General features: G+C 47.4%; 206 protein-coding genes, 3 tRNA genes and 1 pseudogene (2 of these 210 running past the window's edge). 110 read left to right on the top strand and 100 right to left on the bottom strand.

Annotated elements, in window-relative coordinates:
- From RIF36_RS11810 to RIF36_RS11790, 5 genes are all read right to left on the bottom strand, one after another.
- A protein-coding gene (locus RIF36_RS11810; RefSeq protein WP_350074839.1) for a hypothetical protein crosses the window boundary here: on the bottom strand, positions 1-1,471 show its 5' portion. The gene continues 1,070 nt to the left of window position 1, outside the view; 1,471 of the gene's 2,541 nt are visible here — the first part of the coding sequence; it begins with the start codon at positions 1,469-1,471; its stop codon lies off the left edge, out of view.
- Between the two features lie 166 nt (positions 1,472-1,637).
- A complete protein-coding gene (locus RIF36_RS11805; RefSeq protein ID WP_350127510.1) occupies positions 1,638-3,071 on the bottom strand; it encodes a RagB/SusD family nutrient uptake outer membrane protein in 1,434 nt (477 codons plus the stop codon).
- 32 nt (positions 3,072-3,103) lie between these two features.
- A complete protein-coding gene (locus RIF36_RS11800) occupies positions 3,104-6,328 on the bottom strand; it encodes a SusC/RagA family TonB-linked outer membrane protein (protein ID WP_350127513.1) in 3,225 nt (1,074 codons plus the stop codon).
- Between the two features lie 30 nt (positions 6,329-6,358).
- Complete coding sequence (locus tag RIF36_RS11795) at positions 6,359-7,789, bottom strand: L-fucose/L-arabinose isomerase family protein (RefSeq protein WP_350074844.1); 1,431 nt, start codon at positions 7,787-7,789, stop codon at positions 6,359-6,361.
- Between the two features lie 70 nt (positions 7,790-7,859).
- Complete coding sequence (locus tag RIF36_RS11790) at positions 7,860-9,086, bottom strand: MFS transporter (RefSeq protein WP_350127516.1); 1,227 nt, start codon at positions 9,084-9,086, stop codon at positions 7,860-7,862.
- A gap of 100 nt (positions 9,087-9,186) precedes the next feature.
- Between RIF36_RS11790 and RIF36_RS11785 the strand changes: the two genes are divergently transcribed.
- Entirely contained in the window at positions 9,187-9,939 is a 753-nt protein-coding gene (locus tag RIF36_RS11785; RefSeq protein WP_152000291.1) for a GntR family transcriptional regulator, read from the top strand.
- 78 nt (positions 9,940-10,017) lie between these two features.
- On the opposite strand, the gene RIF36_RS11780 is transcribed toward RIF36_RS11785, so the two are convergent.
- Together RIF36_RS11780 and RIF36_RS11775 are read right to left on the bottom strand one after the other, a co-directional pair.
- Positions 10,018-11,430 (bottom strand): MBL fold metallo-hydrolase, encoded by a 1,413-nt coding sequence (locus tag RIF36_RS11780; protein WP_350127519.1) that lies wholly within the window; start codon positions 11,428-11,430, stop codon positions 10,018-10,020.
- A gap of 81 nt (positions 11,431-11,511) precedes the next feature.
- Positions 11,512-12,165 (bottom strand): Crp/Fnr family transcriptional regulator, encoded by a 654-nt coding sequence (locus tag RIF36_RS11775; protein ID WP_350127522.1) that lies wholly within the window; start codon positions 12,163-12,165, stop codon positions 11,512-11,514.
- A gap of 222 nt (positions 12,166-12,387) precedes the next feature.
- Between RIF36_RS11775 and RIF36_RS11770 the strand changes: the two genes are divergently transcribed.
- From RIF36_RS11770 to RIF36_RS11760, 3 genes are all read left to right on the top strand, one after another.
- A complete protein-coding gene (locus RIF36_RS11770) occupies positions 12,388-13,206 on the top strand; it encodes a LytTR family transcriptional regulator DNA-binding domain-containing protein (protein ID WP_350127525.1) in 819 nt (272 codons plus the stop codon).
- Positions 13,207-13,350: 144 nt separating this feature from the next.
- Entirely contained in the window at positions 13,351-13,923 is a 573-nt protein-coding gene (locus tag RIF36_RS11765; protein WP_350127528.1) for a hypothetical protein, read from the top strand.
- The gene (locus tag RIF36_RS11760) at positions 13,920-14,906 is read left to right on the top strand and encodes an alpha/beta fold hydrolase (RefSeq protein ID WP_350127531.1); all 987 of its coding nucleotides are present in this window, start codon (positions 13,920-13,922) and stop codon (positions 14,904-14,906) included. The genes RIF36_RS11765 and RIF36_RS11760 overlap by 4 nt, the downstream gene beginning before the upstream one ends.
- On the opposite strand, the gene RIF36_RS11755 is transcribed toward RIF36_RS11760, so the two are convergent.
- The 3 genes from RIF36_RS11755 to RIF36_RS11745 all read right to left on the bottom strand — a co-directional run bounded on the left by RIF36_RS11755 (position 14,903) and on the right by RIF36_RS11745 (position 17,790).
- Complete coding sequence (locus tag RIF36_RS11755) at positions 14,903-15,856, bottom strand: fatty acid desaturase (protein WP_350127535.1); 954 nt, start codon at positions 15,854-15,856, stop codon at positions 14,903-14,905. The two genes, RIF36_RS11760 and RIF36_RS11755, sit on opposite strands and share 4 nt — an antisense overlap.
- Positions 15,857-15,925: 69 nt before the next feature.
- Positions 15,926-16,648: a glycosyltransferase family protein gene (locus RIF36_RS11750; protein WP_350127538.1), complete on the bottom strand. Its 723-nt coding sequence runs from the start codon at positions 16,646-16,648 to the stop codon at positions 15,926-15,928.
- Entirely contained in the window at positions 16,645-17,790 is a 1,146-nt protein-coding gene (locus tag RIF36_RS11745) for a glycosyltransferase family 4 protein (RefSeq protein WP_350127541.1), read from the bottom strand. The genes RIF36_RS11750 and RIF36_RS11745 overlap by 4 nt, the downstream gene beginning before the upstream one ends.
- A 17-nt stretch (positions 17,791-17,807) precedes the next feature.
- Between RIF36_RS11745 and RIF36_RS11740 the strand changes: the two genes are divergently transcribed.
- On the top strand, positions 17,808-19,004 hold the full coding sequence (locus RIF36_RS11740) for a glycosyltransferase family 4 protein (RefSeq protein WP_350127544.1): 1,197 nt from the start codon (positions 17,808-17,810) through the stop codon (positions 19,002-19,004).
- The gene (locus RIF36_RS11735; protein ID WP_350149352.1) at positions 19,001-19,852 is read left to right on the top strand and encodes a sulfotransferase; all 852 of its coding nucleotides are present in this window, start codon (positions 19,001-19,003) and stop codon (positions 19,850-19,852) included. Before RIF36_RS11740 ends, RIF36_RS11735 begins: the two co-directional genes overlap by 4 nt.
- On the opposite strand, the gene RIF36_RS11730 is transcribed toward RIF36_RS11735, so the two are convergent.
- On the bottom strand, positions 19,849-20,727 hold the full coding sequence (locus tag RIF36_RS11730; protein WP_350127550.1) for a hypothetical protein: 879 nt from the start codon (positions 20,725-20,727) through the stop codon (positions 19,849-19,851). The genes RIF36_RS11735 and RIF36_RS11730 overlap by 4 nt on opposite strands.
- 197 nt (positions 20,728-20,924) lie before the next feature.
- Between RIF36_RS11730 and RIF36_RS11725 the strand changes: the two genes are divergently transcribed.
- A complete protein-coding gene (locus RIF36_RS11725; RefSeq protein WP_350074869.1) occupies positions 20,925-22,682 on the top strand; it encodes a glycosyltransferase domain-containing protein in 1,758 nt (585 codons plus the stop codon).
- A gap of 8 nt (positions 22,683-22,690) precedes the next feature.
- Here the strand turns inward: RIF36_RS11725 and RIF36_RS11720 are convergent, their stop codons facing one another.
- Entirely contained in the window at positions 22,691-24,313 is a 1,623-nt protein-coding gene (locus RIF36_RS11720) for a cyclic peptide export ABC transporter (RefSeq protein WP_350127553.1), read from the bottom strand.
- A 490-nt stretch (positions 24,314-24,803) separates the two neighbouring features.
- Here RIF36_RS11720 and RIF36_RS11715 point away from each other — a divergent pair, with 490 nt between their 5' ends.
- The 10 genes from RIF36_RS11715 to RIF36_RS11670 all read left to right on the top strand — a co-directional run bounded on the left by RIF36_RS11715 (position 24,804) and on the right by RIF36_RS11670 (position 33,676).
- Positions 24,804-26,414 (top strand): capsule assembly Wzi family protein, encoded by a 1,611-nt coding sequence (locus tag RIF36_RS11715; protein ID WP_350127556.1) that lies wholly within the window; start codon positions 24,804-24,806, stop codon positions 26,412-26,414.
- Between the two features lie 85 nt (positions 26,415-26,499).
- Positions 26,500-26,901: a hypothetical protein gene (locus RIF36_RS11710; RefSeq protein WP_350127559.1), complete on the top strand. Its 402-nt coding sequence runs from the start codon at positions 26,500-26,502 to the stop codon at positions 26,899-26,901.
- A 161-nt stretch (positions 26,902-27,062) separates the two neighbouring features.
- Positions 27,063-28,280 carry an aminotransferase class I/II-fold pyridoxal phosphate-dependent enzyme gene (locus RIF36_RS11705; protein ID WP_350127562.1) on the top strand — a complete coding sequence of 406 codons (1,218 nt, stop codon included), beginning with the start codon at positions 27,063-27,065 and terminating at the stop codon, positions 28,278-28,280.
- Positions 28,277-29,239 (top strand): NAD-dependent epimerase/dehydratase family protein, encoded by a 963-nt coding sequence (locus tag RIF36_RS11700; protein ID WP_350127565.1) that lies wholly within the window; start codon positions 28,277-28,279, stop codon positions 29,237-29,239. Before RIF36_RS11705 ends, RIF36_RS11700 begins: the two co-directional genes overlap by 4 nt.
- Positions 29,240-29,242: 3 nt before the next feature.
- The gene (locus RIF36_RS11695) at positions 29,243-30,373 is read left to right on the top strand and encodes a hypothetical protein (RefSeq protein WP_350127568.1); all 1,131 of its coding nucleotides are present in this window, start codon (positions 29,243-29,245) and stop codon (positions 30,371-30,373) included.
- Positions 30,370-31,143: an SDR family NAD(P)-dependent oxidoreductase gene (locus RIF36_RS11690; protein ID WP_350127571.1), complete on the top strand. Its 774-nt coding sequence runs from the start codon at positions 30,370-30,372 to the stop codon at positions 31,141-31,143. Before RIF36_RS11695 ends, RIF36_RS11690 begins: the two co-directional genes overlap by 4 nt.
- Positions 31,140-31,604, top strand: coding sequence for a 3-hydroxyacyl-ACP dehydratase FabZ family protein (locus RIF36_RS11685; protein WP_350127574.1), 465 nt, complete (start codon positions 31,140-31,142; stop codon positions 31,602-31,604). The genes RIF36_RS11690 and RIF36_RS11685 overlap by 4 nt, the downstream gene beginning before the upstream one ends.
- Complete coding sequence (locus RIF36_RS11680) at positions 31,591-32,871, top strand: beta-ketoacyl-[acyl-carrier-protein] synthase family protein (protein WP_350127577.1); 1,281 nt, start codon at positions 31,591-31,593, stop codon at positions 32,869-32,871. Before RIF36_RS11685 ends, RIF36_RS11680 begins: the two co-directional genes overlap by 14 nt.
- Positions 32,872-32,891: 20 nt before the next feature.
- On the top strand, positions 32,892-33,146 hold the full coding sequence (locus RIF36_RS11675) for an acyl carrier protein (RefSeq protein ID WP_350074889.1): 255 nt from the start codon (positions 32,892-32,894) through the stop codon (positions 33,144-33,146).
- Positions 33,143-33,676 carry a 4'-phosphopantetheinyl transferase superfamily protein gene (locus tag RIF36_RS11670; protein WP_350127580.1) on the top strand — a complete coding sequence of 178 codons (534 nt, stop codon included), beginning with the start codon at positions 33,143-33,145 and terminating at the stop codon, positions 33,674-33,676. The genes RIF36_RS11675 and RIF36_RS11670 overlap by 4 nt, the downstream gene beginning before the upstream one ends.
- A 20-nt stretch (positions 33,677-33,696) precedes the next feature.
- Here RIF36_RS11670 and RIF36_RS11665 read toward each other — a convergent pair whose 3' ends face one another.
- The 8 genes and pseudogenes from RIF36_RS11665 to RIF36_RS28435 form a co-directional block, all read right to left on the bottom strand.
- A complete protein-coding gene (locus tag RIF36_RS11665; protein WP_350127583.1) occupies positions 33,697-35,907 on the bottom strand; it encodes a DUF6851 domain-containing protein in 2,211 nt (736 codons plus the stop codon).
- A gap of 90 nt (positions 35,908-35,997) precedes the next feature.
- A complete protein-coding gene (locus RIF36_RS11660) occupies positions 35,998-36,999 on the bottom strand; it encodes an isoaspartyl peptidase/L-asparaginase family protein (RefSeq protein WP_350127585.1) in 1,002 nt (333 codons plus the stop codon).
- A 196-nt stretch (positions 37,000-37,195) separates the two neighbouring features.
- On the bottom strand, positions 37,196-37,717 hold the full coding sequence (locus RIF36_RS11655; protein WP_350127587.1) for a hypothetical protein: 522 nt from the start codon (positions 37,715-37,717) through the stop codon (positions 37,196-37,198).
- 241 nt (positions 37,718-37,958) lie between these two features.
- Positions 37,959-38,816, bottom strand: coding sequence for a hypothetical protein (locus tag RIF36_RS11650; RefSeq protein ID WP_350127590.1), 858 nt, complete (start codon positions 38,814-38,816; stop codon positions 37,959-37,961).
- Between the two features lie 34 nt (positions 38,817-38,850).
- Positions 38,851-39,534 (bottom strand): HEAT repeat domain-containing protein, encoded by a 684-nt coding sequence (locus tag RIF36_RS11645; protein WP_350127593.1) that lies wholly within the window; start codon positions 39,532-39,534, stop codon positions 38,851-38,853.
- Positions 39,535-39,758: 224 nt separating this feature from the next.
- Entirely contained in the window at positions 39,759-40,265 is a 507-nt protein-coding gene (locus tag RIF36_RS11640; RefSeq protein WP_350127596.1) for a hypothetical protein, read from the bottom strand.
- Between the two features lie 35 nt (positions 40,266-40,300).
- Positions 40,301-40,813, bottom strand: coding sequence for a hypothetical protein (locus tag RIF36_RS11635; RefSeq protein ID WP_350127599.1), 513 nt, complete (start codon positions 40,811-40,813; stop codon positions 40,301-40,303).
- A 242-nt stretch (positions 40,814-41,055) separates the two neighbouring features.
- Positions 41,056-41,241, bottom strand: a pseudogene (locus RIF36_RS28435) (immunity protein Imm33 domain-containing protein); the annotation flags it as partial.
- A gap of 695 nt (positions 41,242-41,936) precedes the next feature.
- On the opposite strand from RIF36_RS28435, the gene RIF36_RS11630 reads away from it, so the two are divergent.
- Genes RIF36_RS11630 through RIF36_RS11610 form a run of 5 tightly spaced genes read left to right on the top strand, consistent with a single transcriptional unit; the run spans position 41,937 to position 44,785 of the window.
- Positions 41,937-42,311 (top strand): VOC family protein, encoded by a 375-nt coding sequence (locus tag RIF36_RS11630; RefSeq protein WP_350120555.1) that lies wholly within the window; start codon positions 41,937-41,939, stop codon positions 42,309-42,311.
- Between the two features lie 4 nt (positions 42,312-42,315).
- Positions 42,316-42,828 (top strand): SRPBCC family protein, encoded by a 513-nt coding sequence (locus RIF36_RS11625; protein WP_350127602.1) that lies wholly within the window; start codon positions 42,316-42,318, stop codon positions 42,826-42,828.
- Between the two features lie 2 nt (positions 42,829-42,830).
- A complete protein-coding gene (locus RIF36_RS11620) occupies positions 42,831-43,175 on the top strand; it encodes a TfoX/Sxy family protein (protein WP_350127605.1) in 345 nt (114 codons plus the stop codon).
- 10 nt (positions 43,176-43,185) lie between these two features.
- Positions 43,186-43,533: a YciI family protein gene (locus RIF36_RS11615; protein WP_350127607.1), complete on the top strand. Its 348-nt coding sequence runs from the start codon at positions 43,186-43,188 to the stop codon at positions 43,531-43,533.
- 13 nt (positions 43,534-43,546) lie between these two features.
- On the top strand, positions 43,547-44,785 hold the full coding sequence (locus RIF36_RS11610; protein ID WP_350127609.1) for an RNA polymerase sigma factor: 1,239 nt from the start codon (positions 43,547-43,549) through the stop codon (positions 44,783-44,785).
- Positions 44,786-44,793: 8 nt separating this feature from the next.
- Here RIF36_RS11610 and RIF36_RS11605 read toward each other — a convergent pair whose 3' ends face one another.
- Both RIF36_RS11605 and RIF36_RS11600 read right to left on the bottom strand, forming a co-directional pair.
- On the bottom strand, positions 44,794-45,537 hold the full coding sequence (locus tag RIF36_RS11605; RefSeq protein WP_350127612.1) for a molybdopterin-dependent oxidoreductase: 744 nt from the start codon (positions 45,535-45,537) through the stop codon (positions 44,794-44,796).
- 10 nt (positions 45,538-45,547) lie between these two features.
- Positions 45,548-46,312, bottom strand: coding sequence for a cytochrome b/b6 domain-containing protein (locus RIF36_RS11600; protein WP_350127615.1), 765 nt, complete (start codon positions 46,310-46,312; stop codon positions 45,548-45,550).
- 188 nt (positions 46,313-46,500) lie between these two features.
- On the opposite strand from RIF36_RS11600, the gene RIF36_RS11595 reads away from it, so the two are divergent.
- Complete coding sequence (locus tag RIF36_RS11595) at positions 46,501-47,073, top strand: hypothetical protein (RefSeq protein ID WP_350127618.1); 573 nt, start codon at positions 46,501-46,503, stop codon at positions 47,071-47,073.
- Between the two features lie 32 nt (positions 47,074-47,105).
- Complete coding sequence (locus RIF36_RS11590; protein ID WP_350127621.1) at positions 47,106-47,441, top strand: hypothetical protein; 336 nt, start codon at positions 47,106-47,108, stop codon at positions 47,439-47,441.
- A 7-nt stretch (positions 47,442-47,448) separates the two neighbouring features.
- Here RIF36_RS11590 and RIF36_RS11585 read toward each other — a convergent pair whose 3' ends face one another.
- Positions 47,449-47,700 (bottom strand): hypothetical protein, encoded by a 252-nt coding sequence (locus RIF36_RS11585; RefSeq protein WP_350127624.1) that lies wholly within the window; start codon positions 47,698-47,700, stop codon positions 47,449-47,451.
- 290 nt (positions 47,701-47,990) lie between these two features.
- On the opposite strand from RIF36_RS11585, the gene RIF36_RS11580 reads away from it, so the two are divergent.
- The 7 genes from RIF36_RS11580 (at position 47,991) to RIF36_RS11550 (ending at position 53,674) form a co-directional block, all read left to right on the top strand.
- Positions 47,991-48,143: a hypothetical protein gene (locus RIF36_RS11580; protein ID WP_350127627.1), complete on the top strand. Its 153-nt coding sequence runs from the start codon at positions 47,991-47,993 to the stop codon at positions 48,141-48,143.
- Between the two features lie 4 nt (positions 48,144-48,147).
- Positions 48,148-48,444, top strand: coding sequence for an addiction module antidote protein (locus tag RIF36_RS11575; RefSeq protein WP_339794777.1), 297 nt, complete (start codon positions 48,148-48,150; stop codon positions 48,442-48,444).
- Between the two features lie 91 nt (positions 48,445-48,535).
- Positions 48,536-49,090, top strand: a complete 555-nt coding sequence (locus tag RIF36_RS11570) for a hypothetical protein (RefSeq protein ID WP_350127630.1) — start codon at positions 48,536-48,538, stop codon at positions 49,088-49,090.
- 848 nt (positions 49,091-49,938) lie between these two features.
- The gene (locus RIF36_RS11565; RefSeq protein WP_350127633.1) at positions 49,939-51,069 is read left to right on the top strand and encodes an AraC family transcriptional regulator; all 1,131 of its coding nucleotides are present in this window, start codon (positions 49,939-49,941) and stop codon (positions 51,067-51,069) included.
- A 117-nt stretch (positions 51,070-51,186) separates the two neighbouring features.
- Positions 51,187-52,173 (top strand): alpha/beta fold hydrolase, encoded by a 987-nt coding sequence (locus RIF36_RS11560; RefSeq protein WP_350127636.1) that lies wholly within the window; start codon positions 51,187-51,189, stop codon positions 52,171-52,173.
- A 52-nt stretch (positions 52,174-52,225) separates the two neighbouring features.
- Positions 52,226-52,906 carry a hypothetical protein gene (locus RIF36_RS11555; protein WP_350127639.1) on the top strand — a complete coding sequence of 227 codons (681 nt, stop codon included), beginning with the start codon at positions 52,226-52,228 and terminating at the stop codon, positions 52,904-52,906.
- Positions 52,907-53,092: 186 nt separating this feature from the next.
- Complete coding sequence (locus RIF36_RS11550) at positions 53,093-53,674, top strand: Crp/Fnr family transcriptional regulator (protein ID WP_350127642.1); 582 nt, start codon at positions 53,093-53,095, stop codon at positions 53,672-53,674.
- A 10-nt stretch (positions 53,675-53,684) separates the two neighbouring features.
- Here RIF36_RS11550 and RIF36_RS11545 read toward each other — a convergent pair whose 3' ends face one another.
- Entirely contained in the window at positions 53,685-54,302 is a 618-nt protein-coding gene (locus RIF36_RS11545; RefSeq protein ID WP_350127645.1) for a hypothetical protein, read from the bottom strand.
- A 253-nt stretch (positions 54,303-54,555) separates the two neighbouring features.
- On the opposite strand from RIF36_RS11545, the gene RIF36_RS11540 reads away from it, so the two are divergent.
- Positions 54,556-55,728, top strand: coding sequence for a TlpA family protein disulfide reductase (locus RIF36_RS11540; protein ID WP_350127648.1), 1,173 nt, complete (start codon positions 54,556-54,558; stop codon positions 55,726-55,728).
- A gap of 101 nt (positions 55,729-55,829) precedes the next feature.
- Positions 55,830-56,231, top strand: a complete 402-nt coding sequence (locus tag RIF36_RS11535; protein ID WP_350127651.1) for a hypothetical protein — start codon at positions 55,830-55,832, stop codon at positions 56,229-56,231.
- Positions 56,232-56,326: 95 nt separating this feature from the next.
- Here the strand turns inward: RIF36_RS11535 and RIF36_RS11530 are convergent, their stop codons facing one another.
- On the bottom strand, positions 56,327-57,289 hold the full coding sequence (locus RIF36_RS11530; protein ID WP_350127654.1) for an ornithine cyclodeaminase family protein: 963 nt from the start codon (positions 57,287-57,289) through the stop codon (positions 56,327-56,329).
- 11 nt (positions 57,290-57,300) lie between these two features.
- Positions 57,301-58,164 (bottom strand): TSUP family transporter, encoded by an 864-nt coding sequence (locus tag RIF36_RS11525; RefSeq protein ID WP_350127657.1) that lies wholly within the window; start codon positions 58,162-58,164, stop codon positions 57,301-57,303.
- Between the two features lie 79 nt (positions 58,165-58,243).
- On the opposite strand from RIF36_RS11525, the gene RIF36_RS11520 reads away from it, so the two are divergent.
- Positions 58,244-59,833, top strand: coding sequence for an L-serine ammonia-lyase, iron-sulfur-dependent, subunit alpha (locus RIF36_RS11520; protein WP_350127660.1), 1,590 nt, complete (start codon positions 58,244-58,246; stop codon positions 59,831-59,833).
- Between the two features lie 188 nt (positions 59,834-60,021).
- Here the strand turns inward: RIF36_RS11520 and RIF36_RS11515 are convergent, their stop codons facing one another.
- Positions 60,022-61,212, bottom strand: coding sequence for a sialidase family protein (locus tag RIF36_RS11515; protein ID WP_350127663.1), 1,191 nt, complete (start codon positions 61,210-61,212; stop codon positions 60,022-60,024).
- A 172-nt stretch (positions 61,213-61,384) separates the two neighbouring features.
- On the opposite strand from RIF36_RS11515, the gene RIF36_RS11510 reads away from it, so the two are divergent.
- The 3 genes from RIF36_RS11510 (at position 61,385) to RIF36_RS11500 (ending at position 63,742) form a co-directional block, all read left to right on the top strand.
- Positions 61,385-61,852, top strand: a complete 468-nt coding sequence (locus RIF36_RS11510; protein ID WP_350074937.1) for a PIN domain-containing protein — start codon at positions 61,385-61,387, stop codon at positions 61,850-61,852.
- Positions 61,836-61,985, top strand: coding sequence for a hypothetical protein (locus RIF36_RS11505; protein WP_350074939.1), 150 nt, complete (start codon positions 61,836-61,838; stop codon positions 61,983-61,985). Before RIF36_RS11510 ends, RIF36_RS11505 begins: the two co-directional genes overlap by 17 nt.
- A gap of 143 nt (positions 61,986-62,128) precedes the next feature.
- Positions 62,129-63,742, top strand: coding sequence for a tetratricopeptide repeat protein (locus RIF36_RS11500; protein ID WP_350127666.1), 1,614 nt, complete (start codon positions 62,129-62,131; stop codon positions 63,740-63,742).
- Between the two features lie 383 nt (positions 63,743-64,125).
- Here the strand turns inward: RIF36_RS11500 and RIF36_RS11495 are convergent, their stop codons facing one another.
- The 4 genes from RIF36_RS11495 to RIF36_RS11480 form a co-directional block, all read right to left on the bottom strand.
- Positions 64,126-65,019: a sugar phosphate isomerase/epimerase family protein gene (locus tag RIF36_RS11495; protein ID WP_350127670.1), complete on the bottom strand. Its 894-nt coding sequence runs from the start codon at positions 65,017-65,019 to the stop codon at positions 64,126-64,128.
- 13 nt (positions 65,020-65,032) lie between these two features.
- Positions 65,033-66,376, bottom strand: a complete 1,344-nt coding sequence (locus tag RIF36_RS11490) for a Gfo/Idh/MocA family protein (protein WP_350074945.1) — start codon at positions 66,374-66,376, stop codon at positions 65,033-65,035.
- A 572-nt stretch (positions 66,377-66,948) separates the two neighbouring features.
- Positions 66,949-67,101 (bottom strand): hypothetical protein, encoded by a 153-nt coding sequence (locus RIF36_RS11485; RefSeq protein ID WP_350149351.1) that lies wholly within the window; start codon positions 67,099-67,101, stop codon positions 66,949-66,951.
- A 150-nt stretch (positions 67,102-67,251) separates the two neighbouring features.
- The gene (locus tag RIF36_RS11480; RefSeq protein WP_350127673.1) at positions 67,252-70,530 is read right to left on the bottom strand and encodes a WD40/YVTN/BNR-like repeat-containing protein; all 3,279 of its coding nucleotides are present in this window, start codon (positions 70,528-70,530) and stop codon (positions 67,252-67,254) included.
- Positions 70,531-70,931: 401 nt separating this feature from the next.
- On the opposite strand from RIF36_RS11480, the gene RIF36_RS11475 reads away from it, so the two are divergent.
- The 4 genes from RIF36_RS11475 to RIF36_RS11460 all read left to right on the top strand — a co-directional run bounded on the left by RIF36_RS11475 (position 70,932) and on the right by RIF36_RS11460 (position 73,148).
- On the top strand, positions 70,932-71,735 hold the full coding sequence (locus RIF36_RS11475) for a hypothetical protein (RefSeq protein ID WP_350127676.1): 804 nt from the start codon (positions 70,932-70,934) through the stop codon (positions 71,733-71,735).
- A 198-nt stretch (positions 71,736-71,933) separates the two neighbouring features.
- Positions 71,934-72,200 (top strand): hypothetical protein, encoded by a 267-nt coding sequence (locus RIF36_RS11470; RefSeq protein WP_350127679.1) that lies wholly within the window; start codon positions 71,934-71,936, stop codon positions 72,198-72,200.
- 324 nt (positions 72,201-72,524) lie between these two features.
- On the top strand, positions 72,525-72,803 hold the full coding sequence (locus tag RIF36_RS11465) for a hypothetical protein (RefSeq protein WP_350127681.1): 279 nt from the start codon (positions 72,525-72,527) through the stop codon (positions 72,801-72,803).
- Positions 72,804-72,917: 114 nt separating this feature from the next.
- Positions 72,918-73,148 (top strand): hypothetical protein, encoded by a 231-nt coding sequence (locus RIF36_RS11460; protein WP_350127684.1) that lies wholly within the window; start codon positions 72,918-72,920, stop codon positions 73,146-73,148.
- 110 nt (positions 73,149-73,258) lie between these two features.
- On the opposite strand, the gene RIF36_RS11455 is transcribed toward RIF36_RS11460, so the two are convergent.
- Positions 73,259-73,552 (bottom strand): GIY-YIG nuclease family protein, encoded by a 294-nt coding sequence (locus RIF36_RS11455; RefSeq protein WP_350120605.1) that lies wholly within the window; start codon positions 73,550-73,552, stop codon positions 73,259-73,261.
- Between the two features lie 138 nt (positions 73,553-73,690).
- Here RIF36_RS11455 and RIF36_RS11450 point away from each other — a divergent pair, with 138 nt between their 5' ends.
- On the top strand, positions 73,691-73,927 hold the full coding sequence (locus RIF36_RS11450) for a hypothetical protein (RefSeq protein WP_350127687.1): 237 nt from the start codon (positions 73,691-73,693) through the stop codon (positions 73,925-73,927).
- A gap of 194 nt (positions 73,928-74,121) precedes the next feature.
- On the opposite strand, the gene RIF36_RS11445 is transcribed toward RIF36_RS11450, so the two are convergent.
- Positions 74,122-75,387: a type II toxin-antitoxin system HipA family toxin gene (locus RIF36_RS11445; RefSeq protein WP_350127690.1), complete on the bottom strand. Its 1,266-nt coding sequence runs from the start codon at positions 75,385-75,387 to the stop codon at positions 74,122-74,124.
- A gap of 2 nt (positions 75,388-75,389) precedes the next feature.
- Positions 75,390-75,704, bottom strand: a complete 315-nt coding sequence (locus RIF36_RS11440; RefSeq protein ID WP_151999294.1) for a helix-turn-helix domain-containing protein — start codon at positions 75,702-75,704, stop codon at positions 75,390-75,392.
- A 66-nt stretch (positions 75,705-75,770) separates the two neighbouring features.
- Between RIF36_RS11440 and RIF36_RS11435 the strand changes: the two genes are divergently transcribed.
- From RIF36_RS11435 to RIF36_RS11425, 3 genes are all read left to right on the top strand, one after another.
- Positions 75,771-75,899 carry a hypothetical protein gene (locus RIF36_RS11435; protein WP_350127693.1) on the top strand — a complete coding sequence of 43 codons (129 nt, stop codon included), beginning with the start codon at positions 75,771-75,773 and terminating at the stop codon, positions 75,897-75,899.
- 611 nt (positions 75,900-76,510) lie between these two features.
- Positions 76,511-79,678: a WD40/YVTN/BNR-like repeat-containing protein gene (locus tag RIF36_RS11430; protein WP_350127696.1), complete on the top strand. Its 3,168-nt coding sequence runs from the start codon at positions 76,511-76,513 to the stop codon at positions 79,676-79,678.
- A gap of 59 nt (positions 79,679-79,737) precedes the next feature.
- Positions 79,738-80,154, top strand: a complete 417-nt coding sequence (locus RIF36_RS11425; protein WP_350127699.1) for a hypothetical protein — start codon at positions 79,738-79,740, stop codon at positions 80,152-80,154.
- Positions 80,155-80,625: 471 nt separating this feature from the next.
- Here RIF36_RS11425 and RIF36_RS11420 read toward each other — a convergent pair whose 3' ends face one another.
- A complete protein-coding gene (locus tag RIF36_RS11420) occupies positions 80,626-81,597 on the bottom strand; it encodes a hypothetical protein (protein WP_350127702.1) in 972 nt (323 codons plus the stop codon).
- Between the two features lie 497 nt (positions 81,598-82,094).
- Positions 82,095-83,072, bottom strand: coding sequence for a LamG-like jellyroll fold domain-containing protein (locus RIF36_RS11415; protein WP_350127705.1), 978 nt, complete (start codon positions 83,070-83,072; stop codon positions 82,095-82,097).
- A 244-nt stretch (positions 83,073-83,316) separates the two neighbouring features.
- Between RIF36_RS11415 and RIF36_RS11410 the strand changes: the two genes are divergently transcribed.
- From RIF36_RS11410 to RIF36_RS11385, 6 genes are all read left to right on the top strand, one after another.
- Positions 83,317-84,753, top strand: a complete 1,437-nt coding sequence (locus RIF36_RS11410; protein ID WP_350127708.1) for a GntP family permease — start codon at positions 83,317-83,319, stop codon at positions 84,751-84,753.
- 2 nt (positions 84,754-84,755) lie between these two features.
- Positions 84,756-86,285, top strand: coding sequence for a galactarate dehydratase (gene garD, locus RIF36_RS11405; RefSeq protein WP_350127711.1), 1,530 nt, complete (start codon positions 84,756-84,758; stop codon positions 86,283-86,285).
- Between the two features lie 283 nt (positions 86,286-86,568).
- The gene (locus RIF36_RS11400) at positions 86,569-87,495 is read left to right on the top strand and encodes a 5-dehydro-4-deoxyglucarate dehydratase (protein ID WP_350127714.1); all 927 of its coding nucleotides are present in this window, start codon (positions 86,569-86,571) and stop codon (positions 87,493-87,495) included.
- Positions 87,496-87,584: 89 nt separating this feature from the next.
- The gene (locus RIF36_RS11395) at positions 87,585-88,817 is read left to right on the top strand and encodes an endo-1,4-beta-xylanase (RefSeq protein ID WP_350149350.1); all 1,233 of its coding nucleotides are present in this window, start codon (positions 87,585-87,587) and stop codon (positions 88,815-88,817) included.
- An 85-nt stretch (positions 88,818-88,902) separates the two neighbouring features.
- Positions 88,903-89,700, top strand: coding sequence for a tRNA pseudouridine(38-40) synthase TruA (truA, locus tag RIF36_RS11390; protein WP_350074983.1), 798 nt, complete (start codon positions 88,903-88,905; stop codon positions 89,698-89,700).
- Positions 89,701-89,883: 183 nt separating this feature from the next.
- Positions 89,884-90,255, top strand: a complete 372-nt coding sequence (locus tag RIF36_RS11385; protein WP_350128478.1) for a DUF7009 family protein — start codon at positions 89,884-89,886, stop codon at positions 90,253-90,255.
- On the opposite strand, the gene RIF36_RS11380 is transcribed toward RIF36_RS11385, so the two are convergent.
- Complete coding sequence (locus tag RIF36_RS11380) at positions 90,252-90,845, bottom strand: DUF4202 domain-containing protein (RefSeq protein ID WP_350128480.1); 594 nt, start codon at positions 90,843-90,845, stop codon at positions 90,252-90,254. The genes RIF36_RS11385 and RIF36_RS11380 overlap by 4 nt on opposite strands.
- Positions 90,842-91,621: a uroporphyrinogen-III C-methyltransferase gene (gene cobA, locus RIF36_RS11375; protein ID WP_350129021.1), complete on the bottom strand. Its 780-nt coding sequence runs from the start codon at positions 91,619-91,621 to the stop codon at positions 90,842-90,844. Before cobA ends, RIF36_RS11380 begins: the two co-directional genes overlap by 4 nt.
- Positions 91,622-91,710: 89 nt before the next feature.
- Here cobA and nirB point away from each other — a divergent pair, with 89 nt between their 5' ends.
- From nirB to RIF36_RS11330, 9 genes are all read left to right on the top strand, one after another.
- Positions 91,711-94,200, top strand: a complete 2,490-nt coding sequence (gene nirB, locus RIF36_RS11370; RefSeq protein ID WP_350128483.1) for a nitrite reductase large subunit NirB — start codon at positions 91,711-91,713, stop codon at positions 94,198-94,200.
- A gap of 38 nt (positions 94,201-94,238) precedes the next feature.
- Complete coding sequence (nirD, locus tag RIF36_RS11365) at positions 94,239-94,607, top strand: nitrite reductase small subunit NirD (protein ID WP_350128485.1); 369 nt, start codon at positions 94,239-94,241, stop codon at positions 94,605-94,607.
- Positions 94,608-94,646: 39 nt separating this feature from the next.
- On the top strand, positions 94,647-96,449 hold the full coding sequence (locus RIF36_RS11360) for a sensor histidine kinase (protein ID WP_350128487.1): 1,803 nt from the start codon (positions 94,647-94,649) through the stop codon (positions 96,447-96,449).
- 3 nt (positions 96,450-96,452) lie between these two features.
- Positions 96,453-97,139 (top strand): response regulator, encoded by a 687-nt coding sequence (locus RIF36_RS11355; protein ID WP_350128490.1) that lies wholly within the window; start codon positions 96,453-96,455, stop codon positions 97,137-97,139.
- Positions 97,140-97,265: 126 nt separating this feature from the next.
- Positions 97,266-97,526, top strand: coding sequence for a UPF0175 family protein (locus tag RIF36_RS11350; RefSeq protein ID WP_350128492.1), 261 nt, complete (start codon positions 97,266-97,268; stop codon positions 97,524-97,526).
- Between the two features lie 275 nt (positions 97,527-97,801).
- Entirely contained in the window at positions 97,802-99,070 is a 1,269-nt protein-coding gene (locus RIF36_RS11345) for an alginate export family protein (protein ID WP_350128494.1), read from the top strand.
- Positions 99,071-99,113: 43 nt separating this feature from the next.
- Positions 99,114-100,481 (top strand): NarK family nitrate/nitrite MFS transporter, encoded by a 1,368-nt coding sequence (locus RIF36_RS11340; protein ID WP_350090958.1) that lies wholly within the window; start codon positions 99,114-99,116, stop codon positions 100,479-100,481.
- 110 nt (positions 100,482-100,591) lie between these two features.
- Positions 100,592-104,110, top strand: coding sequence for a molybdopterin-dependent oxidoreductase (locus tag RIF36_RS11335; RefSeq protein ID WP_350128496.1), 3,519 nt, complete (start codon positions 100,592-100,594; stop codon positions 104,108-104,110).
- Positions 104,111-104,128: 18 nt separating this feature from the next.
- A complete protein-coding gene (locus RIF36_RS11330; RefSeq protein WP_350128498.1) occupies positions 104,129-105,550 on the top strand; it encodes a rubredoxin in 1,422 nt (473 codons plus the stop codon).
- A gap of 187 nt (positions 105,551-105,737) precedes the next feature.
- On the opposite strand, the gene RIF36_RS11325 is transcribed toward RIF36_RS11330, so the two are convergent.
- The 18 genes from RIF36_RS11325 to RIF36_RS11240 form a co-directional block, all read right to left on the bottom strand.
- Positions 105,738-105,956, bottom strand: coding sequence for a GDCCVxC domain-containing (seleno)protein (locus RIF36_RS11325; RefSeq protein WP_350075006.1), 219 nt, complete (start codon positions 105,954-105,956; stop codon positions 105,738-105,740).
- Positions 105,957-105,960: 4 nt separating this feature from the next.
- A complete protein-coding gene (locus RIF36_RS11320; RefSeq protein ID WP_350128501.1) occupies positions 105,961-106,296 on the bottom strand; it encodes a cation transporter in 336 nt (111 codons plus the stop codon).
- Positions 106,297-106,304: 8 nt separating this feature from the next.
- Positions 106,305-106,928, bottom strand: a complete 624-nt coding sequence (gene merTP, locus RIF36_RS11315; protein ID WP_350128503.1) for a mercuric transport protein MerTP — start codon at positions 106,926-106,928, stop codon at positions 106,305-106,307.
- Positions 106,925-107,296, bottom strand: coding sequence for an ArsR/SmtB family transcription factor (locus RIF36_RS11310; RefSeq protein ID WP_350128505.1), 372 nt, complete (start codon positions 107,294-107,296; stop codon positions 106,925-106,927). The genes merTP and RIF36_RS11310 overlap by 4 nt, the downstream gene beginning before the upstream one ends.
- Positions 107,297-107,546: 250 nt before the next feature.
- Positions 107,547-109,562 (bottom strand): copper-translocating P-type ATPase, encoded by a 2,016-nt coding sequence (locus RIF36_RS11305; RefSeq protein WP_350075013.1) that lies wholly within the window; start codon positions 109,560-109,562, stop codon positions 107,547-107,549.
- A gap of 22 nt (positions 109,563-109,584) precedes the next feature.
- Entirely contained in the window at positions 109,585-110,166 is a 582-nt protein-coding gene (locus RIF36_RS11300) for a DUF2911 domain-containing protein (RefSeq protein WP_350075014.1), read from the bottom strand.
- Between the two features lie 125 nt (positions 110,167-110,291).
- On the bottom strand, positions 110,292-111,725 hold the full coding sequence (locus RIF36_RS11295) for a multicopper oxidase family protein (protein ID WP_350075015.1): 1,434 nt from the start codon (positions 111,723-111,725) through the stop codon (positions 110,292-110,294).
- Between the two features lie 246 nt (positions 111,726-111,971).
- On the bottom strand, positions 111,972-112,475 hold the full coding sequence (locus RIF36_RS11290; RefSeq protein WP_350128507.1) for a DUF3347 domain-containing protein: 504 nt from the start codon (positions 112,473-112,475) through the stop codon (positions 111,972-111,974).
- A gap of 143 nt (positions 112,476-112,618) precedes the next feature.
- On the bottom strand, positions 112,619-113,038 hold the full coding sequence (locus tag RIF36_RS11285; RefSeq protein WP_502880852.1) for an HYC_CC_PP family protein: 420 nt from the start codon (positions 113,036-113,038) through the stop codon (positions 112,619-112,621).
- A 136-nt stretch (positions 113,039-113,174) separates the two neighbouring features.
- Positions 113,175-114,170 (bottom strand): zinc-binding dehydrogenase, encoded by a 996-nt coding sequence (locus RIF36_RS11280; protein ID WP_350128513.1) that lies wholly within the window; start codon positions 114,168-114,170, stop codon positions 113,175-113,177.
- A gap of 71 nt (positions 114,171-114,241) precedes the next feature.
- Positions 114,242-115,663: a DUF5689 domain-containing protein gene (locus RIF36_RS11275; RefSeq protein WP_350128516.1), complete on the bottom strand. Its 1,422-nt coding sequence runs from the start codon at positions 115,661-115,663 to the stop codon at positions 114,242-114,244.
- Between the two features lie 215 nt (positions 115,664-115,878).
- Positions 115,879-118,005, bottom strand: a complete 2,127-nt coding sequence (locus tag RIF36_RS11270; RefSeq protein ID WP_350128519.1) for a multicopper oxidase domain-containing protein — start codon at positions 118,003-118,005, stop codon at positions 115,879-115,881.
- Positions 118,006-118,012: 7 nt separating this feature from the next.
- Positions 118,013-118,495, bottom strand: coding sequence for a DUF3347 domain-containing protein (locus tag RIF36_RS11265; RefSeq protein ID WP_350128522.1), 483 nt, complete (start codon positions 118,493-118,495; stop codon positions 118,013-118,015).
- 5 nt (positions 118,496-118,500) lie between these two features.
- A complete protein-coding gene (locus RIF36_RS11260; protein ID WP_350075028.1) occupies positions 118,501-118,713 on the bottom strand; it encodes a heavy-metal-associated domain-containing protein in 213 nt (70 codons plus the stop codon).
- Positions 118,714-118,798: 85 nt separating this feature from the next.
- On the bottom strand, positions 118,799-119,854 hold the full coding sequence (locus RIF36_RS11255; protein WP_350128525.1) for a 2Fe-2S iron-sulfur cluster-binding protein: 1,056 nt from the start codon (positions 119,852-119,854) through the stop codon (positions 118,799-118,801).
- 93 nt (positions 119,855-119,947) lie between these two features.
- Complete coding sequence (locus tag RIF36_RS11250) at positions 119,948-122,206, bottom strand: heavy metal translocating P-type ATPase (protein WP_350090991.1); 2,259 nt, start codon at positions 122,204-122,206, stop codon at positions 119,948-119,950.
- 73 nt (positions 122,207-122,279) lie between these two features.
- Positions 122,280-122,864, bottom strand: coding sequence for a helix-turn-helix domain-containing protein (locus tag RIF36_RS11245; protein ID WP_350128528.1), 585 nt, complete (start codon positions 122,862-122,864; stop codon positions 122,280-122,282).
- Positions 122,865-122,939: 75 nt separating this feature from the next.
- Entirely contained in the window at positions 122,940-123,524 is a 585-nt protein-coding gene (locus RIF36_RS11240; protein ID WP_350128531.1) for an AraC family transcriptional regulator, read from the bottom strand.
- A gap of 199 nt (positions 123,525-123,723) precedes the next feature.
- Here RIF36_RS11240 and RIF36_RS11235 point away from each other — a divergent pair, with 199 nt between their 5' ends.
- The gene (locus RIF36_RS11235; RefSeq protein WP_350128534.1) at positions 123,724-124,518 is read left to right on the top strand and encodes a hypothetical protein; all 795 of its coding nucleotides are present in this window, start codon (positions 123,724-123,726) and stop codon (positions 124,516-124,518) included.
- 100 nt (positions 124,519-124,618) lie between these two features.
- On the opposite strand, the gene RIF36_RS11230 is transcribed toward RIF36_RS11235, so the two are convergent.
- Positions 124,619-127,762, bottom strand: a complete 3,144-nt coding sequence (locus RIF36_RS11230; protein ID WP_350128537.1) for a VPS10 domain-containing protein — start codon at positions 127,760-127,762, stop codon at positions 124,619-124,621.
- A 379-nt stretch (positions 127,763-128,141) separates the two neighbouring features.
- Between RIF36_RS11230 and RIF36_RS11225 the strand changes: the two genes are divergently transcribed.
- The 6 genes from RIF36_RS11225 to RIF36_RS11200 all read left to right on the top strand — a co-directional run bounded on the left by RIF36_RS11225 (position 128,142) and on the right by RIF36_RS11200 (position 134,196).
- Complete coding sequence (locus tag RIF36_RS11225; protein WP_350128540.1) at positions 128,142-128,936, top strand: sulfite exporter TauE/SafE family protein; 795 nt, start codon at positions 128,142-128,144, stop codon at positions 128,934-128,936.
- Between the two features lie 132 nt (positions 128,937-129,068).
- A complete protein-coding gene (locus tag RIF36_RS11220; RefSeq protein ID WP_350128543.1) occupies positions 129,069-129,644 on the top strand; it encodes a YeeE/YedE family protein in 576 nt (191 codons plus the stop codon).
- Between the two features lie 21 nt (positions 129,645-129,665).
- The gene (locus RIF36_RS11215) at positions 129,666-130,178 is read left to right on the top strand and encodes a DUF6691 family protein (RefSeq protein ID WP_350128546.1); all 513 of its coding nucleotides are present in this window, start codon (positions 129,666-129,668) and stop codon (positions 130,176-130,178) included.
- A gap of 16 nt (positions 130,179-130,194) precedes the next feature.
- On the top strand, positions 130,195-131,253 hold the full coding sequence (locus RIF36_RS11210; protein WP_350128549.1) for a c-type cytochrome: 1,059 nt from the start codon (positions 130,195-130,197) through the stop codon (positions 131,251-131,253).
- Positions 131,254-131,258: 5 nt separating this feature from the next.
- Positions 131,259-132,692: an OprD family outer membrane porin gene (locus tag RIF36_RS11205; RefSeq protein WP_350128552.1), complete on the top strand. Its 1,434-nt coding sequence runs from the start codon at positions 131,259-131,261 to the stop codon at positions 132,690-132,692.
- A gap of 97 nt (positions 132,693-132,789) precedes the next feature.
- The gene (locus RIF36_RS11200) at positions 132,790-134,196 is read left to right on the top strand and encodes an MBL fold metallo-hydrolase (RefSeq protein ID WP_350128555.1); all 1,407 of its coding nucleotides are present in this window, start codon (positions 132,790-132,792) and stop codon (positions 134,194-134,196) included.
- Between the two features lie 264 nt (positions 134,197-134,460).
- Here the strand turns inward: RIF36_RS11200 and RIF36_RS11195 are convergent, their stop codons facing one another.
- The 7 genes from RIF36_RS11195 to RIF36_RS11165 form a co-directional block, all read right to left on the bottom strand.
- Complete coding sequence (locus RIF36_RS11195; protein WP_350149349.1) at positions 134,461-134,697, bottom strand: GIY-YIG nuclease family protein; 237 nt, start codon at positions 134,695-134,697, stop codon at positions 134,461-134,463.
- A gap of 129 nt (positions 134,698-134,826) precedes the next feature.
- Positions 134,827-134,900, bottom strand: a tRNA-Pro gene (locus RIF36_RS11190).
- Between the two features lie 107 nt (positions 134,901-135,007).
- Complete coding sequence (locus tag RIF36_RS11185) at positions 135,008-136,744, bottom strand: arylsulfatase (protein WP_350128558.1); 1,737 nt, start codon at positions 136,742-136,744, stop codon at positions 135,008-135,010.
- Between the two features lie 62 nt (positions 136,745-136,806).
- Positions 136,807-137,664 (bottom strand): inositol oxygenase family protein, encoded by an 858-nt coding sequence (locus RIF36_RS11180; RefSeq protein WP_350128561.1) that lies wholly within the window; start codon positions 137,662-137,664, stop codon positions 136,807-136,809.
- A 54-nt stretch (positions 137,665-137,718) separates the two neighbouring features.
- The gene (locus RIF36_RS11175) at positions 137,719-139,296 is read right to left on the bottom strand and encodes a solute:sodium symporter family transporter (RefSeq protein WP_350128564.1); all 1,578 of its coding nucleotides are present in this window, start codon (positions 139,294-139,296) and stop codon (positions 137,719-137,721) included.
- 74 nt (positions 139,297-139,370) lie between these two features.
- A complete protein-coding gene (locus RIF36_RS11170; protein WP_350149348.1) occupies positions 139,371-139,826 on the bottom strand; it encodes a hypothetical protein in 456 nt (151 codons plus the stop codon).
- Complete coding sequence (locus RIF36_RS11165) at positions 139,823-140,809, bottom strand: AAA family ATPase (RefSeq protein WP_350128567.1); 987 nt, start codon at positions 140,807-140,809, stop codon at positions 139,823-139,825. The genes RIF36_RS11170 and RIF36_RS11165 overlap by 4 nt, the downstream gene beginning before the upstream one ends.
- 264 nt (positions 140,810-141,073) lie before the next feature.
- Between RIF36_RS11165 and RIF36_RS11160 the strand changes: the two genes are divergently transcribed.
- On the top strand, positions 141,074-141,538 hold the full coding sequence (locus tag RIF36_RS11160; protein ID WP_350093805.1) for a RidA family protein: 465 nt from the start codon (positions 141,074-141,076) through the stop codon (positions 141,536-141,538).
- 74 nt (positions 141,539-141,612) lie between these two features.
- Positions 141,613-142,854 carry an amidohydrolase/deacetylase family metallohydrolase gene (locus tag RIF36_RS11155; RefSeq protein WP_350128570.1) on the top strand — a complete coding sequence of 414 codons (1,242 nt, stop codon included), beginning with the start codon at positions 141,613-141,615 and terminating at the stop codon, positions 142,852-142,854.
- A 118-nt stretch (positions 142,855-142,972) separates the two neighbouring features.
- Here the strand turns inward: RIF36_RS11155 and RIF36_RS11150 are convergent, their stop codons facing one another.
- The 6 genes from RIF36_RS11150 to RIF36_RS11125 form a co-directional block, all read right to left on the bottom strand.
- Complete coding sequence (locus RIF36_RS11150; RefSeq protein WP_350128573.1) at positions 142,973-144,199, bottom strand: selenocysteine synthase; 1,227 nt, start codon at positions 144,197-144,199, stop codon at positions 142,973-142,975.
- A 54-nt stretch (positions 144,200-144,253) separates the two neighbouring features.
- Positions 144,254-145,486, bottom strand: coding sequence for an aminotransferase class V-fold PLP-dependent enzyme (locus RIF36_RS11145; RefSeq protein WP_350128576.1), 1,233 nt, complete (start codon positions 145,484-145,486; stop codon positions 144,254-144,256).
- A 10-nt stretch (positions 145,487-145,496) separates the two neighbouring features.
- Positions 145,497-147,170: a PQQ-dependent sugar dehydrogenase gene (locus RIF36_RS11140; RefSeq protein ID WP_350129024.1), complete on the bottom strand. Its 1,674-nt coding sequence runs from the start codon at positions 147,168-147,170 to the stop codon at positions 145,497-145,499.
- Between the two features lie 314 nt (positions 147,171-147,484).
- A complete protein-coding gene (locus tag RIF36_RS11135) occupies positions 147,485-147,616 on the bottom strand; it encodes a hypothetical protein (RefSeq protein WP_350128579.1) in 132 nt (43 codons plus the stop codon).
- Between the two features lie 147 nt (positions 147,617-147,763).
- Positions 147,764-147,837, bottom strand: a tRNA-Arg gene (locus RIF36_RS11130).
- A gap of 10 nt (positions 147,838-147,847) precedes the next feature.
- Positions 147,848-147,936: transfer RNA gene (locus RIF36_RS11125), tRNA-Ser, on the bottom strand.
- A 192-nt stretch (positions 147,937-148,128) separates the two neighbouring features.
- Between RIF36_RS11125 and RIF36_RS11120 the strand changes: the two genes are divergently transcribed.
- The 9 genes from RIF36_RS11120 (at position 148,129) to RIF36_RS11080 (ending at position 157,124) form a co-directional block, all read left to right on the top strand.
- Positions 148,129-149,097 carry a vWA domain-containing protein gene (locus tag RIF36_RS11120; protein ID WP_350128582.1) on the top strand — a complete coding sequence of 323 codons (969 nt, stop codon included), beginning with the start codon at positions 148,129-148,131 and terminating at the stop codon, positions 149,095-149,097.
- A complete protein-coding gene (locus RIF36_RS11115; protein ID WP_350128585.1) occupies positions 149,094-149,990 on the top strand; it encodes a hypothetical protein in 897 nt (298 codons plus the stop codon). Before RIF36_RS11120 ends, RIF36_RS11115 begins: the two co-directional genes overlap by 4 nt.
- A gap of 92 nt (positions 149,991-150,082) precedes the next feature.
- Positions 150,083-151,261, top strand: coding sequence for an acetyl-CoA C-acyltransferase (locus tag RIF36_RS11110; protein ID WP_350128587.1), 1,179 nt, complete (start codon positions 150,083-150,085; stop codon positions 151,259-151,261).
- 66 nt (positions 151,262-151,327) lie between these two features.
- Positions 151,328-152,638, top strand: a complete 1,311-nt coding sequence (locus RIF36_RS11105) for a toxin-antitoxin system YwqK family antitoxin (RefSeq protein ID WP_350128590.1) — start codon at positions 151,328-151,330, stop codon at positions 152,636-152,638.
- A 77-nt stretch (positions 152,639-152,715) separates the two neighbouring features.
- The gene (locus RIF36_RS11100; RefSeq protein ID WP_350128593.1) at positions 152,716-153,663 is read left to right on the top strand and encodes a phosphoribosylaminoimidazolesuccinocarboxamide synthase; all 948 of its coding nucleotides are present in this window, start codon (positions 152,716-152,718) and stop codon (positions 153,661-153,663) included.
- 18 nt (positions 153,664-153,681) lie between these two features.
- Positions 153,682-154,059, top strand: coding sequence for an STAS domain-containing protein (locus RIF36_RS11095; RefSeq protein ID WP_151999824.1), 378 nt, complete (start codon positions 153,682-153,684; stop codon positions 154,057-154,059).
- Positions 154,060-154,065: 6 nt separating this feature from the next.
- Positions 154,066-154,980 carry a ribonuclease Z gene (locus tag RIF36_RS11090; RefSeq protein ID WP_350128595.1) on the top strand — a complete coding sequence of 305 codons (915 nt, stop codon included), beginning with the start codon at positions 154,066-154,068 and terminating at the stop codon, positions 154,978-154,980.
- A gap of 7 nt (positions 154,981-154,987) precedes the next feature.
- Positions 154,988-155,794, top strand: coding sequence for a queuosine precursor transporter (locus RIF36_RS11085; RefSeq protein ID WP_350128598.1), 807 nt, complete (start codon positions 154,988-154,990; stop codon positions 155,792-155,794).
- 319 nt (positions 155,795-156,113) lie between these two features.
- Positions 156,114-157,124: a phosphotriesterase family protein gene (locus RIF36_RS11080; RefSeq protein WP_350128601.1), complete on the top strand. Its 1,011-nt coding sequence runs from the start codon at positions 156,114-156,116 to the stop codon at positions 157,122-157,124.
- Here RIF36_RS11080 and RIF36_RS11075 read toward each other — a convergent pair.
- The gene (locus tag RIF36_RS11075) at positions 157,121-157,867 is read right to left on the bottom strand and encodes a TrmH family RNA methyltransferase (RefSeq protein ID WP_350128604.1); all 747 of its coding nucleotides are present in this window, start codon (positions 157,865-157,867) and stop codon (positions 157,121-157,123) included. The genes RIF36_RS11080 and RIF36_RS11075 overlap by 4 nt on opposite strands.
- Here RIF36_RS11075 and tamL point away from each other — a divergent pair.
- The 3 genes from tamL to RIF36_RS11060 are packed head-to-tail and all read left to right on the top strand — an operon-like array spanning position 157,839 to position 161,820.
- Positions 157,839-160,316 (top strand): translocation and assembly module lipoprotein TamL, encoded by a 2,478-nt coding sequence (gene tamL, locus RIF36_RS11070; protein WP_350128607.1) that lies wholly within the window; start codon positions 157,839-157,841, stop codon positions 160,314-160,316. The two genes, RIF36_RS11075 and tamL, sit on opposite strands and share 29 nt — an antisense overlap.
- A 47-nt stretch (positions 160,317-160,363) precedes the next feature.
- Entirely contained in the window at positions 160,364-161,263 is a 900-nt protein-coding gene (gene hemF, locus RIF36_RS11065) for an oxygen-dependent coproporphyrinogen oxidase (protein ID WP_350128610.1), read from the top strand.
- Positions 161,260-161,820: a phosphatase PAP2 family protein gene (locus RIF36_RS11060; protein WP_350128613.1), complete on the top strand. Its 561-nt coding sequence runs from the start codon at positions 161,260-161,262 to the stop codon at positions 161,818-161,820. Before hemF ends, RIF36_RS11060 begins: the two co-directional genes overlap by 4 nt.
- Here RIF36_RS11060 and RIF36_RS11055 read toward each other — a convergent pair.
- Both RIF36_RS11055 and RIF36_RS11050 read right to left on the bottom strand, forming a co-directional pair.
- Positions 161,806-162,504: a LytR/AlgR family response regulator transcription factor gene (locus RIF36_RS11055; protein WP_151999832.1), complete on the bottom strand. Its 699-nt coding sequence runs from the start codon at positions 162,502-162,504 to the stop codon at positions 161,806-161,808. The genes RIF36_RS11060 and RIF36_RS11055 overlap by 15 nt on opposite strands.
- Before the next feature lie 32 nt (positions 162,505-162,536).
- On the bottom strand, positions 162,537-163,124 hold the full coding sequence (locus RIF36_RS11050) for a riboflavin synthase (protein ID WP_350128616.1): 588 nt from the start codon (positions 163,122-163,124) through the stop codon (positions 162,537-162,539).
- Between the two features lie 138 nt (positions 163,125-163,262).
- Between RIF36_RS11050 and RIF36_RS11045 the strand changes: the two genes are divergently transcribed.
- The 16 genes from RIF36_RS11045 (at position 163,263) to RIF36_RS10970 (ending at position 180,580) form a co-directional block, all read left to right on the top strand.
- The gene (locus RIF36_RS11045; RefSeq protein ID WP_350128618.1) at positions 163,263-163,916 is read left to right on the top strand and encodes a protein-L-isoaspartate(D-aspartate) O-methyltransferase; all 654 of its coding nucleotides are present in this window, start codon (positions 163,263-163,265) and stop codon (positions 163,914-163,916) included.
- 4 nt (positions 163,917-163,920) lie between these two features.
- Positions 163,921-164,457: an acyl-CoA thioesterase gene (locus RIF36_RS11040; RefSeq protein WP_350075098.1), complete on the top strand. Its 537-nt coding sequence runs from the start codon at positions 163,921-163,923 to the stop codon at positions 164,455-164,457.
- A 6-nt stretch (positions 164,458-164,463) separates the two neighbouring features.
- Positions 164,464-164,967 carry a hypothetical protein gene (locus RIF36_RS11035; RefSeq protein ID WP_350128620.1) on the top strand — a complete coding sequence of 168 codons (504 nt, stop codon included), beginning with the start codon at positions 164,464-164,466 and terminating at the stop codon, positions 164,965-164,967.
- A 107-nt stretch (positions 164,968-165,074) separates the two neighbouring features.
- Complete coding sequence (locus RIF36_RS11030) at positions 165,075-166,052, top strand: c-type cytochrome (RefSeq protein ID WP_350128623.1); 978 nt, start codon at positions 165,075-165,077, stop codon at positions 166,050-166,052.
- Between the two features lie 114 nt (positions 166,053-166,166).
- Positions 166,167-166,574, top strand: coding sequence for a sll1863 family stress response protein (locus RIF36_RS11025; RefSeq protein WP_350126678.1), 408 nt, complete (start codon positions 166,167-166,169; stop codon positions 166,572-166,574).
- A 195-nt stretch (positions 166,575-166,769) separates the two neighbouring features.
- Complete coding sequence (locus tag RIF36_RS11020; protein WP_350128626.1) at positions 166,770-167,990, top strand: redoxin family protein; 1,221 nt, start codon at positions 166,770-166,772, stop codon at positions 167,988-167,990.
- 221 nt (positions 167,991-168,211) lie between these two features.
- Positions 168,212-169,240: a sensor histidine kinase gene (locus RIF36_RS11015; RefSeq protein WP_350128629.1), complete on the top strand. Its 1,029-nt coding sequence runs from the start codon at positions 168,212-168,214 to the stop codon at positions 169,238-169,240.
- Entirely contained in the window at positions 169,237-169,953 is a 717-nt protein-coding gene (locus RIF36_RS11010) for a LytR/AlgR family response regulator transcription factor (RefSeq protein ID WP_350128632.1), read from the top strand. Before RIF36_RS11015 ends, RIF36_RS11010 begins: the two co-directional genes overlap by 4 nt.
- Before the next feature lie 41 nt (positions 169,954-169,994).
- Complete coding sequence (locus RIF36_RS11005; RefSeq protein WP_350128635.1) at positions 169,995-172,580, top strand: TonB-dependent receptor; 2,586 nt, start codon at positions 169,995-169,997, stop codon at positions 172,578-172,580.
- A 186-nt stretch (positions 172,581-172,766) separates the two neighbouring features.
- Complete coding sequence (locus tag RIF36_RS11000; RefSeq protein ID WP_350128638.1) at positions 172,767-174,614, top strand: sulfatase-like hydrolase/transferase; 1,848 nt, start codon at positions 172,767-172,769, stop codon at positions 174,612-174,614.
- Between the two features lie 66 nt (positions 174,615-174,680).
- Positions 174,681-175,730, top strand: coding sequence for an acyltransferase family protein (locus RIF36_RS10995; RefSeq protein ID WP_350128641.1), 1,050 nt, complete (start codon positions 174,681-174,683; stop codon positions 175,728-175,730).
- 2 nt (positions 175,731-175,732) lie between these two features.
- On the top strand, positions 175,733-176,332 hold the full coding sequence (locus tag RIF36_RS10990) for a hypothetical protein (protein ID WP_350128644.1): 600 nt from the start codon (positions 175,733-175,735) through the stop codon (positions 176,330-176,332).
- Positions 176,317-176,907 carry a PepSY-associated TM helix domain-containing protein gene (locus RIF36_RS10985; RefSeq protein ID WP_350128647.1) on the top strand — a complete coding sequence of 197 codons (591 nt, stop codon included), beginning with the start codon at positions 176,317-176,319 and terminating at the stop codon, positions 176,905-176,907. Before RIF36_RS10990 ends, RIF36_RS10985 begins: the two co-directional genes overlap by 16 nt.
- A gap of 63 nt (positions 176,908-176,970) precedes the next feature.
- Positions 176,971-178,287: an amino acid permease gene (locus tag RIF36_RS10980; protein ID WP_350128650.1), complete on the top strand. Its 1,317-nt coding sequence runs from the start codon at positions 176,971-176,973 to the stop codon at positions 178,285-178,287.
- A complete protein-coding gene (locus tag RIF36_RS10975) occupies positions 178,284-179,696 on the top strand; it encodes a glycoside hydrolase family 140 protein (protein ID WP_350128653.1) in 1,413 nt (470 codons plus the stop codon). Before RIF36_RS10980 ends, RIF36_RS10975 begins: the two co-directional genes overlap by 4 nt.
- Before the next feature lie 5 nt (positions 179,697-179,701).
- Complete coding sequence (locus RIF36_RS10970) at positions 179,702-180,580, top strand: dimethylarginine dimethylaminohydrolase family protein (RefSeq protein ID WP_350128656.1); 879 nt, start codon at positions 179,702-179,704, stop codon at positions 180,578-180,580.
- A 20-nt stretch (positions 180,581-180,600) separates the two neighbouring features.
- Here the strand turns inward: RIF36_RS10970 and RIF36_RS10965 are convergent, their stop codons facing one another.
- Positions 180,601-181,059, bottom strand: coding sequence for an RES family NAD+ phosphorylase (locus tag RIF36_RS10965; protein ID WP_350128659.1), 459 nt, complete (start codon positions 181,057-181,059; stop codon positions 180,601-180,603).
- Entirely contained in the window at positions 181,056-181,544 is a 489-nt protein-coding gene (locus tag RIF36_RS10960; RefSeq protein WP_350075130.1) for an Xre family toxin-antitoxin system antitoxin, read from the bottom strand. Before RIF36_RS10960 ends, RIF36_RS10965 begins: the two co-directional genes overlap by 4 nt.
- Before the next feature lie 216 nt (positions 181,545-181,760).
- Here RIF36_RS10960 and RIF36_RS10955 point away from each other — a divergent pair, with 216 nt between their 5' ends.
- From RIF36_RS10955 to msrA, 4 genes are all read left to right on the top strand, one after another.
- Positions 181,761-183,239: a Gfo/Idh/MocA family protein gene (locus RIF36_RS10955; RefSeq protein WP_350128662.1), complete on the top strand. Its 1,479-nt coding sequence runs from the start codon at positions 181,761-181,763 to the stop codon at positions 183,237-183,239.
- Between the two features lie 242 nt (positions 183,240-183,481).
- Positions 183,482-184,189, top strand: a complete 708-nt coding sequence (locus RIF36_RS10950) for an RraA family protein (RefSeq protein WP_350128665.1) — start codon at positions 183,482-183,484, stop codon at positions 184,187-184,189.
- Between the two features lie 102 nt (positions 184,190-184,291).
- Complete coding sequence (locus RIF36_RS10945; RefSeq protein ID WP_350128668.1) at positions 184,292-185,587, top strand: M20/M25/M40 family metallo-hydrolase; 1,296 nt, start codon at positions 184,292-184,294, stop codon at positions 185,585-185,587.
- Positions 185,588-185,686: 99 nt separating this feature from the next.
- Entirely contained in the window at positions 185,687-186,337 is a 651-nt protein-coding gene (msrA, locus tag RIF36_RS10940) for a peptide-methionine (S)-S-oxide reductase MsrA (RefSeq protein ID WP_350128671.1), read from the top strand.
- A 77-nt stretch (positions 186,338-186,414) separates the two neighbouring features.
- On the opposite strand, the gene RIF36_RS10935 is transcribed toward msrA, so the two are convergent.
- From RIF36_RS10935 to RIF36_RS10885, 11 genes are all read right to left on the bottom strand, one after another.
- A complete protein-coding gene (locus tag RIF36_RS10935; protein ID WP_350075138.1) occupies positions 186,415-186,927 on the bottom strand; it encodes a DsrE/DsrF/DrsH-like family protein in 513 nt (170 codons plus the stop codon).
- 19 nt (positions 186,928-186,946) lie between these two features.
- Entirely contained in the window at positions 186,947-187,255 is a 309-nt protein-coding gene (locus RIF36_RS10930; protein ID WP_350087401.1) for a TusE/DsrC/DsvC family sulfur relay protein, read from the bottom strand.
- 23 nt (positions 187,256-187,278) lie between these two features.
- Positions 187,279-188,535, bottom strand: a complete 1,257-nt coding sequence (gene sqr, locus RIF36_RS10925; protein WP_350128674.1) for a type III sulfide quinone reductase, selenoprotein subtype — start codon at positions 188,533-188,535, stop codon at positions 187,279-187,281.
- A 283-nt stretch (positions 188,536-188,818) separates the two neighbouring features.
- Positions 188,819-189,997 carry a caspase family protein gene (locus RIF36_RS10920; RefSeq protein ID WP_350128677.1) on the bottom strand — a complete coding sequence of 393 codons (1,179 nt, stop codon included), beginning with the start codon at positions 189,995-189,997 and terminating at the stop codon, positions 188,819-188,821.
- On the bottom strand, positions 189,994-193,218 hold the full coding sequence (locus RIF36_RS10915; protein ID WP_350128680.1) for a putative Ig domain-containing protein: 3,225 nt from the start codon (positions 193,216-193,218) through the stop codon (positions 189,994-189,996). Before RIF36_RS10915 ends, RIF36_RS10920 begins: the two co-directional genes overlap by 4 nt.
- Positions 193,219-193,275: 57 nt before the next feature.
- Entirely contained in the window at positions 193,276-194,613 is a 1,338-nt protein-coding gene (locus RIF36_RS10910; protein ID WP_350128683.1) for an Lcl C-terminal domain-containing protein, read from the bottom strand.
- 20 nt (positions 194,614-194,633) lie between these two features.
- Positions 194,634-196,046, bottom strand: coding sequence for a fibrobacter succinogenes major paralogous domain-containing protein (locus tag RIF36_RS10905; protein WP_350128686.1), 1,413 nt, complete (start codon positions 196,044-196,046; stop codon positions 194,634-194,636).
- 5 nt (positions 196,047-196,051) lie between these two features.
- Positions 196,052-197,752: an FISUMP domain-containing protein gene (locus RIF36_RS10900; protein WP_350128689.1), complete on the bottom strand. Its 1,701-nt coding sequence runs from the start codon at positions 197,750-197,752 to the stop codon at positions 196,052-196,054.
- A 16-nt stretch (positions 197,753-197,768) separates the two neighbouring features.
- Positions 197,769-198,533 (bottom strand): hypothetical protein, encoded by a 765-nt coding sequence (locus RIF36_RS10895; RefSeq protein ID WP_350128692.1) that lies wholly within the window; start codon positions 198,531-198,533, stop codon positions 197,769-197,771.
- A gap of 308 nt (positions 198,534-198,841) precedes the next feature.
- Positions 198,842-199,741, bottom strand: coding sequence for a LytR/AlgR family response regulator transcription factor (locus tag RIF36_RS10890; protein WP_350128695.1), 900 nt, complete (start codon positions 199,739-199,741; stop codon positions 198,842-198,844).
- A gap of 268 nt (positions 199,742-200,009) precedes the next feature.
- Entirely contained in the window at positions 200,010-200,693 is a 684-nt protein-coding gene (locus RIF36_RS10885) for a hypothetical protein (RefSeq protein WP_350128698.1), read from the bottom strand.
- 145 nt (positions 200,694-200,838) lie between these two features.
- On the opposite strand from RIF36_RS10885, the gene RIF36_RS10880 reads away from it, so the two are divergent.
- From RIF36_RS10880 to RIF36_RS10860, 5 genes are all read left to right on the top strand, one after another.
- Positions 200,839-201,906: a DUF3500 domain-containing protein gene (locus RIF36_RS10880; protein WP_350149347.1), complete on the top strand. Its 1,068-nt coding sequence runs from the start codon at positions 200,839-200,841 to the stop codon at positions 201,904-201,906.
- A 19-nt stretch (positions 201,907-201,925) separates the two neighbouring features.
- The gene (locus tag RIF36_RS10875; protein ID WP_350128704.1) at positions 201,926-202,444 is read left to right on the top strand and encodes a hypothetical protein; all 519 of its coding nucleotides are present in this window, start codon (positions 201,926-201,928) and stop codon (positions 202,442-202,444) included.
- A 185-nt stretch (positions 202,445-202,629) separates the two neighbouring features.
- Positions 202,630-203,046 carry a DoxX family protein gene (locus RIF36_RS10870; protein ID WP_350128707.1) on the top strand — a complete coding sequence of 139 codons (417 nt, stop codon included), beginning with the start codon at positions 202,630-202,632 and terminating at the stop codon, positions 203,044-203,046.
- Between the two features lie 50 nt (positions 203,047-203,096).
- Positions 203,097-203,984 (top strand): dienelactone hydrolase family protein, encoded by an 888-nt coding sequence (locus tag RIF36_RS10865; RefSeq protein ID WP_350128710.1) that lies wholly within the window; start codon positions 203,097-203,099, stop codon positions 203,982-203,984.
- Positions 203,985-204,022: 38 nt separating this feature from the next.
- Entirely contained in the window at positions 204,023-205,159 is a 1,137-nt protein-coding gene (locus tag RIF36_RS10860; protein WP_350128713.1) for a lactonase family protein, read from the top strand.
- A 76-nt stretch (positions 205,160-205,235) separates the two neighbouring features.
- Here the strand turns inward: RIF36_RS10860 and RIF36_RS10855 are convergent, their stop codons facing one another.
- The 12 genes from RIF36_RS10855 to RIF36_RS10800 all read right to left on the bottom strand — a co-directional run bounded on the left by RIF36_RS10855 (position 205,236) and on the right by RIF36_RS10800 (position 223,904).
- Positions 205,236-206,276: a PfkB family carbohydrate kinase gene (locus tag RIF36_RS10855; protein ID WP_350087472.1), complete on the bottom strand. Its 1,041-nt coding sequence runs from the start codon at positions 206,274-206,276 to the stop codon at positions 205,236-205,238.
- Positions 206,277-206,304: 28 nt separating this feature from the next.
- On the bottom strand, positions 206,305-207,420 hold the full coding sequence (locus tag RIF36_RS10850) for a bile acid:sodium symporter family protein (protein ID WP_350075171.1): 1,116 nt from the start codon (positions 207,418-207,420) through the stop codon (positions 206,305-206,307).
- A gap of 50 nt (positions 207,421-207,470) precedes the next feature.
- Positions 207,471-207,950, bottom strand: coding sequence for a nuclear transport factor 2 family protein (locus RIF36_RS10845; protein ID WP_350128716.1), 480 nt, complete (start codon positions 207,948-207,950; stop codon positions 207,471-207,473).
- 75 nt (positions 207,951-208,025) lie between these two features.
- Positions 208,026-210,251, bottom strand: a complete 2,226-nt coding sequence (locus RIF36_RS10840) for a DUF5916 domain-containing protein (protein ID WP_350128719.1) — start codon at positions 210,249-210,251, stop codon at positions 208,026-208,028.
- Positions 210,252-210,365: 114 nt separating this feature from the next.
- Positions 210,366-211,694, bottom strand: a complete 1,329-nt coding sequence (locus tag RIF36_RS10835; RefSeq protein ID WP_350128722.1) for a hypothetical protein — start codon at positions 211,692-211,694, stop codon at positions 210,366-210,368.
- A gap of 261 nt (positions 211,695-211,955) precedes the next feature.
- On the bottom strand, positions 211,956-213,299 hold the full coding sequence (locus RIF36_RS10830) for an enolase C-terminal domain-like protein (RefSeq protein WP_350075179.1): 1,344 nt from the start codon (positions 213,297-213,299) through the stop codon (positions 211,956-211,958).
- 55 nt (positions 213,300-213,354) lie between these two features.
- Positions 213,355-215,535 carry an outer membrane protein assembly factor BamB family protein gene (locus tag RIF36_RS10825; protein WP_350128725.1) on the bottom strand — a complete coding sequence of 727 codons (2,181 nt, stop codon included), beginning with the start codon at positions 215,533-215,535 and terminating at the stop codon, positions 213,355-213,357.
- Between the two features lie 14 nt (positions 215,536-215,549).
- On the bottom strand, positions 215,550-216,506 hold the full coding sequence (locus RIF36_RS10820; RefSeq protein WP_350128728.1) for a hypothetical protein: 957 nt from the start codon (positions 216,504-216,506) through the stop codon (positions 215,550-215,552).
- A gap of 198 nt (positions 216,507-216,704) precedes the next feature.
- Positions 216,705-218,456 (bottom strand): RagB/SusD family nutrient uptake outer membrane protein, encoded by a 1,752-nt coding sequence (locus RIF36_RS10815; protein ID WP_350075185.1) that lies wholly within the window; start codon positions 218,454-218,456, stop codon positions 216,705-216,707.
- A gap of 31 nt (positions 218,457-218,487) precedes the next feature.
- Positions 218,488-221,892, bottom strand: a complete 3,405-nt coding sequence (locus tag RIF36_RS10810) for a TonB-dependent receptor (protein ID WP_350128731.1) — start codon at positions 221,890-221,892, stop codon at positions 218,488-218,490.
- Positions 221,893-221,992: 100 nt separating this feature from the next.
- Positions 221,993-223,135, bottom strand: a complete 1,143-nt coding sequence (locus RIF36_RS10805; protein WP_350075189.1) for a FecR family protein — start codon at positions 223,133-223,135, stop codon at positions 221,993-221,995.
- A gap of 199 nt (positions 223,136-223,334) precedes the next feature.
- Positions 223,335-223,904 (bottom strand): RNA polymerase sigma factor, encoded by a 570-nt coding sequence (locus tag RIF36_RS10800; protein WP_350128734.1) that lies wholly within the window; start codon positions 223,902-223,904, stop codon positions 223,335-223,337.
- A gap of 131 nt (positions 223,905-224,035) precedes the next feature.
- Here RIF36_RS10800 and RIF36_RS10795 point away from each other — a divergent pair, with 131 nt between their 5' ends.
- Complete coding sequence (locus RIF36_RS10795) at positions 224,036-224,593, top strand: DUF1697 domain-containing protein (RefSeq protein ID WP_350128737.1); 558 nt, start codon at positions 224,036-224,038, stop codon at positions 224,591-224,593.
- Positions 224,594-224,606: 13 nt separating this feature from the next.
- Here the strand turns inward: RIF36_RS10795 and RIF36_RS10790 are convergent, their stop codons facing one another.
- Positions 224,607-225,953, bottom strand: coding sequence for a polysaccharide deacetylase family protein (locus RIF36_RS10790; protein WP_350128740.1), 1,347 nt, complete (start codon positions 225,951-225,953; stop codon positions 224,607-224,609).
- A gap of 80 nt (positions 225,954-226,033) precedes the next feature.
- Positions 226,034-227,311, bottom strand: coding sequence for a serine hydrolase domain-containing protein (locus RIF36_RS10785; protein ID WP_350075197.1), 1,278 nt, complete (start codon positions 227,309-227,311; stop codon positions 226,034-226,036).
- A 133-nt stretch (positions 227,312-227,444) separates the two neighbouring features.
- On the opposite strand from RIF36_RS10785, the gene RIF36_RS10780 reads away from it, so the two are divergent.
- The 3 genes from RIF36_RS10780 to RIF36_RS10770 form a co-directional block, all read left to right on the top strand.
- A complete protein-coding gene (locus RIF36_RS10780; protein WP_350128743.1) occupies positions 227,445-228,809 on the top strand; it encodes a hypothetical protein in 1,365 nt (454 codons plus the stop codon).
- A gap of 132 nt (positions 228,810-228,941) precedes the next feature.
- Positions 228,942-229,421, top strand: a complete 480-nt coding sequence (locus RIF36_RS10775) for a hypothetical protein (protein WP_350149346.1) — start codon at positions 228,942-228,944, stop codon at positions 229,419-229,421.
- Between the two features lie 146 nt (positions 229,422-229,567).
- On the top strand, positions 229,568-230,686 hold the beginning of the coding sequence (locus RIF36_RS10770) for an alpha-2-macroglobulin family protein (RefSeq protein ID WP_350128749.1). It continues 4,446 nt past the right edge of the window; 1,119 of the gene's 5,565 nt are visible here — the first part of the coding sequence; it begins with the start codon at positions 229,568-229,570; its stop codon lies beyond the right edge, outside the window.

Here is a 230,686-nt window from a genome sequence, read left to right as displayed (position 1 = left end):
GAAAGCCTTCATTGATAGCCTGGCGAATAAACCAATCACCATAGTAGATCTCTGGCAACCTTTCGGGCTGCACAGAGGCCCATTCATGGTATTCGTCAAAAGGATATACCCAAACAACAGGCCCCGCCTGATCGGGAGCGTTTCTTCTGGCCTGTAAAATGTGCGGGGTCACCTCATCCGGTACCTGCACAGGCATATTGCCATACGAGTCGTCAATGGTCAGGAAATTAAGATGGGTTGGCAGCATGGCCTCACCCTTGCCGTTGATGGTGGAAACCGACATCGGCAGGTAAATATCGTGTGCCTCTCTGCCATAACGATCCAGCCAGGGGCTGTTCACCCACCATGGGTCGTGAGTGTAGTACCTGAACAGGTAGCGGTCGTCGGGAAGCTCAGCTATTCTTGACATGTAGCCGGCGAGCTCCAATCCAAAGTCGCCGTTTAAAGCAGCCCAGGGTGAATTTGGTGGAGGCAGCAGGTTAAAGCCGCCGTTGTAAATACTTTTGAGGTCGACACCATCGGCTGCCAGGTCAATGCCTGTGGACAGGTTGGTGCCCCTTGTTTCAATGCGGAAATCCGGGCATTGCTCTCTGAATAGTGTCCAGAAATTGACTATCTTTTCCTGTACATCGCTGAATTTTTCAGGATAGAATTTCTCTCCATCAAATAAGGCTCCCGTGGCGCTCCAGGTTTCCATACCAAAGCCGAAGCCGTTTGAAAGCCACAGGTAGTCGAAGCCCAGATCGGTTAAAAAGTGTTGCGATTGGCTGCCGAAGAAGGTGCCAAAAGGTGTGTCCTGCTTGATGCCATTGGGGAATCCGGCATAACTATCGCTGTCTTCATTTAGCGTGGAATAGCAGACCACAAATGTCTTTGAGCCCATGGTAGAGCCCATGCATATCTCAGGGTGCTTCTCATATTTGAAGGGTGACTTGGCAAATTCAGGCCCGGGATCAAAAGTGGCCCCTACACGAACCGGTTTACCGGTCATTGTTTCACCCACACGCTTCAGCGTACTTACTATGTATTTCAGGTCACCATAGTTAAAGTCAGGTGTGTCATCCAAATAGGTGAAAGCCCGCTGGTGAACTGAAAGATTCTCATTTTCGGGCTCAGAGTTGACTTCGTGCTCAGCGTTTGGGTTGCCGATGTATCTTGCCCATTCTAGCCGCTGATCCAGGCTTCCGCTATAGTCAAGGATCTCCGAACCGTCGGCGGTCCAAAGCATGAGCGACACTGTGTCGGCATGCCTTACCAATGAGCCCCAGCCAGCAAATATTTCTTTACACGCCTCTTCAATATATTGCTTGTCATTCTTTTTGAAGGGTTTAAGGGATAGCTCCAGGGTAATATTATTGAAACTCTTTACTCCAAGGTTTTTGCTATCCGCCAGCATTTGAGATTGCTCGTGACTTCCGCCACAAGAAACCATTATATAACCCACCAGGGCCAACACAACTAAACGACTCATCTTCTGAAATTTATTTTACGATTGCTTGACTGAAGCTAGCTCTCTTGAATTGCTTATCAGGGCTTGTAGGGTCGGACCAAAGCTATGATGAGACTTTTGCCTCGCAAAAAGGAAGCTAAGCTCATCATAGGTCTTTGGAACGACTTCACCCTACCTACCTACTTTGCTAATACCCATCATTTTGGGCAAGGTTCACATCAATGTCCAATTCTCTTTGCGGAATTGGCATCAACAACTCATAATTTTGAACTGTAAAGCTTTCTCCCTTTGCTGCAAAATGAGCGTTCATTACTGTCTGTAGCCTGCCTGTGCGCAACAGGTCAAACCACCGGTGTCCTTCATTAAAGAACTCAACTCTTCTCTCTCTCTCGAGAGCCAGAGAAAAGTCGGCTTTCGAAAGACCTGCTAAAGCATCCAGGTCAGCTCTTTCTCTCACCATATTGAGATACTCGTGAGCATCGTCAGTCTTGGAGAGCTCATTAAGCGCCTCAGCATACATCAACAACACATCAGCATAGCGCAGCGACGTATAGTTTACACCTCCATCGCCAAGTATCCCGGTAGTAAAATCGACGAACTTCAACCCAGCAAGGTAATCTCCATAAGTACCGTCAAGTAGTCTCACAGAGTCGGCGATAGAAACTGGTCTTCTGGCATCTCCCGTCTCGTAAGAATTGGCTGCGTCTGCCGTCGGGTTAATGCGGCCGTTGCCCTGCATGTTGCCGGGAAACATGCCCAGGTTGAAAAGAGATGGGAAAAACACAGATGAAAACCTGTTACCCTCGCCTACATTGCCTGACATATACTTCACCTCGAAAATAGACTCTCCAAGCTCGTCATTTCCTGGCGAGAATAAATCGGCGTAGTCACCCTCAAGCGTATACCCCATGCCCATCACGTCTTCGAGCACGGAAGCGGCCAACTGATATTCTCCCATAGTAAGGTACACCTTGCCAAGCAGCGTTGAAGCAGCGCCCTCAGAAGCCCTTGACTTGCTTAGCCCCGAAACGTCTTTCAGAAAACCTGCCGAAGCAGTTAAGTCAGATACAATTAGGTCATAAATCTCAGTGGCAGGCTTTCTGCCCATGTCAAAATCCGCTATCTCCTTTGGGCTTTTGAATGAAACAGTGATCAAGGGAAGGTCTCCAAACAGCCTTACCAAATTGAAGTAATTGTAAGCCCTGAGAAAAAGTGCCTCGCCTCTGTACTGAGACTTCAGTTCCTCACTGATATCAACGCCGTCCAGTTTTGACAGGATGGTATTTGCCCTTGAAATGGCCGTAAAACTATCGCTCCAAACTTCTCCCACAAACGAGTTGGCAAGTGTCATGTTCATCTCGTCGCATTCCGATTCGGCCGTCGTAGGGGAACTCCATTGTATTTCCGCATTGTCGGTGGTCAGCTCTGTGATGTACAACAACGACAAGTTATGCAGGCCTTGAAGGCCGGAGTATGCACCGGTTAAGGCTGTGTCGAAATCTTTCGCTGTCTTATAAAATCCAGTTTCGCTTACAACGTATTCGGGCTCTAGTTCCAGAAAATCGTTGCAAGAACTCAGAGAGAGAATAAGTACAGTAAATATTGCTATTGTCTTTTTCATGATTCTTTTTTTAAAGGGTTGTTCTCCGGTATTTAGAATGTCACGTTTACACCGAGGGTATAAGTGCGAGCAAGCGGATACGTCAGATAATCCACCCCTGAATTGACAACATTGTTACCAGCAGTACTTGATTCAGGATCGTAGCCTGGGTAGTCTGTGAAGGTGTACAGGTTGCTAATGTTCAGGTAAAACGATGCATTCGACAAGGCCAGCTTTGAAATAGCCGCCTTTGGCAACCTATAGGAAAGATTCACATTTTTGATCCTTACGTATGAGGCATCAAACAAGAAGTGAGACGATGTACCGAACCCATTGGCATAGTTGTTCCTGATTGCTCTGCCCTGATAGCCATCTCCCGGGTCAGTTTCAGACTTCCACCTTTTATCACCGAGGGCAAGTTGGTTTTGCACACCAGCGTTATTCAAAATAATAGTTCCCGCCTGAAAAAAGGTTTCAGCTCCCTGAGAACCGTTGAGAGTAATACCAAGTCCCCAGTTTCCATAGGTAAAGTTGTTGTTAAATCCCCAAACAAAATCAGGCCATGGATCTCCAACAATCTTTCTGTCATTCGAGTTAATGGTGCCATTGCCATCCACGTCCTCAAAAATCAAATCACCAGCCTGGACATTGGGGTGAATAACAGGCGTGCCCGTCACTTCTTCATTCGTTTTGTACACGCCTATGGCATTTTGCATAAAGAAGCTGGCGATTGGATAACCTTCCTGTGTAATCTGGTACGATGAGTTGGTAATCCGGCCACCTTCTGTAGCCAATCTCAATACGTTGTTTTTGTTTTTACTGAACGTAACACCAGTTCTCCACTCAAACTTGCTTTGCTTAATGTTGACAGTCTGAATCGCCAACTCTACACCCTTGTTCTCGATATCACCGATATTCTGTGTCGAGGAGGTAAAACCTGACGCCGCTGGCAACTGCACTCCAAGCAACAAATCAGTCTTAAGGTTTTTGTAAAACTCGGCAGTTACAGAAACACGGTCGTCAAACATGCTCAGGTCGACACCGAAGTTTGTCTGCTTCGATTTCTCCCAGGTAAGATCTGTATTTGACAGACTGCTGGGCACCAAACCTGCGACCAGGCTATTGTTTTGAACATACCTTGAAGTCGAAAGCAGTCCGATGTGCGAGTAGTTACCAATCTGGTTATTTCCAGAAAGTCCATAACTCATTCTCACCTTCAAGCTGCTGATGAACTTAACCGATTGCATAAAGTCCTCTTCGGAAATCACATAGCCAACCGAAAGTGATGGAAACGTACCCCATTTGTTGTTAGCACCAAAGCGGGAGCTCCCATCCCTACGAACAGTTCCTGTAAACAGGTACTTGCCGTCGTAAGAGTAATTCACCCTCGACAGAAGAGAAACCATTGACCACTCAGAAATGACATGAGTCCCTGAGTTGACAATACCTCCTGAAACAAAGGTTACATTATCTGTGGGGAAGTCAGACGCACCAACAGACAGCCTGTCCCAGCTTTCCTTTTGCTCGGTAAAACCTACCAACACGTCGAGGTTGTGCTTCTGATTGAAAATATGCTTGTAATTCAATGTGTTTTCGTTCAACCAATTCATCGTTTCCATCTTGGTTGCACCTGCATTGGAAGGATAGTTGAGTGAGGTGAAGTTTGGAATAAGAGAAGATCTCCAGATTTTGGCATCGTTGGTACTGTACTGGATGCCCGCCGTGGTCTTGAAAGTAAGGCCATCGGCTATTGTCACCTCAATAAAATTGTTACTGTATATATCCGTCACCTTTCTGTTGTCTGAAAAGCCTGCAAGAAGGTTCAACGGATTCTGTAACCATCCCAAGCCATCAGTTACATCAGCCTGGCTGTTGTAAGGATTGCCATCAGCGTCATAAATTGGTATCGTTGGGCCGGCAGCCAGTGCTTGTGAAATTACGCCACCAGTGCCATAGTGCCCTTCCGTATTGGGGAAATTACCAAAGCCGTGCGAGCCTGAAAGTGATGTTCCAACTTTGACTCTTTCTGTCAGGTTGACATCAACATTTGAGCGGAGGTTAAATCTCTTGTAATCTGAGGTTTCAACCACTCCCTTTTGGTCGTAGTAGCCGCCAGAGATGAAATAGTTAACATTATTTGACCCGCCGGTTGCTGACAACTGATAATTGGCCACCGGGGCCGTTCTGTAAATCACATCCTGCCAATCTGTATCAGTAGTGATGGATGATGGATTTCTAAACTCGGGGCGTACAAAATGAGCACCAGCCCTGACTTCATTTGGATCCGTCGCCTGGCCGCCAACGTAAACCCTTGCATTGTCTCTGCCATCGGCAACAAATTCAGCATACTGTGCCGAATTCATCATATCCAGCTTGTTGGCCACCTGCTGCAGGCCGTAAGACATATCGAAGCTGATAGTGGGCTTGCCTACAGTCCCTCTTTTAGTGGTAATAATCACAACACCATTAGCACCTCTTGAACCATAAATAGCCGTTGCAGAAGCATCCTTCAGCACTTCTATGGATTCAATATCTGCCGGATTAATTGACGCAAGCGGGTTAATTCTGCTCTCCGTATTGTTAGCTATGCCAGCCGATGAATAAGTACCTCCACCATAAGAAGAAAAATCAGAGCTTCCACCAGTAGATATCGGGTAACCATCAACAACATAAAGCGGCTGGTTTCCTCCGGTAATAGAGCTTACGCCCCGTATCAATACGTTGACGTTTCCTCCGGGAGCACCTGACGTTTGCGAAATTTGCACACCGGACACTCTTCCCTGTATCATCTGATCAAAGCTGGAGGTGGATGGCAACATCATATCCTTTCCATCTACCCGTGCGATAGAGCCCGTGATATCCTGCTTCTTTTGAGTACCATATCCGGTTACAACAACCTCACCAAGTACTTTGAAGTCGTCTGCCATGGTCACGTCAATCACTCTACGTGAGCCTACCGACACCTCCTGAGACTGATATCCTATAAACGAGAAAAGTAATACAGCATTTGAATCATCAACATTCACCGTGTATTTACCTTCTGCGTCAGAAATAGTACCTGAGCTGGTACCTTTCACAAGAATGCTTACTCCCGGAATGGCCATGCCATCGGAGCCCACAACAACCCCCGACACTCTGCCAGCGCCGGAAGCACCATTTTGATTTTGAGCAAGACTTGGGAATCCTGCGAGAAGGGCCAATGCGAAAACAAACATGCAAAGGTACTTTTCACAAACTCCTTTCTTAATCAAAACCAGATTCTCTAAGTAGTTTTTCATAGTCATAAGTATGTGTTTAATTAACAGTTATTATTTATCGCTGGCGATAACTTGTGATTCAATGTTTAAGTAATTCGCTATCTTTTGTAGCGTTGATGCGTGGTGTCCAACGCCTAGTGCAAAGTGGTGCGTTGGCCCCTCTTTGATCCATCTTGTTAAAAACGTTTTTACATCGGGCTCGAAGAATCCCCGGGTGTTCGTATTGCCTGTGGGGGGTATCGGGCCCGAAACTGACTGCCCTTCTGCGATAATGAATTTAAATTTCCCATCATAGGTGGAGTTGATCGACAGCATGGTAATTGGGCCTTCTTTGATTTTGAACTCTACTCCAGCTCCATGCCCCGGCTTGCCGTGGTACTTCTTCAGGCTCCGCAAAACCGGCTTCCCGTCGGCAATGGAAATGTTGTGCGGCCCGTCGTGCCCGACCAGCACAAACCCCTCTTTAAAATCGACAGGATGGAACTCTGCAAAGCTCCCGCCTATCGAAAGGCGGTCGAAAATGAGAAGCGCAATAAGTGTTTTTAAATCCGACTCTCCGCACATAGGAATGTGCTTAGCGGTAAGCAGCGAATTGCCGACAATAAGGTTCGACATAACCTCACGAAGCTCGCTGTTTTCAGGACCATCGTAATAGTAAGCCAGCCCGTCAAGCTTGTGTGTTTCTACAAACTTTTCAAGTGCTACACTCACCCTGGCTGCCATGCGAAGGTCGTCGTCCTTTAGCTTCATGGAAATAGGGTCAGAGACAGGATCAGGAGTGTCGAAAAAATCCAGGATCTTCTTCTCGCAGTCTTTTATCTCTTTCTCTGTTACCTCCTCATAGCTTTTCATCAACTGGTTGGCTTCACACTGCACAATGTGACTGCCAAAAAAAGACGTTAGCATGGTTGCATCGGAATGCATGTCCAGCATGGCATTGATAGGGTGCCCAATATGCCCTAAGTGTGCCTTCTTTAAATCGTGCATCACCTTAGCAATACGGCAATATTCCTCAATCTCCGCATCAACTTCAGGGTCATCATACAGCGTGCCGATGATCATATCCGGCACCTTCTTTCCCATCCTCACGGCTACACCGGCAAACTCCGGCAAAGCACAAATGTCATCGTTTGCCAATTGCATGTAGGTAGACGCTTTTGAGTAGTCCAAAGCTTTCAATGGCTGTAGTGCCACCAGCACAATAGGGATATTAATGGTCTTGATAATTATTCCGAACGTTCCTGACGTTGCATAAGTCAGCATGTCACAAAAAATCATGTCCAGGTTAGCCTGTCCAATTTTGTCGACCATGCAGTACGCCTTTTCAGGATTGTCCACCAGGCCCAGGTCTATCACCTCAACGCCATTGGATTTCACTCTTTTAACGAGCACATCCTGTTTCTCTGTCAGCTCCTCCAACAAGCCCTCAAACTGAGACCAGTATTTATCGTAGCCTACTCCGAAAACCCCTATTCTTGTCATAATAATGTCTTAAAATTCTTAACGCTTAATAAGTTTAACTTAACGCACTATTTAAAAATTGAAAAAAAAATTAGGCGACAGAAAAAGCCGCTGATTTTTTCTTTGCCATGAAAATCATATAACCTATAAATACAACGGGATACATAAGCCCGCAATAAATCCATACTGAGTCGTAAGAATACGTGGAAATAATAAACCCAATCACCGGATTAAGTACCAGTGAGGACAGGGCACCGGCACTTCCTGAGAGCCCCACAACTGTGGAGGAAGCCGTTTTACCAAACACATCCCCAATCGAAGTAATGTAATTGGTGATCCATAAGCCATGGGCAAAGAAAGCCAGACCCACCAGCACCAAAATAACGACATAGGAGTCCAAAAGCCCTATCGCTGCTACTGGAAGTGTCATAAGGGCGGCAAAGCCCATGACGACCTGGCGTGAAAATGCTTCTTTTGAAGTCCTTTGAAAGATGAAATCCGATACCCATCCGCCCGTAACATTCGCAACGCCCAACGCCAGGAAAGGAACCCACAGCAACTGGCCGATTTTGTCTACAGCGAGGCCGTGACTTTCGTTCAGGTACTTGGGAATCCAAAACATGTAGAAGTAAAGAATGGGATCAAGCACAAAGCGCATGGCCATGAAAATCAATGCCTCTCTGGATTTGAGTACTTTAATGAAGCTAAAGCTTCTTTTTTCAACTACCTCACTTTTTGACGGGGCCTCTGCCAGCTCATTCTTTTTTGTAAGGATAAGCCAGGCTACCAACCAAACAAATCCGAAAGCGCCAGTCATTATAAATATGTAGCGCCAGTCCCAAAACCCTAAAAAGTATGCACACAGTGGTGGAGCAATAACAGCACCAAGCGCAGATCCACCGATGGCAATGCCGTTCGCCAGGGAATGTTTTGTTTTAGGCACCCATTCGATGACAGCCCTAACTGCACCAGGGAAACATCCTCCCTCTCCTATGCCCAGCAAAAAACGGAAGGTAGCAAATTGGAATACACTGCCAGCAAAACTGTGCAGTATGGTGGCAAAAGACCAAAACCCTACAGAAACGGCCAACCCCAGTCGGCTGCCGTATTTATCTATAAGTACACCGCCAAGGGTAAACATAATAGCATAGCTTGCAAGAAAACCCGAGTTGATGAATCCGTATTCGACATCCGATATAAATAAGTCTTCCTTTATTTTAATGATGACAATGGACAGCACTTGCCTGTCAAGGAAGCTTAAAGACGTAGCTATTAGTAGCAGGAATACGACCCACCAATACTTTGTTGTAGTTTTCATAGGGTTCCTTAACGCACTAAGTTCAAGAACCTAATGTAGTAAGTAAATTTTAATATGACAAAAAAAAATTTCAAATTAGCTGTCCGCCAAACTTAGAGTAATGAAAAGGCCAGTCCCCAAGTACATTTTAATCAGCAAAGAAATCATTCAAAAAATTGAGTCGGGTGAGCTTTTACCTGGCGATAAGGTGCCTTCTGAGAACGAATTGATCAAAGAGCACAACGTGAGCAATACTACAGCCCGCAAGAGTTTGCACGAAGTAGAATTACAGGGATGGGCAACCAGAATAAAAGGAAGAGGCACTTACGTGTTAAATAAAACGGAAGACCGGCACGTTACCAGGGTTCTTGGTTCTTTCGACGCCATGAAAAACAGCTTCGACGGCAACCTGATCAAGGAAGGGTTCAAACCAAAAGATATTATTCTTGAAAAGACAATCCTTGAGAGTGGCCTGTCATCCAAAATCGATAACAGACATATGAAGATCGACGGCCCGGTGTTGAAGGTTCACCGCCTGAGATATGCCGACGACACGCTAATGAAAGATGAGACCAGATACATTTCCCTGGTTGCCTGCCCGAAGATTCACCTTATTGAGCTGAAGGACCCGCTGATTGCCATTTACGAGGATCAGTACAAACTAAAGTTGGGCAATGCTCACAGAACAATGGGAGCGGTCATTCTTTCGCCCGGTGATCCTCAGAACTATTTCGAGAACACCGTGCCTCTGGCAGCTTTTATGCTTGATGGAGCCATCTTCTCCGAAGATGGAAAAATTGTTGAGATCGAAAGATCATTGTACCGGGGCGATCGCTATAAATTCTCTATCAATACAAAGCACGAGCTAGACTAGGTGCACAGAGGAATTCAAAAAAAAATCGTGCCGCCAGCGATTGCTGAGGGCACGACATAATTCTCTAAAACTTATTGACTACTTCTGTAACGTGGTAGGGCAGACGTAGTCCGTTCTGGGTACACCGGTTGTCTCAATCGCCTTCCAGCCTCCTTCAATGTTGATGATATTGTCCCAGCCCCGGGCCTTTAGAATTGAGCTGGCAATCATGGAACGATACCCGCCAGCACAATACAGGTACAGGGGCTTTTCCTTGTCGAAGTCGGCCATGTGATCGTTGATGAAGTCCAGCGCCAGGTTTTTGGCATCTTCCACATGTTCGGCAGCAAATTCGCTTGGCTTGCGAACGTCGATCACCTCCAATTTCTCACTAGCATATTTGGCGGAGAATTCGGCCGCTGACACATTGGCAATTTCATCCACCTCTTTCCTGGCTTTTGTCCAGGCAGCAAATCCACCGTCCAGAAAACCAATCGTATTGTCGTATCCCACTCTGGCCAGCCGTGTCACCACCTCTTCCTCTCTGCCTGGCTCCGCCACGATCAGAATTGGCTGCTTAATATCCAGGATCAGTGCGCCTACCCAGGGCGCAAAGCTACCGTCGATACCAATGTTGATTGAGTTAGGAATGAATCCTTTTGAGAAAACATTCGGGTCACGGGTGTCAAGCACCAGCGCCTCCGTTTCGTTGGCTGCTGCTTCAAACCCTTCATCAGAGAGCTTTTGCAAGCCACGACTAAGCACTTTATCCACGCTTTCATATCCCATCTTGTTCATCATCACGTTTTCCGGAAAGTACACCGGCGGGGGCGCCAATCCGTCTGTTACTTCTTTGATGAACTCATCCCTTGTCATGTTTGCTCTCAGGGCATAGTTGGTTTCTTTTTGATGGCCAAGCGTATCAGTGGTTTCCTTGCTCATGTTTTTTCCACAAGCTGAGCCTGCTCCATGTCCGGGGTACACGATCACGTCATCGGGCAATGTCATGATTTTGTTTCGCAGTGAATCAAACAGGTGGCCCGCAAGGTCTTCCACACTCAGGTGCGACTTGGCAGCAAGGTCAGGTCTTCCCACATCACCGATAAAGAGTGTATCGCCGGAGAAGATAGCATTTTCTTTACCCTCTTCATCTAACAACAAATAAGTGGTGCTCTCCATGGTGTGCCCGGGAGTGTGAAGTACTTTAATAGTCACATTCCCGATTTTTAACTCCTCTCCGTCGCTGGCAATGTGAGCCTCAAAGTTAGGCTTGGCATTGGGGCCAAAAACAATGGGTGCTCCCGTTATTCTGGAAAGGTCCAGATGCCCTGAAACGAAGTCGGCGTGGAAATGGGTTTCCAGCACATACTTAATTTTGGCTCCTCTTCTTTTGGCCTTCTCTACATAAGGTGCTACTTCTCTCAATGGGTCTATAACAACCGCCTCGCCTTCACTCTCTATGTAGTAAGCACCCTGTGCCAAACATCCTGTGTATATCTGTTCTACTATCATTGTTGTTTATTTTTCAATTTCCTTCAGCAAAGGTATACCAGCGGAAGACCGACTTCAGTGACAATAATCACTCTGGCAAAACTAGTCAAAAATTTTGTCGAGGTTAATGATTTCAATATGGTTTCGGCTCAATACAATAGCTCCCGACTGCTCCAGTTTTTTCAACAGCCTCGACACCACCTCCCTGGCTGTGCTCAAGTCATTAGCGATTTCCTGATGCGATATAGCGAGCAATTTTCCCGACACTTTCATCTGACGTTTGAGGTAAAACACCAGTCGCTCGTCCATCGATTTGAATGCTACACTATCGAGGGTAATGAGCAGCTCCTCAAATCGCTTTCTGTAAGTTGCTACGACAAACTCGTGCCACGTTCTGTACCTGGTTTGCCATGTTTCGGTCAAAACGAACGGAACGGTGATGATGGTAACATCAGAAACAGCTTTGGCTGATATGGCGCTCTTTTCGCTTCGGGCGGCACACAGAAGTGAAAGTGCACAAGCCGATCCTGGCTCCAGGTAGTACATCAGAAATTCCTTACCGTCTTCGTCTTCCCTGGAAATTTTCACCAGACCATCTATCACCAGCATGGCTGACTTTATATACTGGCCGGAGCTAACGAGTAATTCCCCCTCCTTCACACTTTTGACATGGCCTTCTGCTAGTATGGCTTCTTTTAAAGCTGATTCCATTCCGGGAAACAGCGTGGCTAGTTTTTCTGTAGTTATGTCCTTCAACAGTGTTATTTTTCTAAAGTAGTGCTTTCTGGTCTTTTTTCTCTATACTAAAAGCGACCGTCCATTCTGCACAACAGAACCAATGAGACAAGGTGAATCGTTCCCTCTGAGGGCAAACAATACTTTCACAGTGATAAGTGGTTGATTGCAGGTAATAAGTCGTCATAATGACGGGACTAACATTTTTCCAAAGTTGCGATTTTTGTTCGATTTTTGTTTGCTATGACTACACGCTACACCCTTCCGCTTCGCCACGACGTCTGGAATATTTTAGGTGTGAGTCTTATTCTCTCTCAGCTGTTCATTTCCATTGGAGCAGAAAAGGATTGGTTCGAGCTCTTTCAGGACAGTACATTTGTGCCAGACACACTTTTTGTGTTTACCCTCACATCCACTTTGTGGCTCTATGTCAGAATGGTTACCGTACTTCTCCAGCAAAAAATGGATTGGTTCGAAAGGCCCATTGCACGCATTCTTACTCAGATCTTTTTTGGCGTTGCGCTTCCTTCTGTGGCGTGCATTTTTATTGTGGCGCTCTATTTCTACCTGCACTACCAGCTACCTCTTTCTTCTACCTCATTTCCCGACTACGAGTTTCCCTTCACGATAATTGTGATCGCCCAGTTTAACCTTTACTATCTCATTTACTACTTCTACCGAAAATCTAAAACACTGGCGTCCGGCAACACTGCTATCGAAGCAAAAAAATCCATTGTAGGAGTGGTTGGAAGAAAGAATGTGCCGATTGACCTGCAGGATATTGCCAATGCGTTTATCAAAAACTCCGTTGTCTACATCACCACGTTCAGCAATACCCGACTATCGGTCAACTACACGCTGGACGACATCTCCGTGCTCCTAAATGAGAAAGATTATTTCAGAGCCAACAGGCAGGTCATCCTCCATCGCAAGTGCTGCAAGTCGTTCATGAATGAAGCCAATGGAAAACTACTCGTAGAACTTGACCCAGATGCTGATGCGCCTTTGATAATTAGCCAGCTCAAGGCGGCGGAGTTCAGAAAATGGATTGGTGCCAATTGAGCCAGGCGTCTACAACTTCACTATCTCACCCCATTATTTTCATATATCAGGCTCAAATTCCTCTACTTCACTGAAAATTTCATTATCCCAACGCACCCTTACAATCGATTCGCCGTATTGATCTGAGTCAAAAACTCAACTACAATGCATAAAATCATTTTTTTGCCTGTAGCCCTCTTATTTTTTTCTTCTATTCGGGCTCAGGAAGTAAAGCTCTCCTACTTCGGAGAAACATTTACTCACTATGGCGTAAAGGGAGCCTATTCCCTTCCGCTGTATTCCTGGGAGAAAACGAACGGAAGAGAGAAAACCAGAAATAGTGCTTTGGTTTTCTCACCTGGGCTGGCCGTCTATCGCCATACCGGCAACCATATAGGAGTGATCGTGATGCCGGAGGTTTCTTACAAAACAGTCAACCAGAAAGGCAGCTTGTTTGAAACAGGCATTAGTCCGGGGCTTTTCAGGTCGTTTTACGAAGGCCAAACTTTTGAAGTGTCGGAAGAAGGCACATTGGAAAGAAAACACCTGGCTGGGAGAACGGCCTTTATGCCGTCACTGTTTGTTGGCTTCGGGAAAGACCTATCAGTGCAAAAGCAAATCAAGCTCACGTGGTTCTGTCGCTTCCATGTACTCAAACAAATCCCCTACAACAAATCATCCCTCACCCGCATTGCTTTTGAAGCGGGCATCAGCAAACCCCTCACTGTTAGAAAATGAAAAAGATACTCATACTTATGATTTGCTCGGCGCTTTTTGCCTGCAGCGACGACACCACTGACGTTAAAGACACCTTCTATCTCCGCAACGACGGCGCCGACATGCCCATTTGGATACGAGGCAACCTTGATGCCGATAAGATTGTCATTTTTTTTCACGGTGGCCCTGGTGATTGCGCCATGTGCTACCGCTATTACCTGAAGGGAATGGAAACCGAAGTAGCTGTCGCCTACTGGGACCAGCGCATTGCGGGTTCTTCGGCTGGCAATGCCGATCCTGCGTCGCTCACCTATGAGCAGTTTGGCGAAGACGCATTCTACGCAGTAGGCTTGCTGCGTCAACAATATCCTGGTAAGAAAATCTATATCATGGCGCACAGCTTCGGCGTGGAGCTGGCCTGGCAGTTTCTGACTACGGGAGAAAATCAGCAAATGGTAGACGGACTGATGGTGGTGAACGGCACTTTTAGCAACCTGCGCTGGATGGAGATCATGAGAGACTGGGTGATGAAGAAAGCTACCGCCCGCCAGGACAATAAAATATTAGAATTCGCTGAAACCCACCCCGTCAACGCCACAACGGTGAACGATGTTTGGGTGGACTACTACCGCAAAATGCTTGACCTCGGTGGCAATCCTTTATCTCTTTACGAAAACAAAAAGTTTGTGCTGAATTATGTGCTGTTTTCACCCAATACTGCCATGTCACAGTTTGCACATGGAAAGGCTTACAAAGACTACAGCGAAAAGGTACTTTTCACCTTCGATAAGACAGACGACCTTTCAAAGATCACCTTACCAGTTAAGTTTTTGTGGGGCAAAAAAGACGGCGTAGTGCCTATAGAAGTGGGCAATGAAACAGAGCTACTGCTTACCAATACCGCCGTCGATTGGACTGTATTCGAAAACTCGTGGCACGAGCCATTCGTTTCTGAAAATGATAAATTTATTGAAGCGGCACTGAGTTTCGTGAGAGACAACTAGTTATTGCGCTTCACCCTTGCGTAAAGCGTCATCGATTCTTCCGACACAAAACGCCAAAGCACCTTTGACCAAGAGGTGTGCGAATAGAGGTGGTCGTAATGGTTGGGGGCAAGCTTCTTCAACTTTGGCAGCCTACTGCCCGGAATGTTAGGGAAGTCGTGGTGCTCGTTATGAAAGCCTACATTGAAAGTAATCTTGTTAAGGAAACCGTAGTACGAATAGGTTTCCTGACCTTCTTTGAAGACATAGTGCTCTGCTATAAAATGGCCGGCTATGGGGTGAAGCCCGCCGGCCACAAAGAGAGAGGCAATAAGGTAAACAAAACCGGCAATACCTGCCACCTGGTAAAACACCAGTACGAATGCCAGCTGAGCTATCAGATTGATAATTTGCCACTTGTCGGGTTTAATAGGGTGCACCATGAGTGGTCTGATAGCATAAAAAAGGATTTGATTCACCAGCCAGATCAGCTTACCGAAAAAGCCCTTAAACAGAAGAGCCTCCTCGTCCGTCGGCAGATCGGTATCAACCCCCTCCTTACCCTGGTGCCAGTGGTGCTTGGCGTGGTACACCTTAAACGCCATACTGAAGGGGAACACAATGGGAAAGTTGACGATGATGGCCAAAACATTGTTAAGCACTGGGTTTTTGAAAGCCAGGTCATGGGTGATTTCGTGAATAGCCAAAAAAAGAATCTGACTAAGTGTGGCGCCCACTACCACCACCAGCAGCGCAAACAGGTATGGATTTTCAGGCAGAAAAAACACAGGAATAGCCAGCTGTAACAGCAGCACAAAAATCGCTTTGTACTTTAAGAGAGGGTCGGTACCAAAAAGCTTCTTCACCTCAGGCACTTCATTCATGATTTGCTTTCTGCGCTGAAAGTGAGGTTCTCTGCTTTCTTCCCAGTAAAATGATTGAGCGTTTTTCAAACCAGCAACCTTCTCCAATGAAACTTCGATTAACGTTTCCTAAAACTAAACAATGAATTTTTTAACTGCGCCTAAAAATGCTATTAGTTACTCAACCAATTTAACCAACCCTTGCGTTGCTTCTTTCAGCGCTTCTAAAGTGGCCTGAAGGTCGCCCATTTCTGGCCTGTGTTGCTCGTAAAGCCTCTTCATATACTTTTCTCTTACGCCCTCATTAGTTTGGGTCACATGCCACAAAAATCCCCCACGCAGCCCCAGGTAATCGTAAACAGGGTAATACTTCCTGGCAAATGACCTGGGAATAACAAACTGAAGGGGCTTGAACCTGGGCATTACGAAATTCCAGTACACTAGCTGATTTCTCGGGTGGATATCTGCGAGGTGCCTGCCTTCGTGGCGGGCCGCATGCAGCCAATAGTCAATAATGCCTCTGCCCTCGGGGCTGTTTTTAACAATGATCATCCCTGCGTTGGGCCTTTTACCTCCCAACAACGGCGTATCACCAGGCATCAGTATATGCGTCGCTTCATTCCCCATCTTCACAAAGTCTTCCAGGCGCAGAGCGGTGGTGGTGAGAATAATATCCGCATCTAACAGTACCACATAATCGATGTCTTTTTCGGCCAGGGCATTTTGTAAAAGCGCAATTTTGGTCCAGTTGATATGCATATCAGTTATCAACCGGCTGCGTTGCACCAAATGCTGATAACCATGTTTTTTTGCATAGCCCCGCACAGAGGCAATGCTATAGGCAGCGTAAGAATCGATGTTTGGCGTAGCTAGCTGAAGTATCTTAAAGGTAAGGCTCATGAAGCTGTTTTGGCTAAATCGGTGTAGTAGTCGAACAGCCGCTGGCACAGTACGTCCCAGTTTTGCTGGCTGGCGTAGTAAATCGCCTTTTCTCTGATCCTTGCATGCAATTCATCATCTGACAGCAATGACTTTACATGACCATACATTTCTTTGGTGTTACCGGGTTCAGCTAAAAAACCGGTAACATCATCTTCAATGATGTCAGCTGGACCTCCAGCCCTTGCGGCCACCACAGGCAGTCCGGAAGCCATGGCCTCAAGAATCACGTTACCAAACGTTTCCGTAACCGACGGAAAGACAAACACATCGGCCGAGGCAAATACCCTGGAAAGTGCTTCACCGGTGAGTTTTCCTGTAAACACAGCCTCTGGCATCTTACTTTGAAGCCTCTCCATGTCAGGGCCATCGCCAGTGACAATCAGCTTGTGGCCTTTGTCAAGTAACTGATAGAGCTCTATCAGGCTGTCGGTGGACTTGTAACTCACCAGCCGACTGACAAAAAGAATCTTCTTTTTGCTGGTGACGCCGTATGGAGTGAAAAACTTATCGTCCCGGAAATCGGGAGAAAACAGGTGCTGATTGACCCCCCTGCCCCATACTCTAATTTTGCCAGCATCTACTCTTAATACTTTCAGGTAGTCGCTCATGCTTTCCGTAGGTGCCAGCACCAGCGAGCAATCTTTGTACAACGACAGCAGCCGCCGGGCTATCGGTGGCGAAATCGTATCGATACCAGGCACAAATCTTAAGAAGTATTCTACATAGGAAGTGAAGTGTGTGTGGTAAATAGTTGCCACAGGTATCTTGCGTTTTTTGCCATACTTCACAGCATACCAACCTAGCGCCGAAGGGGTACTCCAATGTACAATATCGGGCTTGAAGTCATCGAGCATCGCCTCCAATCCCTTCATTCGCTTGGGTAATGCCAATTTATATTGCTTATAAAGCGGTAGGTCTATCGATGGGCACTTGTACACAGGGAAGGGAAACTCCGGGTCTTCAGGCGGCAGTGGAGTAATAAAGATGGCATCGAATTGATCCTTTGGCAAACGGTAGGCAATTTGGTTGGTGGTATTGGACACCCCATCAAAATCCTTTTTGAGTACATCAATAAAAAATACAATCTTAACTTTGCTCATATTTCCACAAACCTCACATGTTGGCAGGCCGAAGCGATTCCGAAGTTCTTGTTGTTACGCACAAATATCCTCCATCCATTGGCGGCATGCAAAAGCAAAGCTATGAGTTGATCAAAAACCTGCAATCATATACAATAGTCCACAAAATTATCTTTAGTGGAAAATACCCTAAAGCGCTATTTTTCTTCTCGGTTGTTCCGTTGTGCTTGTTCAAGGTCTGGGCCAACCCCCGCATAGCTGTCATTCACGCCAACGACGGCCTTATGGCACTGTTTTTAACTCCGCTGCTTTGGCTCACCGGAAAAAAATTGGCCGCCACAGTTCATGGGCTCGATGTTATCTTCAAGTCGACCTTGTATCAGTTTTGGCTCCGCAATTTTTTATCAAAATTTGCCTGGGTCATTGCCGTGAGCGACGAGACAAGGCTTGAATGCATCAAGGCTGGTATCCCCTCAGCCAGGGCGCATTATATCCCCAATGGGTTCGAGCCACTGCCAAGCCCGCAAAAAAATGAGGCCATCTACTCTCTGCTCAGGCAAAGATTTGGAGCAGCCATCAATGACAAATCTTTGATAGTATCTATTGGTCGGCCGATTAAGCGAAAGGGCTTTGTTTGGTTTATCAAAAATGTGCTTCTGCAAATACAAGCCCCTGTTCTTTATGTGATTGTCGGGCCGAGGGAGAAAAATATCGGCCTTATATTATGGCTTTCAAAAGTACTTCCGGCATCGGTCTTTAAGAAACTCGCCCACCTTTTTGGTTTTGGCCTGGAAGCCATTGAACTGGATAAGCTCATGAAAGAGTCGGACTATAGGGACAAAGTGTTATTTACAGGAAAATTACCCCAAACTGAACTTGATCAAGTGCTTTTATATGCAGATCTGTTTGTGATGCCCAACTTACATGTTGACGGTGACTACGAGGGATTTGGCCTCGTGGCTTTGGAAGCAGCTATCAGTGGGCTGGTTTGCCTGGCAGCTAGGGTAGACGGCATTCCATCCGCAGTAAAAGACAATTTCAATGGCTTGCTGCTTCCGTCCGGCGATGGAGAAGTATGGAGCAAGACCGTTGACAAACTACTGTCCGACAAAGAGGCGCTCAAAGACCTGGGTCGCTTGTTCAAAAGCAATACCGAAAAAGAGATGTTCACCTGGGACAGCATGGCGCAAGCTTATTTCAAGCTTTTTCAAAAACCAGTAGCCGATAATCTATGAAAGTGTTTTTCATCGGCTCCTCAAAAATGGGCACCACCAGCATCACAAATGCCCTGAAAGAAAAAGGCCTTCGGGTGACCCATACGCCGCACTTCGGGGTGTACTCTCACCTAACTGAACCAGATGAGGAGTTTTTCTCAAAGTTCGACTACTTTCTCGATGGCAGCCTACACAATTTCCATCACCTCACCGCCTGGTTTCCCGATGCAAAAATAGTTCTGCTGGATCGGGAGCCTTCCCGCTGGATTCTCAGCATGTTCAACTGGTTCAGTCATATCGACGAGCGACATATGAGGGAGGACAAAGCAATCGTCCGCCTTTCCAGGCTCATCATGGGCAAAACAGTCTACCGCCAAATATTAATTGACTGGCTCATTTACAGAAAAAGAGTACTACACTTTTTCCAGGCCGACCCTAGATTTATTCACCTCAATATTGAGGATGGGTCTAGCGAATGGAACCGGCTAATGGAGCACCTCGGCATCCAGCTAGAAATCAAGTGGGACAACAAACAACAGAAAAAATCAACCCCTGAGTGGGTATCGCAAATTGTGGCGGAAGCAGAAAACAAGGCACAGCATGCGAGTGTCCTGTATCCGGAGGTTTCTGAACGATCCGTACGGGATCGCTTGTTTCTATACACCATGGAGGTATTGAGCAAAGATTTTATAAGGGAGAGGCACCTCGTAAAAAACATAAAAGCGGCCGGGAAAAACAATGGCTGGGTCAGTCCTAGAACCTACAGCACCAGCGTCACGCATGTCGCTAAATTTATTCGGGTAGTTTTTTGCCTTGGCCTGAGAATCACTGTTAACCGATCGAACCGGTTAAGCCCGTACATTTACTAAACAGCGGGCCAGCTTTTTTCGAAAAGTCTGTAAAGCTGATCGTTGTAGTCGCTACTCCGATTGGTAGTATTGTACAAGCTTGGTGCCTGCATCATCCCCAAAGAATGAAGGCGAATAAACTGAAATGGGCCCGGCAGCACATACACAGGCACCTGGCTATCTGCCAAAAGGCCGCTGATCAGGATGTCGTCTGCAAAATTGGCCGCCTCATACTTTTCGAAATAATCGGCCGTGGGTTTGAACATCCCCTTTGTAATCATGTAGCTGGAAGCGCCCTGCACGCAATGCACCTGCCCGGGTCCCACAATCACTTCAGTCCTATTGTCGGCACCCAGGATTCTAACTTTCCCTGCACTCACACACTTTCTGTCGGCATGTTGCCCGGTAGCCGGCACTGGCCAGCCCAGCAATGTAAATGCCGCTGCAGGAAACTGCCTTCTGCAATGCAAATAGTGTTCTACCAACCGCTTCGGATAGACCTGATCATCGTCCAGCACGATGATGCTGCTGCCCTCTTCAATATCATCGGCCTGGCAACTGTAAAACCATTTGGTGGCGGGCCCGAGGTCTTTCTCTACCCAACTTATTTCCACCAAAGGGTTGTCCGATAAAAAGCCGGGGATTTTATAAGCCTGCCCGTTCCTGCTTTTTTTGGCGATGCAAAGGAATATCTTGTCAGGCATCACAGTCTGATCCATTAGCGACGTTATGGCAGGACCGATTTTGGCGATGCGCTCAGGGGTGGTAGACAGAGAAATATAAATCGGCTGATCTTCACTTCGTTTCGTGGCAACTATCGACCTTATGCGAAAGCTGGAGCGCCAAAAAGCGTTCAGCCTTAAATACCTCAAAATCTCTCTCAGAGTAACCATCATCTTACGAAAACGCTGTTTTGCTTGAAAGTTGGTTTAGTATGAGATATTGGGCGAACAAAGAATGAAGGATAAATATTATCAGGCCTCCGACAATATCCCGAAAAGACACTCATTGCAGGGTGACTGATTTGATCAGTATCTATCGACGATAAATGTCTCAAAGTTCATTTACTTTGTTCGCAAAACGGTTCATAAAGATGAGTTTAAAAGTTGTGACTTTTGCAAACACGGTTGACGAAAGGATAAACACCCTGAAGAATTCGTGTGCAAAACTCGCTCTACCCCTGGAAATTCTGGGAATTGGTAAAGAATGGAGTACAAACGCTATTAAACTAAGCCTTCTCAATAAATACTTTCTTTCAACAGACGCTAACGACGATGATCACCTGCTGATTGTGGACGCTTTTGATGTTGATGTGATCGGTGGCGAGTCTGACATTTTGGAGCTTTTTTCCAGGCTCAACACTGATATTCTATTTTCAGCCGAAGCTAATTTCTATTTCAGGGATCGCACCCTCAAATACTACTATTGGAAATTTTACCCCCGTGGTGCCACTTACTACGACTATCTTAATTCCGGCTCCTTTATGGGGAAATTAAAGCACCTTCGTCAAATGCTGAGCGACATACAGGCTTTGTACGGAATCGACTTTGCCGACGGACAAGCTTTGACACAAATACGATCAGACCAGTCGCTATTTAGCCGGTTCTATGCAGACTGCAGCTCTCAGCTGTTTAACCCAGCGTACACTATCGCCACCGACGGTCAGCAACAGCTCTTTGCCTGCACAGGCGGGCGAGCGACAGCTGCAAAGTGGCCCCTCCTTTCAAAAAGGCACAGCTTCCTCTTCTTCCAATACGAGCGGAAGCTGCTCAAGACATTTGGACTGGCATCACAGCAAACCATCTTCAGGGACCTGGCGTGGAAAAAGGGCCAACTGCACAACACCGCCACCGGCACCCGCCCACTGGTGATCCATATCCCGGCATCGAGAGAACACTTTCGCAGGCGACTGCAACAATTAAAGGGCAAATACACATTCAACACCACAAGGCTTCTTAAGCCGCTGGCTACTCTTGTTTCATTTGCGGCCTACCTGCAATCGCTGGTGAGCCTGCTACAAATCAACCGGTACAACAAAGGCCGGTCGACGCAACCGCAGGTTTTCAGATACAGCAAGAACTATGGCCCCGACTACCACGAAAGTGCGTCACATTTGAGAAATCTTCTGGAAAAGAAAGAGCCTTTCTGCTTTTCTCATCTCAACGATGGAGAAATCACTTTTATCAGAAAGTACCTTAGCAAAGACAACGAAGCAAAATGGTACGGCAGGAAACAGCAGATATACTCGGAAGTACTGGCCGAACGCCTGCTGACTGCTCTACAAATCAAAAACCACAACTACTTTGTAGGAATCCCCTGCGGCATCTGCTATCCTGAGCTGAAAGCATTGGCTCTGAAGCTCAGACAAGCCGACGAGTTCACAGTGCCGGCGATGACCATCCACCATAACCTCTCGCTGCTGCCAGCTATCCTGGGCGCATTGAGAGGCAGGAAGCTGTTCTTTGTCCTAAACGAGTTTCAGGACCTGACAGTACTCAAAAAGCTGGGATTGGAAGCGGACGAGGCCCGCATCATGAGGGTTCCCTTCAGGAACTCCTACGAGCTTTACGATGAACTTGCTGAACAAAGATTCGAGGACGGCACAGTAGTGATGATGATGTGTGGGATGCTGGCAAAAATTGTCAGCCCGGTTTGGTTCGGAAATAACCCGACCTGCACCTTTCTGGCCTTTGGGTCCAGTATGGACGATTTGATTCAAACGGACAACATCAATTACAAACTTTATCCATCGGAGTTTCCCTACACGAGAAATGTCTATCCCTACCGGTCATTTCTGTTTGGACTAAAAAAACCATGCCCTGAGTGCTTCGATCTCAGAGATGACAACTAGCCATGCGCCTATTTGCCGGTGTGCTGCCTAACGACGTGACCATCTTCAAGCTTGATAATTCTATCGGCCATATGGAAATAGGACTCATCGTGGGTAATCACGATGACAGTCTTTCCTTCTTTCTTCAAATCCGGGATAATTGACCCATAAAATTTCAGTTTGAAAAGCGGATCCTGATTAGCCGCCCACTCATCGAACAGGTAAATTTCTTTGTCTTCCAGTAGCGACCTCAACAGTGACAATCTGCCCTGCTGGCCCGACGACACCCGTATAGTAGACAGCGATTTATCTTTAATATTCACTATCTCTTCGATGTTGAGCATCTTGATGAGCCGCTCGCCATGCGTTTGCAGGTATGTATCGTCAATGTACTGTAGCCCTCTGAACACATGAGAATCTGGGAACAGCGCTGCAAATTGGTTGCGATAGTCTTCATTTTTCCGTTCGTCTATTTCCTGCCCCTGAAATAAAATCTTCCCAGAGCTTGGCCGGTAAAGTCCCACAATCAGTTTGCCAAGCGTCGTTTTACCGCTACCGTTCCCCCCACTCAGGTAAACAATTTCTCCACGGTTGATTGTCAGGTTGAATGGCCCGATGTGAAACCCATTTGCTTCCCTTTCCGAACCATATTCAAACCCCACATCTTCAAGAACAATCAAAGGCTCTGGTCGGGATCCAATCGGGCTCACCGGCTGCCGCTTTGCCTCTTTGTCTGGTTGATACTCAATTCCGAGTTTGCCAATAGCATTGAGCGCTACTTCTACCTTTTTGATATTGTTAAGAAAGGTGGTGGTAATTATCAGTGCCGGCAAAACGAACATCACGACCGTCAGAAATTCTAGCAGCAGACCGCTGTCCATCACCACAATGTCATTATATTTAATCAGCAACACCGAAAGGGAGACAATCACAATCAGCTCGCCAATCTTGGTGACAAATATGTGCAGCGTGCCGAGGATGGTCAGGCTGTCGCTGTGTTTGCGGCTGGTGGGGCCCATAATATCCTGCACGTAAATAGCCTTATGCTTTTTGTTGAGCGACAGCTCCTTGAGCCCTCTCACCAGGCCATTGATATGCTCGAAAATATCATTTTTCAGCTCTCTGATCATCCTCTCCTGTTTATGTACTCTTGGAAAAACGATCATCGAAACCAGGAATACCAGGGCGTAAATGCTCATCACATAGGCCGTAAGCTGCCATGAAAGCCAGAACATATAGGCAACACAGGCAACAACTTTTGAAATTGAAACAAAAAAATCAGGCACCGTTTTGATGAACGCACCAATGGTATTGATGTCGTTATTCAGCACAGGCATTATTTGAAGAGAGTTCTGCTCTACATGAAAAAAATCGGCCTTCAGGATCTTCTTTGATATGGAAAGACGGAGGTCAGATACCTGGCCCTCATACACTTTGGTAAGATAGTGTCCGGCAAACACCGACAAGGCTGTTGAGACAATGATGGAAATATTGAGCTTATAAAAGACCATCATCAACCCGGAATCGCTGGTAATGATTTCGTGAAGGAACTTGATAGACAAAGCATACAACCCTCCGGCCACAATGCTCATCAACATGGCAAAAAACAGCTTTTTCCAGCTTGTCAGAAGTAAAGAGTAGATTAGTTTCACTAAGTGGCTTTTCGTTCTACCTGCCGCTTGTTGCTCAGCAGCAAGGCAGCAAAGTAGGCAAGAAAATTTCCTTTTCTCAAAAAAACCGGCAGCCAGAAGCTCGCCAGATTCTTTATGCAACCAGAAATGGAACATACGAACGACGCCTCAAAAAAGGCGCAAATTTCCCCATAGCGGCACAAAAGCGATAAAAAAAGGTCACTTGTTCCAACTCAAAGGCTGTACTTTGCATCTTGTATTCATTTTTGAAAAATGGCCGCAATAGCTGAGAAACCAGAGAATTCATTTGCCCAGGCAAAAAGATTACCTCAAAAAATAAGGTGACTTTCGTAAACTTCAACCGCTCACTATTACTTAGAAATTGCTACGTTTGAGAACATATTCAGAAACCATGGTTGTCGAAAAAATCACCAAAAAAGTCTAGTAACCAAACAAATTGCACCTAAGTAACCCTGCATTTTACCAAGCTATACCCTAAGCAAAACAACACATGAATAAAGGAAAAACCTGCCTCTTTTCACTTTTCATTCTATTCTCCTCCAGCCTTTTCGGCCAGGTACTCCAGCCAGGTACGCTGGATTTTGAGTACCACAGGCTACTGCTCTTAAAAAATGATTTCGACAAGGAGGCCATCGGCACCTTTCCGTCCATTATTACAGACTTCGCTCCCGACAGCTCCCTTAGCTGGAATCCCTGGGACAACTATCTGGTGCCTTCAACCAATTCGGACAAATTTTCTGTGATTGACCCCACTTTTGGCACTTTATACAATTCTACTGCGCCCCGAAGCTACAACGACGGGGCTGTTTGGAATGGAAAAGGGCTCAATTCATGGTTTACCACCGGCGTGATGGGCAAACTTCCTACCGGCGAAAATGGATACTTTAGCTACACCCTTTCACCTATTGTACACTATGGTCAGAACGCTGCCATCGATATCCCACAACCTATTTACAATAAAAGTCAATATTCGTACCCTTTCTACGAAAGGCTGGATCAGGTGGAAAGGTATGGCGACGAAAGCCTTTTCAAGATTGATCCGGGGCAGTCAGAGGTCAAATACGTTTACCGGGGCATTGCAGCAGGTTTCACTACCCAAAATGAAGTTTGGGGGCCAGCCACCTTCAACCCCATTCTAATGAGTCAGCAGGCGGCGGGCATTCCACGATTCAACCTCGGCTTCAACCGGCCTATAGATACCAAAATCGGACGGCTGGAGGGCAAAGCTTTCTGGGGCATGCTGAAGGAATCCGATTACTATGACAGCAACCCCAACAATAATTACCGTTATATCACCGGCTTCACCGGAGGCTATGCGCCGAGCTTTGTGAAGGGATTGAACCTGGGCCTCCATCGGGTGATGTACAGGCTATGGGAAAGAAGTAGCATGGGAGCGAAAGATGTTTTCGCCGCTTTTGCACATACCTCAAGACAATACGATACCCCGCTAAACGGCATCATTACCAACGATGAGTACGACCAAATGGCTTCCGCCACTATCCGCTGGAATCGTCCAGAATTGGGGCTGGAAATCTACACCGAATATGCGAGAAATGATTTTCCGGGAAATTTCAAAGAATTTGGCCGCAACCCTGATCGCTCGTCCGCCTTTGTGCTCGGTATCACTGAGGCTTTTGAGCTCAGCAACGGAAATACCATTAAGCTCCACTACGAAAACACCAAACTTAGCGCCAACCAGCTCCAGATTGTCAGTATTTTCTCGTCGCCTACCTATTATGTGCACTACTCCATCGCTCATGGCTACACCCAAAACGGCCAAATCATTGGTGCAGGCATAGGCCCCGGCTCAAATACGAATGTGCTCCAGGCGCAGTATTTCACCCCCAAGAGCATGTTCGGCCTCACGGCGCAGGCAATAAGGTTTAATGATGACTACATTCTCAGGGAATACGCCGGGGCCTTGAAATACCCATCAGAGTTTGAGTTTGCCTATTCGGCTAAGTACTACCGACTGTTTGATAAGTTTACAGTTGAAGCCCAGCTACAGTATGCAAAACACTACCACCGGTATTTCGTTGACGGGATCAGCGATAGAAACTTCCAGGCACTACTAAACCTCAGGTATCGCATTAATAATTAATCAGATAGCTCCACGGACTTCTTTTTCACCAGCTCCAAAATAGTTTGGCACTTCGTATGCTTGTATGTTTTCATAAATTTGAATTATGAAAATATTTAGTTTCATCGTCTTTTGCCTGATATCTCAATTCGCTTTCTCACAACACCAGCAGGCGGCAACGGGCCATTTCATCAGGTTTTATAAGGCCGACAACCAGGTCAAGGTGTACATAAATGACTCCTTAACGTATACCAGCAAAGTGTTTGACGGCAACCCAGACCTTAACCTTGACGTGGATTTGGCACCGCACCTGTCCAAAGGGCTAAACACCATAAAAGTTGAGCTTTATAATGGCTACGAAAACAACGATTACAAAGAAGACAGATTCTGGGAAATTCGCTATGAGATGTTTAACAACAACCAGAGCATCGACTACATGCACCAGTTTTCAAGCAATGGGGCGGCGGGCCTCGCCTTCGAATACAAACATGAAATTTATAAAAAGTAAGAGTGAATACTTTTTGTTAACTTTGCGCCTGCACCCTTAAATGAACATTCTTCTGATTCTAAATGCAGTTTATTCTCGTTCTCCCAACACCCTTTGATTGGAAGATGTAGGTTAATTGTGTTACTTCACAGGCCCAGCCGTGACAATGTTTGTTGTAGACTATGAATGACAAATTGAGAAAACGTACGAGTACTTACCAGGAGCCTCAAAAGGTAAAAAGACTTGGTCAGTATCCTTTCTTCCGCCCTATTGAGTCAGAGCAGGGCACAGAAGTAACCATCGACGGTCATCAGGTGCTCATGTTCGGGTCGAACAGCTACCTCGGACTGACCAACCATCCCAAGGTAATGGAAGCCTCAGCGGCGGCCATAAAAAAATACGGTACCGGCTGCGCAGGTTCAAGGTTTTTGAACGGAACGCTCGATCTCCATGTGGAGCTTGAGAACAGGCTGGCGAAGTTCCTGAATAAAGAAGCGGTATTGGTTTACACCACGGGCTTTCAGGTAAATCTGGGAGTGATCCCCTGCCTCACTACCAAAGAAGACACCATCATTCTCGATGAGTTTGACCATGCCTCCATTATAGAGGGCAGCAGGTTGTCGTTTGCAAGAAAACTAAAATTCAGGCACAACGACATGGACGCATTGGAGAAAAAGCTCCAAATGTGTGGCGATTCACAATTGAAGCTCATTGTTGTCGATGGCGTGTTCAGCATGGAAGGTGATATTGCCAACCTGCCGGAAATTGTGCGGCTGGCCAACAAATACGGAGCCACCATCATGACCGATTGTGCGCACGCCATTGGTGTGCTTGGGAAAAACGGCGCCGGCACCTCCAGCCACTTCGATCTCGACAATGAAGTCGATCTCATTGGCGGTACTTTCAGCAAATCGCTGGCATCTATTGGCGGTTTTGTGGCGTCAGACGCCGATACCATCAACTACCTGAAGCACCACTCCAGAGCGCTGATCTTCAGTGCCAGCATGCCAGCTTCTACGGTGGCCTCAGTGCTTGCCGTGCTGGATTTGCTCGAAAGCGACGACTCGTTGATAGCAAAACTTTGGGATAACACCCACCATGCCCACAGGCTTTTCAGAGAATATGGCATCGATATAGGAAAAACGGAGACACCCATTATACCTATCTACGTCAGGAATTTCATGAAGACGTTTGAACTCACTACCGAACTCTTCAAAGCCGGGCTTTTCGTCAATCCTGTTATTCCTCCGGCCGTAGGCCCCGAGGACACCATGATTCGCTTCAGTCTGATGGCGTCGCATACCAAAGAACAAATTGATATTGCAGTCGAAAAAATCTACAAGACCATGAAAAAGCTTGGCATCGAAACGTTACAGGATAAGAACATGGCCGCCCATTGAAAGTCCTGGTCATAGGAGCCAGTGGCTTCATCGGAACCCATATTGTAAAATACGCTGTTAGTCAAAAGCACCAGGTGGTCGCCGGGGTCAGAAAGTCGTCGAGCACCGATCATCTACATGAGCTTCAGGTGCCTGCTGCTGTTTTCAGCTATGACTCCGACGAGTTATTAAGTCAAGAAATAGCGCAGCTCAAACAGTTGTATGGCAAGTTCGACCTCATTATACACAACGCAGGGCTTACAAAAGCCTTCGATCCAAAAAAACTCTTCACCACCAATCAGTTGCTCACGGTAAAGATGGCTGAGCTGGTAGAAAAACAGGAGCTACTCTCAGCAAAAGGGAAATTTGTGTACGTGTCGTCACTGGCCGCCAGAGGCCCCTATGGAGTGCTAAAGCCAGTAACCAATTATGGCAGAAGCAAGCTACTGGCTGAGGAGCAACTTTTGAAAATGTCGCTTCCGGTAGTCATTGTCAGGCCGACTGCCGTTTTTGGACCAGGGGACGCCGCCTTCCTCAAGCTCTTCAAAGCCATCAAAATGAACATTGCTCCCCTGCTTGCCAAGCCTACGCAGCAGCTAACGTTCATTTTTGCCAGAGACCTTGCCAGACTGCTGGTGGACTACGCCCCCGCACAGCCTGACAAGACCATTATTGCGGCGACCGACGGAAAAAACTACTCACCGGGAGAATTATATAGCTGCATTGGCGACTGTATTGCAAAAAAGCCCGTTACTATCCGCATCCCTTCCTTTATCATGATGCCTTATGCCCATGCCAATGAGTTTTTTGCAAAAATCTTCAAAGGGCAGCCTGTGCTGACACCTGAAAAAATGAACGAGCTCACCGCCGACTGGGGAATTGCCGAAGGTGATATCACTCCAAAAGATTTTATTTTCACATCTTTGAGTGATGCACTAAAAGAATCAGCCGAGCATTACAGACAAAACGGCCTTCTGTAAATTATGTCGATTGAAATTAGAGAAGTAAAAACCTCCAAAGACCTAAAGGCTTTTATAAAGTTTCCCTTCAAACTCTACAAAAACCATCCTTGTTGGGTGCCACCACTGGTTCAGTTTGAGGAAAGCACACTCAATAAAGACAAAAACCCTGCGTTTGAGTACTGCTCCGCCGCCTATTTTCTGGCTTACAAAGGACAAGAGATTGTCGGAAGGGTTGCAGGCATTCTCCATGGCACAGAGTTACAGGAAAAGGCCCTTGTCAGGTTTGGATGGGTAGATTTTATTGACGACAGAGATGTGTCAAAAAAGCTTATTGAAGCTGTCGGAAATTGGGCCAAATCAAAAAATGTAAAAAGTATCCACGGGCCGTTGGGCTTTACCGACCTTGACTTTGAAGGCACCCTCATTGAGGGGTTCGACCAGGTTGCTACGCAAGCAACTATTTACAATTACCCTTATTACAAGGATCACTTTGAAGCACTGGGTTTTGAAAAAGCCTGCGACTGGCTGGAAGGACGGGGCGTAGTGCCAAAAGAGATTCCAAAAAGGCTGAAACGAACGGCGGAAATTATTGAAGGCCGCTTCAAATTCAAGGTAAAGGAATTCAAGACCAATAAGGAAATGTTGGTTTATGCCAATAGTATCTTTGAAATTTTGAATGAGTCGTACGCCAATTTGTATGGCTATTATCCCCTCTCCCAAAAGCAGATTGACTATTACGTGAAGCAATATTTTGGACTGGTAAGAAAGGAGTATGTGAGCGTGGTTGTAAATGAGAGCGACGAAGCCATCGGGTTCGCTATTTGTTTCCCTTCTTTTTCGAAGGCCTTTCAAAAGGCCAAAGGCTCACTTTTTCCGTTTGGTTTTTATCACGTGCTGAAAGATTTTTATTTTAACAAAACCCTCGACATGTTTCTCATTGGGGTGAAGCCTGAATATCAAAAGCTTGGAGCAAATGTTCTTATCTTTAGAAGCATGTTAAATAATTTCATTAAAACAGGCGCTACCAACGTAATGACGGGCCCTATGCTCGAAGAAAATTTCAACGTGCTTAATCTGTGGAACGACTACACCGGAGAAGGCAACCGGCTTGCCATCCGCCGAAGGTGTTTCATTAAACCCGTCCAGCCATGAGCAAATGGGCATTGATCTTAGGGGGTTCCTCAGGTATTGGGCTGGCTACCGCACAGAAGTTAGGCAAAAGTGGCTGGAACCTGCTCATTGTCCACAGAGATCGTCGCTCCGTGCTGGCCGATATTGAAGCTGCATTTAATGAAATCAGGAAATCAGGTGCTCAGCTAATCTCTTTCAACTTCGACGCCACCAGCCAGGAGAAAATCGACGAACACCTGCCGCAGTTCAGAAAGGCTTTGGGTAATGCCAATATCAGCCTGATGCTTCACTCTGTTTCCCGGGGCAACCTGAAGCCATTTGTTTCAAAAGACGGCCCTGAGCTTGACCTTCAGGACTTGCAGCTGACAATAGACGCCATGGCCCTCAATGTGTTTACCTGGGCCCGCACGCTGCTAAAAAACAACTTCTTTGCCAAACCTGCCCGCATCATCACGTTGACTTCCATGGGTAACGATCGGGTATGGGAAGGCTACGGTGCCATCGCCCTGGCAAAATCAGCCCTCGAAACATTGACCAGGTACCTGGCTGTGGAACTTGCCCCGCACAATATCAGGGTAAATACCATACAGGCAGGCGTGACACTCACACCTTCTTTGAAGATGATCCCCTCCTACGAAAAGATGATCGAATTGGTAACCAAAAACAACCCGATGGGTAGAATGACTCAGCCAGAAGATGTAGCGAATGCCATTTACCTGTTATCTTTGGATGAAGCCAACTGGATCAACGGAAGCACCATTCATGTGGATGGTGGCGAACACCTACTATGAGCGAACTGTTTGCAGCCATTATTCAAAAACTACCCTACAGTCCACCTTTTTTGTTTGTGGATGAAATACTCAGTGCTGACGAAGACTCTATCACGGGAACCTACAAACTAAAAAAAGATGAGTTTTTTTACCAGGGCCATTTTCCAGGCAATCCTGTCACTCCCGGCGTAATCATCACTGAAGTGATGGCACAAATTGGCCTGGTTTGTTTTGGTATCTACCTCAACAGCAGCAGCAACTCCAACGGAATGGATGAAAAAGTGCCTGTTTTCACGTCGTCCTGCGTCGATTTCTACTCGCCAGCCTACCCGGAGCAAACACTTGAGGTGACTTCCTCCAAAATTTATTATAGATTCGGTAAGTTGAAATGCCGGATTGAATGCCACAACAGAGACACACAGCAACTGGTTTGTAAAGGCGATCTGTCGGGCCTACTAGTGAATAAAAATGAGCTTAAATAAACGAGTAGTTATCACGGGACTTGGCGTAGTGGCACCAAATGCTACGGGAAAAGTGGCTTTTGAACACGCCTTGCGAGGCATGAAGTCTGGTATTGCTAAAATACCCGGTTTAACCGAACACAACCTGGGCTGCCAAATTGCTGGTGAACCGGAGGTATCGGTTGAGTACAAGCTCAGCCTCCTTCCCGAACTGCTCAACAAAATGCTCGACAACCATGGCGTGATCTATGGCTGTTTGTCGGGTCTGGAAGCCTGGAAAGATGCGGGCCTTACGGTTGACTATGACAAATTTGACCCTGAACTAGGCATCATCTATGGAGGTGGAGCACTGAGTATGGACGAAAGCATAGGGCCCCGCTTCGACCTGGTGAATGCCGGACAGGTGAGAAAGCTGGGCACTAAAACCATTACTCAGTCGATGAACAGCGGGGTGAGTGCCTACCTCAACGGCATGCTCGGAGCAGGCAACCGTGTCATGTCCAACTCGTCGGCCTGCAGCACTGGCACCGAAGCGGCCATCATGGGCTATGAGCTTATTAAAAGTGGCAAAGCGAAGCGAATGCTGTGTGGCAGCTCCGAAGGCAAAGGCAAATACATCTGGGGGGCTTTCGACTCGATGCGTGTGCTTTGCAGAGACTCCAACGACAACCCGACATTTGGCTCAAGGCCCATGAGCAGCACATCGTCGGGTTTTGTGCCCGGCGCAGGAGGTGGAGCGCTGGTGCTGGAAGAACTCGACACAGCCCTTGCCAGAGGTGCCCGGATTTATGCGGAAATCCTCGGAGGCGATGTCAACTCGGGTGGACAAAGAATGGGAGGATCCATGACAGCCCCCAACTCCACCGCCGTGCAGGCTTGTATCAAAAATGCCATCAAAGAAGCTGGGATAACACCTGAGTCTATCGACCTCATTTCCGGTCACCTCACCTCCACCATGGCCGATCCTATTGAGCTCAATAACTGGGTGGAAGCGCTCAGTGTTCCTGCTGCTGACTTCCCGTTGGTAAATGCCACCAAATCAATGATCGGGCACTGCATTGCTGGTGCCGGCTCTATCGAGTTGGTGGGGTGCGCACTTCAAATGCATGGCAACTTTGTGCATGGAAACCTCAATATAGAGGAGCTTCACCCCGAGATTCTGAAGATTATTCCGGCTGAGAAAATCCCGACAGCTACTGTGGAAACCAACCTTAATATCGTGGCTAAAGCCAACTTTGGCTTTGGGGACGTGAATAGTTGTATTATTTTGCGGAAGTTTTCGTCCTAAAAACCTTACCAACCACCCAAATGACAAAAGATCAGATCAAAGCAGAAATCAAAGGCGTCATTGAGCCGTATGTGATGCAAAAGGAGCTATTGGACAACCTCTCGGACGAAATACAACTCATTGGCGATCTTAAGATTAACTCAGCCCACGTGGTGGATATCGTGCTTGATATTGAGGAGAAGTACGATATTACGATTGACGATGAGTCGATCAACAAAATGAATACGATTGGTGAAGCGATTGAAGTGATCCTGGAAAAAATGAAAAAGGATTGATTGGAGTTGACATTGTTGACCTGACAGACCCACTTCTCAAACCCCGTTCTCAAAGGGCACTACGTTTTATTTCCCGCCCCAACGATCATTGCCCTGAAGGCACCGACGATGAAATCATGTATTGGCTGTTTTGGGCAGCCAAAGAGGCTGTTTTCAAAGCCGAAAGGCAAAGACTGGCGTTTTCACCGAAAGAAATTGAGGTGGTCTACTCCAAAAAAGCCGGCGACAGGCTGCTTTACCGTGGAAAATGGCTGAATGAGATTAACGGCTATTCTATCCTGAAAAAAGACAACATCATTTCTGTAGCAACGAACTCAAATATAGAAGCCGTAAAATGGAAGGCCTTCAAGCTGAACACGTCTAATCAATCTCAGGAACTTCGTGATTGTTTTCAGAGAGAAATGGGGCCAGACTTTCAAATATTACCGGATGTGGCAGGTTTGCCGACCGTAAGACACAACTATGCCACCAAACCCGCCAGCATCAGCCACCACCACCATTTGGGTGTGGTGGCATGGATCGAAAGGTAAAACCCAAAACCCGCCCTGCCCTACTCAATAATGATCTTGTGAATCTCCGAAGCATTACCGGACTTGATGCGCAACAGATAAAGGCCAGGCTTCAAACCTGCAACGTCGAGATCGAGGGTTTGCCCGGCCCATGCCGCAGAAAGCTCCCTGACAGTAACGGATGCCCCTTCCATGGTAATAAGCTCGGCCCGAGCCTGCGACATACGATTGTTAAATGACAGCGTTAGAGCGTTTCCCCGCTGCACAGGGTTCGGATACACCGTCACCTGGTTTTTCACCAGCTGGCGTTCCTTCACGCCAGTAGTGACACCATCAAAAAACCTGCTGGCAAAGTTAAAAGCATCAATTCCTATTTCATGCCCCATCATTCGCCCACGGATATCGTCCATAGGCGGGTGAATGCCACCCCAAATCCTCGACAGGCTGCATTGGTCGGAAGCATCCTGGTACCTGGCCCACTGTAGCACCACATCGGCACTCGGGCCTTCTTCAAACACCAGAAACTCATTTTTCTCCGCATCAAATTCACCCATACCGCCCGGAAAATATTCGCTGCCCGTTAGCAAAGTCAGCACTTCGGCTGCAGCCCTTGAATAGGTGCTATGCCCCGAAACATAGCCTGCGAAAGGTGGCGTAACGAACGAAGGCCGCTGGTAAGGCCACCAGTAGTCCGCCAGGATCCAGTCAACACCTGCCTCCACTGTGGCTGGGTCGTATACATACTGCGGCCCCTTCCATGCCTTCAATTTTATTTTACCAACATTTTCCCTACTCGGCCCGGCCAGCGGGTCGCCAGCTTTCACTGACTCTATCAGTCCGTCATACAACTTAAACCCTCCAGGGTTATACCTTGGCAACTTGGGGTCGGAGGACTGCCCAACGCCTGAGAGCCATCGAATAGCAGACACAGGTCTGATATAGTCATAGTATCCTTTTACACTCCAGGCGGCAATGGCAACATCATGCATGGTGCCTCCAAGGATAAAATAAGCTTTAATATCCCATTCAAGGTCGTCCAAAACCTCTCCTTGCCCCATGAACTTCTTCACAAGCTGTGGGTGGTCGTTTACATAATTGAGAATGACAAACCAATGCCCGGGCGGCGTTTCAGAGCTGGGGCCATCAGCCCAGAATTCGGCCAGTACCCTCGTATAGTCTCCCCTGGCTACCATTTGAGGTTGGTAAGGCTCTCCGGTGGCCGGGTTCACGTCATAGCCCTTGCCAATGTCTCCCCCGTTGGTAAAATCATAGAAGGCCGGATAGTCTTCCATTTTTGTCGGAAGCTCAGCGTAGTCAATATTACCCAGGGAAGCTGGCGAAATGTCCCACATTACCCCATCGGATGGATCGAGGTGAGATGACCAGGCTGCCACCAGGCTGAATGTCCAGACATAGGCTGCTATGGCCTCCTTGTCATCCTCATCATAATAAACGGGTGGGCCGGGATCGTGATACACCAGGTACTCGTCACCGTCTCTTTTATGCGGGGTAAAATGAAGGGCATTCATTGAAAAGGGAGTGACATTGCCCCACTCGGGGCTCAAAAACGGAATATTGCTCCCTGGAATAGGGTTTCCGCCCTGATCGATAAACGCCCCAAGCTCAAGAGATTGCCAGCGATTGGGGTCTTTCAAATTGGGATTTCCCGGCATTAACGGATTGAGCGGCTTATCGTTGAGTGGAGCATAATACTGGTTGGCGTACAAATTCATCTCGTTCGAGCCATCCTGCAAGCCAAACTGAATCACTTTTTCGGCTATATAGTTACCAAGTGCCGCCGGGGAGCCGGTTGAGTAGTCGGTGGATGTAAACGAAAGTGAATAGCCCCTTGCCTGCATCTGTTTGTAAGCGGCCAGGAAGATATTCTGGGCTCCGGGAGAGAGGGCAAAACGATGGCTAATCAATCTGTAGGCTGCATAACTAATGGCCTCCTCCTGAGCGGCCCTTAAGTCTTCCGGCGCCTGTATGCCATCGTAAGGGAAATAAAAGTCTCCGTGATACCGCCCCAGAAAGTACAGCTCCGCCTTCTCGTCATAAGCCGCCCAGGCATCGTACATGGCGGCAGAGATATGAAAAAGGTTGCGGGCGTGCACAGTGGGCCGGGCAAAGTCGTTCCTGACAGCTTCCAGCAGCACTTCATTCCACTTCCGGGCAATAGAGTGATCAGTTTGCCTGGCGAATGCGTTCGCCCCTGTTATCCAAATAGCTAGTAAAAAGAGAATACGTCTCATCTCATGCAATGACACTTTTGTGCCAAAATAGGTTGACTACTTACTCAAAAAATGTTTCAATAACTTACCATGCAAACAATTCTTATCGGTTCAATACTTACTCACCGCATCAATCAGCGTATTGCCATTGTTGTTGTACACAGCAAAGTTGAAGCCTTTATGGATGGCATACGAGCCATAGTTCCCAAATTTGTCCAGCGCCAGAAAACCCACCTGCAAATCGGCGACGGATGGATGCTTGGCGGCGATGCGTTCTACAATGGCCTTGCACGCCTCTCCCGGACTCATGCCATTGCGCATCAACTCCACCACCATGGCGCTGCCGGCTACCCTGATCACTGCTTCACCCAAACCGGTGGCACAAGCGCCACCTACTTCGCCGTCAAGGAAAAGTCCGGCTCCAATGATCGGAGAATCACCAATACGGCCATGCATTTTCCACGCTGCCCCGCTGGTGGTGCAAGCCCCGGCAAGTCTACCCTGGCTGTCCAATGCCAGCATGCTGATGGTATCGTGGTTTTCTATATTAATGACCGGCTTGTACTCCGCCGTTTCCAGCCATTTCTCGTAAGCCTCCTTCGATTTTTCAGTTAAGAGGTTTTTCTTTTCAAATCCCTGCTCCACTGCAAAGCGCTGGGCCCCCTCTCCCACCAGCATGATATGGGGAGTCTCCTCCATCACCTTGCGGGCCACCGAAATCGGGTTTTCAATCTCTTCCAGAAATGCTACCGAACCACAGCGACTGTCGTAGTCCATGATGCAGGCATCGAGCGACACTACACCATCTCTGTCGGGGAAGCCACCGAGGCCAACAGTCTGCACCTCCGGATCCGATTCTACGACCCTCACCCCTGCCTCTACCGCATCGAGGCTGCTTTTGCCCTGACTCAGCAGCTCCCAGGCCTTCTCATTGGCGGGCATGCCATGGGCCCAGGTAGCGATCACGATGGGCTTTGTGCCTGTGGTGGATGGGTCGGGGCCGGTCGCCTGCTTCTGCTCACTTTCACTGGCACACGCCGCTAGTGACGACACACCTAGTACACCTGCACCTAGGGCTGACTTGCGGATAAAATCTCTTCTGTTAGAGGACATAGACTTCGGTTTGTAATGACGTTTCGAAACTAGTAAAAAAAGGGGATTTGGGGGAATGGGGAGATTGGTAAGAGATACCGCTGCCCTCCGCAAATAGCCACCTGTATGAAAAAACACACAAAGTGGCGGGAATTGCAATCCCCACTGCCATTTCCTTGCAGGTGAAGCCCCATGATGTCTTTGTGTTGTGAGGCTTTTAGTCCGCCCATGTTCCGATGTTGACGTTCGAATGTTCACTAACCTTTGGTGTCAGCATCTCAATGAAGTGAATCAATGTCGCTTCGTCATAAAATTTGACCGTAAGTTTTTCGTTGAGCCACAAAAATCGAACGCTTCGCTTTAATCCTACCCTAAGATTAAACACCTCCACTGTAGTTAGTTCACTAAGCTTAACGTTGCAGTTAAACAATCCTGAAATACGTATTTCGTTAAGTTTCTCGTCAAGATTTAAGGTTCCTGTTCGCCAGTTAAATGTTTCCAAGATGACCCCACCAAAAAAAACCGCCAATCCGAACATCCAAAAATTTGCAAGTACTCTAGGTATCACATCCGCAAAAGCTACGATCCAAAGATCAAGCGGAATTGTCCCTAATACAGGGCTTATCACAAGGTCGCCTAATAGAAACAGTCCAATACCTGTCATGGCAATTGTCCGGCCTATCTTCTTTATAGAGGTTGGATGGTTTTTGAGTCTGTATCGGATTTTAACTTCGTTCATGCAATGCCTCGTAACATTGAGGCAAGAAACGTACATCTGTCTTCAGTAACACAGGCTGCATTTCCTTGCCATTTAAAGATAGTGAAATGCAGGTAAGATGTATGTTTTTTGCCGTGTGTTATGTTCAGGTGCCCGTATTGCTATGCGTTCCTGCAAATCTGTCAACACATCTGCACCGTGGTTGCTTCTTTCTGGCCGATAATCTCCCAATCAGGCAGAAAGCACTAAGAGATATGCCCGATCAGCGTCTGTTGTACACCGTATCTCGCACTATTTTGCTGTTCCTTAAATCGTAAGCAAAATCATATGATTCGTCCCAATCTTCATAGAATTGTGAGTAAATGCATGTTATCAAAGAGTCACCTTCCAATTTGAAGTTGACATTGTCTTGAGTTGTCTCTAGTTCAAAAAGCTTGTCAAACTGATTGTTCACATACTTGATTAAGATATGATTAGTTCCATCACTACATTCAGGTTTCTCGGCAAGGATATATATAGACGAATCAAACCTATTTGCAAGTTTGAATTCAGAAATTCGTAGGACGTCATCATGTCCACATCCGTCACCAAGTTCAAGAGCTGGTCCCATGAAATTAAGTGAATCTAAGTCTAAAAGTTCACCTGAGATTCCAGGTATTGAGTTGCCTTGAACGGTGTTGATAAAATGGCCGTCAAAGTAGAATGACATGTCATATTTCAGCGTGTTCTCAAGTGAATACTTAGAATACGAAATGTAGATCGTTGAGTCAATTTCAATGGCAAACCCAATTTTGATTTTCTCTTGGAGTTCATCATGAAAAATGGTGTCTGTTATTATTCCTCCGTTCGCAACATAACTGACATTTTCAAGGGAACCATCAATATCGTCAATTGTCTTAACATCGGAAGATTTGGCTTGTTCTTGAGTTTTTTGAGAGTTCACCTGACTACATGCCAGTTGAGTAAATAGTATAAGAGTTAGCAGGAAATATCTCATGGCAAGTATGGTGTACAACGGTTTGCGTATATGACTTGTGGCGGTTTTCGAAGCTCTTTCTTGTCGGCTTGCAGCAAACTTACTTAAAAACACAAAGCTTGATTTTATCACTTTCCCCGCCATAAGTTATATACGCTGTTATGGGCTGGCGTTCTTTTCATTCTGTTAAGTTTTTAAGATTCTCGACTAATTCGTTTTTAAATTTTTTGTCTGTCTGCTTACCTAAAAAATAGGCTCTGTCAAACTCTTGTTTCTGTTGATGTTGACCTGCTGAAATAAAATTTAGTTTTCTAACAGTCATTGATTTTACAAGTCTGCTTTCGTCATTTAAATAGTCAAACAGCATTTCAATACTTTCGGCATTTTTTAAGTCTGTTACTTGGTCGAAATGTGCTTCTCTCATAGTGTCGGACGGATGTTCTTTAAGTTGTCGTAAAAGGTCTGTATAGATTTCATCACGGTTTAGTCGCCAAATTGCTTGTCCAATTGTAAACCGCCAACTTAGGTCTGAATTGCCGTTTAATTGTTCATACAATATTGGTAACGCTTCAACGTCATTTAAAATACCTGCTGCTTTGAACAGGTGAGCTTGTCTTAATTTTAAATTTTGTCGGATTAGTCTTTTCGCAATTTCTTTTTCTTCGGTTGTCATTGCGTTATAGAAGTAAGTATCTACATCACCCCGTGAAAGTCCAAATGCGTCAACGAAATGATTCTGATAGAAGTCTTTAAATGCTTTCGAAAGGGAATTTGAATTTGGGTCAATGTCAATAAAGTATTCGGTTGATGTCGGACTTGTCTGCTCAACTTTTTCTTTTTTGTTACCAAATATGTTTGTCAAAAATTTCATTTCATTAATGTCCGCTCTTTGTCGAGTAGTGTCGTCTTTTACGCTTGCCCATAACGCCTCAGTAAAGTGAGTGTGGGAGTTTTATGCAGCTCCGCTTCCACTGGCAGTTAGCCACGCAGATGATGAAATTAACTCTTGTGGCGGAGATTCCAAGCCAGCCGCTGACTGTTCACAACTGAGCTCCCCATTCGCTCTAGTCTTGTGTTATCAGCTTCTTAGTCCCCCTGCTGATACCACCGAAATTCTTTGCCGTTCCAGTATATGAGGCCGCTGGCAGATTCCGTCTTAACTGCCATAATTGCGTCTGTCGTTAGTTTAAGTTCTTCCGTCTCACCTGCTCCAATCTCCACCGTTCTGTTGCTGTAGACGTACCAGGCGTCCATCCACCCAAAATCATCCATCTTCCGGTTAGGCAGTGAATTTCCAGCGCCGATAAGAACAAAATCAGTCTGTGAGGTGAAAATTGCAATACCACGTTTTTTTGTTTGCTTGTCGGTCACAGCTATCGCATAGTCCATTTTTTCATCACCGTTAAAGTCCCCTCGCAGGTAGAAAGGATTAAGCGCCACGTTCAGGTCATACTCCTTAAGGAAGCCCGATTGGCTAAGTTTGCCCGACAAGTCTGATGGCAGGCTCGACGATAACACAAATTGGCTGTATTGGTCGCCCTGTGCTAGCAGAAAAGAAGGCAATAGGAACAAAAGTAGTAATATTTTCATCATGCAGATTCTTACTGATAACGCCTGCTATCAGCTTTCTATTTCAGGAAGATTTCAGTTAGACCGTTAACAGCATTCCTTCCGTAAATCTCGGGGTTCGCTGATTGATAGGAGACGATGAATTGAATATCCTTTGGTCGCAGTTCATTCACCAGCTCTCTTGCCTTGAATGGTTCTACTGGGATGCCATCAACTACAAGCTGTTGACATTTTTCACAATTGTAGTCTGTGATGATTAGTTCAGGTAGATTCTCATTCAAGTTAGTTCGGAAAAGGTGGAGTTGCATCGCTTTATATTTTGTTGATTGGTTCTTGGCCGTTCCAACTAATAATACATAATCACAAATACGACAATAGATTTCGGAGTTAGATAAATCCGCAATTGTTGCAAGTCTAATGTCCGCCCTGTTAAAAGGTTCGAGTTCCTTCTCAAACTCTTCAGCAGATGTGTATGGAATTCCATCAAGCACATAAAGTTCGCAAAGCTTTACGGTATCGGTCTTGAAGTTCGTCTTAGCCTCCGCAAGAGCTATGATGTATTCCAGGTTCATTTCCTGAGCTTGAGATAAGTTCAGAGTTAGAGTTAATCCGATGAGACAAAGAATCTTCGACATGGAAATATTGCTGATATCGCCTGGCTAAAGTGAGTGTGGGAGTTTTATGCAGCTCCCTATCGGTCACCACCTAGCCACGCCGACAATAAAATTAACTCTTGTGGCGGACTTTCCAAGCCAGCCTCCCTCTGACTACAGCCGTAGCTCACATTCACTTTTAGCCCTGTGTTATCTTTCTTTCAGACCTCTAGCAGTTCTTCGTCTCGCCAGATGTCCAGGTAGCCTTTACTGTCAGTCAGAAACCTGAATCCAGGCGGAAGTCCCAAAAATCGGATCAGTTCCGGCTTATGCTGAAGAAGGTGTTCTGCACAAATTGGCGTGAAGAAGTCATCCCTGTCTGAGTAATCACCTGTCCAGACGAACCACCCAGTTGTTCCCTCTTATGTCGGCGTCCCGCCGCCACAATTAATCGCCAATAGAAACCATCGGATCATTCAAGCTCCTTAATCGATCTAGTTTCTCCCAATCCCCTTTGTTTGTAACGAAGTTGTATGAAATAGACGCTTGTGGCGCATCTCCGCTGAGTTCAGGATTTAGCAGAAAAACGGTTTTGGGCCATTGCCATCACCCCGGAGATTCCCACGTCGCATGCTTCCGCTTCGCTACATCATACTCCTCGGAATGACGGCGATCTATGGTGGGCTTCGCAGTGTGGCACCCATACCCACGTCATCCCGATGGCGAGGAACGAGCGAGGGATCCCCAATATAATGGCAGATATGCTGCAAAAAGCAGTGCTAGGTCTTGGAGATCTCTCACCCTTCGGGATTCGAGATGACGGCTGCTATGGGAGCTTTGGCGGTTCAGGTACTCCTCCCCCCATCCCGCAAGGGTCTCCCTTGTGGGTAGTTCCTTTCGGCGTCTCGCCGTTAATACCATCGCTTTTCTATAGAGGCCCTCGCCTGGCGTCACCCAGGCGACATGGCACTTCGTTCCTGGAAAACGGCCGTCTTGGAATGCTTTTTTGAATGCGAAGAAAAAAACTTTCCCTCCTCTGTCCCCTTTCCCAAACCCGGCCTCGTCATAGGGCAAATCATGTTTCACCAAAACAACTAACAAGATGAAAAATGCAATCAACTGGTTTGAAGTGCCAGCCAAAGACTTCGACAGGGCCAAATCGTTCTACGAAAAAGTGCTGGATGCAAAAATGGAAACCATGTCGATGGAAGCAATGGGCATGACCATGGCGTTCTTCCCGGCCGACTGGGAAAACGGTGTAGGTGGTGGCATTGCCTTCGGCCCGGGCTGCGAACCTTCCGACAAAGGAGCCCTGGTGTACCTCAACGGTGGCGATGACCTGACAACCCCGCTATCGAGGGTAGAGAAAGCCGGCGGCAAAATCATCGTCCCCAAGACCTCCCTGGGGCCCAACGGGTTTATGGCGCAGTTCATCGACACGGAAGGAAACAGGGTGGCCTTTCATTCGAGGAACTGATAGCATGAGGCGTTTCAGCAAAACACCAAAAGTTCAGGGGCAGGATGCTATCCTCATTCAGGCACCCGCTTCCATGGTGTGGCCGTTGATCCGGGATTCCAAAGCCATGGAATCCTGGGGCCCACCGGTGGAAAAGGTAGAGGTACGACTGCTGCCCGGGCAAACCCTTGAAGGCGTCGGTGCTGAGCGCACAGTCCATGCCAAATTCAGTGAAAAGCGAAAAGGCTGGTACGAAGAGGTAAGAACGGAGCAGGTGGAGCATACGAGCATCAGCTTTCTGATTACCAAAGACAGCTTTGGCATAAGCAAGATGCTGTACGATGTTGGCGCTAAAATGGAGCTGCACCCCGTCAGCCAGGAGCAAACTGAGTTTGTCTTTACATTTTATCACCGGCCAAAAAACGTGCTGGGTTGGTTGATGAATCCCATGATCAAGGCTGACCAAAAAAAGAACAGACTCAAAGCCCTTGATTCAATTAAAAGCTATATTGAGACTGGGCAGGCGATCAAAAACTAACCATGGCTTACAGCGACCATCAGGCTAATCGTATCCGGCAAAGGCTTTCAAAGGCCAATTTAACCGAAGAAAAAAAGATGATGGGAGGACTCATTTTTATGGTTAACCACAAAATGTGCGTGGGCATAGATATTGATAGATCCACAGGCCTTGACCGTTTGATGGTGAGAGTAGGTAAAGCCTCACATGAGCAGCTCATTTTCAAACATGGCAGCCGGGAAATGGACTTTACGGGCAACGTGATGCGTGGCTTTCTGTTTGTCTGGCCAGAAGGGTTTGACAAAGAAGTTGATCTTGACTTTTGGATAGCGAAAGCGTTAGCATTTAATACATTAGAAACCATTTAACATTTACACGATGAAAGAATTCATGATGATATTTATAGGTGCCAGCTACGACGAGTTGGGCCTTTCACCGGAAGAAATACAAACCCAAATGGGCAGGTGGTTTGCCTGGGGCGACAAAATGAAGGACCAGGGCATATTGAGAGGTGGTGCAGCACTTTATGCTAAGGGAAAACGCATATCCGGGCCTGACAGGATAGAGTCCGACGGGCCATTCGTAGAAAGCAAAGAGCTCATAGGCGGCTACTATACCGCTGCTGCCGACAGTTTTGAAGAGGCTGCCAAAATAGCCCAGGATTATCCTGACTATCACCTTGGCGGAACAGTAGAAATCCGTGAGGTAGTGAAGTTTGACAGGTAAGCAGCCCCATAGCATGGTCGACCATCTTTTCCGGCATCAGTACGGAAAGCTGGTCGCCATTTTGTCAAAAATCTTCGGCCTTGCTCACCTGGAGTTGATTGAAGACGCCATTCAGGATACCTTTTTGCAAGCCTCGCTCAAGTGGCGGCAGGCTCAGCCCGACAACCCCCAAGCCTGGCTTACTCAAGCGGCGAAGAACAGGGCCATCGACCTGATGCGGCAAATCAATGCCCAAAAACAGCGACACGAGAAAACTGTGCATGGTGCGGCCACCCTCGAAATCAACGAATACTTTCTCGACCACGAAGTGCAGGACAGTCAGCTGAGGATGCTCTTTTTGGCTTGCCACCCCGCCTTCTCCAGAGAAGAGCAAATCGCCTTTGCACTCAAAGCTATTTCGGGCTTTTCGATGAAGGAAATAGCCGTAGCCCTTCTACAAAAAGAAGAAACCATCAAGAAAAGACTCGTCCGGGCTCGAAAGAAGATCCAGGAGCTAGACATTACCCTCGACTACCCCGCAGCCAACGAGATAAACGACCGGCTATCGGCGGTACAGCAGATCATCTACCTCATTTTCAACGAAGGCTTCCATTCCACCAAACTCAACCAGCTCATCGACAAAGACCTTTGCGGCGAGGCTCTGCGCCTGTGCCAACTGCTCCTCGTGAAGGAGCAATTCCGTTCAGGCAACCTGTATGCCCTCTTTGGGCTGCTGTGCTTTCATGCATCCCGCCTCGACTCCAAGATTGTTGATGGTAAAATCGTAGACCTCAAGCACCAGGATCGTTCAACCTGGCATTTCCCCCTCATTGTGCTGGGGAATGATGCTCTCAACAAAGCCATGCGATACTCAGACCAGTCTATTTATCACCTGGAGGCGGCCATCGCAGCGGAGCATATCAAGGCCATCAAGTTTGAGAATACCAACTGGCAGCAGATCATCGACTACTACAACGAGATGTTTGAGTTGATGCCTTCCGACAGCATCCGGCTTTCCCGGGCCATTACTTACCTGCAAATGGAGCGGTTGGCCGACGCCAAAAAGGAACTGGACACCATTGACGCTGCTGCCATGAGTCAGCGCACCTACCTCCTCCACGGCACCTACGCCGAGTACTACGTCAAAAACGCCGAGCCTGCCAGGGCACTCATCGCCATCGACAAGGCCATTAGCACCTGCACCAATAGTTTGGAGAGAGGGTATTTGGAAGACAAAAAAAGAATGATGAAGACTGACAATCGTTTAGCCTGACAGCCTAGTCAAATCCCCACATACCAGGCCCACCCCGTGTCGCCCGGGTCAACAAACTCGTCAGTCACCACAATGCGCTGGAGGTACTTCATGCTTTTGTAACCTATTTGCTTTTCCACCCTGAGACGAACAGGAGCACCATGAGGAACCGATAGGGCCTTTCCATTCATGCCGTATGCCAGGATCGTCTGCGGATGGAAAGCATCCAGCATGTCGATGCTGTCCTCCCATCCGTCATAAGAATAGAAATTGATGAAACGGGCACCGGGCAGTATGCCTGCATGTTCGAGCACACTGCTCAAGGGCGCACCAGTCCATTCACCAATAGCTGTCCACCCTTCTTCACAAGTGTGTCGGGTAATTTGCGTGCGGGCAGCAAACCGCTGAAGATCCTGTAGCGAGTACTGACCAGCCCTTGCCACACTTCCCTCCACCGACAACCGCCAGTTGGCAAACAAGCCGCTCCTGAGGCGCTCGTACGCTTCGCTGTAGTATTCTTTGGAACTGTCGGCTGGGTTAATGGTGCCGGTGGCTGGAAACGATGAGATGTCGGCAAAGCTGTATTCCTTCGCCAGCGACTGCCCAGGCAACAGGGTTCGTTGCGCATTGTAAGTCAGCGCATCTCCCACCCGCAGCAGACTGCCGTAGGTGGGTGGTGAGGTCTTTGAGCAACCCGGTAGCAAAAGGGCTCCCAGGGCAGAGGCGCTTACTGCAAGAGCTTTTCTTCTGGTGATAATGTCTCTCTTCTTCATATTCCTCATATTACTTTCCCAGGGTCATGTAACGTATTTGCTGTGTAAATCCAGTTTTGATGATCATGGCCAGGTGCATGAACAGAAACAGCTCCAGCGTAAGTGAAGTAAAGAAATGAATGGTGCGGGCCGACTGATAGCCTCCGAACACTTTCAGCAGAAAGGGGTAAGCCGCAGTAATGGCTGGCGACATGGTAAGTCCTGTGACCCCTGCCAGGGGTAAAGCGACGAAAATAACAATCATGTAGGCGAGCTTCTGCAGCAGCCCATAGTGAGGCCCGCCAGTAGCCGGAGCGATCTGCATGCGCAGATGATCCTTCACATCCCTCCAAACCGACGCTGGCGTCAGCTCCTTTCTTTTCGGCCAGATGTGGTTTCGGAAGTGCCCGGTAAAAACCCCTATCAGTAGGTAAATCACTCCCGGTACGATCAACAGCCAGGCAGCCAGAAAATGAAGGCTTCGTCCCCATCCATTTTGATTGAACATGAGCTCATCGAAAGTGCGGGCGGCACTCACGGGTGAGTCTTTGGCCTCAAAGAAGGGTTTGCTTTCTTCCCACGTATCCCGCTGATGGTTGCGGCTAATGGGTAGCTCCAGCAGTGCCGGTGTCAATTCATTGCCTACCTCACCCCAATAGAGCCTCGGGTGCACCATGAGTATCTCGAAGCCGGAAAAGGCCAGAAGCAGAAAGCTTAATGTTACGATCCAATGCGAGGCTTTTACCCATCTTCGATGGGACACTGGCGGGGAAGCTGACTCGGTAATGGCATTCATTATTGATGGTTGGAAGGTATGCGCCAACCAAGATACGATTTTATGGGGATTGTTTGCCGGGGCAGTGCCATGTGAACGAGCGAGACCTCCCGTGGCGAGAAATATGTCCCAAAAACTTAGCGAAACGGTCTGTAACTTATCGAATTATTTAGGTAGTTTTCTGCAGCAACTAACGACTGGCAACTGCTATGGAACTAATAAAGCGATATGAAGCCCTCCTCACCGCACTTTTCTTTTTGACTCTTTTTGTTCAGATAGTTTACCATCCGGCTCCAGAGTTGTTGCTTATCCCGATTACAATATATGGAGTTCTCATCTCTAGGTATGTTTACGAGGTTAGAACTCCACTCATATCCATAGCTATCGTCAGTTCAATTTCCTGGTTTAATTATCCTTATCTTAATGCCAGGCTGGTATCATTCGCAGACTTAGCCCTAGCCATCGCAGCAGGAAGCACTGCGCTAACAGCCGTCCTCACTTTTTTAGAAACAAAAAAACTCCAGCGCCTGCTTAGCAAAAGCTCTTTCTGGCTGGTGTTGATTTTGACTTCCTTGATGGTATTAACCTTAGCATACCCCTGGCTCCGAATGAGAACGATTGAAGTTTCCTGGATCAAGTATTTAGTCGTAATGCTCGCAGGCCATGTCTTCATCAATGAAAGAATGAAAGATAGACCAACATTGACCAATCAACTCAAGGTAATTATGATCTTCAACTCTATGCCTATATTGATTGACTTGAAGGAGTTTATAGTACAATGAATTGATTTACACAGTCCCTACATTTCTAAGAAATGACACTGACTAAACTATCTGACATTGACCCAAGTCTCGAACTTTGGAGAGGAACCAAAATTAGGCTTGTGAATGACGGAACAAACTTGCACCCGAACGATGAGCATTTTGATTACTTGCTAGCAACCCTACCCTGGGACAAAGACAATATGATTCTCGTCAACGTAACACAGAATAGCCACAAAGAAGGTGCTGTATATGGGGCAAAGGTTCCGGTAGACAGGTCATTAAATAAAATAATTGTGAATAGAGAAGGTTTGAGAAAAGCATTGGGGCCTGACTTTGACAATTGCTACTTAATTACTAACTCCACATCCGACAAGATTGATGATTAGCCATCGCCTAAATAGTCTCACTTCCTGCATTTGAAACCAGTGCCAGGTAATGGGGATTTCTCTCCGCCGGTTGGCGGATCGAAATGACGTCGTTGTGGGTGATTTTGCGGTACAACGGCCACAACCGCCCTGCCCAAACCAACGTCATGCCTGCCCACCGAAACGAAGTGTAGGTGTGGCCGATGGCGAGGAACGAGGGAGCCGACGTGGAACGACATCCCCCTGATGATGGCAGCAAGCTGTTTCCTGAATTTTTCAATTGTCAGATAATGGGGATAAATAGCACTGATAACAGAGAATATAGGTCGGTATTCTTCGGTTGTGAAGCACCTTACCCCATTCAACCTTTCTATTTAGCATCAATTGGAAAAGTGTATCCAAGTGAATACATTTACGCATGTATTCTGTGGAAAAGACCGATGATTTCGACAAGTGGTTAAAGAAGCTAAAAGACAATCGTGCAAAAGCCAAAATACTTTTCAGAATTCAGCGCATAGAAGAACACGGCAATTTTGGGGACTGTGAACCGTTGGCCAAGGTTTAAGCGAATTGCGAATTCACCACGGAAAAGGGTATCGTGTATATTTAAAGGACGTCGACGGCAGAATTGTCCTGTTAATTAATGGTGGAGACAAATCCTCTCAACAAAAGGACATTATCAAAGCCAGGCAATTATGGGAAGAGTACAAAAAGTTATTTTAGGAATATGAAGAAAATGAAGACAACAAAATTCGATATCGCCGAATATTTAGATGACGACGATATGATCGCAGAGTATCTAAACAACGTACTAGAGGAAGGCGAAACATCGGATATAATTGCCGCCCTTGGACATGTAGCAAAAGCTCAGGGAATGTCAAAAATTGCTGCGGAAACAGGCTTGAGTCGTCCTAGTTTGTACAAGGCACTCTCACATGGATCAAAGCCTCAATTTGAAACCATACTAAAAGTTCTTAGGGCTGTGGGCGGACACCTAAATGTGAAAACTATTCAGCCGCAGTGAAAGCATCACAACAGCTAACTATTCGTATAAACGGAGCGGCATAACACTCCCACACCCCCTTGTCAGGCGCTTTCTCAAAAATCAGGCAAATATGAATCTGAAATCTAACATCCATTTAATCACTTCAGTAGCATTACTGGCTATTTTATCAAGCTTCGCTTCAGGCAAATGGTTTCTTTTTGAAGACAAGGAATTTGGATTCAAAATTGAGTTCCCCGGGGAACCGACTGCCACTCCACAAATGATAGATTCAGATATAGGCCAACTGAAAATGAACATCGTCATGTATGATGCTTCCAAAAAAGGAAATGATGACAATCTGCTTTATATGACGAATGTTACAGAATACCCTGACTCCCTGATAAATTCAGATAGAACGGATATTTTAGATAACTTTTTCAGAGGTGCCATTGACGGAGCTGTAAATAATGTGAAAGGGAAATTGCTAACGGAAGAGATCAAAAACCTGGCTGATTACCCGGGTCGAGAAATTACAGTAGACTATGGCCAAGGAATGGCAATCATCAGAATGAGGCTTTTTCTGATACACAACAGGGCCTACATGTTGCAAACTATTACGGAAACAGGTAAAAGCAACAATGAATCTATGCATCGGTTTATGGACTCGTTCGAGCTGTTAAAATAAAGGTGCTATCTGACAGCCATACAAAGTTACACTTGCTACTCTTGAATCCTGTGCCAGGTCAGGGGGATTTCTCTCCGCCGGTTGGCGGATCGAAATGACGTCGTTGTGGATGCTTTTGTGGCACAGCGGCCACATCCGCCTTCACCACACCAACGTCATATCGAACCGAGGAACGAGGGAGCCGACGTGGAACGGCGTCACTGTGGGAATGGCAGTGAGCAGGAAAAAAGACACTGCAAACATCTGGGGGATTTCTCCGCTGCGCTGCGAAATGACGGCTGCTATGGAGGTCTTTGAGGTTGAGCGGCCTTTCTCACGGGAAACATAAGGACATCCGCCCTCACCACATCAACGTCATGGCGATGGCGAGGAACGAGCGAAGTGACGAGTACTGTGGTTGGTTATTCATCCGCTTTCCAAAACACCCCAATTGGCCCGGTTTTAGTAGTTGATTACTGATAATAGAGGGCCGGATTTCCTTCCCGGTGTCTGACAACTCCTCCCCAGCAGGCTAAGCTCGCCGTACCGACACCTGCCCACCATCCACTACCTTTGCTGCCCAGCACTCACCACCCATGCTGCCTACCACTGACCAGGTATGATGCGCACCACAGCCTCCTGATAAGCCCTTTACTCAGGTCTTTTAAGCCTTTATCTCACTTCTTTTAACGCCTTTACTACCTATGTCATAAGCGCTTATAAGGTAGAGACACAAGCCTTTAACAGCTACCGGTACAAGGGCTTATCATTTTAGCGCAACAGAAAATAAAACGCTGCACAGCCCATTATCCTAAAAAGTGCTTTTATCTTTCCTGCCGAATTAACTGACTCGTCATCGTCCCTGATACATGTTTTACCTGGCTGGCATCATACTGACTTTTTTCCTGGCAGTCTTACTCATTACAAAGAGGGGTAAATCGGAAGCAGACTTGATATTAGCTGCGTGGCTTACTGCCATCGGGGTTCACCTGTGCTCTTTCTATTTAACGTTTTCTAATCAACTTCTATTATTCTCTTTCCTTTTGGGCTTTAACTTTCCGCTGCCGCTGCTCCACGGCCCATTCCTGTTTTTGTACACCAGTGCATTAACAAATCAAAAAATCCCAGCGAAATACAAAGCAGCACACTTCATCCCTTTCTTGCTCCTTTACGGCCTTTTTATCCCTTTCATTTTGCTGCCTGAAGAACAAAAGATTCAAGTATTTAAAAATGAAGGGTTGGACTATGAGGTCGAAATGTTAGTCATGCTCAGCGCCATAATGATTTCCGGAGTGGTATACGTTGGACTTGCCCTATGGAGGCTGAATGAGCATAAAAAAACTATTCAGCATGAATTTTCTTCCGCAGAAAAGATCAACCTGGCCTGGCTGCGGTATTTAATTTACGGCATTGGCCTGATTTGGCTATTTGTTTTGTTTGCCGAAGATGCGATGATCTTTAACGCTGTGGTGGTGTTCGTATTCTTCCTTGGCTATTTCGGAATCAAGCAAGTGGGCATTTTTTCGCAAGGGTATCCGCCACCAGGCCAACTTGCTGCTGATATGGCCTTAACTGAGTCTGGCACTGCCGCCCCAGATAAGCCAGCCGCAGCAAAATACCAGCGATCAGGCCTTAGTGATGAGGCTGCAGCCAGGCTGCATGGGTTGTTGAGTGAGGTGATGCAAAAGGAGAAGCTGTACACCAACGCAGAATTGACTTTGACCGAATTAGCCAAAGCCCTGGACGTTCATCCACACTACCTGTCGCAAGTCATCAATACTTTTGAAGACAAGACTTTTTACGACTATGTGAACACCTTGCGAGTGGAGGAGTTTAAGCGCCTGGTTGCTCTGCCAGAAAGCAAAAAGTTTACACTGCTTGCCCTTGCCCTCGACTGCGGCTTTAACTCCAAAACTTCTTTCAACCGCAATTTCAAAAGTGTTACCGGTCTCGCTCCGTCCGAGTACCTGAAGCAGGGCACTACCTACCTGCATACATAACTCCAGGGTAGCCTTTTCTCAATAGTCACACACACGGTTTTCTGGTTCCAACTTATAGGATGGGGCGATGGAACCAATGCGTCGGCGCAGCTTTGGGGAAAAATCAAAATTAATTTTATGAAACATCGTTTTTTTCTGGCTTGCGCCATGTTCACAGTGAGTATTTTTTCGGGATGTCAGGATGAGCTGGACATCAATGCCTCCGGTAATTTGGTCCCTAAAACAGTTGACCTGGATCCCTCGCTGCCTTCTGTTAGCTTAAATAATGCCTTATTTCATGCCGAGGCCTTTGGGCCTGCTGATGGCCCCCTGGTGGTGGTGCTGCACGGTGGCCCGGGGAGTGATTATCGCTACCTTTTGAATTGCAGGGAGTTTGCCAATCAGGGCTACCGTGTGGTGTTTTACGACCAGCGGGGTACAGGGCTTTCCCAGCGGTTTCCTAAATCGCACTACACCATGCAGGTGGCGTATGATGATCTGAGCGGCATCATTTCACACTATCGAACCGATGCCACTCAAAAGGTCTTCCTGCTGGGGCATTCCTGGGGAGCCATGCTGGCGTCGGCCTACATCAACCAGTACCCCACAGCCATTGACGGAGCCATTCTGGCGGAGCCGGGGGGTCTGATCTGGAAGGACGTGGAAGATTATATCACACGCTCCCGCAAATTCAAGTACTTCGGCGAAAGCCTCAATGACGCCGTTTATGCCGATCAGTTTGTGACAGGCAAAACAGACCAACATGCCATCCTGGACTACAAGTTCATGTTGTTGACCTCACAGGAGTCGAGCGAAATTGGCAACGAGGGCAGCCTTCAGGAATGGCGGGGTGGAGCGGTTACGTTTGATGCCTATCTCGAAATTGGTGACAAGCAAAAGCCCGACTGGACTACCAATTTGAACAAGTACACTACGCAGGTGCTTTTCATTTATAGCGCCAACAATAAAGCATACGGCCTCCAGCATGCACAAAAAGTCTCCGCCCCCTACCCATCGGTGAAGCTTTTCAAAACGGAAGGCGCCGGGCACGACATGCTGTCGTTTCCCACGGGATGGAACAACACCTATCCGGCGATGCTGGACTATCTTAATTCATTGAAATAGACCTCACCAAACGTCAAAACAACTTCGATTCATTTTTTAAATCATCATACCAATGATCCTCAGTAAGAAAATATTTCTTCTTCTAATTCTTCCGATTCTTTTCGTCAATGTCGCTCATAGTCAAACCATTAACTGGGCAAGCCTGGAGAAAGCACAACGGGATATTGCACATGCACATGCGGGCTTCGACTATGCCTTTGTGTACGGTGCAGGCTACAGCCGTCAGCTGTCATTGCCGATTCCCATTTTAGCTACCATCGATTTCTCCACTCCGGTGGGTAACAAGGTGCTCGACGATTTCAAAACGAAAGTGGGTGGCGTGGCAGACCTGTATGAGTTCAACAACCTTCACGTAAGTGCTTCAGCATATGGCATCTACCGCCGGTACGAAAACCCCATGGCCGTGCTGCAAAATTTCGGCAGTGAGTTCAAGGGCGTCTTTGGCTTTTATCAGAGCAAGTGGTTTGTGGCAGCCGAATTTGGCTTCGACAAGGCAATTGTTACCCACTTCGAACATTCGGATGCATTCAAAGAAAATTATCCTGATGTGAAAAACGGCTGGTACCAACCTGCCACAGGGGGAAACTTCAGCTACGGCGTGCAAACGGGGCTTTCATTTGCCAGCGTAGACGCACTGTTCAGACTTGGGAAAGTGGTCACTCAGGATTTTAAAACGAGTCCAACGATCCCTTTTTATGCAGAGTTCGGTACTAATATCAAAATCAATAGGTAGTATTTAAAATTCTTCCAGGGCCAGACCGGTTAGCAACCGTGATCTGGCCCATTTTTTGTGCTAATTCCTGCACAAAATATTTCAAAAAAAATCCAGCAACTTTGCCTCTAGTAACGAAGCAGTGTCCGGCAAGCAGTTTGATATTGAACAGCATGGCATCACCGGTTTAACGTTTAATTTTATCAGATGACTAATAGCAAAGTTTCGACGGCTCAAGTGTCTAAGTTAAAGAACCTTTCAGAGGAAGAAAGTCGGGCGATAGAAGAAGCGTACCCGATAAAAACATTCGACAAAGGCACTTATCTGCTAAAAGCCGGACAAATAGCAAAAGAAGGCTATTCCGTTGTACAGGGGTGCATCCGAAGATTTTCGATTGTGGATGGGGAGGAAATTACCACTGACTTTTACACTGAGGGGCATACAGCGGCAGACTTCAACAGCATTGCGAGTCAAGCCCCCTCCAGGCATTTCTTCGTTTGCGTGGAAAAGACTACCGTAACAGTGAACAACGCAGAAAAAGAGGCTGCTTTCTACAAAAAATTTCCTCGTTTTGAAACTATGTGCCGCATGGAGTTTGAAAGGATGATGGGCGAAAAAGCCGACAAGGTAGAAGCCTTCGCCCAAAAAAGTCCTGAGGAGAGATACCTGTATTTGTTAGAAGAGAGACCCGACTTGTTGAGCCGGGTTCCCCAGTATCAAATAGCCAGCTACCTTGGCGTCAAACCTGAAACACTTTCAAGAATCAGAAAACGTATCACGATTAAATAGCGTCCGTCAGCTAGAAGTTGATGCCAAAGTGCATTCCCGGTTCAAAAAGGAAGAAGTTGCGCCACTTGTCTTCCTGAACCTGAAAGGAAGCAGGTAAATTAGTATTCACAGGCCACCAGGTAGCCGCCACCGACGGCTCAATAAACACACGGTTCTTAAACAACCTTAGCTGATAGCCAAACCTTAACGTGTTGAAAAGCTGAAACCCGCTTTGGATTTTCTTATCGTTTTCGTCCAAATAGTTTTGACGGAATGCAGTAGAATGTACCTGCCCGTACAGGCGTTTCCAAAGAAACCGCTTGTAGGCCAATCCTACTCCAAAAGCCCTTACGCTTCCAGGAAAACCTGACGACTCTTTTTCGTAGTCGGGGCCATAGGGCCTGCCAAGAGGGCCACCATACAACCAGGTAATCGCCTCCACCGACAGCACGTCTTTTGGAGTGATCCGATAGCCGTAGTTCAGCTGAAAGTATTCCGGAGAGGGCGTAAGAATTGGGGTAGCCAGTATAAACAGCGTACTTCCAATAAAGTGTCGCCGGAAAGTGCTGTCTTTGTCTCCAGGCTGAGCATGAATGTTGACCGACAAAGCAACCGATAATAGCACTGAAAAAATAATTCTGTTCTTCATAGTTCCTTTTTTTTGATTCAAAGGTCTGGGAACAGCAGGTGCGGTTCATTGACTTGAGTCAAGAAAGAAGGAGGGTGGTGAGAAAAGTCTTAGTCAAAAAAGTCTGGCAGGTCTGATTCCCAGCTGCTACTGATTATTGCCGTTTTTCCGTCACAGAAATATTGGTAGATTGGTACAGTTATGATCAGGAAATGAGTCAGTTCATACCGAAGCGCTAACTTCTGTTCTAATTTTTAAACCAGGGCTATTGATAATGAAGCGATTATCACACTATTTATTTTTTGCACTCATCATAACAGCCACCTGTTGCCGGGTGAGCGATGGCGACATACTTCAAAATACAATTTCGGCGCTCAATTCCTTAAAGACCGTTGAATACGAATATGTTTTTGAAAGGGTCGATCCTGACAGGGGGATTAACGAAAGGGAAACCGCAACTTCCTTTTTTGATTTTTCGAGTCAGGATACGCTCATAGCTGCCAGGTATCTCTTTCAGTCAAAATACGGGGAAGAAGTTTTTAACGGGCAAACCGCATTCATGTGCAGCACAGAAGACAAACGAATCTTGTACATGAACCACCCGACCAAAGACCACGTGGGCGGTTCGTTTTGGATGCAAAACTCAATGCTTACGCTGCGCACATTGCTGCCGAAAATGCTTGAGGACTCTTCTGTTAGCATTGTTCAGCAGAACGATGAGGTCATTGACAATCAGTCGTATTACAAATTCAACATCAAGTTAAAAAACAGAAATATTGTGACTGGAGTAGATCTCATAGTTCAGGAAGGGACGGCATTTGAGCAGGAATTGCAAATCGACAAAGACACCTTTTTACCATTCAGCTACAGAACGATTTCCTCTGATAATAAAGGCTTTAAACTAGTCACTTTCAAGAACATTAGTACAAAAGCCACCAGACCAGACAGTGTTTGGGATTATGAGCGATATCCACAGGAATTTGTCAGACAAACTTATGACGAATTTTATGCCGGCGAGGCGGCTGAAATGTCTGGAAAAATTGGCGTTGAAGCGCCTGACTGGAAGCTGCCTATGGTTGACGGCGATTCGGTTAGCCTGGCAAGTCAAATCGGACACCTCGTGCTTCTTGAGTTTTGGTTCCCCTATTGCAAAGGGTGTGTAGAATCGGTGCCCGATATAAATGATATTCAGGAAAAGTATCGGAGTAAAGGCTTGAGGGTATACGGAGTAGAGACACTGGACTCAGATTTGGATAAATTATCCAGCTATATCAAAAAATACAGCATTAAGTACCCAACCTTGTACAACGGCAAATTAGTTGCCAAAGCATATGAAACACTTGGGGCACCAACATTCATATTGCTGGACAGAGCTGGGAGATTCATTTATATGCGAGAGGGCTTTAACAAGGAGGAGTTGATAGCGTCTATTGAAGAGAATTTATAAACATTCTGTTCTGGAGGCGATAGTTGCCCTCATAATTTATCAGATTTTTTAATAACGTAGTGCAGCCGATAGCTTCTGTAGAAACATAAATGCCTGAAGAAATGAAAAACTTTAAGCTCTTTCAACTTTGGTTTCTCATTCCGGGAGTGGCTTTGGTAGCAACGAGCGTTCTTGTTCCTTTGAACTACCTCTACGCACAACTTTACTGGACACCCACCGAGGCCATCATTACGGGAACAGTGTTGAATACTGACGGGCCGGAGGCGGAACTATTAACGCTGATGGACTTTACCGACGGTGAAGGTGTGGTCCATCACATCAGCGAAGACGAGGAAAGAGAAACACTCACCAGGGGCACCGACGACCAGCATGTGCGTATCTACTACGACCCCCTGGATCCCGGCAATTACGTGCTGGCTAACTATGGAAGGTACCTGATCGTACTTTTCCTTCCCCTGGGCTTATTGGCCTGCTACCTCGGATGGCCTCGTGAAGATGCTTAATGGTAGTTTTGGCGTGTGTCTCACACGCAAGCAACTTCATCCATTGCTGCCATAAGGTTGGCTGCGAGCGTCGAATATTGCCCCAGCTCGAAAGACTAAAACGCTACCGGGGTGCCCTTATTGGACTGCACCGCCCTTTTATACATGGCCTGCGCTACGAACAAATCGTAAACCGCCATGCCAGCCGATTTGTAAGCAGTCGTCTGCTGAACATCAACGCTTGCTTCTTTGGTGATTAATTTTCCAATCGTAAGCAGATCAGTTTCCTTCAAGATCCCCTTCTTCACTGGATTAATACAATCCCCTGGTTCCACCCGGGCATCTTCAGAGTCCATAAACAGCCTTCCAGCGAGTTTAAACACTTCATCGGGCAACTCCTGCATGGAGGGTTTAAAAGAGCCTATGCTGATAAAACACTTTCCTTTCAAGAGACGGCTGTCGTCAGGCAATACTGGTGCCGGGGAGGGCGTTGCCGCAATCACGGCATTTGTTTTGCCAAGCAACTCTTCTGCGGAATAACTCGCCTCTATTGCCACTTCGGGAAAATAGGATTGCATGAAGGCCTTCAGGCGGGCGGCACCACTCTCCGACCGATGCAGGTAATGGACGGTTGATATCTTCCGAACCGAACAAGTCATGGCCGCCAGATGAAGGCCCATCACGCCACATCCGATCAATCCAAAACTTGAGGTGTCTGAAGGCGTTAGGTACTTGATGCCAATGGCACCCAGGGCCCCTGTGCGGAGAGCGGTTATCTTCGAGGCATTCATCAGCGCCAGCGCCTCCCCGGTTTCAGCATTGTTCAACACAAGTGCACCGATATTGACAGGCAGGTTTTTATCCCGATTCGCCGGGAATACGTTCACCAGCTTGTTGGCAAAATAATGATCGCCCCAGGCCGGCATGCAGATCATTGTATTCTTTCCTTTTTCGATATGCATGCGCAAAGGAACAATCACCTCCTGCTTTTCATAGGCGATCATGGCGTTCTCAACTTCCTCTATTACTTCCGAGAAGGAAAGTAAATCGCCCATTAACTCATTTTGCAATACAAGCATGCGACAACTGTTTAGTTTTCCTGGTTTCGAAGGCCTGCCCGAAGCATGACCGCAGCAGTATAAAGAATCACGCCGAGCACCACCCAGCGCAGGGTATCCAACTCCAATGATTTCACTACAAAAGCTGCTATGAATACCCCTATAAGGCCTGCCATGGCAATCGCAAAAGCAGCTTTTCTGTTATAGGCCCCTTCTTTAATAAAACGGTAAGAGGCCATGGGCATCAGGAAGGCACACGAGCCCATCATGATGGGAAATGCCACGGCGGGCGACATGCCTAATGCAAATACCAGGGCCATGCACGGTGCGTAAAGTCCGATACCCGCTGTCATAATCGCCCCCAGCACAAAATTGGCAGCCACCGCTAATATCAGCTTGCCCCCGGCAAGACCAATCGCCTCTCCTCCTCCTTCTATCCAGTTCATTTTAGTAGCCACCATAAAACCCGCTGTGATGAGAAGGGCGATACCCATGGTGAGCCTGATGACATTCTCAGGTAACTTCGCCACTATTCCAGCCCCCAGCAAGGCACCTGCACCCGAAGCCACCACCATCAGTACCAGCGTCCATGGTTCTACCTCCACAATTCGTATGAAGATAATTGCCTGCGCCATGGTCGGAATGGCGTTTCCCACATTAAGGGTTCCAGGCAACAATCGGTCCTCTGTTTGCTTCGTGAATTTCAGCAGTGCAGTTTCAATGGCAAAGGAGCCGATGCCCAGTGTGTCAAAGAAATTACCAACCAACCCTATCAATCCTGTTTTTGTCCAACTGTTACCCTCCAGTTGTGTGCGGTGTTTTAGATAGTCGAGAAAGAGAACAACTGCGATCCAAATAGCCAGCAGCACTAAAACAGTCCAGATGATTGTAATCATAGATAACCTGTTGATGGGAGCTGCAAATAATGAAACAAATTTCTTAAATTGATGAGCCATCTCTTAAAATTTACAGTCCATGGAAAGTTATCCCAGCATATTCAATGATGTAATCGGCCCGGTCATGCGGGGCCCTTCCAGCTCTCACTGCGCTGCATCACTTCGCATCGGCAGGCTGTGCAGAGATTTGATGGATGAAAACATCACGGAGGTAAATATTGAGTTTGACCCGAACGGTTCGCTGGCCACCACCCACAAGGGACAAGGCTCCGACATGGGTTTGTTTGGTGGTTTCCTGGGATGGGAAGCCTACGACGAACGACTGCCCAACTACTTGCGGGCGATAGATCAAGCAGGTATTAAAATCACCATCGACATTCACCCAATTGGCGCCACCCACCCCAACACCTATAAGCTCACTTTAAAAAATCCGAAAGAAACGCATACGCTCACCGCACTATCGACCGGTGGAGGCATGATTCAGGTAATTGAAATTGATAGTGCGCCGTTGTTGATGGCCGGCGATTTCTTTGAAACCCTGGTCTATACAAAGTCGCCTGATAAGGTGGCTGATTTCCTGAAGGGTTCAATCGACTGTGATGAGATCAATATTCACCGTGGTGATCAGCCGTTTGTGGAGGTAAAATCAAATCAATTTGTCACCACAGACATTATTGGAGAATTGCAGCAACTCGGGGAGGTGCTATCCATAAAGAAACTATCGCCGGTACTGCCGGTGTTGGCCAGAAAGAACCTACAGGTGCCTTTCATTACAGCCGAAGAGATGCTGGCGTACAACGAAGGCAAAAATCTGCCGCTGTGGGAGCTGGCAGTTCACTACGAAAGCGCCAGAGGGGCTATTTCGCATGACGAAGTGTTTGAAAAAATGCGGGCCATTGTTGCCATCATGCAAAATGCCATTGAAATCGGCGTAAAAGGCACCACTTACGAAGACCGTATCCTGGGACCGCAGTCGGTCAACTTCAAAAAGCAGATGGAAAAGAAGACTTTGGTAGAAGGCGATGTGCTCAATACCGTTACGCTTTACACGTCTGCGATGATGGAAGTAAAAAGCTCAATGGGTGTCATCGTGGCAGCGCCCACTGCCGGTTCGTGCGGTGCGCTGCCTGGCGCCATTATCGGTACTGCCACCGTTTTGGAATTACCTCAGGATGAAATGGTGAAAGCGATGCTGGCCGCCGGCATCATTGGTGTGTTCATCTCGGCTCATGCTACGTTTGCCGCCGAGGTAGGTGGCTGTATGGCAGAATGCGGCTCCGGCTCCGGCATGGCTGCAGCAGGACTGGTGGTGTTGAAAAACGGCACCCTTGCGCAATCGCTTACGGCTGCCTCCATCACGTTGCAGTCGTCGCTGGGAATGATTTGCGATATGGTGGCCGACCGGGTGGAGGCTCCCTGCCTGAACCGAAACGTGATGGCGGCTTCTACGGCTATTTCGTGTGCCAACATGGCACTGGCCGATTATGATCAGGTCATTCCATTGGATGAAGTGATTGAGACGATGAAGAAAGTGGGCGATGCCATCCCCAATACTTTGCGGTGCACAGGCCTCGGCGGACTGGCTATTACCAAAACGGCCAAGAAGATTGAAGCCATGCTGGCCGAGAAAGAAGAGGCTCAAAGCAAAACCTTCTTTAAGGTTTGTTGATAGTATCATGTGCCGCTCTCCTGCAAGAGTAGCAAATCGGCCTGCGCAAACCAGGCCACGCAGGCCGGGCCTCATGTGGATACAATAAGATCAAGCTGCTTGCTTCACCGTCGTTCTGCCGTTTATCTCAAATGTATCTCACGTTCTGGTGTGTGTCTCACGTTCTGGCGTGTGTCTCACACGCCAGCTCACCTCACCACCTTAGCCGGATCCACCATCACATATTTGATCGACTTCTCAGTCTCGCTGGTGCGGGACGAATAGGTGATATGCAACAATCCTTTGTCGTCTTGCAGCAAGCAGGGGTAAGAATAGCTGCTGCCATCCCCTTTTTCGTGATCTTCGAGGCGCACCTTCCACTTCCAGGTCTCCCCTTCATCGTCCGAAAAGTAGAGGCTCACCCGGTAGCGGCCATCGTCGATATCATTGCCCAAAAAGGCCCATTTGCCATCCTTCAGCTTCAGCAGCTCAACGCTGGCGGTGTTCGGAATGTCGGTTTTCACCGTCGCACTCCACGACTCCCCGCCATCGGTCGACACGCTCTTGTGCACCCTTGGAGGTGAATCGCCGCTGTCCCTCATCAGGGCAACGATGTCTCCGTTTTCTTTCTGCGCCAGGGCAGGCTGTATCGGCCCACGACCAACAATCGGCAAACTTGCTCGCCAGGTAGCTCCGTCATCATCCGAAATAGCCACCAGCGACATATTGAATCCGTCGGAGTAGAGCGGCAGCAGAATGCGACCGTTGGGCAGTATCAGCGGCTTGATGCGGGTCATCCAGCCCACGCTCGTTTTGCTCGCATCCTCGCTCGCTTCTATGATCATTTTGTCGTACGACGGCGCATACTCCGCCCAGCCAGCCGGGTTGTTCGGCAGGTCTTTGAATTTGGCAGCGACTTCCTCTGCAAATGCCGCTCCCGGAGCAAGCAAGATATTGTCCTGCCAGTCCCAATTCGGGGCGCCATCGGTATTGTAGTGGGTAGAGGTACACACCCGCAAAATGGAGTTCTCCCAGCGATGGGCCTGCACGGCTATCCATACGAGAAAAAGCTTACCACTTCCGTTCATAAACAGTACCGGGTTGCAATCGGGCAGGCCGGGGGTGTCTGCCATGAGGAAAGGCGCAGTCCAGGTTTTTGTGCCCTTCTTTAGCCTGGCTCCCATCAGCCGCACGTCATCCGCTGTGCGCTCCCCACTGCCTTGAAACCAGACTGCCAGTTTGTCTCCATTAGGTAGAATAACCAGGCTGCTGGCGTGCGTATGCTCGGACTGAGGCGGGAAGATAAGTTGCTGGCTGATGATGAAGTCGGAGGGCTTTTGGGCTGGAGACAGGTGAGCCCATAAAAAGCAGGCCAGGAGGTATAGGGTCGTGTGTTTCATGATATAGGGTGATTGGTGGAGGTAAGATAAAAAATGTTTGGAGGAGGTGGGAATCATTTTCTATGAGAGAACCAGCGACAAGTGGGCACTAGACAGCTAATATTCATCAACAAAAACCTGTTTGTAGTTTAGAAATGCTAACTATCAAAGTTGAAAACACTAAATTCAATTTGTGAAACCAAGGCTATATTTTGATACGTCCGTTTTTGGCGGAATTTATGACGAAGAGTTCCAAATGGAAACAGAAAAACTTTTCGGCATGGTCAAGAACGGAGAGATCATCTGCGTCTATTCTGACTTGACTATAGCAGAATTAGAAAATGCGCCTGAGCGAGTAAGAACGCACTTCCAGCATTTGCCGCAAAGTAATATTGAGCTGGTTCAAATTACTGGAGAAAGCTTCGTGCTCGCCGACCAATACATCTACGAAAAGGTTGTTGGAAGAACGAGCTATGATGATTGTTTGCACATCGCTACTGCGACACTGTGTAAAGTTAATTATCTGGTGAGTTGGAATTTTAAGCATATTGTTAACGTATTTAGAATCAGGGGCTATAACTCAATCAACATTAAAAACGGTCTAGGCCTACTGGACATTCGTTCACCAAAAGAAATTGTCAATTATGGAGACAAAGATTAAAGAAAAGCAATTCGATACGGTCAGCTTCTTCAGGAAGGAAAAAGAGAGAATATCAAAAGAAACAGAAGGAATGACCATCGAGCAGTACAAAGCCTACCTTGAAAAGCATGGAAAGTGGGCAGATAAGAAATAAGCAGACAGGAACAATGACCCTTCAGGAAACCCTCTTCAATCGAAGCGCTACACCTCTCTTTTCGCCCCTCTCTGGATCAACTATATGGTGAGAAGGCAAGGGTAACCAATTACTTCGTATCCGTTTTTTCATTACCTTCAACTATGAAAAAATTGACCCTAAAGTCCCTGCCCCTCCTGGTTTTCGTTGTTGTATTGGCATCCTGTGCTCAAAAGTCTCCTTCAGGCGAGGACACTCATCTGGGTGACCTACAGCATAACTTCTCTATATCTGACGAGGCAGGCGAACACTTTGACCAGGGCCTTTTACTCCTGCATAGCTTCGAATATGACGATGCGAACGAGGCTTTCCAGAAAGCTATTGAGGCCGATCCTGATGAGCTCATGGCTCACTGGGGCCTGGCTATGACACACTACCGGGCGCTGTGGGGGTTGCAGGACGTAGAAGCAGGCCGTAAAGTCATTCAGGCTGTTGGCGAAACCAAAGAAGCCAGGATGAGCAAAGCTGAGAATCAGCTGGAGGCAGCCTTCTGGGAAGGCGTAGAAATACTGTACGGGGAGGGCGAGCTCGACGAACGCAACCAGCGCTATGCCGATCACATGGCCGACGTATACGCAGCCAACCCTGACAACCAGGAAGTAGCGGCCTTCTACGCCCTGGGCCTGATGTGGGCTGGTTACACCAATCAGGACAACCTCAACAAATCGGCCGAGGTGGCCGCCGGCATCATTGCAGAGAACCCCACCCACCCGGGTGCCTTGCACTACATGATTCACGCCAACGACGACCCGGAATACGCCCAGATTGCGCTCACTGCGGCCGATAAATATGCAACCGTGGCACCTGACGCCTCGCATGCCTTGCACATGCCCTCGCATATCTACGTGGCCCTTGGCATGTGGGACAAAGTAGTGAGCTCCAACATCGCCTCCTACCAGGCGAGCTTGCATCGGATGGAGGCAAAAGGGCTTGGTGGCAAAGAAAGAGGCTATCATGCCATGGCCTGGCTGCACTATGGCTACCTGCAGACTGGCGAGTATCAGAAAGCAGCCGACCTACTGGGTGAAATCATTACCTACCATCAGGATTCCACTGCCTCGAAGAGCTATTTGATTACCATGCAAAATGAGCAGCGCATTGAGGCCGGGTACTGGCCGGAGGAGCTAACACCCCAGCAGGTAGACTACTCACAGCTTGGGCTTCCCGAGAAATCGGCGATGCATTTCTTTAATGGCATGCTGGCCTTCGACGAAAAAGACGCCACAGGCTTGCAACTGGAAATTGACGGACTTAACCGCCAGCTCAGCAAAGCCAGCCTGTTGGTAAATGACGAGGGCATAGCCATGTGCAGTGCCGGGCCCACCAGGTATGCACCTACCAAAGAAGGGTTGAAAAAGACACAGGTAGTGATTCACCAAATGGAAGCGCTGCTGGCACAGCTAAAAGGTGACAATGTATTAACAGAAGACCACCTCACCCAAGCCACCCAACTGGAAAGTGAGTGCTCCTATGATTCTGGCCCGCCGTTTATCGCCTACCCTTCCTTTGAGCAATACGGCGATTGGCTACTAACCCAAAACAGGCCGGAAGAAGCCCTGACGCAGTTCAACCAATCCTTGACTAATCGGAAAAATCGCAATAAAGCACTTCGTGGGAAGGTAGCTGCCCTGGAGGCATTAGGCAGAACAGACGAAGCCAAAGAAGTGAGGGCTATTATTTCCCAGTTTGCTCCGGCTCAAAAGGTGGCTGTTAGGTAATTCGTATCGGCAGGAAGAAAAGATTACAAAAGTTTCACCGGATCGCCGGGATGCAGCCGTTCCATTAATTCAGTTCGCTAGCCATCGGAAGGTGTTTGACCAAACTCTTGTAGTCTGCGGAGCTGACAACATGTCTTCGCCCGCTTTGTGAAACATAGACAAACCTTGCTCAGAGTCCTCTACGAGAAACTCCAATACTGTTAAGTTAAGAGCATTTTACCCTTAATCCCTAAAGGGGCCTGCTAATAGTAATCCATGCGCCCTTTAGGGTTTGGGGTGAAAATAGAATTTGCACACCGAACCTCTTAACTTAATAGCATTGCGAGAAACTCTGGCGGAAGAAATCCCGGCGTGTGAAGACACCCGCCGGAACCAAATCAGTCTTAGCTATTCCCAACCATCTTATTAAATATCTGCAACTGCTCCTTCATGGCAGCTACCCTGTCGGCTGGTTCGGTGCGGGCCTCTAGCAACAGCCAGCCATCGTACTTTATGGCATTGAACATAGTCATGAGCTGCTGATAGGGGTACTCACCCACGTTGAGCTCCCTGATATGCACGGTATCGCCAAACCACTTCTTCACAGAATTGAAGTTGGCCTCCAGCCCCGGCTCCCACAAGTCCTGGTCGTTGCAGTTCCAGCACATCTTCACGCTTTTTTCAGTTACCTGCTCAAAGATGGCCTTCATGTTAGGCAACTCCTGGGTTCCCTCGCCGTGAACTTCCACCCGCACCACCAGCCCGAGGTCGCTGGCGAATTTGCCACATTCATTGAACGAGGCCGCTATCTGGGCAATCGTCTTTTCTTTAGACACACTGTCAGGGAAACCATTGGGCTTCACCTTGATACCGGTAGATCCGATGTCCTTGCATAGCTGAAGGTATTGCTTGGTGCCTTCAATGGTCTTGCGAACTCTTGCCTGATCGGCATGGTGATAGTCGAAATTAGAACCATAACCGAGGCACTCCACCGGACTGTCGGCAAAGCGTTTTTTCACCTCTGCCCGCTGACTGGCAGAAAGGCTGGTTTCTACTCCATGAGCATGTTCTGTGCGCAACTCTACCCCCAATAGGCCTGTCTTCTCGCAGTTGGCAATGAGGGTAGGCAAATCCCAGTCTTTCCCCCATTGGTAGGTGACCAGGCCGAGCTTCATTTTCGACTTTTTGGCGAACGCACTTACCATAAGTGGGTCTATCAACGACAGACCCACTCCGGCAATAACACTTTTTTGAATAAAATCACGACGTGACTTATTCATGTTGTTACGATGTTCCATTTGTACTCTTCAGTTACACGATCTCAGGAACTTCGAACCCTTTTCTGTAATTACGTTTCAGCATTTTATCTGCCTCAGGGTCGTTAACGAAAGTTTCAGAGCTTGGATTGAACGTTAGCACACGGTCCAGCCTGTAGGCAATATTACCAAGGTGGGCCAGTCCTGAAGCAAGGTGGGCTGTTTCTACAGGGCCGTTTTGCACAGACCTGTCACGCTTGCGCACAGCCTCAATGAAGTTCTTGAAGTGTCCGTCGGTGCCGCCGTCGCCACGATCCATGCCAGTGCCTGATGCCATGCCATCATCGCCTGACTCGCCTGGCGTTCTGTCCTGGCCCATATAGGTCTTGAACTTATCATAGCCATCCACCACGAGGATGCCCTTTTCACCGTAGAAGATGTTGCCCACTGTAGCACCATCTTCAGTGTTGGTACACCATGGGCGCACTTCAAACTGGATGATCTTGCCTTCTTCAGGGTAGTTATAGATAGATGTAAGCACTTCAGGCACCTCTTTGGCATCATCCCAAAGGAATTTACCGCCCATAGACGTGATTTTGGTAGGAAGCCCGACGTCCAACCCCCACATGCAAAGATCAGTTTCGTGAATACCCTGGTTGCCAACGTCTCCATTGCCGTAGTCCCATGCCCAGTGCCAGTTGTAGTGTACAAGATTTTTGGTGAAGGCACGCTTGCCCGCCGGGCCAGTCCACAGGTCGTAGTCAAGGCCTTCGGGTACCGGAGAGAATCCCTGATCGCCGATGCTTGGTCTCCAGCGGAACACAAGCCCACGTGACATATATACCTTGCCGAGATAGCCGTTGCGCATCAGATCAATGGCTTTGTTGATGGCTGGTGAGCTTCTTAGCTGAACGCCGTGCTGCACAATTCTATCATACTTGTGTGCTGCTTCTACCATTTTGCGGCCTTCCCAAATATTGTGAGAACCTGGCTTTTCTACATACACGTCTTTGCCAGCCTGGCATGCCCAGATTGTGGCTAGCGCATGCCAGTGGTTGGGCATGGCGATGCTAATCACATCAATGTCCTTGTTGTCGATGATCTTGCGAACGTCCTGCTCAAGAAGGACGTCTTTCTTATAAGTTTCTTTGAACTCGGCCTGGCGCTTTTTCAGAAGAGGCATGTCAGGATCGCACAGATGGGTAATCTGCACATTGTCCTGCACCATAAAGCTTTTGATATGGCTCTTGCCCCGGCCATTTACACCTAAAACAGCGGCGTTGATACGGTCGTTAGCACCAAAAACACTTGATGGCATGATAGTGGGCAGCGCAAAGGCCACCGACCCGGCCACGGCGGTTTTCTTTATAAACTCTCTTCTTGTCGGTTCTTTTTCCATTGATTTATTATTTAAGTAGGACTATTAGTTTTCATTGTTTCAACCAGGCTTGCAACCTGCATTGAGCATGCGGTTCGCCTGCTACAGTAAGACGACGTAACCATAGTAATCACTTACATAAGGTACGAAAAAAGCGGATTAAATTGACGAGCGGTCGGGTTGGGAATTCAGAGGAGCGATTGGTGGGGAGTTTAAGCGATTGTTATGAGGCTTGGGGGCTTTACCAGCATCCCTCCGTCGTTCCGGTGGGTGCATCCGCCCACCAGCACCAGCCTCCGTTCAAAACCCTGGGTTGGCGGCCAAAGGTACCTGGCACTCAACTTTAGCTACTGCAAAATGGTTTTAACCCTGTCAGGGTTACTGACAACCTCCAGGATGGGGCTTCACCACCCTCCTGATTTATGCCGCCTTTTCAGGGCTTTGAAACTCTTGAAACTCTTGAAACCTTAAAGAATAAAGCACCCATGCATTGCACGAGAAACAGCGTTCCTTCCAACACTGCCCTCCACTTCCTCGCCCGCCGAAGCATTCAGCGTAGATGGGCCGCTCCCTGAAGCCATTGGCGTAGGCGGCTACTCCCGTCTCCTTTCTTTAATTACCCCGGCGTCTGACGGCCCCACCGCAAATGCCACTCGCCGTACCAACGCCTCATCTCCCGGCTTCTGACTCCGGTCTTCCTCGCCCGCCGAAGCTTTCAGCGTAGATGGGCCGCTCCCTGAAGCCATTGGCGTAGGCGGGTTACTCCCGTCTCCTTTCTTTCATTACCCCGGCGTCTGACGGCCCCACCGCAAATGCCCCTGGCCGTACCGACGCCTGCCGTGCGACTCCGACCCTCCGATTGTCAGACTGTCCGACTGTCCGACCATCCTCCCGTCCTACTCAAATTTTCTCCCCGGCGTCCAGGGCGCCCCTGCCGCCTCAAGCGCCGCTTCGTATTGCGATAGCTTACTGAGGTAAGCAGCCATATCTCCTTTGAACTGGCTAAAGTCAGTGGTGGCAATGTCGATGTTTCGCTGCTGCGTTACCGTGGGCGTTTGCCGGGTATCCCAATGCCCGTAAGCCACCTGCCCCACCCTGCTCATGATCGACGGCACTGTTGATTCGTTCATGCCTCTTCGGATGCGGTCGCCAGTGAGACGGGTGCGCAAGGCAGCCAGCTCTTTCTCCAGTTCATTTTGCCTGGCAAACAGCTCCTGTTTTGCCTGCGGCGTTTCCATCAGAGCCGCCCTCATGTAGCGCAGCTTCTCGCCTGCTTCACCCAGCTGACTGGCAGCCCCTGACATTTGGCGGGAAAGCTCGCTGGTCTTTTGTTGAAAGGCTGCCACCATCTTAAAGTCAGTGCCTTTCGGTGCCGTAGGCACGGGCTTCACTGTGAACGACTGAGGTGCCCCTTTGGCCTCCATCACGCCATTGTGGAACACATACAGCGCCACGCTATACTTGCCGGGTGCCGCAAATGGCCCCTGTGCATCGCCTGCCCACGGTGGCACAAAGTCGGGCTGCCGCAGGTCGATGGGGTCTGGGGCGGGAAACCGCAGGTCCCAGCTTACCCGGTGCAAGCCCTTGGCCGTGGCTCCTTTGATCCAGCGCACAGGCTGCCCGCTTTCATCGCTCACCAGCAGCATGGCCTGAGGCGCCTTCTCCGTCGACTCCTCCAGCAGTCTTTCCCATCCAGGGAAGGGCACACCGGCGTTCTTTTCGTTGAGGGTCTTCTCTGTAGACTGGCGTTGCGCCTTCAGCGTTTGCGGCACGTCGTTCAGGTAGTAAGTAAATACAGCGCCAAACGGAGGGTTGGCCGCCCTGTAACTTGTGGTGCCAAGCGTTGGCATGCCTTTGGCCTGCATGGGCACGCTTGGCACATACCACCAGGCATCTCTCACTGCAAATAAAGTAGCGTTGTTCAGGCTCACCGCCTGGTTCAGGTTTCTCAGTGGCGTGTAGTCGTCGAGGACATAGAAACCCCGCCCGAAAGTAGCGGCCACCAGATCGTTGTCACGCTTGTGCAGCTCAATGTCCCGCACCGGAATGGTGGGCATGCCGTTCTTCAGCCTGATCCAGTTTGTTCCTTTGTTCACAGAAAAATAGATGCCGTACTCCGTGCCAATGAACAGCAGATTGGGGTCGACAGGGTCTTGCTTGATCACCCACACAATGGTGCCCATGGGCAGGTCGCTGGCAATAGACCGCCAGCTGCGGCCCCGGTCGGTGCTGATAAACAGGTAAGGGCTGAAGTCGCCGAACTTATGAGCGTCGACCACGGCAAACACGGTGTTGGCCTCGTGGCTGCTGGCTTCTATGTCGTTGATAAATGATAACAAAGGCACTTTGGGCAGGGCGGCACTCTTGCGCCAGTTTTGTCCGCCATCCTCGCTCACCTGTATCAGGCCGTCGTCGGATCCGGTGTAGAGCAGTCCTTCTTTCAGGGGCGATTCTGCAATTGACGTCAGTGTGGCGTATTTCGACATGGCTCCATTGTCGTAAAGGGCATCGGCGCTCCATACTCTTCCCATAAGCTGCAGCTCGTAGCGGTTGCGGTTGGTTGTCAGGTCAGGGCTGATGGGCGTCCATGAGTCACCACGGTCGTCGCTGCGCCACACACGCTGCGAGCCGTAGTAGACTCGGGAGCCTTTGTGCGGACTGATCAGTATCGGCGCATCCCAGTTCCAGCGCTCAGGCGCATCGCCGGGAGCAGGCTGGGGCTGAATGTCGATTGTTTCTTCGCTGCGGCGATCCAGGCGGTTCAGGCTGCCCTCCTGAATTTCCACATACACAATATTCGAGTCGTCGGGATCTATAGCATTGTCATAACCATCGGCGCCGAGCGGCACGTACCAGTCCTGGTTGCGCACGCCCTCCACATTGGTGGTGCGAGATGGTCCAATGAGCGAGCCCAGGTCCTGCGCTCCACCCACGATATTGTAGAACGGCTCGGCATTGTCGAGCGAGAGCTTGTAGAATTGTGACACGGGCATGTTAGGGAAATGCCGCCAGGTGGTGCCCTCGTCGTAGGTCTCGTACAACCCCGCATCGCAGCCCGCCAGCAGGTGTTCTCCATCAGCAGGGTCGATCCACAGCGCATGGTTATCGCTGTGCTTTTCACGGCCCGTGCCCAGATAGTCAAATGTTTTACCTCCATCCCTCGTCACGTGCAGGAACACATCCATTTGGTACACCAGGTCGGGGTTAACGGGCGACGCCTCAATCTCTTGGTAATAGTGCGGACCTGTGCCGCCCGATATGTAGCTGTTGCGCTTCTCCCAGCTTTCCCCTTTGTCGGTAGAGCGGTAAAAGCCCTTTTCGTTGTCGGCAGCTTCAATGGTGGCGTATACCAGCTGCGGGTTGGCAGGTGTTACTGCCAGACCTATTTTGCCCATGTCTCCTTTGGGTAGTCCGGTGGCCATGCGACGCCAGGTGGCACCTCCATCGGTCGATTTATAAATGCCAGACTTAGGCCCGCCTGCCAGCAACGACCACACATGGCGACGACGCTGATAGGCAGCGGCGTAGAGCACGTCGGGATTCGACGGATCAAATTCCACATCTGTCACGCCCGTGTTTTCATCAATGGGCAGCACCAGGTTCCAGGTTTTGCCATCGTCAGTAGTTTTGTAGAGCCCACGATCACCGCCAGCTGACCACAGAGGCCCCTCGGCCGCCACGTAAGCCACATGGCTGTTGCGGGGATCGACCAGTATTTTGCCGATATGTTCCGATGCTGGCAGGCCCATCGCTTGCCAGGTTTTGCCGCCATCGCCACTGCGGTACACACCACTGCCCCAGCCCATGTGGCGGCCACTCACGTTTTCGCCAGTGCCTACCCACACCACATCGGGGTTGTTGGTGTCGATGGTGACAGAGCCAATGGAGTACGAAGGCTGCTCGTCGAACACAGGCTGCCATGAGGTGCCCCGGTTGGTGGTTTTCCAAAGGCCACCGGAGCCCACGGCCACATACCAGGTGCTGGGGTCGGCAGTGCTCACGGCAATATCAGCGATGCGGCCAGCCATTAGTGCCGGGCCAATGCCACGGAGCTTTAAGCCCGCTGCGGCCTCGGCCAGGGCGGCATTGTTGGTCGTTTGGGCAATGGTTTGGGGAGCGCAGCACCAGCTGGCGACAACTAGCGCAAGTGCGAGGACAAAAGCTTTTTTGAACATGGTAGTGATAGTTAATGTCAGTTCCTCAATTTATCTTCAATGCCGACCCTGTGAGGTTGACGAGGGGCGCTGCGGCACAGCCGATATGACGCATCTTAGCAAGAATTATTGACGAATCAAGGGGAAAAGTGGATTGGTGGTAGGGGGTGATGAAGGAGCACAGCCAAACTTCCCCACGCCAGCGTCATCCCGATGGCGAGGAACGAGCGAGGGATCCCCTTGATGATGGAAGTGAGCCTGAAAACGCACTATTGGGTCAGTGCTAAACCCTCACAGCCCAGTTATCATCTGTAGTCGGTTGCCGTTTTTGTTATTAAAATGTAGTAGATTGGTAGGCATATAAAGGAGAATTGGACTTGTCCATATCCACATGTTGACATTCATTTCTACAAGGCCAACAAATGAGTATTAAAGAATTTGACAAGAGATTTGGATTAAGAAGTTCAATTGAGGAGGAAAAAACCCGGTTTATAAACAGAATCGAAAACAAAATTTTTGATCAACTCATAAAACTGGATTTTGACGATTACCACAAACTCTTCAATTCAGTATGCTTCCAACTAGGATTGAATGCATCAGAAATGATTGATCAAAACAGCTTCATGCATACGTCGATTCCAAATTTTGACACTTTAACCAAAAAGGATTTCATTCAGACACTTAGAGTTTTAGTTGCCATTCATAAGGCATATGAAGACGAACAAGCTATGCAAAGCACAATAGATTCTCTTGTAAAAAATGCTATCAATAGCTCAGCTCTGAATATTGGCATCAGATGGGCTGACGGAACATTCTATCCGACTGGTGATGAACTGCTTGATAAGGAATTAATAGATACAGCTATCACACTATTGGATAAATTTCCTGATGAAAAGACTGATTTAAAAATTGCCTTAGATAATTACCAAGCCAAAAGTCTTTCAGGTGTTGTTGAAAACTGCTACTTGTGCATTGAAGGGCTTGGACGTAAAATTTTAAATAATAAAAGGACTCTAGACAACAACCAAACAGAGCTCCTTAAGCTTTTACAGTTTTCAAACTATTGGGATAAAATTTTCCTCAACTATTTAAAATATGCCCATGAATACAGAAGGCATGCTGGTGAAAACCGGCACAAAATCAAACCTGAAGAAGTCGAAGCGTTTCTCTATCTAACATGCTTGATCGTTAGATCCACAATTAAGGCATTCGAACAAAAAGCATAAATTAAACGAGTGTTAACGTCGACCGTCGATGAATAGAGGTTATAAAGAATAGAATACGCCCTCGTTTGAGCGATAGCGGAAACGAGGGCGTGCGAAACGGGCGATTGCATCGCCGCAACTGCTCGTGAAAGTATTTGCTAAACTGGTAGCCATGTAGAACGGGTTTGGCTGGGCCATGTAGAATTGTTGGGCTTCATTATGGATCGAGAAAAAGCAATCGATATAGCAAGGGAACATATCCTTAGTATGAATCGAGAAAATCCGGTTGAAGGAATCAAATGGAAGGTTTCCATACCCAAGGAATTCAGCTCTTTTTGGTACTTTGATTATGAATTCGAACGAACAACTGAGTCTGACGAGTCCATAATGATGAGTGGAGCTCCTGGATTTAAAATTGGGAAGGAAGACTCGACCTGCTCGGATCTAAGTTGGAGTCAATATCATGAACTTGCAAAGGAAAAGTAGGAATGCGACCTTAACCTTCGATGACAATGAGCCGCTTTTCAGCAATACTATTTTTGACTCTGATAACATTTACATCTTGCATAAACAGGGGAGATCGGGGAAAAGAACTACTGTTAAAAGACTTTAAGTTCAATTCTGTTTTCGGATCGTCATCTTTGGATGAAAGCAGCACCTACTGTTTATTAGGAAGAGGATTTTTCAGAACAATCCATTCGGACAATTCAGACAGCCTCATTTTTGAATGGGTACAGAAACATCCAAGTGCGATCGTTGTCCCTGTCAGTTCTTTTGGCCCCCGTTATGGCCGAAGAGCCTGAAACCAAAATGGTTTACTGCTGGATTGTTGACCAGGGAGATACGTTGAACAACTATTTGATAAGAAAAGGTTGTTTCCCCGGAGGTACTATGGAAAGGCCCAAAACCTGGAACGAGATGGAAAGTTGGGAAAGAGAGCTCTATGAAGAGACTGATGAGAAAATGGATTTAACAGTATTTGTGGATAGCATTGCTTATAGCGACTTCCTCAGTCAAATTAGGCTGGCTGAGGTTTATGCCGTAGAACATAAGCTTGGAATTTGGAAAGAATCAATAGAAGAGGAATGAGCTGGCCCCCGCTGGTTCTAGCACTCCCTAAGCTGACTGCAAGCTGGTGCGATGGCCAACTAGCGAAGCTGAGCCTCGTACCATTCCCTCCCCCACTCGGTCTCCACGTAATAAATGAGTCGTTTTAAAAACACTGCAAACATCCGGGGGATTTCTCCGCTCCGCTGCGAAATGACGGCTGTTATGGTGGCTTGGTGCGGGCAGCGGCGGTTCTACCCAAAGCACGATCACCACAACAGCTTCCAAATCAACGTCATGCCGATTGTGAGGAACGAGCGAGGCATCCCCCTGGGAATGGCAGTGAGCTGGGTAAATGCAGTGTCAGGTAAGGGATTCCGTGTGTAATAAGCCAAGGTATGGCTAGCTCGGCTGCGGGTCGGGGGGATCTCTCACTGCGCTCCGCTCCGTTTCGAGATGACGGCTGCTATGGGGAGTTTAGCTCTTAGCCATCCTTTTTACTCCAGTGTATCAAACAAATCCCTCCACTCCGGATTCATCGATTCAATAAGAGCCACCTTCTTTTCCCTCCGAAGTTTTTTCACTTCCTTTTCTCTGGCAATAGCCTCCTCAATAGAATGAAATAGCTCGAAGTAGACCAACTTTACAATGTTATATCTTGATGTAAAGCTTTTTGGATAAAACTTCGTCTTGTGTTTGTGGACTCTGTCAATCAAATCTGAGGTGACACCAGTGTAAAAGACTGTGTGATGCACATTGGTCATGATGTAAACAGCACCTCCTTTTTCCATTTAGTTAAGTTAGATAAACGATCTGAAAAAATATACTGCTAGCATCGGGGGGATTCCGTTCCACGTCGGCTCCGCTGCGTTGCGAAGTGACGGCTGCTATGGTAGCTTGGTGCGGGCAGTGGCAGTACCGCACAAAGCATGAGCACTTCCGCCCTGCCCACACCAACGTCATGCCGATTCCGAGGCACGAGGGAGCCGACGCCGGAACGGCATCCCCTTGGGAATGGCAGTGAGTTTTCCAAAAACACTGCCAGACCGGGAGCATTAAAGAGCTTACCATCTGCGCTTCCTCAGAGAGCAACCTCCTTTCATCGTGTTGGCACAGCTTTGGAGGTGATGGTGGCTATGGACGCTGATTATGCAGCAGTTACCTAAGAGGGATCGGAACTCCGGTGTTCTATCCTTCCCCTACCTAAAAATTTCTTGCCGCACCCTTGCAACGGCTTATCCCCTACCAGCAATCAGCCTATGCAGAGCAGCGCACCTTTTCCCTCTTTTGGGGTTGGCTGCCGCATTGGTGACGGAAACTCCCTCATAAATAGCAAATTCGAACTACAGCCCTCTACCAATCACTTTACCACCTGGAACGCCATAGCCTTCAATTCCTGGCTCGATTTTGAGATGCCATATTTTGTTGCCACCTCCCTCCATTTGCCTACCACACTTTTCACCTGCTCAATGATTTCCAATGCCCTTGCCTCATCTAGGCGAAAGTAGGTATGAACCTCCATGGCAAGACCGAGCTCCAGTGCATTGTCGTATTCGGAGATATTTAATTTCAACCCAGTTCCACTTTCGTTCGGGTTGATGTCATAGGCGGGAGATAAATACCAACCATCATTCGACAGCAGGAAACCATGGTTTCTCAGGTGATCGTCGGTATTAGAAACACAAATACTGAAGACGATCCTTCGCCATAGCTGAGGCAGGTCTTCCTCTACATTGGCGCCATTGCTCATCAGAAAGTCTACTAACTCAAGATAACTAACGCCACTGGCCGCATCGGCACCATCGGTGTAGCCAAGCTGTGTCATCGCCGATGTGAAATGTAATCGTCTGCCATCGTTGGTTCGATCAAATCTTTTTGTGATGAATGTGTGGTAATCGCTTGTAAATTTTCTAGCCTGGCACTCAGCCATGTGGACACCGGCTGCAACAGCAAGTTCGTAGGTGACCATTTCCCAGGCCCCCATATCGCCTTCATCGTTCTTGCTGGGGAATTTAGCAATCCACAGGTTGCTGTCAGCGTCCAAAACACTTGCTTTGGGGCGTGCCCCGCCTAACGACGACCCAGGGTTTACCAGCATGTTTAACCACTGCCGGTAGTCGGGGTGGTCGATGGCTCCCTCCTCTTCAAGTCTTAAGCTAATTTGTTCAAGCTCCCGAATGGACGTCCAGGGCGGACTTGCCTGACGTTCATCATTATTTAAAAACGGCCCGTCTGGTTCGAGTTTGAACCTCAGTGCCCCCATTCTATGACCATCATAAACACCCAGCAGATAATCTGTTTCAAAAAGTTTGATGGGTTTTCGTTCTTGCCATCTCGCCTCCGCTGCCTCCCTTCGCTGCATGAGCACTCGCCCCCAGCGGTCCGGTGAGGAGTCCAGAAACAACCCAAAATTGAATTTACTATCATCATTCGGGTACTGAGGGCCCGGATAAAGTTGCAGATCGGGGTCAAGGGTTTGTGCGAAGCCTGATGACAACCAGGTCTTATCATACTCAAAGGAGAAAATTTCTTTTCCTCTTAGCATTTCTGACGTCAACATGCCCATTAGAATTGGGCCATTCACCTCTTGCCAGTCTGCAAAAACATATATTTCTCTTTTTGCCATGGCTATTTCTTCTTCGGTGCCCGTTCTTTTGTGGTTAATTGAGCATCCTGCAATTTTCTTCCCAAAAGGTCATCTTTTGCAAGGGTCAAAAAATCGGCTTCCAGTCCCAGTACCTTCAATACATTCAGGTAGTGTCCGATACTCACGGAAGGCCTTCCTTGTTCTATAGAAATCAGTGTATTTCTTCCGATTCCTGCACGCTCTGCCACCATTTCTCCACTGAGCTTGCGTCTCAGTCTGGCCAGCTTTATTTGTTCACCAACGGTTTCAAGAATTCGACGTGTTTTAGGAAGTAAAATAGCACTCTTCTTATCCATAATGTTTAATATAATGAACAAATATATTTATTTTAGTTTAATAAATTAAACATTAAAATTTGACGAGTGAATACCTGGGTTGACCGGTACAATCACCAGGGCACCGGCCCGAAAGGTAAAGCTAAGCCAGGAAGCCAGCCTGCAGCTGTGACGCAGTCGAACGGCAAGGTGCCGCATGAACAAGAAAGTGAATAATACTTGTATACGGAAAAGAGGCGCTGGGAACGGTGCTTTTTTTTTGTGGGGGTGGTTCCGGCATGTGAGACACACTCCGGAAACGGGGGTGTGAGACACACTCCAGAACGACCTGGGAGAAGCACTCCGGAACGGGACGTGAGGGTGGCGGCAGGGAAGACTACAAAAATTCGCTCCAACAGCCGCAGCGGGTGATCCCACCATAGTAAGTAACCGCAACGCACCGGGGCCATCCGGCAAAACTTTTGTAGTCTGCGTATCTCGGATCACGCCAGGTTTGCTAACTGCACCCAGGTAAAGAGGTTACTGTCTTATCGCTAATTAAAAGCCCACGAATAATAGACTACAAAAGTTTGCTGCGCCAGCCAAAGCCTGTACCCCAACCTTAGCAAGTAACCGCAACGCACCGGGGCCATCCGGCAAAACTTTTGTAGTCTGTACATCAGCCCACGTCGGCTTCACTTCGGAACGCATTAAAGAGGTTACTATCTGCGCTTCCGCAGAGATTAACCTCTTTAATTCGAAACCCCTTCAATTCACCGATCACCCAATTCTTCTTTCCACATTCCCGCCAATTGAGTAGACTTATGCTTACAACCTAAGCCAAACAGATGAACTCAATTGTTTCCAAATGCCTGACCGGCGTAGCCGCATGCCTGCTCCTCCCCCTCCTATCATTTAGCCAGGTCGATTCAAAGGTTTTCGATGACCTGTCGTACCGCTTCATTGGCCCCGAGGGCAACCGAGCCATTGCCATTGTGGGTGAGCCAGGCAACCCCATGGTCAACTACATTGGCGCTGCGTCTGGTGGCGTCTGGAAAACCGAAGACGGCGGCGTGTCCTGGGATCCCATCTTCGACGATCAGGACGTTTCATCCATCGGCTCCCTGGCCCTGGCACCCTCCGAGCCCTCTACCGTGTGGGCTGGCACCGGCGAAACCTTCCTCATCCGTCCGGCCCACTCCATCGGCAACGGCATCTACAAATCAGCTGACGCTGGCAAATCATGGACAAACATGGGGCTGGTAAAAACAGCCCGCATTGGCAGGGTGATCGTGCATCCTACCAATCCGGACATTGTATACGCAGCATCATTAGGCCATACCTACGGCCCGCAGGAGGAGCGGGGCATTTACCGCACCAAAGATGGTGGCAACTCATGGGCAAAAGTGCTGTTCGTAGATGAAAACACGGGCGCCGCAGACCTGAGCATGGATCCTACTAACCCCAACGTACTCTATGCAGCCATGTGGTCGATCCATATCAATACCTGGGGCCTCCGCAGCGGAGGTGCAGGTGGCGGCATCTATAAGTCCACCGACGGCGGTGACACCTGGGAGCCCATGAGGGAGAAAGGCTTGCCGGGAGGCAAAGACCATCCTGTAGGGAAAGTCGCCGTGGCCGTAGCCCCCGGTAACCCCAATAAAGTCTACGCCTTGTTTGAAGACAAAAGCCCTGCGCTTTACAGCACAGAAAACGCCGGTGAAAGCTGGACACTCGTCAGCAACCACCACGACATGGCTGAGCGGGCACCCTACTACACCCGCATAGCGGTTTCTCCTGCCAATGAAAATGAAATCTATTTCCTCAGCGTTCGTTTTGCACAGTCGCTCGACGGTGGCAAAACGCTGGAGAAGCGCCCTCCCCGTGGTGGTGGCGACAACCACGACATGTGGATTGACCCCACCAACGCCGACCGCATGATGGTGGCCCACGATGGCTGCGCCAGCATCAGCCTGAACCATGGCAAAACCTTCCAGCGAGTGGTGCTGCCCATTGCCCAGATGTACCATGTGGCTGTGGACAACAACGCTCCCTATTTCGTGTACGGCAACCGGCAGGATGGCTACTCCTATCGTGGTCCGAGCAACAGCTTGCAGGGCTATATTCCCCTGGGTTTGTGGCAGGGCGTGGGTGGCTGTGAAAGCGGATTTGCCAAGCCTGATCCGTTCGACAACAACATCATTTGGTCGGGTTGCTACGATGGTGGCCTGCAGCGCTTCGACATGCGCACAGGCCATGCACGGGAGGTGAGGGTGTGGCCCGAAGCCGGTTACGGCTGGAAGCCCGCTGACCTGAAATACCGCTGGCACTGGAACTTCCCGCTGAGCTTCTCCCCACACACTCCTCACCGGGTGTATGTAGGCAGCCAGTATGTGCACCAGTCCGACGACGGCGGACAAAGCTGGCAGCTGATCAGTCCCGACCTTACCCTCAACGACAAGACCCACCAGCAGAACTCCGGCGGCATTGCTATCGACAACCTGATGACCTTTGATGGGGCTACGCTGTTTGCCGTGGAAGAGTCGCCCATACAAAAAGGCCTGATCTGGACGGGCAGCAACGACGGACAAGTGCAGCTGACACAAGACGGCGGCAAAACATGGACGAACGTGAGCAAAAACATTCCTGTGGCCCCCTGGGGTACCATTTCGAACATAGAGCCTTCCCGTTACCATGCAGGCACTGCCTACATCACCATCGACCTGCATCAAATGGCCGACTTTGACCCGTATATCTTCAAAACCGCTGACTATGGCAAGACGTGGAAGAAGATCAGCGACGGCATTCCGAAATCCATCCTGAGCTTTGCGCACGTGGTAAAAGAAGACCCGAAAAAGCAGGGGCTACTTTTCGCCGGTACCGACAATGGGGTGTACTATACCCCCAACGACGGTGCAACCTGGCTGCCGCTTCAAAACAACCTGCCTCCGGCGCCCGTGTATTGGCTGGCCATTCAGGAAAACTTCGACGACCTGGTGGTGGCCACCTACGGCCGTGGGTACTATATCATGGACGACATCTCCCCCATCCGGCAGTTTTCCGAAGAGGTGCAGGCGACGGCAGTGCACGCATTTGACTTGCGCAAGACCTATCGCTTTCAGGAGAAAGAAGCGATCAAGACCGATGGGCCTAGCCTGAACTCGGGGCAAAACCCGGCCTATGGTGTGGCTGTGAACTATTACCTGAAGGACTCTGTGGAACAGCCGGTAGTGATCACCATCCTCAACGAGCAGCAGGAAGTGATCCGCACCTTGAAAGGCAAGCAGACCGCCGGGATCAATCGCACCATGTGGGATCTGCGCTACGAGCCCACCTTCAAGCCCAAGCTACGAACAAAGCCGGAAGGCCGACCATGGGTAGAAATGAATGGCGAAGGCTGGCGACCGTTGGTTACCTGGGATTTGGATCTCTGGGGTGGACAGCTTGGGCCACGGGTAGCGCCTGGGCAGTATTCTGTGAAGATAAAGGTAGGCGATACGGAAATCATCAAAACCGTCGGCGTGCTGAAAGACCCCTCCACGGAAGGAACGCAGCGGGAAATAGAAGAGCAGGTAGCGTTCTCGCTACAACTGCGTGACGCCCTGAACACCGTGGTGGAAATGATCGACAGGATAGAATGGATCAGGAAGGAGTTGGAGGAGATGATCCCCACAATCAAAAACGCCAAACTCCAGAAAGAGCTGATGGCAGTGCAGGGTCAGGCTACGGCTATTGCCGGTCAGCTCTACGACATCCATATGACTGGTGCCCGTGAGGACGCCTTCCGCACGCCCATGCAGCTCTACGGCAGGCTCTCAGCCCTGGCCAGCGACATCACAGCCAAAGGAGCGGACTTCAAACCCACCAGTCAGCAAGCCGAAGTAAAAGGCGTGCTGAACGAGCGCATGGTGCGGGTGCAAACAGAGTTCCAAACCCTGCTCGACAAGCAGGTGACCCAGCTCAACGACAAGCTGATTAACGAGAATGCGAAGATTGATATAGAGGGGAAGAAGTGAGGGGGCTGGATGTGACAACTTCAAGACAGAAAAGCGGTTATTAAAAAACTCAACCTAACATGACAAAACCAGGGATTATTAAATGGATAACTGGCCTGATCATTTTCAGGCTAGTTTTCTTGTTTTTGCTTGTTGGCATAGCAGCATATGTTCTACTGGCAAACCCTGAAGCTGGCTTCCTGACAGGATTTGCTTCTACGGTCATTGATCGAATAGCAATTGATGACACCTATTCAAACCCAGAATATATGCTAGGCTCTATAATGGGATATTATAGTATTATGTTAATACCCATAGCCTTGCAATATGTATTCCTGATCCTTCGGAAGGGCATCGGGTTTTGGATCGCAATTACTTTCGATATTTTAGTGATGTTTGGTACCAACGGACTTCCTTTCATCTCTTTCTTAATTCTGGGCCTTTCCTTGTCAAAAGATGCCAGGAAGTACCTCTCCCGACGGCCAATAGTAAATTAACCTCAGTTGCATTTAAGCATTTTCCTCGTCATCGTCTACAACGAGGCTGAACGGAATATGCGCTGCAAGCGCAAGTCTCAGTAGCCCTCGTTGCAAACGAAGGGCTATGGGGCTGGCTGTGTTGTGGTGACAATCCGCCGCCTCGGCACAGCTACAGCCACAATAACAACGTCATGCCGAAGCTGAGCATCCGCAATTTGGCGAAATGAAATGGAGCCAAGTGAAGGTGCGAAGGAGGCATCCCCAAGACCTGGCACCGAACCTCTAAAGAACACTGCTATCATCTGGGAGATCTCTCCGTCGTACCTCGGTTCGAGATGACGGCAGTCTTTGGTGGCTTTAGCTGTTAAGCATCCTTTTAGAGCAGAAGTGCACGCACATCTGCCCTCTCCACACCAACGTCAAACCGATAGCGACGAAGGAGCGAATCACGGCATGTTATGCAGGCCTCATCTGTGCAGCAAATACCGGTCAGCCATTAAATTTTGATCGGATCCCTTTCCAGACCTTCTCAATTTTATAGTTCCTGTAGTAACCAAAGTATCCAAAATAGAAAACATTGATCATCCACTGCGGCATGCCTGGCAGCGTGTAGTACCCGGCGGGGTAAGATTTTAATCCCAGCTTTGAGAGGTATTCTTCAATTTTCATTTTTCCGTGGTGCTTGATACGCCCGCTGGTGATGTGGCCAATCAGTCCTGTGTCATTCTCTGGATCGAGAATAACCTCATATTTATGATTGGGAATAGGAAACACTGACATATAATCCGGCTTTCCCTTCTCCTCTCTCACTTGCTCATAAGCCCGAAGGTATTTTTCCTTGTCAGAAAAATTTCTCACCCAATGCTGCTTAATTGCCATCATTTGGCTCCAATGCTGAAGCGCTTTTCTGGAAAGAGTCCGATGAGCAATCATAAACCCGGTGTGAATATTTAGTTTTCTTTCGGGGTGCTGCTCGTCGGGGAATCGGTTGACCCTGAACTTAACTCCCTCGGCGTCCCAGCCTGAAGCAGCAAAATGCAGCAAGTCAGCCAGCCCCTCCTCTCTCAAAAATATAGCATCGGCATCTATATAGATGAGTATGTCTATGGCTGCATCGTCAATCAAATTGAATACTTCGGCCTTCAGCGACTTAGCTTTTGGTCGCTTCATGGGCGAAATAAACCTGGGCACCCAAACAGGTACTCCTAACACACTTTGTCGTAAAAATCCGATGGGAGAGTCAATTTTCCGGGAGAAGTTCTCTACGGTTATCAGCTCGATATTGTCCGAGCCTGCATTTTTCCTAATGTTATTGATATCGTGGCAGCCAGGCGAATCTGTAATCAAAAACGACGGCCCGGTGTATTTTGCTATCCTGTACAGCGACTCAAGGCATGCTTCTGCCTTGCAGGTTCGGGAAAATGGGCCAGTGGCAATGGTTACAAAAGCTATATTATTCATTTGGGGGCCTACGGTGCAAAAGATTATGACTTCAAATATGTCAAAGATCGGTCACTTTACTTGGGTTAACTGAGATAATGTGCTTTAAAATGATCTGTATGGCGAATAGGCTTTCTTATACCAAATTCACGAGATGAGCGAGGGGTTGGAGGCGACTTTGTCTTTTGGAGGGCGGTTCCGGCGTGTGAGACACACTCCGGAACGGGATATTACGGTGGCGGTGAAGGAGACTACAAAAGTTTGCCCCAACAGCTGAAGCTTATAACCAAACAGTAGCAAACAACCGCAGCGTACCTGGACTGTCCAGCAAAACTTTTGTAGTCTGTGTAGATCAGACCACGTCGGCTTTGCTTCGAAACGCATTAAAGAGGTTACTCTCTGCGGAAGCGCAGATAGTAACCTCTTTAATTGCTTCTGTAGATAGTGTTTCTTTAAGCACGTCGGCTCCTAAAGGAAGTGTCGGCGTGGTATGGTGGCTTTGGCTGTAAGGAAGCTTATTACTTTTCGTCCAGCTTTCTCAGTGCTGCAATATTACTCGCCTCATGCAGCTTCAAAACCTCCTCATCCGTCAGCGCCCTATCAAACACTGCCAGGCCACCAAAGTAGCCAATGGTGGCTTCTCCTAGCATGGAACCAACTGCATAGCGTGCCCCCACTGTGAAGTCGGAGCCACCGCCGGGTTTGGTCTCGGAATGGATTTCAGGGTCGTAGCAAAAAATGCCCCGGCCATGATAATACGGGTTCATCCCTCTGTTGGCACCACCTGGACCCTCCTGCATAAAATAGGGGTCATCTCTTTTATCATTAACAGGATCGGGCGCTCTCTCATCAAGCACTCCATCGATATAAGCTTTGATAAACTCACCGTCATAGGTAAAGGCCAGCGTACACCAGCGCTCCTCGGGCACTTCCTGTTTGGTAGCTGCGTAGTCGGCACACCAGGGGAACTTACTGCTATCGGCTCGCATGGTCACACCACCTTCCGCAGAAATATGCGGTACGAGTTGCCTCGGGCCTCCATAAGTAGGCATGTTCATGAGCATGGCATACTGGCGGGTGCCGGTGTCGTCGTCCTTTCCTTTGCCCTCACTCCACATGCCGGCAATGCTGCGACTTTGCCTGAGGTCGTAGATTTTCACCACGGCAAACATCGACACCTGCGCATTGCGTCCACAAATATTGAGATCGCCGGTTTCCTGGTAAGGAATGATCATGTATTGCTTGCCGTCGAAGTAGGCAGAGTAGCCTGAGAACGGCCCCACATCTGCCCTGGCAATGGGCCCGCCTACTTCCGATAGCGAGTGTATTTGGCTTCCACCTACAGACACCCGCTGCTGACCGGCTTCTTCGCTGAAAGTCCAGAAGGCAACCAGGTTGGGAGTGTTGAGAAATGCAGAGGTGTCGCCAACGGGGCCGTTTGTGCAGCCAAAGAGTACCAAACTGAGGACAAAAGCGGCAGGTATTTTTGTGAGCATATTGTGATAGAGTTTTTTTAAAGGTTGTTTTTTCTGTAAAATAGCACGCACCGGATACAAATCCCAGAAAACCACCAAACATGGGCTCCTGAATCAATCCTATACCGCAAAGCGATATCACATTTTAAAGTTTGCAAGTCTTTTTATAGATTACCTTCCACTGCATTGGCCATCCCGGTAAACTATCATCCGGATGATCGATTCGGTGGCAAATTGCTTACCACACCCATACCTGCTCCACCGCATGAGCCCACTCATAATTGTACTTATTGGAATTGCAGTCGTGCTTTTTTGCATCATTATCTTGCGTTTGCATGCCCTGCTCTCTCTCCTTCTGGCTGCAGTTGCTACGGGCATCCTCACCTCCCAGGCCCAGATTTACGACTACGCTATCCACAGCAACATGAGTGATGCCAGTGCCCTGGCGCTATCTGTGCAAACCATTGGCAGCCGACTATCAAACGCCTTTGGCAATACAGTAGGCAAAATAGGCATTCTTATTCTGCTGGCCTCCATTATTGGTGCCGCTCTGATGAAAAGCGGTGCCGCTGAGCGCATCATCCGCAGTCTTATGAACCTCATCGGGCAGAAAAACGCTTCGATGGCTTTCCTGTCAGGCAGCTTTATGCTGGGTATTCCTGTGTTTTTCGACACCGTGTTTTACCTGATGATCCCACTTGTGAAATCCATGGGCATCCGCAATCCCAAGCGATTTAGCCTTTACCTGATGTGTGCCATTGCTGGTGGTGTAATGGCCCACTCGCTGGTGCCTCCCACCCCGGGGCCACTGTATGTGGCAAAAGAACTGGGTGTGGACATTGGCGTGATGATGATCGCCGGTCTGACCATTGGCGCTATTACTGTCATCTGCGGCTACTTGTATGCCTTGTGGGCCAACAAAAAATGGGACTTGCCTATGAGGAGCACGGCAGATATGCCTGTGGCGGAGTTGAAGGCGACGTTAGAAATTGAGGACAAGAATCTACCAGGGTTGGCCATATCGTTGCTGCCTATTCTGCTACCCATTCTCCTCATCACGGGCAATACACTCCTGGGAATGGCGATTGATCTGGACGCTGAAGGCACCAGCGAATTTCAGCTTTCCCTGCTACACACATTCAAAATCATCGGCGACAGCAACATCGCCCTGTTCATTTCTGCTACCATAGCGCTGTCTTTGATGTGGGTGAGGCTGAAAGATGCAAAGCTGTTCCAGAAAAGCGTTTCAGAATCTCTGATGAGTGCCGGTATGATTATTTTGATTACCAGCGCTGGCGGCACTTTTGGCCAAATGCTACAGCAAACTGGCATTGGCGTACAAATCGGTGAGCTGGCAGGAGGCTCTCAAGCTGCTATTTTGCCTCTGGCTTTTCTCATCGCTGTGGTGGTAAGAACTGCTCAAGGCTCAGCCACCGTGGCCATGGTAACGGCTGTTGGCGTTATGAATGGGTTTGGTGGCGCTCATGGGTTTGGTTTTCATCCAGTGTACCTCGCCATTGTGATAGGCTGTGGCTCCAAAATATTCCCCTGGATGAACGATAGCGCTTTTTGGATCATTACTAAAATGGCTGGGATGGAAGAGAAAGAAACTATCCGTTTTTTCTCCTATTTACTGACCGTCATGGGCTTGGCTGGTTTTGTAGCGGTCATGATCTTGTCTTACCTTTTCCCATTCGCCTGACCATGAGTGTTCCAGATAATATAGTCATCAAAACGAGTCCGACCGACAACGTAGGCATTGTCTCAAGCCCCTCTGGCCTGGAGAAAGGTGCCACTCTTCCCGAAGGAATCGTGACTACCCAAAGTATTCCCATGGGCCACAAAGTAGCACTTAAAAATATCGGCATGAGCGATCCGGTGATCCGTTACGGACAGGAGATCGGCTATGCAAAGTCGCTTCTACTGGCTGGAAGCTGGGTGAATGAGACGAATATGGAGATGCCAAAGCCGCCAGACCTGGACGATATTCATTTCTCACCGCACCTGGTGCCAAAAGTGGAGCCATTGACAGGTTATACTTTTCAGGGATTCAAAAATGCAGACGGCACTGTGGGTACCAAAAATGTGCTGGGCATCACCATCAGTGTGCAGTGTGTGGCCGGCATGACCAACTACATCACCAGCAAAATCAAAAAAGAGCTGCTTCCTCTCTACCCCAACGTCGACGACGTAGTCACTTTCAATCACAACTACGGGTGCGGCATTGCCATCGATGCGCCTGCGGCCATGATTCCGATAAGAACCATCAGGCATATTGCACAAAATCCAAACTTCGGCGATGAAGTGATGATTGTAGGGCTTGGTTGTGAAAAGCTGAGGCCTGAACGTCTGCTGCCAGACATCAGTGACCACAGCTCTATTCTCTATCTACAGGACGAAGCATTCGTCGGCTTTGAAGAAATGGTCGATGGCATTATGGCCCTGGCTGAGAAACACTTGAAAAAACTGAACCAGCGGAAGCGGGAAACCTGTGCCGTTTCTGACCTTGTGGTGGGCATGCAGTGTGGCGGCAGCGACGCTTTCTCGGGCCTGACGGGCAACCCTGCGGCGGGCTTTGCTTCCGACCTCATTGTAAGAGCCGGGGGAACGGTGATGTTCTCCGAAGTCACGGAAGTACGTGACGCCATTCACCTGCTGGTGCCCAGGGCGGTGAACGAAGAGGTAGCCGCAGCGCTGAAGAAGGAAATGAAGTGGTACGACGACTATCTGCGGGCCGGTCAGGCGGATCGAAGTGCCAATACGTCGCCAGGCAACAAGCGGGGTGGGCTGAGCAATATCGTAGAAAAAGCGCTGGGCTCCATTGCCAAATCTGGCACCAGCCCCATAGTGGACGTGGTGGCACCAGGAGAAAAGATCAGAACCAAAGGGCTGAACTTTGTAGCAACTCCTGCCAGCGACTTCGTGTGCGGCACGCTCCAGCTGGCAGCGGGCATGAACATGCACGTATTTATTACAGGCCGTGGCACGCCTTACGGACTATCGATGGTGCCGGTAATCAAGGTGAGCTCCAACTCAAAGCTTAACGACCGATGGTTCGACCTGATCGATTTTAATGCTGGCCCGATTGCCTTCGGCGAAAAAACCATTGAAGAAATGGGCTGGGAGCTTTTCCACCTTATCCTCGACGTTGCCAGCGGCACCAAAAAAATATCAACCGACAGGCTGGGGCTATACAATGATCTGGTACTCTTTAATCCCGGGCCTCTGACCTAAAAAATACCCTCGCACTTCGTCTGTATTCGCTCTGACGCATCGACAACGAGATCTCCTTCCAGGAGGGGTGGAGAAAAATGGTGGCAGGTTGAGCGTTTTCGGGCCGTGCGTTAATTTTTCTATGATTTTTGCCTACTTTTCATCCCGGCGGGGACCGAAAGGAAAAGTAGGAGCCCGTCCGGCTCAAGGACAAAAACCTTGCTTTGACTAAAAAATACTGAACCACAAACGTGCTCGGAAAGACTCAAAAAACCGAAATTCTACTGACCATTAAACCACACCTATGTCACTTACCCTCACCCAAATAAAAGCCTCCCTCGAAGACGGCCTCCTCTCCTTCCCCATCACCGATATGGACGAAAAAGGGCAATTCAATGCTACTACCTACGCCTCCCGCCTCGACTGGTTCGTGACTCACAAAGTATCGTCTATCTTTGTCGCTGGCGGAACAGGTGAGTTCTTCTCTCTCTCAGAGCAGGAGTACAAAAAGATCGTAGAAGTAACGGCTGAAACTGTTCAGGCAAGGGTGCCGATGATCTCCAGCGTGGGTCGCAGCATACCAGAGGCGATTGCCTTTGCAAAAATCGCCGAGAATGCTGGCATGAGTGCACTGCTGCTAATGCCGCCCTACCTCACCGAATGCCCGAAAGACGGCTGCTATGAGTATGCCAAGGCCATTATGGACAACACCAGCTTGCCGGTGATTTACTACAACCGGGCCAATGGCGTGCTTTCAGCAGACTATGTCCAGAAGCTGGCGGACAACTGCGATAACTTTATCGGGCTCAAGGATGGCACCGGCAACATGCAGGAACTGAACGACACGATCAAGTCAGTAGGCAGTCGCTTGTCGTACATCGGTGGCGTGCCCACAGCCGAGATCATTGCTGAGGCATATTTGTCAATCGGCGTGAATACCTATTCTTCGGCAGTATTCAATTTCGTCCCGGAGCTGGCCAACCTTTTCTACAAGAGCCTGAGAGCTGGCGATAAAGAAACAGTCGCCAAAATCACGAGGGAATTCTACATTCCATTCGTAAGGCTCCGGTCGAAAAAGAACGGCTATGCAGTGAGTTTGATCAAGGCCGGTGCCAAGCTCATCGGCCGAAGCGCTGGTGATGTAAGAGCGCCACTAGTGATGCCGACAGCAGAAGAAACAGGAGCACTGGAAACCCTCATTCACCAGTCGCAAGCGCTTTTGGCCGGGTAACAAATTGCTTTGTGCCTGAGAGGTGGATGCAGTAACTTGTTGAGCTCATTGAAGTATTGGCACGGTTACCAACAAAGACTCTTTTTATTATGAATCCATTGAACAAACCACGCCTACCAGCACTTTTGGGTCTGGTAATTATCCTACAACTGACCTTTTTTTCTTATGCCCTTGCACAATACCCCGGCATCGAAAAAGACATTGCTGCCAATCGTAAGGGGCAGCTGGTCATCAAAGCCAAGCCAGGCGAAAAAGTCGCAGTCGAACAGCTAAGCCACGACTTCTGGTTTGGGGCCGCCATTGGCAACGGTATAGCGGGCGGGTGGTCGGAAGCTGACAAAAAAATCTATAAAGAGAAGTTTTTGGAAAACTTCAACTCGGCAGTCACCGAAAACGCAGTGAAGTGGCTCAGCATGGAGAGGGAGAAAGGCAATGTTAACTATGCAACAATTGACACGATTCTAAGCTTCACCGAAGCAAACAATATCCCCTTGAGGGCACACAATCTCTTCTGGGGTATCGAAAAATTTGTGCAGCCCTGGGTGAAGGAGATGAATGACGAGGAGCTGAGAAAAACCCTGCAAAACCGGGCGGAGACCGTCACCGCCAAATACAAAGGAAGATTCGTGGAGTACGACCTCAACAATGAAATGATCCACGGCAACTACTACGAAGATCGGCTGGGGCCGGAGATTACCAAACAAATGGCACAATGGGCCCGCAACGGCGACCCTGACATCAAGCTCTTTTTGAACGACTACGACATCCTCACCGGCAAGCGGCTGGATGATTACATGGCCCAGATTCGCTTTCTTTTGAATCAGGGAGTGCCCCTTGCCGGCATTGGGGTGCAGGGGCATCTGCATACCGACACTTTTGACCGGTCGGAGCTGAAGCGATGCCTGGATTCGCTGGCCATTTTCAATTTACCCATCCGTATTACGGAGTTCAATATGCCCGGGCAGCGGTCGCAGTACCTGAGTGATAATCCGCCGACAATGACACCTGCTCAAGAGCTACAAAGAGCCAAAGAGATGGCCGACTACTACCGGATCTGTTTTGCTCACCCGGCAGTTGAGGGCATACTGATGTGGGGTTTCTGGGAAGGCAATAACTGGATCAAAGCCTCCTCACTTTACAAACGTGACTGGTCGCCTACCCCAGCACTTGAGACCTACCAAAATCTGATTTTCAAAGAATGGTGGACAAAAGCATCAGGGGTTGCCAATAAAAAGGGAGAATATGCCGTTTCTGCTTTTTACGGTAAATACAAAGTAACCATCAACGGCGTACCAAAAGAGGTAAACTTCACCGGACAATAGAACCAATCGCTCCATTTACAAGAATGCCCTGGCAATAGATCGATTGAAACTCGCTTACTTTGAAACATTATAAGCGAACGACTGAATGATCTACTTCTTGCATATTGGCTTTGACGGCAGCAACTACCACGGCTGGCAGTGGCAACCCAAAGCCACCAGCGTACAGGAAACGATAGAAAAAGCCCTGCATAAGATTTTTAAAGCCCCTGTGACTGTGTATGGTTGCGGGCGCACCGATAGTGGCGTGCATGCCAGTCAGTACATGATGCATATCGATATTGAGCACGACGTTGACTTTGACCTGAAGTTTCGGCTCAACAAAAACCTACCAGAAGACATTACAGTGTATGAGGTACTGGAAATGGAAGAAGGGCGACACAGCAGGTACGACGCCAATTCCAGGACTTACGATTACTTCATCCATCTATACGAAGACCCGGTACTGCACAAGTACAGCTCCTGCTACAACAGATTGGCTGACCTTGACTATGAGTCGATGCAAATGGCAGCTGCCATACTGCCCCTTTATAGCGATTTCAAACCTGTTTGCAAACGGCCCGACGACTACAAGCACACCCATTGCAAGGTAACCGAGGCCAGACTGTATGTTAGTCACGATGGACAACGCATGCGGTTCACCATCACTGCGGATCGCTTTCTCAGGAGCATGGTGCGTCTTTTAGTCGCCTATCTGCTGAAAATAGGCACAAGGAAGTTAAGCTTCGAAGAGTTTGAAAATATCCTGAAAAACACAATTGTTGTGCCTAACATGATTCTCGCAATGCCCAATGGCCTTTACTTGTCCAGGGTAGAGTACCCCTATTTGAAGATCGAGCCAAAAGAAGACTTTAGTAGTTTTTTGAAGGTGGGATTGAGTGATTAGATTGGGTGGCAAAGGCCAATTTCATTGTCGTGGCGTTTTAGTTCGTATCGGTCTGGTTCCTAGCGAGAAGCTAAATGGCGACAAATGGACTTCCCAACCAAAAGTAAATGGCCTGCCTTGAATCAAGTTCTAGATAGAGAACGTCTAAGTATTTTTTCGTATTTTTGAGCAATAAGTCAGATTATGAAGTTAAGGCTAAGAGGTAACAGCATAAGGCTCCGTCTGGAGCAACATGAAATCGACGAATTGATTGACAAAGGTGAGGTATCCGAAAAACTTCCCTTCTCCGATCACCAATCGTTTGGCTACACCCTGGCCACCAACAAAAACGGTGAATTCAAGGCGGTTTTTTCAGGCGCTATCATTAAGATTGAGGTGCCTGTTGGCCTGGCCAAAAGCTGGTCTGAGTCTGACGAAGAGGGCATTTATCAACCACTCAATGCCAATACCGCCTTTGAAATAAAGCTCGCCGTAGAAAAGGACTTTCAGTGCTTGCACAAGCGGCCCGAAGAAGATGAGACCGACCTTTTCCCTAATCCCAGGGCTAATGATTAGGCTTGTAAAGCCTTCTTGACCAACGCAGAGACACCGTCCGGCAATTCCATCGAAATCGCCCACTGATGGCATCTTTCAGACATTTTACCCCACGTCTTTTGTAGAATATCAATTACTTTGGCTTCCTCATGCTGGGCAGCAAAGTCTTCAGCATAGTACTTAAGAAACACGAGGCACACCACATCTTCCAGCGTAGCCACCTCCCCGTCCTGCTTCACTCCTTTCTTAATAATCAGGTTCCTGACAATATCAATGTCGGTTTGAGGGAACCCTCTTTTTTCCATTATGCCCGACAATTGATCGGCGTGGTACAGCTTAAGCTTGCTTCTCCACTTCAGGTAACCTGGTCTGTCCATTGGGAAGCTGTTTCTCGGACTGTTCCACCGGCCAATGTGCTGGCCTCTTGCTGCAATTTGTAACTGCACGCTAGCGTGGGGGGCAAACAAGTGCAGCATTTCAGTCATTCGTACACTGTAGAGCAACTCCGTAGGATACGGCTTCCCATCGACCTCCACAAGCCTTGGGTCTTCCTTGTTAACGCTGTCGATGTCGGCCAGCGCAAGGTTCAGTCTTTCTTCTTCTGAAATCATGTTCTTTGTATCTCGGCAGCGGCCAGCTGAGATTTTATCAATTGTAAAGCACTTGCCACCACTTTACCTACAACAATGATAGCAGGAGTTTCAATTCCCTGCACCATCGACTCCTGATAAATAGTGCTGGCGGATGCAAAAAGCTTCCGTTCATCAGGTTGACTACCCTTGCTGATCACAGCCATCATTTCGGAGTCACCCCTGTGCATCGCAGCCATCTGCGCTATTTCGGCCAACTTACTAACTCCCATTAGAACGATGACTGTTCCCTTCCCAGCTACAGCCCATTGCAGCTCTTCAGTCAAACTTCCGTCGCTTGCCGTGGCAGTCACAATCGTGATGCCGGCATTCACACCTCTAATAGACAACGGAATGCCTGCCAAAGGAGCAACGGCGAAAGCACTGCTAATGCCTGGCACGTAAGAGGTATCCACACCATGTTTCATAGCATACTCCATCTCTTCAAAGCCTCTGCCAAACACAAACGGGTCTCCCCCTTTGAGCCGCACCACCGTTCCACACTTTCGGGCATACTTCACAATCATCTTATTAATGTAGTATTGCTGCACATGGTGAAGTCCCTTTCGCTTGCCCACAAAAACATGCTGAGCGTTTGGCGCATACTCAGTGAGCAGCTCTTCATTGGCCAGGGCATCATACAATACAACGTCAGCCGACTGGAGGGCCTTGGTTGCCTTAATGGTAATTAGCTCAATATCGCCCGGGCCAGCGCCTACCAAAATGAGCTTGGGAGTCTTTTTGTTGCCTGAAACCATATTTTTCAAAGTTTTGATATTTTTTACGTAGTAAATCTAGCATTACTTAATTTAATTTAAGTATTTTTACGTAATTAATTTACGTAATTATGATAAACGTACTTGTAATTGGAAATGGCATGGTGGGCTACAAGTTTTGCGAAAAGCTTGTAAACAAAGCCCCGAAAGCATTCAAAATCACCGTATTTGGCGAGGAGCCCAGCCCCGCCTACGACAGGGTTCACTTAAGTGAATACTTCGCCCACAAGTCAGTGGAGCCACTATTAATGGCACCACGACAGTGGTATGAGGAGAATTCGATAGACCTCGTAACTAGTGAAATGGTGGTCAGCATCAACCGGGAGGCCAAAAGTATAACAACACACAAAGGGAGGACATTTAGTTACGATAAGCTCGTTTTAGCCACTGGCTCCACTCCCTTCGTGCCACCTATTGAAGGCTCCAACAAATCAGGTGTTTTTGTCTACCGGACAGTAGAAGACCTGGATGCTATGGAAACTTACAGCAAAAACGCTAAAACTTCGGCAATATTGGGCGGCGGGTTGCTTGGGCTTGAAGCTGCCAAAGCTGCCATGGACATGGGACTGGAGGCGCATGTGATAGAGTTTGCTCCCAGGTTGATGCCAAGGCAATTGGATGAAGCTGGTTCCAACATGCTCCAAGCCACACTGGAATCAATGGGACTTCATGTCCATCTAAGCAAATCTACCGCAAGCATCGACGGCGATGAAGCGATGACATCCATGACCTTCACTGACGGAGCTACGCTTGAGGCCGAAATGCTCATCATTTCCTGCGGCATCAGGCCAAGAGACGAACTGGCCAATGAATCCGGCCTTGAAAAAGGAGAAAGGGGCGGCATCAAAATAAATGAATCAGCGCTGACAAATGATTCCGACATATATGCCGTTGGCGAGGTGGCTTCCTACATGGGCATGACCTACGGGCTGGTGGCACCAGGCTACGATATGGCTACTGTGGCTGTCGAGCACCTGACAGGCGCTGATACGAAAGGATTTACTGGTGCGGATATGTCAACCAAGTTAAAGTTGATCGGTGTGGACGTGGCAAGCTTTGGCGATGCCCTTGACGAGGGAAAGCAATACAAGTCCATCGTGTTTGAAGACAAGAACGCAGGCATCTACAAGCGTGTGAATATTTCCAAAGATGGGAAGAAACTTATGGGAGGCATTCTGGTGGGCGACGCCAGCAACTACAACATGCTGTTTCAAATGATGCTGAATGGCATGGCCCTGCCACCCCACCCGGAAGACCTCGTGATGGACACCAGTCGCCAGGGTACTCCGGCGGGCAACACTGTGGATATGCTACCCGAAAGTGCTCAGATCTGTTCTTGCGAAAATGTGACCAAGGGAGCACTGGTTCAGGCAATTGAAGGGGACGGCGTGGAGCAATTTGCCGCCTTAAAGACCTACACAAAGGCAGGTACCGGATGTGGTGCTTGCAGCCCTATGGTCAATGACATATTGACCGCCACCCTTAAAAAGATGGGCAAGAAGGTGAGAAAGGTGTTGTGCGAGCATTTTGACTATACCCGTCAGGAGCTCTTTGATTTGGTCAAAATCAACAATATCCACTCTTTCAATCATCTAATCAGCGACTATGGCAAAGGGTATGGCTGCGAAACCTGTAAGCCGGTAGTTGCTTCCATACTTGCCAGCGCCTGGAACGGCCTCATTCTTAAGCAAGACACCATTCAGGACACCAACGACCGTTTTCTCGCCAATATCCAAAAGGGAGGTACTTACTCGGTCATCCCAAGGATAGCGGGTGGAGAAATCACCCCTGAAAAGCTTATTGTGATCGGCGAGGTAGCTAAAAAATATGACCTCTATGCTAAAATAACAGGCGGTCAACGGATCGACTTACTTGGTGCAAGAATTGACCAGCTACCTGACATCTGGGAAGAGCTGATCAACGCTGGCTTCGAAAGTGGCCACGCTTACGGTAAAGCCCTTCGTACTGTAAAAAGCTGCGTAGGCAGCGCATGGTGCCGCTATGGCCTGCACGATTCAGTAAGCTTTGCCATCCGGATTGAAGAAAGGTATAAAGGCCTTAGAGCACCCCACAAAATAAAAAGTGCCGTGTCGGGTTGCCGGAGAGAATGTGCAGAAGCGCTGAGCAAAGATTTCGGGATCATCGCCACTGAGAAAGGCTGGAACCTATACGTTGGAGGCAATGGTGGTGCCAACCCACAACATGCAGTGCTCCTGGCGGGGGATATCGACGAAGAAACCTGCATTGCCTATATCGACAGGTTCTTGATGTTTTACATTAAAACGGCTGAGCCACTTAACCGCACGGCCACCTGGATGAACAAACTTGAGGGGGGCCTGGACCACCTGAAGCAAGTGGTGGTGGAAGACTCTCTGGGCATGGGCAAACAACTCGAAGCAGAAATGCAATTGTTGGTTGAAGCATATGCCTGTGAGTGGAAGGAAGTGGTAAACAACCCAGCCCTAAGGGCTAGATTCAAACACTTTGTAAATAGCCCCGAGACAGACCCGTCACTTAAGTTTGACAAGCAGAGAACACAGAAAGTACCCGCTGGGTGGTAGTGCCTTGTCCTGTTAGCTAACATTATAAAAAGAAAAAAATGACTCCAAACGAACAAACTTCCGAAACACTGACCGACGCAATTAACTGGCACCTGGCGGCAAAAGTCGAAGACTTTCCTGAAAATGGAGGAGCTTGTGTATACGTCGAAGGCAAACAGATTGCAGTTTTCAATTTTTCTGCCAGAAATGAGTGGTACGCCTGTCAAAACATGTGCCCACATAAGCAGCAGATGATCCTGAGCCGTGGAATGATCGGTTCTCACGCAGAAGAGCCCAAAGTGGCCTGCCCCTTCCACAAAAAAACATTCTCGCTGTCGACTGGCAAAAGCCTCAACGGAGACACCTGCGACATCGACACCTACCCAATCCGGGTGGATGAAGGCGTTGTTTACATAGGTTTATCCTAAATTAGGGCAGCAGTTGTTGATTCCATGAACCAAAAGCACGTGAGGTCTAAATTTGAGAGGTTAGGAAGGTTCTACATATTGGCGCTTTCAGGTATAGCTGCAATCATCATTATCAGTCAGGTTCTCATCCAGAACTTCATTGCCAGTCAGCAGGACGATTCTCATGTAATCAACGTAGCAGGGCGTCAACGCATGCTGAGCCAGCGAATAGCGAAATCAGCACTGCTGATTTCACAATCAGAGAGTCTGTCGGAAATGCAGCTCTATGCTGATGAACTAAAAAGCGTGGTTGACCTTTGGGAAGCCTCGCACAATGGGTTACTGAATAGTGACTCTGCCGCAGGCCTAAAAGGTGAAAATAGCCGGCAAATTGAAGCGATGTTTGAAACAATTACCCCCTACTACATCACTATCGTCGAAAATTCCAGGGTCCTGATAGCCAGAGTTGCTTCCCGCTCTACTTTTGATGAGCCACTGCAGGTCGCAATAGACGAACTCACCGCCACTATACTTAGGAATGAAGGGCCATTCCTTACCACCATGGATGACATTGTTTCTCAGTATGACAGGGAAGCAAGGGCCAGGGTTGATAAACTGAGCGTCACCGAGCTCATTTTGGTGGCTATTTCCCTCTCTATTATCGTCCTTGAGTTCATTTTCATCTTTCAGCCCACCGCCAGAAACGTTAACCAAACTATTAAAAACCTCGCAGAGTCCGAGCTGTCCTCCAATCAGATGGCGCATGAAATCAACAGACTTTATGTGGAGCTGGGCAAATCTTATCAGGATCTTGAGGCCGTAAAGGTGGAGCCCAAAAGCTATACCGTGCTTTGCAAAACAAAGGAGAACGGGGCAATATATTGGATGTCGGAGTTTATGAGGGAAAAGTTTGTTGACGAAACCACCAAATTACCCGAGTCGCTTTTCGATTTTTTCAAGCAGGACGGACACCAGAGAGATGCTATAGAAGGTGTAAAAAAACTTCTGAGTGAGGGAAAAACCTGGACAGGAGAAATGAAATTTACTGAAGTATCGGGAGACTTTCTCTGGCTTGACTTAACCATTACTCCCACCACCAACCGTACTGGCAGCAATGAATTGATGGTGGTGGGCAGAGACATCACCGATGTGAAGGAAGCGCAAATGATGGCCCGTGAGCTCAACCGTGAAAAAATTGAGAAGAGTGTCAACGAGCTTCGCTACCGGTCGGTACTGATACTTGAAGGACAGGAGGAAGAACGCAGCCGCCTGGCCAAAGAGCTGCACGATGGCATTGGGCAGATGCTTACCGCCATGAAGATGAACCTTGACTCAGTGTCGCTGACCGGCGCCAGCCACAACAGGCAACGGCTCGACGACATTAAGCATTTCCTCAACAGTGTGATGAAAGAGGTTCGCCGTGTTTCCTTCAACCTGGCCCCCAGCAGCCTGAGCGATTTCGGACTGGTGCCTGCCGTACGAAAGTTTTGTGCGGAGGTAAACAAGGTCTCTGAAATTGAGGTTGAGTTTGTCGACAAAACGCAGTTCATCAATAGGTTAGAGAACAACATCGAGATGAATATCTACCGAATAGTACAAGAAGGTGTGAATAATGCCATCAAATATTCGGGAGCTAAAAAAATAACGATAACTTTCTCCCATAATCCGAGCCAGCTCACTATAAGCATTGTAGATGACGGCAAAGGTTTCAATTACAAACAATTGGCGGAAACGGGCCACTTTACGGAATCAGGGCACGGCATCTTTAATATGAAGGAAAGAGCCGCTTTTGTAGACGCTGATTTCCAGATTGAGTCCGAAAAGGGAACGGGAACACATATCGCTATAACAGTACCTATATAAACTATGCCTGCTATCAGAGTAGTCCTTGCCGATGACCATGAAATTGTAAGGAATGGCATCAAAATATTATTGGAAAGTGAAGGAGATTTGGAGGTAGTGGGTGAAGCCTCCGACGGGCAGGAAGCGCTGGATGAATGCAAAAGCAAGCAGCCTGATATTTTGATTGTGGACATCAACATGCCAAAAATGAATGGAATCGAAACCATTCGTCAGCTCAAGGTCTACTCACCCACCACCAAAGCCCTGGTACTCTCCATGCATGAAGATGAGGAGTATATCCTCCAATCTGTAGAAGTAGGTGCTACAGGATATTTGCTCAAAGGATCCAACAAACAAGAGTTTGTCAAAGCCATTCATACGGTTCAAAAAGGTGAAAAATACTTTACCGGCGATATCTCCAATATTTTGGTGCAGCACTACCTCAACCTGAGAAACAAAACTGCTACCTCACCCACTCCACAAGAAACCGGAGACAATGCCCTGACAAAGCGGGAAAAGGAAATTTTAAGTCTGATCTACAAAGGAGAAAGCAATAAAGATATTGCCGAAAAACTAGACAAAAGCGTCAGAACCATCGAAACACATCGTTTCAACATCATGAAAAAGCTGGATGCCAATAACCTGGCGGAACTCCTACGTAAAATTGACGGGGACCCCTCTCTGAAACAGGCTTTGGAGTTGAACCAATAATCTGGAGGCCTGGTTATTTTCTGGAACCATGCAAGCTCAACCTTTTCTTGAATAGCTGACCTATACTGGTTTAGCTTTGAGGAAAGGTCAAAATTATTCGTATTTTTAATAAACTTCTGCAAGAATATGGGCACAAAGACAATATCTGTAGATTTCCCCTCTGATATCTTACTTGCACTCAACGAGAGTGAAACCGACTTAAAAAAAGACATAAAAATCTCCCTGGCCATCAGATTGTATTCATTACAAAAGCTAACCATTGGAAAAGCATCGCAGTTAGCTGGCGTATCAAGGCTGGCATTTGAAACCATCCTTTCTGAAAACAATATCCCAATTTCAAATCTTACGATTGAAGACATAATGGGTGACAGTCAAAAACTTCAATAGCGGACTTGACGGAGTTTAAGGCGGCTATTGTTAGCCTTAGCCACCCTCTCACGATCAACGCAGCTCTGTTCTATGTAACTCCACAAGAGTATAACTGGTTAATCACTTGCATGGCTTCAATTTCTAAGCCTTTTTAGGTTCTGAAATTGCCAAATATTCATTTGTCAAGCTCCAAACTATGGATATTCTATTTTTACGTATAATTACGTAATTACTCATTATATTTCTACGTAATTTAAGTGTTAGTACGTACTTTTACATGAAAGACGTACAGCATGAGAAAAATCTACCTATTCCTATTCATTTCCTGCCTGGCTGCTATTGAGGTTAGTGCCCAATTCAGTATTGGCGGAGAGGTACGACCACGTACAGAGTATCGCCATGGTTTTAAGACCCTGGCCAATGAGGATACCAAAGCGGCATTCTTTACCGAGCAGCGCTCCAGGCTCTATTTTGACTACAAGTCTGACAAGGTAGCCGCCAAAATTACTCTCCAGGATGTTCGACTGTGGGGCGGCGCCACGCAGGTGTACAAGTCCGATGCAGCACTAACCAACGTGTATGAAGCCTGGGGACAGTATAATTTCACGGATGCCCTTTCCATCAGGGTCGGTCGGCAGGCACTGGATTACGACAACGCCCGCATACTGGGTAACCTGGGCTGGGCTGCCCAGGGCAGGTCACACGATCTGGCACTCTTTCAATGGCAAAAAAATCAGTCGAAGTGGCATGTTGGTGCAGCCTTCAATCAAGAAGACTTGTTGTCTCCCTCCGAACCTGGCAGACTGAAAAACACCTACTACTTCCTGGGCGGAAACTACAAAACCATGCAGTTCTCATGGTTCAATCAATCATTCGAATCAGGCAATGTATCCTTTCTTGTATTAAACAATGGCGTTCAGTCTGCGCTGGATTCTACAGTCTATTTCAGCCAAACAGCCGGAGCATATGCAGTTAAAAAACTTGGCAAGGTAAGCCTGAATGGTGAAGCCTATTACCAGTTTGGTAAGAATCCGGCAGGCAAGTCCATAGGCGCTTTCCTCTTGGCGGCCAACATCACCTACTCTGTCGGAAAAACACCCGTTACCCTGGGTGTGGATTACCTGAGCGGCGCATCTTCCACCAGCAGCAAAGACAACGCCTTCAACCCGCTTTATGGTACTCACCACAAGTTCTATGGCTACATGGACTACTTCTACGTGGGCAACGGGCACAGCAACGTGGGCATCAAAGACCTTTATCTAACAGCTAAATTCAAACTCTCTGAAAAAGGAGCACTTGAAACCGGCGTTCACCAGTTCATTAGCGGTTCCGAGATTCCATCCACCGATAACAGCTCCTACAAAACCACCCTTGGTACTGAGCTTGATCTGGTTTTCAGCCAGGCTTTCAACAAAGATGTGCTTCTGCATGTCGGTTACTCCCAAATGATGGCTTCCTCTAGTATGGAAATCATTAAGCCTGGCGGCAGCAGCAGTGCCTTTAACAACTGGGCGTGGGTCATGCTGACCATCAAGCCTACTTTCTTCGAATTGGCTCCGTGACCCTATTCATACAATCTATTCATCCATTCAAAAAGAAATGACCATGAGTATCATGACAAAATCAAACAAGGCAACCCGGATTGATATGTTCAACTTCAGTTCGGTACAAATGCGCACATTTCACCTTACCTGGCTGGCCTTTTTCCTTTGCTTTTTCGGCTGGTTTGGTTTAGCGCCCATGCTGCAAATAATCAGAGACGACCTTGGCATCACCACCGACCAGATTGTGACCACCAACATGGTGGCCGTAGCCTCCACCGTCTTCATGAGGCTGTTTGTTGGCTGGCTTTGCGATAAAATCGGGCCACGTATCACCTACACCTGGCTTCTGGTACTGGGTTCTATCCCTGTGATGCTGGTAGGCCTTTCTCAAAGTTACGAGCAGTTCCTTATTGCCCGTATGTTCATCGGAGCTATTGGTGCCTCATTTGTCATTACCCAATTTCACACCTCGGTAATGTTCGCTCCCAATGTGGTGGGCACTGCCAATGCCACAACTGCTGGCTGGGGCAACCTGGGCGGCGGCGTAACACAACAGGTAATGCCCTTCGTTTTCGCCGGAGCGTTGGCCTACTTTGGTTCTGAACACCTCGCCTGGCGCTACGCCATGATAGCTCCAGGATTTCTACTGTTAGTAATGGGGTTTGTTTACTACAGATACACAAAAGACACGCCTGAGGGCAACTACTCGGAAATAGAAGAGAAAGTAGCTCACTCAAAATCGGGTAATAGCGGCAAGGTTTTCAAAGAAGCTTTGAAGGACTACAGGGTTTGGGCATTGTTTCTCATTTATGGTGCTTGTTTCGGTGTAGAGCTAATCGTGAACTCAAAAGCCGCACTTTACTTTGCTGACTATTTCACAATGGATCTGAAGACTGCCGGCCTCATCGCCGGACTATTTGGGCTAATGAACCTTTTCGCTCGCTCCCTTGGGGGGATGCTGGGTGACAAGTTTGGTAAAAGCAACGGTCTCAAAGGCCGTGTAAAGTGGTTGTTTGTATCCCTTTTCTGCCAGGGAATAGCCCTTGTGGTATTCTCCAGAATGGGCACCATACCAACTATTATTGGCTCCCTGATTGTTTTCAGCGTCTTTGTTCAAATGAGCGAGGGGGCCACATTCAGTGTGGTGCCATTCGTTAACAAAAAAGCCCTGGGAGCGGTATCTGGTATTGTGGGTGCCGGTGGCAACGCTGGTGCAGTAGCAGGCATGTTCCTTTTCAAGAAAGAGCTCACGGGTCTGGAGTGGCCCGAGTCATTTATGATCCTCGGCCTTATTGTGGTGGCTGTGTCGTTTACTGTGTTTGCCGTCAAATTCTCGCCTGTGATGGAGAAAGAGGCTGAAAAAGAAATGGAGGAATTACTGGCGTCGGTGAAGGAGACGCAGTTGAATCCAGAACGTGTACCCGCATAACTTTTCATACTACTGTATTGGTTAAAAGGAACCCTGGGGCGGCGCAAATTGGAAATGGAAACCTGCTGCCCCACTGTTCCCTTTTTCATTGACCCTTTATACTGATACTTATGTTAGAGCCCGCAGATAAAGTCCTTAAATCAACCTGCTCCTATTGTGGCACCGGCTGTGGAGTAGAAGTATCTGTTGACAAAAAGGGTCGGCTAAATTTAACAGGAGATGCCAATCACCCGGTGAACAGGGGCATGCTCTGCTCCAAAGGAAAAAACCTTCACTACACTGTTTCAGATCACTCCGATCGGTTGCTGTATCCACAAATGCGCTGGAGTAAGTCGCACCCTATGCAAAGAACCGACTGGGATACAGCTATTGGAAGAGCGGCTGCAGTGTTCAAGTCTTTAATTACTAAATACGGCCCTGATTCCGTGGGCTTTTATGTGTCGGGGCAATGTCTGACCGAAGAATATTACCTTGTCAATAAGCTAACCAAAGGCTTTATTGGCACCAACAATATCGACACCAATAGCCGATTGTGCATGAGCTCAGCTGTGGCAGCCTACACTCAAAGCCTTGGCGAAGACTCAGTGCCCATCTCCTACGAAGACATTGAACTGGCCGACTGTTTTCTCATTGCGGGCGCCAATCCGGCCTGGTGCCACCCCATCCTTTTTCGCAGACTTGAGCAACACAAAGAACAACACCCTGACATTAAAGTGATTGTTATCGACCCCAGGGTCACCGATTCGTGTAGCCTGGCCGACCTGCATTTGCAGCTCAGGCCCGGCACCGACACGATCCTGCTTCACGCCATAGGAAGATGCCTTATTGAAAATGGCGATATCGATCTCGAATTTGTTCAGAACCATACCGACGGCTACGAAGACTACAAACTAAAAGTGCTCAGCACCTCTCTGGAGGATGCTGCCAGTATCTGCGACGTTCCTCTCGAGCAAATCAAGCTGGCAGCCAGCTATATTGGCGACGCCACCGGCTTTATCACCATGTGGGCCATGGGGCTCAACCAAAGCACCGAAGGGCTCAGTAAAAACCTGGCCTTGATTAACCTGAACCTGATCACAGGGCATTTGGGCAAACCTGGTTCCGGCCCATTCTCGCTGACTGGACAACCCAATGCTATGGGCGGACGGGAGGTGGGCGGCATGGCAACCCTTTTGGCTTCGCACCGAAACTTGCTCAACCCTGAGCACCGAAAAGAAGTAGCCGCCTACTGGGGAGTCGACCACATTTCAGAAAAGCCGGGCAAAACCGCCACACAAATGTTCGAAGCGTTGCGCAGTGGCGAGATGAAGGCCATCTGGATCATTTGCACCAACCCCGTAGTGAGCATGCCCGATGCCCGACTGGTAGACGAAGCGCTGAAGAATGCAAGGTTTGTCATTGTCCAGGACATCTCGGGGAAATCAGACACTCTTCCCTATGCTGACCTGGTTTTGCCAGCGGCGGGGTGGCTGGAAAAGGAAGGCACCATGACCAACTCCGACCGGCGCATCAGTCACCTGAACAAAGTAGTTTCTCCACCCGGCGAAGCTTTGGCTGATAGTGAAATACTGATCCGCTTTGCCAAACAGATGGGCTACCATGGTTTTGACTACCAGAACCAGGGCGAAATTTATGCGGAACACTGTAGCATGACCCGTGGCACCAAAATTGACATTTCGGGACTCAGCTATGAAAGGCTGAAGAAAGAGGGCTCCTTTCAGTGGCCCGTCCCAGACTCAGTTCACCCCGGCACTCCCAGGCTTTTTGCCGACAGGCAGTTTTACACCCCATCGGGCAAGGCACAAATCAAATCGGATACGCCTACCAATGCGACTGAGCCCTTGACCCCAGATTATCCCCTCATCCTCACCACTGGCCGCATCCGTGACCAATGGCACACCATGACCCGCACCGGCAAAGTCAACAAACTCAGGCAACATATTGACAAGCCTTTTCTCGAAATTCACCCCCAAGATGCGGCCGAAAGAGGCATTAAGGAAGGAATGGCCGTAGAAATTGAAAACAGCAGGGGTAGCGTGCAAGTGGTGGCCAAACTGACTGACACCATCAAAAAAGGGGTCGTTTTCCTGCCTATTCACTGGGGCAAAACACTGCAAAAAGACCTCACAAGGGCCAACAACCTCACGTCATCGGCTTTTGACCCTACCTCCAAGCAACCTGGGTTCAAATTTTCAGCGGTAGAAGTAAGGCCGCACAAGAAACCAGCGCAGAAAATTGTCATTGTCGGTGCTGGGGCTGCCGCCTACCGCTTCATCAACACACACCGGGAGCTCAACCTGGATGACGAAATCCACGTGTTTTCAAAGGAAGAGTTTCCTTTTTATAACCGGGTATTGCTGCCAGAGTACATCAATGACCAAAAGCAATGGGAAGACCTGCTCAAATTCAAAATCGGAGAATTCGAGCAACTCAACGTGCATTTGCATCAGTCAAACAGCATTGAAAGCATTGATCCAGCGCTCAAGATGGTCACTGACCAGTTTGGTGTGAGCCATAGCTACGACACCCTGGTGATGGCTACAGGTAGCAGAGCGTTTGTGCCATCGGATGTGCCGATACATTTGCCGGGCATTTTTACCATGCGAGACCGGCGTAATGCCGACGAGCTGAAAGCCACCGTAGGCGAAGGCAGCCATGTAGTAGTGGTAGGCGGCGGACTGCTTGGCCTGGAGTTGGCAGCAGCCCTTGCTGAGGTAAAAATCAAGGTGAGCATTATCCAGCTTTCTTCAAGGTTGATGGAACGCCAGCTCGACAGCCTTGCCAGCAATTTATTGCGGCAGGAAATCGAGAACATGGGTATCCAGGTCTACACCAACGACCAGGTGCAGTCGGTAGAAAGAATTAACGAGCAGTGTCTGGAAGCAAAGCTAAAAAGTGGCAAGAGCCTCATCAGCCATGCTATTGTATACGCCATTGGCACCAGGCCCAATCTGGAGCTAGGCAAAGAGGCTGGCCTTGACTGTGGCAGGGGTATCAAGGTGAACGATTACATGCAAACCAGCGACCCGAGCATCTACGCCCTGGGAGAAATAGCTGAGCATGAAGGGCAGCTCAACGGCATTACCGCTGCAGCTGAAAAACATGCAGACGTGCTGGCCCACTATCTTAATGGCGACCTGAGCAGTCGGTTCGCAGGCTGCACGCCCATGAACATCCTGAAAATGGCCGACGTTTCACTATGCTCCATAGGGATGGCAGAGGCACCGGAAAATGATCCTGCCTACGACGAGATCTTGCTGGTAGACAGAGGCCTCTCCTACTACAAAAAGTGCATCATCCATCACGACAAGCTGGTGGGCGTGATTCTCATGGGCGACAAAGCAGAATTTGCAGAATTCAGGGAATTGATCGAAAATGGCACTGAGCTTTCTGACAAACGAAAGAGTCTGTTGCGGTCGGGGTCGCAAAAAGAAGTTGTACTGGGTAAGCTGGTGTGCAGTTGCAACAACGTAGGAGAAGGTAATATTAAAAAAGCCATTGCTGGTGGCTGTAGCGATTTGCCGTCGCTATGCAAAGCTACAGGTGCCGGACTCGGCTGTGGCAGCTGCAAACCTGAAGTAAAAAACATTCTTAATCTTGAGGCTATTCCTGCCGAAGTCCTAAATTGACCGTGAGTGCAAGAAACAATGGATAAACTCAATCTGGTAAGGGTATTTGTAAAGGGTGGCATCATTTCGCCCGGCGACTTTTTGAAGATCATTCAAACCGCCAGCCATTTGGGCTCTTCGTATATCCACTTTGGGTCGAGGCAGGACATCCTCTTTCCGGCAGACACCTTCGATCGGGAGTATCTCGATAAGACATTTGCTTCCATTCAGACAGATTATGAAATCAATGCCAATCAGTACCAGAACATTGTTACTTCCTATGTCTCGCTCGATGTAATGCCCCGCAGAAGCTGGCTGGCACCACATATTTACCACTACATACTCGACTCGTTTGACTACCGGCCGGGCTACAAAATCAACATTGTCGACCCCAGCCAAAGCATGGTGCCCCTTGTTTCAGGGCAATTCAATTTCATTGCTTCAGGCATCGAAAACTACTGGTACCTCTACCTGCGTTCAGATGAAATGGGCAGCAAACCATGGCAAGCACCAAGTTTAATTTATGGTTACGACATCGCCAAAATGGCCAGGGCATTGGAAGAAGCCAAAAACGAAAAGGAAGATATATCTTTCGAGAGTCTGTACCAAACCGCCATTGAACGAGTAAAAATTAACACACAACCTGCAAAAGAGGCCCTCCTATACCCGGACGTTAACTTCCCGTACTACGAAGGTTTCAACCGCATCCCCGATGGTAAATATTGGCTGGGGCTCTACTGGCGAAATAATCAGTTTGACATCAAGTTTCTGAAAGCACTTTGCCAGCGATGTATCGAAACAGACATAGGAAAGATCAGCCTGTCACCATGGAAGTCCTTCATCCTCAAGGGCATTGAAGACAAACATAGGATTGGCTGGGAGAAACTACTGGGCAGGTATGGCATCAACATGCGGCACTCATCGTTAGAGTTGAACTGGCATATTCCCGTGCTGGATAACGAAGCCATGGAGCTGAAAAGCTTTCTGGTGCGGGAAATGGACAAAATGGACATTAGCACCTACGGTCTTACTTTTTCTATCGTGTCCAACAAAAATGTGACACTTTTTACCTCGGTAGTCATAGAGAGAAATGAAGTAGTTGGGGGAGTACCAACGTACAATATTCAGTTTTCCAGGGACTTCAACCCTAACCTGATGGAGTATCAGTACTTTGTGAAAGACATCACAAAGGAAATCATCCCCCCTCTTTTGTTGGAGCTTAGCTACATGTACTACGAGCAACTGGATGAGAAAAGCAATGAAAGGAAAAAAGAGGCCAAAGTGGCATCTTCAGATGCAAAGTCACACTACCAATGCGAAGAGTGTTTGACTATTTACGACGAGGAACTTGGAGATGCAGAGCAGGGGATTCCTGCTGGCACATCATTCAAAGCACTCCCTGATAATTACTCATGTCCCACCTGTGCTGCCTCGAAGAAGAAGTTCAAGCCATCCCCCTGAGAAACTGCGCCGTAGTTGCAATCTAAAGCCTTGGTCGACAGTCTTTTTTGGTCACTTCCAGCAAAAGCACCTTTGCACCCATGTGAACGAGTCGCTGTGTGTAGTTATAAGTCTCTTTTTTTGCCCCCTTACCAAAGAAAGTCGGGGAAGACTTTCTCGTATCAGCAGCCCCAACATCATTATTTCATTAGCAACAATTGCTTTTACCACCCTCCTGAATTGAAGGACATGCATTAGTACCGTAGCTGCAATACACACAGCAATCACCGGCTTTGGGCTTCAGCACTTCGTGACAGTTTTCACATTCATAGAAGAATTGACAGGCGTCAGTGGGCATCGTCTCTTCCTTTCGGTGCCCGCATACGGGGCAGGTTAGTATAGATTGTAGTTCGATTTCTTTTTCCATGATTTCAATTATCTTTTTCCTTTGGCTCAATGTACAACGCTGCTTTAAAAGAGGTTTTCTTCTCAATAGCTGCTATCAGTTCTGAAGGTTTGGTCTTTTTATCGTCGTATTTAATAATAGCAATATCCCCTGGGTACTCTACATGGTTGTCGAGTACACCTTTCGTTTCCTTCAATACTTTGACGACTTGTGTTGCACAGCCTGCACATGTCAAGCCAGTAATCTTCAGTTTTACTTCTGCTTCGCTCTTTGAAGTCGGGATCTCGTTGGGGGTAGTTTGTCCGTAAACAGAAAGACCTATCATTCCCATCACGACAACAACTAGTACTATCTTTTTCATTTTCAGCTTTATTCGTTTATAACTTGTTTATCGGTCACTATATAGCCCGTTTCAACTTCCACAATCTTAGCGAGTTCTTCTAGCTTCACTTTTGATGGATCGAATTTTACCGTAGCTATTCCTGTTTCATACGATGAGGAGGCCTCTAATACTCCTGAGCTTTGTGTAAGTGCATGATTTACGCTGTGCTCACACCCTGTGCAGGTCATTCCCTTCACAATCAGGTGAGCTTCTTTTATGTCATTTTCCTTCACAACAATGATGCGGCTGGCTGGTTGATCAGAAAAGAAGATGCCAGAGTAAGATGGAAAGGCCATCACAACAATGGCAAAAAGGGTCACCATTCCCAGAAATTTTGTCGATTGCCAGAAAGAAGGCTTTTCCTCTTCCTCACAGGCGCAGTCCATTTGTTCCTGCACTCTTGTTTTGAGCTTTTGATACCAGGCGAAAGCAAGTACAACCGCTGTAAGACCTATCAGGTAGGGCCGCAATGGCTCCATCCATGAAAAGGTAGAGGCAATTCCTCCAACTCCCGCAAGCACAGAAAAGACGGGGGTGATACAACACAACGAGGTGGTAATGGCCGTTAACAGGCCAATACTGGCAGTTTTGGATGATTTTGCAGTGCTCATGATTCAACTGTTCTTTTAGAAGTAGAAAGAATATCAAAAACAGGCAGTAGTAATTCAGTGGACTGGGCAACCAGCGAATAGAAGACCGTTTGACCGACTTTCTTGTCCACTACAAGGCCTCCGTCTTTGAGCTTTCGCAAGTGCTGAGAAACTCCGCCGACTGAGATTTCCAACACATCACTCAAATCACAAGGACACATCTCGCCTTCTCGCTTTAGTAAATAAAGAATTTTGAGGCGAGCAGCGTTGCCGGATAAATTAAAAAGCCTGGTCAAATTTTTAAGGGTACCTTCCATCTCATTTAGTTTGTCCTTGCATTCTTGAATTTGGACATGATCCGCTAATACCCTGATACACGTATTGCTCATACATTTTAATGTTTTAGTATATACTTAAACACTAAGATAGAGGTAAGGCTTCAAACATTTTAGTAAAAACTAAAATACTATTATCCGCTGGTCATATTCTTACCGAAGATTAAAGCACAGTTAGGCGTAGCAGAAGGTCAGCTACTATACAAGTTCACTAGCAAGAACTCACGCCATTTTTGCGCATTCAGATAAATACTCAAATATGAAATGGATTACCTCCACATCTATGCTGGCGGGCAGACTGAAGTTATTTCATGCTTCGCCTCAGCAACTGCGCATTGATAGCGACTATCACAGTGCTCAGACTCATGAACACGGCACCGATGGCCGGGCTTATTACCAACCCGGGAATAAAGCCTGTCGCCAATGGCAGCGCAAAAGCGTTATAGCCAGTAGCCCACACGAGATTTTGGATCATCTTTTTGTAGGTGGCTCTCCCAAACATCACAAGATTAGCAATGTCCTTAGGATTGCTATTTACCAAAATGATATCTGCCGTCTCTGCTGCCACATCCGTTCCTGAGCCCACTGCGATACCAACGTTGGCTTGAGCAAGTGCCGGTGCATCGTTGACGCCATCGCCTGTCATGGCTACAAAGTGCCCCTCTTTCTGCAGCTTCTTAATGATGTCGACCTTTTGGTCAGGCAGCACCTCGCTGTAATAGCCATCGAGGGCCAGATTTTCACTTACTGCCTTTGCGGTCCTTTCATTGTCGCCTGTGGCCATGAACAGCTTCATCCCTTTCGCTCTGAGCGTTTCGATGGCCTCAGCACTTTCCTCCCTTATTTTATCTGACAAAGCAATAAACCCAACCAGTTTATCCTCCCTGATCACGAATACGATTGTCTCAGCAGCGTCAGAGCCAGCCTCCTTCGGAATATCTATATTCTTTTCCTTCAAATAACCCGGGCTTACTACTTTCCAATTTTTGCCGTCAACACTTCCCTGAATGCCTTTCGATGTCAGCGACTCAAAACTCTTTACGTTCTTCAGTTTCAGCTTTGCTTCTTTGGCGGCCTTCACAATGCCCTGTGCAATAGGGTGCTCGGAGCTTTGCTCTAACGATGCCACAGCTGCCATCAAGTCTTCTTTCTTCAGGGCATCGGTTAGGCTTTCGTACCGTGAAACGCCAAATTTACCTTCGGTTAGGGTGCCTGTTTTGTCAAAAACAAAAGCTGTGATCTTTCTTGCATTCTCAAAGGCGGTTCTATTTCTGATCAACAAGCCCTTGCCTGCCGAAACAGCTGTGGAAATGGCAACTACGAGAGGAATGGCCAATCCCAATGCATGGGGGCAGGATATCACCATCACCGTCACCATGCGCTCCAGGGCATAGTCCATTGGCTTGCCCATGGCCAACCATGCGATGAGCGTACTCGCACCGGCACTTAGGGCCACATATGCCAGCCACTTGGCGGCCGTATTGGCCAGGTTCTGCGTTTTAGACTTCGCTTTTTGTGCGTCCTGCACGAGTTTAATCACCTTATTGAGGTAGCTCTCCTCCCCCGTCTTTTCTACCTTTACTTTGAAGGACTGATTGCCATTCACAGATCCTCCAATGACCTGATCGCCTTTTGCTTTCTTAGCTGGTTTGCTTTCGCCAGTCAGCATACTTTCGTCCAGGTAGCTCTCGCCCTCCACTATGACACCATCAGCGGGAAGCTTTTCGTTGGCCTTAATGAGTATAATGTCATTCTTCTTTAGTTCAGACACTTTCACGTCCATCACATGATCATCGTGAACAAGGTGCGCCTCCGCTGGCATCATCTGTACCAGAAGCTCCAGCGCACGGGAAGCACCCATCACTGACTTCATCTCTATCCAGTGGCCCAACAACATGATCACAATTAGCGTCGCCAGCTCCCAGAAAAAGTCCATTCCTTCCAAACCGAATACGACAGCCGAGCTATATCCATAGGCCACTGTAATGGCCACTGCAATCAGCAGCATCATACCAGGAGCCTTTTCCTTTACCTCATCAACAAGCCCTTTCAGGAAAGGCCAACCCCCGTAGAAGAAAATGACCGATGATAGTCCAAATAAAACATATTGATCTCCTGCAAAACCGAATTCAAATCCCAGCCACTCCTGAATCATTTTGGATAGTGCCAAAATAGGAACGGTAAGGACAATCGACACCCAAAACCTCTTCTTGAAGTCCTCTATCATGTGGGCGTGGTGACCATGGTGGCCCGAACCGCTGTGTTTAGAGTGATCGTGAGCATTATGATCTTGATTGCCAGTATGATGAAGATGTTCCATTGTGCTGATTTTAAGCCTGTTACTATTTGTTGCTGAACTCCAGGGTCACACCCAGTTTTTCCCACGTCATGATAATAGCTCCCTTTCCGTCCCCTTTGTCCTCAATATTATAGTTAAGCCTTTCCTGAAGCGGAAGATTCGTTTGGGGTATTACTTCAACTCTTACTACATCATCGGCTGCGGAATAATCATCCGCCAAATGCTGTTCCCAATTTTTGTTTATAATAACCTGCCATGAGTCCTTGCCCGGAATGGTGAACAAGGCATACTTCCCTTCGGGCACAGTTGTCCCACCTATTTCTACATCCTTCGAGAAAGTGATGTTTGTGGCACTATGGGCACCAGTTACCCAAACCTCGTTGAAAGGCACAAGACCTCCCCAGATCACCCGTCCTCTGGCTCCGGGAGCGTGATATGCCATAGAAACGTGGACGCCTCCCACCTGTCCATGGGCTTCCTTGGGAATACTTTTTTTCAGGGTATCCACCGAAGCAACAGCAGGTTCGGTGGTATGGTGCTGGTGCTCATCCGTGGAAGACTTCTTTGACTCGCAGGCAGCTGTTAACAGCACCAGCGCTAATAATAGATAACTTAGGTTTTTCATGATGGTTTGTTTATTTGTTTTGAGAAATCAATGATTAATAACTAAAGTGAAAACATTGTAAGCCTGTCCGAGCATTGCTGCCCACTTACAGCTACTACGAGCAGATTGCCAGACGCTTTTCACAACTATACAATTTCAAAATTGAGCATCATTCCATCATCCTCATGCTCCAGGTTATGGCAATGAAACACAAAACCTCCAGGCGTATCTGGGAAAGTCATAATAAGCCTGACCTTTTCCTTCGGAAAGATCAAAACGGTGTCCTTCCATCCTTTCTCCGAGGGGATAATACCATTCCTCCCCCCGGTTCTTGACAATATTTGAAACTGAACTGCGTGTATGTGGATCGGGTGTATTTCATCGCCTGCATTATCAAACTCCCAAATTTCTGTGGCCCCTGCTTTCACTGTCTCGTCAACTCTGCCTCTCTTATAAGACTTTCCATTGAAAGTATGCATAGCTCCACTGCCCATCATCCCCATCCTGTTAATCTCAAAGTTCCTGACTTTAGTTGCTTGATTTTCAGGAATCTTGTCGATGACCGAAAGAGAGGCGGATGGCTGAAAGGTGTCACCGCTTGATGCTCCGATAATAAATTTTATGATTTTGAAGCTCTCGGCTCCTTGCGACGATCCCCCATTGAACTTTTTGCTTTCCAAATAGACTTCAGAGCCTACTGGTTCTGCCGAAAAATCAACCAAAACGTCCAGTCGTTCGCCGGGGCCAAGCAAGGCTTCATTGACATCTTCAGGCGCAACAAGCAGACCACCATCGCTCCCAATTATTTTCATACCCAAATTGGGGCTCAGGGCAAGATTATAAACCCTTGCAGTAGATCCATTCAATATCCTGAACCGGTACCACCTCGCCTGAACTGTGTGAAAAGGTGATGCTACGCCGTTCACGGTGATCGTTTGTCCAAAGTACCCGGTCATAGTCTCCATCATGGACGGATCATAGACCAATTTTCCTGCCTTCAACCTTTTATCCTGAATGACCAGCGGAACCTCGAAGTCGCCAGCGGGAAGTCCGAGTGCCAGTTCTTCGTCATCATTGATAATAAGCATTCCGGCCAGGCCATTATGCACTTGCCTTGCAGTGGCGCCATGCGGATGCGGATGATACCAGTGGGTTCCGGCCCTTTGATCAATTGGAAAACTGTACTGAAATGATTCTCCAGCTTTTACAATATCGACGGGATTGCCATCCATGTTAGCTGGCACCTTCAACCCATGCCAGTGTACGTTTGTTGGCTCGGATAGTGCGTTTTGCAAGCTGGCAGTCAGCATCTCGCCCCTAAAAGCCCGAATGGTTGGGCCCAGAATATTGCTTCTGTAGGCGAACGTGCTGGTTGTTTTGCCTTCTAAAATGCTGGTACTTTGGCTACCTGAATTCAAATCAAGAGACGCTCCAGCTTCTTCCGGAAATGGCAATGGCATATCAAACCCAGTGTCTACGATGCCTACATTTCCATCCCTGTCATGGGACATGCAGTTCTGAAGAACCATGGGCAGAACCACAGAACCAGCAGAAAGCTTTACAAAATGTCTTCTCTTCATACCACATGATATTTTAAAAGTTTCTTTTCGTCCCTTTTAAGCTTTTTCACTCTTTCGCACATACATTTTCGCAGCGTCACGACATTGGCTTCCTATCTAAGTTCGCAGCCTTTGGTGCCTGTTTCGTTGGCCGAAATACTCAAAAGACTTTAAGTACTTCAGCCATTAAAAATAATCTAAACAATGGCGATTGAGCATTTGAATGATCAGTACTATGTATGATCATTATCAATTTTCGCCTGCCCCTTATTCAATCGTCTCCTTCACACTACCGCATGATAGCATCTTGCTCCCGTAGTAAGGATTTTGTATTTCCTTGCTATTAGAAAGCCATGAACCCTTGGCCATAGGACAATAATCCAAATAGATAGTGCCCATCGAAAGTTTGGATCCCTTCACCAAAGCTGTCATCTCATTGCTTAAACCCACAAAAGCTTTGCGCTGGTCATCCAGCGTAGCAGCCTTGGCTACTTTGGCTGCTTCGCCAAGCGCAGACTTACTATTGCTTACTGCTGCCAATGACTTTTGCAAGCCCGCTGCGGCAGTGGCTGCACCTTTTGTTTCCGATGCCACCAACGCCTCTTTCAATTGAATGTAGCTCGTGTAGGCCAGGCCCATGTTTTTATCTTCAAACATTGGAGCCATTTGTTTACTTGTTGCATTCTCGGCGGCATCGCTGGCGTGGTCGTGTTGCGCATTGGCTGAGAGGCTTAACAAAGCCACGCTGAGTATTAGAATTGACTTTTTCATATTTATAGATTGTTGATGCGGCCATCGGCCACATGTATGTGTGATAGTTGATAAATGAATTTTGTGGAAATAATACAGAGGGGGAGCCCGCAAACCCGAGAGTATTGTGGAGCTAACTTAAAACTCCCAAATTGATCAGGGGCCTAAATAAGAAATGACTGAACGAGCACTTGAATATCTCGATCAATCAATGGGGGTACGTACTCATTGCTGGAGCAGTGACTGCTTCTTTCTACCGCCAAAAAAAGTGTGGTAAAAACTACCTGCGTGGCATAGCTGGATGCTGGAATATCTACAGACATGGTGCTTTTCATGTCCGTTTGAGCCTCCACTAGCTGGCTGAAATCAGAGCAGCAATCGCTCTTTTTCAGGTTTCCGCCAGGATTGTGATTATCGGAAGCACAACCCGGATTTTCATTCATCGAGCAAGCCGAAGCGTCAACAAAAACGGCTACACTTTCAACCCTTCCACCACATAAATGCGTGTTGATGGTGAAACTCATTGAGCTCAAGAGCACAATGCAGGAAAAGAATATTGCAAATATTTTTCGGAACAGTTGCATGCTAATGGGAAACACATGCAAGGTAAGAAAAGTTTACAACAGACCAGAGTATAAGTTTCCTTGCAAACAATAGCCTATGCAAGGCAACGCTGGCATTCTGGCTCCCTAGAGCACAGCGCTGAGTCGGCTGACTATGTCACAAAGTAACAACAATCTTTCCCATCTGTTTTCCTGACTCCATGCGCTCAAATGCGTCCCGGATATTTTCAAGTGGAAAAACAGCATCGACCAGCGGCCTCAGCTTGTTCAGTTCGATGAACTCAATCATCGCTTTGAATTCAGCATCGTTTCCCATCGATGATCCATGAATAGAAAGCTGCTTCCAAAAAATGATGCTTGGGTTCAACTGGGGAATTTTACCGGCAGTTCTGCCAAAGAGGACAATTCTAGCGCCCGGATTGGCTAATTCTGTGAGAGCTGCAAAGCCCGTTCCGGCTGCACTGTCGACAATAACATCAAATCCTCCGGCCAACATTAATAATCTTTTGTCCCAATCCGACTTTTTGTAGTTGACGCCAGCCCTGGCACCCATACTGACAGCCATTTGGATTTTCTCCTCGCTGCCTGAGGTAACATAGGCGTTGGCACCAGCGGCTATGGCAAATTGCAGGGCAAACAAAGCGGCCCCACCACCTATTCCTGTTATCAACACATTACTTCCCTTCTCAAATTCCCCTCTTGTAAACAGGGCCCTGTAGGCTGTGAGCCCTGCCAGAGGAATCGCAGATGCTTCATCAAAGTCAAGATGTGCAGGCTTCTCATAAACATACTCAACCGGTATGCTGATGTATTCGGCAAACGTTCCGTTTCGTGGGAAGCCTAAAATTTGGTAGTCCGGGCCCTGCACTCGTAGATTGCTCCCCCAATTCAACGAGGGATTGATTATTACCGCTTTACCGATCCATGTGCTCGCCACACCAGGCCCAACTTCCACTACTTCACCAGCTCCATCTGACCCAATAATGACCGTAGAATCGCTAGCGATGCTCCTCTCCTGCATCGACCAAAGTTCATGATGATTGATCGAGGCTGTTTTTAGCTTAACCAGCACTTCGCCCTTACCAGGTTTTGGCGTCTCTAGTTCGCTTACTTCCAGTTGGTGGGATGATTGATTAAGTACAGCTGCCTTCATGCTTTAGGTTTCTAATAATTGAATTACCGAAAAAAGTAACCCACTCCGTTTTTGAGAGTGGGCTTCGAAAACTATCTAAGAATGTCCTGGAGGCCTTGCGGCAAAATACGTCCCCAATCTCCAACAATGCCTGTAACCGACACCGTCCCCCGTGGAAGCAGATGGCTGCTGAAATACGCATGACTGTAAGTGGTAACAATAGCCCCTGATGTCTCAGAAATCAGCCCCCAGCTACCCTCAAACATTCTTACTCCGTCAGCTTCCCGAAATGTGGCGCCTGTAACGGTCACTCTCATGCCTGCATAGTTGCCCGTGTGCAACTGCTCAAAAGTAATGACCTTCGGAGCCATCGTTTGGTTATGCTGCAGTACCTGGCCAAGCATATCATGCACATCGATCATTCCTTTTTGGCCATTGTAGATATTACCGGTGGCATTTATCAGATTAATTCGGACCCTGTCGCCTGTTTTCAGGAAGTTTCTCACAGAAAAGCGAAGCATTATACCGCCTGTTTCGTCCTGAATATAGACTGTTCTATTGTCCAGCACATTTTCACCTGATGTAATCACACCTTCAATAAAATAATCGGTCGACATCCAAAATTGGCCGTCAAACTCATCGAAGTAGTTCCTTAGCTCAGCAATGCTGTGCACCTCATTTATTGGTTCCTTATCATTTTCTTCAACCCTTACTGCCAGTTGCAAAATCTCTCCTTTTTCAAGTCTGCCCGTGGTGGCATCAATGCTGAAGGTTATGTCATAGGTACCCAATACCAACGCATCATCGGCTGGGAAGATAGTGAACTGAACAGCGCTTGCACCCGGCAAAACCTCTATTTCAATCTTATTTTGAACAGCTACTGGCACAGTAGTGAAATGAGTGCCATAATTGCGGCCGTTGGGTGCGTCAATCACCAGCGTTACCGTTTCCTTTTCAGTCAAAGGATTGGTCAGCTTGAGATTAACAGCGTAGCCATTCTCTTCGTATTCTGAAAGGTGAAGGAATACATCCTCGAAATTGATTCTCGCTCCCGCTGGCTCTTCGGGCAATTCCAAAAGCTTTACATTTGACGTTGCCTTACTACCAATCAAGTAGCCTTGCGACACATTGGCCACGGTGAGAGTGATTGTCGATTCGTTCCTCTTGTTGTCGTTTTTCAGCCTGTGCACTGTGAAAATATTTGTGCGCATTACCGCCTGAAAGTCCATCCTCACCACGCCGTTCACTGCCGCTGGCTTGGTAAAGAAGTCCTCACCATATACCGCATCGCCAAACAATTTGACAAAAACAGTGCCGTCAGTTGGCGCATCAGCACTTAAAGCCACTACCACCTGAACAGAATCGCCTACCTCGGCAATGTTGTGGGTCGTGTTTAAAAATTCGACCGATACGGCTACCGGGCCTGGTTCCTGGTCGTTGTCTTTGGAACAGCCAAACAGCGTTGCACCAATGGCAACAGCATAAAAAAATGATTTCAAAAATTGAGTTTTCATTGAATTTTGAGTTTTACCTTTAAATGATGTGTTGTTGAAAAAAGTGTATTATTATCCTGCAAATCCGACTAAGGGAAAAATCAACTACCAAAGGATAACGAGCTCACGGCCAGCTGAATCGCCGGAAAAAAGCGCTCCTCTCCCAGTCATCATCTTCAAATGATGGTTTTAAATTTCGTACGTGTTGGTTAATACAATTACTGGAAAGCCTGTACTTAGTAGGTCAGCGACAATCCACCACCCCATTTCATGTCGCTGTCATAGTGTGTGGAAAGTGACCAGTACTTGGTAAAAATATATTTGGCCCCAACGCTATATTCCATGTCAGTGTTCCATACACCCCAAAGTCTGACTCGGGAAGAAACCGGTATGTCTTCACGAGCGAACTGAATGCGAACGTTCCCTGTGTGGTCGACCCTAAGGTCTGTTTTTACAAACCAGGGCAGCGTGTACTCCAGGCCAAAGCATATTACGCTTCTGTTATCCTTTGTGTTGCGAATTCCAAAAATATTTTTTTCATCGCCCTCCACCGACCTGCTGCGGACATCCCAACCGGCATAGGGCATAAAGAATTGGTTTCTACCAATATACCTCCCAATATGGCTCTCAGATTCTCGCCCTGTGGTTTGATTGAACCCGAGCCGCCACTCCGTTTGTAGCGACCAGCGGGTATTGGCCACCCAAACCTCTCCATCGCTCCCATTGCTTTCAAGACTAATTTCTGCGCCGGAATAGAAGCGCCGGTCATCATGATACACATTTCGCAGAGCTTTTTTCGGATTGCCGAGTTCAGGATTTGGGGGACTGCCTTCGTATGAAAATATCCTGCCCATTCCTGACATCATGTGATAAAGAATGTGGCAGTGAAAGTACCAGTCACCGTACTCTTCAGATGCATGGAACTCGATAGTATCGGTTTCCATGGGCAAAATATCCAGCACCGTTTTCATTGGCGAATAGGCACCTTGCCCATTCAGGGTTCTGAAAAAATGACCATGCAGGTGCATTGGATGCCTCATCATCGAGTTATTGTAGATCACAATGCGCACATTTTCACCTTTCCTGATTAGAATCTTGTCTGTTTCTGAAACTGTCTTGTTATCAATGGACCAAACGTACCTGTTCATGTTGCCAGTAAGCTCAAATTTCAACTCACGGGTGGGCACATCGGGCAAAGTAGTCTCGGTGGGCGACTTAAGCATACCGTAGTTGAGGGTAACAACAGGCTCGTTGCTGTCCACAATCTCGGGGTACATCACAGTGTTCATGTCCATTTGCTGCAAGCTCATGTTCATACCCATGTCTTCCATTTTGCCACCTACGGTCATCATGTCATTCATCATTTTCATCCCTTCAAAGTACTTGAGCCGTGGCATTGCCCCCGCAGGTACTTCCTTGCCCTCACCCAGCCACAAAGAGGCGCTTTTGGTGCGGTCTTCTGAGGTAGCAAGGAATTCATATTTTCCAGAGTCAGGAATGGTGACTACTACGTCGTAGGTTTCTGATACGCCCACAATCAGTCGGTCTACCTCCACCGGCACCACGTCGGCACCATCGTTGGCAACTACCGACATCTTGCCTCCGGCAAATTTCAGCCAGAAGTAGGTTGAAGAACTGCCGTTGATAATCCTTAGCCTGACCTTTTCCCCTACAGTGAAAGATGCTTCCTGCGCTGGAAGCCCATTAAGCAGCACTCTTTCATAATACACGTCGCTCACATCCATGGCCATCATCCGCTTGAATTCGTTGCCGAATTTCGTACCCAGGTGATGGGCCTTGCCAGCCTCCCAATAACTCTGAGCAGCTCCCTTTTTTATGGCATACCAATCGGTCGCATTGTGCAGAGATCTCTCAATCTGATGCGGGTTTTCATCACTCCAGTCGCTGAGCAGCATGGTATATTCCCGCATCGGGTCAGCCTCTCTCTTGCTGATAATGAACGCCCCGTACATGCCGAGTTGCTCCTGTAGCATGGTGTGCGAATGATACCAATAGGTACCACTCTGAACAATAGGGAAGCGAAAAATATGGGTACTCATGCCCTTGACCGGCGTAGTGGTAAGGTACGGAACCCCATCCTGCTCGTTTGGCAGTATCAAACCATGCCAGTGAATGGATGTTTCATGGTGCATTTTGTTATGCACGTGAATCTCGGCTGTGTCGCCCTCTGTAAAATACAAGGTTGGTGCTGGTAGCTGACCGTTGATGGCTATGGCCATTCTTTCCTTGCCTGTGTAATTCACTACAGTATCGGTCACGGTCAGGTCGTATCGTACCAATTGCTGTGCAACTGACGGCCAAAAGCCGATCAGAGACGCTAAAAATAGCAGCAGCCTTTTCATGACAATTTTAGTTGATCTTTTGTTCTACCTTTCCACAGCTAAGCATTTGCTTCCCATAGAATGGATTCTTTATTGTTGCCTCTTCGGCCAACCAGTATGCCTTTTTCATCGGGCAATAGTCGTAGTAAACAGCACGATCAAGTGAGCCAGGCTCTTTGATCACAGGCCATAATTTTGCCGATAAAAGGCCAAGTGAGGCTCGTTGCTTTTCAATATTCTGGGTCGAAGAAATGGCGTGTGCTTCTTTGAGTAAATCTTCCTTTGCCTGGGAAAAAGCTTTTTTGGCAGCTGGGCTCCAGTTAGAAACATCTGTCATTTTTAAAGCTTCCTTAAGTTTGCCTGCACTTTCAGAAGCAGATTTTCCATCTCCAAGAACCAGCGCATTTTTTACGCTCAGGTAGTTTTCGAATACCTGCTCCAATGTTCCGTTTTGAGCTGAAAGGCTGCCCAATGAAAGGGCAGCCCACAGCAATGTTAGCATCGTCTTCATGGTGCTTAGCTGATTGCTTCCGCTACGTAGCCTGCTTTTTGAATAGCCTGGCTAATCTGCTCAGACGTAACTCCTTCAGCACGAACCGTAAGAATTTTCTCAGGATTCTTAAGATCTACTTCCCACTTTTCGGCACCAGCGGTTTCATTGAGATAAGGGGTTACCTTTTCGATGCATCCTGTACACTTGATGTTTGATTTGAACTTTAATGTTTCCATTTTATTTTGAATTTAAATTATATTGTAAAATTAGCTTGTCTGCGAACCAGGAGCGTTACACAATTCCCGGCTTGTATTTCAAAATTCAGGTGTAGGAAAGTGTAATAGCATCAGAGACTGGTTTTCCAGAGCAAAGAAGCACATATCCCTCCTTGAGCTGACTGTCTGTAAGGGCATAATTTTCAACCATATTAACTTTGCCTGAGAGCAGCTTTACTTTGCACGCTCCGCACATGGCCTCCTTGCATGAATGTGGTAGCTTCAATCCTTTATTGAGTCCAGTTTGCAAAATGAACTCATCTGTTGATAGCTCCAGTGAAAACGATTCAGCCCCTTTCAAAAAAGTTATCTCAGACCTTCCCGTACTTGGCTCTATTTCAAGCTTGCCGAAAGCAGCTGTGGGCTGATACGACTCACTGTACACTTTACTGCGGTCAAATTTCAGCTCTTCAAGATGCTTCAATATGGCTTGCATCATCGCCTCCGGCCCACATAGATAGATTTCAGTTGCGTCGCTATATCCGCTGTCTAAATAGGCGGCCAGCCTGGCTTTGTTAATATAGCCATGATGCACATTGTCCAACTGGCGATTGGCGTCCCACTTTTGCAAAAAATGAACCACGCTGAACCTGCCGGGGTTTTGCTCCTCCAGCTCATCAAGCTGATCCCCAAAAATGACGGTATCAGGCTCTTTGTTAGAATAAAGCAAGGTGACCAGCGGCGGCGCTTGCTGCTGAGACCTGGAATTAAGAATCGTCTTGATCATGGCAAAAAGGGGAGTAATTCCACTTCCTCCTGCGATGAAGATCATGTGTTTGACAGGATTACCTTCATTTCTCAGCCCAAACCTACCTGCTGGCTCACTCACGGTCAGCGAATCACCCTGCTCCACCGTTTCAACCAGCTGTCTGCTCAGGCGTCCACCTGCCATTTTTTTGATGGTAACTGAGGGCCGTTCACCTGCCAGGGGCGATGAAGAAAAAGAGTAGGATCTGCTGATCGTTTCATTGTCTACTTCACCATAAATGTTAATGAACTGACCTGGTGAATAATTGCGTAACGAAGGATGGTTTTCAAACTGTAAAGTGACGGCATCCCTGGTCTCACGAATAACTTTATGGATTTTGACTGTGTTTTCCATGACAGTAAATGTTAGTTGGAGCAGACTCTTCCAAGCCCGGTATCAGTTGATGCCGGTGGCTTGAAAGAACCGCAATTTTGGGTTTTTGACTTATTAGATCTTAGCCACCTTCAGCCTTAAACTGTTGGCCACCACGGATACTGAACTAAAGGCCATGGCTGCGCCTGCAATCATTGGATCCAAAAGGAATCCATTGATAGGATACAGAACTCCGGCAGCCAACGGAATGCCTATCAGGTTGTAGATAAAGGCCCAGAACAAGTTCTGACGTATGCCCATAACCGTCTTTTTCGACAGCATCAGCGCTTTGGGAATCACGTTAAGGTCGCTGGTGATTAGCGTCATCTTGGCTACGTCCATGGCGATATCGGAACCTTTGCCCATAGCGATGCTGACATCGGCCTGAGCCAGCGCATGCGAGTCGTTGATGCCGTCTCCTACCATTGCGACCACTTTTCCTTCAGCCTGCAGGGCCTTGACAAACTCCGCTTTTTCGGAAGGCAATACTTCAGCTTTAAAATGCTTCAGCCCCACCTGCTTGGCCACAGCTGCCGCTGTCTCCTTGTTGTCACCAGTCAACATATATACTTCAATGCCCCGCCCTTGCAGCGTCTGGATCGCTTCCTTAGAAGTTGCCTTGATCTTATCGGCAATAGCCAATACAGCGATCACCTTCTTGCTGTCTGTGAAATAAACCACCGTGTTAGCCTTGCTTTGCCATTTAGATGCTTCAGCAGAAAGGCTATCATCTATGACGATGTTCTTCTCCAGCACTAATTTCCGGTTGCCCACGTAGTAGGCCTCTTCTGCACTCACGGCTGTTACACCACGGCCGGTCAAACTTTCAAATCCTGTTATGGCTGATGCCGCTACCTGCTCTTCCTTTAGCTGATTGACAACTGCCTCTGCCAGCGGGTGCTCACTTTGGGATTCCATGCTAAGCAATATCCCTTTGTGGTTATCCAGGTTTTTATCGCTCAGCCATATCGCCTCGGTCACAGCTGGTTTGCCTTCTGTAATCGTACCGGTTTTGTCAAGAATGATGGCGTTTACCTTATGCCCCAACTCCAGGCTCTCTGCATCTTTGATGAGGATATTGTTCTCAGCACCTTTGCCAACGCCCACCATAATGGCTGTAGGGGTGGCCAGCCCAAGCGCACAGGGGCACGCAATAACCAGCACAGTAATCGACGCAAGAAGTGCCATGGTAAAAGCATTGTCGCCACCAAAAATCATCCAGACAATAAAGGTGAGGATGGAAATACCCAGTACTACTGGCACAAATATGCCGGCAATTTTATCCACCAGCTTTTGTACCGGCGCTTTGCTTCCCTGCGCTTCCTGCACCATTTTGATGATGCTGGCAAGTACGGTTTGGCCACCCACTTTTTGCGCCACCATGCGGAAGCTGCCTTTTTGATTGACCGTGCCCGCAAAAACTTTGGCACCGGCAGTTTTTTCTACTGCAACAGACTCACCAGTGATCATACTTTCATCCACATACGACTTGCCTTCGGCCACTTCGCCATCAACAGGGATTTTCTCCCCGGGTCTTACAATTAAAATATAGCCTTCTTGCACCGACGAGATGGGAATTTCTACTTCCTCACCACCTACAATGGCCTTTACCGTTTTGGGCTGAAGGCCCATCAGCTTTTTGATAGCAGAAGAGGTATTCGACTTTGCCTTTTCTTCCAAAAGCTTGCCCAGCGAAATGAAGGTGATAATAACTACTGCCGCTTCGAAGTAGACGTGTGCATGGATCCCTCTGCTGTGCCAGAACTCTGGAAATACTGTATTAAACACACTAAATATGAAAGCAATACCGGTGCTGAGAGCCACCAGTGTGTCCATATTGGCTTTGCCATGCTTGGCCTGCTTCCAGGCTACTACAAAGAAATTCTTGCCAAAGTAAAACAGGATGATAGCGGAAAGAGCCATGGAAATCCACTTGCCAGCTTCCCAGTCCATAAAAAACATGCCGATCACCACCACCGGCAGCGTAAGTATCGCTGACCAGGTCAACCTCTTTTTGATTGCCTGATAATGCTCCAGCTGCTGTTGTGCCTGCACCTCCGAGGGGTCTTCCACATCCACAATGAGGTCGTATCCAATCGACTGCACTGACTGCCGCAAATCTTCCACTGATGCGACAGTGTTGTCGAATTGCGCCCAGGCAGTTTGGGTAGCAAAGTTAACGCCTGCCCCCACTACTCCTTTGGTATTGGCCAGCATCGACTCCACGCTTACTGCGCACGCAGCACAGGTCATCCCCGTAACGGGGAAACTTTCTTTTGTGAGTTTGCCAGATAAACTATCTGCCTTCACTTTGTTTGCTTCTAATGTTGTCATTCTATTTTGAGTTTTTTCTATACAAAGGTATGTTCAGCGTCAACAATCAGTTTTACATCATTTTGGGAATGCATTACATAGTTTCCATAGCTTCCCTTGCCTTGAGTTTGACTGACCGCAGTGGTTTATAAGCTGATGTATTTAAACCCGTTGTCTTCTTAAATTGAAAAGAAAGATGATGCGCACTGCTGAACCCGGTTTTAAAAGCTATTTCCGACAAACTAAGGCCAGTATAAACAAGCAACTCTTTTACCTTTTCAATTCTTAGGGCGATGGCATATCTCTCTATTGTGTTTCCTTCATGGGTCACAAAGAACTCACTTAAAGAATCATAGTTTTTTCCAAGTTGGCCCGACAAATAAGATGAAAGTTTTGCGGTTCTGGCTCCATCTCCATTCTTACTGAGCCACTCCTCGATAGACTGTTTTATTTGAGAAAGCAATTGCTCGTTTCTATCCGTTATCAGTGCAAACCCCAGCAGGCTCAGCAGCTGTTTAATGCTGCCCTTTTCTGTGCTATCGACTGGTTTTGTGAAAATCACCTTCCCAAGGGCAACATGCTCAACTGGATAGCTGTGAGATTGTAGCAGCTCTTTGATGGTGAATATGCACCTGTTGCACACCATCCCTTTGATATTGATCTCGGTAAACTGTTCCATGCTATTTTGCTTTGTACAAAGTTGGGCACAATAGCTACAGAAGGCGTTACATAATCACCAGATTTGGTTATATGATTATATGATATTGTCGAGCGGAGTTCTAATATCAGTTTGTCGGGATTCTTTGAATTCGGTTGGCGTGAGCCCTGTTATTTTCTTAAACTGCGAGGAAAGGTGCGCTACGCTGCTATAGCCAAGCTTGTAGGCAATTTCTTTGACCGAGAGCTCGTCGTAAAACAGGAACTCCTTTACTTTTTCCACCTTTTGCCTGATGATATATTGCTCCAGCGTGATGCCAGATACCGAAGAGAAGAGGCTGCTAAGGTAGTTGTAGTCATAGTGAAGTTTTTCCGCCAGGTAGTGCGACCAGTTGATGTTGACTTCAAAATTATCGTGGTGATGTATGGCATCAATCACTGCGGATTTGATTTGCTCAAGTAGCTGACTCTTGCGGTCGTCGATACGTTCAAAGCCATGCTTGAGTAGTAAACTGTCCAGCGCAGAGAGCTGACTTGTGGAAACGTTGTCATTTACCAGCCTTACCTCACCAAGGTTCACGGATGCAACAGGAAGCTTTGCCTCCTGAAAAATTTGCTCCACCACCATAATACAGCGGTTGCAAACCATATTTTTTATGTGAATCGCCCTTTGGTCTTTCATAAGTTGATTGGCTGGGTCAGGTCTGCAAAAGCACACAAAACCTGGCAATTGTTCTTGATAAAGCTACCTATTCTTTTGTATTGTCTAATAAACACCCTGGGAAAAGAAGAGTTCGGTGATCAGGAAAAATTGGAGCAGTGTAAAAAATAAATAAACCTGGACCTCCAACCATCAATTGATGTCAGTCGTCTTATGCTGCATGAAAAACTCAAAATTTACTTCAAGTCTGTTACTGGTAGTGGCGGCCTTGACACTACAATCATGCTATGAATATGAGCCTGCACCATCACCGGTGACGCTCCGTGCCGAAAAGTTGACCTATTCCTTTGGCTCTAGCAAAAGCTACCGAACCCTGACGTATGATGCGGGCGGGAGGCTAACGACCATCGTTTCGGGGTTAACTAACCCAGAAGACGGAACCTTTGAGTTTACGCATAAGCTTTCCTATAGCCGCAATTTGCTAAGGTCAGCGAAGTCAGATGACCAAACCGTCATTTCATATGAATATTCCTACAGCTCCTCCGACATTCTTACTGAAACCAATGCCTACATGGGTAACGATCTTTACGAATCTCACAAGTATTCGTACGATGGACTGGGCCGATTAACAAAAGACATTACGTGGACGAGGAATGCTACAACAGGCACACTTCAGAAGAACTATCAAATTGAATACAAATACGACAGTCACGACAACCTCATTGAGGAGCGGCGTGCTGGCTACAATGGCTCAGCCTTTGTTCCCGCATCCACTATTGCTTATATAAATTTCGATACAAAGAAAAACTCCGAGCACTTCTTCATGAGCAGCCTTCATCATCCATTTGTGATATTTTTTCAGAATAATCCTCAAACACAAAAATTAACCAATGCCAACGGTACTTCTGCCGAACAAAAATTCACCTATGAGTATAATGACATGGGATTGGCGATTAAAAAAATTATTGCAGGTAGAGATGCAAGTTTTGAATACAAATTTGAGCTGATGAATTGAGGTTCAGATGGCTTTTTGTTCGGAACGGAAGGGGCAAAAAACAAAAAGCTGATCAACGTCGATCAGCTTTTTGTTCAGGCACCTCATATTTCATGCGTGCTTAGTCTTTGGTAACCCTTACCGCTCCAATACCCGCCTCCCACAATCGCTTGTTAAAGGCAGGAGCATCGGTATTTATCAATTCATCGGCCCTACTCTTCAGCTGATCCCATTCTGTCATCAGCACTTTGAGTTGGTCTCTGTTGGGTTGATTAACCCTCGGTATATCGCTCTCGGTGGCATTGATCAGAAAGAGAAAATTAGCAGTGAACTTGTTCGGGAAGTTCTCCACATCGTCGTATGCCTTCGATTTGCGCTGCACCATGTCTTCATCCCAAGCCTTCATTCTGGCAACCAGGGCCTCGCCATCCTTCTTAAGTGCGGTGAAAGTATCGCCCTCCGGCAAATCCTTTAGCACACCTTCGATCTGATTTCTGACGTCAAGCACCGTATTGACTTTCTTGTGCATCTCATTCAAACTGCTTTCCATTCCTTTCATGAATGTGTCGTATTCAGCATAGGTCGCAGGCGTAGTTTCATAGAGTGGGTTAGGAAGAATTTTACATTCGCTTTTCGCCTCCTTGCCTGGGTATTTCAGTGTCAGACTATAGGTGCCCGGCGAAGCCTTATGGCCTCTGTAACCTCCTTCCACATAGGCGCTTGGTGCGCCTACCATTGTTGCATAACGCATATCCCACACAAATCTGTTGATCCCCTTAGACTTTGAAATGGTAGGCTCTGGAGAAGGGCCACCGGGGTATGACTGAAACTTTGGATCCTTTTCGGAGCTAAGCGTACGCACCAGGTTTCCCTGAACATCTCTTATTTCAAGCGTCACGGCCACCGAATCGGCCAGCTTTGGCAGTTCGTAGTAGATAATGACGCCATTAGCAGGATTCACACCTTCCAGCAAGTTAGTACCATCAAATTCAGCCGATGTTCGGTTCAAAGGGCTTCCCCAATTGCCAATCACGGCATCATCCGGCCTGTAGAGTTTCAAAGAGTTGGTAAGGCCGCCATACTGGCCCAGTACGCCAAGATCATCCAATATCCAGAAAGATCGTCCAGACGTAGCCACCACAAGGTCGCCTTCCTTCACTCTCAGATCCATAATTGGCGTGATCGGGAGATTGAGCTGAAAAGGCTGCCACGAAGCGCCGTCACTCCATGAAATAAAGAGTCCCTTTTCAGTACCAGCGTACAGCAAACCTTTTTTAGCTTCATCTTCCCGAACTACCCTGGTAAACGAACCATAAGGAATTCCCTTGCTTATATTCGTCCAGGTTTTACCGTAGTCCGTCGTTTTGTAGATAGCCGGTGTATAGTCGTTGAACTTATACCGGGTCGTGGCAATGTAAGCTGTAGCCTTATCGTGCGGAGATACTTCAATAGCATTGATCAGACATTCCGCCAACCCCTTTGGTGTCACATTTGTCCAGCTGCCACCATTGTCTCTGGTCACATGCACAAATCCATCGTTGCTACCCGTCCAGATCACGCCTTTTTCGTGCGGAGATTCGATCACATAACTAAGTGCTCCGTAGTTCTCTGCACCTACTGCTTCAACGGTATACGGCCCGCCGCCTTTGCCTTGCTTTTCATCGATATTCCTCGTCAAGTCAGGTGACACCTCTTCCCAGGTCACTCCTTTGTCTCTTGTTCTCAGCAAATACTGCGCACCATGATAAAACGTGCCCGGTTCGTGCTTTGACCAAATGATCGGCGCATTCCAGTCGTACAAGTACTTCATGTCACGGGCTGCCATACTCAAATACTGAATAGGTGCGGCCATCACGCCTGTTCCAGCTTTGGATTTCATGTCCAGGATCTCAATGGTGCCGAGGTAGCTGCCACCCATTACGTAGCGTGGGTCGTCTGGGTCAAAGGCCAGGAAGGCACTTTCCCCACCAGCTGACCTTGTCCAATCTCTTTCGCCTATGCTGTAGGAACCCAGCGACATGCTGGCGATTTTCACCGAACTGTTATCTTGCTGTCCTGCGTAAATATTGTAAGGAAACTCGTTGTCAACGTTGATGCGGTAAAACTGTGCCGTTGGCATATTGTCCAGTGTCGTCCAACTTTCTGCCCGGTTGAATGTAATGGCAGCTCCTCCATCGTCTGCCAACACCATGTTTTTTGAATTGGTTGGATTGATCCATAAATCATGGTGGTCTCCGTGCGATGAAGAAAGTGTTTCCCAGGTTTTACCACCATCAATGGAGCGCAGAGCGGGAGCACTCAACACATATACTGTATTTTCGTCCTGCGGATCGGTGAACACTTCGATGTAATACCATGCTCTTTGTATCAGCCGGTGGTCACCACTTACCTTGTTCCAATTTTTGCCTGCATCGTCAGAAACAAACAAACCTCCCAAATCCTTGTCGGAATCGCTTTCCATTAGCAAAAATACCTTGTCGGGATTAGCCCGGCTCACGGAAATCGCCATCTTACCCATTTCCTTTGGCAAGCCTTTGTGGATTTTTTCCCAGGTCGCACCACCGTCGTTGGATTTGTAGACTCCACTACCCGGGCCTCCGCTTACCACCTGCCACGGCATCCGCTGGTGGTGCCACATGGTGGCGTACAGCACCTGTGGGTTGCTCATATCCATGGAAAGCTCGGAGCAACCGGTGAGGTCGTTTACATACAATACCTTTGCCCAGGTAACACCGCCATCCGTGGTCTTGTAAATTCCTCTGTCCTGAGTTGGGCCATGCAAAGCACCCTGAGCGGCCACGTAAACGATATCAGGATTCTTAGGATGAATGACAACCCTGGCAATGTGCTGCGTTTTTTCCAGCCCTATTTTCTTCCAGGTCTTGCCTGCGTCCGTCGACTTATACATGCCGTCACCGTAAGACGTCATCACCCCTCTTGGCGCATGCTCACCCATCCCAACATAAACAACATTGGGGTCACTTTCCGAAACTGCTACGGCACCGACTGAGCCCATTTCGAAAAAGCCATCAGATATATTTTTCCAGTAGGCACCAGCATCTTCGGTTTTCCAAACTCCTCCACCAGTGGTACCCATATAATAGGTGAGCGGGTCGCCAACTACGCCACTGGCGGTTACTGAACGACCTCCACGGAAAGGGCCAATATTTCGGAATTTTAAGCTTTGAAAGACGCTGTCAAGGTTTTGTCCGTACGACATAGATGCCGAAACTAACAGCAGCACGAGTAGCCTGAGATGCTTCATTTTTAGATTGATTGTTGTTAAGCGCTCAATATAGCAACAATTCGTCATGTTGGATAAGTCTATTTTATGAACCGCATGAAGGGATAAAACTGATTTTTGTCAGTTTTTTTTCAGCAATATTCTACCCTAAAAACCAGCACCTGTAATTTCTGCAATTAGCTGAAAATGAATCTGGTAAATCTCTAAAACCCGGTACTACAATTGGCTATCCAAAGCAGCGCCCTGCTCCAATGTGACATTTGTTACTGAAGGCGCTCCTAGCCGCCGGTAGTTTTGTCCCTGTGTGAAACGGCCAAGTGTTAAGAAACCCGTCGATGTGGGTGCGGTAATCATTTGGCTCTTCACGAACATAAAAAACATCATTTAAAACAGGGAGCATATGGAATTAATTGGATTTTCGGCCTCAGTCATCATGGGACTATCGCTGGGGCTTATTGGCGGGGGAGGCTCCATTCTAACAGTGCCGATCCTTGTTTATCTCTTTGGTGTGGATCCGGTGGCTTCAACAGCCTACTCGCTCTTCGTCGTGGGACTAACAAGTTTGGTAGGATCAGTCAGTCACTTCAAAAAAGGTAATGTGGATTTAAAAACCGCATTCATCTTTGGGCTGCCGGCCATCATTTCTGTTTACAGCGTACGCAAGTTTCTGGTACCGGCCATTCCGGATACCATCATGACGATTGGGTCAGTTACCGTGACAAAATCACTATTTGTGATGGTGTTATTCGCAACCCTCATGCTGTTGGCATCCATCTCAATGATCAGAAAGCCAAAGAAGAAGGAAGAGGGACAATCTGATACGCATTATAACTACCTCATCATTCTTGCCGAAGGGCTATTGGTGGGAGGTATAACGGGACTCGTAGGAGCCGGAGGCGGCTTCCTGATCATTCCGGCGCTGGTTTTGATGGCTGGTTTGCCGATGAAAAAAGCAGTCGGGACATCGCTCCTCATTATAGCCATGAAGTCGCTGATCGGGTTTACTGGCGACTTAAGCGGAGCACTCATTATCGACTACAGGTTTATGCTGATCTTCTCCGCCTTTGCCATCGTGGGAATATTTGCTGGCAGTTATCTCACCAAGTTTATCCCTAATGAAAAGCTCAAGCCGGTATTCGGATACTTCGTGTTGGTCATGGGCTTTTACATCCTCGGAAAGGAACTTCTCTTCTAATTCGAGACGCACCCAAACCAGCCAGTCAGGTAGCCGGAAGGTTGCCCCATAGAACAGCAATATCGTCAGGGTTCAGGAAGCTTTTCCTTGCCCGCACATTTCTAAAACTATCATCTAAAGCATATTCTATCAATGAGTCTATTTGAAACCATTCTTCAACCATGGCCATGGTATATAGCGGGCGCCTTAATTGGCCTTACCGTGCCAACGCTTTTACTGCTTGGCAACAAGCACTTTGGCGTGTCTTCTTCTCTTCGTCACATTTGCGCAGCCTGTGCTCCTGCCAGCATCCCCTTTTTTCAATACAATTGGAAAAAAGAAAGCTGGAACCTCTTTTTTGTTGGCGGTGTGCTGCTCGGTGGTTTAGTGGCGTCGGTCTGGCTTAGTAACCCTCAACCGATACAAGTAGCCCCAGCCACCATTGCCGATCTCCAGGCCCTCAACATCACCGTCGACAACAATTTGATGCCAGCCTCCATTTTCACCATCGATAACCTACTGACAATCAAAGGACTCTTCTTCTTTGTCATCGGCGGGTTCATGGTAGGCTTCGGCACACGCTATGGCGGCGGCTGCACATCCGGACATGCCATCATGGGCCTTTCTAACCTGCAATGGCCCTCGTTGGTAGCCACTTGCTGTTTCATGGTTGGTGGCTTTGCAATGGTTCACCTCGTCTTTCCATGGCTCTTTCAACTTATTGCTTAAACTCTCATTCCCACAAAACTCATGAAAAACTCAACTCAGGTCGCAGACACTCAAACCGTAACCATAGAGCATCCCATTGAATGCGAAGCACCCAATGACCAAATCTCAGAAGACAACCACTTTACGTCCAATATCAAGTACCTTATTGTCGGTCTGGCATTTGGCATCGTCTTCGTAAAGGCCGAAATCATCTCCTGGTATAGAATTCAGGAAATGTTCCGGTTGCACTCATTTCACATGTACGGCGTGATAGGAACGGCTGTAGTCGTAGGTATTCTCTCTGTTTGGGCTATAAAAAAATTCAAGATCAATACCCTACAGGGGGAAAAAGTAGTTTTTCACGACAAGAAATTTCACTGGGGCAACGTGATCGGTGCGTTGATATTTGGTCTTGGTTGGGCCATTACCGGTGCCTGCCCTGGTCCGCTTTACGCCCAAATAGGCAGCGGTTTTTCTGTAGTGACAGTTACTCTTATTAGCGCAATAGCCGGCACATGGGTATATGGGCTGCTGCGTGACAAACTACCTCACTAATGGGAAATTACACTCCATGAACCAGCCATCATTTAACCCAAAACAAATAATCAGTTTACTGAATTTACTGATTGTCGCCGTGCTTTTGTTGCTGGTGGCATCAGGTGGCCTCATTGCCTCCCTGATGATCAAGCCAGGCAAGTTAGCGGCAGTAGCAGGCACTGCCACCACGCCTAACAAGACTATCCAACCCGTTAGCCCCAGGGCAAGCACTCTTTGGGAGGCACCGCTTGAAAGTAGCCTTCCGGCAGGAAGCCAGGGGGAGATGATTCGCTATGGCAAAGAGCTGATTGCTCATACTTCTCTTTACCTGGGCCTGAAAGGAACAGTGGCACAAATCAGCAACGGTTTGAACTGTCAAAACTGTCATCTTCAGGCGGGCACCAAGCCCTTTGGCAATAACTATGGCGGTGTAGCCAGCACCTACCCTCAAGTGAGGGCCCGATCCGGTAAGGAAACAAGTATTGCCAGCAGGGTCAACGGTTGCTTTGAGCGAAGTCTTAACGGATCGCCACTGAAAGAGGATAGCAAAGAGATGCAGGCCATTGTTGCCTATATCAAGTGGCTGGGACAGGATGTGGAAAAAGGCAAAAAGCCCGAGGGTGCGGGTTTGGTGACACTTGCGTACCTCGATGAGCCCGCCAATCCAGCCGCTGGCAAGCTCCTGTATGAGCAAAAATGCGTCGTTTGTCATATGCAAAATGGTGCAGGGCTCGCCAATGGAGATGGCACGGAATACGTTTACCCTCCACTTTGGGGCGATCACAGCTACAACCAGGGAGCCGGACTGTATCGACTTTCAAAATTTGCCGGCTATATAAAAGCCAATATGCCGCTGGGCGTTACCTACGATAACCCACAACTCTCCGATGAGGAGGCCTGGCACATTGCTGCCTATGTGAACAGCCTGCCCCGCCCTGGCAAAGACCTTAGCAAAGACTGGCCCGACATATCTAAAAAGCCCATCGACCATCCCTTTGGGCCATACGCCGACGGCTTTGAAGAGGAGCAGCATAAATATGGCCCATTTAAACCTATTGAAGAAAAAAGACGAGCTCAGGCGGTCTCAAACTAGCAATCATGTATCGTATATTTTTACTTACCACATTTTTCCTTACAACGCTATGGCCATCGTCAGCCCGTGCCCGGCAGGCCGATCCGGCCTGGCTTTCAAGAGAGCTCAGTTTTGAGAAAAAGGAAGCAGCAGATACTCTTAACACAAAGCTCCACTCCTATGGAACCTTTGAAGGGCGCCTAAGAAGCTTTTCGATGGCCACTGTCAACCACGAAGACTTCCCGGACTACTATGCCCTGGGTGTCGGCGCTGGTTTGGGCTACTATTCGCCGATTATTAAAAATTTCCAGGTAGCCGTGAGTGGCTTCTTTACCTACAACCTGGCATCCAGCGGTTTGAGTAATCAGCCCCCATTCAACAACCGTTACGAGGTAGGCTTATTTGATGTGTTAAACCCCGACAATCGGAGTGACCTTGGCAGGGTGGAGAACCTGTACCTGCGATACGTTCTGTCGGCAAAAAGCAAGTCTTACATTCAGGTTGGCAAGTTTGGATTAAAAACGCCGATGATCAACCCTCAGGATGGAAGAATGATGCCCAACCTTCAGGAGGGTGTTTGGGCTGATATAAACGAGTGGAAGAAGGTTAAGCTAAAGGGTGGATGGCTGTGGCGCACCTCACCCCGCAGCACCGTACAGTGGCTCAGTATCGATGAGTCGATAGGTGTTTACCCAGTGGGTAGGGCTGTTAACGGCGCTAAGGCTGAGTATGCCGGACGCCTCAGCTTGCCTGGAATAGCCATCGCAGGCATCACCTACCTGCCCGTTAAAACTTTCCAGGTCAATGCCTGGAACTATACGATTCCAAAGCTATTCACGACCAGCTTGCTTAACGGAGAATGGGCAAAGGAGACAAATGCTTCGAAATGGTCTCTTGGAGGACAGTACCTTTTCCAGCAGTCTCTTTACCAGGGCGATCTGCCCATCGAACAACAGTACGTCAGTGAGGGTGAGCAGGCACATGCCTTCGGATTAAAAATAGGTTGGGCCAACCTTTCAACCAAAACGGGATGGAGCTTAAACTATACCCGAATTGCGGCTACAGGGCGCTTTCTGTTCCCCAGAGAATGGGGCATTGAACCCTTTTTTACATTTATGAACCGGGAGAGGATGGAAGGCGCTGGAGACGTTCACGCCGTGACGGTCAAAAACACGCTGTTTTTGGATGAGAACAAGCGGATCTCCCTTCAAAGTATGGGGGGAGTTTTCAGCATGCCTGCATTAGACTCTCCAGCTTTGAATAAGTACAATATGCCCAGCTTTTATCAATTAAACGTGAGAGCCAAATACAATTTCGGTAGATCTCTTCATGGCTTGCAAGCCGACCTTATGTATGTCTACAAAGGTGCGCTTGAAAAAAATCTACCAGAAACACCCGCCAATTTTCACAACAAAGTAGACATGCACCACATCTCGCTGGTGTTTGACTACAATTTCTAAACGGAACAAAAAACAGAAAAAAGGCCCTTTGTGACAAGAATCACTGAGAAAGACACTCTTCAATCCGACCTTTACAATAAATCAAAACCAAATAAACATGTATTTCCAGCACGTATACGACAAATCACTCGCCCAGGCCAGCTATTTTATTGGATGCCAGAAAGAAGGTGTAGCAATTGTTATTGACCCCAAGAGGGATGTCGACACTTATCTTGAGATTGCCCGGCAAAACAAAATGAAGATAACCCACATAGCGGAAACACATATACATGCCGACTTCCTTTCGGGATCAAGAGAGTTAGCCGCTCTTACAGGTGCCGAAATGTATCTTTCTGACGAAGGAGGACAAGGCTGGCAGTATGAGTTTCCCCATGTCGGACTAATAGATGGTTCAATCTTCAACGTCGGAAACCTCAAATTCGAAGTTTTTCACACTCCGGGACATACGCCGGAAAGTATTAGCTTTTTATTGACTGACATGCCTGCCAGTGACAAGCCCGTAATGATGTTCACCGGCGACTTTGTTTTTGTTGGAGATGTAGGAAGGCCTGATCTGCTCGAAGAAGCTGCCGGGATCAAAGGAACCAAGGAGGTTGGTGCGAAGCAGATGTTTAAATCTATTGAGCGCTTCCGTCAACTTGCCGAATACATTCAGGTGTGGCCGGGTCATGGCGCAGGTTCTGCATGTGGCAAAGCCCTCGGTGCTGTGCCGAGTACCACGGTAGGCTACGAAAAAGTGAGAAACTGGGCGCTTCAGCATGAAAATGACGAAACTGGCTTTGTGAAATACCTGCTGGAAGATCAGCCGGAGCCTCCCAAGTACTTTGCGATGATGAAAAAGCTGAACAAGGTCGACAGAAAGCTGATGACTGAGGTGCCAGCATTGAAAAAGTTGTCTAAAGAAGACTTCAAGGCAGCCATGGACAAAGGCATTAAGGTAATTGATACCCGAATGAAAACTGATTTTGCCAAGGGGTTCGTCCCAGGAACTATCAATATTCAAGGCAACAATGCCTTTGCCACGTGGATGGGCTGGTTCCTTTCCTATGACGAGCCATTTATTCTGATAGCGGAAGAGGCTACCCACGATGATCTTACCCGTAAACTAATGCGCATAGGTCTCGATAATATTTATGGGTACGTTTCTGGTGTTGAAGTTTGGGAAGAGCTAGGCAACAAACTTGAAAAGGCCAGTGTGATCTCACTCGATGAGTTCAAAGACATCCTGAAAACAAACCACACCCAGGTAGTGGATTTGCGTGGAGCTGCTGAATATAAAACAGGGCATATTAAAGGGACAGACAATGTGTTCATCGGAACCCTTGAGAAGAACCTTGACAAGATCAAAAAAGACCAGCAGGTAATTATCCACTGCCAGTCAGGCGACCGGTCTTCGATTGGTTACTCAATCCTGGCCAAAAATGGCTTCAAAAATGTGAAGAACTATTCAGGTGGCATGGGCGAATGGGCAAATGCCGGTGAGCCTGTTGTAACGGACAATTAAACAACAATAACTCAAATTTGTAGCTGCTTCGCAAAGGATGATTCATCATCCCTGGCGAAGCAGCTTTTTTGGATCAAGCAATATTTCTGGGGATTGTTTTTTTTGCAAGAGTATCTTGTCATTACATAAAGAAGCAAAAGGTTTAAGCCTGCCCGACGGAGCCCGCTTGACTAAAGTTCGAACAAACTGGTAACCCTTTGAAACAAAAAAAGCCCGCCGTCGCTGAAAAGCTATGGCGGGCGGAGTTTCGGCCAAATATTTAGTTCAAATGAGTCGCTTATTCAAAAACGCCCTCCCTGATCCAGTCTTGAGGTACTTCTCGAAAGCGAAAGCTTTGTGCTGCTCTGTGAAAGCAATATATGTTAGAAGGGTAACCGGCAATCGTGACTTCGTTGCTGGCACATAGCCAGCATTGTGTCTAGACAACCGTTCGTCCACGTTTGCTGTACATCCGGTGTACAAATTCCCATCCGAACACCTGAGAATGTAAACGTACTGCATGATGAGTGATTTTTGAAAAACCATGGGGTCGGGCCTGCCCGACGAAGCCCGGCAGAAAGGTCGTCAATTTCTCGTAAACCTTAAAACAAAAAAAAGCCCGCCGTCGCTGAAAAGCTATGGCGGGCGGAGTCGGGATACCAGGATTCGAACCTGGGACCCTCTGGTCCCAAACCAGATGCGCTACCGGACTGCGCTACATCCCGTACTTCAATCAATCAGGTTCCGTGTGCCCTGATTCTCAAACGAGGCTGCAAAGATGCGGAATCTTCTATTTCCACACAATACTTTTTTCACTTTAATTCATCAATCATTATAACATCCTCAACCTGATTGACTTAATCTCCAGGCTACTTCCAGAAAAACCATTAACGCTGACACTTAGTTCGTCACTTCCCGGGTTTACTTTCAGGTTGCCGGCAAATACCAATGGCCATTTTCTTTCATATACCTCCCCCCGGTCTTCACGATCGGGGCTTTCGAGTTGCGGAGCCGAAAGGCTTGCGGAAACTTCCTTTTGAACCACCTCGCTTCCAAGCGAAATACGAACATTAAATGGGGCCGCTGTTTCACATACCATTTCCACATACACCGCATAGGTGGCTGTGTCCACCGCCAGCAAGTCCCAGCTAGCTTTTGACTCATTGCTCACGCCGGTGAACCAGTCGTTGGCCCAACCAATGCCTCCCTTAAATGCTATCGCTTCTTTAGCAAACACGTCTGGAGCAGGCAGCTCTATTTCCGGCACCCGGGCATGACCTATTTGGATGGGTTCTGGCGTTGTTCCGTTTTTGGTTACTTCGCCAAACCATTTTCGATAGTCGGCCTGCATACTTGCCGCCAGCTCTGGTAGCGAATCGATAATGTTCTGCTTTTGGAACGGGTCGGCCAGCAGGTCATAAAGAGCCGTTTCATTAGGCTTCATTGTCAGCAAGTACTGATCGCTCCGAACAGCCGACGGAATAGTATCCACTTCACGAATCACCTGGTGTGTGTAAAACTTTCGATTGGGCCAGCCAGGTGCCGATTCAGTCATTGGAAGCAAACTCTTTCCATGAATATTCAGGCTATCGGGCAGCACAATCCCTGTCAGCTCAGCCAGCGTCGGTAGGATATCAATATGCGCCGCCATCTTTTCAATCTTCGCCCCCTTGTCCCAGCCAAGTCGGGGGTAGCGGATCAAAAAAGGTACTCTCACCCCACCCTCGTCGACATGGGCTTTAATACCTTTAAAGCCGCCATTGTAACGCACGCCGTTGGGGCCGTTGTCTGTCATGAAAATGACGATGGTTTCTTCCTCTTTCTGAATGGCATTCAAATGATCAAGCAAACGCCCCATAATGTCATCAATGTTCTCGACCATTCCATAGACGGCTGCATCCTTGTTGCTCAATCCCATCGCCGCATACTTATCAAAATATTCATCAGGCACCTGAAAAGGTCCATGAGGGGTGTTGAGTGTTAGCATGCACAAGAAAGGGCCGTCGTTGGCCATAAACTCCATGGCTTTGTCAGCCAGCACGTTGGCCATGTATCCCTGCGTCTTTACCTCCTCAAAATTGTGCGTGAGTGTAGCGTCGAAGTAGTTATTAAAGTGGCCTTCTTTGAAGCCAAAAAACTCCTGAAAACCCTGCCCAACAGGATCATGTGGGTACTGCTTGCCATTGTGCCACTTCCCAAACAGCCCTGTACGGTAACCGGCAGCTTTCATTACCTCAGCCATTGTCACTTCTCCCTCACGCATCACTTCCATTCGGTGCGTCACCCACGAGGTGCCAGTGGCCAGGTGGTAGCGCCCGGTGAGGATACTCGCCCTGGTGGGTGCACAAACTGGAGAAACGTAGAACCTTGTAAACTCCGTAGCATGTTGTGCCAGCCAATCAAGGTGTGGAGTACTCACACTATCATTTCCATGAAAAGCCAGGTCGCCCCAACCCTGGTCGTCGGTAAGCACAAGGAGAATATTAGGCCGCTTCAGTTCTGGCTCTTCACAACCTGAAAGGCATCCGATAGAAAACACGGCAATAAAAGACAATAGTAGATTTCTCATGAGCTAAAATTAAAAAAACCGGAAGAGGTTCTTCCGGTCATAACTGTTATTGTTTTCGCAGATCAAAACTTCAAAGTGTCGGGCAAATATTTTGAAGCAAGGTCTTCGTAATAGGGCCTCAACTCCTTCACGTTGGGTGGAGTGGCCGCCTTTGAGTACAAGTCGTACGGATTGAATTTATTCACCCATTCAAACAGCTTATGGTCATCCTTGTTCATCAGGTGCTCGTAGGCATTCTCCCGATGCTGTGAATAGAAACTATGGTAACGCAACATGGCTAACCCCTCTTGCGGAAGGTAGTCTTTCATAATTTGGTAGATGTATTCATCGTGCCCCCAGGAAAGGTGAACATTATCTAAACCACAATTTGGTTCGTAAACGCCGTATTTAGTATTGAAACGCTCGTCGTAGGTATCGGCATTGTCTTTGAAAAACTCAGGATACACAATCTTGTCTGAGTGCCTGCAACCAACTGGAAAAGTATCACCCACCACGCACCACTGAGGCTCACCAAAAAGGCAAAGCACCTTACCCAAATCGTGAAGGAAACCCGTCAGCACAAACCAGTCCGGGTGACCGTCCGCACGAATGGCTTCAGAAGTTTGAAGGAGGTGTTGCGTTTGGTCCAGATCAGTATCGGGGTCGGAATCGTCGACCAGGGTATTTAGAAATTCCACCGCATCCCAGAGCTTCATTTCTCTTTTATCAAACTTGAGAAACTCCTTTTCCTTTGCCATCACAAAATCATAGGTTTGATTGATATGATTGACACGGTAAAATTCCCTTACAGTGTCTCTGGCAGGATCATCATAGTTTCTGAATTCGTCCTTTGCTTTGGCAGGCTTTCCTTCTTCGGGATATCTTTCTAAAAGATCTTCTTCCCAAAGCTCTTCCATCTGATGAGGTGTAACGTCCTTCATAGGTGCTTAAATTTTTTACTAAGATAATAATTGAAACTGAGATTCTAAACCAATTCACTGCCCCAGCCAAATGTAAATAGCCACTGTGAGCACTACCAAAAGGAGGCCGAGATGCCTGGCGTACTTCCATGGATGCATTTGTATCGACTCAATATCGGCAGGTTTAAATGTATTGGTATTGGGGTAAAAGTAGGACACGCCGAACATTACCACCATGTTCAAAACAAATTCTATACCCCACAGATGCACAAAGTGAATGTCGACCTTGAAGATGAAACTGGTAAGGATGTAAAAAGCCAGACCGATAAATAGCGCTGCCTTGGCCGCCACAGCGGATATTTTGGGTATAAAAAGGCCAGCGATAAGTATCGAAGCGATAGGAATGAAGAAGATGCCGTTGAGCTGCTGCAGAAGTTGGTACAGGCCATCGGGAGCACCGGCCACCATCGGAGCCGCTGCGATAGCGCACACCGCCAGAATAATGGAAGTCAACTTCCCTATCCAAACCAGCTGCTTCTCGGAAGCGTCCTTGTTTAAATGCCTTTTGTAGATACCAAGGCTAAAGATGGTAGCGGTACTGTTGAGCACACTGTTGAAAGTGCTTAACACAGCCCCCAGCACCACTGCAGCGAAGAAGCCAGTGAGACCAACCGGCAACACTTTTTTAATGAGTTCAGGATAGATCAAGTCCTGGTTATCGTAAAGTGAGTCGCCGAAATAGTAAAAGCCGATCACACCTGGAAGCACAATAATGAGCGGCACAAACAGCTTTAATACTCCGGTATACAGCAACCCCTTTTGAGCTTCAGCAAGATTTTTGGCACCAAAAGCCCTTTGAATAATTGTTTGGTTCATGCTCCAGAAATACAACTGATTGATCATGAGTCCTGTAAAAAGCACCTCAAACGGCAACACAGAGTCCTTTGCTCCGATCACATTGAATTTTTCAGGGGCTGCCTTGTACACTTTGCTAAGCCCCTCAATCACATTACCACCGCCAATATCCCACAATGCAAATCCAAGCACCAACAAGCCTCCAGCAAACAACCCAATACCATTGATCGTGTCGGAAAAAGCCACAGCCTTTAATCCGCCAAAAATAGCATAAATAGAGCCTATCACCCCTATAATGATGACCGTCAGCCAAAGCCCCTGTCCCTGAGTGACACCTAGCGTCTCTGATACGTTAAAGATACTTTCCAGGTTGATGGCACCAGTATAGAGCACTATGGGCAGCAGCGTAACGACAAACGACACGATCAGAAAAAGAGCTACCAGCGTTCTTGTGATTCGATCAAAACGATACTCAAGGTACTGTGGGATAGTCGTCAGCCCCATTTTGAGAAACGTCGGAATGAAATAGAGAGCGCCAATGACCAATGCTACCGCCGAGGTCACCTCCCAGGCTATGATGATGAAGCCATTTTTGTAAGCCGAGCCATTCATCCCTATCAGGTGCTCAGTAGAAATATTGGTAAGCAGCATGGAACCGGCAATGACTACGCCAGTGAGGCTACGACCACCCAGAAAGTAGCCGTCCTGTGTGTCCAGCTTGTCTTTACGGAGCTTGTACCACGAAAAGAGGGCAACGAAACCGGTAAAAGCCAGAAATGATAAAACGGTGAGTAGCATGTAAGTAGGGGTGTGTTACGGAGGAGTTATGTCACAGAAATTGATCTAGTCAACTCGGATCGCCAAAAAATTCTTTACTTCAACCATTTACTCAGTTGGGCTAAACCAGGGCTGTTTATTTCTACCAAATGATCCAATAAGGCTTCAAATTTGGGAATGCTGTGGTGAATGACATCATGCAGTTGCTTCGGCTTATCAGGAAGTTTAAAATCCGAAAGTTTCACACCGCTGCTTTTACACAAGTAGACAATCCAGCTTTCAAGCTTATCGTTCAGGACAATAGCTTTGTTCTGAAGGGAGTCAGCATACAGCTTTAAACCATTCGATTCTTCTACAAAACGTAGGTTCTTTTCATATGTTGATCTTGGGCTGCCCAAGTCTTCATCGACCACAGCAAGTCCACCATTCATTTGACTCAACTTTTTAAATACCCTGGATCTGCCGGCATGGTGAATGATACATTTTCTGGTAAAACCAAGTTTCTTCACCAATGCTTCATCGGGATAACACTCCACGTGGACGTTTTTCATTTTTGGACAATCTTATCGAAATTAAAAAACACGTCCGACTCGAAATCCAACACCTTTGAAAGCTGTTTTTCGTCCAAAACAGTAACAACCGTCTTAAAGTCTTTCATTTGGACAAGGCATACGTTCAAATCAGCAGACTTCGACTTCTCAATAAGGCTTAATAATAGGTAAGGGTTGTGAGTAGTAATAAAAAACTGGTTAGACTCGTCCAACGCAATGCTTTCACCTAGAAATTTAGTATAAAAGGGGAAGGTATTACTCTCAGGCTCGTCAAGTAGTAGCGTCGAGTTTTCATTGCTTTTAATAGCCATACTATAAAACACGATCCTCTGCAGAGTTTCAGAAATTGAAAAGTAGGGATAGCTGTATATTTCTCCCTCCACAAACTTGCTTATGGTCAAATCATTCTCCGTTGGTTTCAATGTAAGGGTTAAATCTTTCGACTTAAAAAAGTCAGATACCCATTTTTTAAGATTTGAATTGGAAAGAAGCAAACCTGGCAAATTATCCCCAAAAGGAACAGATAAATGTGGCATATAACCTGGCGCAAAGGCTTGTAGCCGCTTGAATTCGTAAAATTTGACTTTGGTGTTGTGAATGTCCCCAGAGCCGACAACTTCCCCATCATGCGCTATGCGAATCGGATTGGCTGCTTTTTGTTGATCCCCCATTATGAAATGGAACTGGTTCTCTGGTATCTTGTTCTCACGAATAGCATAAAAAAGCAACGCATTATCATTATCTGTATTTACTTCGATGGGTGTGTTAATATCGAAGTCATAGAAAAGGTCTCCAATAGTTTTATATCGGAATATATCCTTACTCAAGTATCTACCAAATGAGCTTTGGCTTTTTAAAGAAAGTGCTTCTAAAATGTTACTCTTCCCGCTGTTTGGCTCCCCAATGAATACATTGAGCTTCTTACAAGGAATCTCAAGGCTCTTAATAGATTTGAAATTCTTTATAGCTAATTGCTTTATCATAAATCAAAAATAGAATTTATTATGAAAATGGAATTGGTTATAAGCGCTTCTTTCCCCAACACGGCTTCAATGACTAGCTTATCCCAACTCAAACTACCCTTAACTTAGATATGGCCCAAAAGTGCTTCAATAAAATTTGTTTGCGCACACAATTACATTTTGACAAATAATAAGAGTTTCAACTCTCGCTTTTTTTTCTCAAATTGAGGCTGTACATCATATTACTCACTTACTCAATCATACGACGCTAAACTGACTCTTATCATGGAAAAACTAGAACGCAGATCTACCCTGAAAAAGCTTTTTGCCGGTATAGCTGGCTTTGCAGGTTTTGGAGCCGTTTCATCGGTCAACGCCGCACCAGCCACGCTCGAAAAGAAGGCTAACAATATCACTACCTTTCAGGACATGCCGTTATTTTCAGGCTCCACTCAAATGGGCAACCTGGTGTTTATCGCCGGAAAAGGGGCTCATTTCGAAGGCGACATCAAATCACACACCGATCATGTGCTAAAGGAATTGGAAAAAGAACTCATCAAAGCCGGATCCTCCATGGAAAAGGTATTGAAGGTGAGCGTGTTCCTTGCGGACTTGAACGACTACAAAGCCATGAACGAAGTCTACAAAGGCAGGTTCGGTGCCAAACCACCGGTAAGAACAACTGTGGCCACCTATGGCGGCGTACCTGGTGATTCGTTGGTAGAAATTGACTGTATCGCTTACGTTTAAATACCATTAAGGACCCTGCTTTCTAAGGAGAAAGCAGGGTCTATTTCCCCTTTTCACACCCTTAACTCACTACAATGAGACGCTTTTTATTCATTACCTGCCTTTCACTCTTTGTGGGCACAGCTGTAGCACAACCCTACCAAATTGTCATTAAAGGCGGCCATGTCATCGACCCAAAAAACAACATCAATGAACTGATGGATGTTGCCATCCACGACGGAAAGATTGCCAGGGTAGCCAAAACCATCGACGCTACCGGAGCCAGACAGGTAGTGGACGCCAAAGGCATGTATGTAACTCCCGGCCTGATCGACATGCATGGCCATGTGTTCTTCGGCACACAGCCTGATCATTACCTGAGCGACGGGTTGACGGCCATTATGCCGGACGGATTCACGTTTCGGGTGGGTGTTACGACCATTGTAGATGCTGGGGGAGCCGGCTGGAAGTCGTTCCCGACATTTAAAGAAAACATCATCGACAACTCTCAAACCAGGGTTCTTTCGTTTCTAAACATCGTTGGCGAAGGGATGAGAGGTGGCGTATATGAGCAAAACCTAAACGACATGGATGCCCGCATGGCTGCTGCTGTCGCAAGGTCGAACAAGGAACATATAGTAGGCTTCAAAGTGGCTCACTTTAATGGCCCGGAATGGACACCGGTAGATAATGCCGTGGAAGCCGGCAACCTGGCAAAAATGCCTGTGATAGTTGATTTTGGTGGGAACAACCCTCCCCTTTCTATTGAGGAGCTCTTCATGAAACACTTGAGACCTGGTGACATTTTTACCCACACTTTTGGAGAACTCGACACTCGGCAGCCTATTGTCGATCCGGCCACCAAGCAGTTAAAGCCGTTTGTGTGGGATGCCCAAAAGCGGGGAATTGTCTTTGATGTGGGCTACGGCGGCATCAGCTTTTCCTATTCCCAGGCCATTCCGGCTATCAAAGCAGGTTTCTATCCTACCACCATTAGCACCGACATCCATGCAGGCAGCTTCAACAACGCCATGAAAGATCAGCTCAGTGTGATGTCGAAATTCCTACAGATGGGAATGGATTTGGAACTGGTCGTCAACGCCTCCACCTGGAAGCCTGCGCAGGTTATCCAGCGAACGGAGCTCGGACACCTTACCGAGGGGGCGATTGCCGACGTGGCTATTCTGAATATGCGCAAGGGCAACTTTGGCTTCTTCGACTATAGGGGGCATAAAGAAACGGGCACACAAAAGTTTGAATGCGAAATGACGATCAAGGGAGGAAGAATCGTCTACGACTTAAATGGTATCGCTAATCCTGTAGTGCTGCCGAGGTAATATGAAGGGAGAGCGGGTGTGTCTTCACACCCGCCCGACATCATTTCTGAATAGAGTCCGGTGTCTGACGGCTCTTGCTCAGGGGCAATTTGCCGTGCCGACACCTACAAACAAAGCCTCAACCCGCTGCTGCCTTCTCAAGGCCCTCACGGACTCGGTCTGCAACAATTCTTTCCTGTCCGGGACGCATCATCCAGGTGGTAATGCTGACGGAGTTTTCGCCACCACCCGCAACCTCTATCGACGGGTGACCGCTTCTAAGCACGTCTTTAAGACCATTGCCTGATATCTTTACCTTTTTGGTATCCCATGAAAGATCCAGGGTAGGGATATGATTGGCAATGGGAGGCACGTGAATTTTGATGGTGAGTCCATCAATACCCTTTACGGCGTCAGCAATCAGGTTGATCTGGCCTTCCCACAACCTCCATTCTTTTTCATGGTCTCCATTTACAAAGGCCTCCAATGCTGCCCACATACCGAGCACCTCTTCCTTATTCACTTTCATTCCCCTGCCGACAGTATTTCCTCTTGGCGGAGCGCTCAACCGGGCTGCCGCTATCAGTTCTTTTTTACCGAGTAGCAAACCTGCGCTCTGGGGGCCTCTCAGTCCTTTGCCTCCTGAAAAACAAACCAGGTCATAGCCCATTTGGGTGAACTTCCACAGATTCTCCACCGGTGGCACATCAGCCGCACAGTCGTTCATGCAGGGGATGTTATTCTCCTTGCTCGTCTTCAGCCATTCTTCTGCATTGATCTGTCCATTAGGCTCATAGGCATTGATAAAAAGCAGCAGAGCAGTGTTTTTATTGATCGCCTTTTTCAGCTCTTCTTTTGTTTCTACTTCTATCACTTTCACTCCGCAATTGCGCACAGCGTGGGCATAACCTATATTATGAGATTTCTGAATGATCACTTCCGTTTTCATCCCTGTTCCTTCCAGGTGAGGAACCTGCTCCGCTTTTTTAGGATCCATGCCGGTGAGCACGCCTGCCATCCCGAATGTCATTGCTGAAAAGGCTCCGGAAGTGACCGTGGCCGCCTCACATTTAAGCAACTTTGCAATTCTCTCGCCTACTTTATCCTGCAACTCGTCGAGCATTACATAGTGTTCCGAGGCGTAGTTGTAAGCGTCTTTCATTTCATCTCTTAGCAAAGAGCCAGTCATTGCTGTATAAGTACCCGCCGCATTAATGAAGGTACGCACACCCAACTCGGCAAAGTAGTCACGGTAAGGGGCGGCAGGGGCGGCAGCAATGGCTGCAAGAGGCGCTCCACCACCTATGATCCCTCCTACAATAGGTAGGGCTGAAAGGCGTTTAATGAGTTTTCTTCTACTTAGCATAGGTTTGTCATTTAAATAGGTCTTAACTAAAAATAGATAGCTCCGGCACTACTACTACACTGCGGCCTGAAGCACTTCTTTGATCCGTCTGGCAACAACTGGCACCTGGTCGGGCAGCAAAGTAACCACCGTGATGCGAAGGGCATCGTCTCCGGCAGACGTCTCAATCCTGGGCTCACCAGCTCGCAGCTCTTCTACCACGTCCTTTGGCTTAATCTTTACCTTGCTCTGATCCCACTTCACCAGCAGACCAGGGAATACATTGGCCCGGCCTTTTGGCATGTGCATCTGTCCTTTCACGCCGGGCACGGTTTCTACTGTTTTGGTGATATCGGCTACACGTCCCTCCCACTCCTTCCATTCTTTTTCATGATCCTTTTCAAGATAGCGTTTCAAAGCGGCGTACATACCAAAGATTTCTTCCTTGTTAACTTTCATCGAACGACCGATAGGGCTCTCATGTGGTGAGAAGTTCAGCTTGGCTGCCTCAATCAAGTCTTTGCGGCCAAATAGCAGTCCCGCACTTTGTGGCCCACGGATCATTTTGCCTCCCGAAAAAGTGACAAGGTCAAATCCCATCTTTTGGTACTTGAAAAGGTTCTCAACCGGCGGCACATCTGCGGCTGCGTCGATAAAAGAAGGGATACTATGTTTCTTCGAAATGGCCACAAACTCCTCATGAGTGATACTGTCTTCAATGCCATACCAATCGACGGCGCCGTTGAAGAAAAGTGTCATCACCGAGCGCTCGTTAAAGGCAGCCTCCATTTCCTTTGCATTCTCCACCTCTATCAGCTTCACCCCCGCAGTGCGCACCGCCTGATCAAACACATAGCGATGCTTTTTCTGAATAATCACTTCGGGCTTGGGGCCAGGCAGGTTGGGGATTTGTTTGATTTTATCCATATCCATCCCGGTAATAGCAGCAGCAGTGCCAATAGTAAGCGCACATGCTGCACCCGAGGTGACCATGGCTGCTTCACATTGCAGCATCTCTGCAATGCGTTCTCCTACTTTATCTGTCAGCTCGTGCATGTTCGCAAAATCACGGGCAGTGGCGTTAATGGCAGCCACCACCTCTGGCTCCATCAAAGAACCGGACAGAAAGGTCATCGTGCCACGGGCATTGATCAGGGGGCGTATTCCCAGCTCTTTGAATAAATTTTGAGCGGCTGTTGGCGCAGCCGGTGAAGCAGCAGCGGATTGGATAGAAATACCGCTTCCCACAATGCCTCCTATAAAAGGGAGGCCGGCCAAGCGTTTAACAAGTTTTCTTCTGCTTAACATGATCTGATTGTTATAATGAACGTCTTATTTTCTCTACATCTTCTACCGACACCTCGCTGGCAGTATTTCCAAAGCTTTGTCGGATATAGGTAAGCACCCCGGCCACCTCATCATCACTCAAAAAGCTGTGTTGTGGCATCACATTATTGTATTCTTCTCCATTCACAGTAATGCTGCCCTCCATGCCGTTGAGCACAATGCTGATCAGAAGGTTCTTATCACCGGTCACCCATTGGGCCCCAGCCAAGGGCGGAAACCGGCCCGAAGCACCCTTGCCATTATTCTGATGGCAAGAGCCGCAGTAGGTCAGGTAGGTTTTCTGGCCTGCCACCTTAATTCCTTTTTCCAAATTGTCCTCTATGATATCTGGCGTTCTGATATTCGATGCAGTCTTTCGCTCCTCCATTTTGGCCAGTTGCTCAGCGCCAAACCCGCCTTTGTCCCCCTTGTACATCACCCTCCAGATTTTCCCTTTTTCAGTGTCAGAGAAATAGAGTGAGCCATCCGGCCCCATAGCTATGCCCATAGGTCTGTAGTGCGCATCGCTCACATTGACGACAGGATCAACGCCAGCAAAGCCATCGGCAAACACTTCCCAGTCGCCGGAGGGCTGACCGTTTTTAAAAGGCACAAAGCCAATGAAGTAGCCCGCCTGCGGATAGGGTGCTCTATTGGTAGATCCGTGAAAGGCAATAAATGCCCCGTTCTTGTAATGTTCGGGAAATTGATCGCCAGTGTAGAAAAACAGATCGTTGGGCGCCCAGTGACCTGGAAAGCCCATCAAAGGCATTTCAAAGTCAGCACAGCGACCAATGCTATCGCCATCGCCACCATATTCGGGGCCCAGGACTTTTTTAGCCTTGATTTGATCGTAGTAGCAATAAGGCCAACCGGCATTCGTGCCTTCTGTTACCCGCAAAAACTCCTCAGCTGGCAGCATGGCGCTTTCCCATGGACTGTATTTCTGCGCCCAAAGTCGGAGCAAATCGTCCCTGCCATGCATCACCACGTAAAGATTATTATCTTCAGTATTCCAGTCCATGGCTACAACGCTTCGGATACCTGTAGCGAACATACTGCCATCTTTCTGTGTTTGGTTTTTCTTGTTGGCATCGAACTTCCAGATGCCCCCATGATCCTCCAATTGCGGGCACGGATCCATCCCTGGCATATTGGGCGTCCGTTTTACAGGCATGCAGGCATTCGAAGGCGTGCCAAATGGGACATACATATTTCCCTTATCATCAAATGAGACCACTTTGGCGATGTGCTCATGGCTGCCATGCTCGTGATCGTCGATTAAAATCGTTTCAAGCTCAGTATCCGGAACGAGTTTACCGGGCACCAACTTCTGGCGGTACACTGCGAGCTGAGCGCCATAGTACAAATAGCCATTGTAGATTCTCATGGCAGCCCCGTAGCTGCCGTCGTTTTTGTAGTCTCCAAACACTTGAAGTTCATCGGCTTTTCCGTCACCATCCACATCCCGCAGGGCCATATTGCCTCCTTCCTCTTGCGGAAAGCGAAGTTTTACATAGATGTCGCCATTGTCGTTCACGGCCATGTGGCGGGTTCTGCCCTTGAGGCTGTCGACCACTACCAGCGCCTCAAAGCCACCGGGAAGAAAAAGGCCGCCATTGTCAGGATCGCCGGGAGGTAACTGCGGGCGACTGTCGCACGACATCGAGGCAACAAACGTAACAGCCAAGGCCGATCGGCTGATAAAAGTGATTAATGGATGAAACCATCGAGGTTGAGGCAGCAAGCACAATTTCGCCATACTAGTTCAGGTAGAGTGTTTGTTCAATATAGGAAAAAACATTCTAAATTGATGTTGTGTGCGGGCACAATTATTCAAAAGGCAATAAGGGGGTTCAGTGAAAGGCTTCACCATTGTGCGAGCAGCACAAGGTAAAGGTTACCAGCCTCCACAAATGTCAATGTCTCGGCTTGATATCAGATTGCAGGAAAACACAAAAATTACTTGTAAACAAAGGACTAAGCCGACCAACTTCTTCGTACGCTCCTCTCTCCATTGTCATTGGTCTGGTGACGAAACTCTGTAGCTATTTTGATTATTCTCCGGCCAACAAGCACTTTCTCCAAAAACATAGCTATAATCGACTTCATTTATAGCTATGTTCAGGGTAAAAGATAGCTATCTTTTTGATTAGCTTAATTTTTCCAGAAATAGCGCCATCTTATCCTTCTTGCTATTCGATCAGGTTGACACAAAAAAAGCCTCCAGTGTCAACTGAAGGCTCTGAATTTTCTTCGTGATCCCATCAGGATTCGAACCTGAGACCTACTGCTTAGAAGGCAGTTGCTCTATCCAGCTGAGCTATGGGACCTCAATCAATGCGGAGAGACCGGGATTCGAACCCGGGGTACCGGTTACCCAGTACGACAGTTTAGCAAACTGTTGGTTTCAGCCACTCACCCATCTCTCCATAGGTCTGTTCTGAAAAAGAGTTGCAAAGATAACGGACATTTTCTGACGGAAGCAAACCTCAGCGCTAAAAAAATGATAATCTTTTTCCCTTGTTAAAAAATGTGAATTGCTAGCCTGCCAGCGTTCATTTTATATATTTGTCCCCACTTCCGGTGTTATAAAAGCTGTGGCCTTGCCCAAATAGTGTTGTATGAGTTGGTATCAGTCGTTTGGATTACTTGAATTAACGTTTTGCCTCGTTTTTGGCATCCTCTACCTGGCTTACCTGGCCCGGGTGCTTTACGTCGCCAAGGCAGTGGGAAGCTCCTCCAAAATAGTACTAAGCAAAGTCATCCTCCGGTCAAGCTACTTTCTGCTCTTCATCGTCGCTCTCATGGGGCCGTCCTTTGGCGACAGCAAGAAAGAGATCAAATCGGTAGGTAAAGACATCTTCTTCTGCGTTGACCTCTCGGTGTCCATGGACGCCTTTGACGTGCAACCCACGAGGCTTCAGAAAATAAAATTCGAGCTAAAAAACATCACCGATGCCTTCAACTCCGACCGAATGGGCATCATCATGTTTTCGAACGAAGCCTTCATGCAGTGCCCTCTCACTTACGACCAGTCGGCACTCAACATCTTCATCGAAACGCTCAACACCAGCCTTGTGCCCAACACCGGCACCGACTTTGGCCCTCCCCTTCGGATGGCACTTACCAAGCTGAACGACGACGAGTCGCCGCTTACCCAGCAGAAATCGAAGATCATTATCCTGATCAGCGACGGGGAAGACTTTGGAGAAGAAACTGACCAGATTGCTCAAGAAATAGAGCAAACAGGTATCAAACTATTCACTTTGGGCGTTGGTACCGACAAGGGCAGCAAAATACTAAGCCGAAGAGGCTTTAAAAAAGACAATCAGGGAAACGACGTAGTGACCAGGCTTAACAGCAATTCATTAAAAGACGTCGCCACAAAAACCGGCGGCAAGTACTTTGAGATCAATGAAACTAAAAACGATGTTTCGAGATTAATAAATACAATCAATGAGATAGAAGGTGAAATGAGAGATGCCCGTCAGGTCGACGTTACGGCCAACAGGTACTATTATTTCCTGGCCATTGGGCTGGCCCTTTTCGCTCTTGATTACCTCATTTCAGTGAAAACCATGAAAATATGAAGGCATTAGCAGGCATTTTATTGGTGATAGTGGCCATCATTCCGGGAGTGAATGACATCGCCACTGTTAACAAACTGAAGAAAGACGCCGAGAAAGCCTATCTGGCAGGGGACTACGCAACGGCCACTCAGGCCTATACCATGCTTACCGATTCGTTGGGCGTGTTGGAAGATAAGCTATTTCTTAATCTCGGGCACTCCCTTTTTCAGCAGGGCGACTCAGCCCAGGCGTTCAGCCAGTACCAGCGCCTCATCAACACAAAGGAGAAAGACCTGAAGTCGCTGGCCTATAACCAAATGGGCATCATCAGCAACAAGCCAGGTGATAGAAACACTGCACTGAGCTTCTTTAAAGAAGCGCTAAAGGCTGACCCTACCAATGAAGAGGCCAGGTACAACTACCAGCTGGTGAAACGCCAGATAGCCGAAGACAACGAAAAAAACCAGGACGACCAGCAGCAGGACAAGGAGAAGAACGAAGAAAAAGAAGACGAAAAAAAGGACCAGCAGAACCAGCAAGACAAAGATCAGAACAACGATCAAAAGAACGACGAGCAGAAAAAGCAGGACCAGGAAAAGAAAGATCAGGAGAGCGAGAACAAAGAGCAGAAAGACCAGGAGCAACAAAGCGAAGAGCAAAAGAAAGAACAAGAAAAGAAGGATCAGGAGCAAAAGAAAAAAGAGCAACAAGACGCAGAGCAGCAGGACAAAGAGAACAAAGACGGTGAAAAGCAGCCTCCTCAGATCAATCCTGATAAGCTGAAGGAGATGAACATCTCAGAAGAAAAGGCCAAGATGATTCTCGAAGCGATGAGAAACAGTGAGATTCAGTATATTCAGCAAAACAAGCGGAAAGGCGTTAAAAAGCCTGAAAGCGGAAAGCCAGACTGGTAAAGTCGGGGCTGTAGCCGACCGCCAAATTCGATACCATTAGTAGAAAGTCCATCAATACAACCCATTTTCATTAACCCGAAAATTATATCATTATGCAGGAAGTAGTTATTGTTTCAGCAGTAAGAACGCCCATTGGAAGTTTTGGAGGCGCTTTGGCTGGCTTGTCTGGCACTCAGCTCGGCTCTATCGCCATTAAAGGCGCACTGGAGAAGGCAGGTGTTGGTGTGAAAGAGGTCGATGAGGTATTTATGGGCAATGTTATTTCCGCCAACCTGGGACAGGCGCCCGCCCGTCAAGCGTCGCTGGGTGCTGGCATTGGGCAAAATGTGCCCTGCACCACCATCAACAAAGTGTGTTCTTCAGGCATGAAGGCAGTGATGATAGGTGCGCAGTCTATTATGACCGGGCAGAACCAAGTAGTTGTGGCAGGCGGCATGGAAAGCATGACAAACGTGCCCTACTATATCCCAAAAGCACGCTATGGCTACAAATATGGCCACGGCCAGCTCATTGATGGCCTCATGCATGATGGGCTTTGGGAGATTTATAATGGTTTCCCCATGGGTAACTGTGCTGAAAACACTGCCAAGGAAATGAAGATAAGCCGGGAGGAACAGGACGCCTACGCCATCAACAGCTACAAGCGAGTGGCAGCCGCTACTGAAGCCGGGTATTTCAAAGACGAGATTGTTCCTGTCGAAATTCCACAACGAAAAGGAGATCCAATTCTGATGAGTGAGGACGAGGAGTTCAAAAATGTGAACTTCGACAAGATACCTGGCCTGCGGCCTGTGTTTGAAAAAGACGGCACGGTAACCGCCGCCAACGCATCCACCATCAATGACGGTGCCTCTGCGCTGATCATCATGAGTGCAGCAAAAGCAAAAGAGCTGGGACTCATCCCCATCGCAAAAATCAGAGGCTTTGGCGATGCAGCGCAAGACCCCATATGGTTCACCACTTCTCCATCGCTTGCCATCCCTAAAGCGATGAAAATGGCTGGCGTTAGTAAAAAAGATGTCGATTTCTACGAAATTAATGAGGCCTTCGCAGCAGTAGCGATTGCCAACAACCGAAAGTTGGAGCTGGACCCTGCCAAGGTAAATGTATTTGGAGGTGCTGTTGCCCTGGGACATCCGCTTGGCTGTTCGGGCGCACGCATTATCACCACTCTTAACAGTGTGCTACATCAGGAAGGTGGCACCATTGGCGTGGCAGGTATTTGCAACGGTGGTGGTGGCGCTTCTGCCATTGTCATTGAAAAAGTTTAGCCAGAGAAAAATGAAAGTGGCGCCGTAACGTTATCAAGCGGCGCTCATTTTAAATCCGTTTGATGCATGATGAAAAACTGCCTTCTATTTACCATGCTTCTCCTTCCTTTGGTGGTGGCCAGCCAAACCAAAATCACCACCTATCACGACCGGATCAAAGGCCTTAAAAACGAAGAATACTTTGTGCTGAATGCCGACAGCAGCCAAATAGATGGCAAGTATGTTAAATACAACCCGGAGGGCGTGGTCATCATCGAAGGCGATTACGTAAAAGGGAAGCGAAACGGCACGTTTTTTAACTACTACGATAATGGCAAGCTGCAAAGAGAAACCATCTACACCGACGGCTTAAGGCAGGGAGAAACAAAAGTATATCACCCAAACGGCAACCTTCTTCAGATAGCAGTTTTCAAAAACGACACGCTTTCAGGGCAAGTCATTTCATATTACGACGACGAGGTCGTCAAGTCCTCCACTGAATTCAAAAGCGGAAAGCCAGACGGTGAAGTAGTAAATTACTACCCCAGCGGAGTAAAGAAAGAGGTTATCCACTATCAAAACGGGCTGCAGGATGGTGCCACCGAAACCTTCTACGAAAACGGGACCAAGGAAACGGAGGCCTACTATAAAAAGGGGAAGCTGGATGGGCATTTCAAAACATACTATCCCTCAGGTACGCTAAAAACTGAAGCCTACAATGAGGCTGGATTGCAGAACGGCACGTACAAAACCTACTATGCGAATGAGCAGTTGGAGTATGCCGGCACCTACGTTCAGGGAAAATTAAGTGGCGCTGCAAACGCTTTTTTTGAAGATGGAACACCTTCCCAGAAGCTGGTGTACAAAGAAGGATTCCGGGTGGGGAAAAACTACACTTACCATCCCAATGGCGCTGTGAGAACGGCAACTGACTACTCCAACAACGAGAAAGACCGCACCATTGAAGAGTTTAATACCTCAGGTCAGCTTCTCGCCACCAAAACCTACAAAGAGGACGTGCGCTCAGGGCAGTGGACAATTTACAACACCGCTGATGGCTCATTCATCAGCGAGAATTACGTCGACGACAAACTTGATGGAAAACGGACAACCTATAGTTCGAAAGCAGTTGTTACTGAAGAAGCCAGCTTCAAGAATGGCAAACAGCATGGGTTGGCAGTGGGCTACCACCCCAATAAAAAAATTGCTTACGAAACTTACTACGAATACGACAGGAAACACGGTTCCCACAAAGCCTTTGATAAGTCAGGCGACCTTATTGAAGAGGGAAATTATGTGAGAAACCTAAAAAATGGCACATGGAAATATTACGACCGTAAAGGGAGGCTGGAAAAGACCATTACATATAAACTGGGCAAGGTAATCAAGGAGCAATAGCCCACCATCTCCTCTCTGTTACATTTCAAAAAAGAAAATTTTTTAATACGCCACCCATCCATAAATTTGTCACCCTTATGGAAGCCCTCAAGGAAACCCAATTTCAATTCCCCGGCGTCACTGGCAAATACAAAGGCAAAGTGCGGGACGTGTACTACCTCGACCAATTGATGATAGTGGTGGCCAGCGATCGCATTTCAGCGTTCGACGTCATCCTTCCAAGAGCCATTCCGTTCAAAGGCCAAATCCTGAACCAGATTGCGGCCAAGTTTCTGGCACTGACCAAAGACGTGGTTCCCAACTGGGTAACCACCGTACCTGATCCCAATGTCACGATTGGTGTGAAGTGCGAACCCTTTAAAGTAGAGATGGTTATCAGGGGCTATTTGGCCGGACATGCCTGGAGAGAATACAAATCAGGGAAGCGGCAGGTTTGCGGAGTGCCTCTTCCCGACGGGCTAAAAGAAAATGACAAGCTTCCCTCCCCCATCATCACCCCCACTACCAAAGCCTCAGAGGGGCACGATATGGACATTTCCAGAGAGGAAATCATAGCAAAGGGAATAGTGTCGGCAGCTGACTACATGCAACTGGAAAAGTATACACAAGCGCTTTACAAAAAGGGCTCGGAATATGCCGCTTCGCAAGGACTTATTTTGGTGGACACCAAATACGAATTTGGAAAGCATGACGGCACGATCTACTTAATTGACGAAATACACACACCGGATTCATCCAGGTATTTTTACGCAGACACTTATGAGGCAATCCAGGCGAAGGGAGAACCTCAAAAGCAGCTCTCAAAAGAGTTTGTAAGACAGTGGCTGATTGAAAATGGATTTCAGGGCAAAGAGGGTCAAAATGTGCCGGAAATGTCAGATGAGGTAGTAAACTCGATCTCACATCGCTATATTGAGCTTTTTGAGAAAGTAACGGGCGAAAAATTTCAGAAACGTAACTATGCTGGGGTTGAATCAACCATAGAGTCAAACGTTTTAAAGAGCCTTAAAGAAATTAGTAAGTAGAAGTAAACACATACACACATGAAGTATTCGTTAGACAAGAGCGAAAAATACAGCATCTTAAAAATTACGCAGGAAAAACTGGATACCTCTACTGCCCCGGATTACAAATCCGAATTTGTAAAGCTGCAAGCAGAAGGCAGCTCCAACATGATCCTCGACCTTTCCGACGTAAAATATGTCGATTCTTCTGGTCTGAGTGCATTGCTTGTTGGCAACCGCTGCTTTTCCGAAGCTGGAGGCATCTTCGTTATGATCGGTATGAACGACCACGTGGTGAAGCTGATTAAAATATCACAGCTTGACAAGGTGTTGAATATAGTACCAACCAAGGAAGAGGCAATCGACACGGTATTTCTTCATGAAATTGAAAGCGGACTCGAGGAAGAAGAAGAATAGTCTCCATTGAGCTTTGTATTAAGAATTCTTGGGTCAAATTCCGCCGCTCCAGCGCACAACAGAAACCAAACGTCGCAAGTCCTGGTGGTCGATGACGAACATTTTCTCATCGATTGCGGAGAGGGCACTCAGCTTCAGCTAAAGAAATACAAAGTAAAGGCGACCAAAATCAATCATATTTTCATCAGCCACCTGCATGGCGACCACTACTACGGTCTCATAGGGCTGTTGTCAACCATGCATTTATATGGCAGAAAGGCCAGGCTTTTCCTCTATGGCCCTCCGGGGTTATCCGAAATTCTCAGTCTGCAATTCAAGTACTCCAACACCACGCTGAACTTTCCCATCCAATTCAAAGAATGGGTGCCAGGCACAAGTGAGGTGCTTCTGGAAAATCGGAAAATCACAGTCAGCAGTTTCCCTGTCAATCACCGAATTTCCTGTAGCGGGTTTCTTTTTCGGGAAAAGCCAAAAAACAGACGAATTGAGAAGTCCTTGCTGCCCCCTAACGTTACGCCCACTCTGATCATTAAGCTAAAAAACGGAGAAGACCTGCTGGATGAAAAGGGAAACATCAAATACAAAAATAGCGAGGTAACGCTCCCACCCCGGCCCTCTTATTCGTACGCCTACTGCGCCGACACGAAATACGACGAGTCGCTCATCCAATACATTGCCGGTGTCGATATGCTCTATCATGAGGGCACTTTTCTGGAGGACATGAGAGAGAGGGCAGAGCTAACGTTTCACTCCACGGCAGCGCAGGCAGCTACCCTGGCGCTGAAAGCAGGTGTGGGCAAGTTGATTCTTGGGCACTTTAGCACCCGGTACAAAGAGCTAAATCCTTTGCTGGAAGAAGCATTGACTGTGTTCAAAGAATCGTATCTTGGTATTGAGGGGACTGACTTTTCCCCCGCCTGACAAACAGATGGAGCCAACACTCAACAACAAACGAACCAACCTATTCATCGTTCTTAGCGGCATTTTTCTCACCAATGCCGTTGTTGCAGAGATGATTGGGGTCAAAATCTTCTCAGCAGAAGGCACTTTTGGACTGCCTCCTGCTCAAATTCATCTTTTTGGCGACTTTGTCCTCGATTTCAACCTCACGGCTGGTGCCGTCATCTGGCCTGTCGTTTTCATCACCACCGACATTATCAATGAATACTTTGGCAAACAAGGCGTGAAAAGGATCAGCTATATGACGGCCGGTTTTATCGCTTACGTTTTTCTGGTCATCTATCTGGTTACACTGCTCGACCCTGCCGCCTTCTGGCTCGACGTCAACGGCACCGACAGTGAGGGCCACCCATTCAACATCAACTATGCCTTCAAAGTCATTTTCAGGCAGGGGCTTGGCATTATCATTGGGTCACTGGTGGCGTTCCTTATCGGCCAGCTACTGGATGTCTATGTGTTTCATCAGCTTCGCAAAGTAACTGGATCAAAAATGATTTGGCTCAGGGCCACCGGTTCGACGCTGGTCAGTCAGTTCATTGACAGCTTCGTGGTGCTGGGCATTGCTTTCTACGTCCTCGCTCCTGAAGGTGGTCGCTGGAGCCTCTCCCAGCTTGCGGCAGTAGGCACCATCAACTACATCTACAAATTCAGCGTGGCCATCCTGCTCACGCCTCTGCTCTATGTGGCCCACTGCTTCATCGACCGGTACCTGGGCAAGAGAGAGGCGGAAGAGCTGATTGAGGATGCCGCAGCTAAAAGCAAAGGTTTTTTCTAATGAGAATTACAAATTTATGAAGAATGAATTTTGCTTGAAAACGATTTACTTTGATGCATCGTGCCCAACACGGCGGGTGGGAGAAAAATGGCGGCAGGATGCGTGTATTTGGCTTGTGCGTTAATTTTTCGATGATTTTTGGTTACTTTTCATCAAGGAAAAGTAACAGCCAGTCCGGCTTGAGGACAAAATGACAGAACAAATGCTGTTCTCTGAATAGAAAATGAATCTTTTCACATAAAGGAATCACTCTTTTCTAAAGGAAAAAGGGTTCGGCAACAAAGTAAAGCCTTGCAAAGGGCTAAGTTTTCCAGAGGCAATGAAAATCTATTCACTTTTATCAATCATTCCCATAGCCGCCCAGGCCTATTGCACTCCGGCTACTCAACAGCTTGAAGTCATTTCCGTCGACCGAAAAATGCCCACCAGTGAAATGGGAACCACACTCATCCACGAACACATCCTGGTCGACTTTATAGGAGCCGACAGCGTTGGCTACCATCGCTGGAACCGGGACAGCGTGATTGCCCAGGCGCTTCCTTTTCTGATGGATGCCAAAGAGAGAGGAGTCAACACCTTTATTGATTGCACTCCAGCTTATCTGGGACGGGATCCCTGGCTGCTAAAAGAGCTCAGCGAACTGTCAGGATTGACAATCATGACCAACACCGGTTACTATGGAGCGGTTGACAGCAAATACCTGCCTGAACACGCATTCACAGAAACAGCGGAACAATTGGCCACAAGATGGATCGACGAATTCCAAAACGGTATTGAGGGATCAGGTGTAAAGCCGGGTTTTATAAAAATCAGCGTCAATAGCGACGTACCACTTTCCACTATAGATCAAAAACTTGTTCGTGCGGCGGCCCTCACTCACCTCGCTACGGGAATGACCATCGCTTCCCACACAGGCCCTGCCCTGCCAGCCCTGGAAGAAATCGCCCTGCTAAAAGCCGAAGGAGTTGCTCCATCTGCGTTCATTTGGGTGCATGCCCAAAATGAAAATGATTTTTCTTATTACAACAAAGCTTATGACCTCGGTGCCTGGATCAGCCTTGACGGAGTAGTTTGGAATGTGGAAGGGCACTTAGACCGGCTCATATACTGCAAGAAAAATGGCCTTTTAAACAAAGTGTTGATTTCCCACGACGCTGGCTGGTACAGTCCGGGCGAATTGAACGGAGGCGACTTCAAGGCATTTACATCCATTTTTGATGAGCTCATTCCTCTTTTGAAGCAAAACGATTTTTCAGAAAAAGACATAGATCAACTACTTCGGATCAACCCGGCCCGGGCCTTTGCTATCAATGTAAAAGCAGCCAACTAGCCCTTTGGCCTTCGTACGTTGTCGCAAACTATGGCCGTAGCAACAGCTACGTTGAGCGACTCGGCACCACCGTGCCCCGGAATGGTAATAGGGTGGCTCACCAGTGGCAGCAAGTCAGCAGAAATGCCGTTTGACTCATTGCCCATCACAATAAGCCCTCCTTGATCGAACCTTTCGTCGTAGATGTTCTTCCCATTCAAAAGGGCACCATACACGGGCCCTTCGTATCCCTTCAACAGGGTGTTCAGCGCCGTATAAAAAACCTTCACCCTGGTTAGCGAGCCCATACACGCCTGCACCACCTTCCCTGCGAACAGGTCGGTTGTTTCCGGAGAGCAATAAACCTTGCCGATGCCATACCAGTCAGCTATCCTGATGATGGTGCCAAGGTTACCAGGATCCCTCACATCGTCCAAAACAAGGGCAATCTCCGAGGCAGCGGGTGTTTCAAACTGATATGCTGGCATTTGAACAACAACCAAGGCAGCATTGTTGGATTGTAAACCACTGGCCATTTCCAGCTCCCGCTCCGAAACTATTTCGACCGGAATAGGTGCCAGTTTTAGAATAAATTCGTTTTCTGCGTAAAAGGAAGAGGTTACATACAGTTCTATGAGCGTGAAATTTGATTGCAGAACTTCGAGCACACTTTTGCCGCCCTCTACCACAAAAAGCCCCTCCTGCTTTCTGAATTTTTTTAATTGCAGTGATTTAATGAATTTTGCCCTGTTTTTCGAAATCATTCCCGTGACGGCTTCAATCCGCAAATTAGTATTTATAACCATTATTGCCGCTGCTTTTTCAGGCACTTTATCCGGCTGTCTGGGAGTGCGATACCTTAAGGAAGATGAGAAGCTGCTTTACAAAGAATCTATAGAAAATGCCAAGGGCCTGAATATAGATGAACTCGAAGCTCAATTTCAACAAAAGCCCAATCGGCGAACGCCCATTTTTCCCTGGTCTCTATATGTGAATGTCTACTATTGGGGACAACACAGATACGATTCAGCAAAATACCAAAGTAAAAAAGAAAGCGCCATTGCCAGGTACGACTCCAAGATTTCCAAAGCAATAGACAAAAAAAAGCCAAAAAAAGCAGAGCTTCTTAAATCAAGAAAGCTCAAGAAGGTCGCTAAAATTGACAAAACTTTAAAGGAAGGCAATTTATTCATGCGGTGGGGTGAAGAGGTAGCCGTTTTTAAACCGGAGCTGAGAGAACAAACCGAAGAGCAACTTGTATCCTACCTTCAGTCGGAGGGATATTTCAATGCCGGTGTTAGCTCATCGCTGAAGGAAAAGGGGAAACTTGTTTCGGTGACATATGAACTTGACAGAAAGAAACCCTATGTTATTGATTCGATATTTTATGGCATACCCGACGATGAGATCAAGGACATTGTACTTAACTCAGAAAACAAATCACTGTTAGTCAAGGGCGACAGATATCGCCAAAAGGAGTTGGCGAATGAACGGGAAAGAGTCTATGAATCGCTTGTGAACAAGGGTTACTACAGATTCAATAAGCAACTCATTTCTTTTCAGGTGGACACAGCAAGCCTGGGCGACAAAAAGGTTCTCATTGAAATTGGAGTAAAATCACTGGTAAAGGAAAATGATCATAAAAGATTTGTCATCGACTCGGTCAACTTCATTACTGATGCCAATATCAATATCCCCGGTGAGAAGCGAAGTAACAAGATGTATCATGATGTCAACTATAGCTTTTATGAGGAGCGATACAACAAAAAAATACTTGACTGGAGGGTGTTCATCTATCCGGATAGTATGTATAGCAGGGCCAACACGTTCGAGACACAAAAGCAATTGGCTAACCTTGATATCTTCAAGTTTGTCAACATCAACTACGACACTGTAGGCACTCATTTCATCGCCAACATCTACACCAGCCCTCTTCAGAAGTTCCAAACCTCAACAGAGTTTGGTGTCAATGTAAGTCAGGGACTTCCCGGCCCGTTTCTCAACGCCAACATAAAGGACAGGAATGTATTCAAAGGGCTGGAAATACTTGAACTATCCGGCCGGTTTGGCATCGAAGGCGTCGCTTCGCCCACTAACGTCAAAGACGTCTATTCCAGCAAGGAGTATGGAGGAAATCTTGCGTTAACCTTTCCACAATTTATCACTCCGGCCTCCTGGAGCAGGCGAAGAGACCAGGGTCGACTCAACCCAAGGACACGGTGGCTGGTAGGTACAACCGTTACCGACAGGCGTGAATACAAACGAACCAACTTCAACTCGACCTGGGCATATATCTGGCAAAAGGACAATAAGCACCTCTTCAACCTGACGCTTGCCGATGTCAGCTTTATCGACTCTGAATTGAGGAACGAAGCCTTCCGGGATTTGCTGGAAGACTATGCAAGCAGAGGGAATCTACTGATCAATTCTTTCAATCCATCTTATGTTGGCAGCACAAGCTTCTCAGTGGCTGTCAACAACAACAGCTATGGCATCACTAAAGGGAACGCCAGCTTTTTCAGGGTTTTTGTCGAGACCAGCGGAAACACTCTCTGGTTTTTCAATGAGGACAATCTGATGAACGACCGGCTGGAGTACTACCAATTTTCCAAAGCTAATTTCGACTTCAGAAAGGTAACCAACCTTTCCTCGAAGCACGACCTAGCCTACCGCTTTAATGTTGGGGTGGCTGTGCCCTACGGCATAAACACAGTACTGCCTTATGAAAAGTACTTCTTTGCTGGTGGTAGCAATGGCATCAGAGCCTGGCGCCCCCGGCGGCTTGGCCCGGGTTCTTACACGCCACCACTCAACGATAATCCAGAAAAAGACGGACTTTACGACTACAGCTTTGAACAACCTGGTGAAATACTATTCGAAACAAGTGTAGAATATCGCAGGAGGCTTTTCAGCTTTGTATCGTGGGCATTTTTCATTGATGCCGGTAATGTATGGACACTCCGAGATGACGCCACCAGGCCCGGAAGCCAGTTCAAAGTTGACACATTTGCTAAAGAAATCGCAGTTGGCTCAGGTTTTGGCCTGAGGTTTGATTTTTCGTTCCTCATCCTCCGGCTCGATGCAGGAGCTAAGATGCATGATCCTGCAAGGCCTCCCGGACAAAGATGGGTGTTCGACAAACTGCTGACCAACTTCCCATTTGGCGAAAAAGAGCAGACTATTCTGAATATTGGAATCGGGTATCCGTTCTAGTTTTCTGGTTCTCCTATATTTGCCCTTGAATTGATATCGTTGAAACTATGCCTGGAAAAGAAGAAATTACAAATTGGTTTAAGGGCTTACAGGATAATATCTGCGTGTCGCTGGAAGCAGCCGACGGCATTGGTTCCTTTGAAGAGGATGCCTGGGACAGGCCTGGGGGCGGCGGTGGCAGGTCACGGGTGATAAGAAATGGAAAAGTAATTGAAAAAGGAGGCGTCAACTTTTCAGCGGTATGGGGCCCAACACCCGAAAAAGTCCTTCAATCCTTTGGCCTCGACCAGGCAGATTTCTACGCTACTGGCGTTTCCATCGTACTCCACCCCTCTAATCCCTTTGTGCCCATCATTCACATGAACGTTAGGTACTTTGAAATGAGCAACGGCGTATGCTGGTTTGGCGGCGGCATCGACCTCACCCCACACTACGTAAACCCCAACGACGCCGTCTATTTCCACCAGGCGCTCAAAAACACCTGTGACAGGCACAACCCGACTTATTACCCAAAGTTCAAGGAATGGGCTGACAACTATTTCTATGTGCAGCACCGACACGAGACCCGAGGCATTGGTGGGATATTCTTCGACCACCTGAAAGCAGAAGATGAGATTTCGATGGATGACCGGTGGAAGTTCGTACAAGACGTGGGCAACACTTTTGCACCTACCTACACCCACTTTATGGCCAGCAATAGCTCGCTGCCTTATGGTGAGCGGGAGAAAAACTGGCAGATGCTGCGAAGAGGCCGCTATGTGGAGTTTAATCTCGTGCTCGACAGAGGTACAAAATTTGGATTGGAAACAGATGGACGTATTGAGTCGATATTGATGAGCTTGCCGCCACTGGCTGGCTGGGAATACAACCACCAGCCTGAAGCAGGCACCCCCGAACACGAAACGCTTTTGTCTCTTAAAAAAGGAATTAACTGGTTGAGCTCATGAACTGGCTGATTGAGTTAGATCAACAATTCTTCTTGTGGCTTAACTCGCACTATGCCAGTTGGCTTGATGGCCCCATGCTGCTGATAACAGGAAGAAGTACCTGGGTCCCCCTTTACCTTTTTCTCATTATCTGGCTGATCTACAAGCAAAAAATGGAAGCGATCTGGTCAATACTTGCCATCGCCATTACCATTACAATTGCAGATCAACTCACGTCTGGTTTAATGAAACCATTTTTTGAAAGGCTGAGACCATGTCATGACCCAGACATTTCCTCGTTGGTACACCTTGTCGGCGGATGCGGTGGCAAATTTGGCTTTGCCTCTTCACATGCAGCCAACACTTTTGCACTGGCCACATTCGTCAGTCTATTGCACACAGGAAAATCCTACTGGCACTTTGTGTGGTTTGGCTGGGCTGCTATAGTGACCTACAGCCGGATTTACGTCGGCGTGCACTACCCCGGCGATGTACTTGTGGGAGCCCTTGTGGGTATTGCCGCAGCCTACACCATTTATCTGATTGGGAGGAAACCAGGCAGACTAAAGCATGTTTAGCTTCTTGATAAATTTCTCTTTGTAAGAAGCTCCTACCGGCACACTCTTATCACCTATCATGATATTCGATTCCTCGAGGTGGTCAACATTGTCGATATTAATAATGTACGACCTGTGAACCCTGGCAAAGGAAGTGGTAGGGAGCCGCTTTTCTATCCCTTTCATTGTGTAGTGAACAATGTACTTCCCTTTTTTGGTATTGAAAATCACGTAATCAGCCAGCGCTTCTACAAACAGCAAGTCGCTTAGCTGAATCCTCACAAGCCTGCCGTCGCACTTCACAAAAACATGGGTTTGCTTTTCTACAAACCTGCGAAGTGTCTCAATATTCTCTTTGCCTTTGGTAGCAGCCTTCAAAAAACGTGGGTACTCAAAAGGCTTTACCAGATAGTCGACCACGCTATTCTCAAATGCCTGAACGGCATACTGCTCTTCGGAAGTGATGAACACAATCTGATAAGATTTGTCCAGCGACTCCATTAACTCGAGCCCCGACATTTCTGGCATTTGAATATCCAGAAACAGCAGATCGACGTCAGCATCCTCCTTTACTAATATGTTCTTGGCCTCAATGGGATTAGCAAGCTCATAGCTCAACGTTAGAAATTCCGTTTTTTCAATATAGTGCTTAACCAGCTTTCTCGCCAGCGGGTCATCATCCACTACCATGCATTTCACTTCCATAGTAAATTCTTAAGGTTGAAGGTTCAGGTCGATTAGTATCCTTTTAATATTCTTTGAATATATTTCCCCAAAATATCAAATTCAAGATTAACATTAGTACCCTTGCTGATATTTTTGAAATTTGTATGCTCAAAAGTATAGGGAATAATGGCCACCCTAAACTCCCCTTTTCTTGAGTTAAAACAAGTCAGGCTTACACCATTGACACAAATGGAGCCTTTTTCGACAGTGACATTGCCCAATGCGTCATCATACTTAAAGTCGAACAGCCAGCTGCCGTCTTCTTCCGTTCTGCTTATACAAACGCCCACCTGATCAACATGCCCTTGCACTATGTGGCCATCGAACCGACCGTTGGCCAGCATGCATCTTTCAAGGTTAACAAGGTCGCCTTCGCCCAGCAGCCCCAGCGAAGTCTTCTCCATGGTTTCGTGGATAGCCGTAACCTGATGCGCTCCACCGTCTACGCCAACTACCGTCAGGCAAACACCATTATGAGACACACTCTGATCTATCTTTAGCTCGGGGCTAATCGCACTTTCGATTGTGAAAGTATAGTTCGTCCCAGACTTTTCTATCTTCTCTACTTTCCCTGTAGTTTCAACAATCCCTGTAAACATCTTATCTATTAATTATCCAGCGAATTTAATTGGCAGAACCTCCACACGGTAGCCTTTTCCAATATCTTTCAAAAGTAATGAACAAAACTCATCTCCTTCTGTGACCAGTAGTGTCAATTCAATTAAATTGCCGTCAGAATGGAAGACAGCTACAGGCACAAAGGGCTAAGAAGAGGACTTGTAAATACGTTAATTGAAAAAGGGATCAAGAGCAAAATGGTGCTCGACGCCATTGGCAAAGTACCTCGCCACTTTTTCTTCGACAATGCCTTTGTAGAACACGCCTATCAGGACAAGGCCTTTCCCATTGGGGAAGACCAAACCATTTCTCAGCCCTACACGGTTGCATTTCAGACACAGCTAACAGAGGCAGGCTCGGGGAGTAAAATTCTGGAAATTGGCACCGGGTCTGGCTATCAGTGCTGTATTTTACTGGAGCTTGGCGCTGAGGTCTACACCATTGAATACAACAAAGTGCTTTACGAGAGAACCCGCAAATTTCTACCCGCAATGGGGTATAAAGCCCATTTCTTCCAGGGTGATGGGTCGAAGGGCATGCCTAACTTTGCTCCGTTCGACGCTATTTTGGTCACCGCCGGAGCGCCCACAATTCCCACCGCACTTGTTGAGCAGCTAAAGCCGGGAGGCAGGCTGGTGATACCGGTGGGTGACGACAAAAGCCAAAAAATGATTCGGATAACTAAAAAAGAAGGCAATAAACTGGTGAAAGAAACTTTCGATAATTTTAGCTTTGTGCCATTACTGGGTGAGCATGGCTGGGGCAAAAAATAAGGAGATGGCAAAAAAAACAAAGAGTGCAAAGGAATCGGAAGTAGTCATGACCGAGCTGGTGTTACCTAACGACACCAACACGCTCAACAACCTCATGGGAGGTCGGCTGATGCACTGGATGGACATAGTAAGCGCCATTGCTGCACAGAAGCATTCAAACCGCATCGTGGTAACAGCCTCCGTTGACAACGTTTCGTTTGGCAAGCCCATACGGCTGGGAAATGTTGTAACACTCAAGGCCCGGGTGACACGTGCATTCAGTTCCTCTATGGAGGTATATATCCAGGTAACTGCCGAAGACATTCCAGGCAATAAAAAAATCGACAGCAATACCGCCTTCTTCACTTTTGTGGCGGTAGACCAAACCGGCCGCCCAATTGATGTGCCGGAACTAACTCCTGAAACGGAATTTGAAAAAGAGCTCTACGAAGGGGCGCTTCGCCGCCGTCAGCTGAGGCTGGTGTTGGCAAAAAGGATGAAGCCTGAGGATGCCGTAGAGTTGAAGTCTATTTTTAAGTTAAAACCCGAAGACCTAAGCTAAATCACTATGGGCGCTGATCTCCATCCGGCTTCTTTGAAAGCTTTGTTTACTGAAGAGCTTTACCTGATTGGTGAAAAGCAAAGTGCTCCGGCGCCAGCAGAAAAGCCGACCCCTGTTGTGGCTGCAAAACCGGAGGAGACGAAAACCCCAATGGCTGAACCAGCCGCCCCCAAACAAAACACGCTAATCATTCTAAAACAACCCTTTCAGGCACTCGAAGCGTCGCAGAAAGAGCTCCTGACTAAAATCACAGGGGCAGTTAGCATAGACCTGAGCAGTGCCGTGCTCATTAGCGAATCGGATTACAAAGCCAATCCAGCACAAACAGTTTCCTTCAGCAAGGTGCTCTCTTTCGGCGTGGAGTTACCAGTCTCCACCTCAAAATACTCAGTCATCAAAAGGGATGGCCAGCAGTACCTGGCCTCCGATAGCCTGGCTGCTCTCGAACAAGCCATTGCACTAAAAGGAAAACTTTGGAAAGCCATGCAGGAGATGTTCCTTAGCAAGTAATTGGCTCGAAATCCTTTCATTTTAATTTCTGATCTCTTATTTTGGTCAGAGTTTTTTCGCTTTCTCCAGCCATGGATTTTTTAATAAGCTAACCAACCCTCCCAAACATGAATAAAGTTTTGAAGGTGACAATTATTGTCATCAGTCTGCTAATCCTGATCATTGCATCGGGCTTGTCCTATCTGAAATTTGCACTTCCTGACGTGGGGCCTGCCCCCGAGATATCAGTTGAAGGTACCGAACAGCAAATTGAACGAGGACGCTATCTCGCTAACCACGTAAGCGTTTGTATCGATTGCCACTCCACACGTGACTGGAGCAAGTTTGCCGGACCTCCTATACCTGGTACTGAAGGTAGAGGCGGTGAACTTTTTGATCAGAGCTTTGGCTTCCCGGGTCGGTTTGTTTCGAAAAATATCACACCTTATCACCTGGAAAGCTGGACGGACGGAGAAATTTACAGAGCCATTACAACGGGCGTCAGCAAACAGGGAACAGCCTTCTTCCCCGTAATGCCCTACAAGTACTATGGCAAAATGGACACTGAGGATATTAAGTCGATTATCGCTTATGTCCGGTCACTCACTCCCTTAGCGTTTGATCCCGAGTCTTCTGCCGCCGATTTTCCCGTCAATTTCATCATCAATACTATGCCAGCAGCGGCCAGTCCGAAGAAAATACCAGACCCGAAAAATGTAGTCGAGTACGGTGCCTATGTGGCAAATGCCGCAGGCTGTGCCGAATGCCACACCAGGCAGGAAAACGGGCAAGTGGTGGGCGAGCTGTTTGCAGGCGGATTTGAATTCAACATGGGCAACGGCTATATGGTATCGTCCATGAACATTACCCCACACGAAACGGGCATAGGCAAGTGGACAAAAACTGCCTTTATCCAGCGGTTCAAGCTTTACACCGACTCCACCTACGTACTACCTGATGTGGACATGGCAAAAGGCGAGTTCCAAACAGTGATGCCCTGGACTATGTATGCTGGCATGACCGAGCAGGACTTGGGAGCCATTTACGAATATTTGCAAACAATTGATCCCGTACCGAACACAGTGGAACGCTGGAAAAAGCTATAAACCAGCCATGTGTTAACCTCTTAAAATCAGACACTTACACTTACGAATGAAACAAAATAGTTTTAAAAACGCTATAACTAGTTGTAACCAGTTATAAATTTTAAATTAAAAACTATGAAAATTCTAAGAGGTGTATTGATGTCAGCTATGCTGTCGATGTTGTTATTTAGTTGTACCCAGGACTCAAAAAAAGAGGCTGAGGACATGAAAGAGAATGCAACAGAAGCTGTAGAAAATGCGACTGATAAGATCAAGGTTGAAAAGGCGAAGCTTACCGCCAAAATTGAAAATCAGATTGACGAGTTGGATGAGAAGCTCGAAGGTTTGAAGGACAAAATGGACGAGGAAAGCGAAACGCTCAAAGAAAAACTCAATGATCAAAAGGAGCAGCTTCAGTCCAAACTGGAAGACGTGAAAGAGGCTACCAAAGACAATTGGAATGGCATCAAAGAAGATGCAACCACAGTTGTCAACAATGTAAAAAAGGAGTTCAACGACGTGTTCAAAAAAGAAGAGAGCTAAAAAATCGGTGGACTAACACATAATCAAAATGAAGAGTGGACAAACGTCCACTCTTTCTGTTTAGGGGGTATTTCGCCCATTCCCCAATGAATTTCTCTTCCTAACAATACATTTCATTGCCTTTGGCGAAAGTTATTGATAAGTTCGAAAAACCGACAGACACGAAACCGTGCTAATATTGTTACTATTGAAACTATGAAAATTCTAAAGAATTCATTTGCTGCCATTATTGTATTTGCCACAATATTCTCTGCGTGCCAAAGCAATAAAAATGAAAGCCAAAGTGCCGAAGCCAGTGAAACGGAAACATCCGGTGAAATGAAGCCCGCTTTTGTTGCCAATCCGCAGTTCATTGCCAAAAGAGAAGTGACTACGCTTGAAATAGGAGCAAAAGCACCAGACTTCAACCTACCAGGTGTTGATGGAAAGTTCTACACCCTTGACGACTTCAGCGATGCCAGTGTGCTTGTGATCATTTTCACATGCAACCACTGCCCTACTGCCCAGGCCTACGAAGACCGCATCAAAGCTGTTGTGAACGATTACAAAGGCAAAAGTGTGAAGCTGATAGCCATTTCACCCAACAGCCCTATGGGACTACTCTACGAAGAACTAGGGTACACCGACCTGAACGACGACTATACGGCCATGCAACTCAGGGCCGACTATATGGATTACAATTTTCCTTACCTGTACGACGGCGATACTGAAGAAGCCTCTCTGAAATACGGCCCGGTGGCTACTCCTCACGCTTTCGTTTTCGACAGCAACAGAGTATTGACCTACAATGGCCGTCTGGACAAAGTGGAAAAACCAGGCACAACCAACTCAGAGGATTTGAGAGCTGCAATAGACGCCACCCTTGAAGGAAAACCTATAGCTGAGCCCGTAACAAAAGTCTTTGGCTGCTCCACAAAGTGGGGATGGAAAACAGACATGAGAGAGCGGGTGGACAAGGACTGGAATAGCAGGGAGGTGAAAGTTGAAGACATCGATTTGGCTGGAATCAAAACTTTGCTAAAAAACGACGACTCGAAAAAACTAAGACTTATCAATGTGTGGGCTACCTGGTGCGGCCCATGTATGCTCGAATACCCCGAGTTCATTGCTATTCAGCGCATGTACGGCGCCCGTGATTTCGAATTTGTATCCATCTCGGCTGATAAGCTGGAAAAGAGAGATAAAGTGCTCGAGTTTCTTGATAAAAAGGAATCGGGAGTACCCAACTATATATTTACGGGCGGCGACAACTATGCTATGGTTGAGGCGTTTGGTGACGGTTGGGACGGCGCATTGCCTTACACAGCACTGGTGGAGCCGGGAGGCAAGGTGGTGTACGAACACCAGGGTGAAGTCGACTTCCTGGAACTAAAAAGAGCCATTGTAGAACATGAGATGATAGGCAGAGTGTACTAACATTCCTACATTTCCCGTCCTGAAAAATTTGATAAGTGAAGTCTGGAAACGGGCTTCACTTTTATTTTTTAAAGAAACTGGCTGAAAGCCATCCTCAAAAATCAGCCATTCTTCCTCAAATTCCCTCCCTACGTCCATTAGTGAATGTTGCAGGCCAACTCTAAGCCATCTTTGTATGTTTAATAGGCTGTTGACACTGTCATCAGTGTAAAAATAATCGCATGGCAATAATAGAAACTAACGGAAAGAACTTAAGAATACTCCTCCATTTTGGAGTGTGGTTCATTCTGTTTTTCTTTCCGGTCTTCGTTTTTTATGGCGACACACTCGATATAAGCATTGTGGCACGCAGAACTTGGGTTCCAATGGGTTTCTCGGTAATCATTTTCTATGTGAACTACTTTGTTTTTATAGAGAAATTCATCTTTGATAGAAAGGGCCTCCGGTTTATTGTTTCCAATATCCTGCTTGTTGCGATCTGCATTTTTTTTCACAGACAAATCAGAGAGCTCTTCTTTGAAAGCCACGACAAGCCTCACTCATCCAGTTTCAAAATATTCTCTGTTTACTGGGAGTCGATAACAGCCATCATCACCATTGGGCTTAGCCTGGCGGTAAGGATGACGCAGCGGTGGATTGAGTCAGAAAACTTAAGGAGAAACTCTGAAAACGCACAGCTACATTCAGAGCTTACTTATCTGCAATACCAGCTGCAGCCACATTTCTTCTTCAACTCGCTTAACAATATATACTCGCTTGTAGACAGCTCGCCCGAAAAAGCAAAGGAAACTATCCACAGCCTGGCCAAGCTGATGCGCTACATGCTTTACATAGCGAAGGAAGGTAAAGTGTTGCTGGCAAAAGAGGTGGAGTTTTTGGAAAAGTTTATCGACCTCATGGAGATAAGGCTTCCCGCTAACATCAAAGTGAAAAAGAGTTTTGGCAAGGTGCAGGAGGGTGCCACCATCACCCCCCTCCTTTTTCTCCCGCTGGTGGAGAATGCATTCAAACATGGTGCAAGCGGATCGGCAAAAGGAACCATTGAGTTTGAGCTGGTAATGGCAGATGGCGAAGTGACATTTACAGTAGCAAACCCTAACCTACCCAAAACTATGGACGACAAAAGTGGTTCTGGCATAGGGTTGGTCAATCTTGAAAAAAGGCTGGATTTGATGTATGCTGGAAAATACAGCATTAGCCATGACATAGCGGATGACATTTATAAAACAGAGCTAAAAATTAAGCTATGAAAAAGATTCGCTGCCTGATTGTCGACGATGAGCCATTAGCACTCAACCTTATTGAGGGCTATGTGGAAAAAACGCCATTTCTTGAACTGGCTGGAAAGTGCAGTAGTGCGTATGAGGCTTTGGAAAAAATAGCTGCTGAAAAAATAGATTTACTGTTTCTCGACATTCAAATGCCTGGTCTTACCGGTATGGAGCTTTCCAGATCACTGAAAAATGGCCCCAAGGTTGTTTTCACAACAGCCTTCGAAGAATACGCCCTGGAAGGCTTCAAAGTCGACGCAATAGACTACTTGCTTAAGCCATTTAACTACGAGGAGTTTCTGAAATCAGCAAATAAGGCCAGAGAGTGGATATCGGTGACGTCAGGCAGTAGCTCGGAAACCGATCCCAATGCCCTTTTTGTCAAATCTGAATATAAACTGGTAAAAATCGACTTGCAGAAGGTGCTTTACATCGAAGGGCTGAAAGACTACGCAAAAATATTCCTTCAGGATCAAACAAGGCCCGTCATGACACTGATGAGCTTGAAATCACTGGAAGAGCAGCTTCCATCTCAACAATTCATGAGAATACACCGGTCTTTTATTGTGAGACTAGACCGCATTGACCTGATAGAAAGAAACAAAGTGGTCATTGGACAGGTGGGCATCACGATTGCAGACGCATACAAAGAAACATTTCAGGCATACCTGAATAAAAAATCAGTGAAGTAATGAAACTAACATACAACATAAAGTCAAATAGGATCCTTAGCATGAAAAAGCTTCTTACCATCATGTTTACAATTGGCAGCGTAGGACTTGCCGTAGCCCAGTCGGCAGCGATAAGCAACACCCCTATGCAAGCTCCTGGCGAGGCCAGCTACAGAAGCGTGCCTACAGCCACCACTGATGCCGGAAACGGCGAAATTGAGGGAGTTGTACTAGACACTGAAACAAATCAGCCAGTAGAGTTTGCCACGGTTTCTCTTATCGACCCTGCAACTGACAAGCCCATCGACGGCGCTGTCTGCGACAACAAAGGTCAGTTCAAAATCTCAAAGGTTGAGCCTGGTACGTACAACGTAGCTATTTCTTTCATCGGCTACGAAAGGCAGGTAATTGAAGGGATCACTGTTGAAGACAAAAAAGACAAAGTAAATCTTGGTGTCATCAAGCTGGGGTCTGCCACTGAGGTACTTGAGGAAGTTTCAGTCGTGAGCCAGCGTGACATGGTGGAAGAGAAAGTCGACAGAACTATTTACAATGCCGAGCTTGATGCGACCACCAGAGGCGGCAACGCTACAGATGTGCTGAGACGTGTGCCAATGCTTTCGGTGGATATGGACGGCAACGTGAGCCTTCGGGGTAACGAAAACATTAGGGTGTTGATCAACAACAAGCCGTCAGCGATCATGGCAGCCAACATTGCTGACGCTTTGAAGCAAATTCCTGCAGACGAAATAAAGTCGGTAGAGGTGATCACCTCCCCCTCAGCTAAATACGATGCGGAAGGAACATCAGGTATTATAAACATTATCACTAAAAAGAACAACCTACAGGGGGCAACACTGAATGTTAATACTGGTGTAGGCCTAAGAGGATCGAATCTGGGACTCAACGGAGCTTTACAAACGAAAAAATTAGGTCTTTCGCTAGGCGGCTTTGGCAGGTCTGAGTACAACACTACAGGTAGCTTTGAAAACAGACAAACTACCATAAGCAATGGAATGGAAACCTTTACTACTCAAGAGGCAAGCACAACCTCTAACAGGCTATTTGGACGCTACACCTTTGGGCTTGACTATGATTTCAACGATAAAAACTACCTGACTGGATCAGTACAGCTGGGAGCCAGAAATGGCAGAGGCACTCAGGACGATCTGACACGTCGGTCATTTCGAGATGATGTTCTGGTGAGCGAAACATTAATGGACGTCGAAACAAAAGATTTATCCAATAACATTGACGTAAGTCTGGCCTACACCCATGTGTTTGATAAGCCCCAGAAAGAGTTGACCATCATGGGTATGTGGAGCAAAAACAATAGAACCAATGATTTCAGCAACTACAACTACGACGTAGATGACGAAACGTTATTGAACAGGTTGAAGAACCTGAACGACAGCTACGATGAAGAAACTACTTTACAAATTGACTACACCAGCCCCATCGGTGATAAGCAGCTAGTGGAATATGGTGCCAAGCAAATTATGAGAACCGCCATTAGTGAGTTTACCTACCTCACGGCTGATGGTGCCAATGGTAGCTATGTGCAGCTGACAGGCACGACGCTCAACAACAATCTTGATTACAGACAGGGAATTACTTCAGGATATTTATCCTACACTGCCTCCCTTCCAAAAGACTACAGCGTAAAAGCAGGTGCCAGATACGAGTATACGACGATTGACGCTTTTACAAAAACAGAAAGCGATATTGACATCCCATCCTACGGTGTAATTGTACCAAGCGTTAACCTATCGAAGAAACTGGAAAACGGCAACATGATAAAACTGGGTTATAACAGAAGAATACAACGCCCATCCATCAGGTTTCTGAACCCTAACATACAAGCTTCTAATCCATTGAATATTTCAGTTGGAAACCCAGAACTAGACCCTGAATACACTAACAACTATGAGCTGGGCTACAGCTCCTACTTCAAAAGGTCTTCTATACAAACAGCCCTTTTCGTCCGCAATACCACTGGCGCCATTAGCAGCGTGCGTGATGTAAGAGGCGATACAATCAGAACCACCTACCAAAATATTGGCCAGGAAGATGCCTACGGCATTAACCTTTCGGCCAACATCAACTTTGGGAAGCTAATGCTCAATGGTGGTTCAGATGTGTACTATGCAGTGCTTTCTAACAACAACCCTGACCCCATTTACAATGCCAGCAATACAGGTATTGTCATCAGTGGAAGGTTTTTTGGAAACTATGACCTTGGAAATGGATATGGTCTGCAAATGTTCAGCTTTTTCCGTCTGAGAAGAACCGAACTGCAGGGCTATAGAGGCGGGTTTGGGATGTATAACCTTGGTATTAAGAAAGACTTCAATGAAAGACGTGGTAGCATTGGTCTGGGCGTTCAGAACTTCCTTAACCCAAAGCTTAAAATTAAGAGCGAAACCATTACCCCTATTATCGTACAAAACAGCATTGATATCAGAAATAATCTCAGCTTCTCTTTGAACTTCAGCTATCGCATTGGTAAAATAACTACTGATGGCCCACAGCGCCGAAGAAAGTCCATTCAAAATGACGACTTGAAAGGTGACGGTGGCGACAGCGATGGAGGTGGTGCGGCGCCAGCAGCCCCAGCAGCTACTCAGAGAAGAGGACGAGGAAACTAAGCTACCCGGCAAAAGACAATAATTTAAGTTTGGTAGGGATAAAGGCCGTGGCATATTTGCCCGGCTTTTTCTGTTTTATCGGCGCAATCCGCCGTGCCACTACCATTGTTTGCCGCTACTAAATCTTCAGACAACCCTGTAATTTCTTTTTGCTATCTTTTGGGTTGTAACCATACCTGCACCTCTATGCTAGCTGATAAAGCAAAACCAGGCAGCCTTATTGCCACACTCCTGTTGACTAGTCTTTTTTGGTCCTGCCAGCAAAAAGAAGAACTAACTCCACCCAACATACTATGGATAGTCAGCGAAGACAACAGCCCCTTTCTTGGTGCTTATGGCGACGATTTCGCTACTACCCCCACTCTCGATTCCCTGGCCGCCCTCAGTGTTCTCTACACCAACGCCTTTGCTACCACACCAGTGTGTGCCCCTTCCCGGTCCACACTCATCACAGGCATGTACAGTGCCTCGCTGGGCACCCTGCCTATGCGCAGCCCCTACCCCATACCAGATTACATGCGCTTCTTTCCCAATTACCTCAGGGATGCTGGCTACTACACTACCAACAACTCCAAGAAAGATTACAATACGGTAGATCAACCTGAATGCTGGGACGAATCCAGCAACAAAGCGACTTACCAAAACCGGCAGCCTGGTCAACCGTTCTTCCATGTTCAAAATATTTTCATTACTCATGAAAGTCAGATTCACGATTCAATTCCCTGGGGAGACCTGAAACACGATCCGACCAAAGTACCCATGCCTGCATACCACCCCCGCACCAAAGACATGGAGCACGACTGGGCACAGTACTACGACCGGGTGCAGCAAATGGATTCTCAAGTGGCTGGCATTCTGGCCGACTTGAAAAAAAGCGGAGAGGCAGAAAATACCATTGTCTTTTACTATTCCGACCATGGCGGAGTGCTGGGCAGAAGCAAGAGGTTTATGTACGAATCAGGGCTTCACATCCCTTTGATTATCAACTTTCCGGAGAAGTACAAGCACCTGGCACCATCAGCAGCAGGCTCTAAAAGTGATCGTTTGGTTAACTTTGCCGACTTCGGCCCAACCGTACTAAGTCTGGCAGGTGTAACAGTGCCTGACTACATGCAAGGCGATGCCTTTTTGGGTAGCCAGCAGGCCGAGCCGAAGCAATATGCCCATGCCTACCGGGGGCGAATGGATGAAAGAATTGATCTGGCGAGAGGTGTAAGAGACAAGCAGTTTCGGTACATAAGAAACTACATGCCTCACAAGCCCAATGGCCAGCACCTTTACTACCTATGGCTGGCTCGCTCTATGCCTTCCTGGGAAAAGGCTTTTAAAAATGGTGAGTTGAATGAAGTACAATCAAGATTTTGGCTGCCAAGGCCTGCTGAAGAACTCTACGATGTTGCGAAAGATCCGGACAATATCAACAACCTGGCGACCGACCCGGCATACGCTAATACCTTGCTGGAGCTTCGCAATGAAAACCTAAAGTGGGTAAAAGAGATCAGGGATGCCAACTTCCTGCCGGAGCCAATGACGGCTGAAATATCGGAAGTGCAGCCTGTCTTCGACTATGTGAGAGGCAAAGACTTCCGGATGGATTACGTGATTGAAACCGCCGACCTGGCAAGTATGCGTGATCCCTCTGCACTGCCTGAACTGATAAAAAGACTCAGTGATCCCAATGCAGCCGTCAGGTATTGGGCAGTTACCGGCACCATGATATTGGAGGATAAATCACCTGAGACAAAAACTACCCTGATCGAAATGGCTAAGGATTCGTCAGCTAGTGTGAGGCTGGCTGTTGCCGAAGCACTCTACAAATCAGGAGTTAAAAAAGAAGCGCTCGATATCTGCATCTCCGAACTGCAATCGCCCAGAGCCATTACCCGGGTGTATGCTGCCAACGTGCTTGAAGAATTTGGAATGGATGCGCTTCCCGCAAAGCAAGCTCTCGAGCAATCACTTGCCGACAGCGTGGGCCAGGCTATGAGCGAGATGCCGAAAGCTGTCAATCACATCCTTGACAAATTGAATTAAGCTATGTCAACGCCCGCACTAGCAAATCAGCGACTGGTATCTCTCGATGTTATGAGGGGGCTAATAATGATATTACTTGCAGGCGAGGCTTGTCGGGTGTGGGACTCCATCCACGAACTAAGCCCCGAGAGTTTTTTTGGAAGTTATGTGATGATCCAGTTTTTCCACCACCCCTGGAATGGCCTCCGCTTCTGGGACTTGATACAACCGGCCTTCATGACCATGGCAGGCACGGCCATGTATCTTTCCTATTTACAGAAAGAAAAGAAGGGCATTAGCTGGGAAGACAATTGGAAGCACATACTTATCAGGTGCCTCAAGTTGCTGATAGCAGGCACGGCACTGCATTGTGTGTACAGCGGCAAACTAGTTTGGGAGCTTTGGAATGTGCTGACACAACTGTCGGTAACCACACTTATTGCTTACCTGATCATTCGGAAATCATTTGCTTTCCAATTCGCAGTATCAATTGGATTGCTGATGCTCACAGAACTTATGTATCGTTTCATTTTAATGCCCGACTTCGACCAACCATTCGTTGATCAGCACAACTTTGGCAACTACATGGACTTGGTGCTGATGGGCAAAATCAACGGCGGAGGCTGGGTCACCATCAACTTTATTCCTACCGCAGCGCACACCATCTGGGGAGTGTTAATCGGCAAATGGCTAATGGAGGACAAGCCATCGTCGGCGAAGCTAAAATGGCTATCAATAGCTGGACTCGGCTTTTTGGTTGTCGGGTTTGCAATGGATTTAGCTGGTATCACTCCTATAATCAAGAGAATCGCCACCAGCTCTTTCACTATCGCATCAGCTGGCTGGGTAATTCTTTTGGTGGCACTTCTATTTTGGTGGGTCGATATCAGAAAAAAACAACGAGGGGTACTAATAGCCACAGTAGTGGGAATGAACTCCATATTCATATACCTGTTTTTCGAAACTGTTGGCCACCAATGGCTCAATAAGACCCTGGCGGTCTTCGCTGGTGGCTTCACCGGTTTGCTCGGCGCAGGTGAACATTGGCAAGCCTTATTTGCGGCTTTGGCGGCCTGGGTCTTCACCTGGTACCTGTGCTATTGGTTGTATCAAAGGAAGGTTTTCTTTAAGCTGTAGTTATGAAGGTGAAAAATTACCTCTTGCAGTTTCATATCTACCTGGGGCTTTTTTGCACACCTTACCTGCTTATTTTCGCCCTGTCCTCTCTCAGTTTTAACCATATCTCATTAAAAGAGGAGTTTACCCCGGTCAAATGCGAGCGTATAGCCATCACCCTAAATGAGGACAGCTTTGATAGCCCTCGAGCGCTAGGTGAGGCACTTCGAGACTCTCTGCACCTCATGGGCTGGTTCATTCCGTGGGAATCACATATAGATTCAGCTGGCTTTCTGGTGAATGTACGCAACCTCGGCAGAGACTTCCGAATGACCGGCACCTGGGGCATCCCGGAAATTGAGTTTACCACTAACTCCACAAGGTTCATATCGATGCTAAAGGGACTTCATGGCCTTCATGAAGAAATCCCCGGAGCACCCTGGTGGATCAATGCCTGGGGGCTCTATCAGGATTTAACCGTTTATTCCCTGCTCTTTTGGGCGCTTAGTGGCATCTACCTTTGGTGGATCAGCAAATCGAGGTCGAAATCTTCGGCCTTTTGGCTTATCGGAAGCCTTTCTATGTCCCTTATTCTAATGATCTATTTATGGCTCGCCGGGTAAACCTCTATCAACTTATCAGGCAGATCCATATGTATGCTGCCTTCATCACTATCACGTTTCTGGTGATGTATTTTGTCACCGGCTACCTGATGAACAATCCACAATGGTTTGATCAGGAGAAGCCTGCGCCCGACATCAAGACCATTTCAATGAAAAAGCCAGACGTGAGCAATGAGGAGCTGTACAAACAACTAAAAAATAAACTGGAAATAAGCGGCCGCTTCCACAATTCCTGGACAAACAAAGGCACCACTTACTACGAATACCAAAGCATGCTGCGGCAAACGATCGTTTACTTTGACAGCACCCATACCACAGCAACCGTCAAAGTATCTGACAGAAACACTATGGGAAGCATCACGGCTTACCATAGGCTGCACAAATATGGTGGTCCGCCTGCCTATAGCTTGTATATCCTGCTGATGGATCTCGCCAGCCTTGCCCTGCTCATATTCGTGCTAACTGGCGTGTACATGTGGCTGAGCTTCGTAAAATACCGATGGCTGGGTGTGGGCTTCCTTGTTGCCGGCTTTGCCTACTCCATATGGGTTTGGTTAACCTTCATCTTTTACTAATTTCAACGGAATCCGGGGCTGCACATCCTATTCAACTAACTTGCCCAACAATATGATCCACTTATGTCGCAAGAAAAGAAAATAGGGCTCTGGACTTCTACTTCCCTCGTTGTTGGCAATATGATAGGCTCGGGTATTTTCTTCCTGCCTGTAGCCCTGGCTGCCTATGGGGCTATCAGCCTGCTTGGGTGGGTGATTTCATCCATTGGTGCGCTTTTTCTTGCTCTCGTTTTTGTCCGACTTAGTCGGCGATTCCCTAATGAAGATGGGGGGCCCTACACCTATGCCACCAAAGGCCTGGGGCATTTTGCCGGTTTTCTCTCTTCATGGGGCTACCAGATATCCACGCTGGCTACCAATGCTGCCATAGTGGTGGCCTTCGTTAGCTACCTGTCGGTGCTGATCCCCCAGCTTGCCGAAAATTCCGGCTACCCCCTGGCGGTGAGCCTGGCTGTCGTATGGCTTCTCACCTGGATAAATACACTTGGCATAAAAGAAGCTGGTTATGTGCAACTAACCACTACTGTATTAAAGCTAGCTCCCTTATTATTGATAACTATTGCCGGTTTGTTTTATGTCGATTTTGGCAATTTTCGTCCTTTCAATATCAGCGAGGTAAGTAATTTCAGCGCAGTCACCGCCACCGCCACTATCACTCTTTTTGCTTTCATGGGGCTGGAAGTAGCAACTATCCCCGGAAAAAGCATCCGGAACCCGGAGACCACAGTTCCAAAAGCCACCATGCTTGGCACGTTGATTACCACCGGGGTTTATATTTTGAGCTCGGTTGCCCTCATGGGAATGATCCACCCCTCCGAACTTCAGCATTCCAACGCCCCGTTCGCCGATGCCGCAGGGTTGATTTGGGGAGATACCGGCCGTTACCTTATCACCATTGGTGCCCTGATATCCACTTTTGGAGCGCTGAACGGATGGATTCTGCTCCAGGGACAAACCCCATATGCTGCTGCAAAAAATGGCGATTTTCCCAGGATATTTGCCAAAGTAAATAAAAACGGTGCCCCGGCAGTTGGCCTTATCATTGGAAGTGTTATTGTCTCCGTGCTGCTGGTGATGAATTACTCCAGGGGAATGGCAGGCGCCTTTGAGTTCCTCATCCTGTTAACAGCCACTACCGTCCTTGTGCCGTACCTTTTCTCGGCAGCGTCTTTTTTGATTGTCAATCGAAACCAGAATATTCCCCCGGCAAAACGGCTTTGGGATATTTGCTTGGGTCTGCTCGCATTTGGTTACGGAATGTGGGCGATGATCGGCGCAGGCCAGGAGAGCATCGCCTGGGGTTTTGTATCACTGCTACTCGGCATACCGCTGTATGTTTTCGGAAAAACTAAACCAAATAGACTGACTTCAAAGCAATGAAATATTCAAACGTCGCCTTAAGCATCACGGGCCTACTGCTTATTTTCGGAGTAGCTGCCAAATCGCAGCCTTTGAAGGTGAGCGACAACAAACGCTTTTTAGTAAAGGAAGACGGCTCGCCGTTCTTTTACCTGGCAGACACCGGATGGGAGCTGTTTCACAGACTTGACCGAAACGAGGCTGACTACTACCTGCGAAACAGAGCCAGCAAGGGATTTACGGCTATTCAGGCTGTAATTCTCAGTGAGATAAACGGGCTGACGGTGCCCAACGCTGAAGGAAATCTTCCACTCGTTGATTTCGATCCTTCGCAACCCAACGAAAAGTACTTTGAGCTAGTGGATCATGTCGTGCAAAAAGCAGAAGAGTTCGGTTTGTATATGGCACTCCTTCCTACCTGGGGAGCCCATGCAGAGGATCAACCCCACCCTTTGTTTGACAATAAAATGATCTTCACGGAATCCAACGCACGAACCTACGGTGAGTTTTTAGGGAAAAGGTATAAAGACCAGTGGAATGTGTTATGGATACTAGGCGGCGATAGGGTTCCAACCGGCAAGGAAAATATTTGGAATGCTATGGCAGAGGGATTGAAGAAAGGAGCTGGCAATGCCCACCTCATCAGCTATCACCCATCTGGCCAGCAAACCAGTTCAGAATGGTTTCACAAAACCAACTGGTTGGACTTCAACATCCTGCAGTCGGAGCACCAGCGTTTTTCCGACAATGTGTACACCAGGGTGGCAAACGACTACAACCTCTCCCCGCCCAAGCCTGTACTCAACGGTGAACCAGCCTATGAAGACATTAACGAGTGGTTCAATCCAGCCAACCCCCGCTACAACGACTACGAGATAAGAAAATATGCTTACTGGTCAGTCTTTGCAGGGGCCTTTGGACACACCTATGGAAACAATAATATCTGGCAAATGTACACAGCTGACGTAAGCCCGATTATTTATGCCAACATGCCCTGGAATGAAGCGCTTGAGCAACCCGGAGCAAGCCAGATGAAGCACCTTAGAAACCTGATGGAATCACGCCCATTTTTGACCCGAATTCCAGATCAGTCGTTGATTAACCAGGAAAATTATGAATATGCCTCCGATCACATGCAAGCTACAAGAAACGGCCAACCAGGAAAGAAAGACGCTACTTACATAATGGCGTACTTGCCTATGAGTCGGGATGTCTCTATCAAAACGGATGCAATCGCCGGAGGAAATTTGTTCGTGTGGTGGTATAGCCCCGTTACCGGAGAAGCGATACCCTATGGAAAAGTAAAAAACACAGGAGTGTTCAAGATATCTACATGGAACGTTTTCATAAAAGAGAATCAACCTGGGCCTGACTGGGTCATTGTGATTGATGATGCCGACAAAAAATACCCAGCGCCTGGCAAAAAATAAACAATATGAGCAAAAGCACCCATTCAGAATTCGGCAAACTCACGAAGCTGGTCATCAAACCATCTTCTCACGCATTTATCAGTGAGGAAAAAGTCGCCAGAGAATGGCAGGCATTAAACTATCTGCAAAAGCCGGGCTTTGCTCTTGCCAACGAAGAATATAAGAAGTTTGAAAGAATGCTGAAAGCCACTGGCGTCCAACTCCTTCACCTTCCTGAAAACGAAGAGCTGTCCATTGATTCCCTCTACTGTCGGGATGCCTCTGTGTCCACCGACTTTGGAATGATCATTTGCCGGATGGGCAAAGAAGCCCGTGCCAGGGAGCCTGAAGCACAAAAAAGATTCTTTGCAGACAACGAAATAACCATTATGGGAGAAATCGTTGCCCCAGGCACGCTGGAAGGTGGGGACGTGGCCTGGCTCGACAGCAAGACCCTGGCAGTAGGACACACCTACCGAACCAATCTGGAAGGCATCGCTCAGCTAAAAGCCATGCTTGAACCGAAAGGTGTTGAGGTGGTTGTAGCTGAACTACCACATTACAGAGGGCCTTCCGACGTATTTCACCTGATGTCGATATTGAGCCCGGTTGATAAGAACCTGGCGGTTGTGTATTCGCCATTGATGCCTATTGCGTTCCGAAATCTGCTTTTAGAAAGGGGCTTTCAGCTAGTGGAAGTGCCGGAAGAAGAGTTTGACTCCATGGGTTGCAATGTGCTGGCACTAGCGCCCCAGCTATGCCTGATGGTGGAGGGTAATCCAACAACAGAGAAAAGGCTCAGAGATGCTGGCTGCGAAGTAATCACCTACAAAGGTCAGGAAATCAGCGTAAAGGGCGGTGGCGGGCCTACTTGTTTGACAAGGCCGATTTCCAGAGGACTTTAGCAAGGCATATCATCTTATCATTAGCCACGAACAATCCTTTGATCAAGGCTTAGTGGAAGAATCCTTGCATCAATCATATCAAAATCTCTCGACATTGGATTGATTAAAAAATTTAGAGAGCTTTTGTCCACAACTGATGGCACGCCGAAACACAGCAAACCACTAGCTAATAGTTGGCTACCAAACTCCTCTGAAACACTGCCGTGGGGGATTGCATCCCATCCTTCAGGCAAATCGTTGGCTGCATACTTTTTAACCATCGCATCAGGGCAATCAAGCTCCATCACCGAGTATAAGACATAGCGCTCCGAGGAAAAGAGCTCAGTATCTACCGTGAGCCTTTCAAGCAAGGCAGATGAAACAGAGCTGCTACCATATAGCGCTGGAAAGCCCTGTCGATTCCACCGTCCGCCGTAAATCTTGGCACCCTGCCCTGACAAATCACAAAATTCAGTCCTGGCAATTCTATAAATTGTCATATAGCAATGCCGTGCTGAACTCGCATTATCTCATTTTTGAGCAGATCAACTCCTTCTGATACATCTATGAGGTCAATAGGCTTTATATTTCCCAGGCTAAAAAGTGGCCTTTCCATCCATCGCCGGAAGCCCTCCTGGCCAAAATAAGAAATGCCACTGGCGTAAAGAGTAGCCAGTTCATACATTTTTTCAGATTGCACTATATCGAAAACATCCTTTCTTTGAAGTGTTTTTGAAGAAACCGACAAAGCCCTTGCCATATTTTCGTAATCGAGACCTGTCACTTGCTTCAGCCTGTCAAAAGAACCTTTGCTCAATCCCTTCCTGAAGGTAGCAACTCTCTGAAGGGGCTCCATAAGTTGATCATTAGCTAAGCCCAGAATAGCTCCGGGAGAAAATTTACCCGGCAGGGCATAGTATGCGAGAGCAGCTTCACGCACTTCCATTGGCTTGTCATCTTTGAGCTCGTATCCTGGCTTTTTCATATTCGGGTAATTTGTCCACTAATATAACGTATTTTGTCCTAAAGTTGTTCATTTCTCTACCTTTAATTACAACAGCCTCTCAACCCAGCTTCAATAATCTCTTTAATGATCCCTTCATTATTTCATAATGCCCCGTTTGTAATAAAACCGTTATGAAGAAGCAATTTTGATTATATTAAGGACTGAATTAAATGTGATATCTCTAATTATACTCAAATGCCCCACAAAAAAATAACACCCCCAGCTTCAGGAAGCACTTCTAGAAGAACGTTTATGAAAAATGCGGCTATCGCAGGTGCTGCGTTCACCATAGTACCACGATATGTAATAGGCGGCAAAGGATACCTTGCCCCAAGTGACAAACTGCTCGTAGCAGGCATCGGTGCCGGCGGCAAAGGCACAAGCGACATCGCCAATTTTGCAAAAAGTGGCAAGGCCGAAATCGCCTTCCTTTGTGACGTCGATGACAGGAGAGCGGAGACTTCACGAAAGAACTTCCCCAAAGCAAAATACTATAAAGACTACAGAGAGATGCTCGACAAGGAAGGCAAGAACTTCGATGCAGTGTCGGTATCAACTCCTGACCACCAGCACGCAGTTCAGGCGCTTGCAGCCATGCAAATGGGCAAGCACGTGTACGTGCAAAAGCCATTGACCCATGATATTTATGAAGCCAGAATGCTTACCCAGGCGGCGGAAAAATACAAAGTGGTGACTCAAATGGGAAACCAGGGTGCCTCTGGTGATGGCGTACGTCAAATGAGAGAATGGTATGATGCAGGTATCATTGGTGATGTCACGGAAGTTTTTTGCTGGACAAACCGCCCGGTGTGGCCGCAAGGCATTCCATGGCCAACGCAAAGCGCTCCGATACCAAAAGAACTCGACTGGGAATTATGGCTCGGCACTGCACCGAAAAAAGATTACGTAGATAAACTGGTGCCCTTCAACTGGCGTGGCTGGTGGGACTACGGCACTGGTGCCCTTGGCGACATGGCTTGCCATATTATTGAACCTCCTTTCCGCACGCTTGGGCTTGGTTATCCAAGCTCTGTAGAGTGCAGTGTGGGTAGCGTATATGTAGACGAGTTTAAGAGAGGCTACTTCCCCGATAGCTGTCCTCCTTCCTCTCACGTCATCATGAATTTCCCCGGCCCAGGAGGAAAACCAGACGTTAAGTTCCATTGGATGGATGGCGGCATCCAGCCTGAAAGGCCTGAAGAGCTTGGCCCTAATGAGATGATGGGGGATGGCGGCAACGGAGTCATCATGGTCGGCAACAAAGGCAAAATGATGTGCAGCACCTATGGCAGAGACCCTAAGTTGCTTCCAACTTCAAGAACGAACGAGGTAAAAGTGCCGCAAACACTTGCCAGAGTCCCTGGTGGATCCGATACAGGCCACTACTTCCAGTGGGTGGAGGCTTGTATCGCAGGGTATGGCAAAATGGAGGTGAGCTCACCGTTTGATATTGCAGGCCCTATGACAGAGAGTATCCTGATGGGTAACCTGGCCATAAGAAGCTACGATATTCAGAAGAAGAGACCAGGTGGCAGAGACGACCAGTTCGACTACCCAGGTCGCTTTATCAAGTTGGTGTGGGATGGTCCCAACATGAAAATCACCAACTTTGATGATGCCAATCAGTTTGTCCGCAGAGACTACAGAGATGGCTGGAAAATGCAAGGATTGTAACCTACTCTAAATCATATATTGACGAAGTCACTGTCGCAAGGCAGTGACTTTTTTTTTACTCAACAATTCAGCTCATTTTTGAAGAAAAAAAGGCTACGAGAAAGCTCTGATTTGCTGAATTTGACAATCCCCTAATGAAAAATACGTTTGCTATGAAAAACCTTACACATTTAGTTTAATGCGTCCTCCTTACTCCAGCAGGTATTTTCGCTCAAACTACCAGGGAGGTAACCGACAATCAGTTGATAAAACTTTACGCTGGCCTGCGGGTTGCCGACGTTTCCGATGGCATGGACATGTTGGGCATGCCAGATGTAGGACTGATGGACCCAAAAATAGCCCCTCTTTGGAAAGACATTGAAGGGTTCAAACACCAATTCGTTGGCATCGCCTTTACGGTAAGGTATGTTCCTACTACAAGACGTCCGCATCCTGGCAATGTGAGCCGTGACGACTATAAACATTGGAGAGATATGTGGTATACCAACGTGTCGGCAGAGCCATTTATTAAAGACATAAAAGAAGGCCATGTGATAGTGATAGATAATGCCAATGATGGTGATACCGGATCGACCGGATCGAACAACAGCATGATTTGGAAATCGAAAGGCGCAATCGGCATTGTTTCGGCAGGCGGTGTCAGAGATACGGACGAAGTGATAAAACAAGGCATCCCTGTTTACATGAACTACGAAAAGAGAGGACGAGGTATCCGCCCGGGACGGAATGAGCTTGATTCTTATAACGAGCCAGTCGTTGTTGGCGGTGTTTACGTCAGGCCGGGTGATGTGATTGTAGCTGATGGAGATGGTGTAATAGTCGTTCCAAGGGATATCGCTATTGACGTAGCTGATGCGGCCAGAGAAGAATTGCTGATCGATAAAGAGCAAAGGAGAAAACTCTACAAAGAACTTGGCATCCCATACGATTTCACCGTGGAAAATAAATAGTAACAACATTTATTAACCCGTAATGAGGAAGAGTTGTTCATTTGATAAGCCTTCGGCGATTGGGCAATATTCTGTATTATTATCCAATAATAGATTGTAGCTATGAAATCATTCCCACCCATCGTGTTCCTCATGTTACTTTTTGTTGCTACCTCACTACAAGGCCAGGTTTCCAAAACAGAGATTCGCCTTACAAAATACATCGACCAACACAACAACGAGGCCCTTCAGCTACTTGAGGAAATCATTAACATCAACAGCGGTACGATGAATTTCGATGGTGTGAAAGCCGTTGCTGACGTACTCATGCCCAAGTTCAAAGCCCTCGGCATGGAAGTAGAATGGAAAGACGGAAGCGCCTGGAACAGGGCAGGTCATCTGGTAGCCAAAACTACGGCAGGAAAAGGAAAGAAAATTCTACTCATCGGCCACCTCGATACGGTATTTGAGCTGGAAAGCCCATTTCAAAAGTACAAAGTGCTCAACGACTCGACAGCCAGTGGGCCAGGCATTGCTGACATGAAAGGTGGCGACGTGATCATTCTCCAGGCATTGTCAGCACTTAACAATGCTGGCCTGCTAAAAGACATGAGCATTACTGTGGTGATGACTGGCGACGAGGAACTGAGTGGTGACCCGCTTTCCCTTTCGAAACAGGAACTGGTAGAAGCAGCCAAATGGGCTGACATCGCTCTTGGTTTTGAAAATGGGGACGGCAATCCAGGCACAGCGAATGTTGCCCGCAGAAGCTCATCAGGTTGGACGCTAAAAGTAACAGGCAATGCCGCCCATTCTTCTCAGGTGTTCAAACCTGAGGTAGGTGCTGGGGCCATTTATGAAACCGCCAGAATCCTGACAGGGTTTTACGAAGCGCTAAGCACAGAAGAGTACCTCACTTTCAATCCGGGAATGATTCTTGGCGGCACCAACGTCGCCTACGAGGAATCTATAGACGGAGGAAGAGCTACCGGCAAAAGCAACGTGGTAGCCAAGGATGCCGTGGTAACAGGTGATATTCGCACCATTTCACCTGAGCAACTTCAGCGCACTCAAAAAACCATGACAGAGATTGTGGCGAAACACCTGCCCAAGACCAATGCTACCATCAGTTTTGATGAAGGCTACCCACCCTTTGCCCCTACCGAAGGCAACTATGAGTTATTGAAACAACTCAGCAAAGTAAGCACCGATCTGGGTTTTATGCCTGTGGAGCCCGTAAACCCAAGCAATGCTGGTGCGGCCGACATTTCATTTACCTCCCCGTATATTGAAATGGGCCTTGACGGCCTGGGAATGGGTGGTAAAAACGACCATACGGTAAATGAAACCGGAGATTTGAAAGTATTGCCGATGCAGACAAAAAGGGCTGCAGTGCTCCTTTACAGGTTAACAAGGTAACCTGCCGGGAATGGTTGCGTATCCATTCTGTCTTGAAGGAGACTTTTAATGAATGGCTTTTTTTGAAACTTATAGGCTAGTTATCAAGTTACTACCACCATGAGACACACACTTGCCAAGTCAGTATTATTCATTGCCATCATCGGTTTCTATTCGTGCGATGCCCAAACGTCAAAAAAAGATGGAGGCGTACGTCAGGTTGACCTTAAGGCTCCTGCCGGAAAAGCCATCGCTGCTTTTGCAGAAGGCTGCTTCTGGTGTTCTGAGCATATATTTGAAGCTGTGGTAGGCGTCGACTCGGCAGTATCAGGCTATGCAGGCGGCCATACCAAAAACCCAACCTACGAGCTGGTGAATACTGAAACGACAGGCCATGCCGAGACAGTATTGGTTTACTACGACCCGTCCAAAATAAACTACGAAGAGCTGACCAAAGTCTTCTTTACGTCGCAGGACCCCACCACCAAAGATCGTCAGGGACCAGACGTGGGTAGCTCCTACCGCTCCATTTTGTTCTATATGACACCGGAGGAGAAAGTCATAGCAGAAAAGTCGCTAAAGACTTTTGATAGTTCAGGAATGTTTAGCAAGCCCATCGTGTCTGAAGTTATGGAACTGAAAGCTTTTTACAGAGCTGAAGAATATCATCAGGATTATATCGAGCACAACCCGGGCAGTGGTTATGTACGGGGAGTATCAATTCCCAGGTACGAGAAGTTTAAACGCACTTACAAAGGGAAGTTAAAATAGCCCCAGGGCAGGCAAATACAAAACGAAAAAAGCCCAGATTCGAATAACCCGGGCTCCCTTCATACGACTTGGAACTGCTAAACGAAAATAATCTGCGTGCCATCTTCGTCGGCTCTATTGTAAAAATCACCGACAGTTAACACGTCATCCAGTTCATCCCAAAGATCTTTTTTCTCCAGGTGGAACATTTCCATCGCTAGTTTGCACGCAAACACTTTGCCACCAGACGCCTTATAGATTTCCAGGAATTCGCTCACAGGAGGAATATCCAGCTTGTCCATTTCTTTACGCATCATTGTACTGGCCAGTGTCTCCATACCAGGCAGCCCACCTATCATAGTAGGTATGTGCAACCCGGGGTTGCCCACGGTGGCCACATGCAAATGATCCATCTTATCTTTTTGCAACATTTCCAGCCCAAAGAATGTGCAGAAAATCTCTGACTCGATACCTTCCATCCTTGCGCCGTTGGCCAGGATAAGGGCAGCATACACAGAGTCGATAGTTGCCTTAGAATTGATGATCATTATCTTCCTCAGCTTCTTTTCCTTTTTTGCCGGGGCTTTTACGGGTGCTTCTACAGTTTCCATGGTTCAGATTTTTAAGTGATCAAATACAGCTTGCTGGCTTGGGAATACCGGCTATACGGGAGGCTTTTTTTAATGGCCCTTCCGGAAACAGAGCGTAGAATTCTTTGATATCTACCACTCCTGATTTACCGATTCTGCGAATAGACAACGCTGTGCCATTCTCCTGTTCCTTCCTCAAATAATTGAGTACTTCAAAATGACGATCGGTCAACTCAATATCCTCTTCGACAGCAATACCACGTGCTATTTCTTTATCCCACTGGTTCATATCCAGCAAATAACCTTGCTCATTCACTTCTACGGGACGGTTTGCAATTACAGCTTCCATGATCTTTTTTGGTTTTATGATGATTATACAGTTTCTAATTTTTCTTCTTCCAGCTCTTTTCCTGCTTTTTGCATCTGAGCGGTAATGAAAGGGATACTATACCCTTTCATCAACATGTTCCAGTAAACCCAGCGGAATCCTAGTTTTCCCCAATGGTTGACCTTGTTTTCCTTAAGGAGCTTCATTGGCCCGACTCCAGCGAAAGGAAAATTTCCGGGAACTGGCTGGGTAGTATAGTTGAAGTCTATCAGCATAGCTTTGCCGTAGCCTGTTTCCACAAAACAGTTGGCGTGACCATCGAAGTCCTCTTTGAGCGGCTCGCCTTCTAAATACCTAAGGATATTGTCGGTGAGAACCTCAGCCTGGAAGTGGGCAACAGAACCCGCTTTTGACGCCGGCACATTGGTTGCATCTCCAATCACAAACACATTTTCAAAATTGCTGGACTGTAGCGTGTGTTTGTTTGTTGGTACAAAATTGAGATCATCTCCCATACCTGACCTGGCAATTACATCGTCGCCCATGTTGGTAGGAACAGTCACCAGCAAGTCGAAGGCAACCTCTTTATCGTCCCAGGATACAATCTTTTTATTTTCGTTGTCTACCTTGGCTATGGCAAAATCGGGCACGATGTTGATGCCTTTTTCTTCAAGCAAATGACCTAGTTTGGAAGACGCCACCGGCTTTGTGAAGGCACCGTCGAGCGGTGTCACATAATAAATGTTCACCTTGTCTCGTATTCCCTTTTCGTGGAAATACCAATCGGCAAGGAAGGCAAACTCAAGAGGTGCCACCGGGCATTTAATGGGCATTTCTGTAATATGGATGACCATATCCCCACCCTTCCAGTCACGTAGTTTGTCACGTAAGTTGCGGGATCCTTCGAAAGTATAAAAGTCGAAGACAGACTTATACCACTCGCTGCCCAGCATTCCTTCTACCTCACCAGGTGCAATCTGTGACCCCGTGGCTACAATCAATAGGTCATAGGGAAGAACGGTACCGTCTGCCAGTAGTACCTGATTGTTTTCAGGCTTGATAACGTCAATTGCTTTCTGAATATAGCTGACGCTGGCAGGCAAATAGTCTGTTCTCTCTCTGTATACGTCCTCTTCTTTGTAAATATCAAAAGGAAGAAATAAGAAGCCTGGCTGGTAGTAGTGCTTGTCGAATTGATCCACAATTGTAATGGTCCAATTCTTTAAAGACATTTTCTTCGACAAGTGATTAGCCATCATTGTGCCAGCAGATCCTGCGCCGAGTATGAGAAGATTTTTCATGACTTACTCTTTTTTGGTGGTCAGTGATGCTAAGGTACTGCCAGCGAGATTGGTGTGTGATGACTATTGTCAGCCAAAAAGCTGACATTTGTACCTGGCGTACTTCTAGGTGATGAAAGCCACGAGTCAAAAAAGGCGTACAAGGCGGAAAAAATAGCAATTGGTGTTTCACCAACGTTGCCCCACTTATTAAATGCACACCAAAAAAATCGATCTACTACCCTACTTGTTTAACAGCCTGCTACTTGCTATCAAAATCATGCAAGCACCAGGAAAATACCTATTATCTGGCAATAAACATAAACTCACTCCCCTGGTCATCTGCTCCAAAAGAGCCAAACCTTGGTGTGGTTTGCAGTTTCTGCATGTACACATTTACTTCCGAAATAGTCAGCAGCCGGTCGCCTCCCCCGCTGGTCTTCAGCGCCTCAAGCATCCTCACAGCAAAGGGTGAGTGGCTGCCGGGTGTGCCGTCGGGCACGTACTCCTTACTGCCACTGGTCAGGTACTTTCTGGTTCTTAGCGATAGCTTTTTGACGATGAATTCGGAGTTGTCCATTTCCTCGTAAATACTTCTTGATGAGGCCAGCACCGGATCGAACGTGCCACCAAAGCACACATCCATTACCAGCATAATGTGCTGACACTTCACATTGTCGATGATATTTCGGAGTCGGCTATGGCTGATATAACTGTTCTTGCCTGGGTCGTTGGCCATTGAATTACGGGCCACCACAAATCCTTCACCGAAGGTTTCGTCGTACTGCCCGTGGCCTGCAAAAAACACAAAAAGCTGGTCCTGGGGCTTGTAGCTCTTCTGGGCGTATTCCCTCAATGTATTGAACACAAGATCCTGACTGGCGTTTTCGACAATTCTTACTTCAAAGCCGTAGCGTTCCTCGAGCTCCTGACCGATCGCCTTGGCATCATATATCGGATTGGTCAGGTCGCTCCAGTTATCGTACTTGTCGGTAGCAAAAAGCACTGCGTAGTCCTTCCTGTCGATGGCGATGGCATCTTTGAGCGCATCCATGCCCACAATCACCGACCTGTCGTCCGACACAATGCCTCCATCCACGTTTTCCGCAGTGATTCTGACATAGTTTTGACCATCGGCGAGGTACATGTTCTTCTCAAATTCAGCTGAAGTCGGGCTAAGCAATGGAATATCCATGGTAGCCATAGGGGCTTCATCCAGCGAAGTTAGTACCGAAAGCGTCACCCTTTTCAAAGGCACTTTGCTTTGAACGTTGGCCTTGATATCCACCTTGTTCGCCTCACTGTTGGTGTACTCCAGGCGGGGCAGTACCCAATTTACCTCGGGCAGTACCGTGGCCTTGACGGGTTTTGTAAAATCCAGCGATACTTTGTTGGTTCTGTCAACCACCACCTGGCCATTGACTTGCGCTACAGCAAAAAGAACAAATCCAACTACAGCCACAATTTGCTTTATCTTCCTCATCGCAGAATTAGTTTTTTGTAAAGTGGTGCTCTGTTGTTGTCGTTAAAGCTCAATCGGTAAAAGAACATACCACTAACTGATCTCTTTTGCTCAACTCCGGCGTTCCAGGTAAATTCATACACACCTGGTTTGTACTTGCCGCTGGCCAGGGTGCTAATACGATTGCCATTGATATCGAAAACAGAAAGATCAATATCCACCAACTCGTTGGCATCACCTGGCAGCAGTACGGGAATCGTCGCCTGCGTGCTGGCGGGGTTAGGATACGCATCGCCCAGCAGTAGCCGGTGAGGGATGACCTGATCGCCGCCAGAAACGAAGTAGACCTCAAACTTAAAGTCACCTTTGGTCAGGTCAACAGTATGGCTATTTGTAGTTTTCATGTCCACCAGCTTGCCGCTTTGCTGGTCGAGCAGGTAGAGACCGGAGGCTTTGTTTTGCAAAGCCCCCATGTCCCAGGTCAGGTTGGTTGGTCCTACTACTTTGTTTGATGATAAGGTGAAGTTCCAGGTGTGGTCGCCTTTGGTGGGCACGACGTCAGTGGCGAAGTATGGGTAGAAATAGGCCTGGTGTGTGGTATACATCTCGCTGTAGTGGATAAAACGAGGGGGTACCATGCCGTCGAATTGGTCTTTCAACTCCAGGGCATCCGGGTGCATGCCCACACCGCCTAACACCGTAGTGGTTTGTCCATCACTTAGTTGTAGCGGAAAGAGCCAGGCCATCTCGTCGATATCTGTACTTTCGATCCTGCCCTTACCGGCCAGAATTCTACCATTGGGCTTAGAAGCGATGGGGTCAATGTCCACTGAAGTGGCTTCTTCGGCGAAGACAAAGCCGCCAGAAAATGGCTGAACAACGTCTCCAATGACCAGGGCGGTGCCATTAAAAAGCCGGATGGGATCAATGCCCGTTTTGTCTGGATTGTCAGCTAACACCTGTTCCCATGAAATGGGCACGGTGTATGGATTGCCGATCAGGTTCCAGCCTTTCAGGAGGCTCATGGAAAACGGTATTGAAGCCGTAGTTTGGCCAGCCCCTACGTTGATGCTCACTGCGGTTTTGGAATTGAACCAATAGGCTTCTCCTACCCTGACCTGCCCTGTGTTGAAGTTGACATAATCATTGGTGGAATTGCGGTAGCGCACTATTCTCCAGTCGAATTCATGGCGACTCTGGTCAAGGTCGGCAAAGATATTGCTCACCAGTTTATTATCGAGATCATAAGGAATAGTGAATAAGTTCCAGGTCAGGGTGGTGCCTCCAAAGCGTTCAAAAGGAAGGGCAGGGCTGGCTGCCTCCCCAAAGGATCGTGCAATACTTCCGGCCCTCGACTGCTTATCGTTTTTGGCATCGGTGGCGGTGATTTCAAACTGCACACCCATTTCATCCAGCATTTCAGGACTGACCGTGAAGGAGTAGTTACCAGGCGTTATTTCCGTGAGTGTTGCTGTCGTATATTCACTTTGAAGCAATCCCCGATGACTTGCTATCACAACATAAGGCGCTGCACCTCCTGTGACCGAAATGTTCAACGTCTGAGAAGTAGTATTAACTTGGCGATTCTCAAAAGTTAATGTACCGATAGTCAAAGCACTACTTGTGGCATCATTAGAAGTTGTAACGCTAACTATATTGGAATATCCAGATACTCCTAGTGCACTCTTGGCCCGAACTCTGAATTGGTAGCCGGTGGTTGCCTGTAGTCCTGTAACAACCACCTCGGTAGTGGTTAAAACAAAAGGATTATAGCCTGGAAGCAGGTTTACGAAATCGTTGGATGTCACCTCCAATTGATATTCGGTGGCACCCGCCACCGCCCCCCAGCTTGCTTTGAAAGTGCCCGGGGTAATGTCTGCACTCGTCGGCTCAAACGCTAACGGATTATCAGGAATATCATTTACTGTAATAGTAATTGTTTCAGAATCAGTCACCAAACCATCCGATACAGTGAAAATTACGGTATAAGTTCCATCCTGTGACTCACCTGGTGTCCAGCTGAAAGCACCTGTAGCTGCATCCAGGGCCATTCCAGCATCCAGCGAAGGCTGATCCAAACTGAAAGTTAAAACCTGGACAGGTACATCCGTATCTGTTGCCGCCGCCGTGAAAGACAATGTCAAAAGTTCGTCGACACTTTTCGCACCAATAACTCCCAACATAGGGGCCACGTTCACATCAGCAACTGCAACGGTGATTGTTTCCGAGTCGGCTACCAGCCCGTCGCTAACTGTGAAAATAACGTCGTGATCTCCATCCTGAGTTTCAGATGGCGTCCAGCTAAACGCCCCAGTCGAGGCATTTATGGTCATGCCCTTGTCCAACGAGGGCTGATCCAAGCTGTATGTCAGCGCCTGAGCAGGCAAATCAGAGTCTGTGGCAGCTACCGTAAAGGCGAGCGACACCAGTTCGTCCACACTTTTTTCACCGATGGTTTGAAGTACGGGTGCCACGTTGATGTTGGCCACGGTGATCGTAATTGTTTCAACATCGGTGGCAACTCCGTCGCTCACGACCACGTCCACTGTGTATTGTCCATCCTGTGATTCTGAAGGTGTCCAACTGAAAATCCCGGTGCTGGCATCAATTGTCATTCCATGACCAAGCGATGTAGCATCCAGGGAATAGCTTAATGCCTGAGCTGGCAAATCTGCATCCGTTGCCGAAACGGTAAAAGACAAGGGCACTAGCTCATCTACAGCTTTGGAAGTCAAAGCTGCTAATACTGGCGCTTTGTTTATATCCGCTACGGTAATCATAAATGTCTCAGAGATAGAAAAAGTACCATCAGAAACCGAAATCAAGACGCTATGGCTGCCATCCTGGTCTTCCGCAGGCGTCCAGCTAAAAACTCCGGTGGTGGGGTTGATGCTCATTCCTTTCCCAGTCGAAGTGGCATCCAGGCTGTAATCCAAGGCTTGCAGGTCAACATCGGAGCCGACAGCAGTAAAAATAAGTTCAATTTCTTCGTCAATACTTTTTGCGCCTATAGATGCAAGTTGGGGAGAGAAATTAACAGGAACGACTATGCCTTCATTGGCTTTTCCTCCAACGCCAGAAATAGAAGTGTAGATGGACAGCCCAACGGCATCAGACACTATTCCACCTGACCCGGTTAGTGTGCCTCCGGTTGAGGTAGTAGATTGTTGTGCATAGTTTTGATCCATTCCCAGCATGACCAGGAGAAAAGTACAGATAGCTATATTCCTTATGCGTATCATTCTTGTTCCTTACGTCTATTTGTTAATTCCTGCTTATTGAAATTCATAATTTTTCTTTTAAAAAGACCTCACAGCTCGCACAGCTTCAGGAGAACTTGCAAAAATCGTCTTCATTGTAGAAAGCTGATCCCCGTTAGACATATTTTGAATCCATGCTTCAGAGCTATTTTTCTCAGTCGAACTCCAGTAGCGTCTATTATTTACAAAGGCAGTTCCTCCGTTGGCTAAAGCCGAAGCATTAATTGAAGATTTACTCAGGTACAGTAGGTTGAGTTCATCTTTACTCGGCAGATACCAGTCAGTATAGCCATTCAAATTCAAGTCATGGCAAAGCCTGGCGGCAATTCCAGCAGTCGCACAACCGGCTACAATATCTAGTGTATTTTGCATACCTGTTCCAATAGCGGCACCGTCGGCTCCTGCAATAGTTGTTTCTAAGCAACCCCACAAAGCAAGATTGGACTGGTCAGTCACAGCTACAATAATGCCATGCTGCTGATTGGCATCATAGCCTGGATCACCTGACTGGAGAACATAGGCCACCACACCTCCAAAGACGTAATCTCCTATTTGAATAGGAATTGACCCTGCCTCCTTTAAGCTCTTAATAAGATAATTAAGTTGATCTTCCAGGTCATCCACATAGGCCTTGGTGGCGGCATCCATGTCTAGGTTGGGATCAGCCACATTTGAGAGGAGCTGTCCATTTGCGCCTGTATCGTTTTGCGGAACCGCAAATCCGCTGACGGTAATATTTACTTTGTCCAGATCTGTATCCATAATCGAACCATTGGCTATTTCATCACTGCCAACAGCGCTTGTGGCCAGATCAGATGCTGATAAGCTATTATCCAAAATCTCTGCGCTTCCTACTGCATCGGAAGAAATAGTGACCATTCCACTATTGGAAATAGTTAAATCATCACCCACAGTTTTGCCGGAAGATTTTCCGGAAGATTCTCCAACCAATACTTTACCGTCATCCAGCAACACACTTTCTGCAGTATTGGCATAAAGGGCGTAAGGTACACTCAGAAACTGCGTCGTGCCGGAAATGGTATAATTGCTGCCTCCTGCAGGGTCAATTTCTCTTTTAAGGAAATACTTATCAGATAGCCAATTGATTGCTGCGAAATTATCAGAACTGCTTCCTTCGCCTATTTTAACAGTAAAAATACCGTTGCCGTCTGTTGTTGTACTATGGGTTTCGACATAGACGATGCTACCGGTGGCTGTGGTCTTGATTATGCTGACACGCAAGCTTACGGTGCTATTGGCAACAACTACGTTGTTTGCGTTACGTACCAAACCCTGATAACTAATTGCATAGGGCACCTGAGCCTGTATCGCAACGGAAAGAAGCATTAGGAACACGTTGACAGATATTTTTTTCATCGATAAAAACTTAGAATTCGTCAATTCTTTAAACACCTTACCGAGTTGCCGTAAGTTCTTGCTATGCTAGCAGAAGCAGAAAAACCAGTGCTAGTCAAAGAGATGGCCTTTACAAATCCACCTAAATCATCGGACATACTAAAATTGCCACTGCTGCCAATCCCAGAAAAGGATCCATTGCTATTTCTTGACCCACCAGGCAACCCTCTGAATCTAAACTCATCGGTAGCGCCAGTGTTAGGAGCTGGCCAATAACTCGTACCCTTCTGCCTTAGTTTATTTGAGCGCTCAACTTCGGTACCTCCCAGGAAAGAAATAAGTGTGTTCCAATCGGACAAACTCGGAACATGCCAACCAGTTGGGCAGACGTTCTTGTTACCATTGCTGGAAGGATCGATGGCAAACCAATTGTAAAGTGCCCCATAATTTGCAAAGGATACCTGGTCATTTTCATACCAGCTATATCCCGGAGAGTTTAAATTCTGCCAAGCGTTATTTTCGGAAACTAAGGTGATTTCAGTCCCATCGTTGTATTTTGTAGTGGCGAGATTTCGATCAAACCAGGTTTGTGTACCTATGGTAACACTACTATAAACGTTGCCATCAATGTCTTTGGTAGCATACCCCTGTGCCAACTTCAATGAAATTAACTTTTCCTCTAAGGCACCTACATATGCTTTAGTTGCAACTTCCTGATCGCCAACCGGCTCTCTCAAATTGCTGATCTGCTGATTACCAAAATCCATTGAGGCTGTTGGATCACCGAAACCACTTAGAGGAATAGCACTTTTGTTTAGGTCTTCGTCACGTATTGTACCGTCTAAAATTTCGTCACTTGCCACGGATCCGGTAGCCAGATCATCTGCCAAAAGGCTATTGTCTATCACCTGAGCACTGCTTACTTTATCACTCCCAATGACTACGCTGCCCGTATTGGCTATGGTTACATCCCCTGTCATTGCTACGGAGTTTGCTTGATTTGAACTGTTGCCAACGAGCAAATAGCCTTCGGGCAATACTAACGTTTCGGTTGTTTTCGCATGCAAAGCAAAGGGCACACTTTGTAATTCATTAATGCTGGTGAACGAGTAACTGGTTGCACCGGTTGGATCAATCTCTGCCTTCACAAAAAAGGGTGCCATTGACCAATCAATATCAGAGAAATTATCCGTTGTGGCCCCAGCCCCTATAACCACAGATACAAAACCACTTTTACTAGTCGACGTCGAATGTGTTTCAGAATAGGTTATGCTTCCTGATTCATTGCCTTGCACAATGCTTACTCTCAAACCAATGTTGGCATTACTGAGAATGTTATTTTCAGCATCCCGTACCAGCATTTGATAGGAAAATTTTTCAGGTGTTTGCGCCTGAAGGCTCATGCTGATTAAAAAAATTGCAAAATATAAAACCCCTTTTTTCATAATGTTCATAATCTCTAATCCTTTAAGCAGCGAACAGAAAAACCTGCTTTCTTACCGTATGTGCCATTATCGACCCCGAACGAATCGTGATAAATAAAGCTGTACCAAGCATCTGTAGTATTAGATGAGGTCGTTAGCCACCACCCACCACTCCTATCAAGGCTTTTAAAAGAAGCATCGCTGTCACGGTAGCCCTCAGGGACTGTAGAAAATCCAGTGGCATTTTGTTTGCTCGCAAAATCAGTATTGCCTACTGCTCCCACAACTGAGGATGCTAACCAACCAGAAGCTGTTGCTAATGACTTGGAGAGTTTATTTCCACTGGTGGTACCATCATAATTATATCCATTGGCAATCAGGTAGCTTTCAAAAGTGCTCCACTCACTATTGCTTGGCACGTGCCAGCCTCCCGGGCACACATTTTTTCCTCCATTGCTTGTATTATCAACTGTATACCAATTGTACAAAGCACCAAATGTCGCAGAATACGTTGTAGGGTTATTATTCATCCAAGTGTATCCCGGACTTGTCATGTTAGTCCAGGTTGTGTTGTCGGTCACTTCTGGTATGGAGGTTCCATCATTATACTTGGTAGTTTTCAGGTTCTCTGTCATCCATGTTTGAGTACCTATCGTTGCATAAGAATAAACATTGTCGACTGCATCAGTCAGAATAAAAGTATAACCTGAACGATTTGCGGTACCGCCAGGTGTAGTCACAGAAACATTTCCAGAGGAGGTGCTTACTGCCACAACAGCTGTAATTGTACCCGAATTGACAACATTGAAAGACGAAGCAGAAGTACCGCCAAAGCTAACTACAGTAGCTCCTGCTAAATTGGTTCCGGAGATAGTCACTGTATTTCCGGCAGCTACAGATGTAGGTGAAAATGAAAGTATTTTTGGTATTGTAAGTTCGAGTGAAAGTGCATCAAACCGTTGCTGAAGTGCATCCACATAGGCTTTGGTAGCAGCATCCTGGGCAGAAACGGGGTCTTGTACATTGGTGAAAGTTTTACCCCCGAGATCTACTGCCGATGTTGCAGGGCCAAAACCACTCAAAGGGATCGCCGTTTTGTTTAAATCTTCGTCAGAAATAGATCCATTAGCAATTTCGTCGCTTGTCACAGAGCCGGTTGCCAGGTCGTCAGCTGTCAGGCTGTTGTCACTGACTTCGTCGCTTCCAATAGCCTCGTCGCTAATGGTTAAGACTCCCGCATTTGTGACGGTGGCATCGCCAGAAAGCGTGACTTCTGCACCTTTCCCGCTGGTGTTTCCAATAAATAATTTCCCATTTGTGAGAGGAATATTTTTGGCTACTTTGGAATGTAATGCGTATGGAACACTCAGTAGCTGGTCTACACCAGACATGGAATAAGTGGTGCCACCATCTGGATCAATCTCTCTTTCCAGAAAAAATGGGCCAACGCCCCAATTTATTAAAGAGAAGTCATCAGAGCTGCTGCCACCACCAACTTTTAAACTAATCAACCCGTTGGCATCGGTGTTTAAAGTGTGGGTTTCAGCATAAACAACCGTACCCGTGGCTGTCCCTTGCAAAATCTTCATTCGGACTCCCACTTGAGAATTGGCGATAATCTCGTTTGATGAATTTCGCACGACTGCCTGATAACTAAAATTTTCGGGCGCCTGTCCAAAAGAGGAGCCGAAGGCAAGAAACAAAAGAAGTGATACAGTGTACTTTATTTTGGTCATTGGTTAGTAAACTATTTTATCTCGTTGGCGTTATTGGATCCCCTATTTTCTCCTCATCAGGATCAGCGCCACCCAGCGAAACGACATACCCCACACCTCCCAGCAAAACAAGGCCAAGACCTGCTTTCGCAATCAATGGCACTTTACGCTTCACAATGAAATCCATAGTATACACCACTTCATCCCTGTTCCTGCTATCGCTGATTTTAAAGCGGTAGCGCCCAGGCTTCACGTCGTTGGGAATGATGATGGTGGTGTTGCCCACATTGGGGCGTTCGTCAAACACCTTGATCTTGTTATCCTCTTCGTAGAGTTCGAACAGCAGCACATTGTCGCCACGCCCGCCTGTCCAGGTGACATCGTAGGGCTTGCCCCGCTTCAGCACTTTGTAATCGTCGAAGTTGTCGAGAGCAATGAAAGGCACATAGATATTGCCCTTTAGCTCCAGGCTTACATCACCTGCAAAGGTATCTCCCAGCTCTTCTTTGGCATTCCAGGTAATGGTTTTGTTGCCGCCTACGGCAATGTCTACGCCAATATCGCCACTCACCTGCGCCAGTGGCTGTATGTAGTTATCGGAAGAAGCGTACAGGTAAAGGGAATACTTCCTATCCAGCCGGTCGTCGTTCAGGTTGTACCTGAGCACCACTTTGCCATCGGGCTGCAGGGCCATTTGAGTGATGACAACGTCCTGAGCGTATGAAGTAAAAACAGTGAATAAGTTACCCAACAAGAAACTGACCACCCGCTTTGCGGATGAACCAGTCATCATGCCAGACATATGAGGCGGTTGACAACGCTTGAATGACTTTGGAAGTTGTTGGATCATAGCTATTGAAGGTGATAATTCAAAACTAGTCCCATAGCTGTTGTCAGAAATCGAACGCCTGTTACCAGTGACATTCGTCAGACATCCAAAAGTGCTCAATACTAGCCACTTCTACTGTCGATTTTGCGTCATCTTCTGTCGATATTCAGTCAAGACCAGGTTATTGAGGCGAAAAAAGAGAAAGGCAGGGGGTGGGTTTGCGGAGACAGGCTAGCCTGGCTGGTAAAAGTGAAACCGGTAAATGAAGTCTCTTATGGTGGTTACGACAGGCTCAAATGCTTCTTGATCTGTCCTACCCTCGAAACAGCCACCGGCAGTTTCATGCCGCCAGTGAGCACCACTTCGGGTGTGTCGGAGAAAAGAAACTCGTCCACATCATTGAGATTCACGATGCACTTCCTGTGGATACGGATAAACTTCTTTCCAGGCAGGGCCTGTTCCATCGCCTTCATGGAACCTCTGAGCACGTACGATTCCTGGGTTCTCGTGTGGAGCCTCACGCAGTAGTCGTTGGCCTCTACCCAGCGAATATCGTCGAGTGCCACTACCCTGCTGCGGTTGCCAGTTTTGACAATAATGAACTGAGTAGCATCGTCGTACTGTTGGGCTTTCAGCTCCTCATACAACGACTGATTGCTAACCTTCATGGAGCTTAGCTCTTTCACCGTTAGCTCCAGCGTCTGTATGTTCACAAAAAAATGAAGCGTTATAATCAGGGAGGTGTAAGCCAAAAGAAAAATGGGGCCTTTTTGGAAAGTGTAGAACGTAAGCCCGCCAATAAATCGATCGATTGTGGCGGCCCCACCTTGAAAGAACACTTCTTCCAGCGCTATGAGAACAATGCAGACCAAAAGAATACCAAACACCCACCCAAGATAGATAAGTGTCTGACTTTTGTAGTCTCCCCCTTTGTCAAATGGATGCCGCAGGGCGAATACAATCAATGGGATTCCAGCCAGCACCCAGATCAGCCAGCTTTTAAGGTGGCCAATGGTCAAATCAAGAAGCGTAATATTAGCGTTAGGGAAAAGGTTATACCTCTGAAGGTAATAATATTGCTGCGCACCCTCGAAAACGATAAGCGCAGCTATAATTCCAGCGATTATCAATACCGGCTTTATCCAGTTACTTCCTGAAATGGCATTATCGTATGACACCATATCTTCTTTTGAGACTTGTCAGGTTCGGTTTCAATGATCTTCTAAACTAGTCAATTGGATTTAAAAAAAATTGCGAAGCCTGACATTACGACCCCACGCCGAAAGTCACAAACCGCATTTTCTGTTTATTTTTGAGTATGGAGCAAATTTGCCTGGCACCTCTGCCGATAACAGTATCATTGCTTGTGTTAGCTATTTGGTTGATAGCTCAATTTCCAAAAAGCTTAACGCTTCAAAAATGGTCTAATAAGCCTCCTTCATTTATCGATCACAGCCTTATCGCCACACCAAAAGTAGGATAAGCCTTCTTTTCTGATGGCGAATAGTTCATCGTGACATTGTAAAACACAGACCTATCTTTGTCCAAATTTTTTCGAATCACCCCAAACCCCAAATGTACAAGGTGTGCATCAAATCGGTCGTCATATACTGTGTCGCCTGAGATTTTCACTTTGTAAAAATCGTGGCTGTACAACGGCTGGATCACAAGTGTATTTGTTTCAGTAACATCAAAACTAAAGGGAATACCGCCTATTAGTTGGGCAAAGGTAGCGGTGCCATTTTCTACTTTGTCGGTGGAGGCTGCAAAGCCCGCACCTCCATAAAGTGACACGTGAAAAGTACCGTCGTTGGGTAAAAGTGCATACTTAGCGAAACCGCTGAGTCCCAAACTAAAAAGCCCAAGCCCAAAAGATCCGCCCACATCCAGCCGCTCTGCCAGGCCATACTGTGCCTGAATACTGATCCACGGCGCAGGCACTTTGAAGGGATTTAGCTTAACTGTTTGTGAGGCTGAGTCGGTGGTGTAAGAGGGAACCACATTGTAGGAAATGCCAATGGCACCATCGAATTCTTTCTTCCCAGCCGTTTTCCCATCCTGAAAGAGCACACCTGTACTCACACATCCGGTGCATAGCGCAACAAATAGCAGCATTAAAAAATGAGTTTTCATAAGTCTAAAAAGTTAGTTGCAACAGGATGTAAATAACACTATTCATGCCAAATTAGCTAGAGAGCATTGACCGCATACCAGGTTGGTTTAAATGTTTATTGCGGTATATTGAGCTGGCTTTTACTAACTACCTAAACACCCTCCAATGAAATCTATTCTCACCTTTATCGCCTTTCTTGCCATCACATCAGCTCCCCTGTTCAGCCAAACGGCCGACGAAATTGTGGACGTAACCAAAATCTTCCTGAAGACGCTGAGCGCAGAAGAGCTGGAGCAGATTAGCTTACCGTTCGACGATCCGGGCCGGGAAAAATGGACGAATCTGCCTGTTGGCCTGGTGCCGAGGCCAGGCAAGCGATATGGCGACCTCTCAGAGGCAAGTATGCTTCAGTTTCACCGGGTGCTTACCACGCTGTTTAGCTCGCAGGGCTACCTGAAGATCACCAGCATCATGCTGCTGGACGACATTTTGAATGTTGTGTACGACTCCACCTTTAGAAGAGGAAAAATTTCCAAAGAAGGGCTGGCTCAAATCAAGAAGCTAGATTGGGAGTATGGCAATTACTATATTTCTGTGTGGGGCACGCCCGACATGAAAGAGCCCTGGGGGCTTAATTTGGGTGGTCATCATATGGCCATCAGCTTGTCGATGGCGGATGGTATTTATTCGCTCACTCCATTATTTATTGGTACCGATCCTGCCGAAGTACGTATTACCAAATACGCCGGTTTGCGGGTATTGAGCAAAGAAGAAGACTATGGCTTTCTGCTTATCAATGCATTGACTGAGCAGCAAAAGAAGGTGGCTACTTTGAGCCAGAAAGTGCCAGGCGACATCATCACCAACCCCAATGGGCCGAAAAGAATTGACGACTATTATGGCATAAAAGCCGCTGATATGAACAAGGAGCAAAAAGGGCTGCTGGAATGGCTTATTAAAGAGTATGTCGACAACCTGGAACATGAGGGTGCGAAGAGGTCTTACGATCAACTACTTCGGACAGGGATCGACAATATCTATTTTGCCTGGATTGGAAGCTATGAGGCGAGAAACCCGCATTACTATATCATCAATGGCCCTGACTTCATGATCGAGTACGACAACGTGGGTTTTGACAACGACGGCAACCATATCCATGCCATCTGGAGGGAAAAAGGAGCCGATTTTGGGGAGGACATTCTCAAGGCGCACTATTTGGGCCACAAGCATTAACCGATAGCCAGCGATAGGGATGAATAAACGGTTGGCCTTATTGATTGGCTTCGCAGTGGCTACGATCCTGACGTTTGGTGGCTTGCTTTACCACGCCCTTCGAACGACGGTAACTGATGTCTCATTGCTTGCTCCGTACACCCAAATCACTGATAAGTCTGTAGTACTACAGCGCCAGGCAGTTGTTGCGAAAAACCTCGACGCCTTTGCCAACGAAAACCCCTACCTGCTTGCCGAGACAGGGACAACATTGTTTGACGGCATGGAAATCGTCGACACCCTTGAGGCAGGTGCCACGCTGCAAATTTACGCAGCAAAACACTTCAAAAACGGAACGAGCGGTTTTACACATGCCTTCGTACTCGGCTCGGTGAAGTTGCCTGGTACCGGAGAAGCGGTTCTGTTCGAATATGCATGGGGAGAGCAGCACATTTCTCTTTATGGCGAAGAGGAAGAATACTGGACGTACCCGATAGCATTGTGGCAGAAAAATGCGAATGCAGGAAAGTTTTACATGAAAAAAACTGGCTTGCAGTGACGCTGGCTGTTGACTTAAAATGCCCTTGCCTTGCGTCGGAAGCTAAAACAGCACCTCCAGTCAATGAAAACAGTAAAAAAGTTTCACCAGGCGTGTACCAAAGCCGTCTGAAGGGTACTTATAACTGAAGGGCAACATCGTCTCTGATATTAAAAAATCTGTAACTCACCAAAAATATAAAAACTATGAGCCTGCTTCGCTTTGAACTACCTTCTCGTTTTCATGACTATGGATTGCTTGTGTTGCGGCTTGCTTTCGGCTTCTCCCTTATGTACGGCCATGGCTGGGGCAAAATGATGCGGCTATTCGGCCCGGACGAAATTAAGTTTGCCGACCCCTTCGGCTTTGGCCCAGCTTTCACACTGAGTTTCGCAGTATTCGCTGAGGTAATCTGTGCCGTATTAGTGATGGCGGGCCTATTTACAAGAGCAGCGTTGATCCCGCCCTTTATCACCGTAGCAACGGCCTTCTTCACCGTTCACTTCAGTCAGGAATTTGGCCAACAGGAAAAAGTAGTACTGTTTGCCTTCGCTTTTCTGGCAATGTTTTTTACTGGCCCGGGGAAAATCTCACTTGATGGATATCTCAAAAGGAGTAAATAATCGGAGGCAATACCTCACCTTTTTTCTACCTACTCATCAATACTATTCTCATGAAAGAACTCAAAAAAGAAGATGTTAGCCAGGAGGTATTTGACCTTTATGACGACTACGCACATAGCCGAATTGACAGACGACAGTTTTTGAACAAACTATCTACGTATGCGATTGGTGGCGTAACGGTGATGTCTCTCATGAGTTTTCTGATGCCTGACTATAAAAGCAAGGTGCAAATACCTCAAAATGACTCCCGACTGGTGTCCGAGTATATCACCTATCAATCTGCGAAAGGGGGAGGTGAGATAAAGGCACTGCTAAGCCGACCTGCCAACGCCAATGGCAAGTTGCCTGGCATCGTGGTCGTACACGAAAACAGAGGACTGAATCCACACATTGAAGACGTAGGGAGAAGGGCTGCTCTGGCTGGCTTTGTTTCGATAGCGCCTGATGCTCTTACGCCACTTGGGGGCTATCCTGGAAATGACGACGACGGTCGTGCCTTGCAAAGCAAAAGAGACCGTGATGAAATGCTGCAAGACTTTATCGCAGCATATGAGTACCTGACTGCAAGTCCGCAGTGTACAGGTAAAATAGGGGTGGTGGGCTTTTGCTTCGGAGGAAGTATTTCAAATCTGATGGCAGTAAAAGTTCCCGGTTTGTCAGCAGCGGTTCCTTTTTATGGGGGACAGCCCCCCATCGACTTGGTTCCAAACATCAAGGCACCACTGATGTTGCACTATGCCGGTCTGGACACGAGAGTAAATGAAGGCTGGCCCGCTTACGAAGCTGCGCTTAAGACGAACGGAAAGCCGTACAAAGCCTACATTTATCCTGATGTGAATCATGGATTTCATAACGATACCACACCGAGATATGACAAAGAAGCAGCTGAGTTGGCCTGGGAGCGGACTACAGCTTTCTTTAAAGAAAATCTACTGTAAAGGATAGAAATAGGCCTCAAGTTTTATATCCAGATTCTATGATCATCAAAGTTTCAACGGGTGCAGCCGTTCTGCTCTTGACTCAATTAATGACGTTGTCGTCTACAGAAATAGCAGAACGACAGCCTGTAGCGGACGGCATCTCTTTCTACGTAGGCACTTATACCCGTGGAGAAAGCAAGGGCATCTATCGATACCAGCTTCACCCTGACGGCACGCTGAAGAGCTTCGGGTTAGCCGCTGAGTCGGAAAACCCGTCATTTTTGGCAAAAAGCCCTGATGGCAAGTACTTGTTGGCGGCCAACGAAAACAGAGATGATGCCGGTGGTGGTGGTACTATTACCTCATTTACGATAAATGGTGGAGCGTTGGAGTATGTTGACCAAAAACCTTCGGGAGGAGCTTCCCCATGCTTTGTAACCATCGACCAGTCTGGTTATGTGTTTGCGGCCAACTACAGCAGTGGGAATGTCGGGTTGCTGAAGCTAAGTTCTTCAGGCAAGCTAGATGGCCCATTGCACGTGCTACAACACGAGGGCGAAGGGTCTCACGCAAGGCAAAAAGGGCCGCATGCGCATTCTGTTTGGTTCGAACCAAAGGGAAACACAGTCATCTCAGTCGATTTGGGCAGCAACGAACTCTGGTTTTCGACCCTGGATAAAAGCAATGAAAAATTGGTTTCGACAGCCCCTTACAAACTGGCTATGGCTACGGAAGCTGGCCCACGACACATGGCCTTCCATCCAAAAGGCAGCTGGGCATATGTAGTTAATGAACTATCGTCCACGATAACTCAAATAAAGAAAAATAATGTGGGGCATTACGAAATTGCCAGCTCCATTAGTACACTGCCCGCCGGATATGAAGAAACCAGCAGTTGCGCCGACATCCATATTTCCGATGACGGAAAGTTCCTTTATGCCTCCAACAGGGGGCACAACAGCATAGTGATTTATCAGATCAATTCATCGAACGGTAGCCTGGCACTTGTGGGGCATGAGGGTGTGCGGGGCGACTGGCCCAGAAATTTTACGCTATCCCCCGGCGGCGACTACTTGCTTGTGGCTAATCAAAAATCTAATAATATCATTTCGTTTAAGCGTGACAAGAAGAGCGGCAAGCTGGAATTTGTCAGTGAGATACAGGCTCCCAGTCCTGTTTGCTTGTTGTTCTAATACAGTCTTATAATCACTGGTTAAAAAAAGGGAAATCATATGACTGACATATGATTTCCCCACTTTGCTTTGGGCGTTACCGTGCTACTCTGCCTGAGGCATCTCCCGCCATCAACTTCTTCACTTCATCAAGCGTTGCCAGGTTAGCATCTCCTACAATCGTGTGCTTGAGGCAAGAGGCGGCCACAGCAAAATTGAGTGCATGCTGATCATCGTCCGGATAAGTGAGCAAACCATAAATGAGGCCTCCCATGAAGGAGTCACCCCCACCTACCCTATCCACAATATGTGTAATCTGATATTCAGGGGATTTGAACATGGTCGTTCCATCATAGAGGACACCTGCCCAGGTATTGTGTGACGCAGAAATGGAGCCTCTTAGCGTGGTGATTACTTTCCTCGCATTCGGAAATTTCTTCATCATTTGCTGGCAAACCGATAGAAATGCCTCGGCCTTTACGTGCTCTCCTTGCTTGGTGATGTCCAGGCCGTCTGGCTTGATGCCGAAGTGTTTTTCGGCGTCCTCTTCGTTGCCTAAAATGATGTCGCAATAAGAGGTTAGCTCTGTCATGGTTTCCTCAGGTTCAACTCCATACTTCCAAAGCTTTGCCCTATAATTCAGATCCGTCGAGATTGTAAGACCCATTTTGCGGGCGGTTTGCACGGCCTCCAGGCAAGCATCAGCTGAACCCTGTGATATGGCCGGTGTGATGCCAGTCCAGTGAAACCACCGAGCACCCGCAAATACGCTCTCCCAATCAACCATTCCCTTTTTTATTTCGGCTATCGCAGAATGAGCCCGGTCGTAAACCACTTTACTGCCTCTGCTCACCGCACCGGTTTCCAGAAAGTATATGCCGAGTCGGTCTCCTCCAAAAATAATTTTATCTGTTCCAACGCCTCTTTTGCGCATCTCCATTAACGCACACTCGCCGAGGTCATTTTTTGGCAGCCGGGTAACAAAGTCTACCGGAATCCCATAATTGGCAAGTGATACAGCCACGTTTGACTCACCTCCGCCATAAACTACATCAAAACTCGATGCTTGCGAAAACCTTAAAACTCCAGGGGTTCCAAGGCGCAACATGATCTCACCAAAGGTTACTACTTTTTTCATTGTCAATTCTTTTTCAAGGTGTTATCGGTTAATTATTTACTGGGATCTGCTCTGGTTCCTCATATCCCTTTGGGGCTCGTTTGTGCCAGTAGGAAGCCAGTATAGAGCCCGTGATGTTCATGAGTGGGCCAAATACCGCCGGTGCCAGTCCCATGGTGCCAATTTTCCCAAGCGTATTGGCTATGCCTGACGCTAGACCTCCGTTCTGCATCCCCACTTCTATGGCTATCGTTCTTGAGTCCTGTTCATTGAGCTTTAGCAGCTTTGCATAAAAATACCCAAGCGTATACCCAAATAAATTGTGAATGAGCACAAGCACCATCAATATCCCACCAATATCGAGAAGGCTATCCCGGCCTGCCGCTGTAATAATCACAATGATGACCCCAATAGCCAGCATGGAAAGCAACGGCATTAATTTGTCCATCCATTTAGTTTTATCACCCAACAATTTGTTAAAAAGCAGGCCAGCTCCTATCGGAAGAATGATCATCTTCACAATGCTCCACATCATTGTCAGCACCTCAATTTCGATAAATTCACCGGCGAGCAACTTCATCATCAGTGGCGTCGTAAATGGTGCCAGCAGCGTTGCGATGGATGTAATGGTGATAGAAAGTGCAAGGTTGGCCTTTGCCAAATAGGCCATCACATTGGACGCTACTCCGCTGGGTGAGCACCCAATGAGCACTATTCCAGCAGCAATTTCAGGAGGAAAGTTGCTGAGCTTGGCCAGCGTGAAGCCAATTAAGGGCATGATCAACAATTGCGCACTTACACCAACTACCACACCTTTCGGGGACTTAAAAATGGAACCAAAATCGCCGAGACTCATCGAGGTACCCATGCCGAACATGATAATCTGGATCAGCGGTATGATCAGGTTGGTGAGTTTGAAACCTTCTATTACCAGAAAATACTCCGGGTAATATAAGGCTATGGTTACACCAGCAAAGATCATAGTGGTAAACACATAGCCTCTTAGCTGCTCGTGGCCACTGAAGCCGAAAGCAAGTAATGTAAAAAACGCTATTATGAGTGAGCCAGCCTGCGACAGCCCACCAGTGAATATGGTAAAGAGTATCAGTAAAAGAAGAAGCAAAGTAGCCCCGAGGGCTGTTGAGTAGATGTTGAATTTTTTCAAAACTTCGTGGTTTAGGGTGATTTATTGATTTACCATTGCGGCCTGACCCGTCATAACTTAAAAGCCTGGCGCAAGACCAGGCGAAGATGGCCGTTAGGGTACAACTTGTAAAGCTGTGCGTTGCCAATGCGCACATCAACCGTGTCTCCGTTGTTGAGTCCCTTAGCCTGAAAGACATGCCTTACAATCGCCATGTCTTCAGTAGTGGTTATTTTTTGGTTTTCTGTTTCGATAAACAGGAAAGCAAATGGCCCATTCACCACGTCATCGACAAAGGTTTGTCTGTCCTGAACAGCGCCACTCGAATGCCCGTAACTAAGCTCTGCTGCGCATATGCTTATCAACGTCTTTCGGTCTCTGTTAAGCAGGGCCATGTTCAGACTATCAACAGTCAGTTTCACCAGGTCAGCATTAATCTTCTGGAGAGGGGCGCCACCTGCTCCCCTTACCGCTGACTGACTGTTTTGCTCGCCGCAACTTAAAAAAACGACAAAGAGAGTAAATATTAAACTGTATAAGGCTTTTTTCATTCTATAAGATGTTTTTGTAACTTATTAAAGAAGATGAAATGTGATAGTAATGACCGCCTCCGTGCATAGTGACTGCTATAAATTGAACATGTAATTGAGCTTAAGAAGTATGGCTCTGTTTCGGTTATTTTGAAGAAACGGCGACGTAGTATAGTTGTCGCTGTACACAAGAAAGATATCCGACATGGTACTGTAGCGCCACTGCAGCCTGCTGTTCACATTGAAATTCTCCCGCTGTGTATTGTATTGCAAGAAAGTTGTCCAAAATACCTTCGTGCTAAAATTGACTTCAGCTCGGGCGTTTACCAGCCTGAGGTTTGACTCCCCGTATGGATCAGGCAGTTTGAGATTGTTTTGTTCCCAGCCCACGGAAAAGGTACCCCAGGGCTGCCTCCTGTAGTTCAGCTGAAGCAAGTATCTCGTTAGGGTGCCATTGTAGTATTGCCCCACACCTACTTCAGTTTGCCATGAGAATAATTTCCTGGCATCGGACTGGTAGGTGACATTGAACCGTCCGTAGTCGAATGAGCCAGGCAGCAGCGGAGCAGCATCGGTAAAGTCTGTAGGAAATCTTAGGTTCGTCTTAAGTAGCTGAGGTTGTAGCTGGAGTTCGGCAGTGTTTTGGAATTTGATCTTATAGTCAATCCTGTTCTCCAGGTCGCTGATGGTGCCGTCCGGGTAAAGATCGTTATAGGTTCTCAACTCTATGTCGTGCGCCACTATCTTGCTGCCCTTTGCCGGACGAAACACATAGCCGAACCTGCCGTAAATACGCTCCCAACCAAGATGAATCAATGTGTCTCTCACCGCATCGTAGTTTTCAAGGCGGGGGAAAAAGCCCATGTCGGCGAAGTAGTCGGACGATATGTTCCAGTAATTTATGCGTGCCTTCCATTTTCTTCCCGCATATTCAATACCCAGGTTCGTAAACGACCCATAACCAGCGTCAGGCTTCGCTGAAAGGTGATAAGCCGCAAAATAATTCCAGGTACCAGAGTTGTTCAGGTAGTTAAACTCCAATCCGGTATTTCTCCCATAATTATTCGCATGCCAACCATCATCTTGTGTGTAAGCCTGGCGGTTTGTAACGTAGCCTCTCAAAACGGAGCGACTCCAAATTCTCTGATTAAAAACGGCTATGGAATAGTTTTGTCCTGGCACTGTATCATTTGATTTGGTTTGAAGATGCAACAGACCAATCCTGGTGTTGGGAGTCAAATTTCCACTCAATCGGGCTCCGTAGTTAATTGCAACCGGTCTGTTGTCCATGTCGAGTCCCATTCGTCTGGTAAAAATGGGCTTGGCGTCGTTGGGGCCAAACTCGGTAAAGAGGTCATTGTTTTCGAGAAAAAAACCACGTTTTTCAGGAAACCTGAGGTTGAATCTGGTCAGGTTTGTTTGCTGCACATCCACATCAACTGTCGAAAAATCGGGATTAACCGTAAGGTCTAGGTTGAGTGAAGAAGTGAGCGCAATTTTCGCATCTCCTCCCACACGCACGCTCGTCTCCGAGCGAGGCGATTCGGCCTCGTTGTCTCTTGTTACGCCGCCTGTAACATAGGGCAGCACCGAGATATTGGTTCCATTTTTTGTCGGGGCAATGTCCCATTTCAGATCACCAGTGTACCCAAGATCATAAAGTTCAAAATTGACAGGCAGCGGAGTCCAGCTATACTTTTGGTTCCTCGACATATCATTTCGAAAGAAATTGACGCCCCAGGTGCCGTTTTGGCTGTTGAACCGCAGGGTTTTGAATGGGATCGCCATCTCAACAACGTACCTGTCCTGATAGCGGATAACGGCAGAGTACCACCGGTTGTCCCAGCTAAAAGTCATCCTGTCGGGTTGGGTAGCATTGGGCCCAAGCAGCTCTTCCGTCTGCACATTGTAGGGACTCACACCAAAAAGAAAACCATTGGTATTGCTATTTACCGGATCGATAATTATTCCAAAGGCATCACTGGTGAAAAGTCCGTTGTCTCTCTTTAAAGTTTGAACAACATAATCCTCCACATCATAGCAAATAGCAGCGATGTACAAGTTATCGGCATCATAAGTCATTCTAACTTCAGTGCGGACATCCGTCTTTATGTTATCCTTGGGGTATTGCTGCCAGAAATCACTGGCAACGTTTGGCGTAGACCATGAGTCCTCATCTAGCATACCATCAACTTTAATCGGATCATTATTCCTCTTTATCTGCAGTTGATAGTTTGACAAATCACCCTGTAACTGCCTCGCCGACAATGAGGAGACTGAAATAATGGCAACAACGAATAGAAAAAGGGTCAGGTGTCTCATTTCTCAATGATTTCTATATTTTTTTGTAAATGAATAGAGCATAGAACCCCTTGGCTCCGCCTTTTGGCTAAGCCTCCTACGCCCTATTCAACAAATGAAGTTGCTAGGTAGAAGCTAGTTGGCTTTTTGGTTGAGCGCAATGTATTCGTCCATAAGCTGGACAAATGCATCTATCATCGCTGGTTCAGCACAGCCTGGCTTCAAACTATTGCCAAGGGCTTTTTCCGAAGGCATCAGGTAAGCTGCATCGGTGGGTATATATCCAATAGCATTTGCCATCACTGTCACCATCATCGTCCTGTCAAATCGTGAGGTTTCCTTCAAATGCACCCCAATTTCGGTAAACACTTCAGCAGCTACTCCGGCCAGTGCGATATCGTTGATCATCAATAAATGCAATGGAATGGTTACCGGGTCTCCATCAACCATTTCGACCTTGGTTGGTGCGAGGTACCCACCTCTTGGCTCATCAGGGTTTCTCGGATATTTCCTTTCTTGCCCTTCACAGGTTACTGAGGTTCTTTTACTCCAGATTTGCACTGTTTGATCAGTATTTTTAATCGATTTAACGAGTCGAACAATCTCTTCTCCCAATCTCCTGGCCTGCACATCAAGTATGGCATATCCCCCAATACCTTCGTCCTGCGTGTCCGGATGATCCTGGTTGTAGGTCGACATAAACATAGGGTTTTGATCCCCAGCTGCACCACTCGTCCAAACTGTCACAGCGTTTTTGAAATGCCTGTCAACATACTTGGCAGTTGCCCCTGGCAAGTCGGCCGATATTTCGGGAAGTCCATCCTTTGTGGTAGCCCGATACATCACAACGGCATGCACGGCGTAGTTGGCATAAATGGCAATTGGTTCACCCGAAAGCGTAGTAAATGAAACAACAGCCACCGTCTTATCAGAAGGGCCGTCCGGGTTATAGCCCATGTGGTAGCCTTCACCAATTTTCTCGTCCCGGTTGGTATTGACATAGGCTTTACCTTTTGCAAATCCCACTTTAGCAGGCTGTAGTTTAGCATTGGCTTCATTAATAGATTTTATCGTGGCATTCTTAATGATGTTGTAGTACTCATCAGCATAATCATTTGCTGGCAGCTGTATGGTGTTATGATCATGTGTAGCCGCTATGAACAAATCCTCTTGCGGAATCTTTGTACCAGCAGCCACTTCCTGAATAAAGCGAGCTCCCCCCGGCACTTTGCTTATGTCCATAGATACCAACGCCACCTTTTTGAATCCATTATCTAATACAATGGAGCGAACAAGCAGCGAATCGTGAATGCCACTAAACCTCCGAAATTGATCAGCAGAAGCGGTGAAAATGCTTGCTGGCGGGTTCATTATTTCTCTCGCCGCACCTACCTTCAGTGCACCCGATGGTATTCCCTGACCTCTTACAATGCCAACTGCTGCTGACAGCAGTATAATTAGCATAACTTTTTTTGATGATTTCATTTCTCTTGACGATCTGATTTGTTCAATAAAGCTTTCCTATTTTTTCCTTGATTACATACAGCTGACCATGGATCGGCTATGATTATTTCAATTATTGCACTTAACGGTTTGTTACCTCAAAGGCATGTTCCTCCCCGATCGTTATTTAAAAAGCTTGAAAAAAGTGCGCCAAGGCTGGCGCATCTTTTCACCTACTTAAACAACGTATACAACCTACAAACTCAATGTCTTATGTGAGCCCTACGGCCTTATGATGGTACCGTCAGCGTTTCGTATCTGATTATAGCCCCTTAGCCTGATAGGATATTTAGCGGCCAGCTTCTCATCAATGTCCACCCCGATACCAGGCTTGTCGTTCAGGTGCATATAACCATTTGTGGTGGTCGGAGATCCCGGAAACACTTCCTGTTCTGCCTCTGGAAATATCCGGCCTTCCTGCACACCAAAATTCCAGATGGCCATGTCCACATGCGCATGGGCTGCGTGACCAACCGGAGACACATCGCCAGGGCCATGCCATGCGGTGCGAACGCCAAAGAATTCACCCAGTCTGGCGATTTTCATTGCAGGGGTGATTCCGCCGATCTGCGACACATGGCACCTGATGTAATCAAAATAGCGATTGGAGATCGGCTCGAGGAACTCGTTGATGTTGTTAAAGAGTTCTCCCATTGAAATAGGCACATTGGTGCTTTCTCTGAGCTGTGGCCACCAGCCCTGGTTTTCCGGAGACAAAGGATCCTCCATAAAGAAGGGCCGGTATTGCTCCACCGAATTGATGAGCTGAATCGCCTCCATGGGCTGAATCTTCTCATGAATGTCATGCATGAGGTCAATCTCGTCGCCACATTGCTTTCTAACAGTATCAAAGAGATCGACTACTGACTTAATGTATTTCTGAGGATGAAAGTAACGATCTCCCGCATAGCCATATCCCGCTTTTTTAAAGTCTGGAACGTAAGAATCGTCAGTCAATGACGGAGAGCTCATCCGAACGTACTGATAGCCCTCTTCCTTAAAACGATTGACGTTGTCAGCCACTTCCTGAATGGATCCCCCCGTGCGGGCATAAACTGGAATGGCAAAACGTGACTTACCACCGAGCAGCTGGTACACAGGCATGCCTGCTCTTTTCCCTTTGATATCCCAAAGTGCCTGATCAAGCCCGCTCAACACATTGTTCAGCACAGGGCCATTGCGCCAATAGGAGTCGATGTAGAACGAGTTCCACATGTCTTCTATGTTATCCACATCCTTGCCCTTGCAAAACGGGGCGAGGTAGTCATTGATGGCAGTAACAACCACTGACGCACGCTGTGTGAACGTGGAGCAGCCCAAACCATATAAACCGGGTTCGCTAGTCTCAATTTTCACCACGATGAGATTGGCGTTGCTTGGCGAGGTAGCAATCGCCTTTACGTTCTTGATCGTTACTGGTGCAGCTCCCTTTGCATACGCTGGCGTTTCCTTGTCTTTCGCATTGGCGCTGCTAAAACCAAAGAGCCCAAGCGTACCGGCTGCCGATCCAATTCCCAATGTCCTGAGGACATTTCTACGGCTTTCTATATTTTCATTTTCTTTCATGTTATTAGTGTTTAAGTGTATGTTCTGGTCTTTTTTTAGGTCAACTTGAATAGTATCAATCAGGTAGTTTGAAGGCCACATAGTAGTCTCCGGCTTTTTGCCCTCTTGCTCCACCTGCTGCGATGGCTATGTACTGCTTACCATCCACTTCGTAAATCGCCGGCGTAGCAAAACCCGCAGCTGGTAGTTGATATTCCCACACCACTTTTCCAGTGTTTTTATCAAAGGCTCTGATCCTTTCGTCTTTGGTGCCAGCGATAAAGACGAGGCCTCCGGCAGTGACCACCGGGCCGCCGTAGCTTTCTGTGCCGGTTATTGAAATACCCTTCTCAGTCAACTCCGGGAATTCTCCCAAAGGAACTGTCCACAGGTAGTCCCCTGTGTTGAGATCAATGGCGTTAAGTGTCCCCCACGGCGGCTTGATTCCGGGATAACCCTGCTCATCAAAAAGCTTCGTCCAGGCCTTTTTGACATAAGCCGGCTGAAAGCCAAAAGCGTTACTTTCCAAAGAAGGGGTCGGCTCGCTTCGCTCGTCTGCTGTGCCATCTCCCTGCGTTTTTGTTTCCTCCAGCAAGTAGCTGACAATTGTCTGCCGATCCCTTTCTGCCAGGTGTTGGAAAGACGGCATTCTACCTATGCCGCCCCCAAGGATGTTTAGTAGCTGAGTGCTATTGTATTGATTCTTAACATTGCTTATGTCGGGAAAATCGGTTCCATTACCCTTCTTGTCCTTGCCATGGCATGCTGCACAATTGAGCGAAAACAGTTGCTCACCCGACAATACCTCATCACCAGCGCCCCCTTGCTGGATATTTTCAGTCATCTCAAGAATCCACGGGTTGTCGTTGGCGTTCTGATATAATATTCCGTCGGGGTCGATTGCATTTCCACCCCACTCTGCTCCGCCGCTATAGCCGAACAATAGCGTTCCTTCTTTGCTTGGAGGAGCGAACTTGTTGTCGGTTTTGTACCGCTCATAGATTTGCCTGGTATAAGCTTCTGCTTCGGGTGAAATGTCGGAAATATCATCCTCGGTATACACCTGCCTTGAGAATGGAGCTGGCTTCAACGGAAACTTTTGGGTGGGCCATGGTGACTCCCCGGGTAAGCCATTGGTTGGCACCGGTCTTTCCTCAACCGGAAATACCGACTCCCCTGTTTTGCTATTGAGCACATACACCATCCCATCTTTCGTCGCCTGAACAACTACCTCAAGCTTTTGTCCGTTGTGCTCAATAGTAGCAAGATTAGGCTGCAATGGATGATCTCTGTCCCAGAGGTCGTGGCTGATGGTTTGGTAATACCAAACGAGGCTGCCGTCGCTCGCATTCAAAGCCACTATACTGTTGGCAAAGAGATTTTGTCCTGCTCTGCTTCCACCATAGAAGTCCGCTGCAGGCGAACCAGTACCAAAAAACACCACTCCATTTCTCTCATCCAGGATCATTCCAGACCAGGTGTTTGCGCCACCAACTTCCTTGTAGGCACCCTCAGGCCATGTTTCGTAACCAACCTCTCCGGGATGTGGAATGGTGTGAAACACCCATTCCAGCTCTCCGGTGACAACATTGAATGCCCGCACGTGGCCAGGAGCACCATCGCCGGCTTCAGACACAGCTGAGCCGATCACTAGCGTATTTTTGTAAATCACACCTGGTGAAGTAGCTCTTACTCGTGTTTTTGTGATATCGGCGTCGATACCGTCCGAAAGCCCCTGCCGAAGATCAACCACCCCGCCGTTTCCAAAACCCGGAATCAGTTTACCAGTGGCAGCGTTTACCGCATAAAGATTTGATTCGACGGTATACAAAATGCGCTTGTCGTCTCCATTCTCCCAGTACATGACGCCACGGTTGCGAAAGCCCTCTTCAGGCGGCGAAAACTTCCAAAGGTCTTCCCCGGTTGCGGCATTGACGGCAAATAGCTGGAGAAGCGGCGTTGTCGCATATAGCACACCATCTATCACAATTGGCTGACACTGGATTTCCCGCACTCTGGCGCTACTCCCCGGCTCTTGTGATTCTCTCGCTTTGTACATCCACGCCACTTCAAGTTGGCTTACATTCTCAATAGTAATCTGATCGAGCGGTGAATACCTGTTTCCGGCACTATTACCCCCGTAAACAGGCCAGTTCACACCTGTATCAAACCTTGAGACTGTTTTATTTGGCTCGCTCTGCTGGCAACCAGACACAAATGCCAGCAGTATGGCAACACTTTTAAGTCTAAATTTCATCTTTGGCATGTCAATCAAAGTGTGTAGTAATCGTAAGTAATTGTCCATGAGAATGACTCCGAAGCAGCGACTTTGACGCTGATATAGGGCTCCGGACAAACCGTCTTCATGGCTGACCAAAAAATCAATCTCGATAGCGGCCTATCGCAGGTAATTCTGACTCCGGCACCGGTGTTTCTGTTCTCTATCGCTATATCATAGTCTGACGCAGAGCCGCCATAACCACCAATCGAGCGAAGTCGGGCATGGTCGTTTTTGCCCAACACCCCCGTGTAGCTAATTTCCCCACCACTCACCTCGGCAAAGTCGCCAAGCCCACCTGCATCCCCTTCCACCTCAAAGGGGAATCGAATGTGGAAACCAGGACCTACGGTGTCATTGTCGATGACAAAAAAGTTGTGATCAAACACCTGCGTATCGATGACCTGACCTCCCTTATTCGTCAGTGTGTGGTCAATTATCATTTTGTTTCCACTTATCCTTACAACTTTTTTGTAGCTGTAGCTATAATCCTCACTTACTAAATCGTGGACAAATTCTACCTTGTCAGCACTGTGCTTAATACTCCATATACCGTGGTCAACAATTTTGTAAGGTTTTGCAAAATGGTAAGGGGCGGTGTCCAGCCTTTCCAGCACTCCTATTCCGACCTTAACAAACGTCTGGCCTACTTTGGCCTGGTCGTATCCCAGCGGGTCAAAAGCCTCCACAGGGCCGGTTATTGCATCGTGTAAAAAGGGGTCGTACTTCTCGAACCATTGCCCGAAGTAGCTGTGTCCTTTGTAGTTAAGTTGTGAAACCACGCCTGACCAGTCAAACCTTGCTCCCCTGTAGTAACCATTTACAGCATCGGGCAAGTAGATTTCTGCACTTATAGTTCCGTTAGAAATTTTTGCTTTTGGGACTTCCTGAGCCCTTGTGGGAACATGCGAAATCACTAAAAGGGTTGCAGTCAAAAATGCTTTGTTCATAACACTTATCGTTCGTAACAGGTAATAGTTATCCAGCCCAGCCATTTCGAAAAAGGGTGTTGTCAATTTTGCATCAAAAAACTTTAATTTATTTCAGTACACCTGGCGCAATGATTTGATCTAGAAAGCGGGCCAAAGCAGCTGAGAGTCTGCACATTTTCCAGCAACTTCATTCTGCTGCTTTAGCCCATTTTCCATTTAGTAGCCGGGGTTTTGATCGGAAAAGTTGATAGCGACATTGTTCTCTATCTCCAGGGTAGGAATTGGCTGAGCGTAGTCAGTATCTTCCCAGTTGATCGTACCTCCCCGTACGGTCTGATAAATAGCTGCCTCTGCGCTACCATTTTTCCACCTTCTGGTGTCAGTCCATTTTTGTCCCTCGCCAAAAAGCTCAACAAAACGCTCGTATCTCAGCACATTGTTGCCGAGTTCAGGGTCGCCAACAGCTTTAGTGGCATCAGTGAGCGTGACATAGTCGCTTGGATGAGGCACATCCACAGGAAGGTTGTAGGCACGTCTATGCACCTTATTGATGTACTCAAGACCAGTAGCGATGTCGCCTGTTTCAATCGAGGCTTCGGCATAGAGTAAGTACACATCGGCCAGGCGCAGAAGGTAGAAATTGGCACCGCTGTCTCTGATTAGCCTTTGTCTTTCAGTTACATTCACATACTTCCGGAAGCTCCAGGCAGGCCTGTTTACCTCAACACCATCGGCAAAATGTGAGATGGCAGTCTTTTTGCCATCTGCCATAATTGAATCAGCGTAGGGCTGAAATCCCGCAATATATAATCTCGGATCAACCGGGCTGTTCAGTGGGTCAGCACGAAGTGCCAGGGCCTCAGTCACATACCCAGGCCTCACGTTAGATGCCCGTGGTTCCACCACACCATCCTGAAAGTAGTGAGCCTGAGTAAAACCAAAGCGAGCCAGGTTCTTCTCATGAATGAACTCATTGGACCAGCTTGAGGCCAAAGGAAGGTCGTTGATAACGATCGACGGCGCCACGATGCTGGCATACCACGATCCCAGCGACGTTTCATCATTTGATCTACCCACGTTGTCATCCTCAAGGGCTATTTCAATAAGTGATTCGGAATTAAATTCATTGGCCGGGTCAGAGTTGTACATGTTCTTATAAACATTGAAGGGAACGAGCGACTTGCCACTGTTGTCAATCACATCCTTCAGGTAACCTTTTGCCGTTTCCCAGTCGCCTGTCAAAGCATACACCTTTCCAAGCAGGCCTTTGAGTCCCCACTGATTTATCTTAAAACGATCCGCACCTGACCAGGTAGTGGTGCCCATCAATGCAAGTGACTTCTGGAGATCGTCCTTGATCTGATCCCACACTTCTCCCACTGAAGCCCTGCCAACAAATGTTTCAGAAACGCTGTTAGCGGTTTTTAAAACGATGGGTACGCCCATGGCATCACGTCCTTGTCCGTTGATGATCATGTCCTCACCAAAAATGATGATCAGGTTATAGTAGAACCATGCACGCAGATAAAGTGCCTGTCCCTCAAATTTATCCAGTTGATCGCCCGTGACGGTCGTCGCTGGCTTTACCTCACCCGACCGAAACCCTTCCACGGATTCCAGGAGGCTGTTGGCACGAATCACACCCTTATAGGAATCCTTCCAAATATCTTTCAGAAATTCGTCGGACGGTCTGGTGTCATTTTGTGCCTGGTTGATCCAGGTTTGGGTTCCCTGCCACGCCAGGTTCATAGTATGATCCCACACATGATATCCCTTAGCTAAAATAGTGTGGCCATACAACCCATAACCATGTTGGGTTCCATAAACCCCAATTAAGATCGATTCCAGGTCGGCGGCCGATGTTGGAAAAGCAGAAGGTGTCAGGGCGTTCGGGTTGTCTACGGACAAAAACTCTTCTGAACAGCCCATCAAAAACGCAAACGATAGTATTACAATATATTTTTTCATGATTTTCTACATTTAGTCTTCGTGAAAAACCTTAGAAGCTTAGGTTAAAACCAGCTGAAACAAATGTTGTCTGAGGGTATCTGGAGTTAAAGTCTATACCCCTGCTGCCCACTGTTCCCTCCCCGAGGACTTCCGGATCAACTCCCTTGTACTTAGTAAAAGTGAGGAAATTGTCGGCCATCAGGTAAATTCTTAGGGCAGACACTTTGATATTCGATAGCGCCGCTGTTGGGAAACTATACCCAAACTGAAGATTCCTAAGCTTCAGGTATGATCCATTCTCAACGAAATAGCTTGAAATGTTCGTGTAGTTTGCATTGGGATCTCTTTGGTAATTTCCGTTAACGTCGGTAAAGCCTAGCCTTGGCACACTGGTAAGGCCATTTCCATCAAAGAATGAAGCTTTGAACACCTCAGGAGAAGAATTATAATCGCCAGCCAGAAAATCTGAATAATGACGGTTGGCATTGTAAAGATCCACGCCAGATACACCCTGGAAGGCCAATGCAAGGTCGAAGCCTCTGTACTTCATGTTGATATTTATCCCGAAGTTGAGTTTTGGCCATGGGTTTCCGATAAAATCTCTGTCGTCCTGAGTGATCACGCCATCCCCGTTCACATCCTTATAAATCAGGTCACCGGCCCCAGCTCCGTCCTGCACCACTCCTCTTTCCTGAGCTTCCTGGTCGGTGGCGAATATCCCTTCCACCACATAGCCAAAGAACTGGCTCATTGGCTGGCCATCAACCGTCCTGGAAATCGAATTTGACAAATACTGCCCACCTACACCGTCATTAATGGACTTAGTGCCTGAACCATCAAGACTCACCACCTTGTTTTTGTTAAAAGCGCCGGTTAAGCCAAAATTCATCTGAAGATCGCCAACTGATTGTTCATAGTTAGCCCCAATTTCTAGACCTGTGTTGCTGAGTTCGCCGATGTTTGTGAACACTGGGTTAGACGCCAGTAAACGCCCGGCAACATAGCCCGATGACATAGGAAGCGGAAGCTGATAAATCATATCTGAGGTCAACCTCTTATACCAATCCATGGTCACTGTCAATCGCTGATCCAATAAGCCAAAATCAACACCAAAATCAGTAGTTTTCACTTCTTCCCACTTTATCTCAGTGTTGGCAAGGCTAAGTGCTCTGGAGTAAGATTGTACCGCTCTGCCATCGCCTAAAGCGTGAAAATTTTGTGGAGAGTACGATACCTGATACAGGTATTGAGGAATTGCCCCTATGTTTCCCAGTGCACCATAGCTGGCCCGCAATTGCATAGATGAAATAAATCCGCCCTGGTCAAAGAATCCCTCTTCGCTAATCCTCCATCCGGCGGAGAATGCAGGAAAAACGCCCCATTTATTAGCAGGCCCAAACCTATCCGAGCCGTCTCGTCTGATGGTGGCAGATGCCAGGTATTTACCAGCATACGAGTAGTTAATACGACCAAACTGCGAAAGCAATCTTTGATCAGGTGAAGGCCCACCTGTTACACGCTGGGATGTCACGTCGTTATTTAAGAAAAATGATTCTGTTACATCAGCAACAAAGTTTGTGGCGTTGACAGTCACATATTTTCTATCCTCCTTGTACATCTCGTAACCAGCCAATGCTTTGAAGCTGTGGTCTCCAACCATCTTTTCATAGCTAGCCACCAGGTTGGCAGTATAATTCTCCCAATCGGTGTAAGTCTCGGTGAAAATAGCAGGAGCTGACTGCGAGCCGATGTTGTATGCCTCCGAGAAAATACTGTTTACACTGCTGCCGATGTTAGCGCCCAACGTGCCACGAAGGTTAAGTCCTTCCATTATTTTAATATCAACATAGGCATTGCTCTGAATAGCAAATTCATCCTGCCCGCCATGGTTGGTTAGGGCTACAAGTGCCGGATTATTACCATTAAAGTATCCGGCAGAAGGTGCCTGTCCCCAGCTTCCGTCGGGCTCATACACGGGCATGGTGGGTACTGTCCTCCAATAGTTTCCTCCCTGATCCGGGTTTAAAGAGCTTTTGTAGAGATAAACCGTTTCACCTACTGTCACATTTTTAGACAAGTGAAAATCGGAGTTGGTTCTGAAGGAATAACGCTCAAAAGAGTTATCCAGCTTGATTCCTTTTTGTTTAAATATGTTCCCCGACAAATAGTAGTTGGCCTTCTGCGAAGATCCTGCCAGAGAGACCGTGTAGTTATTATCGTTTCCCGGGTTATAGAGTTCGTCCACCCAGTCCACATCGGGCAAAGTGTTGGGATCGCCCCAGGCCGACACGTCGTAGCCAAATGCTTTTCGTGCAGCAAACATTTGCTGTGTGTTCATCAATGGTACCAGCGGGCGTGTATTTCTGATCCCGCTATAGCCACTTACGTTGATATTGATCTTCTCATTGTTTCCAGAGCCTCTCTTGGTCTGGATCAAAACAACGCCGCCTGCTGCCTGCGCTCCATAAATCGCAGCAGCACTAGCATCTTTCAGGATTTCCATTGACTCAATGTCCTCACTGTTGAAAGAATAGTTAGTGCCCATTCGCACGCCGTCGACAATGAACAACGGAGACATCCCGTTCACGGAGCCTCCACCACGAACTACGATATCAGATGTGGCACCTGGCGCCCCTGAAGACTTAACCACCTGCACACCTGCAACCCTGCCCTGCAAAAGTTCAGCAGCACTGGTAACCGGCAAATTCTTGATATCTTCTGACTTCAAGCTAGACACTGCACCGGTAAGATCCTCCTTACTTTGAGAAGCATAGCCCAGTACCACAATCTCATTCAAAGACTGTATATCTTCAACCATCGAGACATTGAGAGAGCTGACAGCCCCAACACGAATTTCTTGTGTGATATAGCCAATTGATGAAAACACCAGCGTAGAATTGGGGCCAGCCACTTCAATGCTGTAGCCACCCTCAACGTCTGTTGCCACACCATTGGATGTCCCCTTTTCGATCACAGACACGCCAGGAATGCCAACACCTTGCTCATCTGACACCTTACCGCTTACCGAAACAGCAGGATTAGCCTCCTGCGTTTCTTTCCTACTATCAGGCTTAATGGTTTTTGCAGGCTTAGGTTCAGCCTTTTTCAGGACAATCTGATTTTTGATTGTGCTGAATGAAACCGTTCCGTCGTCAAAGACCTGCTCAAGAATTTTATCAACGGGCATTCGATCCACATTAATAGAAACCTTTCTTTCCAGGTCAATCTCATCCGTCTTATAAAAGAATTTGAACTGACTTTTGGATTCAATTTCTACCAAGACCTGTTTGATCGTCTTGTTCTCAATGTGCAGCGTAATCTCCTCGAATTGCGAATAGGCATTGGCCTGAATTTTCGGCAAACCAACAACCATCAGGAAGAGAAAGAGCTTCAAACCACTGTGCTTGTAAAAATTACTTTCCACAAGCATGGAAAACCAACTTGATTTTTTCATAACTTTGGGTGATTTTTTTAAATAGGTATGTTTATTAAGATCCAACTACATCGGGGAGCGTGCCAGCGTTTCCCGATCTTTTTTTTAAGTGTGTTTCATTTCATAGGCTGTTTCGTTTGTTTTGGTTGATAATTACTTTGTTATCCGAAATGTGGTAGTCAAAACCAGCACTAGCTCTGAATGTCTCCAGCAAGTCGATGACCGTTTCGTTATCAAACTTTCCATTGAATCGGACAGGTGCTAGCTCTTTATAGTCGTTTTTGATTTCCACGTTGTATCTTCTTTCTATTTTCTTCACTATCTCAGAAAAAGGCTCGTCGTTGAATATCAAAACATTTCGCATCCAGCCCATGTAGTCTTCCACATCCACTTCCTGTACTTCGATATTGCCAGAAACCAAAGAAGCCTTTTGACCAGGCACGATCACTTTCTCGGTGCCAACGATATTACCGCCATCTTTCTCCTGAACAGCCACGCTGCCTTCAATTAACACAGCGTGAGCCACTGACCCTTCATAAGAACTGACGTTGAAATGTGTTCCTAAAACCCTTACATCCATGCCACTGGTGTTTACCAAAAAAGGGTGATCTGGATCCTTCGCCACTTCAAAATATGCCTCTCCGGTTAAAAAGACTTTTCTTTCCTCACCCTGAATAAAATTGACTGGAAACTTAAAAATTGTACCGGAATTGAGATGCACAGATGTGCCATCAGAAAGCACCACCTTGAAGGTTTTCCCTCTCGGCACTTCTATCTCGTTAAATACCAGTTGCTTAATGTCACTCTTCGGCTTGTAAACAATCACATCACCTTCCTGGGAAGCAATTACGCTCCCTTCATCATCATTAATTTGGCTGATACTTCCAATGACAATTTCGTTGGACGTGCCCTTGCTTGTTCTCAGCACTACTTTGTCATCGCCGATAACTAGCGATTGATCATTAGTATTGTGCAGGTTGGCCCATATTGCGACGCCGATCGCAATTCCTGCAATAACAGCTGCATACTTCAGCAAGCTGGAAAATGAGAGGACTCTAACCACTGGCTGCTTCTCTTTTGTTGTCTCCGACATAATCTTCGACCACATCTTTGGCTTGATTTCCTCATCAAAGTTCAAATCTGAAAGTTCCAAGCTATCATCCTGAAATGAATCTAAATACTTTTCCAAAAGCTCACGCTCTTCAGGAGAGCATTCATTGTTTACATATTTATTAAAAAGTGCTCGTGCCTGTTTAGCATCCATCTGGTACTCTTTTGTTTTTGTATAGTGTTAAGTACCATAAGTGACCAGCAGGTACACGTCCACTCAAAAAAATAAATAGTTTATCTGAGAGGGGGAGCTTTGAAAGACTTACGCCATTAAAGTAACGGCATAGTAGCATCACTTGATTTAACTTAGAGGAAATTCGCTATCGTAACAGAGGAGGAGGTCTAAACGAGCCTTATAGTTCCAGCAGCAAAGCGAGTGCTGCAATTTTATGGGGGTGAAGTTCTTGTTTCAACGATTTCAATGCTTTGCTTATTTGATTCTTCACCGCCTGCATCGAAATTTTTAACTCTATGGCAATTTCCTGATTTGACTTATTCTGAAACCGACTCATGACAAATATCTCCTGGCACCTGGGAGGCAGGGAGCTCACCACGTCTTTTATCAGCTCCTCAAGCTCTTCAAACTCCAGCTTTTGCAATATATCAACCGACACATCAACAATATTCAACCTGGTTAGGTCCTCGTCAGAGATTTTGGTATCACGCATGTGCTTGAAAACCTGGAATTTCACCGATTGAAACAAGTATGGTTTTACACTGACAATGTTGACTGTTTTTCGTTTGGACCAAAAATCAATGAAAACATTTTGGACAATATCTTCGCAGGCCTCTTTCTTTTTGAAAATATTCAATGCATAAACAAACAGACCTTTTGAATACCGATTATACAGCTCCTCAAATGCAGCTGCATCATCCTGTGCTATCATTTGCCACAGCTCCAGATCGGTTCGGTCAGATTTCATTACTAATAAAATTTGCCTAAATCTATAAAGATTTATCAAAAAGAAAAGTCGCTAAAGGGTTAGTGGTATGAAAATGCCAAAATACGCTGACTTCGAAGTTTTGCGTAGTTTTAGTATTTAAAAGCCAATCCATGAACATGACCACCTACATCTCCATCCTCAGAGGCATTAACGTCAGCGGGCACAAGCCGGTGCCCATGAAAGAGCTGCAGACGCTGTATGAGTCATTGGGATACGAACAAGTGAAGACCTATATACAGAGCGGCAACGTGGCTTTTGCAACAAGCGAACAACAACAAACGCTGGTCAAAGGAAATATCGAAAAAGCCATCAGCCAACACTTTGGTTTCGATGTACCCGTCCTTGTTCGAACCAAAGCGGACGTACAAAAAGTGATTGAAGAAAATCCTTTTCTTAATGAGAAAGGCATCGAACTTGACAAACTACATGTGACCTTCCTTGACCAGTTGCCAAAGCAGGAGAACGTGGATAAACTGCTGACCTACGACTACGCCCCGGATCGCTTCGTGTTGACGGGAAAAGAAGTGTACGTATACTGCCCCAACGGCTATGGCCGAACAAAGATCAACAATACCTTTTTTGAATCTAAACTGAAGGTTGGGGCTACTACCAGAAACTGGAAGACAGTGGATGTGCTGGCTGAAATGGTCGGGATTAAAAAAGCTTAACAGACTTTGCCAGCTATTCCATTTCCCTGACCGTTACCGGTTCGCCGTTGGGCAAAGCCTCATACATCACATACTTCTTCCCATCTTCCTCCGTCATTCGCACAGCGAGTATAGTGTCGCCCTGTTTCACCTGCACCTTTTTCCAGTCAGGCACCAGTGTTTTGAGAGTCAGGTTATGCCCATACCACTTCGGATCAAGGGTATGTGTAAGGTTCACTACGATAGTGCTGCCATCAATCTTTGTGCTCACTTTCGCAGCCATGCGTTCTCTTATGTATTGCGTTACCTCCACAAACGGAGCCACCCATACGTAGTCTTTTTTAGCCGCCACGTACTCAAAGTATTCCCGTAGCTGCTCTTTAGGTTTGGCCTCCCAGCCAACACCCTCTACGCCGTGAAACACCAGCACCAGCCAGGTGTCATTGCGGGCGGCGGTAGTGTCTACCCACGACTTCATCAGCTCCATAGGTGTTTTGGATAAAGGCCCCCGCTGCCACTGCACATACTCCTTCCCGTCTTTTCCTTCAGCCGGCCACTCCTTCGCACCCCTGTTGAGCTCAGCCAGAAAGGGTTCTGGCATCCTGTTGCGGGCCGACTTATACACCTTGAGTACATACTCCACCGAATGCTCATTCTCAGTACCATAAGGACCTTCGGCTGAAAATATGTAGTCTTCACCTATCTGATTTTCAATTTCTTCCTTACTCTTTTCCAGCTCGTACAGTATGTTGGGCTCATCGAGGATGGCCAACCGGGGATGGGTAACCGTATGACTGGCAATCTCATGCCCATTGGCGGCGTATTGGCGGTACAGCTCCCAGGTAGTGGTGTCGTTGGCCTCTCTATAGCTGCTGGGTGGTCCTACCCTTCTAAGTTTACCAGCCCTGATCTTCGCATACCCCTCTTCGATGATTTCAATGGCCTTGTCTACGTTTTCGGCGTCGACTGCCGCTCCAGCTCTGGTGTGATAATCCAGGCCGCCTTCATAACCCAGAAAGCCAATGGCAGAGGCTCGTTCAAGCAGATTGTCCTTGTTGGTTGGTATTTTGGCAGTTTCTGCAATGATCTCCTCTCCCGGCTTGCCGATAAAGGTGCCCCGGTACTGCGACTCAGGTATTTTGCCCGTGATGATGTAAAACGTGCCCTTCATGCCTAGCGAGTCGAGCATGGGCATGGCTATAGTGAACTGGTGGACGGTGCCATCATCGAATGTGAGAGAAACAGCTCCGGTTTTGTCTTGGTACCATTTGGCAACTTCTGTCTTTCCGATATCGGCATCAAACGATGGCTGACAAGAAGTTAAAATCGATACAATTGTAAAGGTAGCGAGGATGTGGTTCAGGTGTATTCTTTTCATCATAACATCAAATAACTACAAACTATGCCCCTTCTCCAACCAAGGTTACACCACTGGAAAACATTGAAGCCTGACCTAACAAATTACTCCAAAATCGCCTGATACACCAGCGCTCTCAGCTTGGCCTGATCGTCCAGTCCAGCAGTCGGAATAAGTTGCTTGAAGTAAACCACTACCAACTCCTCTTTGGGGTCGACCCAGTAAGTTGAACCATAGGCACCACCCCAACCATATTCGCCTACCGACCCGGGGATACCTCTTTCGCCTAAATCCTCCACGACGTAAAACCCGAGACCAAACCCTTGTCCGTCCCGAAACTCAATATCGCCTGTATGGCTGACCGTCATCAATTCAACGGTTTTTGGTGAAAGAATTCGTGTGCCATCGAGCTCACCTCCATTCAGCGTCATTTGAAGAAACTTCGCATAGTTGTCGGCTGTGCTCAACAAACCGGCTCCTCCGGAAAAGCTTGTTCTGGGCCCGTCCACATAGGCTCCCTGGCTCACCATGGTGCCCGTTACCGGCGCCTTCTCTATCGGCTTGTCCTGAGATGCCGAATAAACCGTTGCGAGCTTGGCCACCTTGTTCTTCGGTACATAAAAGTGCGTATCATTCATTCCCAGCGGATCGGTAATCCTTGTCTTGATAAACTGATCCAGCGGCATTCCCGAAGCCTTTTCCACCACCGCACCAAGGATATCTGTGTTGTAGCCGTAAACAAATTTCTCCCCTGGCTGAGCATCCATAGGCAGTGAAGCCATTTTGGCAATAGTGGCACCAACAGGCTCTTCCCTGTGGGCAAAATACCATCCCGTGATGCCTGCCTCTTCCCATTTATCTTTGGCAGGCCCGCCACCATAACCAATGCCTGCTGTGTGAGTGAGCAGGTCTCTCAGCGTGATTTGCCTTTTTGCCGGTACAATCTCATAAACTCCATCTTCCTTGGCCACAGCAACTACCGTCTCTTCAAATTCGGGTATGTATTTGCTTACGTTATCGGTTATCAAAAGCTTTCCTTCCTCCTGAAGCATCATGATCGAAACGCTAACAAGAGCCTTAGTTTGCGATGCGATTCGAAAAATAGCATCCTTAGGCATCACAGATTTGGACTCGATGTCCCTCAAGCCAAACGCTTCATGGTACACCACTTTTCCCTTACGCATCACCAAAACGACATTACCAGACATCTTTTTATCGTCGGCATACTGCTTGAACACAGCACTAATGCGCTGGAGTCTGTCCGATGACATGCCCACCTCTTCGGGTTTGGCAGTCGGCAGCGTTTGCGCATGGAGGTGGTGAAGTCCGACAAAAAGGACTAGCAGGGCAATAGAAATGCGTAAGAGTAATTTATTTTTCATGGAAAAGTAGGTTTTAAAAGGGGTGATTATAACTATTATTCGAATGAATTCAAACGAGTAAATGGGTGAAGTCCCGCCACGCACAGGATAAAGTCAGTGATATTCCTTATTTTTATAAAACACCCTCAATGGTATGAAAAGGAAAAGTTTGTTCATCGGTTTTGTTGTCCTGGTTACCAGCGTCGGCTGCGACAGAACGGAGGAACCACCAAAAGACCCATTGGCTGGCTATACGTCGACCTACGAAATTATTCAGGGAGAAATCTGGGACGCATCCTGCGTAAGCTGTCACTCGCCCGGCACCACCTTTGCCAAGCAATCGGATCTGATCCTTTCGGCAGAGGAGTCGTACGAACAGCTCATCAACCGAGCCCCTAACAATGCAGCTGCTAAAGCCGATGGTTTGCAACTAGTTGGCGACAAAGGCATTGAAAGCCTTTACAAGAGCTTCCTTTGGGAAAAAATCAATGTGCATGATCAGGAGCATTTTTATCAAGATCACCCGCAATACGGCTCGCTCATGCCCCTTGGAGGTGTGCTGACCAACGGTGAGCTTGAATTCATCAGGCAGTGGATCATTAATGGCGCTCCGAAAGACGGAGAAATCGTTGACCGGTCGATTCTGGAAGACACCACTACTTTTGAAGTGCTTCCTTTTGAGCAGCTGGCAGTGCCTACGGAAGGCATTCAGTTCCATCTCGGGCCTTTTGATGTGCCAGCTAATAGAGACAGGGAAATGTTCTCTTATAAGCTACTCAACAACCCGGAACCCATTTTCATCAAAGAGGTGGAGTTCAGCATGCGGCCGGGCAGCCACCATTTTATCCTTTACAACTACACGAACAACATCCCGGAGCTCTTCGTGCCAAAATCTGACTATATCAGAGACGTGTATGATGCCAAAGGAGAATATGTTATCTCAACTTTGCTGGTCATGGCCTATCATCAGTTCGTCACCGGCACGCAGTGGCCACGCATGCGCTACGCATTTCCGGAGGGAGTGGCATTGAAAGTGCCCGCCAACTCCGGCTTCGATATGAACAGCCACTACGCCAACAAAACAAATGACGTGGTTGTTGGCGAGGTGTATGCCAATATTCATACAACAAAAGAGGAAGAGGTGGTGCACATAGCCGAAATCCTCAACCTGAACAACGACAACATCAATATACCTGCAAAGACAAAAACAAGCCTCACCAAGGAGTTTCGCTTTGATGAGGAGAGGACGATCTTCCAGCTTTGGTCGCACGCACACAGCCACATGACCGAGTTCCGGGTGTATGCCATAGGCGGCGAAAACGACGGCAAGCTGGTTTACATCTCCTACGACTGGGAGCATCCACCGATTCTGCAACTAGATCCGCCATTGCTGATCCCGGCTAAAGGTGGTCTGAAACTTGTAACTACTTATGATAACCAGGAAAATCGCAGCCTGCATTTCGGACTCAGAAGCTCCGATGAAATGATGATTCTGTTTGGAGCTTACTACAAAGAATAGACTGTGCCTTTAAAAGTATATCTTCTCATCTTATTACTACCCTTTTCGCATTTATGCCGGGGGCAGATTGAAGTCGATACTTCTTTTAGATCCATTTCACTGAAGCTAACATTGGGTGATGGATACAGGTCCTTGACCTTTCGGAAAAACGGTGAGTCAGACACGGCAATTTTTCTAAATTACTTCGTTAGTAAAAACACCCAGGGCAAGACAAACCTGTCCGACGAAATACCTAACATCCGCACACTTTGGGACAGTGCCGCACAGCTCGTCCCTATTCGCTTAACATCGGCAAACATTGGCTATCCGCTGGAATACGACGACGTGCTCCAAAACCAAATAGCCGCCTTCAATGCTTCCAGTGAGTGGAAAGCCCATGTGAACAAAAATGGAAAGAAGCTGGATTATAAATTGATCAGACAGGTCATGATCGATCATCATGTTTATGGCCCGTTTGAAGATTTACTTTCCGACTACGGCTATACGCTGACTGATCTTTCGACGGAAAAGCACGGCTTCGTGACTAACGAAAAACTAAAAGAGCTGGGCAGAAGCCCCGATGAGCTAATCCCTGTGCCTTATATGGTTTGGCTGGCCATTTCAATCCAATAGATTTATTTACACGAAAAGGAATATGTTCGGTAGCGAAATACTATATTTCTCTAAAAGATATAGTGTGCTGAATAATTAATTTACAACAAGGTCACTCTCAAATTGATTTTCAGTAGCTAATTTACCAACCGAAAAACTTCATCATTATGCAACGTGTATTAAAACAATTTTTTGCTTGCTCTGCTATTTTTTACCTTTTGAGTGCCTGCGGGGGCTCAGACCCAGCCGCAAGAAAAGACGACTTTAGCAGCCCCAAGAATCTCTATGTAGATTATATTTCCTCTTTCACGGGCGGGGTGGTTTCACGCACCTCATCTATCCGAATCCGACTCGCTAAATCTGCCGGAGACTCGCTGGCAGGCAAAGCAGTGGAGGACTCTTTTTTCAAGTTTTCCCCATCAATGAAGGGGACAGCGCTTTGGGAAGATAACCGTACTATTGTGTACACTCCATCTGAATATCTTCCCAGTAACACCAAATACGAAGCTATTTTCAGTCTGGGCAAGGTGCTCAAGGATGTGCCCGGCGACCGAAGTGAGTTCAAATTCACCTTTCAAACACTCATCCAAAATTTTGATGGAATAGTTAACAACCTCCAGCCCTACGACAAAAAAGATCTTAAGAGAATGAGGATCGACGGCCAGGTGCAAACCGCTGATTTTGCCGATATTGAGAACGTAGAGAAAGTGTTGAAAGCCACCCAGAGTGGTAAAGACCTGAAGATTACCTGGAAACACGGCGACAACAACACACACAGTTTTGTTGTAGAAGAAGTTGTCCGATCTGAAAAGGAAAGTGCTGTAACCCTGGCTTTCAATGGTGCCTCGATTGGTGCTGAAAAGTCGGAAGAACAGGAGGTGAAGGTGCCTTCGCTGAGCGATTTCTCAGTACAGTCGAGTAAATTTGTGACCGGAGCTGAGGACTACATCTCCATCTTGTTTTCGGATCCACTGGATGACAAGCAAGCACTTCAGGGGCTCATCCAGCTAGCTGGCAACAGCAACAGGCATCGCACAGTTATCAGCTTGAATGAATTAAAAATTTACCCTACCTCTACTCTTCAGGGGTCAGTAGAAGTCACTATTCACAATTCCCTCAAAAACATAGCTGGCTACAACCTGAAACAAGATTACAGCACCAGCCTGGAAATGGTGCAGGTCAAGCCTGAGATACGTTTGGTTGACACATCAGGGAAATCCATCCTGCCCAGCACAAACGGGGTTATCCTGCCTTTTGAAGCAGTTGGGCTTAGCGCAGTCGACGTT

Source organism: Imperialibacter sp. (assembly GCF_040222815.1).
Taxonomy (GTDB): domain Bacteria; phylum Bacteroidota; class Bacteroidia; order Cytophagales; family Cyclobacteriaceae; genus Imperialibacter.
Note: the sequence above shows the minus strand (reverse complement) of the source record. Positions and strands in the feature narration are given on the sequence as shown.

Excerpts from the sequence above, each read along its gene's own strand:
- RIF36_RS11805 (WP_350127510.1), bottom strand. The coding sequence starts at position 3,071 with ATGAAAAAGACAATAGCAATATTTACTGTACTTATTCTCTCTCTGAGT.
- RIF36_RS11800 (WP_350127513.1), bottom strand. The coding sequence starts at position 6,328 with ATGAAAAACTACTTAGAGAATCTGGTTTTGATTAAGAAAGGAGTTTGT.
- RIF36_RS11795 (WP_350074844.1), bottom strand. The coding sequence starts at position 7,789 with ATGACAAGAATAGGGGTTTTCGGAGTAGGCTACGATAAATACTGGTCT.
- RIF36_RS11790 (WP_350127516.1), bottom strand. The coding sequence starts at position 9,086 with ATGAAAACTACAACAAAGTATTGGTGGGTCGTATTCCTGCTACTAATA.
- RIF36_RS11785 (WP_152000291.1), top strand. The coding sequence starts at position 9,187 with ATGAAAAGGCCAGTCCCCAAGTACATTTTAATCAGCAAAGAAATCATT.
- RIF36_RS11780 (WP_350127519.1), bottom strand. The coding sequence starts at position 11,430 with ATGATAGTAGAACAGATATACACAGGATGTTTGGCACAGGGTGCTTAC.
- RIF36_RS11770 (WP_350127525.1), top strand. The coding sequence starts at position 12,388 with ATGACTACACGCTACACCCTTCCGCTTCGCCACGACGTCTGGAATATT.
- RIF36_RS11765 (WP_350127528.1), top strand. The coding sequence starts at position 13,351 with ATGCATAAAATCATTTTTTTGCCTGTAGCCCTCTTATTTTTTTCTTCT.
- RIF36_RS11760 (WP_350127531.1), top strand. The coding sequence starts at position 13,920 with ATGAAAAAGATACTCATACTTATGATTTGCTCGGCGCTTTTTGCCTGC.
- RIF36_RS11750 (WP_350127538.1), bottom strand. The coding sequence starts at position 16,648 with ATGAGCCTTACCTTTAAGATACTTCAGCTAGCTACGCCAAACATCGAT.
- RIF36_RS11745 (WP_350127541.1), bottom strand. The coding sequence starts at position 17,790 with ATGAGCAAAGTTAAGATTGTATTTTTTATTGATGTACTCAAAAAGGAT.
- RIF36_RS11740 (WP_350127544.1), top strand. The coding sequence starts at position 17,808 with ATGTTGGCAGGCCGAAGCGATTCCGAAGTTCTTGTTGTTACGCACAAA.
- RIF36_RS11735 (WP_350149352.1), top strand. The coding sequence starts at position 19,001 with ATGAAAGTGTTTTTCATCGGCTCCTCAAAAATGGGCACCACCAGCATC.
- RIF36_RS11730 (WP_350127550.1), bottom strand. The coding sequence starts at position 20,727 with ATGATGGTTACTCTGAGAGAGATTTTGAGGTATTTAAGGCTGAACGCT.
- RIF36_RS11725 (WP_350074869.1), top strand. The coding sequence starts at position 20,925 with ATGAGTTTAAAAGTTGTGACTTTTGCAAACACGGTTGACGAAAGGATA.
- RIF36_RS11715 (WP_350127556.1), top strand. The coding sequence starts at position 24,804 with ATGAATAAAGGAAAAACCTGCCTCTTTTCACTTTTCATTCTATTCTCC.
- RIF36_RS11710 (WP_350127559.1), top strand. The coding sequence starts at position 26,500 with ATGAAAATATTTAGTTTCATCGTCTTTTGCCTGATATCTCAATTCGCT.
- RIF36_RS11705 (WP_350127562.1), top strand. The coding sequence starts at position 27,063 with ATGAATGACAAATTGAGAAAACGTACGAGTACTTACCAGGAGCCTCAA.
- RIF36_RS11695 (WP_350127568.1), top strand. The coding sequence starts at position 29,243 with ATGTCGATTGAAATTAGAGAAGTAAAAACCTCCAAAGACCTAAAGGCT.
- RIF36_RS11690 (WP_350127571.1), top strand. The coding sequence starts at position 30,370 with ATGAGCAAATGGGCATTGATCTTAGGGGGTTCCTCAGGTATTGGGCTG.
- RIF36_RS11685 (WP_350127574.1), top strand. The coding sequence starts at position 31,140 with ATGAGCGAACTGTTTGCAGCCATTATTCAAAAACTACCCTACAGTCCA.
- RIF36_RS11680 (WP_350127577.1), top strand. The coding sequence starts at position 31,591 with ATGAGCTTAAATAAACGAGTAGTTATCACGGGACTTGGCGTAGTGGCA.
- RIF36_RS11675 (WP_350074889.1), top strand. The coding sequence starts at position 32,892 with ATGACAAAAGATCAGATCAAAGCAGAAATCAAAGGCGTCATTGAGCCG.
- RIF36_RS11665 (WP_350127583.1), bottom strand. The coding sequence starts at position 35,907 with ATGAGACGTATTCTCTTTTTACTAGCTATTTGGATAACAGGGGCGAAC.
- RIF36_RS11660 (WP_350127585.1), bottom strand. The coding sequence starts at position 36,999 with ATGTCCTCTAACAGAAGAGATTTTATCCGCAAGTCAGCCCTAGGTGCA.
- RIF36_RS11655 (WP_350127587.1), bottom strand. The coding sequence starts at position 37,717 with ATGAACGAAGTTAAAATCCGATACAGACTCAAAAACCATCCAACCTCT.
- RIF36_RS11650 (WP_350127590.1), bottom strand. The coding sequence starts at position 38,816 with ATGGCGGGGAAAGTGATAAAATCAAGCTTTGTGTTTTTAAGTAAGTTT.
- RIF36_RS11640 (WP_350127596.1), bottom strand. The coding sequence starts at position 40,265 with ATGATGAAAATATTACTACTTTTGTTCCTATTGCCTTCTTTTCTGCTA.
- RIF36_RS11635 (WP_350127599.1), bottom strand. The coding sequence starts at position 40,813 with ATGAACCTGGAATACATCATAGCTCTTGCGGAGGCTAAGACGAACTTC.
- RIF36_RS11630 (WP_350120555.1), top strand. The coding sequence starts at position 41,937 with ATGAAAAATGCAATCAACTGGTTTGAAGTGCCAGCCAAAGACTTCGAC.
- RIF36_RS11625 (WP_350127602.1), top strand. The coding sequence starts at position 42,316 with ATGAGGCGTTTCAGCAAAACACCAAAAGTTCAGGGGCAGGATGCTATC.
- RIF36_RS11620 (WP_350127605.1), top strand. The coding sequence starts at position 42,831 with ATGGCTTACAGCGACCATCAGGCTAATCGTATCCGGCAAAGGCTTTCA.
- RIF36_RS11615 (WP_350127607.1), top strand. The coding sequence starts at position 43,186 with ATGAAAGAATTCATGATGATATTTATAGGTGCCAGCTACGACGAGTTG.
- RIF36_RS11610 (WP_350127609.1), top strand. The coding sequence starts at position 43,547 with ATGGTCGACCATCTTTTCCGGCATCAGTACGGAAAGCTGGTCGCCATT.
- RIF36_RS11605 (WP_350127612.1), bottom strand. The coding sequence starts at position 45,537 with ATGAAGAAGAGAGACATTATCACCAGAAGAAAAGCTCTTGCAGTAAGC.
- RIF36_RS11600 (WP_350127615.1), bottom strand. The coding sequence starts at position 46,312 with ATGAATGCCATTACCGAGTCAGCTTCCCCGCCAGTGTCCCATCGAAGA.
- RIF36_RS11595 (WP_350127618.1), top strand. The coding sequence starts at position 46,501 with ATGGAACTAATAAAGCGATATGAAGCCCTCCTCACCGCACTTTTCTTT.
- RIF36_RS11590 (WP_350127621.1), top strand. The coding sequence starts at position 47,106 with ATGACACTGACTAAACTATCTGACATTGACCCAAGTCTCGAACTTTGG.
- RIF36_RS11575 (WP_339794777.1), top strand. The coding sequence starts at position 48,148 with ATGAAGAAAATGAAGACAACAAAATTCGATATCGCCGAATATTTAGAT.
- RIF36_RS11570 (WP_350127630.1), top strand. The coding sequence starts at position 48,536 with ATGAATCTGAAATCTAACATCCATTTAATCACTTCAGTAGCATTACTG.
- RIF36_RS11565 (WP_350127633.1), top strand. The coding sequence starts at position 49,939 with ATGTTTTACCTGGCTGGCATCATACTGACTTTTTTCCTGGCAGTCTTA.
- RIF36_RS11560 (WP_350127636.1), top strand. The coding sequence starts at position 51,187 with ATGAAACATCGTTTTTTTCTGGCTTGCGCCATGTTCACAGTGAGTATT.
- RIF36_RS11555 (WP_350127639.1), top strand. The coding sequence starts at position 52,226 with ATGATCCTCAGTAAGAAAATATTTCTTCTTCTAATTCTTCCGATTCTT.
- RIF36_RS11550 (WP_350127642.1), top strand. The coding sequence starts at position 53,093 with ATGACTAATAGCAAAGTTTCGACGGCTCAAGTGTCTAAGTTAAAGAAC.
- RIF36_RS11545 (WP_350127645.1), bottom strand. The coding sequence starts at position 54,302 with ATGAAGAACAGAATTATTTTTTCAGTGCTATTATCGGTTGCTTTGTCG.
- RIF36_RS11540 (WP_350127648.1), top strand. The coding sequence starts at position 54,556 with ATGAAGCGATTATCACACTATTTATTTTTTGCACTCATCATAACAGCC.
- RIF36_RS11535 (WP_350127651.1), top strand. The coding sequence starts at position 55,830 with ATGAAAAACTTTAAGCTCTTTCAACTTTGGTTTCTCATTCCGGGAGTG.
- RIF36_RS11530 (WP_350127654.1), bottom strand. The coding sequence starts at position 57,289 with ATGCTTGTATTGCAAAATGAGTTAATGGGCGATTTACTTTCCTTCTCG.
- RIF36_RS11525 (WP_350127657.1), bottom strand. The coding sequence starts at position 58,164 with ATGATTACAATCATCTGGACTGTTTTAGTGCTGCTGGCTATTTGGATC.
- RIF36_RS11520 (WP_350127660.1), top strand. The coding sequence starts at position 58,244 with ATGGAAAGTTATCCCAGCATATTCAATGATGTAATCGGCCCGGTCATG.
- RIF36_RS11515 (WP_350127663.1), bottom strand. The coding sequence starts at position 61,212 with ATGAAACACACGACCCTATACCTCCTGGCCTGCTTTTTATGGGCTCAC.
- RIF36_RS11505 (WP_350074939.1), top strand. The coding sequence starts at position 61,836 with ATGGAGACAAAGATTAAAGAAAAGCAATTCGATACGGTCAGCTTCTTC.
- RIF36_RS11500 (WP_350127666.1), top strand. The coding sequence starts at position 62,129 with ATGAAAAAATTGACCCTAAAGTCCCTGCCCCTCCTGGTTTTCGTTGTT.
- RIF36_RS11495 (WP_350127670.1), bottom strand. The coding sequence starts at position 65,019 with ATGGAACATCGTAACAACATGAATAAGTCACGTCGTGATTTTATTCAA.
- RIF36_RS11490 (WP_350074945.1), bottom strand. The coding sequence starts at position 66,376 with ATGGAAAAAGAACCGACAAGAAGAGAGTTTATAAAGAAAACCGCCGTG.
- RIF36_RS11485 (WP_350149351.1), bottom strand. The coding sequence starts at position 67,101 with ATGGCTTCAGGGAGCGGCCCATCTACGCTGAAAGCTTCGGCGGGCGAG.
- RIF36_RS11480 (WP_350127673.1), bottom strand. The coding sequence starts at position 70,530 with ATGTTCAAAAAAGCTTTTGTCCTCGCACTTGCGCTAGTTGTCGCCAGC.
- RIF36_RS11475 (WP_350127676.1), top strand. The coding sequence starts at position 70,932 with ATGAGTATTAAAGAATTTGACAAGAGATTTGGATTAAGAAGTTCAATT.
- RIF36_RS11470 (WP_350127679.1), top strand. The coding sequence starts at position 71,934 with ATGGATCGAGAAAAAGCAATCGATATAGCAAGGGAACATATCCTTAGT.
- RIF36_RS11465 (WP_350127681.1), top strand. The coding sequence starts at position 72,525 with ATGGTTTACTGCTGGATTGTTGACCAGGGAGATACGTTGAACAACTAT.
- RIF36_RS11460 (WP_350127684.1), top strand. The coding sequence starts at position 72,918 with ATGAGTCGTTTTAAAAACACTGCAAACATCCGGGGGATTTCTCCGCTC.
- RIF36_RS11455 (WP_350120605.1), bottom strand. The coding sequence starts at position 73,552 with ATGGAAAAAGGAGGTGCTGTTTACATCATGACCAATGTGCATCACACA.
- RIF36_RS11450 (WP_350127687.1), top strand. The coding sequence starts at position 73,691 with ATGAGCACTTCCGCCCTGCCCACACCAACGTCATGCCGATTCCGAGGC.
- RIF36_RS11445 (WP_350127690.1), bottom strand. The coding sequence starts at position 75,387 with ATGGCAAAAAGAGAAATATATGTTTTTGCAGACTGGCAAGAGGTGAAT.
- RIF36_RS11440 (WP_151999294.1), bottom strand. The coding sequence starts at position 75,704 with ATGGATAAGAAGAGTGCTATTTTACTTCCTAAAACACGTCGAATTCTT.
- RIF36_RS11430 (WP_350127696.1), top strand. The coding sequence starts at position 76,511 with ATGAACTCAATTGTTTCCAAATGCCTGACCGGCGTAGCCGCATGCCTG.
- RIF36_RS11425 (WP_350127699.1), top strand. The coding sequence starts at position 79,738 with ATGACAAAACCAGGGATTATTAAATGGATAACTGGCCTGATCATTTTC.
- RIF36_RS11420 (WP_350127702.1), bottom strand. The coding sequence starts at position 81,597 with ATGAATAATATAGCTTTTGTAACCATTGCCACTGGCCCATTTTCCCGA.
- RIF36_RS11415 (WP_350127705.1), bottom strand. The coding sequence starts at position 83,072 with ATGCTCACAAAAATACCTGCCGCTTTTGTCCTCAGTTTGGTACTCTTT.
- RIF36_RS11410 (WP_350127708.1), top strand. The coding sequence starts at position 83,317 with ATGAGCCCACTCATAATTGTACTTATTGGAATTGCAGTCGTGCTTTTT.
- garD (WP_350127711.1), top strand. The coding sequence starts at position 84,756 with ATGAGTGTTCCAGATAATATAGTCATCAAAACGAGTCCGACCGACAAC.
- RIF36_RS11400 (WP_350127714.1), top strand. The coding sequence starts at position 86,569 with ATGTCACTTACCCTCACCCAAATAAAAGCCTCCCTCGAAGACGGCCTC.
- RIF36_RS11395 (WP_350149350.1), top strand. The coding sequence starts at position 87,585 with ATGAATCCATTGAACAAACCACGCCTACCAGCACTTTTGGGTCTGGTA.
- truA (WP_350074983.1), top strand. The coding sequence starts at position 88,903 with ATGATCTACTTCTTGCATATTGGCTTTGACGGCAGCAACTACCACGGC.
- RIF36_RS11385 (WP_350128478.1), top strand. The coding sequence starts at position 89,884 with ATGAAGTTAAGGCTAAGAGGTAACAGCATAAGGCTCCGTCTGGAGCAA.
- RIF36_RS11380 (WP_350128480.1), bottom strand. The coding sequence starts at position 90,845 with ATGATTTCAGAAGAAGAAAGACTGAACCTTGCGCTGGCCGACATCGAC.
- cobA (WP_350129021.1), bottom strand. The coding sequence starts at position 91,621 with ATGGTTTCAGGCAACAAAAAGACTCCCAAGCTCATTTTGGTAGGCGCT.
- nirB (WP_350128483.1), top strand. The coding sequence starts at position 91,711 with ATGATAAACGTACTTGTAATTGGAAATGGCATGGTGGGCTACAAGTTT.
- nirD (WP_350128485.1), top strand. The coding sequence starts at position 94,239 with ATGACTCCAAACGAACAAACTTCCGAAACACTGACCGACGCAATTAAC.
- RIF36_RS11355 (WP_350128490.1), top strand. The coding sequence starts at position 96,453 with ATGCCTGCTATCAGAGTAGTCCTTGCCGATGACCATGAAATTGTAAGG.
- RIF36_RS11350 (WP_350128492.1), top strand. The coding sequence starts at position 97,266 with ATGGGCACAAAGACAATATCTGTAGATTTCCCCTCTGATATCTTACTT.
- RIF36_RS11345 (WP_350128494.1), top strand. The coding sequence starts at position 97,802 with ATGAGAAAAATCTACCTATTCCTATTCATTTCCTGCCTGGCTGCTATT.
- RIF36_RS11340 (WP_350090958.1), top strand. The coding sequence starts at position 99,114 with ATGAGTATCATGACAAAATCAAACAAGGCAACCCGGATTGATATGTTC.
- RIF36_RS11335 (WP_350128496.1), top strand. The coding sequence starts at position 100,592 with ATGTTAGAGCCCGCAGATAAAGTCCTTAAATCAACCTGCTCCTATTGT.
- RIF36_RS11330 (WP_350128498.1), top strand. The coding sequence starts at position 104,129 with ATGGATAAACTCAATCTGGTAAGGGTATTTGTAAAGGGTGGCATCATT.
- RIF36_RS11325 (WP_350075006.1), bottom strand. The coding sequence starts at position 105,956 with ATGGAAAAAGAAATCGAACTACAATCTATACTAACCTGCCCCGTATGC.
- RIF36_RS11320 (WP_350128501.1), bottom strand. The coding sequence starts at position 106,296 with ATGAAAAAGATAGTACTAGTTGTTGTCGTGATGGGAATGATAGGTCTT.
- merTP (WP_350128503.1), bottom strand. The coding sequence starts at position 106,928 with ATGAGCACTGCAAAATCATCCAAAACTGCCAGTATTGGCCTGTTAACG.
- RIF36_RS11310 (WP_350128505.1), bottom strand. The coding sequence starts at position 107,296 with ATGAGCAATACGTGTATCAGGGTATTAGCGGATCATGTCCAAATTCAA.
- RIF36_RS11305 (WP_350075013.1), bottom strand. The coding sequence starts at position 109,562 with ATGGAACATCTTCATCATACTGGCAATCAAGATCATAATGCTCACGAT.
- RIF36_RS11300 (WP_350075014.1), bottom strand. The coding sequence starts at position 110,166 with ATGAAAAACCTAAGTTATCTATTATTAGCGCTGGTGCTGTTAACAGCT.
- RIF36_RS11295 (WP_350075015.1), bottom strand. The coding sequence starts at position 111,725 with ATGAAGAGAAGACATTTTGTAAAGCTTTCTGCTGGTTCTGTGGTTCTG.
- RIF36_RS11290 (WP_350128507.1), bottom strand. The coding sequence starts at position 112,475 with ATGAAAAAGTCAATTCTAATACTCAGCGTGGCTTTGTTAAGCCTCTCA.
- RIF36_RS11285 (WP_502880852.1), bottom strand. The coding sequence starts at position 113,038 with ATGCAACTGTTCCGAAAAATATTTGCAATATTCTTTTCCTGCATTGTG.
- RIF36_RS11280 (WP_350128513.1), bottom strand. The coding sequence starts at position 114,170 with ATGAAGGCAGCTGTACTTAATCAATCATCCCACCAACTGGAAGTAAGC.
- RIF36_RS11275 (WP_350128516.1), bottom strand. The coding sequence starts at position 115,663 with ATGAAAACTCAATTTTTGAAATCATTTTTTTATGCTGTTGCCATTGGT.
- RIF36_RS11270 (WP_350128519.1), bottom strand. The coding sequence starts at position 118,005 with ATGAAAAGGCTGCTGCTATTTTTAGCGTCTCTGATCGGCTTTTGGCCG.
- RIF36_RS11265 (WP_350128522.1), bottom strand. The coding sequence starts at position 118,495 with ATGAAGACGATGCTAACATTGCTGTGGGCTGCCCTTTCATTGGGCAGC.
- RIF36_RS11260 (WP_350075028.1), bottom strand. The coding sequence starts at position 118,713 with ATGGAAACATTAAAGTTCAAATCAAACATCAAGTGTACAGGATGCATC.
- RIF36_RS11255 (WP_350128525.1), bottom strand. The coding sequence starts at position 119,854 with ATGGAAAACACAGTCAAAATCCATAAAGTTATTCGTGAGACCAGGGAT.
- RIF36_RS11250 (WP_350090991.1), bottom strand. The coding sequence starts at position 122,206 with ATGACAACATTAGAAGCAAACAAAGTGAAGGCAGATAGTTTATCTGGC.
- RIF36_RS11245 (WP_350128528.1), bottom strand. The coding sequence starts at position 122,864 with ATGGAACAGTTTACCGAGATCAATATCAAAGGGATGGTGTGCAACAGG.
- RIF36_RS11240 (WP_350128531.1), bottom strand. The coding sequence starts at position 123,524 with ATGAAAGACCAAAGGGCGATTCACATAAAAAATATGGTTTGCAACCGC.
- RIF36_RS11235 (WP_350128534.1), top strand. The coding sequence starts at position 123,724 with ATGAAAAACTCAAAATTTACTTCAAGTCTGTTACTGGTAGTGGCGGCC.
- RIF36_RS11230 (WP_350128537.1), bottom strand. The coding sequence starts at position 127,762 with ATGAAGCATCTCAGGCTACTCGTGCTGCTGTTAGTTTCGGCATCTATG.
- RIF36_RS11225 (WP_350128540.1), top strand. The coding sequence starts at position 128,142 with ATGGAATTAATTGGATTTTCGGCCTCAGTCATCATGGGACTATCGCTG.
- RIF36_RS11220 (WP_350128543.1), top strand. The coding sequence starts at position 129,069 with ATGAGTCTATTTGAAACCATTCTTCAACCATGGCCATGGTATATAGCG.
- RIF36_RS11215 (WP_350128546.1), top strand. The coding sequence starts at position 129,666 with ATGAAAAACTCAACTCAGGTCGCAGACACTCAAACCGTAACCATAGAG.
- RIF36_RS11210 (WP_350128549.1), top strand. The coding sequence starts at position 130,195 with ATGAACCAGCCATCATTTAACCCAAAACAAATAATCAGTTTACTGAAT.
- RIF36_RS11205 (WP_350128552.1), top strand. The coding sequence starts at position 131,259 with ATGTATCGTATATTTTTACTTACCACATTTTTCCTTACAACGCTATGG.
- RIF36_RS11200 (WP_350128555.1), top strand. The coding sequence starts at position 132,790 with ATGTATTTCCAGCACGTATACGACAAATCACTCGCCCAGGCCAGCTAT.
- RIF36_RS11195 (WP_350149349.1), bottom strand. The coding sequence starts at position 134,697 with ATGCAGTACGTTTACATTCTCAGGTGTTCGGATGGGAATTTGTACACC.
- RIF36_RS11185 (WP_350128558.1), bottom strand. The coding sequence starts at position 136,744 with ATGAGAAATCTACTATTGTCTTTTATTGCCGTGTTTTCTATCGGATGC.
- RIF36_RS11180 (WP_350128561.1), bottom strand. The coding sequence starts at position 137,664 with ATGAAGGACGTTACACCTCATCAGATGGAAGAGCTTTGGGAAGAAGAT.
- RIF36_RS11175 (WP_350128564.1), bottom strand. The coding sequence starts at position 139,296 with ATGCTACTCACCGTTTTATCATTTCTGGCTTTTACCGGTTTCGTTGCC.
- RIF36_RS11170 (WP_350149348.1), bottom strand. The coding sequence starts at position 139,826 with ATGAAAAACGTCCACGTGGAGTGTTATCCCGATGAAGCATTGGTGAAG.
- RIF36_RS11165 (WP_350128567.1), bottom strand. The coding sequence starts at position 140,809 with ATGATAAAGCAATTAGCTATAAAGAATTTCAAATCTATTAAGAGCCTT.
- RIF36_RS11160 (WP_350093805.1), top strand. The coding sequence starts at position 141,074 with ATGGAAAAACTAGAACGCAGATCTACCCTGAAAAAGCTTTTTGCCGGT.
- RIF36_RS11155 (WP_350128570.1), top strand. The coding sequence starts at position 141,613 with ATGAGACGCTTTTTATTCATTACCTGCCTTTCACTCTTTGTGGGCACA.
- RIF36_RS11150 (WP_350128573.1), bottom strand. The coding sequence starts at position 144,199 with ATGCTAAGTAGAAGAAAACTCATTAAACGCCTTTCAGCCCTACCTATT.
- RIF36_RS11145 (WP_350128576.1), bottom strand. The coding sequence starts at position 145,486 with ATGTTAAGCAGAAGAAAACTTGTTAAACGCTTGGCCGGCCTCCCTTTT.
- RIF36_RS11140 (WP_350129024.1), bottom strand. The coding sequence starts at position 147,170 with ATGTCGTGCGACAGTCGCCCGCAGTTACCTCCCGGCGATCCTGACAAT.
- RIF36_RS11135 (WP_350128579.1), bottom strand. The coding sequence starts at position 147,616 with ATGAAGTCGATTATAGCTATGTTTTTGGAGAAAGTGCTTGTTGGCCGG.
- RIF36_RS11120 (WP_350128582.1), top strand. The coding sequence starts at position 148,129 with ATGAGTTGGTATCAGTCGTTTGGATTACTTGAATTAACGTTTTGCCTC.
- RIF36_RS11115 (WP_350128585.1), top strand. The coding sequence starts at position 149,094 with ATGAAGGCATTAGCAGGCATTTTATTGGTGATAGTGGCCATCATTCCG.
- RIF36_RS11110 (WP_350128587.1), top strand. The coding sequence starts at position 150,083 with ATGCAGGAAGTAGTTATTGTTTCAGCAGTAAGAACGCCCATTGGAAGT.
- RIF36_RS11105 (WP_350128590.1), top strand. The coding sequence starts at position 151,328 with ATGATGAAAAACTGCCTTCTATTTACCATGCTTCTCCTTCCTTTGGTG.
- RIF36_RS11100 (WP_350128593.1), top strand. The coding sequence starts at position 152,716 with ATGGAAGCCCTCAAGGAAACCCAATTTCAATTCCCCGGCGTCACTGGC.
- RIF36_RS11095 (WP_151999824.1), top strand. The coding sequence starts at position 153,682 with ATGAAGTATTCGTTAGACAAGAGCGAAAAATACAGCATCTTAAAAATT.
- RIF36_RS11085 (WP_350128598.1), top strand. The coding sequence starts at position 154,988 with ATGGAGCCAACACTCAACAACAAACGAACCAACCTATTCATCGTTCTT.
- RIF36_RS11080 (WP_350128601.1), top strand. The coding sequence starts at position 156,114 with ATGAAAATCTATTCACTTTTATCAATCATTCCCATAGCCGCCCAGGCC.
- tamL (WP_350128607.1), top strand. The coding sequence starts at position 157,839 with ATGAATTTTGCCCTGTTTTTCGAAATCATTCCCGTGACGGCTTCAATC.
- RIF36_RS11075 (WP_350128604.1), bottom strand. The coding sequence starts at position 157,867 with ATGATTTCGAAAAACAGGGCAAAATTCATTAAATCACTGCAATTAAAA.
- hemF (WP_350128610.1), top strand. The coding sequence starts at position 160,364 with ATGCCTGGAAAAGAAGAAATTACAAATTGGTTTAAGGGCTTACAGGAT.
- RIF36_RS11060 (WP_350128613.1), top strand. The coding sequence starts at position 161,260 with ATGAACTGGCTGATTGAGTTAGATCAACAATTCTTCTTGTGGCTTAAC.
- RIF36_RS11055 (WP_151999832.1), bottom strand. The coding sequence starts at position 162,504 with ATGGAAGTGAAATGCATGGTAGTGGATGATGACCCGCTGGCGAGAAAG.
- RIF36_RS11050 (WP_350128616.1), bottom strand. The coding sequence starts at position 163,124 with ATGTTTACAGGGATTGTTGAAACTACAGGGAAAGTAGAGAAGATAGAA.
- RIF36_RS11045 (WP_350128618.1), top strand. The coding sequence starts at position 163,263 with ATGGAAGACAGCTACAGGCACAAAGGGCTAAGAAGAGGACTTGTAAAT.
- RIF36_RS11040 (WP_350075098.1), top strand. The coding sequence starts at position 163,921 with ATGGCAAAAAAAACAAAGAGTGCAAAGGAATCGGAAGTAGTCATGACC.
- RIF36_RS11035 (WP_350128620.1), top strand. The coding sequence starts at position 164,464 with ATGGGCGCTGATCTCCATCCGGCTTCTTTGAAAGCTTTGTTTACTGAA.
- RIF36_RS11030 (WP_350128623.1), top strand. The coding sequence starts at position 165,075 with ATGAATAAAGTTTTGAAGGTGACAATTATTGTCATCAGTCTGCTAATC.
- RIF36_RS11025 (WP_350126678.1), top strand. The coding sequence starts at position 166,167 with ATGAAAATTCTAAGAGGTGTATTGATGTCAGCTATGCTGTCGATGTTG.
- RIF36_RS11020 (WP_350128626.1), top strand. The coding sequence starts at position 166,770 with ATGAAAATTCTAAAGAATTCATTTGCTGCCATTATTGTATTTGCCACA.
- RIF36_RS11015 (WP_350128629.1), top strand. The coding sequence starts at position 168,212 with ATGGCAATAATAGAAACTAACGGAAAGAACTTAAGAATACTCCTCCAT.
- RIF36_RS11010 (WP_350128632.1), top strand. The coding sequence starts at position 169,237 with ATGAAAAAGATTCGCTGCCTGATTGTCGACGATGAGCCATTAGCACTC.
- RIF36_RS11005 (WP_350128635.1), top strand. The coding sequence starts at position 169,995 with ATGAAAAAGCTTCTTACCATCATGTTTACAATTGGCAGCGTAGGACTT.
- RIF36_RS11000 (WP_350128638.1), top strand. The coding sequence starts at position 172,767 with ATGCTAGCTGATAAAGCAAAACCAGGCAGCCTTATTGCCACACTCCTG.
- RIF36_RS10995 (WP_350128641.1), top strand. The coding sequence starts at position 174,681 with ATGATATTACTTGCAGGCGAGGCTTGTCGGGTGTGGGACTCCATCCAC.
- RIF36_RS10990 (WP_350128644.1), top strand. The coding sequence starts at position 175,733 with ATGAAGGTGAAAAATTACCTCTTGCAGTTTCATATCTACCTGGGGCTT.
- RIF36_RS10985 (WP_350128647.1), top strand. The coding sequence starts at position 176,317 with ATGGCTCGCCGGGTAAACCTCTATCAACTTATCAGGCAGATCCATATG.
- RIF36_RS10980 (WP_350128650.1), top strand. The coding sequence starts at position 176,971 with ATGTCGCAAGAAAAGAAAATAGGGCTCTGGACTTCTACTTCCCTCGTT.
- RIF36_RS10975 (WP_350128653.1), top strand. The coding sequence starts at position 178,284 with ATGAAATATTCAAACGTCGCCTTAAGCATCACGGGCCTACTGCTTATT.
- RIF36_RS10970 (WP_350128656.1), top strand. The coding sequence starts at position 179,702 with ATGAGCAAAAGCACCCATTCAGAATTCGGCAAACTCACGAAGCTGGTC.
- RIF36_RS10965 (WP_350128659.1), bottom strand. The coding sequence starts at position 181,059 with ATGACAATTTATAGAATTGCCAGGACTGAATTTTGTGATTTGTCAGGG.
- RIF36_RS10960 (WP_350075130.1), bottom strand. The coding sequence starts at position 181,544 with ATGAAAAAGCCAGGATACGAGCTCAAAGATGACAAGCCAATGGAAGTG.
- RIF36_RS10955 (WP_350128662.1), top strand. The coding sequence starts at position 181,761 with ATGCCCCACAAAAAAATAACACCCCCAGCTTCAGGAAGCACTTCTAGA.
- RIF36_RS10945 (WP_350128668.1), top strand. The coding sequence starts at position 184,292 with ATGAAATCATTCCCACCCATCGTGTTCCTCATGTTACTTTTTGTTGCT.
- msrA (WP_350128671.1), top strand. The coding sequence starts at position 185,687 with ATGAGACACACACTTGCCAAGTCAGTATTATTCATTGCCATCATCGGT.
- RIF36_RS10935 (WP_350075138.1), bottom strand. The coding sequence starts at position 186,927 with ATGGAAACTGTAGAAGCACCCGTAAAAGCCCCGGCAAAAAAGGAAAAG.
- RIF36_RS10930 (WP_350087401.1), bottom strand. The coding sequence starts at position 187,255 with ATGGAAGCTGTAATTGCAAACCGTCCCGTAGAAGTGAATGAGCAAGGT.
- sqr (WP_350128674.1), bottom strand. The coding sequence starts at position 188,535 with ATGAAAAATCTTCTCATACTCGGCGCAGGATCTGCTGGCACAATGATG.
- RIF36_RS10920 (WP_350128677.1), bottom strand. The coding sequence starts at position 189,997 with ATGAGGAAGATAAAGCAAATTGTGGCTGTAGTTGGATTTGTTCTTTTT.
- RIF36_RS10915 (WP_350128680.1), bottom strand. The coding sequence starts at position 193,218 with ATGATACGCATAAGGAATATAGCTATCTGTACTTTTCTCCTGGTCATG.
- RIF36_RS10910 (WP_350128683.1), bottom strand. The coding sequence starts at position 194,613 with ATGAAAAAAATATCTGTCAACGTGTTCCTAATGCTTCTTTCCGTTGCG.
- RIF36_RS10905 (WP_350128686.1), bottom strand. The coding sequence starts at position 196,046 with ATGAACATTATGAAAAAAGGGGTTTTATATTTTGCAATTTTTTTAATC.
- RIF36_RS10900 (WP_350128689.1), bottom strand. The coding sequence starts at position 197,752 with ATGACCAAAATAAAGTACACTGTATCACTTCTTTTGTTTCTTGCCTTC.
- RIF36_RS10895 (WP_350128692.1), bottom strand. The coding sequence starts at position 198,533 with ATGTCTGGCATGATGACTGGTTCATCCGCAAAGCGGGTGGTCAGTTTC.
- RIF36_RS10890 (WP_350128695.1), bottom strand. The coding sequence starts at position 199,741 with ATGGTGTCATACGATAATGCCATTTCAGGAAGTAACTGGATAAAGCCG.
- RIF36_RS10885 (WP_350128698.1), bottom strand. The coding sequence starts at position 200,693 with ATGAAAACTCATTTTTTAATGCTGCTATTTGTTGCGCTATGCACCGGA.
- RIF36_RS10880 (WP_350149347.1), top strand. The coding sequence starts at position 200,839 with ATGAAATCTATTCTCACCTTTATCGCCTTTCTTGCCATCACATCAGCT.
- RIF36_RS10875 (WP_350128704.1), top strand. The coding sequence starts at position 201,926 with ATGAATAAACGGTTGGCCTTATTGATTGGCTTCGCAGTGGCTACGATC.
- RIF36_RS10870 (WP_350128707.1), top strand. The coding sequence starts at position 202,630 with ATGAGCCTGCTTCGCTTTGAACTACCTTCTCGTTTTCATGACTATGGA.
- RIF36_RS10865 (WP_350128710.1), top strand. The coding sequence starts at position 203,097 with ATGAAAGAACTCAAAAAAGAAGATGTTAGCCAGGAGGTATTTGACCTT.
- RIF36_RS10860 (WP_350128713.1), top strand. The coding sequence starts at position 204,023 with ATGATCATCAAAGTTTCAACGGGTGCAGCCGTTCTGCTCTTGACTCAA.
- RIF36_RS10855 (WP_350087472.1), bottom strand. The coding sequence starts at position 206,276 with ATGAAAAAAGTAGTAACCTTTGGTGAGATCATGTTGCGCCTTGGAACC.
- RIF36_RS10845 (WP_350128716.1), bottom strand. The coding sequence starts at position 207,950 with ATGAAAAAAGCCTTATACAGTTTAATATTTACTCTCTTTGTCGTTTTT.
- RIF36_RS10840 (WP_350128719.1), bottom strand. The coding sequence starts at position 210,251 with ATGAGACACCTGACCCTTTTTCTATTCGTTGTTGCCATTATTTCAGTC.
- RIF36_RS10835 (WP_350128722.1), bottom strand. The coding sequence starts at position 211,694 with ATGCTAATTATACTGCTGTCAGCAGCAGTTGGCATTGTAAGAGGTCAG.
- RIF36_RS10830 (WP_350075179.1), bottom strand. The coding sequence starts at position 213,299 with ATGAAAGAAAATGAAAATATAGAAAGCCGTAGAAATGTCCTCAGGACA.
- RIF36_RS10825 (WP_350128725.1), bottom strand. The coding sequence starts at position 215,535 with ATGAAATTTAGACTTAAAAGTGTTGCCATACTGCTGGCATTTGTGTCT.
- RIF36_RS10820 (WP_350128728.1), bottom strand. The coding sequence starts at position 216,506 with ATGAACAAAGCATTTTTGACTGCAACCCTTTTAGTGATTTCGCATGTT.
- RIF36_RS10815 (WP_350075185.1), bottom strand. The coding sequence starts at position 218,456 with ATGAAAAAATATATTGTAATACTATCGTTTGCGTTTTTGATGGGCTGT.
- RIF36_RS10810 (WP_350128731.1), bottom strand. The coding sequence starts at position 221,892 with ATGAAAAAATCAAGTTGGTTTTCCATGCTTGTGGAAAGTAATTTTTAC.
- RIF36_RS10805 (WP_350075189.1), bottom strand. The coding sequence starts at position 223,135 with ATGGATGCTAAACAGGCACGAGCACTTTTTAATAAATATGTAAACAAT.
- RIF36_RS10800 (WP_350128734.1), bottom strand. The coding sequence starts at position 223,904 with ATGAAATCTGACCGAACCGATCTGGAGCTGTGGCAAATGATAGCACAG.
- RIF36_RS10795 (WP_350128737.1), top strand. The coding sequence starts at position 224,036 with ATGAACATGACCACCTACATCTCCATCCTCAGAGGCATTAACGTCAGC.
- RIF36_RS10790 (WP_350128740.1), bottom strand. The coding sequence starts at position 225,953 with ATGATGAAAAGAATACACCTGAACCACATCCTCGCTACCTTTACAATT.
- RIF36_RS10785 (WP_350075197.1), bottom strand. The coding sequence starts at position 227,311 with ATGAAAAATAAATTACTCTTACGCATTTCTATTGCCCTGCTAGTCCTT.
- RIF36_RS10780 (WP_350128743.1), top strand. The coding sequence starts at position 227,445 with ATGAAAAGGAAAAGTTTGTTCATCGGTTTTGTTGTCCTGGTTACCAGC.